Annotated in this window: 203 protein-coding genes, 4 tRNA genes and 4 pseudogenes (2 of these 211 running past the window's edge); 129 read left to right on the top strand and 82 right to left on the bottom strand. The window is 61.7% G+C overall.

Annotated features, from left to right (window positions below; genetic code table 11):
* The 12 genes and pseudogenes from AC3IYG_RS13350 to ccoN (AC3IYG_RS13295) form a co-directional block, all read right to left on the bottom strand.
* Positions 1-34, bottom strand: partial view of a sulfite exporter TauE/SafE family protein gene (locus AC3IYG_RS13350; RefSeq protein ID WP_489309104.1) — the 5' end (the start) only. It extends 689 nt beyond the left edge of the window; 34 of the gene's 723 nt are visible here — the first part of the coding sequence; the start codon lies at positions 32-34; its stop codon lies beyond the left edge, outside the window.
* Entirely contained in the window at positions 27-254 is a 228-nt protein-coding gene (gene ccoS, locus AC3IYG_RS13345) for a cbb3-type cytochrome oxidase assembly protein CcoS (protein WP_489309103.1), read from the bottom strand. The genes AC3IYG_RS13350 and ccoS overlap by 8 nt, the downstream gene beginning before the upstream one ends.
* A gap of 73 nt (positions 255-327) precedes the next feature.
* A pseudogene (locus tag AC3IYG_RS13340) lies at positions 328-2,752 on the bottom strand (heavy metal translocating P-type ATPase); the annotation flags it as partial.
* A 51-nt stretch (positions 2,753-2,803) separates the two neighbouring features.
* The gene (locus AC3IYG_RS13335; RefSeq protein ID WP_489309102.1) at positions 2,804-3,340 is read right to left on the bottom strand and encodes a FixH family protein; all 537 of its coding nucleotides are present in this window, start codon (positions 3,338-3,340) and stop codon (positions 2,804-2,806) included.
* Positions 3,341-3,352: 12 nt separating this feature from the next.
* Positions 3,353-4,768 carry a cytochrome c oxidase accessory protein CcoG gene (gene ccoG / locus AC3IYG_RS13330; RefSeq protein ID WP_489309101.1) on the bottom strand — a complete coding sequence of 472 codons (1,416 nt, stop codon included), beginning with the start codon at positions 4,766-4,768 and terminating at the stop codon, positions 3,353-3,355.
* A 197-nt stretch (positions 4,769-4,965) separates the two neighbouring features.
* Positions 4,966-5,949 carry a cytochrome-c oxidase, cbb3-type subunit III gene (ccoP, locus tag AC3IYG_RS13325; RefSeq protein WP_489309100.1) on the bottom strand — a complete coding sequence of 328 codons (984 nt, stop codon included), beginning with the start codon at positions 5,947-5,949 and terminating at the stop codon, positions 4,966-4,968.
* Entirely contained in the window at positions 5,946-6,137 is a 192-nt protein-coding gene (locus AC3IYG_RS13320) for a cbb3-type cytochrome oxidase subunit 3 (protein ID WP_137817275.1), read from the bottom strand. The genes ccoP (AC3IYG_RS13325) and AC3IYG_RS13320 overlap by 4 nt, the downstream gene beginning before the upstream one ends.
* A 5-nt stretch (positions 6,138-6,142) precedes the next feature.
* Complete coding sequence (gene ccoO / locus AC3IYG_RS13315; protein ID WP_119955411.1) at positions 6,143-6,751, bottom strand: cytochrome-c oxidase, cbb3-type subunit II; 609 nt, start codon at positions 6,749-6,751, stop codon at positions 6,143-6,145.
* Positions 6,751-8,190, bottom strand: coding sequence for a cytochrome-c oxidase, cbb3-type subunit I (ccoN, locus tag AC3IYG_RS13310; RefSeq protein ID WP_489309098.1), 1,440 nt, complete (start codon positions 8,188-8,190; stop codon positions 6,751-6,753). The genes ccoO (AC3IYG_RS13315) and ccoN (AC3IYG_RS13310) overlap by 1 nt, the downstream gene beginning before the upstream one ends.
* A gap of 414 nt (positions 8,191-8,604) precedes the next feature.
* Positions 8,605-9,543: a cytochrome-c oxidase, cbb3-type subunit III gene (gene ccoP / locus AC3IYG_RS13305; protein ID WP_489309097.1), complete on the bottom strand. Its 939-nt coding sequence runs from the start codon at positions 9,541-9,543 to the stop codon at positions 8,605-8,607.
* Between the two features lie 49 nt (positions 9,544-9,592).
* The gene (gene ccoO, locus AC3IYG_RS13300; protein WP_489309095.1) at positions 9,593-10,204 is read right to left on the bottom strand and encodes a cytochrome-c oxidase, cbb3-type subunit II; all 612 of its coding nucleotides are present in this window, start codon (positions 10,202-10,204) and stop codon (positions 9,593-9,595) included.
* An 11-nt stretch (positions 10,205-10,215) separates the two neighbouring features.
* Positions 10,216-11,637 carry a cytochrome-c oxidase, cbb3-type subunit I gene (ccoN, locus tag AC3IYG_RS13295; RefSeq protein ID WP_489309093.1) on the bottom strand — a complete coding sequence of 474 codons (1,422 nt, stop codon included), beginning with the start codon at positions 11,635-11,637 and terminating at the stop codon, positions 10,216-10,218.
* 196 nt (positions 11,638-11,833) lie between these two features.
* On the opposite strand from ccoN (AC3IYG_RS13295), the gene AC3IYG_RS13290 reads away from it, so the two are divergent.
* Positions 11,834-12,514 carry an alpha/beta family hydrolase gene (locus tag AC3IYG_RS13290; RefSeq protein WP_489309091.1) on the top strand — a complete coding sequence of 227 codons (681 nt, stop codon included), beginning with the start codon at positions 11,834-11,836 and terminating at the stop codon, positions 12,512-12,514.
* A 173-nt stretch (positions 12,515-12,687) separates the two neighbouring features.
* Here the strand turns inward: AC3IYG_RS13290 and AC3IYG_RS13285 are convergent, their stop codons facing one another.
* Together AC3IYG_RS13285 and AC3IYG_RS13280 are read right to left on the bottom strand one after the other, a co-directional pair.
* Positions 12,688-14,253 (bottom strand): methyl-accepting chemotaxis protein, encoded by a 1,566-nt coding sequence (locus AC3IYG_RS13285; protein ID WP_489309090.1) that lies wholly within the window; start codon positions 14,251-14,253, stop codon positions 12,688-12,690.
* A 225-nt stretch (positions 14,254-14,478) separates the two neighbouring features.
* On the bottom strand, positions 14,479-15,441 hold the full coding sequence (locus AC3IYG_RS13280) for an IS30-like element ISPsme1 family transposase (protein ID WP_017846754.1): 963 nt from the start codon (positions 15,439-15,441) through the stop codon (positions 14,479-14,481).
* A 595-nt stretch (positions 15,442-16,036) separates the two neighbouring features.
* On the opposite strand from AC3IYG_RS13280, the gene AC3IYG_RS13275 reads away from it, so the two are divergent.
* From AC3IYG_RS13275 to AC3IYG_RS13235, 9 genes are all read left to right on the top strand, one after another.
* The gene (locus tag AC3IYG_RS13275) at positions 16,037-17,347 is read left to right on the top strand and encodes a nucleotide sugar dehydrogenase (protein WP_489309088.1); all 1,311 of its coding nucleotides are present in this window, start codon (positions 16,037-16,039) and stop codon (positions 17,345-17,347) included.
* Positions 17,348-17,442: 95 nt separating this feature from the next.
* Positions 17,443-18,924 carry a glycosyltransferase family 2 protein gene (locus AC3IYG_RS13270; protein ID WP_489309087.1) on the top strand — a complete coding sequence of 494 codons (1,482 nt, stop codon included), beginning with the start codon at positions 17,443-17,445 and terminating at the stop codon, positions 18,922-18,924.
* Between the two features lie 73 nt (positions 18,925-18,997).
* Complete coding sequence (locus tag AC3IYG_RS13265) at positions 18,998-20,176, top strand: PilZ domain-containing protein (protein WP_489309085.1); 1,179 nt, start codon at positions 18,998-19,000, stop codon at positions 20,174-20,176.
* Positions 20,173-21,561 carry an alginate biosynthesis protein AlgK gene (locus AC3IYG_RS13260; RefSeq protein ID WP_489309083.1) on the top strand — a complete coding sequence of 463 codons (1,389 nt, stop codon included), beginning with the start codon at positions 20,173-20,175 and terminating at the stop codon, positions 21,559-21,561. Before AC3IYG_RS13265 ends, AC3IYG_RS13260 begins: the two co-directional genes overlap by 4 nt.
* Positions 21,558-23,069 carry an alginate export family protein gene (locus tag AC3IYG_RS13255; protein ID WP_489309081.1) on the top strand — a complete coding sequence of 504 codons (1,512 nt, stop codon included), beginning with the start codon at positions 21,558-21,560 and terminating at the stop codon, positions 23,067-23,069. Before AC3IYG_RS13260 ends, AC3IYG_RS13255 begins: the two co-directional genes overlap by 4 nt.
* A 24-nt stretch (positions 23,070-23,093) precedes the next feature.
* On the top strand, positions 23,094-24,623 hold the full coding sequence (algG, locus tag AC3IYG_RS13250) for a mannuronan 5-epimerase AlgG (protein WP_489309079.1): 1,530 nt from the start codon (positions 23,094-23,096) through the stop codon (positions 24,621-24,623).
* Positions 24,624-24,627: 4 nt separating this feature from the next.
* Positions 24,628-26,013, top strand: a complete 1,386-nt coding sequence (locus tag AC3IYG_RS13245; RefSeq protein ID WP_489309078.1) for an alginate O-acetyltransferase AlgX-related protein — start codon at positions 24,628-24,630, stop codon at positions 26,011-26,013.
* The gene (locus AC3IYG_RS13240) at positions 26,013-27,113 is read left to right on the top strand and encodes a mannuronate-specific alginate lyase (RefSeq protein WP_489309076.1); all 1,101 of its coding nucleotides are present in this window, start codon (positions 26,013-26,015) and stop codon (positions 27,111-27,113) included. The genes AC3IYG_RS13245 and AC3IYG_RS13240 overlap by 1 nt, the downstream gene beginning before the upstream one ends.
* Before the next feature lie 175 nt (positions 27,114-27,288).
* Entirely contained in the window at positions 27,289-28,722 is a 1,434-nt protein-coding gene (locus AC3IYG_RS13235; RefSeq protein ID WP_489309074.1) for a mannose-1-phosphate guanylyltransferase/mannose-6-phosphate isomerase, read from the top strand.
* 89 nt (positions 28,723-28,811) lie between these two features.
* Here AC3IYG_RS13235 and acnA read toward each other — a convergent pair whose 3' ends face one another.
* Positions 28,812-31,538, bottom strand: a complete 2,727-nt coding sequence (gene acnA / locus AC3IYG_RS13230; RefSeq protein ID WP_489309072.1) for an aconitate hydratase AcnA — start codon at positions 31,536-31,538, stop codon at positions 28,812-28,814.
* A gap of 154 nt (positions 31,539-31,692) precedes the next feature.
* On the opposite strand from acnA, the gene rlmM reads away from it, so the two are divergent.
* Positions 31,693-32,748 (top strand): 23S rRNA (cytidine(2498)-2'-O)-methyltransferase RlmM, encoded by a 1,056-nt coding sequence (gene rlmM / locus AC3IYG_RS13225; RefSeq protein WP_489309071.1) that lies wholly within the window; start codon positions 31,693-31,695, stop codon positions 32,746-32,748.
* 93 nt (positions 32,749-32,841) lie between these two features.
* On the opposite strand, the gene AC3IYG_RS13220 is transcribed toward rlmM, so the two are convergent.
* Positions 32,842-34,398 carry an alpha/beta hydrolase gene (locus AC3IYG_RS13220; RefSeq protein ID WP_489309069.1) on the bottom strand — a complete coding sequence of 519 codons (1,557 nt, stop codon included), beginning with the start codon at positions 34,396-34,398 and terminating at the stop codon, positions 32,842-32,844.
* 164 nt (positions 34,399-34,562) lie between these two features.
* On the opposite strand from AC3IYG_RS13220, the gene tusA reads away from it, so the two are divergent.
* Both tusA and AC3IYG_RS13210 read left to right on the top strand, forming a co-directional pair.
* Positions 34,563-34,814: a sulfurtransferase TusA gene (gene tusA, locus AC3IYG_RS13215; RefSeq protein ID WP_489309067.1), complete on the top strand. Its 252-nt coding sequence runs from the start codon at positions 34,563-34,565 to the stop codon at positions 34,812-34,814.
* Positions 34,814-35,269, top strand: a complete 456-nt coding sequence (locus tag AC3IYG_RS13210) for a gamma-glutamylcyclotransferase family protein (protein WP_489309065.1) — start codon at positions 34,814-34,816, stop codon at positions 35,267-35,269. Before tusA ends, AC3IYG_RS13210 begins: the two co-directional genes overlap by 1 nt.
* Here AC3IYG_RS13210 and AC3IYG_RS13205 read toward each other — a convergent pair.
* The gene (locus AC3IYG_RS13205; RefSeq protein WP_489309063.1) at positions 35,254-36,660 is read right to left on the bottom strand and encodes an MATE family efflux transporter; all 1,407 of its coding nucleotides are present in this window, start codon (positions 36,658-36,660) and stop codon (positions 35,254-35,256) included. The two genes, AC3IYG_RS13210 and AC3IYG_RS13205, sit on opposite strands and share 16 nt — an antisense overlap.
* A 234-nt stretch (positions 36,661-36,894) precedes the next feature.
* Here AC3IYG_RS13205 and pdxB point away from each other — a divergent pair, with 234 nt between their 5' ends.
* A complete protein-coding gene (gene pdxB, locus AC3IYG_RS13200) occupies positions 36,895-38,037 on the top strand; it encodes a 4-phosphoerythronate dehydrogenase PdxB (RefSeq protein ID WP_489309062.1) in 1,143 nt (380 codons plus the stop codon).
* A 168-nt stretch (positions 38,038-38,205) separates the two neighbouring features.
* On the opposite strand, the gene AC3IYG_RS13195 is transcribed toward pdxB, so the two are convergent.
* Positions 38,206-38,382: a PA1571 family protein gene (locus AC3IYG_RS13195; RefSeq protein WP_489309060.1), complete on the bottom strand. Its 177-nt coding sequence runs from the start codon at positions 38,380-38,382 to the stop codon at positions 38,206-38,208.
* 198 nt (positions 38,383-38,580) lie between these two features.
* Here AC3IYG_RS13195 and AC3IYG_RS13190 point away from each other — a divergent pair, with 198 nt between their 5' ends.
* The 4 genes from AC3IYG_RS13190 to AC3IYG_RS13175 are packed head-to-tail and all read left to right on the top strand — an operon-like array spanning position 38,581 to position 42,151.
* Positions 38,581-39,702, top strand: a complete 1,122-nt coding sequence (locus AC3IYG_RS13190) for an ATP-NAD kinase family protein (RefSeq protein WP_489309058.1) — start codon at positions 38,581-38,583, stop codon at positions 39,700-39,702.
* Positions 39,703-39,747: 45 nt separating this feature from the next.
* Positions 39,748-40,182 (top strand): thiol-disulfide oxidoreductase DCC family protein, encoded by a 435-nt coding sequence (locus AC3IYG_RS13185; RefSeq protein WP_489309056.1) that lies wholly within the window; start codon positions 39,748-39,750, stop codon positions 40,180-40,182.
* A gap of 6 nt (positions 40,183-40,188) precedes the next feature.
* On the top strand, positions 40,189-40,347 hold the full coding sequence (locus tag AC3IYG_RS13180) for a hypothetical protein (RefSeq protein ID WP_489309054.1): 159 nt from the start codon (positions 40,189-40,191) through the stop codon (positions 40,345-40,347).
* 31 nt (positions 40,348-40,378) lie between these two features.
* On the top strand, positions 40,379-42,151 hold the full coding sequence (locus tag AC3IYG_RS13175) for an ABC transporter transmembrane domain-containing protein (RefSeq protein ID WP_489309052.1): 1,773 nt from the start codon (positions 40,379-40,381) through the stop codon (positions 42,149-42,151).
* A 6-nt stretch (positions 42,152-42,157) separates the two neighbouring features.
* On the opposite strand, the gene rhtA is transcribed toward AC3IYG_RS13175, so the two are convergent.
* The 3 genes from rhtA to AC3IYG_RS13160 all read right to left on the bottom strand — a co-directional run bounded on the left by rhtA (position 42,158) and on the right by AC3IYG_RS13160 (position 44,166).
* Positions 42,158-43,039: a threonine/homoserine exporter RhtA gene (gene rhtA / locus AC3IYG_RS13170; protein ID WP_489309051.1), complete on the bottom strand. Its 882-nt coding sequence runs from the start codon at positions 43,037-43,039 to the stop codon at positions 42,158-42,160.
* Between the two features lie 174 nt (positions 43,040-43,213).
* Positions 43,214-43,495: a pyrimidine/purine nucleoside phosphorylase gene (ppnP, locus tag AC3IYG_RS13165; RefSeq protein ID WP_489309049.1), complete on the bottom strand. Its 282-nt coding sequence runs from the start codon at positions 43,493-43,495 to the stop codon at positions 43,214-43,216.
* A gap of 128 nt (positions 43,496-43,623) precedes the next feature.
* Positions 43,624-44,166, bottom strand: a complete 543-nt coding sequence (locus AC3IYG_RS13160) for a 3'-5' exonuclease (protein WP_489309047.1) — start codon at positions 44,164-44,166, stop codon at positions 43,624-43,626.
* A gap of 96 nt (positions 44,167-44,262) precedes the next feature.
* Between AC3IYG_RS13160 and AC3IYG_RS13155 the strand changes: the two genes are divergently transcribed.
* Positions 44,263-45,126, top strand: coding sequence for an NAD(P)-dependent oxidoreductase (locus AC3IYG_RS13155; protein ID WP_489309045.1), 864 nt, complete (start codon positions 44,263-44,265; stop codon positions 45,124-45,126).
* A gap of 27 nt (positions 45,127-45,153) precedes the next feature.
* On the opposite strand, the gene AC3IYG_RS13150 is transcribed toward AC3IYG_RS13155, so the two are convergent.
* Positions 45,154-45,495, bottom strand: coding sequence for a DMT family protein (locus AC3IYG_RS13150; protein WP_489309043.1), 342 nt, complete (start codon positions 45,493-45,495; stop codon positions 45,154-45,156).
* A gap of 277 nt (positions 45,496-45,772) precedes the next feature.
* Between AC3IYG_RS13150 and AC3IYG_RS13145 the strand changes: the two genes are divergently transcribed.
* Positions 45,773-46,054 carry a YkgJ family cysteine cluster protein gene (locus AC3IYG_RS13145; protein ID WP_489309041.1) on the top strand — a complete coding sequence of 94 codons (282 nt, stop codon included), beginning with the start codon at positions 45,773-45,775 and terminating at the stop codon, positions 46,052-46,054.
* 26 nt (positions 46,055-46,080) lie between these two features.
* Positions 46,081-46,689, top strand: a complete 609-nt coding sequence (locus tag AC3IYG_RS13140; protein WP_489309039.1) for an START domain-containing protein — start codon at positions 46,081-46,083, stop codon at positions 46,687-46,689.
* Positions 46,690-46,766: 77 nt separating this feature from the next.
* Here AC3IYG_RS13140 and gltA read toward each other — a convergent pair whose 3' ends face one another.
* Complete coding sequence (gene gltA, locus AC3IYG_RS13135) at positions 46,767-48,056, bottom strand: citrate synthase (RefSeq protein WP_489309037.1); 1,290 nt, start codon at positions 48,054-48,056, stop codon at positions 46,767-46,769.
* A gap of 351 nt (positions 48,057-48,407) precedes the next feature.
* Between gltA and sdhC the strand changes: the two genes are divergently transcribed.
* The 12 genes from sdhC (at position 48,408) to AC3IYG_RS13075 (ending at position 62,598) form a co-directional block, all read left to right on the top strand.
* Positions 48,408-48,794 carry a succinate dehydrogenase, cytochrome b556 subunit gene (gene sdhC, locus AC3IYG_RS13130; RefSeq protein WP_489309035.1) on the top strand — a complete coding sequence of 129 codons (387 nt, stop codon included), beginning with the start codon at positions 48,408-48,410 and terminating at the stop codon, positions 48,792-48,794.
* A complete protein-coding gene (gene sdhD, locus AC3IYG_RS13125; protein WP_489309033.1) occupies positions 48,788-49,156 on the top strand; it encodes a succinate dehydrogenase, hydrophobic membrane anchor protein in 369 nt (122 codons plus the stop codon). Before sdhC ends, sdhD begins: the two co-directional genes overlap by 7 nt.
* A gap of 3 nt (positions 49,157-49,159) precedes the next feature.
* Entirely contained in the window at positions 49,160-50,932 is a 1,773-nt protein-coding gene (gene sdhA, locus AC3IYG_RS13120) for a succinate dehydrogenase flavoprotein subunit (RefSeq protein WP_489309031.1), read from the top strand.
* 26 nt (positions 50,933-50,958) lie between these two features.
* On the top strand, positions 50,959-51,663 hold the full coding sequence (locus tag AC3IYG_RS13115; RefSeq protein WP_489313909.1) for a succinate dehydrogenase iron-sulfur subunit: 705 nt from the start codon (positions 50,959-50,961) through the stop codon (positions 51,661-51,663).
* Between the two features lie 249 nt (positions 51,664-51,912).
* Positions 51,913-54,747 carry a 2-oxoglutarate dehydrogenase E1 component gene (locus tag AC3IYG_RS13110; RefSeq protein ID WP_489309029.1) on the top strand — a complete coding sequence of 945 codons (2,835 nt, stop codon included), beginning with the start codon at positions 51,913-51,915 and terminating at the stop codon, positions 54,745-54,747.
* A 79-nt stretch (positions 54,748-54,826) separates the two neighbouring features.
* Positions 54,827-56,059 (top strand): 2-oxoglutarate dehydrogenase complex dihydrolipoyllysine-residue succinyltransferase, encoded by a 1,233-nt coding sequence (odhB, locus tag AC3IYG_RS13105; RefSeq protein WP_489309027.1) that lies wholly within the window; start codon positions 54,827-54,829, stop codon positions 56,057-56,059.
* Between the two features lie 65 nt (positions 56,060-56,124).
* Positions 56,125-57,561 carry a dihydrolipoyl dehydrogenase gene (lpdA, locus tag AC3IYG_RS13100; protein ID WP_489309025.1) on the top strand — a complete coding sequence of 479 codons (1,437 nt, stop codon included), beginning with the start codon at positions 56,125-56,127 and terminating at the stop codon, positions 57,559-57,561.
* Between the two features lie 162 nt (positions 57,562-57,723).
* Entirely contained in the window at positions 57,724-58,890 is a 1,167-nt protein-coding gene (sucC, locus tag AC3IYG_RS13095; protein ID WP_489309023.1) for an ADP-forming succinate--CoA ligase subunit beta, read from the top strand.
* Positions 58,890-59,771, top strand: a complete 882-nt coding sequence (gene sucD / locus AC3IYG_RS13090) for a succinate--CoA ligase subunit alpha (protein WP_489309021.1) — start codon at positions 58,890-58,892, stop codon at positions 59,769-59,771. Before sucC ends, sucD begins: the two co-directional genes overlap by 1 nt.
* Before the next feature lie 294 nt (positions 59,772-60,065).
* Positions 60,066-61,379 carry a branched-chain amino acid transport system II carrier protein gene (gene brnQ / locus AC3IYG_RS13085; protein WP_489309019.1) on the top strand — a complete coding sequence of 438 codons (1,314 nt, stop codon included), beginning with the start codon at positions 60,066-60,068 and terminating at the stop codon, positions 61,377-61,379.
* Positions 61,380-61,477: 98 nt separating this feature from the next.
* Positions 61,478-62,212, top strand: coding sequence for a DUF599 domain-containing protein (locus AC3IYG_RS13080; protein ID WP_489309017.1), 735 nt, complete (start codon positions 61,478-61,480; stop codon positions 62,210-62,212).
* Positions 62,209-62,598, top strand: coding sequence for an MAPEG family protein (locus tag AC3IYG_RS13075; RefSeq protein WP_489309015.1), 390 nt, complete (start codon positions 62,209-62,211; stop codon positions 62,596-62,598). Before AC3IYG_RS13080 ends, AC3IYG_RS13075 begins: the two co-directional genes overlap by 4 nt.
* Positions 62,599-62,651: 53 nt before the next feature.
* Here the strand turns inward: AC3IYG_RS13075 and AC3IYG_RS13070 are convergent, their stop codons facing one another.
* Positions 62,652-62,867, bottom strand: coding sequence for a hypothetical protein (locus tag AC3IYG_RS13070; protein ID WP_489309013.1), 216 nt, complete (start codon positions 62,865-62,867; stop codon positions 62,652-62,654).
* A 180-nt stretch (positions 62,868-63,047) separates the two neighbouring features.
* Here AC3IYG_RS13070 and AC3IYG_RS13065 point away from each other — a divergent pair, with 180 nt between their 5' ends.
* The 6 genes from AC3IYG_RS13065 (at position 63,048) to AC3IYG_RS13040 (ending at position 69,435) form a co-directional block, all read left to right on the top strand.
* Positions 63,048-63,524, top strand: coding sequence for a PaaI family thioesterase (locus tag AC3IYG_RS13065; RefSeq protein WP_489309011.1), 477 nt, complete (start codon positions 63,048-63,050; stop codon positions 63,522-63,524).
* A complete protein-coding gene (locus AC3IYG_RS13060; protein ID WP_489309009.1) occupies positions 63,521-63,967 on the top strand; it encodes a PaaI family thioesterase in 447 nt (148 codons plus the stop codon). The genes AC3IYG_RS13065 and AC3IYG_RS13060 overlap by 4 nt, the downstream gene beginning before the upstream one ends.
* Before the next feature lie 50 nt (positions 63,968-64,017).
* Positions 64,018-65,262 carry an MFS transporter gene (locus AC3IYG_RS13055; RefSeq protein WP_489309007.1) on the top strand — a complete coding sequence of 415 codons (1,245 nt, stop codon included), beginning with the start codon at positions 64,018-64,020 and terminating at the stop codon, positions 65,260-65,262.
* A 110-nt stretch (positions 65,263-65,372) separates the two neighbouring features.
* Positions 65,373-66,341: a class I SAM-dependent methyltransferase gene (locus AC3IYG_RS13050; protein ID WP_489309005.1), complete on the top strand. Its 969-nt coding sequence runs from the start codon at positions 65,373-65,375 to the stop codon at positions 66,339-66,341.
* A gap of 298 nt (positions 66,342-66,639) precedes the next feature.
* Entirely contained in the window at positions 66,640-68,550 is a 1,911-nt protein-coding gene (htpG, locus tag AC3IYG_RS13045; RefSeq protein ID WP_489309003.1) for a molecular chaperone HtpG, read from the top strand.
* A 105-nt stretch (positions 68,551-68,655) separates the two neighbouring features.
* A complete protein-coding gene (locus AC3IYG_RS13040) occupies positions 68,656-69,435 on the top strand; it encodes a dienelactone hydrolase family protein (protein ID WP_489309001.1) in 780 nt (259 codons plus the stop codon).
* A 92-nt stretch (positions 69,436-69,527) separates the two neighbouring features.
* Here AC3IYG_RS13040 and AC3IYG_RS13035 read toward each other — a convergent pair whose 3' ends face one another.
* Positions 69,528-70,391 (bottom strand): pirin family protein, encoded by an 864-nt coding sequence (locus tag AC3IYG_RS13035; protein WP_489308999.1) that lies wholly within the window; start codon positions 70,389-70,391, stop codon positions 69,528-69,530.
* Between the two features lie 75 nt (positions 70,392-70,466).
* A complete protein-coding gene (locus AC3IYG_RS13030) occupies positions 70,467-70,886 on the bottom strand; it encodes an OsmC family protein (RefSeq protein ID WP_489308997.1) in 420 nt (139 codons plus the stop codon).
* 156 nt (positions 70,887-71,042) lie between these two features.
* Here AC3IYG_RS13030 and AC3IYG_RS13025 point away from each other — a divergent pair, with 156 nt between their 5' ends.
* The 8 genes from AC3IYG_RS13025 (at position 71,043) to AC3IYG_RS12990 (ending at position 84,220) form a co-directional block, all read left to right on the top strand.
* Positions 71,043-72,041, top strand: a complete 999-nt coding sequence (locus AC3IYG_RS13025) for an amidohydrolase family protein (RefSeq protein ID WP_489313908.1) — start codon at positions 71,043-71,045, stop codon at positions 72,039-72,041.
* A 70-nt stretch (positions 72,042-72,111) separates the two neighbouring features.
* A complete protein-coding gene (locus AC3IYG_RS13020) occupies positions 72,112-72,576 on the top strand; it encodes a DUF3859 domain-containing protein (RefSeq protein WP_489308995.1) in 465 nt (154 codons plus the stop codon).
* A gap of 791 nt (positions 72,577-73,367) precedes the next feature.
* A complete protein-coding gene (locus tag AC3IYG_RS13015) occupies positions 73,368-75,731 on the top strand; it encodes a DNA polymerase II (protein WP_489313907.1) in 2,364 nt (787 codons plus the stop codon).
* 425 nt (positions 75,732-76,156) lie between these two features.
* Positions 76,157-78,115 carry a DUF1302 domain-containing protein gene (locus tag AC3IYG_RS13010; RefSeq protein ID WP_489308993.1) on the top strand — a complete coding sequence of 653 codons (1,959 nt, stop codon included), beginning with the start codon at positions 76,157-76,159 and terminating at the stop codon, positions 78,113-78,115.
* Between the two features lie 30 nt (positions 78,116-78,145).
* Positions 78,146-79,516, top strand: a complete 1,371-nt coding sequence (locus AC3IYG_RS13005; protein WP_489308991.1) for a DUF1329 domain-containing protein — start codon at positions 78,146-78,148, stop codon at positions 79,514-79,516.
* A 146-nt stretch (positions 79,517-79,662) separates the two neighbouring features.
* Positions 79,663-80,385 (top strand): response regulator, encoded by a 723-nt coding sequence (locus AC3IYG_RS13000; RefSeq protein WP_489308989.1) that lies wholly within the window; start codon positions 79,663-79,665, stop codon positions 80,383-80,385.
* A 126-nt stretch (positions 80,386-80,511) separates the two neighbouring features.
* On the top strand, positions 80,512-83,331 hold the full coding sequence (locus AC3IYG_RS12995; RefSeq protein WP_489308987.1) for a PAS domain S-box protein: 2,820 nt from the start codon (positions 80,512-80,514) through the stop codon (positions 83,329-83,331).
* A 133-nt stretch (positions 83,332-83,464) separates the two neighbouring features.
* Entirely contained in the window at positions 83,465-84,220 is a 756-nt protein-coding gene (locus AC3IYG_RS12990) for a methanethiol S-methyltransferase (RefSeq protein WP_489308985.1), read from the top strand.
* Positions 84,221-84,295: 75 nt separating this feature from the next.
* On the opposite strand, the gene fabB is transcribed toward AC3IYG_RS12990, so the two are convergent.
* The 3 genes from fabB to AC3IYG_RS12975 all read right to left on the bottom strand — a co-directional run bounded on the left by fabB (position 84,296) and on the right by AC3IYG_RS12975 (position 88,265).
* Positions 84,296-85,516, bottom strand: a complete 1,221-nt coding sequence (gene fabB / locus AC3IYG_RS12985; protein WP_489308983.1) for a beta-ketoacyl-ACP synthase I — start codon at positions 85,514-85,516, stop codon at positions 84,296-84,298.
* Between the two features lie 11 nt (positions 85,517-85,527).
* Entirely contained in the window at positions 85,528-86,043 is a 516-nt protein-coding gene (fabA, locus tag AC3IYG_RS12980; RefSeq protein WP_489308981.1) for a 3-hydroxyacyl-[acyl-carrier-protein] dehydratase FabA, read from the bottom strand.
* 287 nt (positions 86,044-86,330) lie between these two features.
* On the bottom strand, positions 86,331-88,265 hold the full coding sequence (locus AC3IYG_RS12975) for an ATP-binding protein (protein ID WP_489308979.1): 1,935 nt from the start codon (positions 88,263-88,265) through the stop codon (positions 86,331-86,333).
* A 219-nt stretch (positions 88,266-88,484) separates the two neighbouring features.
* Here AC3IYG_RS12975 and AC3IYG_RS12970 point away from each other — a divergent pair, with 219 nt between their 5' ends.
* The 3 genes from AC3IYG_RS12970 to sixA all read left to right on the top strand — a co-directional run bounded on the left by AC3IYG_RS12970 (position 88,485) and on the right by sixA (position 90,524).
* On the top strand, positions 88,485-89,507 hold the full coding sequence (locus AC3IYG_RS12970; RefSeq protein ID WP_489308977.1) for an NAD(P)H-dependent glycerol-3-phosphate dehydrogenase: 1,023 nt from the start codon (positions 88,485-88,487) through the stop codon (positions 89,505-89,507).
* 189 nt (positions 89,508-89,696) lie between these two features.
* Positions 89,697-90,044, top strand: a complete 348-nt coding sequence (locus AC3IYG_RS12965) for a DUF4389 domain-containing protein (protein WP_489308975.1) — start codon at positions 89,697-89,699, stop codon at positions 90,042-90,044.
* Positions 90,045-90,059: 15 nt separating this feature from the next.
* Positions 90,060-90,524, top strand: coding sequence for a phosphohistidine phosphatase SixA (sixA, locus tag AC3IYG_RS12960; RefSeq protein WP_489308973.1), 465 nt, complete (start codon positions 90,060-90,062; stop codon positions 90,522-90,524).
* Between the two features lie 15 nt (positions 90,525-90,539).
* On the opposite strand, the gene AC3IYG_RS12955 is transcribed toward sixA, so the two are convergent.
* The gene (locus AC3IYG_RS12955) at positions 90,540-91,421 is read right to left on the bottom strand and encodes a DUF2242 domain-containing protein (RefSeq protein WP_489308971.1); all 882 of its coding nucleotides are present in this window, start codon (positions 91,419-91,421) and stop codon (positions 90,540-90,542) included.
* 327 nt (positions 91,422-91,748) lie between these two features.
* On the opposite strand from AC3IYG_RS12955, the gene AC3IYG_RS12950 reads away from it, so the two are divergent.
* The 9 genes from AC3IYG_RS12950 to AC3IYG_RS12910 all read left to right on the top strand — a co-directional run bounded on the left by AC3IYG_RS12950 (position 91,749) and on the right by AC3IYG_RS12910 (position 100,125).
* Positions 91,749-93,416, top strand: coding sequence for an AMP-binding protein (locus tag AC3IYG_RS12950; protein ID WP_489308970.1), 1,668 nt, complete (start codon positions 91,749-91,751; stop codon positions 93,414-93,416).
* Between the two features lie 24 nt (positions 93,417-93,440).
* Complete coding sequence (locus AC3IYG_RS12945; RefSeq protein WP_489308968.1) at positions 93,441-93,884, top strand: hotdog fold thioesterase; 444 nt, start codon at positions 93,441-93,443, stop codon at positions 93,882-93,884.
* A gap of 156 nt (positions 93,885-94,040) precedes the next feature.
* A complete protein-coding gene (locus tag AC3IYG_RS12940) occupies positions 94,041-94,847 on the top strand; it encodes an AraC family ligand binding domain-containing protein (protein WP_489308966.1) in 807 nt (268 codons plus the stop codon).
* Between the two features lie 49 nt (positions 94,848-94,896).
* Entirely contained in the window at positions 94,897-95,553 is a 657-nt protein-coding gene (locus AC3IYG_RS12935) for a LysE family translocator (protein ID WP_489308964.1), read from the top strand.
* A 99-nt stretch (positions 95,554-95,652) separates the two neighbouring features.
* Positions 95,653-96,462 carry an alpha/beta fold hydrolase gene (locus tag AC3IYG_RS12930; protein WP_489308962.1) on the top strand — a complete coding sequence of 270 codons (810 nt, stop codon included), beginning with the start codon at positions 95,653-95,655 and terminating at the stop codon, positions 96,460-96,462.
* A complete protein-coding gene (locus AC3IYG_RS12925) occupies positions 96,459-97,322 on the top strand; it encodes an alpha/beta hydrolase (protein WP_489308960.1) in 864 nt (287 codons plus the stop codon). The genes AC3IYG_RS12930 and AC3IYG_RS12925 overlap by 4 nt, the downstream gene beginning before the upstream one ends.
* 50 nt (positions 97,323-97,372) lie before the next feature.
* A complete protein-coding gene (locus AC3IYG_RS12920) occupies positions 97,373-98,038 on the top strand; it encodes a glutathione S-transferase family protein (protein WP_489308958.1) in 666 nt (221 codons plus the stop codon).
* A gap of 8 nt (positions 98,039-98,046) precedes the next feature.
* The gene (locus AC3IYG_RS12915) at positions 98,047-98,853 is read left to right on the top strand and encodes a DUF4892 domain-containing protein (RefSeq protein ID WP_489308956.1); all 807 of its coding nucleotides are present in this window, start codon (positions 98,047-98,049) and stop codon (positions 98,851-98,853) included.
* Between the two features lie 198 nt (positions 98,854-99,051).
* Complete coding sequence (locus AC3IYG_RS12910; RefSeq protein WP_489308954.1) at positions 99,052-100,125, top strand: AI-2E family transporter; 1,074 nt, start codon at positions 99,052-99,054, stop codon at positions 100,123-100,125.
* Positions 100,126-100,188: 63 nt separating this feature from the next.
* Here the strand turns inward: AC3IYG_RS12910 and AC3IYG_RS12905 are convergent, their stop codons facing one another.
* From AC3IYG_RS12905 to AC3IYG_RS12895, 3 genes are all read right to left on the bottom strand, one after another.
* The gene (locus tag AC3IYG_RS12905; protein ID WP_489308952.1) at positions 100,189-100,944 is read right to left on the bottom strand and encodes an EF-hand domain-containing protein; all 756 of its coding nucleotides are present in this window, start codon (positions 100,942-100,944) and stop codon (positions 100,189-100,191) included.
* A 117-nt stretch (positions 100,945-101,061) separates the two neighbouring features.
* Positions 101,062-102,090: a sensor histidine kinase gene (locus AC3IYG_RS12900; RefSeq protein ID WP_489308950.1), complete on the bottom strand. Its 1,029-nt coding sequence runs from the start codon at positions 102,088-102,090 to the stop codon at positions 101,062-101,064.
* On the bottom strand, positions 102,090-102,833 hold the full coding sequence (locus tag AC3IYG_RS12895; protein ID WP_489308948.1) for a response regulator: 744 nt from the start codon (positions 102,831-102,833) through the stop codon (positions 102,090-102,092). The genes AC3IYG_RS12900 and AC3IYG_RS12895 overlap by 1 nt, the downstream gene beginning before the upstream one ends.
* A 357-nt stretch (positions 102,834-103,190) precedes the next feature.
* Here AC3IYG_RS12895 and AC3IYG_RS12890 point away from each other — a divergent pair, with 357 nt between their 5' ends.
* The 6 genes from AC3IYG_RS12890 (at position 103,191) to AC3IYG_RS12865 (ending at position 111,161) form a co-directional block, all read left to right on the top strand.
* Positions 103,191-103,280, top strand: coding sequence for a K(+)-transporting ATPase subunit F (locus tag AC3IYG_RS12890; RefSeq protein WP_489308946.1), 90 nt, complete (start codon positions 103,191-103,193; stop codon positions 103,278-103,280).
* An 8-nt stretch (positions 103,281-103,288) separates the two neighbouring features.
* Positions 103,289-104,983, top strand: coding sequence for a potassium-transporting ATPase subunit KdpA (kdpA, locus tag AC3IYG_RS12885; protein WP_489308944.1), 1,695 nt, complete (start codon positions 103,289-103,291; stop codon positions 104,981-104,983).
* 12 nt (positions 104,984-104,995) lie between these two features.
* A complete protein-coding gene (kdpB, locus tag AC3IYG_RS12880) occupies positions 104,996-107,047 on the top strand; it encodes a potassium-transporting ATPase subunit KdpB (protein ID WP_489308942.1) in 2,052 nt (683 codons plus the stop codon).
* 82 nt (positions 107,048-107,129) lie between these two features.
* On the top strand, positions 107,130-107,681 hold the full coding sequence (gene kdpC / locus AC3IYG_RS12875; RefSeq protein WP_489308940.1) for a potassium-transporting ATPase subunit KdpC: 552 nt from the start codon (positions 107,130-107,132) through the stop codon (positions 107,679-107,681).
* The gene (locus AC3IYG_RS12870; RefSeq protein ID WP_489308938.1) at positions 107,678-110,362 is read left to right on the top strand and encodes a DUF4118 domain-containing protein; all 2,685 of its coding nucleotides are present in this window, start codon (positions 107,678-107,680) and stop codon (positions 110,360-110,362) included. The genes kdpC and AC3IYG_RS12870 overlap by 4 nt, the downstream gene beginning before the upstream one ends.
* A gap of 106 nt (positions 110,363-110,468) precedes the next feature.
* Positions 110,469-111,161, top strand: coding sequence for a response regulator (locus AC3IYG_RS12865; RefSeq protein ID WP_489308936.1), 693 nt, complete (start codon positions 110,469-110,471; stop codon positions 111,159-111,161).
* A 6-nt stretch (positions 111,162-111,167) separates the two neighbouring features.
* Here AC3IYG_RS12865 and AC3IYG_RS12860 read toward each other — a convergent pair whose 3' ends face one another.
* The gene (locus AC3IYG_RS12860; protein ID WP_489308934.1) at positions 111,168-112,187 is read right to left on the bottom strand and encodes a patatin-like phospholipase family protein; all 1,020 of its coding nucleotides are present in this window, start codon (positions 112,185-112,187) and stop codon (positions 111,168-111,170) included.
* Positions 112,188-112,399: 212 nt separating this feature from the next.
* On the opposite strand from AC3IYG_RS12860, the gene AC3IYG_RS12855 reads away from it, so the two are divergent.
* The 8 genes from AC3IYG_RS12855 (at position 112,400) to AC3IYG_RS12820 (ending at position 120,244) form a co-directional block, all read left to right on the top strand.
* Positions 112,400-112,678, top strand: coding sequence for a hypothetical protein (locus tag AC3IYG_RS12855; RefSeq protein WP_489308932.1), 279 nt, complete (start codon positions 112,400-112,402; stop codon positions 112,676-112,678).
* Positions 112,679-112,819: 141 nt separating this feature from the next.
* Positions 112,820-113,710 (top strand): esterase/lipase family protein, encoded by an 891-nt coding sequence (locus AC3IYG_RS12850; RefSeq protein ID WP_489308930.1) that lies wholly within the window; start codon positions 112,820-112,822, stop codon positions 113,708-113,710.
* 115 nt (positions 113,711-113,825) lie between these two features.
* Positions 113,826-114,434 (top strand): flavin reductase family protein, encoded by a 609-nt coding sequence (locus tag AC3IYG_RS12845; RefSeq protein WP_489308928.1) that lies wholly within the window; start codon positions 113,826-113,828, stop codon positions 114,432-114,434.
* 124 nt (positions 114,435-114,558) lie between these two features.
* Positions 114,559-115,476 carry an AAA family ATPase gene (locus tag AC3IYG_RS12840; protein ID WP_489308926.1) on the top strand — a complete coding sequence of 306 codons (918 nt, stop codon included), beginning with the start codon at positions 114,559-114,561 and terminating at the stop codon, positions 115,474-115,476.
* Between the two features lie 5 nt (positions 115,477-115,481).
* A complete protein-coding gene (locus AC3IYG_RS12835) occupies positions 115,482-116,498 on the top strand; it encodes a DUF58 domain-containing protein (protein ID WP_489313906.1) in 1,017 nt (338 codons plus the stop codon).
* Positions 116,495-118,489 (top strand): transglutaminase TgpA family protein, encoded by a 1,995-nt coding sequence (locus AC3IYG_RS12830; protein WP_489308924.1) that lies wholly within the window; start codon positions 116,495-116,497, stop codon positions 118,487-118,489. The genes AC3IYG_RS12835 and AC3IYG_RS12830 overlap by 4 nt, the downstream gene beginning before the upstream one ends.
* A 77-nt stretch (positions 118,490-118,566) precedes the next feature.
* A complete protein-coding gene (locus tag AC3IYG_RS12825; RefSeq protein WP_489308922.1) occupies positions 118,567-119,334 on the top strand; it encodes a CHAD domain-containing protein in 768 nt (255 codons plus the stop codon).
* Between the two features lie 112 nt (positions 119,335-119,446).
* A complete protein-coding gene (locus AC3IYG_RS12820) occupies positions 119,447-120,244 on the top strand; it encodes an acyl-CoA thioesterase (protein ID WP_489308920.1) in 798 nt (265 codons plus the stop codon).
* Positions 120,245-120,362: 118 nt separating this feature from the next.
* Here the strand turns inward: AC3IYG_RS12820 and AC3IYG_RS12815 are convergent, their stop codons facing one another.
* Positions 120,363-121,196, bottom strand: a complete 834-nt coding sequence (locus AC3IYG_RS12815) for a TatD family hydrolase (protein WP_489308918.1) — start codon at positions 121,194-121,196, stop codon at positions 120,363-120,365.
* A 229-nt stretch (positions 121,197-121,425) separates the two neighbouring features.
* Here AC3IYG_RS12815 and AC3IYG_RS12810 point away from each other — a divergent pair, with 229 nt between their 5' ends.
* Entirely contained in the window at positions 121,426-122,847 is a 1,422-nt protein-coding gene (locus AC3IYG_RS12810; RefSeq protein WP_489308916.1) for an MltF family protein, read from the top strand.
* Positions 122,848-122,949: 102 nt separating this feature from the next.
* Positions 122,950-123,384 carry a DoxX family protein gene (locus AC3IYG_RS12805; protein WP_489308914.1) on the top strand — a complete coding sequence of 145 codons (435 nt, stop codon included), beginning with the start codon at positions 122,950-122,952 and terminating at the stop codon, positions 123,382-123,384.
* 54 nt (positions 123,385-123,438) lie between these two features.
* Here AC3IYG_RS12805 and AC3IYG_RS12800 read toward each other — a convergent pair whose 3' ends face one another.
* The 3 genes from AC3IYG_RS12800 to thpR all read right to left on the bottom strand — a co-directional run bounded on the left by AC3IYG_RS12800 (position 123,439) and on the right by thpR (position 126,241).
* Positions 123,439-124,473, bottom strand: coding sequence for a lipase secretion chaperone (locus AC3IYG_RS12800; protein ID WP_489308912.1), 1,035 nt, complete (start codon positions 124,471-124,473; stop codon positions 123,439-123,441).
* Between the two features lie 80 nt (positions 124,474-124,553).
* Positions 124,554-125,498, bottom strand: coding sequence for a triacylglycerol lipase (locus AC3IYG_RS12795; protein ID WP_489308910.1), 945 nt, complete (start codon positions 125,496-125,498; stop codon positions 124,554-124,556).
* 170 nt (positions 125,499-125,668) lie between these two features.
* On the bottom strand, positions 125,669-126,241 hold the full coding sequence (gene thpR / locus AC3IYG_RS12790) for an RNA 2',3'-cyclic phosphodiesterase (RefSeq protein WP_489308908.1): 573 nt from the start codon (positions 126,239-126,241) through the stop codon (positions 125,669-125,671).
* Positions 126,242-126,461: 220 nt separating this feature from the next.
* Here thpR and AC3IYG_RS12785 point away from each other — a divergent pair, with 220 nt between their 5' ends.
* On the top strand, positions 126,462-126,785 hold the full coding sequence (locus AC3IYG_RS12785; RefSeq protein ID WP_489308906.1) for a hypothetical protein: 324 nt from the start codon (positions 126,462-126,464) through the stop codon (positions 126,783-126,785).
* Between the two features lie 10 nt (positions 126,786-126,795).
* Here AC3IYG_RS12785 and greB read toward each other — a convergent pair whose 3' ends face one another.
* From greB to AC3IYG_RS12770, 3 genes are read right to left on the bottom strand one after another with little or no spacing between them, the layout of a single operon-like run.
* Complete coding sequence (gene greB, locus AC3IYG_RS12780) at positions 126,796-127,293, bottom strand: transcription elongation factor GreB (protein WP_489308904.1); 498 nt, start codon at positions 127,291-127,293, stop codon at positions 126,796-126,798.
* 40 nt (positions 127,294-127,333) lie between these two features.
* A complete protein-coding gene (locus tag AC3IYG_RS12775) occupies positions 127,334-129,841 on the bottom strand; it encodes an ABC transporter permease (RefSeq protein WP_489308902.1) in 2,508 nt (835 codons plus the stop codon).
* Positions 129,841-130,524 (bottom strand): ABC transporter ATP-binding protein, encoded by a 684-nt coding sequence (locus AC3IYG_RS12770; RefSeq protein ID WP_489308900.1) that lies wholly within the window; start codon positions 130,522-130,524, stop codon positions 129,841-129,843. Before AC3IYG_RS12770 ends, AC3IYG_RS12775 begins: the two co-directional genes overlap by 1 nt.
* 10 nt (positions 130,525-130,534) lie before the next feature.
* Between AC3IYG_RS12770 and AC3IYG_RS12765 the strand changes: the two genes are divergently transcribed.
* From AC3IYG_RS12765 to AC3IYG_RS12755, 3 genes are all read left to right on the top strand, one after another.
* On the top strand, positions 130,535-131,140 hold the full coding sequence (locus AC3IYG_RS12765) for an arylesterase (protein ID WP_489308898.1): 606 nt from the start codon (positions 130,535-130,537) through the stop codon (positions 131,138-131,140).
* A 56-nt stretch (positions 131,141-131,196) separates the two neighbouring features.
* Entirely contained in the window at positions 131,197-131,478 is a 282-nt protein-coding gene (locus AC3IYG_RS12760; RefSeq protein WP_489308896.1) for a hypothetical protein, read from the top strand.
* Positions 131,479-131,553: 75 nt separating this feature from the next.
* Complete coding sequence (locus tag AC3IYG_RS12755) at positions 131,554-132,513, top strand: L,D-transpeptidase family protein (RefSeq protein ID WP_489308894.1); 960 nt, start codon at positions 131,554-131,556, stop codon at positions 132,511-132,513.
* A gap of 137 nt (positions 132,514-132,650) precedes the next feature.
* Here AC3IYG_RS12755 and oprI read toward each other — a convergent pair whose 3' ends face one another.
* Positions 132,651-132,902 (bottom strand): outer membrane lipoprotei OprI, encoded by a 252-nt coding sequence (oprI, locus tag AC3IYG_RS12750; RefSeq protein WP_489308892.1) that lies wholly within the window; start codon positions 132,900-132,902, stop codon positions 132,651-132,653.
* Between the two features lie 444 nt (positions 132,903-133,346).
* Here oprI and AC3IYG_RS12745 point away from each other — a divergent pair, with 444 nt between their 5' ends.
* Positions 133,347-134,612 (top strand): hypothetical protein, encoded by a 1,266-nt coding sequence (locus AC3IYG_RS12745; protein WP_489308890.1) that lies wholly within the window; start codon positions 133,347-133,349, stop codon positions 134,610-134,612.
* 19 nt (positions 134,613-134,631) lie between these two features.
* A complete protein-coding gene (locus AC3IYG_RS12740) occupies positions 134,632-134,913 on the top strand; it encodes a GNAT family N-acetyltransferase (RefSeq protein WP_489308888.1) in 282 nt (93 codons plus the stop codon).
* A gap of 62 nt (positions 134,914-134,975) precedes the next feature.
* On the opposite strand, the gene AC3IYG_RS12735 is transcribed toward AC3IYG_RS12740, so the two are convergent.
* A complete protein-coding gene (locus tag AC3IYG_RS12735; RefSeq protein ID WP_489308886.1) occupies positions 134,976-136,052 on the bottom strand; it encodes a 3-deoxy-7-phosphoheptulonate synthase in 1,077 nt (358 codons plus the stop codon).
* A gap of 165 nt (positions 136,053-136,217) precedes the next feature.
* Complete coding sequence (locus AC3IYG_RS12730; protein WP_489308884.1) at positions 136,218-136,637, bottom strand: PilZ domain-containing protein; 420 nt, start codon at positions 136,635-136,637, stop codon at positions 136,218-136,220.
* On the opposite strand from AC3IYG_RS12730, the gene AC3IYG_RS12725 reads away from it, so the two are divergent.
* The 5 genes from AC3IYG_RS12725 (at position 136,636) to cysB (ending at position 140,652) form a co-directional block, all read left to right on the top strand.
* Positions 136,636-137,022 carry a YbbN family protein gene (locus AC3IYG_RS12725; protein WP_489308882.1) on the top strand — a complete coding sequence of 129 codons (387 nt, stop codon included), beginning with the start codon at positions 136,636-136,638 and terminating at the stop codon, positions 137,020-137,022. The two genes, AC3IYG_RS12730 and AC3IYG_RS12725, sit on opposite strands and share 2 nt — an antisense overlap.
* On the top strand, positions 137,022-137,978 hold the full coding sequence (locus AC3IYG_RS12720; protein ID WP_489308880.1) for a putative 2-dehydropantoate 2-reductase: 957 nt from the start codon (positions 137,022-137,024) through the stop codon (positions 137,976-137,978). The genes AC3IYG_RS12725 and AC3IYG_RS12720 overlap by 1 nt, the downstream gene beginning before the upstream one ends.
* Before the next feature lie 7 nt (positions 137,979-137,985).
* Positions 137,986-138,891, top strand: a complete 906-nt coding sequence (locus AC3IYG_RS12715) for a 5'-nucleotidase (protein ID WP_489308878.1) — start codon at positions 137,986-137,988, stop codon at positions 138,889-138,891.
* A gap of 159 nt (positions 138,892-139,050) precedes the next feature.
* Positions 139,051-139,548 carry a universal stress protein gene (locus tag AC3IYG_RS12710; RefSeq protein WP_489308876.1) on the top strand — a complete coding sequence of 166 codons (498 nt, stop codon included), beginning with the start codon at positions 139,051-139,053 and terminating at the stop codon, positions 139,546-139,548.
* Positions 139,549-139,677: 129 nt separating this feature from the next.
* Positions 139,678-140,652, top strand: coding sequence for an HTH-type transcriptional regulator CysB (gene cysB / locus AC3IYG_RS12705; protein ID WP_489308874.1), 975 nt, complete (start codon positions 139,678-139,680; stop codon positions 140,650-140,652).
* Positions 140,653-140,732: 80 nt separating this feature from the next.
* On the opposite strand, the gene AC3IYG_RS12700 is transcribed toward cysB, so the two are convergent.
* The gene (locus tag AC3IYG_RS12700) at positions 140,733-141,467 is read right to left on the bottom strand and encodes a phosphoadenylyl-sulfate reductase (protein WP_489308872.1); all 735 of its coding nucleotides are present in this window, start codon (positions 141,465-141,467) and stop codon (positions 140,733-140,735) included.
* Positions 141,468-141,652: 185 nt separating this feature from the next.
* On the opposite strand from AC3IYG_RS12700, the gene thrH reads away from it, so the two are divergent.
* Positions 141,653-142,270 carry a bifunctional phosphoserine phosphatase/homoserine phosphotransferase ThrH gene (gene thrH / locus AC3IYG_RS12695; protein ID WP_489308870.1) on the top strand — a complete coding sequence of 206 codons (618 nt, stop codon included), beginning with the start codon at positions 141,653-141,655 and terminating at the stop codon, positions 142,268-142,270.
* 75 nt (positions 142,271-142,345) lie between these two features.
* Here thrH and pabB read toward each other — a convergent pair whose 3' ends face one another.
* Positions 142,346-143,710: an aminodeoxychorismate synthase component I gene (gene pabB, locus AC3IYG_RS12690; protein ID WP_489308868.1), complete on the bottom strand. Its 1,365-nt coding sequence runs from the start codon at positions 143,708-143,710 to the stop codon at positions 142,346-142,348.
* 163 nt (positions 143,711-143,873) lie between these two features.
* Here pabB and AC3IYG_RS12685 point away from each other — a divergent pair, with 163 nt between their 5' ends.
* The 7 genes from AC3IYG_RS12685 to AC3IYG_RS12655 all read left to right on the top strand — a co-directional run bounded on the left by AC3IYG_RS12685 (position 143,874) and on the right by AC3IYG_RS12655 (position 154,829).
* A complete protein-coding gene (locus tag AC3IYG_RS12685; protein WP_489308866.1) occupies positions 143,874-146,588 on the top strand; it encodes a winged helix-turn-helix domain-containing protein in 2,715 nt (904 codons plus the stop codon).
* The gene (locus AC3IYG_RS12680; RefSeq protein ID WP_489308864.1) at positions 146,585-149,305 is read left to right on the top strand and encodes a helix-turn-helix transcriptional regulator; all 2,721 of its coding nucleotides are present in this window, start codon (positions 146,585-146,587) and stop codon (positions 149,303-149,305) included. The genes AC3IYG_RS12685 and AC3IYG_RS12680 overlap by 4 nt, the downstream gene beginning before the upstream one ends.
* 243 nt (positions 149,306-149,548) lie before the next feature.
* Complete coding sequence (locus tag AC3IYG_RS12675) at positions 149,549-150,031, top strand: DUF6160 family protein (protein WP_489308862.1); 483 nt, start codon at positions 149,549-149,551, stop codon at positions 150,029-150,031.
* A 171-nt stretch (positions 150,032-150,202) separates the two neighbouring features.
* Complete coding sequence (locus tag AC3IYG_RS12670; protein ID WP_489308861.1) at positions 150,203-150,964, top strand: C39 family peptidase; 762 nt, start codon at positions 150,203-150,205, stop codon at positions 150,962-150,964.
* A 71-nt stretch (positions 150,965-151,035) separates the two neighbouring features.
* Positions 151,036-152,040 carry a transporter gene (locus AC3IYG_RS12665; RefSeq protein ID WP_489308859.1) on the top strand — a complete coding sequence of 335 codons (1,005 nt, stop codon included), beginning with the start codon at positions 151,036-151,038 and terminating at the stop codon, positions 152,038-152,040.
* A 24-nt stretch (positions 152,041-152,064) separates the two neighbouring features.
* A complete protein-coding gene (locus tag AC3IYG_RS12660) occupies positions 152,065-153,657 on the top strand; it encodes an outer membrane protein transport protein (RefSeq protein ID WP_489313905.1) in 1,593 nt (530 codons plus the stop codon).
* Positions 153,658-153,665: 8 nt separating this feature from the next.
* A complete protein-coding gene (locus AC3IYG_RS12655; protein ID WP_489308857.1) occupies positions 153,666-154,829 on the top strand; it encodes a MalM family protein in 1,164 nt (387 codons plus the stop codon).
* 86 nt (positions 154,830-154,915) lie between these two features.
* Here the strand turns inward: AC3IYG_RS12655 and AC3IYG_RS12650 are convergent, their stop codons facing one another.
* The 3 genes from AC3IYG_RS12650 to rloA are packed head-to-tail and all read right to left on the bottom strand — an operon-like array spanning position 154,916 to position 157,974.
* The gene (locus tag AC3IYG_RS12650) at positions 154,916-155,902 is read right to left on the bottom strand and encodes an alpha-L-glutamate ligase-like protein (protein ID WP_489308855.1); all 987 of its coding nucleotides are present in this window, start codon (positions 155,900-155,902) and stop codon (positions 154,916-154,918) included.
* A 3-nt stretch (positions 155,903-155,905) separates the two neighbouring features.
* A complete protein-coding gene (gene rloB / locus AC3IYG_RS12645; RefSeq protein ID WP_489308853.1) occupies positions 155,906-157,432 on the bottom strand; it encodes an osmotic stress tolerance membrane protein RloB in 1,527 nt (508 codons plus the stop codon).
* Between the two features lie 5 nt (positions 157,433-157,437).
* Positions 157,438-157,974, bottom strand: coding sequence for a retropepsin-like aspartic peptidase RloA (gene rloA / locus AC3IYG_RS12640; protein WP_489308851.1), 537 nt, complete (start codon positions 157,972-157,974; stop codon positions 157,438-157,440).
* Positions 157,975-158,277: 303 nt separating this feature from the next.
* Here rloA and AC3IYG_RS12635 point away from each other — a divergent pair, with 303 nt between their 5' ends.
* From AC3IYG_RS12635 to prpD, 6 genes are all read left to right on the top strand, one after another.
* Positions 158,278-159,000 (top strand): GntR family transcriptional regulator, encoded by a 723-nt coding sequence (locus AC3IYG_RS12635; protein ID WP_489308849.1) that lies wholly within the window; start codon positions 158,278-158,280, stop codon positions 158,998-159,000.
* Positions 158,997-159,881, top strand: coding sequence for a methylisocitrate lyase (gene prpB, locus AC3IYG_RS12630; protein WP_489308847.1), 885 nt, complete (start codon positions 158,997-158,999; stop codon positions 159,879-159,881). Before AC3IYG_RS12635 ends, prpB begins: the two co-directional genes overlap by 4 nt.
* Positions 159,882-159,950: 69 nt before the next feature.
* Positions 159,951-161,114 carry a bifunctional 2-methylcitrate synthase/citrate synthase gene (prpC, locus tag AC3IYG_RS12625; RefSeq protein ID WP_489308846.1) on the top strand — a complete coding sequence of 388 codons (1,164 nt, stop codon included), beginning with the start codon at positions 159,951-159,953 and terminating at the stop codon, positions 161,112-161,114.
* 1 nt (position 161,115) lies between these two features.
* Positions 161,116-163,707: a Fe/S-dependent 2-methylisocitrate dehydratase AcnD gene (gene acnD / locus AC3IYG_RS12620; RefSeq protein ID WP_489308844.1), complete on the top strand. Its 2,592-nt coding sequence runs from the start codon at positions 161,116-161,118 to the stop codon at positions 163,705-163,707.
* A 124-nt stretch (positions 163,708-163,831) separates the two neighbouring features.
* Positions 163,832-165,022: a 2-methylaconitate cis-trans isomerase PrpF gene (gene prpF / locus AC3IYG_RS12615; RefSeq protein ID WP_489308842.1), complete on the top strand. Its 1,191-nt coding sequence runs from the start codon at positions 163,832-163,834 to the stop codon at positions 165,020-165,022.
* 39 nt (positions 165,023-165,061) lie between these two features.
* Entirely contained in the window at positions 165,062-166,546 is a 1,485-nt protein-coding gene (gene prpD, locus AC3IYG_RS12610; RefSeq protein WP_489308841.1) for a 2-methylcitrate dehydratase, read from the top strand.
* A gap of 79 nt (positions 166,547-166,625) precedes the next feature.
* Here the strand turns inward: prpD and ppsR are convergent, their stop codons facing one another.
* Positions 166,626-167,444 (bottom strand): posphoenolpyruvate synthetase regulatory kinase/phosphorylase PpsR, encoded by an 819-nt coding sequence (ppsR, locus tag AC3IYG_RS12605; protein ID WP_489308839.1) that lies wholly within the window; start codon positions 167,442-167,444, stop codon positions 166,626-166,628.
* Positions 167,445-167,767: 323 nt separating this feature from the next.
* On the opposite strand from ppsR, the gene ppsA reads away from it, so the two are divergent.
* Positions 167,768-170,143, top strand: coding sequence for a phosphoenolpyruvate synthase (gene ppsA / locus AC3IYG_RS12600; RefSeq protein WP_489308837.1), 2,376 nt, complete (start codon positions 167,768-167,770; stop codon positions 170,141-170,143).
* Between the two features lie 127 nt (positions 170,144-170,270).
* On the top strand, positions 170,271-171,242 hold the full coding sequence (locus tag AC3IYG_RS12595) for an alpha/beta fold hydrolase (RefSeq protein WP_489308835.1): 972 nt from the start codon (positions 170,271-170,273) through the stop codon (positions 171,240-171,242).
* Between the two features lie 23 nt (positions 171,243-171,265).
* On the opposite strand, the gene AC3IYG_RS12590 is transcribed toward AC3IYG_RS12595, so the two are convergent.
* Entirely contained in the window at positions 171,266-171,391 is a 126-nt protein-coding gene (locus AC3IYG_RS12590) for a hypothetical protein (RefSeq protein WP_489308833.1), read from the bottom strand.
* Positions 171,392-171,655: 264 nt separating this feature from the next.
* Here AC3IYG_RS12590 and AC3IYG_RS12585 point away from each other — a divergent pair, with 264 nt between their 5' ends.
* The 7 genes from AC3IYG_RS12585 to AC3IYG_RS12555 all read left to right on the top strand — a co-directional run bounded on the left by AC3IYG_RS12585 (position 171,656) and on the right by AC3IYG_RS12555 (position 176,490).
* Positions 171,656-171,955 carry a Rieske (2Fe-2S) protein gene (locus AC3IYG_RS12585; protein ID WP_489308831.1) on the top strand — a complete coding sequence of 100 codons (300 nt, stop codon included), beginning with the start codon at positions 171,656-171,658 and terminating at the stop codon, positions 171,953-171,955.
* Between the two features lie 31 nt (positions 171,956-171,986).
* The gene (gene rraA, locus AC3IYG_RS12580; RefSeq protein ID WP_489308829.1) at positions 171,987-172,475 is read left to right on the top strand and encodes a ribonuclease E activity regulator RraA; all 489 of its coding nucleotides are present in this window, start codon (positions 171,987-171,989) and stop codon (positions 172,473-172,475) included.
* Positions 172,476-172,542: 67 nt separating this feature from the next.
* Positions 172,543-173,538 (top strand): zinc transporter ZntB, encoded by a 996-nt coding sequence (locus tag AC3IYG_RS12575; protein WP_489308827.1) that lies wholly within the window; start codon positions 172,543-172,545, stop codon positions 173,536-173,538.
* A gap of 47 nt (positions 173,539-173,585) precedes the next feature.
* Positions 173,586-173,837, top strand: coding sequence for a CrfX protein (locus AC3IYG_RS12570; RefSeq protein WP_489308825.1), 252 nt, complete (start codon positions 173,586-173,588; stop codon positions 173,835-173,837).
* A 1-nt stretch (position 173,838) separates the two neighbouring features.
* Positions 173,839-174,663, top strand: a complete 825-nt coding sequence (locus AC3IYG_RS12565; RefSeq protein WP_489308823.1) for a mechanosensitive ion channel family protein — start codon at positions 173,839-173,841, stop codon at positions 174,661-174,663.
* Positions 174,664-174,756: 93 nt separating this feature from the next.
* Positions 174,757-175,356 carry an RNA polymerase sigma factor SigX gene (sigX, locus tag AC3IYG_RS12560; RefSeq protein ID WP_489308821.1) on the top strand — a complete coding sequence of 200 codons (600 nt, stop codon included), beginning with the start codon at positions 174,757-174,759 and terminating at the stop codon, positions 175,354-175,356.
* Positions 175,357-175,455: 99 nt separating this feature from the next.
* On the top strand, positions 175,456-176,490 hold the full coding sequence (locus AC3IYG_RS12555) for an OmpA family protein (protein ID WP_489308819.1): 1,035 nt from the start codon (positions 175,456-175,458) through the stop codon (positions 176,488-176,490).
* Between the two features lie 88 nt (positions 176,491-176,578).
* On the opposite strand, the gene cobA is transcribed toward AC3IYG_RS12555, so the two are convergent.
* The 14 genes from cobA to acnB form a co-directional block, all read right to left on the bottom strand.
* Positions 176,579-177,316: a uroporphyrinogen-III C-methyltransferase gene (gene cobA / locus AC3IYG_RS12550; protein ID WP_489308817.1), complete on the bottom strand. Its 738-nt coding sequence runs from the start codon at positions 177,314-177,316 to the stop codon at positions 176,579-176,581.
* A 74-nt stretch (positions 177,317-177,390) separates the two neighbouring features.
* Positions 177,391-180,117, bottom strand: a complete 2,727-nt coding sequence (locus tag AC3IYG_RS12545; protein WP_489308816.1) for a nitrate reductase — start codon at positions 180,115-180,117, stop codon at positions 177,391-177,393.
* Between the two features lie 64 nt (positions 180,118-180,181).
* Positions 180,182-180,508, bottom strand: coding sequence for a nitrite reductase small subunit NirD (nirD, locus tag AC3IYG_RS12540; protein ID WP_489308815.1), 327 nt, complete (start codon positions 180,506-180,508; stop codon positions 180,182-180,184).
* 123 nt (positions 180,509-180,631) lie between these two features.
* A complete protein-coding gene (gene nirB, locus AC3IYG_RS12535; RefSeq protein ID WP_489308814.1) occupies positions 180,632-183,082 on the bottom strand; it encodes a nitrite reductase large subunit NirB in 2,451 nt (816 codons plus the stop codon).
* A 320-nt stretch (positions 183,083-183,402) separates the two neighbouring features.
* A complete protein-coding gene (locus AC3IYG_RS12530) occupies positions 183,403-185,073 on the bottom strand; it encodes a bifunctional protein-serine/threonine kinase/phosphatase (RefSeq protein WP_489308812.1) in 1,671 nt (556 codons plus the stop codon).
* 34 nt (positions 185,074-185,107) lie between these two features.
* Positions 185,108-186,319 carry an MFS transporter gene (locus tag AC3IYG_RS12525; protein WP_489308810.1) on the bottom strand — a complete coding sequence of 404 codons (1,212 nt, stop codon included), beginning with the start codon at positions 186,317-186,319 and terminating at the stop codon, positions 185,108-185,110.
* Positions 186,320-186,764: 445 nt separating this feature from the next.
* Positions 186,765-187,244, bottom strand: coding sequence for a cytochrome C (locus AC3IYG_RS12520; protein ID WP_489308809.1), 480 nt, complete (start codon positions 187,242-187,244; stop codon positions 186,765-186,767).
* A 66-nt stretch (positions 187,245-187,310) separates the two neighbouring features.
* Complete coding sequence (locus AC3IYG_RS12515) at positions 187,311-187,754, bottom strand: thioesterase family protein (RefSeq protein WP_489308808.1); 444 nt, start codon at positions 187,752-187,754, stop codon at positions 187,311-187,313.
* Between the two features lie 169 nt (positions 187,755-187,923).
* Entirely contained in the window at positions 187,924-188,613 is a 690-nt protein-coding gene (locus AC3IYG_RS12510) for a polysaccharide lyase family 7 protein (protein WP_489308806.1), read from the bottom strand.
* 181 nt (positions 188,614-188,794) lie between these two features.
* Entirely contained in the window at positions 188,795-190,027 is a 1,233-nt protein-coding gene (gene alaC, locus AC3IYG_RS12505) for an alanine transaminase (RefSeq protein WP_489308804.1), read from the bottom strand.
* Positions 190,028-190,190: 163 nt separating this feature from the next.
* The gene (locus tag AC3IYG_RS12500; RefSeq protein WP_489308803.1) at positions 190,191-190,769 is read right to left on the bottom strand and encodes an ANTAR domain-containing response regulator; all 579 of its coding nucleotides are present in this window, start codon (positions 190,767-190,769) and stop codon (positions 190,191-190,193) included.
* 17 nt (positions 190,770-190,786) lie between these two features.
* Positions 190,787-192,004 carry a CmpA/NrtA family ABC transporter substrate-binding protein gene (locus tag AC3IYG_RS12495; protein WP_489308801.1) on the bottom strand — a complete coding sequence of 406 codons (1,218 nt, stop codon included), beginning with the start codon at positions 192,002-192,004 and terminating at the stop codon, positions 190,787-190,789.
* A gap of 208 nt (positions 192,005-192,212) precedes the next feature.
* Positions 192,213-192,422 (bottom strand): YgdI/YgdR family lipoprotein, encoded by a 210-nt coding sequence (locus AC3IYG_RS12490; RefSeq protein WP_489308800.1) that lies wholly within the window; start codon positions 192,420-192,422, stop codon positions 192,213-192,215.
* 141 nt (positions 192,423-192,563) lie between these two features.
* Entirely contained in the window at positions 192,564-195,164 is a 2,601-nt protein-coding gene (gene acnB / locus AC3IYG_RS12485; protein ID WP_489313904.1) for a bifunctional aconitate hydratase 2/2-methylisocitrate dehydratase, read from the bottom strand.
* Between the two features lie 332 nt (positions 195,165-195,496).
* Between acnB and AC3IYG_RS12480 the strand changes: the two genes are divergently transcribed.
* The gene (locus AC3IYG_RS12480) at positions 195,497-195,973 is read left to right on the top strand and encodes a DUF1289 domain-containing protein (RefSeq protein WP_489308799.1); all 477 of its coding nucleotides are present in this window, start codon (positions 195,497-195,499) and stop codon (positions 195,971-195,973) included.
* Between the two features lie 87 nt (positions 195,974-196,060).
* Here AC3IYG_RS12480 and AC3IYG_RS12475 read toward each other — a convergent pair whose 3' ends face one another.
* The gene (locus AC3IYG_RS12475) at positions 196,061-196,924 is read right to left on the bottom strand and encodes a universal stress protein (RefSeq protein ID WP_489308797.1); all 864 of its coding nucleotides are present in this window, start codon (positions 196,922-196,924) and stop codon (positions 196,061-196,063) included.
* Between the two features lie 299 nt (positions 196,925-197,223).
* Here AC3IYG_RS12475 and AC3IYG_RS12470 point away from each other — a divergent pair, with 299 nt between their 5' ends.
* Positions 197,224-197,838: a MiaE family protein gene (locus AC3IYG_RS12470; protein ID WP_489308795.1), complete on the top strand. Its 615-nt coding sequence runs from the start codon at positions 197,224-197,226 to the stop codon at positions 197,836-197,838.
* A 1-nt stretch (position 197,839) separates the two neighbouring features.
* Here AC3IYG_RS12470 and lpxH read toward each other — a convergent pair whose 3' ends face one another.
* A complete protein-coding gene (lpxH, locus tag AC3IYG_RS12465; RefSeq protein WP_489308793.1) occupies positions 197,840-198,571 on the bottom strand; it encodes a UDP-2,3-diacylglucosamine diphosphatase in 732 nt (243 codons plus the stop codon).
* A 5-nt stretch (positions 198,572-198,576) separates the two neighbouring features.
* The gene (locus tag AC3IYG_RS12460; RefSeq protein WP_489308791.1) at positions 198,577-199,074 is read right to left on the bottom strand and encodes a peptidylprolyl isomerase; all 498 of its coding nucleotides are present in this window, start codon (positions 199,072-199,074) and stop codon (positions 198,577-198,579) included.
* 121 nt (positions 199,075-199,195) lie between these two features.
* Between AC3IYG_RS12460 and AC3IYG_RS12455 the strand changes: the two genes are divergently transcribed.
* Both AC3IYG_RS12455 and cysS read left to right on the top strand, forming a co-directional pair.
* Positions 199,196-200,905 (top strand): glutamine--tRNA ligase/YqeY domain fusion protein, encoded by a 1,710-nt coding sequence (locus AC3IYG_RS12455; protein ID WP_489308790.1) that lies wholly within the window; start codon positions 199,196-199,198, stop codon positions 200,903-200,905.
* Positions 200,906-200,977: 72 nt separating this feature from the next.
* Positions 200,978-202,360, top strand: a complete 1,383-nt coding sequence (gene cysS / locus AC3IYG_RS12450; RefSeq protein WP_489308788.1) for a cysteine--tRNA ligase — start codon at positions 200,978-200,980, stop codon at positions 202,358-202,360.
* 129 nt (positions 202,361-202,489) lie between these two features.
* On the opposite strand, the gene folD is transcribed toward cysS, so the two are convergent.
* A complete protein-coding gene (folD, locus tag AC3IYG_RS12445; protein WP_489308786.1) occupies positions 202,490-203,344 on the bottom strand; it encodes a bifunctional methylenetetrahydrofolate dehydrogenase/methenyltetrahydrofolate cyclohydrolase FolD in 855 nt (284 codons plus the stop codon).
* Positions 203,345-203,531: 187 nt separating this feature from the next.
* Here folD and AC3IYG_RS12440 point away from each other — a divergent pair.
* The 3 genes from AC3IYG_RS12440 (at position 203,532) to AC3IYG_RS12430 (ending at position 203,856) form a co-directional block, all read left to right on the top strand.
* Positions 203,532-203,608, top strand: a tRNA-Arg gene (locus AC3IYG_RS12440).
* Positions 203,609-203,639: 31 nt separating this feature from the next.
* Positions 203,640-203,715, top strand: a tRNA-His gene (locus tag AC3IYG_RS12435).
* Positions 203,716-203,771: 56 nt separating this feature from the next.
* Positions 203,772-203,856 (top strand) — tRNA-Leu (locus AC3IYG_RS12430).
* A 132-nt stretch (positions 203,857-203,988) separates the two neighbouring features.
* On the opposite strand, the gene AC3IYG_RS12425 is transcribed toward AC3IYG_RS12430, so the two are convergent.
* The 4 genes from AC3IYG_RS12425 to AC3IYG_RS12410 are packed head-to-tail and all read right to left on the bottom strand — an operon-like array spanning position 203,989 to position 205,185.
* Positions 203,989-204,387, bottom strand: coding sequence for a site-specific integrase (locus AC3IYG_RS12425; protein WP_489313999.1), 399 nt, complete (start codon positions 204,385-204,387; stop codon positions 203,989-203,991).
* On the bottom strand, positions 204,297-204,500 hold the full coding sequence (locus AC3IYG_RS12420; protein WP_489308784.1) for an ogr/Delta-like zinc finger family protein: 204 nt from the start codon (positions 204,498-204,500) through the stop codon (positions 204,297-204,299). The genes AC3IYG_RS12425 and AC3IYG_RS12420 overlap by 91 nt, the downstream gene beginning before the upstream one ends.
* The gene (locus tag AC3IYG_RS12415; protein ID WP_489308783.1) at positions 204,497-204,955 is read right to left on the bottom strand and encodes a YmfL family putative regulatory protein; all 459 of its coding nucleotides are present in this window, start codon (positions 204,953-204,955) and stop codon (positions 204,497-204,499) included. Before AC3IYG_RS12415 ends, AC3IYG_RS12420 begins: the two co-directional genes overlap by 4 nt.
* A 29-nt stretch (positions 204,956-204,984) precedes the next feature.
* On the bottom strand, positions 204,985-205,185 hold the full coding sequence (locus AC3IYG_RS12410) for a DNA-binding protein (protein ID WP_489308782.1): 201 nt from the start codon (positions 205,183-205,185) through the stop codon (positions 204,985-204,987).
* A gap of 70 nt (positions 205,186-205,255) precedes the next feature.
* Here AC3IYG_RS12410 and AC3IYG_RS12405 point away from each other — a divergent pair, with 70 nt between their 5' ends.
* The 6 genes from AC3IYG_RS12405 (at position 205,256) to AC3IYG_RS12380 (ending at position 208,853) form a co-directional block, all read left to right on the top strand.
* Positions 205,256-205,588, top strand: coding sequence for a helix-turn-helix domain-containing protein (locus AC3IYG_RS12405; protein WP_489308781.1), 333 nt, complete (start codon positions 205,256-205,258; stop codon positions 205,586-205,588).
* A gap of 69 nt (positions 205,589-205,657) precedes the next feature.
* Positions 205,658-206,029, top strand: a complete 372-nt coding sequence (locus tag AC3IYG_RS12400; protein ID WP_489313903.1) for a WYL domain-containing protein — start codon at positions 205,658-205,660, stop codon at positions 206,027-206,029.
* On the top strand, positions 206,026-206,880 hold the full coding sequence (locus tag AC3IYG_RS12395) for a hypothetical protein (RefSeq protein WP_489308780.1): 855 nt from the start codon (positions 206,026-206,028) through the stop codon (positions 206,878-206,880). Before AC3IYG_RS12400 ends, AC3IYG_RS12395 begins: the two co-directional genes overlap by 4 nt.
* Positions 206,881-206,946: 66 nt before the next feature.
* Positions 206,947-207,210: a carbon storage regulator gene (locus tag AC3IYG_RS12390; protein ID WP_489308778.1), complete on the top strand. Its 264-nt coding sequence runs from the start codon at positions 206,947-206,949 to the stop codon at positions 207,208-207,210.
* The gene (locus tag AC3IYG_RS12385; protein ID WP_489308776.1) at positions 207,197-208,168 is read left to right on the top strand and encodes a hypothetical protein; all 972 of its coding nucleotides are present in this window, start codon (positions 207,197-207,199) and stop codon (positions 208,166-208,168) included. The genes AC3IYG_RS12390 and AC3IYG_RS12385 overlap by 14 nt, the downstream gene beginning before the upstream one ends.
* Positions 208,155-208,853 carry an HIRAN domain-containing protein gene (locus AC3IYG_RS12380; RefSeq protein ID WP_489308774.1) on the top strand — a complete coding sequence of 233 codons (699 nt, stop codon included), beginning with the start codon at positions 208,155-208,157 and terminating at the stop codon, positions 208,851-208,853. Before AC3IYG_RS12385 ends, AC3IYG_RS12380 begins: the two co-directional genes overlap by 14 nt.
* 25 nt (positions 208,854-208,878) lie before the next feature.
* On the opposite strand, the pseudogene AC3IYG_RS12375 reads toward AC3IYG_RS12380, so the two are convergent.
* The 6 genes and pseudogenes from AC3IYG_RS12375 to AC3IYG_RS12350 all read right to left on the bottom strand — a co-directional run.
* Positions 208,879-209,094, bottom strand: a pseudogene (locus tag AC3IYG_RS12375) (phage late control D family protein); the annotation flags it as partial.
* A gap of 170 nt (positions 209,095-209,264) precedes the next feature.
* Entirely contained in the window at positions 209,265-209,810 is a 546-nt protein-coding gene (locus AC3IYG_RS12370; protein ID WP_489308773.1) for a tetratricopeptide repeat protein, read from the bottom strand.
* A gap of 114 nt (positions 209,811-209,924) precedes the next feature.
* Positions 209,925-210,494 (bottom strand): annotated as a pseudogene (locus tag AC3IYG_RS12365) (phage late control D family protein); the annotation flags it as partial.
* Positions 210,495-210,745: 251 nt separating this feature from the next.
* Positions 210,746-211,933 carry a hypothetical protein gene (locus tag AC3IYG_RS12360; protein ID WP_489308771.1) on the bottom strand — a complete coding sequence of 396 codons (1,188 nt, stop codon included), beginning with the start codon at positions 211,931-211,933 and terminating at the stop codon, positions 210,746-210,748.
* Positions 211,934-212,027: 94 nt separating this feature from the next.
* Positions 212,028-212,776: pseudogene (locus tag AC3IYG_RS12355) on the bottom strand (phage late control D family protein); the annotation flags it as partial.
* Positions 212,777-212,998: 222 nt separating this feature from the next.
* Positions 212,999-213,184: a DUF4145 domain-containing protein gene (locus tag AC3IYG_RS12350; RefSeq protein ID WP_489313902.1), complete on the bottom strand. Its 186-nt coding sequence runs from the start codon at positions 213,182-213,184 to the stop codon at positions 212,999-213,001.
* A 1,126-nt stretch (positions 213,185-214,310) separates the two neighbouring features.
* Between AC3IYG_RS12350 and tig the strand changes: the two genes are divergently transcribed.
* The 7 genes from tig (at position 214,311) to AC3IYG_RS12315 (ending at position 222,800) form a co-directional block, all read left to right on the top strand.
* Positions 214,311-215,621, top strand: a complete 1,311-nt coding sequence (tig, locus tag AC3IYG_RS12345; protein WP_489308769.1) for a trigger factor — start codon at positions 214,311-214,313, stop codon at positions 215,619-215,621.
* Between the two features lie 91 nt (positions 215,622-215,712).
* Positions 215,713-216,354 carry an ATP-dependent Clp endopeptidase proteolytic subunit ClpP gene (gene clpP / locus AC3IYG_RS12340; protein WP_489308768.1) on the top strand — a complete coding sequence of 214 codons (642 nt, stop codon included), beginning with the start codon at positions 215,713-215,715 and terminating at the stop codon, positions 216,352-216,354.
* Between the two features lie 107 nt (positions 216,355-216,461).
* Entirely contained in the window at positions 216,462-217,742 is a 1,281-nt protein-coding gene (clpX, locus tag AC3IYG_RS12335) for an ATP-dependent Clp protease ATP-binding subunit ClpX (protein ID WP_489308767.1), read from the top strand.
* A 148-nt stretch (positions 217,743-217,890) separates the two neighbouring features.
* Entirely contained in the window at positions 217,891-220,287 is a 2,397-nt protein-coding gene (lon, locus tag AC3IYG_RS12330) for an endopeptidase La (protein ID WP_489308766.1), read from the top strand.
* Positions 220,288-220,423: 136 nt separating this feature from the next.
* Positions 220,424-220,696, top strand: coding sequence for a nucleoid-associated protein HU-beta (gene hupB, locus AC3IYG_RS12325; RefSeq protein ID WP_010490206.1), 273 nt, complete (start codon positions 220,424-220,426; stop codon positions 220,694-220,696).
* 53 nt (positions 220,697-220,749) lie between these two features.
* Positions 220,750-220,826, top strand: a tRNA-Asp gene (locus AC3IYG_RS12320).
* A 99-nt stretch (positions 220,827-220,925) separates the two neighbouring features.
* The gene (locus tag AC3IYG_RS12315; protein WP_489308763.1) at positions 220,926-222,800 is read left to right on the top strand and encodes a SurA N-terminal domain-containing protein; all 1,875 of its coding nucleotides are present in this window, start codon (positions 220,926-220,928) and stop codon (positions 222,798-222,800) included.
* A gap of 63 nt (positions 222,801-222,863) precedes the next feature.
* On the opposite strand, the gene fabI is transcribed toward AC3IYG_RS12315, so the two are convergent.
* The 3 genes in view from fabI to AC3IYG_RS12300 are tightly spaced (at most 29 nt apart) and all read right to left on the bottom strand, a layout consistent with a single transcriptional unit that may run on beyond the window.
* The gene (fabI, locus tag AC3IYG_RS12310) at positions 222,864-223,658 is read right to left on the bottom strand and encodes an enoyl-ACP reductase FabI (protein WP_489308761.1); all 795 of its coding nucleotides are present in this window, start codon (positions 223,656-223,658) and stop codon (positions 222,864-222,866) included.
* Between the two features lie 29 nt (positions 223,659-223,687).
* Complete coding sequence (locus AC3IYG_RS12305; protein WP_489313901.1) at positions 223,688-225,298, bottom strand: ABC transporter ATP-binding protein; 1,611 nt, start codon at positions 225,296-225,298, stop codon at positions 223,688-223,690.
* Between the two features lie 13 nt (positions 225,299-225,311).
* Positions 225,312-225,593 carry the 3' end of an ABC transporter permease gene (locus tag AC3IYG_RS12300; protein WP_489308760.1) on the bottom strand. Its footprint extends 750 nt past the window's final position, so the window shows 282 of its 1,032 coding nt (coding positions 751-1,032); its start codon lies beyond the right edge, outside the window — the gene reads right to left on this strand; its stop codon occupies positions 225,312-225,314.

The raw sequence follows: 225,593 nt of genomic DNA, 5'->3' as shown, positions 1-225,593 counted from the left end.
GGGCGGAAACCAGCAGCGGAGCGAGCTCAAACACGCGGCGGCTCCTGATCTTCGGGCTTGTCGAGCGGGTTCGTGCGGCCGCTGGCTTCGTCGATGCCGGCTTGGTGTTGCGGGTCTTCGTCGTCGAACAGGATGCTATGGGCCGGGCCGTCCATGTCATCGTACTGACCGCTGTCGACCGCCCAGAAGAACACATAGATGGCGATGGCGACGATCAGCAGGGCGACTGGAATCATCACGTAAAGCGCAGGCATACAGCCTCCAGGTAAGCGGCAAACACCACGCCCAACACTCAGGCTGGGACGTGGCGGGCAAGGGGTGCGTGGTCACTGTCGGTCGCGGCCATGGAGCCTGGCAGGCGCGTCAGGCGCAAGGCATTGAGCACCACGGTCAGCGAGCTGAGCGACATGCCGATCGCTGCCCAGACGGGGGTGATCCAGCCGAGGGCCGCGAACGGCAGCATCAGGCCATTGTACAGCCCCGCCCAAAGCAGGTTCTCGATGATTACGTGGCGGGTGCGGCGGGCCAGTGCGAAAGCCTGCACCAGCGCCGCCAGGCGATTGGACAGCAGCACCGCGTCGGCGCTGGTTTTCGCCAGGTCGGTGGCCGAACCCATGGCCACGCTGATGTCGGCGGCGGCCAGCACCGGTACATCGTTGACCCCGTCACCGAGCATCAGCACCTTGCGCCCCTGCTGCTGCAAGCGCTGGAGGAACAGCAGTTTGTCATCGGGGCGCAAGCCGCCGTGGGCCTGATCGATGCCCAGCTCGCCAGCGACGCTGGCGACCATCGGCGAGCTGTCGCCGGACAGCAGCAGCGTCTGCCAGCCGCGGGCCTTGCAGGCGGCGAGCAGCGCAGGCGCGTCGGCCCGCAGGCGGTCATCCAGAACGAACCAGGCCAGTGGGCCCCGGCTGTCGCCGAGCAACAGCCATTGGCCGGGTTCTGCGGGCATGTCAGGCACTGTGCAGCCGCTCAGCGCACAGACGAAATGTGGCTGGCCGATGCGCAGGCGCCGGCCGCCAACCTGGCCTTCGAGGCCCAGGCCCGGTGTACTGGTGACTGCTTCTGCGGCCTGCGGGGCTTGGCCGAACGCGCGGGCGATAGGGTGTTCCGAGCGATTTTCCAGGGCGGCGGCCAGGGCCAGGCAACTGTCGGCGTTGTCGCTGGCCAATGGGCGGATGTCACGCAGCGTCAGGCGTCCCTCGGTCAGGGTGCCGGTTTTGTCGAAAATCACCGTATCGATCTGGTTCAGGCCCTCCAGCACATGCCCGCGGGTCAGCAGCAAACCCAGTTTGTGCAAGGTGCCGGTGGCTGCCGTAAGGGCCGTGGGCGTCGCCAGGGACAGCGCGCAGGGGCAGGTGGCGACCAGCATGGCCAGTACGATCCAGAACGCGCGCGCGGGGTCCAACTGCCACCAGAGCAGGCCGATCACGGCGGCCAGCAGCAGGGTGGCGAGCAGGAACCATTGCGCCGCGCGGTCGGCCAACTCGGCCAGGCGCGGTTTATCGGCTTGCGCGCGTTCCAGCAGGCGGACGATGGCCGAGAGCCGGGTATCGTGCCCCAGTGCCAGAACTTCAACGGTCAGCGGGCCTTCGACGTTGAGCGTGCCGGCGGTTACCGCATCGCCTTCGATTCGCGCCTGCGGCAGGTATTCGCCAGTCAGCAGCGATTCATCGACGCTCGATTGGCCGTGTAGGATGCGTCCATCGGCCGGCACCACCGCGCCAGGTTGCACCAGTACGTGATCACCCGGTTGCAGTTCGCTGAGCAGAATGCGTTGAGTCTGACCCTCGACATCCAGGCGCAGGCATGAGCCCGGCAGCAGGTTGACCAATTGCGCGGTCGCCGCGGCGGTGCGTTCGCGGGCGCGGCGCTCCAGGTAGCGGCCAGCGAGAAGGAACAGGGCGAACATGCCGACCGCGTCGAAATACAGCTCGCCCTGACCGCTGATGGCTGTCCAGATCCCGGCGAGGTAGGCGCTGCCGATCGCCAGCGAGACCGACACGTCCATGGTCAGGTGGCGGCTGCGCAGGTCGCGTAGGGCGCCGCGAAAGAACGGCGCACAGCTGTAGAACACGATCGGGGTGGTCAGGAACATGGCCACCCAGCGCAGAATCTGGTGCAGTTCCGGGCTCAGGTCGATATTGAATTCCGGCCAGGTGGCCATGGTCGCCATCATCGCCTGGAACCACAGCAGCCCGGCGACGCCCAGCTGGCGCAGGGCCAGGCGGTTTTCCGCGGCCAATTGCGTGGCCGCGCGATCCGCCTGGTAAGGGTGGGCGGCATAGCCGATGCTGCGCAGTTCGCCGAGCAGCTGACTCAGCGGCAACTGGCTATCGGTCCAGTGCACGTGCAGGCGGTGGTTGGAGAGGTTCAGTCGGGCTTCGGCAACTCCTGGCAACTGGCGCAGGTGACGCTCGATCAGCCAGCCGCAGGCGGCGCAACTGATGCCTTCCATCAGCAAGGTGGCCTCGGCCAATTCGCCGTCGTGGCGCACAAAGGGCTGTTGCACATCGGGCCGGTCATACAGCGCCAGTTCATCGCGCAGTTGCTGTGGCAGCGCTTGCGGGTTGGCCGCGACTTCGCTGCGGTGGCGGTAATAGCTGTCGAGGCCGCCGGCGACTATCGCTTCGGCCACCGCCTGGCAACCGGGGCAGCAGAGTTCGCGCCGTTCGCCGAGCACGGTGGCGCAAAAGCGGCTGCCGGTGGGAACCGGCAAGCCGCAGTGGTAGCAGGCTTGAGGCGTACTCATGGCGAGGCCATCAGCGCCTGCGCGGGCGTGGCCGGGCGCTCAGCGACTGGCTCATGGGCGCAGGTCTTCCGCTCCCGGGATAGGCTCGTCGCCGAGCAGTATTTCACCGCCGGGGCTGACGACTTCTTCCTCGAACAGGCGCCAGGTCTGCTCGCCCTGCTGGCCGAGCAGTTCGATGAAGCGCCGGCCACTGATGGCTTCTGGCAACTGGCCGATGTAGCGGTTGGGTTCCGTGCTGCTGCGCGTCAGGGCGATGTGCCGGTCCTTGCCCGCCTGGGTCGGCGAGATCAGGTTGAGTTCGAGGCTGTCCGGGTGGCTGTCGCCGGTAAGGTACAGGCTGACTTCGCCGGTCAGTTCGTCGAGGCGGGCCTTGGCCTGCAGGTGCAGGTGCGTGGCCAGCCGTTCGCGGTCAAGCGAGCGGCTGATGCCTTTGCCGGCTTCGTAGTAATTGTCGGTGACCAGGGTGTCTTCGGTGTCCGCGGCAATCATTACCATGTTGATGGTGAGGAACACCGAGGTCGCCAGCATGCCGATGATGATCCAGGGCCAGATGTGTTTGTACCAGGGGCTAGCAGGTGTAGCGGGCATCTTGTCGCTCTCTTAACGAATATGTGGGCCGATGAAGCGGCTCTTGGCTTCAACGCGGGTGGCGGGTTCGTCGGCATCCTGGAGGATGAAGATCACCTCGTTGGCGCTCGACGGCAGCTTCTCGGGCGCGATGGACAATTCTACCGGCAGGCTGATGATCTCGCCGGCGGCCACCTTGAGTTCGCGCTGACCGGCCAGTTGCAAGTCATCCAGGCCTTTGGCGTCGAGCAGGTAGGTGTGCGCGCGCTGGTCCTTGTTCATGATCTTCAGGCTGTAGACGTTCTCGATCCGGCCTTCGGCGTTTTCGCGGAAGAGCACGCGGTCCTTGCTGACGTCGAAGCCCACCAGTGGCCGCATGAAGAAGGCCGCGGCGAGCAGGCCGATCATGGCCAGCAGGGCGATGGCGTAGCCGATCAGCCGTGGCCGCAGCAGGTGGGTCTTCTGCCCGGAGAGGTTGTGCTCGGTGGTGTAGCTGATCAGGCCGCGCGGGTAATCCATCTTGTCCATGATCGAGTCGCAGGCGTCGATGCAGGCAGCGCAGCCGATGCATTCGATCTGCAGGCCGTCGCGGATGTCGATGCCGGTCGGGCAGACCTGCACGCACATGGTGCAGTCGATGCAGTCGCCGAGGCCTTCGGCCTTGTAGTCGGCGCCTTTCTTGCGTGGGCCGCGGTGCTCGCCGCGGCGTGGATCGTAGGAAACGATCAGGGTGTCCTTGTCGAACATCACGCTCTGGAAGCGCGCGTAGGGGCACATGTAGATGCACACCTGTTCGCGCAGCCAGCCGGCGTTGCCGTAGGTGGCGAGGGTGAAGAAGCCGACCCAGAAGTACGACCAGCCATCGGCCTGGCCAGTGAAAAAATCGATGGTCAATTCGCGGATAGGGGAGAAGTAACCGACGAAGGTCAGGCCGGTAATGAGGCCAATGAGCAGCCAGAGGCTGTGTTTGCTGAGTTTGCGCAGCAGTTTGTTGGTGCTCATGGGCGCTTTGTCGAGCTTGATGCGTTGGTTGCGGTCGCCTTCGGTGACCTTTTCGCACCACATGAAAATCCAGGTCCAGACGCTTTGCGGGCAGGTGTAACCGCACCAGACGCGACCGGCGAACACGGTGATGAAGAACAGGCCGAAGGCGCTGACGATCAATATGCCCGAGAGCAGGATGAAGTCCTGGGGCCAGAAGGTGGCGCCGAAGATGTAGAACTTGCGCTCCGGCAGGTTCCACCAGACGGCCTGATGACCGGCCCAGTTCAGCCAGACGGTGCCGAAGTACAGCAGGAACAGGCCGGCACCACCGAGCATCCGCAGGTTGCGGAACAGACCGGTGAAGGCGCGGGTGTAAATCTTTTCGCGTGAGGCGTAGAGATCGACGCTTTGGTCCGCCGGTTTGGCTTGCGGAGTGATGTCTTGAACGGGGATCTGCTTGCTCATCAGTGCGTACCACGGCTGTGGAAGAGAGCCTCGGTCAGTACGTGCCGACAGAGGTCAAAGCGCCTTGCGCGCCCTGAATTATACGCCGGGAGAGCGAGTTTAACGCTGCGACCTGAAGTCGCGTGGGGATGGGGCGTGGCGCGGGAGTTGCCTCAGAAGCCCGCCCGCCAAGGCGGGCGGGCTTCTGAATGCGGGACTTACTCAGCCTTGTCGGCAGCGGCAGCGCTGCCGTGGGACAGGCTGTAGACGTATGCAGCCAGCAGGTGAACCTTGTCGTTGCCCTGGAGTTGTTCCTGGGCCGGCATCTGGCCGTTGCGACCGTAGCGGATGGTCTGCTGCAGTTGAGCGAAGCTCGAACCGTAGATGAACGCAGCCGGGTTGGTCAGGTTCGGTGCGCCCATCGCGGCGATACCTTTACCGTCTGGGCCGTGGCAGGCGAAGCAGGTGGTGGCGAATATCTTCCGACCCGCTTCTGCATCGGCCTTGGCATCTTCCGGCAGCTTGCGGCCATGCAACTGGGTGCTGACGAAGGCCGCGACGTCGCGAACGCCCTGATCGCCGATCACCGGGGCCTGCGGCGGCATCATGCCGTGGCGACCGCTCATGATGCTGGTCTTGATGGTTGCCGCCTCGCCGCCCCAGCGCCATTCGGCGTCGGTCAGGTTGGGGAAGCCATAAGCGCCCTTGGCGTCGGAGCCGTGGCAGACCGAGCAGTTGGAGGCGAACAGGCGGCCACCCATCTTCAAGGCTTGCGGGTCCTTGGCGACTTCTTCGATCGGCATGGCCGCGAATTTGGCGAAGATCGGCCCGAACTTAGCATCGGACCGAGCCATTTCCTTTTCCCATTCATGCACGCCGGTCCAGCCGCTCTGACCATTCGAGAATTCCTGCTTGGTCTCGTTGTTCAGGTAGCCGTAGCCCGGCAGCAGGCCTTTCCAGTTGCCCAGGCCCGGGTAGAGCGCCAGGTAGCCGAGGGCGAAGATGATGGTCAGAACGAACAGCCAGAACCACCATTTCGGCAGCGGGTTGTCGTATTCCTCGATGCCGTCGAAGGCATGGCCGACGGTTTCGTCGGTGGCTTCGGTGCGCTGGCCTTTACGCGTGGATAACAGGATCCACGTCAGGGTAGCGATGGTGCCCAAGGTGAGTACTGTGACGTACAGACTCCAGAAGAGGGTCATTCTTTGTTACTCCTAGAAGCTTGCTCTTGCTCGACGTGCTTAATGGCTTCGGGATCATCTGCGAAAGGCAGCAGAGTGGCCTCGTCAAAGTCCTTTTTACGTCTTCCGCTAAACACCCAGAGCGCCAGACCGATAAAGGCCACCATCACCACGACGGTGCCAAGACCACGAATCATCCCGATGTCCATCACAGTCACCGTTTGCTTTTGATGATGGTGCCAAGACCCTGCAGGTAGGCCACCACAGCGTCCATTTCGGTCTTGCCTTTGACCGCGTCGCGGGCGCCGGCAATGTCTTCATCGGTGTAAGGCACGCCCATGGAACGCAGTACTTCCATTTTCTTGGCGGTGTCTTTGCCGTCGAGCTTGTTTTCGACCAGGAACGGGTAGGCCGGCATGATCGACTCGGGCACTACGTTGCGCGGGTTGTACAGGTGCGCACGCTGCCATTCATCGGAGTAGCGGCCACCAACGCGGGCCAGGTCCGGGCCGGTACGCTTGGAACCCCACAGGAACGGGTGGTCCCAGACGCTTTCACCGGCTACCGAGTAGTGGCCATAGCGTTCGGTTTCGGCGCGGAACGGGCGGATCATCTGCGAGTGGCAGCCGACACAGCCGTTGGCGATGTAAATGTCGCGGCCTTCCAGTTCCAGGGCGGTGCGCGGCTTCATGCCTTCCACCGGCTTGTTGGTGACATCCTGGAAGAACAGCGGAACGATTTGGGTCAAGCCGCCAATGCTGACGGCAATCACCATGAAGAAGGCCAGCAGGCCAATATTCTTCTCGACTACTTCGTGGTTCATCAATGAGCTCCTACAGCGATCTGAGCGGCGGCTTCGGCTTCAGCTGGCTTGGAGGCGCGCACGGTGCGGAAGGTGTTGTAGGCCATCAGCAGCATGCCGGAGGCGAAGAACGCACCACCGATTGCCCGCACGACGAAACCTGGATGGCTGGCTTGCAGCGCTTCAACGAAGGAGTAGGTGAGGGTGCCGTCTTCGTTGATGGCGCGCCACATCAGACCCTGGGTGATGCCGTTGACCCACATGGAGGCGATGTACAGCACGGTACCGATGGTGGCGAGCCAGAAATGCGCATTGATCAAGCCAATGCTGTGCATTTGTGGGCGGCCCCAGAGTTTCGGAATCATGTGGTACAGCGCGCCGATGGAGATCATCGCTACCCAGCCGAGAGCGCCGGCGTGTACGTGGCCGATGGTCCAGTCGGTGTAGTGAGACAGGGCGTTGACGGTCTTGATCGCCATCATCGGGCCTTCGAAGGTCGACATGCCGTAGAACGCCAGGGAGACCACCAGGAAGCGCAGGATCGGGTCGGTGCGCAGCTTATGCCAGGCGCCGGAGAGGGTCATCATGCCGTTGATCATGCCGCCCCAGCTCGGAGCCAGCAGGATGATCGACATCGCCATGCCGAGGGACTGGGCCCAATCCGGCAATGCGGTGTAGTGCAGGTGGTGCGGGCCGGCCCAGATGTAGAGGGTGATCAGCGCCCAGAAGTGCACGATCGACAGGCGATAGGAGTAGATCGGACGCTCGGCCTGCTTGGGTACGAAGTAATACATCATCCCCAGGAAGCCGGTGGTCAGGAAGAAGCCCACGGCGTTGTGGCCGTACCACCACTGGATCATCGCGTCGGTCGCGCCGGAGTACAGCGAGTAGGACTTGAAGAGCGATACGGGGATCGACATGTGGTTGACGATGTGCAGCATCGCCGTCACGACGATGAAGGCACCGTAGAACCAAAGCCCGACGTAGATGTGCTTGGTTTTGCGCTTGACGATGGTGCCGAAGAACACCACGCCGTAGGTCACCCAGACGATGGCCAGGAGGATAGCCAGCGGCCACTCCAGCTCGGCGTATTCCTTGGTGGTGGTGTAGCCCAGTGGCAGGGTGATGCCGGCGCCGAGGATCACCGCTTGCCAGCCCCAGAAGGTGAAGGCGGCGAGGCTGTCAGAGATCAGTCGGGTCTGACAGGTACGTTGCACCACGTAGTAGGACGTGGCGAACAGAGCACAGCCGCCGAAGGCAAAGATCACCAGGTTGGTGTGTAGAGGGCGAAGGCGTCCAAAGCTCGTCCATGGCAGACCGAAATTCAACTCCGGCCATACCAGTTGCGAGGCAATGAAAACGCCCATGCCCATGCCAAGGATCCCCCAGACCACCGTCATGATGGCGAACTGGCGGACCACCTTATAGTTATAAGCAGTCGGACTGATTGCTGTGCTCATTCTAAGGTTCCACGGTTTAGGGTGTTTTTTAGGGGTAAAAATCGGCGGCAAGTATGGAGAATCGAGGTGGCCATTGCAACGTTGCAAGCCGCTGCTATCGGGCTTTCAGGCATCTGAAACAAGTTATTTCAGCCTCTAAATGAGGACGGTTCTCAGGTGCCCGGCGCGATAACGGATGTTGCGCAAATAGGTGCACTGCCTTGCAGTTGTGATTGGCGGCTAATCCGCGAAGATTAGTTCAAGTCGAACCGCTGTGGAGGTTGTCGGTCGGCGGGGTGCGACACTCAGTCGCATCGGGAAAAGCCTTGGGGAAGAGGCGGGGGTGTCGCGGCAGCCCGGGGATTTTTCGCGCAAAGGCCGGGGCGAGGCCTTTCAGTGGTTCGCTGGGCACATCCTTGTGCCGCGCATGCGCACTTACTTGTCGGCTACGGGTGCCGGTTGTTGCTGCGCAAGGCTGAGTACATAGGCGGCCAGCACATGCACCTTGTGAGTGCCCAGGTACTGCTCCTGGGCCGGCATCTGGCCGTTGCGCCCGTAGCGGATGGTCTGCTGCAGCTGCGCCAGGCTCGAACCGTAGATCCAGCCGGCCGGCTGGCTGAGGTCCGGTGCGCCCATGGCCGGCGTGCCTTTGCCTTCCGGGCCATGGCAGGCCTGGCAAGTGCTGCTGTAGGTCTGGGCGCCGGCGGCCAGATCGACATCGCTGTCAGCCGGCAGGCTCAAGCCCGCCAGCGAGTGGCGTACATAGGCGGCGACGTTCTTCACGCCGTTGTCACCGATGACCTGCCCCCAGGCCGGCATGGCGGCGAGGCGGCCGTGCAGGATGCTGGCCTCGATGGTTTGCGCCTCGCCGCCCCAGCGCCAGTGACTGTCAGTGAGGTTGGGGAAGCCGGCCGCGCCTCTGGCATCCGAGCCATGGCACACCGCGCAGTAGGTGGCGAACAACCGGCCACCCATTTTCAATGCCTGCTCGTCGTGGGTCAGTACCTCGATGGGGGTGGCGGCCAGTCGGGCGAAAATGGGGGCGTACTGGGCGTCGGCCGCGTCGACTTCACGCTGCCACTGTTTGACCTGTGTCCAACCATCCTGGTAACCCGGCAGCAGGCCTTTCCAATTGCCCAGCCCCGGATAGAGGAAAAGATAACCGGCGGCAAAGATGATGGTGCCGACGAACAGCCAGAACCACCATTTCGGCAGCGGGTTGTCGTATTCCTCGATGCCATCGAAGGCGTGCCCCATGGTCTTGTCGCCGCCACCGGGGGACTCGCCACTGCGCGTGGCAAAGACCAGCCAAAGCAGCGACAGCAAGCTGCACAGGGTCAATAGCGTGATGTACCAACTCCAGAACGTGGTCATGCAGTGCGACTCCTCGAGTCAAATCTGTCCAGGGCGATAGTCAAAGTGCTTACCTTTTGTTCTTGATGGCGGTGCCGAGTACCTGCAGGTAGGCCACCAGTGCGTCCATCTCGGTCTTGCCCGCGACCGCGTCGTGCGCCCCGGCGATGTCTTCGGCGGTATAAGGAACGCCCATCAACTGCATGACTTTCAGCTTGGTTGCGCTGTCTTTGCCATCCAGCTGGTTCTGTACCAGCCAGGGATAGGCGGGCATTTTCGATTCCGGCACCACGTTGCGCGGGTTATAGAGGTGGGCGCGCTGCCATTCATCCGAGTAGCGACCGCCAACCCGTGCCAGATCCGGGCCGGTACGCTTGGAGCCCCAGAGGAACGGGTGGTCCCAGACGCTTTCGCCGGCGACCGAGTAGTGACCGTAACGCTCGGTTTCGGCGCGGAACGGGCGGATCATCTGCGAGTGGCAGCCAACGCAGCCTTCGCGGATGTAAATGTCGCGGCCTTCGAGTTGCAGTGCGGTGTAGGGGCGCATGCCGTCCACCGGCTTGGTGGTGACGCCCTGGAAGAACAGCGGAACGATCTGGGTCAGGCCGCCGATGCTGACTGCCAGCACCATGCAGAGCAGCAACAGGCCGACGTTCTTTTCGAGTACTTCATGCTTGCTCATCGACTTTCTCCTCAGGCCATTTGTGCGGCGGCGGCTTCTAGCGGATGCGCGGAGCGCACGGTGCGCCAGGTGTTGTAGGCCATCAGCAGCGTGCCGCTGAAGAAGATCGCACCGCCGATCAGGCGTACGACAAACCCTGGATGGCTGGCCTGCAGCGCTTCGACGAAGGAGTAGGTGAGGGTGCCGTCCTCGTTGATGGCGCGCCACATCAGGCCCTGGGTGATGCCACTGACCCACATGGAGGCGATGTAGAGCACGGTGCCAATGGTGGCGAGCCAGAAGTGCGCGTTGATCAGGCCGATGCTGTACATGCTCGGCCGACCCCAAAGCCTGGGGATCATGTGGTACAGCGCGCCGAAGGTGATCATCGCCACCCAGCCCAGTGCTCCGGCATGTACATGGCCGATGGTCCAGTCGGTGTAGTGGGAGAGCGCGTTGACGGTCTTGATCGCCATCATCGGACCTTCGAAGGTCGACATGCCGTAGAACGCCAGGGACACCACCAGAAAGCGCAGAATCGGGTCGTCGCGCAACTTATGCCAGGCCCCGGAGAGGGTCATCATGCCGTTGATCATGCCGCCCCAGCTGGGCGCCAGCAGGATCAGCGACATCACCATGCCCAAGGATTGCGCCCAGTCCGGCAGCGCGGTGTAGTGCAAGTGGTGCGGGCCGGCCCAGATGTACAGGGTGATCAGTGCCCAGAAATGCACGATCGACAGGCGATAGGAATACACCGGGCGCTCGGCCTGCTTGGGCACGAAGTAATACATCATGCCCAGGAAGCCCGCGGTGAGGAAAAAGCCCACGGCGTTGTGGCCGTACCACCACTGGATCATCGCGTCGGTCGCGCCGGAGTACAGCGAGTAGGACTTGCTCAGGCTGACCGGGACCTCCAGGTTGTTGACGATGTGCAGGATCGCCACGGTGATGATGAACGCGCCGTAGAACCAGTTGCCGACATAGATATGCTTGGTCGTGCGCTTCATCAGCGTGCCGAAGAACACCACGGCATAAGCGACCCAGACGAGGGTGATCAGCAGGTCGATCGGCCATTCCAGCTCGGCGTACTCTTTCGAGCTGGTGTAGCCCAACGGCAGGCTGATCGCCGCCAGCAGGATCACCAGTTGCCAGCCCCAGAAGGTCAGGGCCGCCAGGCGTGGCGAGAACAAAGGCGTCTGGCAGGTGCGCTGCACGGTGTAATAGGACGTGGCGAACAGGGCGCAGCCGCCGAAGGCGAAAATAACCGCGTTGGTGTGCAAGGGGCGCAGGCGCCCGAAACTGGTCCAGGGCAGGTCGAAGTTGAGCTCCGGCCAAACCAATTGAGAGGCGATAAAAACGCCCAGCCCCATGCCGACTATTCCCCACACCACCGTCATGATGGCGAATTGGCGAACCACCTTATAGTGGTAGGCGGTACTGGTTCCTTTGGTCATTAATAGGCTTTCCCGTGAGGCCGTGTGAAAACGACAGCGGGCTGCGCGCGTGACAGGGCGCTCACAACAGGCTCGACATTCAGCTTGCTGCTTACGCGCTGCAGCGCGGCCCCGAAGGGCGAACGTAGTGAGTCATGCCCACATACAGCTCTAATCCGCGGTTTCTAGGTTTTATGCATTTGAAGGCGAGGCAAGCATGGCGAAAGTGCCACTGAGCAATATTGATTTGGATCAACTCGCGCCCCCCGGCGCAGTTGCGGGTGAATGGCGATGGACGCGCCCCGCAGGCACATCCCGGGCCTGCCTGATCCTGGCCCATGGCGCCGGCGCGCCGATGGACAGCGACTTCATGGCGGGCATGGCTGCGCGCCTGGCCGCACGGGGCATCACGGTGCTGCGCTTCGAGTTCGCCTATATGGCGCAGCGCCGCCTGGATGGGCGCAAACGGCCGCCCAATCCGCAGGCGCAGCTACTGGCGCAGTGGCGGGCGGTGTATGCGCAGGTGCGCCAACAGGTCACAGGGCCACTGGTCATCGGCGGCAAGTCGATGGGGGGGCGGATGGCGAGCATGCTGGCGGATGAATTGGCCGTGGATGGGCTGGTTTGTCTGGGCTACCCGTTCCACGCCGTTGGCAAGAAGGACAAACCGCGGGTGGCGCACTTGAGCGACCTGCAAACGCCGACGCTGATCGTGCAGGGCGAACGCGATGCTTTGGGCGGCAAGGCGACGGTAGCGGGCTATCCGCTTTCGGCGCAGATCGAGCTGTGCTGGCTGGGGGCGGCCGACCATGACCTGAAGCCGCTCAAGTCTTCAGGTTTCAGCCATGAACAGCACCTGGATAGCGCTGCCGAACGGATAGCGGACTTTCTTAAGTAGGACGCACCCGAGAAGCCGTGCGCCAAAGCCTCAAGGGATCTTGTGGGAGCGGCTTTAGTCGCGATGCTTTCGCGGTTAAAGCCGCTCCTGCAGGTACAGGCCAGCGTTCGCCCGCACAAAAAAACGCCAGCGTTCGGAGCAACGCTGACGCTGGGTGTCGCGGGGGCTGTGCCTTAGCGGTTAAAGCGCTCCACCAGCGACGACTGGCCCTGTGCGGTGGCGGTCAGCTCTTTGCTGAGCAGTGCCGTGCTCTGGGCTTCGTCGGCGGTTTTGTCAGCCAATTGGGCGATGGTGGTGATGTTGCGGTTGATCTCATCGGCCACCGCGCTTTGCTCTTCGGCGGCAGCGGCGATCTGGTCGGCCATGTCGGCGATATTGGCCACCGCATCGCTGATCCCGGCCAAGGCCAGGTCGGCTTGCTGTACCCGCTCGACGCCTTCGTCGGCTTGCCGGCGACCGATTTCCATGGTCAGCACGGCTTCCTCGGCGGTGCGTTGCAGCTTGGCGATCAACTGATGGATCTGCCCGGTGGATTCCGCGGTGCGTTGCGCCAGCGAGCGCACCTCATCGGCCACCACGGCAAAGCCACGGCCCATCTCACCGGCGCGTGCCGCCTCGATCGCCGCGTTCAGGGCCAGCAGGTTGGTCTGGTCGGCGATGCCTTTGATCACATCGACCACGCCGCCGATTTCGTTGCTGTCCTGGGCCAGACGCGTCACGGTTTCGCCGGTTTCACCGACGGAGACGGACAGGCGCTGAATCGCTTCGCGGGTTTCGCTGGCGATGCTGCGCCCTTGGCCGGTCAGGCGATTGGCTTCCTGGGTGGCGATGGCGGTGCGGGCGACATTGCTCGCCACCTCCAGCGTCGTGGCCGCCATCTCATTCACGGCGGTGGCCACCTGCTCGGTTTCCACGCGTTGACGATCCAGGCCGGCGGAACTGTTCTGCGCCAGGGTGTCGGCCCTTTTGGCTTGTTGCGTCAGGTGTTCGGCGCTGTCCTGCAGGCGTGTCAGGCAGGTTTTCAAGCGCGCTTCCTGGCTCAGGATCGCCATTTCCAGACGCCCCTGCGGGCCACGGCTGTCGGTGTACATCTGCGCGATCAAGGGGTCTGACGTGCTTTGCTCGGCCAAACGCAGCAGCCGGCGCAGGCCGCGCTGCTGCCAGTTGAGGCCGGCCAGCCCCAGCGGAATCGAGAGTGCGGCGGCAATCAGGAAGCCCCAGCTGGAATCCAGCCAGGCACCGATCAGGAAGCCGGCCTGGCTGACCAGAATGAACGGCAGCCAGTTCTGCAGAATCGGCAGCCAGTGGTCGCTGCTCGGAATGGCCGATTTGCCCGTGTTGATGCGTTGATACAGGGCCTCGGCGCGGCGTACCTGCTCGGCCGTGGGTTTGACCCGTACCGACTCGAAGCCCACGACCTGATTGTTATCCAGCACCGGGGTGACATAGGCGTTGACCCAATAGTGGTCACCGCTCTTGCAGCGGTTCTTGACGATACCCATCCACGGCCGGCCCTTCTTCAGGGTTGCCCACATGTGCGCAAAGACGGCGGCGGGCACGTCGGGGTGGCGCACCAGGTTATGCGCCGCGCCGAGCAGTTCGTCGTGGTCATAGCCGCTGACAGCGACGAAGGCCTCGTTGCAGTAAGTGATCACGCCCCGGGTATCGGTGGTGGAGATCAGTCGCTGTGTGGCGGGATAGATGTGTTCGCGCTGGGTGATCGGCTGGTTGTTTCGCATGGTGTCATTCCGTAAGGCTTGGGACTGCTATCGGCGCCTATGCACCAAAGTTGAGCCGTTTCTTTGCGCCACAGTGTAACCAGTTTCTTGACGCCACCGGACAGGCAGATAGCCATTATCTGTGTCGAGGGCGAGCCGCTTGATGTGGGATGGGTCTCGAGTCGCATGGCGGTCGATGTCATGCCGGTTTTCGCCATATAGCGTGGAAGTAAATAATTCCTGAATTCAACACATAAGTGCAACGCTCACCCCTGCATAAACTTCGTACGGCGTCTTCCAGCCCAGGCGTTTTCGCGGGCGTAAATTGATCTTCGTTACCACGCGACTGACCGCCTCGACGGTCAGCTTGCTGAAGTCGCCGCCCTTGGGAAAATACTGCCGGAGCAGGCCGTTGGTATTTTCATTAGTGCCTCGCTGCCAGGATGAATAGGGTTCTGCAAAAAAGACTTGGCACTGGCTCCGATGCGCAATGCGTTCATGCCCGGCAAACTCCTTCCCGTTATCCAGCGTCAGCGTGTGAACAGCATGCCCCTTGAGCAACAGATTGATCGCCCGCGTTACCTGCCGGCGCGTCCTGCGCTTGACCGGATAGGCGCTCAGGTAGCCGCTTTTACGATCAACCAGCGTGACCAGATTGCCGCCTACGCCATGCACCGTGTCACCCTCCCAATCACCTAGACGCTCGCGGGCTTCGACCTCAGCAGGGCGCTCGGTTATCGATACGCGATTACGCAACTGTCCGCGCCGGTCGTGGCTTCCGTAGCGTTTTCGGTACAGCTTCCTGCGGTGCCGCAAATACTTGTATAACTCGCCACCTGCGTGTTTGTCGGTGGCGATAAACCGATAAATCCACTCGTGACTGACCGCGCGCTCCGGCTGCTCTTGCTTCAGGCGCTGAGCAATCTGCTCCGGGCTCATACCGTGTTTTAGCCAGAGCGGCAGATAATGGCTGAACCACGTTAATGGCTTGCAGTGCTTGCGCGCCTGCGCTCGACGGGCATCACTTTCATGGGTCGCAGCAACCGCTTTGTAGGTCTTCTGGGAGCTGTTGCGGCGAACCTCACGACTTATCGTCGAGGGATGTACGCCAACCTGTTTCGCGATGCTTGCCTGGCTTTTTCCGGCGCTCAGACCGGCCTCAATCTGGTAACGTTGGCCCTGAGTTAGCTGCCGGTAATGCGTAGTCATCTGCGCTTGAATCCTTCGGTGTGAGAGCCTGGATTCTACCGGTGGCTGACTCTCTGCCTATCGTTTCAAACGTTGCACTTATTCTATGAATTCAGGATTGTTTGAGTAGTTATAACTTTTAATTATTTATTAATTGCTGAAGTTATTGTGTGCCGGTTAGTTGTCGCTTTTTATTTGACGCCGGATGTTCTTGCTTTAATGAGTTTTGTGGTCTTGGATCTTCAGGCTGCGATGTTGCGTATTGAGCTGGGTGTTGCACTTTTTACAGGCGGATCAGGGGGCTTGTGCGTTGTTTTGGTTCTTTTTGGTTTAGGTCCTGGCTCCAGGTTTTCTAAGGGGTGGCCATTAATTTATTGTTTTTGTTGTTTATTAATTCTGACACTTAACAGTGCTTATTCTGTGGCTCGGCTGGCACTCAATTTGCTCTTTTGAATTGGTCACCCGAATAGCGGCTGTCGTGCTTTCTGAATGCAATGAATTTCAGGCCTTAGTTGACCTGAGTGCATGAATTCTGCCGTGCCTTTGAGTCTCGTTGGAGATGGGTGTCCGCTGCTTGCACGGAGCCCGGTCAGGTAAATTGCTAAGGAGTTGAGCGATGCGTATCAGTATTTTCGGGCTTGGGTATGTCGGTGCCGTTTGTGCGGGCTGTTTGTCCGCTCGCGGTCACCAGATCGTCGGGGTGGATGTCACGCCGCTCAAGATAGACATGATAAACAGCGGCAAGTCACCGATCGTCGAGCCGGGGCTCGAAGCCCTGCTGCAGAAGGGGGTTGGCAGTGGCAATTTGCGCGGCACCCTCGATGTGCGTGAAGCGGTGATGAACACGGATGTGTCTTTTATCGCGGCGCCCACGCCGAGCAGGAAGAATGGCGACCTGGACGTTTCCTACATTGCCCAGGTGTGCGAGCAGATCGGCAGCGTACTGCCGGAGAAATCCGGGCGTCATACCGTTGTCGTGCGCAGCACGGTCCTGCCGGGCACAGTCAGCAATGTGGTTATCCCGATGCTGGAAAAATACTCGGGGATGAAAGCCGGCGTGGATTTCGGGGTTGCCGTGAACCCGGAGTTCCTGCGCGAAAGTACTGCCATCCAGGACTACGACTTTCCGGCGATGACCGTGATCGGCGAGCTGGACAAGGCTTCCGGCGACCTGCTGGAGGCCATCTACAGCGAGCTGGATGCGCCGATCATCCGCAAGAGCATCGAAGTCGCGGAGATGATCAAGTACACCTGCAACGTCTGGCACGCCACCAAGGTCACCTTCGCCAACGAGATCGGCAATATCGCCAAGGCGGTGGGCGTCGATGGGCGCGAGGTGATGGAGGTGATCTGCCAGGACCACAAGCTCAACCTCTCCAAGTACTACATGCGCCCCGGTTTCGCCTTCGGTGGCTCGTGCCTGCCCAAGGATGTGCGCGCACTGACCTACCGAGCCAGCCAGCTCGATATCGAGCACCCACTGCTGCACTCGATCATGCGCAGCAACCGGGTGCAGGTGGAAAGGGCCTTCGACATCATCACCAGCCATGACAAACGCCGTATCGGCCTGTTGGGGCTGTCGTTCAAGGCCGGCACCGACGACTTGCGCGAAAGCCCGTTGGTCGAGCTGGCCGAGATGCTGATCGGCAAGGGTTACGACCTGCACATCTACGACAGCAACGTCGAGTACGCCCGGGTTTATGGCGCCAACAAGGAATACATCGAGTCGAAGATTCCGCATGTGTCGTCCTTGCTGCGCGCCGACCTGGACGAGGTGGTGGAGCAGGCGGATGTGATCGTGATCGGCAACAGCGATCAGCAGTTCGCGCGCCTGCTCGGCAATTTGCCGGCGGGCAAGGTGATCGTCGATCTGGTGGGCTTCATGAAGGGATCCAGCAGTGCCTCGATGGAAGGCATCTGCTGGTAGACGCTGCCTCGCTGCACGCGCTTGCTAGCGGACGGACAACAGTCCGTCCGCTGTCGGCGGGGGATGCTCGAGCAAACAGGATGGAATGCAAGCGTATGGACGGATTCGCAAGGATTCTGCGCGATGGCGCAGGCTGGCTGTTCTACTGTGCGGCGCTGATGCTGCTGGCGCTGGCCATGCCGGAAACGGTGTTCGACCCGGAGTCGAAGGATTTCATCCTGTTGCTCGGCGCGGTCGGCATCTGGCGTTATGGTATGGGCGCGATGCATTACCTGCGCGGGCTGGTTTTCCTTTATCTGGTGTTTCCGCATTACCGCAGGCAGGCGCGCAAGCTTGGCGAAACGGCGGATCCCTCCCATGTCTTCCTGTTGGTGACCAGTTTTCGCATCGACGCCCTGACCACCGCCCAGGTCTATCGCTCGGTGATCGAAGAGGCGATCAATTGCGGCTACCCCTGCACGGTGGTCTGCTCGCTGGTGGAGATGTCCGATGAACTCTTGATCAAGAGCCTCTGGGGCAAGCTCAATCCACCGACACGGGTGAAGCTGGATTTCGTCCGCATCGCCGGAACCGGCAAGCGCGATGGCCTGGCCTACGGTTTCCGGGCGATTTCCCGGCACTTGCCGGACGACGATGCGGTGGTGGCGGTGGTCGACGGCGATACGGTGCTGACGGCCGGTGTTGTGCGCCAGACCGTGCCTTATTTCAAGCTGTTCCCCAAGGTTGGCGGCCTGACCACCAATGAGTTCTGCGAGGTGCGCGGCAGCTACATCATGAGCGAGTGGCACAAACTGCGCTTCGCCCAGCGGCACATCAACATGAGCTCCATGGCGCTTTCCAAACGCGTATTGACGCTTACCGGGCGCATGTCGGTATTCCGTGCGCGGGTGGTGACCAACCCCGGGTTCATCGCCGATGTCGAAAGCGATTCGCTGGATCATTGGCGCCTGGGCCGCTTCAAGTTCCTCACCGGCGACGACAAGTCCAGCTGGTACAGCCTGATGCGCCTGGGCTATGACACCTTTTACGTGCCGGATGCGGCGATCAATACGGTCGAGCATCCGCCGGAGAAAAACTTCTTCAAGGCCAGCCGCAAGCTGATGTTCCGCTGGTACGGCAACAACCTGCGGCAGAACTCCCGAGCCTTGGGTTTGGGGCCGCGGCGCCTGGGCTGGTTCACCTGCCTGGTGCTGTTCGACCAGCGCGTGTCGATGTGGACCAGCCTGCTCGGGCCTCTGGTGGCAATCATCGCCAGCCTCAAATACAGCATCGCGTTTCTGCTGATCTATCTGTTGTGGATCGGTTTCACCCGCTTGCTGCTGGCTCTGCTCCTGCTGGCGTCCGGGCACCAGGTGGGGCCGGCCTATCCGCTGATTCTCTATTACAACCAGATCGTTGGCGCGATGGTGAAGGTGAACGTGTTTTTCCACCTCGACCAGCAATCCTGGACACGCCAGCCCACCAAGCTGAACCGCGATCTTGCCAGTTATCAACGCTGGTTCAACGGCTGGTCTTCACCGGCCATGACGTTTTCCGCGGTCAGCGTTTTTCTGGCCGTATTAATGAGTGTCGTTTGAAAGAAGGGGGGCGGGAGCGGCATCGAGGCCAGTCCCGCAGGGGTTTCAATCGGAGTTTGGAAGGAATCACTTCATGAGCGTAGCGATAGGTGCACCCACGAATACCAATGTCGTTCACGAGTCGGAAGCGCAGCGTCAGTATGCGCGCCTGAAAATGCCGGCCAGGATCCGTTTCCTGGGTCCCAACCGGGAGGCGCTGGACAGTGAACTGCTGGATCTGTCCGCTGGCGGCTTCAGCTTTACCCAGACCAGCCAGCCGATGGCGGTCGGCGGGCATCACAAGGGCAAGCTGGTGTTCCAGATCGATGGGCTGAGCATGGCCATCGACACCGAGTTCCAGGTGCGCTCGGTGTCCGCCGATGGTCATCGTGTCGGCTGCGAGTTCCACAACCTGCGCCCGCGTGAAGTGGCGGCCTTGCGTTACCTGATCACCTCCTACACCAGTGGTGAGCTGGTCACCATGGGCGACATGCTCAACACCCTGCAGCGCGACAACTTCGCCAAGGCGCGCAAGGGCAAGGACGGCAGCGGTGCCATGGGCTTCCTGTCACGGCTGCGGGCGCTCAGTTTCAGCCTGGCGATCTTCATTGTCGGGATCGTTGCCTTCACCTACATCCTCAACCAGCTCTACAACCTTTATTTCGTCACCCATGCCGATTCGGCCATGGTCAGCCTGCCGAGCCAGCAGGTCAGCATGCCGCGTGAAGGCGTAGTGCAGGCAAGCCTGGTCAAGGTCGGAGGCGAGGTGGCCAAAGGCGCGCCGCTGGCGACCTTCTCCGCGACCATGCTCGATGTGCTGAAGAACAACCTGCCGCCGGAGCAGATGACCCCGGAAAACATCGAGCGGCTGTTCAGCAAGAGCCTGCAGGGCACCCTGACCAGCCCGTGCGACTGCCGCGTGGTGGCGCAGTTCGTGGGCGACGGTCAACCGGCAAGCAAGGGCGTGCCGGTGTTCGAGCTGATGCCGTTGAGTGGCGCGGCGACCATCGAGGCGCGCTTCCCCTACAAGGCCTTTTCCAAGGTGCAGCCGGGTGCCGATGTGCGTGTGCAGGTTTCCGGCGAAAGCACGGCGCGCAGCGGCAAGATCGGTACGGTATCCCTGCAGCAGGGCGGCCTGGCCTCGGATATCCGCGTTTCGATCCTCACCGATGAACCGCTGACCACGCAGATGGCCGGGCTTCCGGTCGAGGTGACCATCGACGGTTTGCCGGGCAGCTTGTTGATCGAAAAAGTCATGGCGGCCGGCAAATGAAACGCAGTCTGTTGTACGGTGCCCTGCTTGCCCTGCTTGCCCTGCTGCAGGGCTGCTCCGGCTTGCCGGACCAGCAGTTGGCCAAGGAAGCGCTGCTGCGTGGAGACAAGGCTACCGCCCAGCAGCAGTACGAAGAACTGGCGAAGATGGGCTATGCCGAGGCCCAGACAGCGCTCGGCGACATGCAGGTCAGCAGCCGCGATCCGGGTCAGATCGAAGCGGCGGAAAGCCTGTACCGGCAGGCCGCACTCAGCTCGGTCAAGGCCCAGTCCCGGCTCGGGCGCCTGTTGTTGCGTCAGGGGGGCGCCAGCGATGCGCAATTGAAGGAAGCGCAGAACCTGCTGAACCGCTCGATCGAACAGGGTGAATACAGTGCCGTGGTGCCGCTGACGCTGCTCTATGTCAGCTACCCGCAGTTCTCGCCCGAGACCGACCCGCAAGCGTTGGTGGACGGCTGGCGCGCGCAAGGCATCGCCGAGGCCGAACTGGCGCAGATCCTCATCTACCGCAGCAACGGCAGCTATGCCGCGCACCTCGACGAGATCAAGCAGAAGTGCCAGATGCTGCTGCGCCTGCAGGATATCTGCTACGTCGAACTGGCCACCGTCAACCGCCTGCGTGACCAGCCGCAAGCCCAGACCGCGCTGCTCCAGGACATGCGCATGGCCTATGCCAACCTCTGGATCGCGCCAGGCCGGATCGAGTCCGTGGCCTTGGTCCTGGCGGACCCGAGCATTCCCGCGCCAGCGGATTTGAGCAATGCCTACGCGCTGCTGCAGGAAATCGCGCCGGCCTATCCTGGTGCCTGGGCCGCGCTGGCCAAGTTGCTCTTCGATTACCCGGCCCTTGGCGACTCCACGCAGATGCTCGGCTATCTGCAGCGCGGCCGTGAAGCCGGTGACAGCCGTGCCGAGCTGCTGACCGGGCGTCTTTACTACGACGGCAGCGTGTTGCCGCAGAACCCGCAGCTGGCCGAGCAGCACCTGTTGCGTGCGGCCAGCGAGCAGCCGGCGGCGAACTTCTACCTCGGGCAGATCTATCGCCGTGGCTACCTCGGGCAGGTTGCGCCACAGAAGGCGGTCGACCATCTGCTGCTGGCCGCGCGGGCAGGGCACAGCCGCGCCGACTTCGCCCTGGCCCAGCTATTCAGCGAGTCGCGCGGGGTCAAGGTCAACCGCGTTAACGCCTATGTCTTCGCCCAGATGGCGCGCAGCCAGGCGGTGCCTGAAGCAAGCGCTATGCTGTCCAGTCTGGAGCAGGGCATGCCGGCGGACGAGCGTCGCAAAGCCATGCTGATCCTTCAGGAAGAGCAGCAGACGCGACAGGCCAATCCTGCGCGTCTGGTCACCTTTCAACCGCTGGAAAATGAAATGGACGTGCTATGAAAATAAAAAAAATGATCCGTCGGGCAGGTCCAGGAGTGCTTCTGGGCGGCTCGTTGCTCTGGGGGAGTACGGTGTGGGCGGCATTCAGTCCGGACAAGAATTTTGGCCTGGATATCAAAGTTACCGCCCAGTCCGAGGATGACCGCGACCTGGGCACCCGCAGCGGCGGCGACGTCAACGGCATCGGTCTCGACCTGCGTCCCTGGGTCTATGGTCAGCGCGGTGACTGGAGCGCCTATGCCATGGGCCAGGCGGTCACTGCCACCGACATCATCGAAACCGACACCCTGCAACCCACCGACCTCGACAGCGAGTCCAGCAACAACAGCGACGACAGTCGCGAACCGGACAAGAGCTACCTGGCCCTGCGTGAGTTCTGGCTCGGTTATTCCGGCTTCACCGCCTACCCCGGCGAAGTGCTGCGCTTGGGTCGCCAGCGCCTGCGCAACGACGACGGGCAATGGCGCGACACCAATATCGAAGCGCTGAACTGGACCTTCGACACCACCTTGCTGCGCGCCAATCTCGGCGCGGCCGAACGCTTCAGCGAATACCGTACCGATATCGACGAACTGGCGCCGGACGATAAGGATCGTCTGCACCTCTACGGCGACATTTCGACCCAGTGGCAGCCCGGGCAATGGGTCGGCATCCGCGCTCATTACGCCCACGATGACGGCGACCTGCCCAGCCCTGGCGAGACAGTCGACGAGCTCGACAAAACCACCACCGGCGACCTGACCTGGTTGGGCCTGGAAGCCAACAGCGACGCCTACAACTACCGCAACCAGAACAGGTTCAACTACTGGGCCGGCGTTACCTGGTTGAGCGGCGACCGCGACACGCTGGACACCGGCACGCTGAATGGCCAGCAAGTGGCCACCGGCAAACAGGGCGCTGACGTCAACGGCTGGGCCACCGACCTGGGCATCCGTATGCGTCTGGACCCCAGCTGGCAAATCGGCGGCGCCTATGCTCGTGGCAGCGGCGGCGGTGGCAGCGACGGTTCGAGCAACTATCAGCAGACCGGCCTGCAAAGCAATCGCTCCAACTACACCGGCACCCGTTCGCGGGTCCATCGCTTCGGCGAGGCCTTCCGCGCTGAGCTGAGCAACCTGCAGGCAGCGACGCTGTTCGGCTCCTGGCAACTGCGTGATGACTACGATGCCAGCCTGGTCTACCACAAGTTCTGGCGGGTCGATGACCATCAGCCGATCGGCGACAGCGGCATCAATGCCCTGGTCGATGCCGATGGCGACGGCAACGCCGCTACCGGCCAGCAAGTGGCACTGCTCGATGGCGAGAAAGACCTCGGCCAGGAAGTCGACCTGATCCTGACCAAGTACTTCAAGGAAGGCCTGCTGCCGGTTTCGATGAGCCAGGCCATCGACGAGCCGTCGGCCCTGGTGCGTTTTCGCGGCGGTGTATTCAAGCCCGGCGATGCCTACGGCAACGATGTCGACTCCTACATGCACCGCGCCTTTGTCGACGTAATCTGGCGCTTCTGAACCCGGCGCCAGGCAGGAGGTTTTATGTACGCAATGAGCAGGGCCGCGCTGACCCTTGCCGGGCTGCTTGCCTGCATGCCCGCGCCGGCGGAAACGCTCGAGCCGCTGCCTGGCGGCTACCGGATCAGCGCCGAACCGGGGCGCTCGGTGGAAATCCCGCCACCGCTGCTGCCGGATCTGTCCGGCTTCACGGCAGCGGCGGTGCAGGCCAAGATCCAGCGCAAGCCGGCGGGCCGGGCCGTGATCCAGGAAATGCTGCACGAGAACGCGCTGGATGAGTTCATCGGCGGCGAGGAGCGACTGCGCGAATGGGTCGTGCGGCAAAAACGCATGCCCCAGGCGATCTTTATCGAAAAAGGCTATATGAACAGCGCCGACCTGGCGCGCCAGTTGCCGCAATCCGCCTTCGTCGAGACCGCTCCGGGTATCTACCTGGCGCGCCTGCCGATCGTCGTGCGTCCCGGCGCGACCCTGCACATCGACGAGAGCACCAAGGAGCTGCGGCTGTCGCAGGAGGCCGGTGCCTTCCTGGTGAACGACGGGCGGATGTTCATCACCGGCACCAAGGTCACCGCCTGGCGCGAGCGGGAAGGTACTCCGGCGTTCTGGCGTGACGGCAAGGAGTTCCGACCTTACTTCCTGGCCTGGGGCGGCACCGAAACCTACATTGCCGACAGCGTCATCAGCAGCTTCGGCTACGACGCCAGCAAGGCTTACGGCATCAGCATTTCGCAATACAGCCCGAGCATGGCGCCGAAGATGAAGCGCTCGCGCCCCACCGGCTGGCTGCTCAATTCGCGTTTTATCGACATGTGGTACGGCTTTTACTGCTATGAGGCCGACGATGTGGTGATTCGCGGCAATACTTACGAAAACAACATCGTCTACGGCATCGATCCCCACGACCGCTCGCGGCGACTGATCATTGCCGAGAACGAAGCCTATGGCACCCGCAAGAAGCACGGCATCATCATTTCCCGCGAGGTCAATGACAGCTGGATCTTCGATAACAAGTCCCACGACAACGAACTCTCGGGCATCGTTATCGACCGCAGCAGCGTGAACAACCTGATCGCCCGCAACGAGACTTACAAGAACCGTTCCGACGGCATCACGATTTACGAAAGCTCGCGCAACCTGCTCTGGCAGAACCGCAGCATGAGCAATCAGCGGCATGGCATCAGGGTGCGCAACAGCCGGGGTGTCGACCTCTACGACAACATACTGGTGGCCAACCAGCTCGCCGGTATCTATGGCCATATCAAGGACCTGCGCGGCACCGACCGCGACCTGCATGAGGACCCTTACGAGGCGATGCTGTCGTTGCGCATCGTCGGCGGGCAGATGGTCGGCAACGGTTCCAGTCCGATTTCCGTGCAGTCGCCGAGCAAGCTCGAGCTCTACAAGCTCACCATCCTCGCCCCGCAGAAGGCTTCCGGCATCTCCTTCTCGGGGCTGCTGGGCGAGCGGCAGAGTGAAATCATGGACATTCTGCTGCGTCAGCAACAGGCGGTGCTGATCGAGCCCGTCGGCAACCTGGCGAGCAAGGAGTGATGGCATGAAAAGCGTACGCATCCTGCTCGGCGCCGGCCTGCTGGCCAGCGCCGCCAGCCTCCCGGCGGCACCGACCTACCAGGCCGAGGCCTGCTGTCAGCTTTGTCCGGCGGCGGCCGATGCCAGCGCTTACCAGGTGCCGGGGCTGCTCGGCCATGGCCGCTTGATCGAAGCGCAGGATGGCTGGCTGTTCAGCAGCGCCCAGGACTTGCGCACCGAGTTCGGCCTCGAAGAGCAGAACTACCAGCAGCTCAAGCGGCTGCGCAATGCTCTCAAGCACAGTGGCGTCGAGTTGCTGGTGGTGTATCCGCCCAGCCGTGGCCTGCTGCATGGGGACAAGCTGAGCGCCGCCGAACGTACCGGCTTCGATCAGGCCAAGGCGCAGGACAACTACCGTGCCACCCTGGCGCGTTTGCGCCAGCTGGATATCTGGGTGCCGGACCTGGCCAGCCTGCTGCAGACCGAAGCCAGCAACGCGGATTACTTCTTCAAGGGCGACCAGCACTGGACGCCGCAAGGAGCCGAGCGCACCGCGCAACTGGTGGCGCAAACGGCGCGCAGCATCCCGCGGTTCGACCAGCTGCCGCAGGCGCAATTCCAGAGCCGGCCGGCAGGCTTGGTTGCCCGCGGCGGCTCCCTGCAAAAAGCCGCTGAACAGCTCTGCGGCACAGGCTATCCGCGTCAGTTCGTGCAGAGCTATGTCACCGAGCCGGTCGCGGCCGCCAAGGCCGGGCGGGCGGAGGTGGTGCTGGTCGGCAGTGGCAACAGCGCGAGCGCCTTCAACTTCGCCGGCTTCCTCGAACAGTACCTGGGCACCCCGGTACAGAACGTCTCGCAACCCGGTGCTGGCCATGAAGGGGCGTTGCTGCACTACCTGATGAGCGCCCAGTTCCAGAGCCAGCCACCGAAGCTGTTGATCTGGGAGCTGGATGACGCCGGCAGTCTCAACCAGCGCAACTTCTATCGTCAGGCGGTGCCTGCCGTAAACGATGGCTGCACGGGGCGGCCGGCCTTGCTGCAAGGCTCGGTCAAGCTGCATTCCGGCGGCAATCAAGTGCTGTTCAACGGTACCAATGGCGTGCTGCCGATTCGCAGCAGCGATTACCGTATCGATCTGCAGCTCGACGATCCGGCCGTGCAGCAGCTTGGCGCCACCCTGACCTTTATGAACGGCCGCCAGGAAACCCTGATCTTCAACCGTGCCACCAGCGGGCGTTTCCTGCTGGAGTTGCGCGAGGATGCCGATTGGGATGAGCTGACCTTTCTCTCCCTGGATGTGCAGCCGCTCGGCGGTCTGTCCACGGTTGCCGACCTGAGCGCCAGGCTGTGCAATGTGAAGAGTGACGAGGACCGTCCAGGCCTGCGCACCGCGCAGTCAGGAGCGCAGTGATGAACGCCCCGCGTTGCGGTGTGCTGATGCTGATCACCCTGTTGCCGATGACCGGGCTGGCTGCGGATCTGTTGCCGCCGCCCGGTTACTACCTGGCGGCGACGCTGAAGAAAGGCGAGGCCGACACCTGCCCCGTGGTGGCCCGGCCCTATGTCGGCGATTTGAATATCCCGAGCAAATACGAAGGCTCCGGCCCGGCGCGCGACCAGCTCAACCCGGAGGCCAATGCCCGTTACCAGAAGCAGGCCGACGAGATAAAGGTGCTGGAGAAAACCGTCAACAAGCAGGTCGCGGCCTATCTGCGCCTCGGCCGCCAGGGTCATGTCGACTGCACGCTGGAGTGGCTTGGCCAGTGGGCCCAGGCCCAGGCCTTGCTGAGTCAGCAATACACCCATACCGGCAAGTCGCTGCGCAAATGGGCGCTTGGCAGCATTTCCTCGGCCTATCTGCGCCTGAAGTTCTCCCATTCCCAGCCGCTGCGGGGGCGCGAGGCGCAGACCCGGCTCATCGAAGCGTGGATCGCCCGGCTCGGCGAGCAAGTGCTGAGCGACTGGCGCGAGCAGCCCTTGGAGCGCCTGAACAATCACCAGTACTGGGCCGCCTGGGCCGTGATGGCGGCCGCCGTGGTGGTCGACCGCCGCGACCTGTTCGACTGGTCGGTCTCCCAACTGCGCATCGGTATCTCCCAGGTCGATGCCGAGGGCTACCTGCCCAACGAGCTGAGCCGGGAATCCCGCGCGCTGGCCTACCACAACTACAGCATGGGGCCGCTGCTGATGCTGATGGCCTTCGCGCAGGCCAATGGCGTCGACCTGCGCGAAGAGAATCGCCGGGCCATCCCGCGGCTGGCCATGCGCGTGGAGCAGGGCATCGACGATCCGCAGCTGTTCGAGGACAAGACCGGCTTCGAGCAGGAGCTGGAGGATCTGCAGGAAGACGGCAAGTTCGCCTGGCTGGAGCCGTACTGCGCCCTCTATCGCTGCGCGGCGAGCACCGACAAGTGGCGCCGCTCGATCGAACCGTTGAAAACCTACCGGCTCGGGGGCGACCTCACCCAGCTGTTCGCCAGCCCGCAGGATCAGCGCGCTGGGAGTGATTGAAAGACCTGATGCGCGGCCCTGTGGAAGAGGGCTGCACGTGATACCGACCACCGGCCGTGGCAGTCAGGGGGGCTGCGCGGTCCAATGAAGGGTTGTTCAGCGGCAGTCGGAGCCTGAGCTCCAGTGGTGAGCCTTCGTACCTGACAGAGATCAAGGTTTCAGAGGAGATGCGAACATGATTCCAGTCATTTTGTCTGGCGGTAGCGGCTCACGGCTCTGGCCGTTGTCGCGCAAACTCTACCCCAAGCAGTTCCTGGCCCTGGTCGGGGAGCGCACGCTGTTTCAACAGACCGTGCAGCGCCTGGCGTTCGATGGGATCGACCGGCCGATCATCGTCTGTAACCTGGAGCACCGCTTCATCGTCGGCGAACAGCTCGGGGCCATTGGTATCAACCCGCAGGCCATGCTGATGGAGCCATTTGGCCGCAACACCGCACCAGCGGTGGCGATCGCCGCGCTGAAGGTGTTGGCCGAAGGTCGCGACGAACTGTTGCTGGTACTGCCGGCGGACCATGTGATCAGCGATGAGGCCGCTTTGCGCCAGGCGCTGGAAATTGCCCAGGTGGCCGCCGACGAGGGCGAAATGGTGCTGTTCGGCATTCCTGCCGAACGCCCGGAAACCGGCTTCGGTTATATCAAGGCGGCCCGTGGCGATGCCGGTGATTTTTTGGTGCCTGGCGCTTGGCGCGTCGGCCAGTTCGTCGAGAAGCCGGATATCGCCCGCGCCAACGAATTCGTCCGTTCCGGTGGTTACTACTGGAACAGCGGTATGTTCCTGTTTCGTGCCAGCCGCTACCTGGACGAACTGCGCAACCACGAGCCGGATATCTACGACACCTGCGTGCTGGCCCTGGAGCGCAGCAAAGCCGAAGGTGCGGTGGTGCGCATCGATGCCGAGACCTTCGCCTGTTGCCCGGAAAACTCCATCGACTATGCGGTGATGGAGAAAACCTCGCGTGCCTGCGTGGTGCCGCTCAACGCCGGCTGGAGTGATGTCGGCTGCTGGTCGTCGCTCTGGGATGTGCACGCCAAGGACGACAATGGCAATGTACTCAAGGGCGATGTGGTGACGGAGAACAGTCACAACTGCTACGTCCATGGCAATTCCAAGCTGGTGGCCCTGCTCGGGATGGAGGATGTGGTGGTGGTGGAAACCAAGGACGCGGTGATGATCGCCCACAAGGACTGCGTGCAGGATGTGAAAAAGCTGGTCAATACCCTGGACGGCGCCGGCCGTCAGGAAACCCAGAACCATTGCCTGGTGTATCGCCCTTGGGGCAGTTACGACTCGGTGGACGCGGGTACCCGCCATCAGGTCAAGCACATTACCGTGAAGCCGGGCGCGCAGTTGTCCTTGCAGAAGCACCACCACCGCGCCGAGCACTGGATCGTGGTTACCGGCACGGCCAAGGTCACCTGCGATGACAAGTGTTTCCTGCTCACGGAAAATCAGTCCACCTACATTCCCATCGCCTCAGTGCACCGGCTGGAGAATCCGGGGAAAATCCCGCTGGAGATCATCGAGGTGCAGTCGGGCAGCTACCTGGGCGAAGACGATATCGAACGGCTCGAGGACGTCTACGGCAGGACGGGTAAGGTGGTGGGCTAGTCGGGCGATTATCCCCGCGCATGCGGGGAGCCAGTAACCGAGTAGCAAGCAGGTGTCGCCGCCGACGCCACCTGCAACCCGCGATCAGATCAACCGGCCAGCAACTGGCGCAGCACGTAGTGCAGAATGCCGCCGGCCTTGAAGTACTCGATCTCGTTGAGGGTGTCGATGCGGCACAGCACTTCGATGCTTTCGCGCGTGCCATCCTCGCGGCTGACTTCGACCGTGAGGTTCATCAACGGGTGCAGTTCCACGCCGTCCAGGCCATGGATGCCGAGCTTTTCCCTGCCGGTCAGTTGCAGGCTCTTGCGGTCCTGTCCCGGCTTGAATTGCAGCGGCAGCACGCCCATGCCCACCAGGTTGGAGCGGTGGATACGCTCGAAGCTTTCGGCGATCACCGCCTTCACGCCGAGCAGGTTGGTGCCCTTGGCCGCCCAGTCGCGGGATGAGCCGGTGCCGTATTCCTTGCCGGCGACCACCACCAGCGGCGTGCCTTGTTCCTGATAGCGCATGGCGGCATCGTAGATCGCCAGCTTCTCGCCACTCGGCACGTGCAGGGTATTGCCGCCTTCCTCGCCGCCGAGCATTTCATTGCGGATGCGGATATTGGCGAAGGTGCCGCGCATCATCACTTCATGGTTGCCGCGTCGCGAGCCGTAGGAATTGAAGTCCTGCGCTTGCACACCGTGTTCGCGCAAGTAGCGCCCAGCGGGGCTGTCGGCCTTGATATTGCCGGCCGGCGAGATGTGGTCGGTGGTCACCGAGTCGCCGAGCAGGGCGAGAATCCGCGCCTGGTGGATGTCGCCGATGTGCGGTGGCGCGTCGGCGATATCCTCGAAGAACGGCGGGTGCTGGATATAGGTGGAGTCGGTCTGCCAGGCGTAGGTATCGGCTGCCGACACCTCGATCGCCTGCCATTTCTCGTCACCGGCGAAGACCTCGGCGTATTCCTTGTGGAACATGCGGGTGTCGACCTTGAGGATGGCTTCGGCGATTTCTTCCTGGCTGGGCCAGATGTCGCGCAGGTACACCGGTTTGCCGTCGGCGCCTTGGCCAAGCGAGTCTTCGCTGAGGTTGATCCGCACCGTGCCGGCCAGGGCGTAGGCCACCACCAGCGGCGGCGAGGCCAGCCAATTGGTTTTCACCAGCGGATGCACGCGGCCCTCGAAGTTGCGGTTGCCGGAAAGCACCGAGGCGACCGTCAGGTCGGATTGCTGGATGGCTTTCTCGATCGGCTCGCGCAGCGGCCCGGAGTTGCCGATGCAGGTGGTGCAGCCGTAACCGACCAGATCGAAACCCAAGGCATCCAGGTACTGGGTCAGGCCGGCGGCATTGTAGTAATCGGTGACCACCTTGGAGCCCGGTGCCAGCGAACTCTTCACCCAGGGTTTGCGTTGCAGGCCTTTGTCGATGGCTTTTTTCGCCAGCAGGCCGGCGGCCATCATGACGCTGGGGTTCGAGGTGTTGGTGCAGGAGGTGATGGCGGCAATCACCACGGCGCCATTCTTCAGGCGATGGGTCACCCCTTCGTACTCATAATCGACCTCGCCGCTCTGGGCTGTCCCGCCGCCACCTTCGCTGAGCAGACGGCCGATCTCGCTGGCGGCGGGTTTGGCTTGCAGGCCGAGGAAGTCATCGAACGCCTTGGCGACGTCGGGCAGGGCGACGCGGTCCTGCGGGCGTTTCGGCCCGGCCAGGCTGGCCTCGACGCGGCTCATGTCCAGTTCCAGGGCATCGGTGAACGCCGGCTCCTGGCCGGGCAGGCGCCACAACCCCTGGGCCTTGCTATAGGCCTCGACCAGGGCCACGGTCTGCTCCGGGCGGCCGGACAGGCGCAGGTAGCCGAGGGTGATCTCGTCAACCGGGAAGAAACCACAGGTCGCGCCGTATTCCGGCGCCATGTTGGCGATGGTGGCGCGGTCGGCCAGCGGCAGGGTAGCCAGGCCATCGCCATAGAATTCGACGAATTTGCCGACCACGCCCTTCTTGCGCAGCATCTGGGTGACGGTCAGGACCAGGTCGGTGGCGGTAATGCCTTCTTTCAATTTGCCCGTGAGTTTGAAGCCGATCACCTCGGGGATCAGCATCGACACCGGTTGGCCGAGCATCGCCGCTTCCGCTTCGATACCGCCGACGCCCCAGCCGAGAATACCGAGGCCGTTGATCATGGTGGTGTGCGAGTCGGTGCCGACCAGGGTGTCGGGGAAGGCGTAGGTCTTGCCGTCTTCTTCCTTGGTCCAGACCGTGCGGCCGAGGTATTCCAGGTTGACCTGGTGGCAAATGCCGGTGCCCGGCGGCACCACGCTGAAGTTGTCGAAGGCATGCTGGCCCCAGCGCAGGAAGGCGTAGCGCTCGCCGTTGCGCTGCATTTCGATCTCGACGTTCTGCTCGAAGGCCGAGGCGCTGGCAAACTTGTCGACCATCACCGAATGGTCGATGACCAGATCGACGGGGGAGAGCGGGTTGATCTTCTGTGGGTCGCCACCGGCCTTGGCCATGGCCGCGCGCATGGCGGCCAGGTCGACCACGGCCGGTACGCCGGTGAAGTCCTGCATCAGCACGCGGGCCGGGCGGTACTGGATTTCACGCGCCGAGCTGCGGGTTTTCAGCCAGTCGGCCAGGGCCTGGAAGTCGACGGCGCTGACGGTCTTGTCGTCCTCCCAGCGCAGCAGGTTTTCCAGCAGGACTTTCAGCGACATCGGCAGTTTGTCGATGTTGCCGAGCGTCTTCGCGGCTTCCGGCAGGCTGTAGTAGTGATAGGTCTGGCCGCCGACGTCGAGGCTGCGGCGGCTGTTCAAGCTATTCAGGGACGGCATTGCACATCTCCTATACCCACACGGTTGGGCTTTGGTTCACAGCGCAGAGTCTTCAACCTAGCTCTGCTTGGAGGGTCCCGCCATTTAACTGGACTGCCGGACGGCGCCTGGGTTCCCAACTCCGCTATCATGCGCCGCTTGAGGAGAGCCCCCGATGAACACTTTGTTGCTGCATTGCCGCCCCGGTTTTGAAAATGAGGTCTGTGCCGAGATCGCCGAGCACGCCGCGCGCCTGGATGTGGCGGGTTACGCCAAGGCCAAGCCGAACAGTGCCTGCGCCGAATTCATCTGCACCGAGGCCGATGGCGCCGAGCGGTTGATGCGCGGGCAGCGCTTCGCCCAGCTGATTTTCCCAAGGCAATGGGCGCGCGGGGTGTTCATCGACCTGCCGGAAACCGACCGGATCAGCGTGTTGCTCAAACACCTGGTGGATTTCCCCACCTGCGGCAGCCTGTGGCTGGAAGTGCTGGATACCAACGACGGCAAGGAACTGTCGAATTTCTGCAAGAAGTTCGAGGCGCCCCTGCGCAATGCGCTGAAGAAGGCCGGCAAGCTGGTCGAGGACGTGAACAAGCCGCGCCTGCTGTTGACCTTCAAAAGCGGCCGCGAAGTGTTTTTCGGCCTGGCCGAGGCGAACAATTCCGCCCTCTGGCCGATGGGTATCCCGCGTTTGAAGTTCCCCCGTGAGGCGCCGAGCCGTTCGACCCTCAAGCTGGAGGAGGCCTGGCATCAGTTCATCCCGCGCGAGCAATGGGACGAGCGGCTGTCGGGCGACATGACGGGCGTCGACCTCGGCGCCGCGCCTGGCGGCTGGACCTATCAACTGGTCAGACGCGGCATGCTGGTGACCGCTATCGACAACGGGCCCATGGCGGAAAGCCTGATGGACACGGGGTTGGTCCAGCATCTGATGGTCGACGGCTTCACCTACAAGCCGCGCAAACCGGTGGACTGGATGGTCTGCGACATCGTCGAAAAGCCTGCGCGCAGCGCCGCCTTGCTGGAAACCTGGATCGGTGAAGGGCTGTGCCGCGAGGCGGTGGTCAACCTCAAACTGCCGATGAAGCAGCGTTACGCCGAAGTGCGGCGCCTGCTCGAACGCATCCAGGATGGTTTCAACGAGCGCGGCATCAAAGTCGCCATCGGCTGCAAGCAGCTTTACCACGACCGCGAAGAGGTGACCTGTCACCTGCGGCGCTTGAGCAAGTAGCGCGAGCTGCTCGCTTATGTCGGAGCGGGCCATGCCCGCGATGCCGTGTCGTGCCGGGTTTCGCGGGCATGGCCCGCTCCTACGGTCTGCCGATCACGGCGATAAGTGATTAGCCATGCGCGGTTGCATGGGCAGTAGCCTGGGTAGCTCGATTTCCCCGCGCAGGGTCACGGCTGACGGCTGCCAGGAGCCATTGAACAGGTACTGGCCACTGAAACCGCTGACGCTCAGGCCCAGTACGTCTCCCGGCTGAAGCACGCTGCTGACGGCGGCCAAGTCGGTCTCGGCCTGGCCGGTCAGCGGGGTGACTTGTTCGCTCAGTACCTCGCGGCGGCCATCGGCGCGTTGCACCCGCAACGAGGCGAACAGCGTCGGTGCTTGCGCAGCTTCATCCAGATAAATACGCGGCACACCGACCAGGGCGCTGACCTCCCGCACTGTGTGCAGCGGGATAAACTTCGCCGGCTCCAGCCAACCGCTGCTCAACGGGCGAATCCGGGTGGCCGGCAGGGCTAGCCGTTGCTGGGCGCCGGGCAGTTCATGCAGGGCCAGCCCCTGTTCCAGGTTCAGGCTCAGGCACAGCTGCGGCACGCTGGCGGCCACACCGCTGCGGCCGTCCAGCTTGTCCTGGTACCAGGCGACTATCGCTTGATAGAGGTTGATCGCGCGGTCACCGCAGTGCAGCACCGGCTCGTTGTTGAACGGCGGCAGGCCGCTCCAGTGCTGCATGGGTGGCGGCAGGATGTGCCCGCCCTGCATGCCCAGCAGGCGGATGTCGGCATCGCCTTGTTGCAGGCAGTCGCGAATCGCCAACCCCTGGTTGAGCGGGAACAAGGTGTCGCGCATGCCCTGGATCAACAGGGTGTCGGCCCGGGGCCGCTGGCCGCGGGCGCAGTAGCTGGCCAGGCTATGGGCCTTGAGCTCGGCCTGCACCGGCGCGCTCATCGTGCCGCCCGCGCTTTTCAGGTAGGACGCCTGGGTGAACTTGCCGAGGTCATAACCGGTGCCGAGGCCGAGGCCGAGCAATACGCCGGTCCAGCCGACTTTCATGTGTCCGCCCGGCGCCAGCGCTTCGGCCAGGTCGTACCAGGTGGCGATCGGTACCAGGGCGTCGATGCGCGGGTCTTCGGCCGAGGCCAGCAATTGCACGGCACCACCGTAGCTTTCGCCGAGCATGCCGACCCGGGGGTCGTTCGGGCCGTCCATGCGCAGGCGCGGCAGGTGCTGCGCCGCCCAGTCGATGACGGCGAGGGCGTCCTGCACCTCGTAGCGCGGGTCCATCATTTCGATATCGCCGTCGCTGCCGCCCCAGCCCCGCTGGTCGTAGCTGATCACCCAGAAGCCGGCTTGCCAGGCTTTCAGGGCCGCCCGCCCGGACATCATTTGAGTACCGTAGAAACTCGCCGGACCGGTCACCCGCCAGCCACCCCAGCCATGGGTGTGCACGATCACCGGGGCGCGGGCGCCGGCTTTCAGCGCGGGCTGGAACACGGTGGCGGAGAGCCTGGTGCCATCGCGTCCGCGGATGACCGCCTCAAAATGCCTGGCCGGCAAGTCCCGGTCGGCGGTGGCGGCGAAATCCGGCAATTGATCGCGAGCGGCACAGCCACCCAGTAGCAGGGCGGTCAGCAGGAGCAGATAGGGACGCATGGCTTTCTTATTCTTATGGCAGAAAGTGCCGCAGCTTGCCGCAACGGAGGATAGCTGGCAGCCCATCCAAGGTTGTGTCGGTCGGCCGCTGCCAATCGGACGGGTGAGGGTGACCTCGAGCCCAGCTTTGCGCGACAATGGCCACCAGTTTTTGGAGTGCCGCAATGTCTGAATTCGATACCACCCTGGCCGATGCCGTTCTGGATGCCACGGGCCTGTACTGCCCCGAGCCGGTCATGCTGCTGCACAACAAGGTGCGCGACCTGCCCGCCGGTGGCCTGCTCAAGGTGATCGCCACCGATCCCTCGACGCGCCGCGATATTCCCAAGTTCTGCATGTTCCTCGGCCATGAGCTGCTGCAGCAGCAGGAAGAGGCGGGAACCTACCTGTACTGGATTCGCAAGAAGAGCGCGTGATGCCTTTCTACTTCGCCTATGGCTCGAACATGAACCCCGCGCGGATGCAGACCCGCGGGCTCGACTTCACCGAGGTGCTGGCGGGGCGTTTGCCCGGTTATGCCTTGTGCTTCAACAAGCGCGCCCATGACCGCCCGGGCCGTGCCTACGCCAATATCCGTCACCAGCGCGATGGCGTGGTGGAAGGCGTGCTCTATCGCCTGGCGAACGACGATGAGATTCGCAAGATGGACCCGTTCGAGGGCACGCCGATCTTTTACAGCCGCGAGCGGATGCCGATCGTCACCGCCCAGGGTATACAGCCTGCCTGGGTCTATATCGCCAACCCGGCGCTGCGCGAAGAAGGCCTATGGCCGACCCGCGCCTACCTCGAACACCTGCTGGCCGGGCGCGCGTTCCTTTCCCCCGGCTATTGGGATGCGCTGGCCGCGGTGCCGGCTCATGTTGACGAGTAAGCCGCGACACTGATGCGGATGCGCTGGCGCGAGCTGTGGGCCAGGCGGATCGTCAGCATCACCGCGGCGCAGGTCAGACCGACGATCAGGCCTTGCCACAGCCCGCTCGGGCCGCTGGGTTCGCCGAACCACTGTGACAGCCCCAGCGCGTAGCCGACCGGCAGGCCGATGCCCCAGTAGGCGAACAGGGTCATGATCATGGTCGCGCGGGTGTCCTGATAACCGCGCAAGGCGCCGGCGGCGGCCACCTGGATGGCATCGGAGAACTGGAACAGCGCGGAGTAGATCAGCAGCGTCGAGGCCACGGCGATCACCGTGGCATCCGCGGTATAGATCTGCGCGATGCCGGCCCGCAGCCAGAGCATCAGGCTGGCGGAGAAACAGGCATAGGCCAGCGCGGTAGCGATCCCCACCCCGGCGACAAAGCGCGCTTCACGCGGCTCGCCACGGCCCAGCGCCTGGCCGACGCGCACGGTGACCGCCATGCCCAGGGCATAGGGGATCATGAACACCAGTGAGCTGAAGTTCAGCGCGATTTGATGGCCGGCGACCACATGCGCACCCAGGCCGCCGATCAGCAGGGCGATCACCGAAAAGATGCTCGACTCGGCGAATACGGCGATGCCAATGGGCATACCGACGCTGAGCAGGCGTTGGATCACCTGCCAGCGCGGCCACTCGAAACGGCTGAACAGCTGGCTGGATTTGTACACCGGCGCCCAATGCACCCAGCCGAGCATGCCGAAGAACATGAACCACATCACCAGCGCGGTGGCCCAGCCGCAGCCGGGGCCGCCCATCGCCGGCACGCCGAAGTGGCCGTAGATGAACACGTAGTTCAGCGGAATGTTCAGCAGCAAACCGCCGATGCCCAGCACCATGCTCGGCCGGGTACGGCCCAGGCCGTCACTGAAGCAACGCAGCACATGGTAGAGCGCGACGGCCGGAATGCCGCAGCCGATGCCATACAGGTAGGTCATGCTCGGGCCGATCAGCTGTGGGTCGACCTTCATCAGGTGCAAGACCGGCTCCGCGCACCAGAGGATCACGGCCGCGCTCAAGCCCACGGCCAGCGCCAGCCATAGGGCCTGGCGCACCAATGGGCCGATCTCGCTCTGCTGGCCGGCGCCAAAGCGTTGCGCGACCTTGGGCGTGGTCGCCAGGAGAATGCCGGTCATCAGCAGGAACACCGGCACCCAGATCGAGTTGCCCAAGGCCACGGCGGCCAGGTCGCGCGGGCTGACGCGGCCGGCCATCACCGCATCGACGAACCCCATGGCCGAGTGCGACAGCTGGGCAATCATGATTGGCAGGGCGAGGCTGAGCAGGGCGCGCAGTTCGCGGCGGGAGCGGTTCAAGCGTGATTCGCTGGCAGTCACGGGGCATTCCATTCGTGTATCAAGTGCGCACTGTATCGGCAGTGGTGGCCGGGCACTCGTCCTGCCTGAGTGTTGAGGCGAGCGCTGGAGGCGCCATAGAACAGGACTTGCTGGGGACTGCAGAGTCTACGCCCTGACGCATCGGTCAGGAAAGCGCGGAGCACCTCATGCCAGAGCGGTTCATGCCAAGGGCGACGCGGTGTATTGCTCTATCCTAGAATGGCAGCCTGATTTGCGGAGCCTGCCATGCGAATTCTTGCCGACGAAAATATCCCCCTGCTCGACGAGTTCTTTGCCGGATTCGGCGAGGTCCGGCGTTTGCCGGGCCGCGCCTTCGACCGCACGGCAGTGGCGGATGCCGATGTATTGCTGGTGCGTTCGGTGACCGCGGTCGATCGCGCGCTGCTACAGGGCAGCCGGGTGCGTTTCGTCGGTACCTGCACCATCGGCACCGACCATCTCGATCTCGACTACTTCGCCGAGGCCGGCATTGGCTGGGCCAGCGCCCCCGGCTGCAATGCCCGTGGGGTGGTCGATTACGTGCTCGGCAGCCTGCTGAGCCTGGCCGAAGTACGGGGCGTCGAACTGGCGACGCGCACTTACGGCGTGGTCGGCGCCGGGCAGGTTGGCGGGCGCCTGGTCGAGGTGCTGCGCGCCCTGGGCTGGCGAGTACTGGTCTGTGACCCGCCGCGCCAGGCCGCCGAGGGCGGCGATTACGTCAGCCTCGATGAAATCCTCGCCGAATGCGACGTACTGAGCCTGCACACACCGCTCACCCGCACCACCGAGTACCCGACCCATCACCTGCTCGATGCCGGGCGTCTGGCGCGGCTCAAGCCTGGCGCCTGGTTGATCAACGCCAGCCGTGGCGCGGTGGTGGATAACGCGGCGCTGCGGCGGTTGCTGGCCCAGCGCATGGACCTGGAGGCGGTGCTGGACGTCTGGGAGGGTGAACCGCAAGTGGATGTGGAACTCGCGGAGTCGTGCCTGATCGCCACCCCCCACATCGCCGGCTACAGCCTGGACGGCAAGTTGCGTGGCACCGCGCAGATCTACCAGGCTTTTTGCACTCATCTGGGCTTGGCGCCCACGGTGGAGTTGGACGAGTTGCTACCGTCGCCCTGGTTGACCGAACTGGGCCTGGATGCCGCGACCGCCCCGGGTTGGGCGCTGGCCCTGCTGTGCCGCGCTGTTTACGACCCGCGTCGCGACGATGCCGATATGCGCCGCAGCCTGGTGGGTTCGGTTGCCGAGCGCCGGACGGCCTTCGATGCCTTGCGCAAGCACTACCCCGTGCGCCGTGAAATCGATGGCCTGCGGGTTCGTTTGAGCGGCGAGGCGCCTGAGTTGGCGCGGCTGGTGAGGGCGCTCGGGGCGACGCCGGTCTAGCGGTTGATGCCCTGTGGCAAGCGCTGGGCGGGCGCTGAACTTGCGAAGAGGCGGAAACGCTTGATCCCCGCATCAGGCTGGAGAGGACAGTGGAGGTGCACTGTTGGGATCGCTGGTTCCCGCTCAGTCCAACCTACTTCCAGCCAGTGCAGTGCGAGGCTTGCGTGTTCAGGCGCGTTTGGGCGCCGACACCCAGGCTTTGTCCAGTTCGTTGCAGGCGCGTTGGATCATCAGTTCGGTGATCGGGATTTCCCGCCCCTGGGCGTCGATGATCGCGCCACCGACCGCTTGCTGTGGCTGCAATGGGGCTGCGCGACGTTCGGATGGGGTGTTTTGCATGTTCATGGTCTGTCTCCTCAGCAGGTGATGCGCCCAGTTTAAGTGGCATAAATGAACGCTCGGTGACAGCGTTTGCCGCGCTGGTGCGACGCGCAACCGTCAACGTGGTCACGCGCAGCAACCACCAGGCAGTCGGTGTGCCAGCCACCTTTTTCTGTTTTTACCCACTCATTGCCGCTTCGGCAGGCGTTCAACGAGGTAAGTATGTCGCGCTTTCATCTGGGCCTGATCATCAACCCACTCGCCGGTCTCGGTGGCCAGGCGGCGCTCAAGGGTAGCGATGGCGTCGCCACCGAGGCGCTGGCGCGTGGTTCGGTGCCTCTCGCGGCACAGCGTACGCAGGTCGCGCTGGAATGCCTGCGGCCGCTGGCCGAGCGTATCGAGTTCCTGACCTTTTCCGGCCCCATGGGCGGCGACCTGTTGCGCGCGATGGGTTTTGCCCATCGCCTGCTGGGTGAGTCGAGCGCGGGCATGACCAGTGCGGACGATACCCGGCAAGCTGTCGAAGCGCTGCAAGCGGCTGGCGTCGCACTGCTGTTATTTGCCGGCGGCGATGGCACGGCGCGCGATGTCTGCGCCGTAGCCCGGGAAGGGCAGCCGGTGCTGGGCATTCCGGCTGGGGTGAAGATCCATTCCGGGGTCTATGCCATCAGCCCTCGGGCGGCGGGCGAGCTGACCCGGCGGTTGATCGAAGGCGGCCTGGTGCGCCTGGCCAGCGGCGAAGTGCGGGATCTCGATGAGGCCGCCTTGCGCGAAGGGCGGGTGGCGGCCCGCTGGTACGGCGAACTGACCGTGCCGCAGGAGGGAGGGTATGTGCAACAGGTCAAACAAGCCGGGATGGAGTCCGAAGAGCTGGTGCTCAGCGAGCTGGCCGCCTGGCTGGAAGATACCTGGCAACGCAATGTGCGTTACATCCTCGGCCCCGGTTCCACCCTGCATGGCCTGGCGCATAACCTGGGCCTGCAGACCACCTTGCTCGGGGTCGATGTGATCGAGAATGGCCGGGTCATCGCCCATGATGTCACCGAGGCGCAACTGTTCGCGTTGGTCGAGGGCTATCCGGCTGTTCTGCTGGTCACGGCCATTGGCGGTCAGGGGCATATACTCGGTCGCGGTAACCAGCAGATCAGCCCGCGCGTCGTGCGTGCAGTGGGCCTGGAGCAACTGCGCGTGGTGGCCACCAAGCGTAAACTGGAAACCCTCGGCGGGCGCCCGCTACTGGTCGATAGCGGTGATCCCGATCTGGATGCGGCCTTCCCGGATGCGATCCGGGTCTGGGCGGGTTACCGGGAGGAGCTGCTTTACCCGCTGGGCTATGGGGCTTGAAACACCGGTGCGCGGCGCGCAACCGAATACGACGAGGATAGCTTTATGACGATTGACGCCTTGCCACCCTTTATCCAGCCTGGTGAGCGGGTGGTGCTGTTCGATGGGCTGTGCAAGTTGTGCAACGGCTGGGTGAAATTCCTGATTCGCCACGACTCTGAACAGCGCTTCCGGCTGGCGGCGGTGCAGTCGACGGAGGGGCAGGCGATTCTCGCCTGGTTCGAGTTGCCCACCGAGCGTTTCGACACCATGGCCTATGTCGAAGGCACCGAGCTGTTCGTGCGTTCCAGCGCGGTGTTGCGCATCGTTGCCCAATTGCCTTGGCCCTGGCGGCTATTCGCCCTGCTGCGCGGCTGCCCGCGCCCTGTGCGTGACTGGTGCTACGACCGCATCGCCTTGAACCGCTACCAGCTGTTCGGGCGCTATGACAACTGCCTGATCCCCAGCCCCGACCATAAGCGGCGGTTCCTGCATGACTGAGCGGCGGTGGCATTGTTTGCCTTGCGGCTTGATGTGGCGCTGCTGAGCCCCCATCTACTGATACAGGTCTTCAGTCCGGTGTCCACCAATCTGGCGGCGCTGATGTTGTGCCTGCTGGCCTGGTTGGCCGACACGCCGCCGGTGGTAAAGGCGGAACTCCACTAATCGGGGCCTGCGGGCCTGGCAGCGAGTACCCATGCTTTCGATCCTTTCATCCCGCCAGCGCACCGCGCTGCGCATGGCTCGCGATTTTGTCGCGCCTTATCGCTGGCAGGTGATCGGGGCCTTGCTGGCGTTGCTGTTTACCGCGGGCATCACCTTGTCCATGGGCCAGGGCGTCAAGCTGTTGGTGGACAAGGGCTTCGCTACGCAATCGCCGGCCATGCTCAATCAGTCGATTGCCCTGTTCATGGTGCTGGTGGTGGCCTTGGCGGTCGGCACCTTTACCCGTTTTTATCTGGTTTCGTGGATTGGCGAGCGCTTTGTCGCGGATATCCGCAAGCGCGTGTTCAACCACCTGATCAACCTGCACCCGGGCTTTTACGAGAGCAATCGCAGCTCCGAGATCCAGTCGCGGCTGACCGCCGATACCACGCTGCTGCAGTCGGTGATCGGTTCGTCGCTGTCGATGGCGTTGCGCAACGCGCTGATGTTGATCGGCGGGATCATTCTGCTGTTCATCACCAACCCCAAGCTCTCGGCAATCGTGATTGCGGCCCTGCCCTTGATCATCGCGCCGATCCTGATCTTCGGCCGCCGGGTACGCAGCCTGTCGCGCTTGAGCCAGGACCGGGTGGCCGATGTCGGCAGCTATGTCGGCGAAGCGCTGGGGCAGATCAAGACGGTGCAGGCCTACAACCACCAGGAGCAGGACAAGAGCCGTTTCGGCGGCACCGTGGAGCAGGCCTTCGACACCGCGCGGCAACGCATCGCCCAGCGCGCCTGGCTGATCAGCGTGGTGATCCTGCTGGTGCTGGGCGCGGTCGGGGTGATGCTCTGGGTCGGCGGCATGGATGTGATCGCCGGGCGTATTTCCGGTGGCGAACTGGCGGCGTTTGTCTTCTACAGCCTGATCGTCGGCACCGCGTTTGGTACGCTCAGCGAAGTGATCGGCGAATTGCAGCGCGCGGCGGGGGCCGCCGAGCGGATTGCCGAACTGTTGCAGGCGCGCAGCGAGATCAAGCCGCCGAGCGAGCCCGTGCGGTTGCCGCAACCGGTGAGCGGGCGGATCGAGCTGGACTCGGTGCGTTTCGCTTATCCGACGCGCCGCGACAGCTATGCCGTCGATGGCATCAGTCTGCTGGTCAAACCTGGCGAAACCCTGGCCCTGGTGGGGCCGTCCGGGGCGGGTAAATCCACGCTGTTCGATTTGCTGCTGCGCTTTTTCGATCCGCAGGAAGGCCGCATCCTGGTCGAAGGGCAGCCCATCACCGAGCTGGACCCGCAGGAGCTGCGCCGCTGTTTCGCCCTGGTCTCGCAGAACCCGGCGTTGTTCTTCGGCAGCGTCGAAGACAATATCCGCTACGGCAAGGCGGCGGCCTCGCACGCCGAAGTCGAAGCGGCGGCGCGTGCCGCCCATGCCCACGACTTCATCATGAAGATGCCAGACGGCTACCAGACGCACTTGGGTGACGGTGGCCTGGGGCTTTCCGGCGGGCAGCGGCAACGTCTGGCCATTGCCCGCGCGCTGTTGGTCGATGCGCCGATTCTGCTGCTGGATGAAGCCACTAGCGCGCTGGATGCGGAAAGCGAGCATCTGATCCAGCAGGCTCTGCCACGGCTGATGCGCGGGCGCACCACGCTGGTGATTGCCCACCGACTGGCGACAGTGCAGAACGCCGATCGCATCGCGGTGATCGAGCACGGCAAGTTGATTGCCGTCGGCAGTCACCAGGAGCTGGTGGCGAGCAATGCGCTGTACCGGCGGCTGGCCGAGTTGCAGTTCAATACGGCGGAGGCGGTGGCCTGAACCGGCTTAGCTCAGGTTCAGCTTCTGTGCTTTGGGCTTGACTGTGGTGGCGGTGCCGACCGAGGCGATGATGATCGCGCCAATGGCCAGCCATTGCGTCGTGCTCAGTTGTTCATGCAGGAACAGCAGGCCGGAGAGGGCGGCGATCGCCGGTTCGATGCTCATCAGCGTGCTGAACGTGCGTGCCGGCAGGCGGGTCAGCGCGGCCATTTCCAGGCTGTAGGGCAGGGCCGTCGAGAGGATGGCCACCGCAATCGCCATGGGCAGCAGCGACAGGCTGAAGAGGCTGCTGCCGGCCTGTACCAGACCGATTGGAAAGACGATCAGCGCCGCCACGAGCGTCCCCAGCGCGACGGTATGGCCGCCATGTTCGGCCCCGGCTTTCTGGCCGAAGACGATGTACAGCGCCCAGCACACCCCGGCGCCGAGGGCCAGGCCCATGCCGAGCGGATCGAGTTGCGCGCTCGACTGCTCGCTCGGCAGGAGCAGCACCAGGCCCAGCACCGCCAGTGCGATCCAGACGAAGTCGATGATCCGCCGCGACGACAGCAGCGCCAGAACCAGTGGGCCGGTGAACTCCAGGGCCACGGCAATGCCCAGCGGCACGGTTTTCAGCGCCATGTAGAACAGCAGGTTCATGCTTCCCAGGGCCGCGCCATAGGCGATCAGCGAGCGGCTCGAACGCAGGCTAAGTCGGGCGCGCCAGGGGCGCATGACCAGGCACAGGATGAGCGCACCCAAGCCCAGGCGCAGGGCCGAAATGCCCTCGGCGCCGACGATCGGGAACAGTCCTTTGGCCAGGGCTGCACCCCCCTGGATCGAGCACATGGCGATAACCAGCAGGCCGATCGGCAGGAGAATGGACGGTGTGTGTCTTGAGCCAGGCATCTGTGTATCCGTTGCTGAAAGCGGGTAGCCGCTGCAAGGCAGGCTGCCGCGGTGCAGAGGGTCAGTTGGTTGAGCGTGATGGGTGGCGGCGGCAAGCGCCAGATACAGTTGCCGGCTAAAATCGCTCGCGAAAAAAAACCGGCCAGGGCGGCCGGTTCTTCAGGCGCCCCCGACTCAGCGATATTCGCAGAGGTAGGCGGTGTCGACGGCGACTTTCAGCTGGAATTTGCTGTTGGCCGGTACCGTGAATTTGTTGCCGGCGGCGAAGGTTTCCCAGCTGTCGCTGCCCGGCAGCTTGACGGTCAGGGCGCCCGCGATGACGTGCATCACTTCCAGTTGGCTGGTGCCGAATTCGTATTCGCCTACGGCCATTACGCCGATGGTGGCCGGGCCGTCTGCCATGCCGAAGGCGATGGATTTGACGGTGCCGTCGAAGTACTCGTTAACCTTGAACATGTGGAATTCCTCGAGAGGGCTAAAAAAGGTCGATCAGTATGCCCAAGGCATTTCGGTGCGTCACCCGCTTTGCACGGTTGTAGAGCCCTCGCGTGCTCGGTTCAGGCAGGCAGGGCATGGACAGGGACTCAGACGGGAAGCACCAGTGGCAGCAACCGCGCGGTGTTGCGCGCATCTTCCAGGGCTCGGTGCTGTTGGCCGTTGAACTGCAGGCCCGCCAGTTGCAGGGCGGTGTTGAGGCTCACGGGACGTTGCAGTTGGCGCGCTTCGGCGAAGCGTTGCTTGAGGTTCAGGTGCGGCAGCGCAGCCAGGCGGCTGTCGAGCTGTTGTCGGTGCCAGTCCTGTTCCAGTTGGCGGCGGTCATACTCGCCCCAACTGACCCAGCCGACCAGGCGCGGATGATGCGCGGCCAGCCAGCGCTCGAACAGCGGCCAGACTGTCGCCAGCGGTGCGGCCGCATCCACGCTGGCTTGGCTGATATGCGTCAGCTCGCGGCAGAAGGTGGTCAGGTAGGGCCGGCGCAAGGGGCGGACGAAGCGCTGGAAGTGATCCAGTTCGCGGCCGTCGCTGGCAACCAGGCTGGCGCCGATCTCGATGATTTCCATCTCGGCTATTGGCCAGCCACCTTCTTCCGTGGTGGCTTCCAGGTCGATCACTAACCAATATTGCATAGCGCCTCCATTGTGCTGTCGGCAGTATGGAAGGGCTTCTTCGAGTCGGCAAACTGCATGCTAGGCTCTGCTTGAGTCGAATGATGGAGGTGAGTTATGGCTACAGTGGCATTTATCGGCTTGGGCACCATGGGTTTTCACATGGCCGGACACTTGGCATGCGAGGGGCATCAGGTCTGTGTCTATAACCGTTCGCCGGCCAAGGTGGAACTCTGGTGCGACGAGTTTGCCGGCGACAGTGCCGCCACCCCGCGCGAAGCCGCGCAGGACGCGGAGCTGGTATTCACCTGCGTCGGCAATGACGACGACTTGCGCAGCGTACTGCTGGGCGCCGACGGTGCTTTTGCCGGCATGGCCGCTGGCAGCATCGTGGTCGATCACACCACGGCCTCCGCCAGTATCGCCCGTGAACTGGGGTTGCTGGCCGCAGAGCGCGAACTGGGCTTTCTCGACGCGCCGATGTCGGGCGGCCAGGCGGGGGCCGAGAACGGCATGCTGACGGTGATGGTCGGTGGTGATCAGGCCTTTTACGACCGCGCCGCGCCGGTGATCGAGAGTTACGCGAAGATGGTCAAGCGCATGGGCCCGATCGGCAGTGGGCAACTGACCAAAATGGTCAATCAGATCTGTGTCGGTGGGCTGCTGCAAGGTTTGGCCGAAGCGCTGCATTTCGCCCAGCACGCCGGCCTGGATGCGCACAGCGCGATGGAAGTGATCAGTCAGGGCGCGGCGCAGTCCTGGCAGTTGGAAAACCGCCATCAGACCATGCTGGAGGGCAAGTTCGACTTCGGCTTCGCGGTGGACTGGATGCGCAAGGATTTCGCCATCGTCCTCGAAGAGGCCGGTCGTAACGGTGCGCAATTGCCGGTTACCGCGCTGGTCGATCAGTTCTATGCCGAGGTGCAGGCCATGGGCGGTGGCCGCTGGGATACCTCGAGTCTGATTGCGCGGCTGAAATGAGCGGCGCTGCCGGCGGCCGGCGCAGCTTCAGGTGCGAAAGGTGAAGTACACCGCGCCGAGCAGGCACAGGCCGGCCCACAGGTAGTCGAGTTTCAGCGGTTGCTGCATATAGAACAGGCTGAAGGGGACGAAGATCGCCAGGGTGATGACTTCCTGCATGATTTTCAGCTGCCCCACGGACAGTTCGGTGTAGCCGATGCGGTTGGCTGGCACCATGATCAGGTACTCGAACAGCGCGATGCCCCAACTGACCAGCGCGGCGATGATCCACGGCTTGCTGTTCAGCGTCTTCAGGTGGCCATACCAGGCAAAGGTCATGAACACGTTGGAGAGGGCGAGCAGGGAAGCGGTTTGTAGCCAGACCGGCATGACGTGATTCCTCGATGAGTGGCGCGCCAGCCTAAAACGAGGCCCTGTCGGCGACAAGTGGGGGGGCGGGGTGGCTGTTCATCCAGCAATTGGCGGTGGCAGGGCCGTGTTGGGCGCCGAGTTGCAGGTGCGCAGTGCGCCGGGGCAGGGTGCGCGTTTTTGCCTGAGGTTGCCGCTGGCCTGAATGCTTGTCGGGGTTTATCCCAATTCAACGAGCCGCCGAGTAAAATCGACACCTTGTGAGGCCTGGGCCTGTTCTCGAGAGGTAATGTTGGTCATGAACTGTCGTGCAGGCTGTGGTGCCTGCTGTATCGCTCCCTCCATCAGTTCACCGATTCCCGGTATGCCGCAGGGCAAGGCGGCAGGGGAACGTTGTCTGCACCTGTCGGTCGATAACCTGTGTGATTTATTCGGCAAGCCCGCGCGGCCGACGGTCTGCACGACTTTTTCGGCTGATCGAGAGGTCTGCGGCGCTAGCCGCGAGGAGGCGATCCGCCTGTTGGGTTGGCTGGAGCAGGCGACGGCGGTGGGTTTCGAGTACCCGCTTGGCTTGAGCTGAGCGGGATCATCAGCAAGGAGTGAATGATGGGTTTGCGACATCGAATGGCGCTGCTCTGCGGTTTGAGCCTGGTGATGGGCGCGGCCGCGCAGGCTGAAGACTGGAAGTTGGCCAAGGATGAAGATGGCATCAAGGTCTACCTCAGCGAGGTGCCGGGCTCCCAATACAAGGCGTACCGGGGGGTTGCCACCATCAAGGCCGATATGGCGACCCTGCGTGGCTTGCAGGAAGATGTCAGCGGTTCCTGCGCCTGGATTCATGAGTGTCGCGAGCAGAAGTTGCTCAAGTATGACGGCGTGAACAGCTGGACTTACACCCGTTTCAATACCCCTTGGCCGGTGACCCCGCGTGATTCGGTGTTGCATGTGACCACCAAAGAAGATGCGGACGGCAGTGTCATCCGCATTCTTGAGGGGGTGGCGGACTATGTGCCGCCAGAGAAGGGCTATGTGCGCGTGACCAAGATCGAAGGCCTGTGGAAGCTGACCCCCAAAGGCGCCGGGCAGATTGAAGTCGTTTATCAAGTGCAAACCGAGCCCGGTGGCAGCGTGCCGTCGTGGCTGGCGAACAGTTTTGTCGTGGACGCGCCGTACAACACCCTGCACGACCTGCGTGAGCTGGCCGAGAAGCGCTAGACGATTATTGTGTGTGGCGCGAATGAAAAAAGGCTGCCCAAGGGCAGCCTTTTTCGCTAGCTCTGCACGTGCAAGGTTTATTTGCGCTCGTGCAGCGGCGCGATGTCGCGCTGCGGATAGCCGGTGTACAGCTGGCGTGGACGGCCAATCTTGTACGGGCTGGAGAGCATTTCTTTCCAGTGCGAGATCCAGCCGACAGTCCGCGCCAGGGCGAAGATTACGGTGAACATGCTGGTTGGAATGCCGATGGCCTTCAGGATGATGCCCGAATAGAAATCGACGTTCGGGTACAGCGAGCGCTCGATGAAGTACGGATCGGTCAGGGCGATCTCTTCGAGACGCATGGCCAGTTCCAACTGCGGATCGTTCTTGATGCCCAGCTCTTTCAGCACTTCGTCGCAGGTCTGTTTCATCACGGTGGCGCGCGGGTCGCGGTTCTTGTAAACGCGGTGACCGAAGCCCATCAGCTTGAACGGATCGTTCTTGTCCTTGGCCTTGGCGATGAATGCGTCGATGTTCGAGACATCGCCGATTTCATCGAGCATGCTCAGCACGGCTTCGTTGGCACCGCCGTGGGCAGGGCCCCAGAGTGCGGCGATACCGGCAGCGATACAGGCGAACGGGTTGGCGCCCGAGGAGCCCGCCAGGCGTACGGTCGAAGTCGATGCGTTCTGCTCATGGTCGGCATGCAGGATGAAGATCTTGTCCATGGCCTTGGCCAACACCGGGCTGATCGGTTTGATCTCGCACGGAGTGTTGAACATCATGTGCAGGAAGTTCTCTGCATAGGTCAGGTCGTTGCGCGGATACATCATCGGCTGACCCATGGAGTACTTGTACACCATGGCGGCGAGGGTCGGCATCTTGGCGATCAGGCGAATCGCCGAGATTTCGCGATGCTGCGGGTTCTTGATGTCCAGCGAGTCGTGGTAGAAGGCCGAAAGGGCGCCAACTACACCGCACATCACCGCCATCGGGTGGGCATCACGACGGAAACCGTTGAAGAAGCTCTTCAGTTGTTCATGAACCATGGTGTGGTTCTTGACGGTGCTGACGAACTTGGCTTTCTCCTCGACGGTTGGCAATTCGCCATTGAGGAGCAGATAGCAGGTTTCCAGGTAGTCGGATTGCTCGGCAAGTTGCTCGATCGGGTAGCCCCGGTGCAGCAGAATGCCGTTGTCACCATCGATATAGGTGATCTTCGACTCGCAAGAGGCGGTCGACATAAAGCCAGGATCAAAAGTGAAGTGGCCCGTGGCGGTTAAGCCCCGTACGTCTACTACATCGGGACCAACGGTGCCGGATAAAACGGGCAGCTCGACGGGGGCTGCGCCCTCGATGATTAACTGCGCTTTTTTGTCAGCCATGTGTGGCCTCCTATTTATGCTTGAAATCACCAGACTGCCCCCCACGCAGGGCCCGCAACACTATAGAGAGATAAATCCTAAAGTCAATTTGCGTGAACCCAGATGGTAGAAGGGTTGCAGGGCGGTTTTTTTCCGAAATTCGCCGCTATTTACGCCTTTTATATAAGGTGCGCAATGCGCTTTTAGGGTAAGGCCTTTGCGTTGTCATTAGCGACCTAACTGTCTATACTCTGCGTCCGACCGCCAGGGGCTTTAAAGCCCGTATTCTGGAGGTTGTCACTCCCTGGGTGGTGGGTACCTGACCAGTACACTTCCCGACAACTTTGCCCTGATTGTTAGGGGCCCTTCAGTGTGAAAAAAGCCGTGAATAGCCAAAGACCTGTAAACCTAGACTTAAGGACGATCAAACTCCCAGTCACTGCTTACACGTCCATCCTGCACCGGATTTCCGGCGTCATCCTCTTTCTGGGTCTCGGCGTGCTGCTTTTCGCACTCGACAAGTCCCTGGTGTCCGAGGAAGGCTTCGAGCAGGTGAAAGCGTGTCTGGCCAGCCCTCTGGCCAAATTTGTGATCTGGGGCCTGCTGTCCGCATTGCTGTATCACTTGGTGGCCGGTGTGCGCCATCTGATCATGGATGCGGGTATCGGTGAGACGCTGGAAGGCGGCAAGCTGGGCTCGCAAATCGTTCTCGCCATTTCGGTGGTGTTGATCGTGCTGGCGGGAGTGTGGATATGGTAACCAACGTCACGAACTTTTCGCGTTCGGGCCTCTACGACTGGATGGCACAGCGCGTTTCTGCGGTTGTTCTCGCGGCTTATTTCCTTTTCCTCATTGGATACCTCGTTGTTCACCCGGGTCTGGACTACAGCGTCTGGCATGGTTTGTTCTCGCAGAACTGGATGCGCATTGCCAGTCTTCTGGCCCTGGTTGCCCTTGGCGTTCACGCCTGGGTCGGTATGTGGACGATCTCCACCGACTACCTGACCCCGATGGCGTTGGGCAAGTGGGCGACCGTTGTGCGTTTTCTGTTCCAGGCAGCGTGTGGCATCGCCATGTTCGCGTTCTTCGTCTGGGGTGTGCAGATTCTTTGGGGTATCTGATTCATGGCTAACATTAGTACGCTTTCCTTCGACGCCATCATTGTTGGTGGTGGCGGTGCCGGCATGCGCGCCGCGCTGCAGCTGGCCCAGGGCGGTCACAAGACTGCCGTGGTGACCAAGGTTTTCCCGACCCGCTCGCACACCGTATCCGCCCAGGGTGGCATCACTTGCGCCATCGCTTCGGCCGACCCGAACGATGACTGGCGCTGGCACATGTACGATACCGTCAAGGGTTCCGACTACATCGGCGACCAGGACGCTATCGAATACATGTGTTCCGTAGGTCCGGAAGCCGTGTTCGAGCTGGAACACATGGGCCTGCCGTTTTCCCGTACCGAGCAGGGTCGCATCTACCAGCGTCCGTTCGGCGGTCAGTCGAAAGACTTCGGCAAGGGTGGCCAGGCTGCACGTACTTGCGCCGCGGCCGACCGTACCGGTCACGCGCTGCTGCACACCCTGTACCAGGCCAACCTGAAGGCCAATACCGTATTCCTCAACGAGTGGTATGCGGTCGATCTGGTCAAGAACCAGGACGGCGTCATTGTTGGCATCATCGCCATCTGCATCGAAACCGGCGAAACCTCCTTCATCCGCTCCAAGGCCACAGTGCTGGCTACCGGTGGTGCAGGGCGTATCTACTCCTCGACGACCAATGCCCTGATCAACACCGGCGACGGCGTGGGCATGGCCCTGCGTGCTGGCGTGCCGGTGCAGGACATCGAAATGTGGCAGTTCCACCCGACCGGCATCGCCGGCGCCGGGGTACTGGTCACCGAAGGTTGCCGTGGTGAAGGCGGTTACCTGATCAACAAGCACGGCGAGCGTTTCATGGAGCGCTATGCGCCGAACGCCAAAGACCTGGCCGGCCGCGACGTGGTTGCGCGCTCCATGGTCAAAGAGATCATCGCCGGCAACGGTTGTGGTCCGGATGGCGATCACGTGATGCTCAAGCTCGACCACCTTGGCGAGGAAGTGCTGCACAGCCGCCTGCCAGGTATCTGCGAGCTGTCGAAGACCTTCGCTCACGTCGATCCGGTCACCGATCCGGTTCCAGTCGTGCCAACCTGCCACTATATGATGGGTGGCGTCGCCACCAACATTCATGGCCAGGCGATCACGCAGGACGCCAACGGCAACGATGCGATCATTCCGGGCCTGTTCGCCGTCGGTGAAGTGGCTTGCGTCTCGGTTCACGGCGCCAACCGTCTGGGCGGCAACTCGCTGCTCGACCTGGTGGTGTTCGGTCGTGCGGCCGGTATCCACCTGGAAAAAACCCTGAAGGAAGGCGTCGAGTACCGCAACGCCAGCGAAACCGATATCGACGTAGCCTTGTCTCGTCTGAACGGCCTGAACGAGCGCAAGACCGGCGAAGACGTGGCGCCGCTGCGTAAAGAGCTGCAAAGCTGCATGCAGAACTACTTCGGTGTATTCCGTACCGGTGAATACATGCAGAAGGGCATTGCCCAGCTTGCCGACCTGCGCCAGCGCATCGCCACCGTCAAGATCGCTGACAAGAGCCAGGCGTTCAACACCGCGCGTATCGAAGCCCTGGAATTGCAGAACCTGCTCGAAGTGGCCGAAGCCACCGCGATTGCAGCCGAGGTTCGTAAAGAATCCCGTGGTGCCCATGCTCGTGAAGACTTCGAAGACCGCGATGACGAAAACTGGCTCTGCCACTCCCTGTACTTCCCAGGCGAGAAGCGTGTGAGCAAGCGTGCCGTCAACTTCGCGCCGAAGACCGTTCCGGCGTTCGAACCCATGATTCGTACTTACTAAGGGTGGCCGATATGTCCCAAGCCAAACTGTTGCAAGTAAGCGTATATCGCTACAACCCGGATCAAGATGCTGCTCCGTTCATGCAGGACTTCCAGGTCAATACCGATGGTAAAGACATCATGGTCCTGGACGTGCTGGCGCTGATCAAAGAGCAGGACGAAGGTTTCTCTTACCGTCGCTCCTGCCGTGAAGGCGTTTGCGGTTCCGACGGCATGAACATCAATGGCAAGAACGCCCTGGCCTGCGTCACACCGTTGTCGGCGGTGGTGAAAGGCAACAAGCTGATCGTTCGTCCATTGCCAGGTCTTCCGGTAATCCGTGACCTGGTTGTCGATATGAGCATCTTCTACAAGCAGTACGAGAAGGTTAAGCCCTTCCTGCTCAATAACACGCCTGCCCCGGCCATTGAGCGCCTGCAATCGCCGGAAGAACGCGAGAAGCTGGATGGTTTGTACGAGTGCATTCTGTGCGCCTGCTGCTCGACTTCCTGCCCATCCTTCTGGTGGAACCCGGACAAGTTCCTCGGTCCAGCCGCTCTGCTGCAAGCCTATCGCTTCCTGGCAGACAGCCGTGATACCCAGACGGAAGAGCGTCTGGCTGCGTTGGATGATCCGTTCAGCGTATTCCGCTGCCGCGGCATCATGAACTGCGTGAGCGTCTGCCCCAAGGGTCTCAACCCGACGAAGGCGATCGGTCACGTGCGCAGCATGTTGCTGCAAAGCGGTATCTGATTTGTAACCTGCTTTACGGTAATACCTGCGGCGCTGGAATCGATTTCGGCGCCGTAGCTTTAAGTCGAGTCGCAGCTCACAAAGCCGCGGTTCTTATTTGAAAAATTTGACGACCAGCAGGGGCATCCGGGCTGGTGCCCGGACTATCTGCGGGATCCGAAGTGGCTTTACCGAAGTCGCTGCCATAGGACTTTAAAAGCCCATGCGGTTTCCACGCCGGTGGTGTCCCCTTACCGAGGGTGACCAAGCATGCAAGAAAGCGTGATGCAGCGCATGTGGGACAGTGCCCACCTATCCGGTGGTAACGCTGCCTATGTGGAAGAGCTCTACGAGCTCTACCTGCACGATCCCAACGCTGTGCCAGAAGAGTGGCGCACCTACTTCCAGAAGCTGCCCGCTGACGGCAACGTTGCGAACGACGTTTCCCATTCCACGGTCCGCGATCACTTCGTATTGCTGGCGAAAAACCAGCGACGCGCTCAACCGGTGTCCGCCGGCAGCGTGAGCAGCGAGCACGAGAAGAAGCAGGTCGAAGTCTTGCGACTGATTCAGGCTTATCGGATGCGTGGCCATCAGGCTGCTCAGCTCGATCCGCTGGGTCTGTGGCGGCGTCCGGCACCGGCTGATTTGGCGATCAATCATTACGGCCTGACTGATGCCGATCTCGACACGACCTTCCGCACCGGTGAGCTGTACATCGGTAAAGAGGAAGCGACTCTACGCGAGATTTACGTGGCGTTGCAGCAGACATATTGCCGCACCATTGGCGCCGAATTCACCCATATCGTCGATTCCGAACAGCGCAAGTGGTTCCAGCAGCGGCTGGAAAGCGTGCGTGGTCGTCCGACCGTGTCGGCCGACGTTCAGAGCCATCTGCTTGAGCGTCTGACCGCTGCAGAAGGTCTGGAAAAATACTTGGGCACCAAATACCCGGGCACCAAGCGTTTCGGTCTGGAAGGTGGCGAGAGCCTGATCCCGTTGCTGGACGAGCTGATTCAGCGCTCGGGCTCCTACGGCACCAAGGAAATCGTTATCGGCATGGCCCACCGTGGCCGTCTGAACGTACTGGTCAACACCTTCGGCAAGAACCCGCGCGAGCTGTTCGACGAGTTCGAAGGCAAGAAGAAACTGGTTGAGCTGGGCTCCGGTGACGTCAAGTATCACCAGGGTTTCTCTTCCAACGTGATGACCGCCGGCGGCGAAGTTCACCTGGCGATGGCGTTCAACCCGTCCCACCTGGAAATCGTATCGCCAGTGGTCGAAGGGTCGGTGCGCGCTCGTCAGGATCGCCGCAACGACAGCGCCGGAGACAAGGTGCTGCCGGTTTCCCTGCACGGTGACGCGGCTTTCGCCGGTCAGGGTGTGGTCATGGAAACCTTCCAGATGTCGCAGACCCGTGGCTTCAAGACGGGCGGCACGATCCACATCGTGATCAACAACCAGGTCGGCTTCACCATCAGCAACCCGGAAGATTCGCGCTCCACCGAGTACTGCACCGACGTTGCCAAGATGATTCAGGCGCCGATCCTGCACGTGAACGGCGATGACCCGGAAGCGGTGCTGTTCGTCACCCAGTTGGCCATCGACTACCGCATGCAGTTCAAGCGTGACGTGGTGATCGACCTGGTTTGCTACCGTCGTCGCGGCCACAACGAAGCCGACGAACCGAATGGCACCCAGCCGCTGATGTACCAGCAGATCGCCAAGCAGCGCACCACCCGTGAGCTGTATGCCGATGTGCTGATCAAGACCAGCAGCCTCGATACCGAACGCGTACAGGCGAAGATCGACGACTACCGCAATGCGCTGGATAACGGCCTGCATGTGGTCAAGAGTCTGGTCAAGGAGCCGAACAAAGAGCTGTTCGTCGATTGGCGTCCCTACCTGGGCCACACCTGGACCGCTCGTCACGACACGCGTTTCGATCTCAAGACCCTGCAGGAACTGTCCAGCAAGCTGTTGGAAACGCCCGATGGTTTCGTGGTGCAGCGCCAGGTCTCGAAGATTCTCGAAGACCGTCAGAAAATGAGCGCCGGCGGCCAGCCGATCAACTGGGGTTTCGCTGAAACCATGGCCTACGCCACCCTGTTGTTCGAAGGCCACCCGATCCGTCTCACCGGCCAGGACGTCGGCCGTGGCACCTTCTCGCACCGTCATGCGGTGTTGCACAACCAGAAGGATGCCGGCACCTACCTGCCGCTGCAGCACCTGTACGAAGGGCAGCCGCGTTTCGATCTGTACGACTCGCTGTTGTCGGAAGAAGCGGTATTGGCTTTCGAGTACGGCTACTCCACCACCAAGCCCGATGCCTTGGTGATCTGGGAAGCCCAGTTCGGCGACTTCGCCAACGGCGCCCAAGTGGTAATCGACCAATTCATCACCAGTGGCGAGCACAAGTGGGGCCGTCTCTGCGGTCTGACCATGCTCTTGCCGCACGGTTATGAAGGGCAGGGGCCTGAGCACTCCTCGGCGCGTCTGGAGCGTTACCTGCAGTTGTGCGCCGAGCACAACATCCAGGTCTGCGTGCCGACGACTCCGGCGCAGGTGTACCACATGCTCCGTCGCCAGGTGATCCGCCCGCTGCGTAAGCCTTTGGTCGCATTGACGCCGAAGTCCCTGTTGCGGCACAAGTTGGCCATCTCGACCTTGGAAGATCTGGCTGAAGGCTCGTTCCAGACCGTGATCCCGGAGATCGATGCACTCGATCCGAAGAAGGTCACCCGGTTGGTGCTGTGCAGCGGCAAGGTCTACTACGACTTGCTGGAAAAGCGCCGCGCCGAAGGCCGCGAAGATATCGCCATCGTGCGTATCGAGCAGCTGTATCCGTTCCCTGAAGAGGATCTGGCCGAGGTTCTGGCGCCGTACAAGAACCTCAAAGACATCGTCTGGTGTCAGGAAGAGCCGATGAACCAGGGCGCCTGGTATTGCAGCCAGCACCACATGCGACGTGTCACCACGGCGCACAAGAAAGGCCTGTTCCTCGAGTACGCCGGCCGTGATGGCTCCGCTGCCCCGGCCTGCGGTTACGCATCGATGCACGCCGAGCAGCAGGAAAAACTGCTGCAGGACGCCTTTACTGTTTAACGCCTTCATATAAGAGGTGGCCGCACTGCGCAGTCGCAGCCACCTCGTAGAAGAAACCGAATTTAAGGACCCGTACATAATGGCTATCGAGATCAAAGCCCCTACTTTCCCGGAATCGGTTGCCGACGGCACCGTTGCAACCTGGCACAAGAAGCCGGGCGACGCAGTCAAGCGTGACGACCTGATCGTCGACATCGAAACTGACAAAGTCGTCCTGGAAGTTCTGGCTACCGCCGACGGTGTTCTGGGCAGCATCGTCAAGAACGAAGGTGACACCGTTCTTTCCGATGAATTGCTGGGCACTATCGAAGCAGGCGGCGCCGTTGCCGCTCCAGCCGCTGCGGCTGCACCTGCCTCGGCACCTGCGGCACAAGCAGCTGCTCCGGCCGCTGCCGCCGAAGACCTGATCCTGTCGCCGGCCGCGCGCAAACTGGCGGAAGAAAATGGCATCGACGTCAACCGCATCGCCGCCAGTGGCAAGGGCGGCCGGGTGACCAAGGAAGACGTGGTCGCGGCCATCGAAGCGAAGAAATCCGCCCCGGCAGCTCCGGCGCCGGTGGCCAAGCCGGCTGCTCCGGCTGCCGCCGCCCCGGTCTTCGCGGCCGGTGATCGGGTCGAGAAGCGCGTACCGATGACCCGTCTGCGTACCAAGGTCGCCGAGCGTCTGGTGGAAGCGCAATCGTCCATGGCGATGCTGACCACCTTCAACGAAATCAACATGAAGCCGGTCATGGACCTGCGTTCGAAGTACAAGGATCTGTTCGAGAAGACCCATAACGGCGTGCGCCTGGGCTTCATGTCCTTCTTCGTTAAAGCCGCGACCGAAGCGCTCAAGCGCTACCCGGGCGTGAATGCCTCCATCGACGGCGGCGACATCGTGTATCACGGCTATGCCGACATCGGTGTGGCGGTGTCCAGCGATCGTGGCCTGGTGGTGCCGGTTCTGCGTAATGCCGAACTGATGAACCTGGCTGAAATCGAAGGCACTATCGCCGCCTACGGCAAGAAAGCCAAAGACGGCAAGCTGACCATCGAAGACATGACTGGCGGCACCTTCACCATCTCCAACGGGGGTGTGTTCGGTTCGCTGCTGTCGACGCCGATCGTCAACCCGCCGCAAACCGCGATCCTGGGCATGCACAAGATCCAGGAGCGGCCGATGGCGGTGAATGGCCAGGTAGTGATTCTGCCGATGATGTACCTGGCGCTGTCCTATGACCACCGTCTGATCGACGGCAAGGAAGCGGTAACCTTCCTGGTCACCATCAAGGATCTGCTGGAAGATCCGGCGCGCCTGCTGCTGGATATCTGATCCGTTGTCTGATCACGGCGGTCCCCACAAGGGGCCGTCCGGTTTCATCCGAAAAGGAATGAGTTATGACCCAGAAATTCGACGTGGTAGTGATTGGTGCTGGCCCAGGGGGCTATGTGGCCGCTATCAAAGCCGCTCAACTTGGTCTGAAGACCGCCTGTATCGAGAAGTATCAGGACAAAGAGGGCAAGATCGCCCTCGGCGGTACCTGCCTGAACGTCGGTTGCATTCCGTCCAAGGCGCTGCTCGACAGCTCCTACAAGTACCATGAGGCCCATTCTGGTTTCGCGATCCACGGCATCGAAGCCAAGGGCGTGACGATCGACGTGCCGGCCATGGTCGCGCGCAAGAACGGCATCGTGAGGAACCTGACTGGCGGCGTCGCCACCCTGTTCAAAGCGAACGGCGTGACCCTGCTGGAAGGCCACGGCAAGCTGCTGGCGAACAAGCACGTCGAAGTCACGGCCGGCGACGGCACCACCCAAGTGATCGAAGCGACCAGCGTGATTCTCGCCTCCGGCTCCAAGCCGGTCGACATTCCGCCGGCTCCGGTCAACCAGGACACCATCGTCGACTCCACGGGCGCTCTGGATTTCCAGGCAGTACCGAAGAAGTTGGGCGTGATTGGTGCCGGCGTCATCGGCCTGGAACTGGGTTCGGTGTGGGCACGTCTGGGCGCCGAAGTGACCGTGCTCGAGGCGCTGGACAAGTTCCTGCCGGCCGCCGACGACCAGGTCGCCAAGGAAGCGCTGAAGATTCTGACCAAGCAGGGTCTGAACATTCGTCTGGGCGCCCGCGTGACCGGTTCGGAAGTGAAGAAGAAGCAAGTTACCGTCAACTTCACCGATTCCGATGGCGAGCAGACGCTGACCTTCGACAAACTGATCGTTTCGGTCGGCCGTCGCCCGGTGACCACCGATCTGCTGGCCGCCGACAGCGGTGTGAATCTGGACGAGCGTGGCTTCATCTACGTCAACGACCAGTGCGAAACCAGCGTTCCAGGTGTCTACGCCATCGGTGACGTGGTGCGTGGCGCGATGCTGGCACACAAAGCCTCGGAAGAGGGCGTCATGGTTGCCGAGCGCATCGCTGGCCACAAAGCCCAGATGAACTACGACCTGATCCCGTCCGTGATCTACACCCACCCGGAAATCGCATGGGTGGGTAAGACCGAACAGGTACTCAAGGCTGAAGGCGTTGCAGTCAACGTCGGCACCTTCCCGTTTGCCGCCAGTGGTCGTGCCATGGCTGCGAATGACACCGCAGGTTTCGTCAAGGTCATCGCCGATGCCAAGACTGACCGCGTTTTGGGTGTGCACGTAATCGGCCCAGCCGCGGCTGAGCTGGTTCAACAGGGTGCAATCGGTATGGAATTCGGCACCAGTGCCGAAGACTTGGGAATGATGGTGTTCTCCCACCCGACCATGTCCGAAGCACTGCATGAAGCGGCCTTGGCCGTGAATGGCCAGGCCATTCACATCGCCAACCGCAAGAAGCGTTAATAGCGACAACAAGAACCACGCCGAGCCGCCCGTCGTGAGTCTTCCTCGGAAGCCTCACCGCGGAACGCCCGGCGGACTGTTCCATAGAGAACAGTCACAGGTGGCGCGGCACCCAATACGCAGCGCCGAATGCGCAATACCTAACGAAGACGGTAGATAAGCATGAATCTTCACGAGTATCAGGGTAAGCAACTGTTCGCTGAGTACGGCCTGCCCGTATCCAAAGGCTTCGCAGTGAACACCCCAGAAGCGGCTGCAGAAGCCTGCGACAAAATCGGTGGTACCGAGTGGGTCGTTAAAGCCCAGGTCCACGCGGGTGGTCGCGGTAAAGCCGGTGGTGTGAAACTGGTTCGCAGCAAAGAAGAAGCCAAAGCCTTTGCTCAGCAGTGGCTCGGTAAGCGTCTGGTGACCTACCAGACTGACGCCAATGGCCAGCCGGTCAACCAGATCCTGGTTGAGTCCTGCACCGATATTGCCAAAGAGCTGTATCTGGGCGCGGTAGTCGACCGTTCGAGCCGTCGTATCGTGTTCATGGCTTCCACCGAAGGTGGCGTGGACATCGAGAAGATCGCTCACGATACCCCTGAGAAAATTCTCAAAGCCACGATCGACCCGCTGGTCGGCGCTCAGCCGTTCCAGGGCCGCGAACTGGCCTTCCAACTGGGCCTGCAAGGCGACCAGGTCAAGCAGTTCACCCACATCTTCGTGGGCCTGGCCAAACTGTTCCAGGACTACGACCTGGCACTGCTGGAAGTGAACCCGCTGGTAATCAAGGCTGACGGCAACCTGCACTGCCTCGATGCCAAGATCAACATCGACAGCAACGCCATGTATCGCCAGCCGAAACTGCGCGCCATGCACGACCCGTCGCAAGATGACCCGCGCGAAGCCCATGCTGCCAAGTTCGAACTGAACTACGTCGCACTGGAAGGCAACATCGGTTGCATGGTCAACGGCGCTGGCCTGGCCATGGGCACCATGGACATCGTCAATCTGCACGGTGGCAAGCCGGCCAACTTCCTCGATGTCGGTGGCGGCGCGACCAAAGAGCGCGTAACCGAAGCGTTCAAGATCATCCTCTCCGATACCAACGTAGCGGCCGTTCTGGTGAACATCTTCGGCGGCATCGTTCGTTGCGACATGATTGCCGAAGGCATCATCGGTGCAGTGAAAGAAGTCGGCGTGAAAATCCCGGTGGTTGTGCGCCTTGAAGGCAACAACGCTGAGCTGGGCGCCAAAGTACTGGCTGAAAGTGGCTTGAACATCATCGCGGCAACCAGCCTGACCGACGCTGCTCAGCAAGTCGTCAAAGCTGCGGAGGGCAAGTAATGAGCGTCCTGATCAATAAAGACACCAAAGTAATCTGCCAGGGTATTACCGGTTCGCAAGGTAGTTTCCACACCCAGCAAGCCATCGAGTACGGCACCAAGATGGTTGGCGGCGTGACTCCGGGCAAAGGCGGCACCACTCACCTGGACCTGCCTGTTTTCAACACCGTGAAAGACGCGGTAGCAGCCACTGGCGCTACCGCCAGCGTGATCTACGTTCCGGCTCCGTTCTGCAAGGATTCCATCCTTGAAGCGGCACTCGGCGGTATCAAGCTGATCGTCTGCATCACTGAAGGCATCGCGACCATCGATATGCTGGAAGCCAAGGTCAAGTGCGACGAGCTGGGCGTAGTCCTGATCGGCCCGAACTGCCCAGGCGTGATCACTCCGGGCGAATGCAAGATCGGCATCATGCCCGGTCACATTCACTTGCCAGGCAAAGTCGGCATCGTGTCGCGCTCCGGCACCCTGACTTACGAAGCCGTGAAGCAGACCACTGACGCCGGTTTCGGTCAGTCCACCTGCGTCGGCATCGGTGGCGACCCGATCCCGGGCTCCAACTTCATCGACATCCTGAAGCTGTTCCAGGAAGACCCGAAGACCGAGGCGATCGTGATGATCGGCGAGATCGGCGGTTCGGCTGAAGAAGAAGCGGCTGCTTATATCAAGGCTCACGTGACCAAGCCGGTGGTGTCCTACATCGCGGGTGTGACTGCTCCTCCGGGCAAGCGCATGGGCCACGCTGGCGCCATCATCTCTGGTGGTAAAGGCACCGCTGACGAGAAGTTCGCAGCGCTGCAGGACGCCGGTGTGAAAACCGTGCGTTCCCTGGCTGACATCGGTAAGGCTCTGGCCGAACTGACTGGCTGGGCCGTCAAGTAAGCTGCGGCTGACTGGCAAGCGTAAAACAGAGGCCACCTTCGGGTGGCCTCTGTGCTTTGTGGGCGGCTGCGAATCTGTCATGGATGCGACACGCCGTTCCGTGCAGCGGACAGTCCGACCTGCGTTCATGCTTGGCTGAGACGAATTCGTTAGGCTAGCAACTATTTATCCTGTTCGGCCCCCACAAGGGGTACGGCGCGTTGGTGGTCTGTCCTATCCGGACAGGCAGCGTTTCCCTCGAACACTCAGGGAAACCCCCGCATATCCCGATTTAGCAATGTGGTGTTTCCCTCCATGAAAGTGTTGAAAGGCCAGGACATTCTGGCACTTGGTTTTATGACGTTTGCCCTGTTTGTCGGGGCTGGCAACATCATCTTCCCGCCCATCGTTGGTTTGCAGTCCGGCCCGCACCTGTGGATGGCGGCGCTGGGCTTTCTGGTTACCGCCGTCGGTCTGCCGGTGATCACCATCGTCGCCCTGGCCAAGGTCGGCGGTGCGATGGATGAGCTCAGCAGTCCCATCGGCCGAGTGGCCAGCGGCATATTGGCTGCGGTCTGTTACCTCGCGGTCGGGCCGTTGTTCGCGACCCCGCGTACCGCAACGGTGTCCTTTGAGGTCGGTTTGGCGCCGTTGACCGGCAACAGCCCGCTGGCACTTTTCGCCTATAGCTTGGTGTATTTCCTTATCGTGTTCTGGGTCTCGCTGTATCCCGGGCGCTTGCTGGATACGGTAGGGCGGTTTCTTGCGCCGCTGAAAATCATTGCCCTGGCCATGCTCGGTATCGCGGCCTTCGCTTTGCCCGCAGGCAGCATCGGTACGCCGGAGCCGGCCTATGTGGCGGCGCCATTCTCCCAAGGCTTTATCAATGGCTACCTGACCATGGATACCTTGGGGGCGCTGGTGTTCGGCATCGTCATCGTCAATGCGATCCGTTCCCGCGGGGTGGAGTCGCCACGCCTGATCACTCGCTATGCGGTGATCGCCGGCCTGATCGCCGGGTTGGGGCTGGCGCTGGTGTACATCAGTCTGTTCCGCCTGGGCGCCAGCAGCCATGCCATCGCCGCTGGCGCAACCAACGGCGCGGAGGTGCTGCACGCCTATGTGCAGCACACCTTCGGCTCACTCGGCAGTGTGTTCCTTGCTGCGCTGATCTCGCTGGCCTGCCTGGTGACGGCGGTCGGCTTGACCTGTGCGTGTGCCGAATACTTCAGTGGCGTCTTGCCGCTGTCTTATCGCACCTTGGTCGTGCTCTTGGCGGGTTTCTCGCTGCTGGTGTCGAATCTCGGTTTGACGCTGTTGATCCAGGTTTCAGTGCCGGTGCTGACGGCGATCTATCCGCCGTGCATCGCCTTGGTGGCGCTGAGTTTCTGCCGCGATTTCTGGCACGCCGCCAGCCGCGTCATCGCCCCGGTGATGCTGGTTGCGTTGCTGTTCGGCATTATCGATGGGCTCAAGGCCGCCGGCTTGCAGCAGTGGATGCCCGAGTGGCTGGCGCACCTGCCGTTGGCCGAACAAGGTCTGGCCTGGTTGGTGCCGGCACTGTTCACCCTGGTGCTGGCCACGGCGCTCGACCGCGTATTGGGCGAGCGTGGTGAAGTGTTGGCGTAAGCCTGGCGTTGTGGAAAAGGCCATCCCCGGATGGCCTTTTATTGGCCTGGAGGAAGATGGGGCTGGGTATAATCGCGGCGCCTTTACAAGGAGTTTGCATGTTCATCAGCGAGAACTACCTAGCGCATTTGTTTGCCGTCCTCTGGTTCATCATTTGCTGGGGCGGCTACACCCGCTACGCCATTTGGAAGGGGCGCGATACGCCGTGCCTGGCCAGCGTGATGCACCTTTATCGTGAAGACTGGATGCGCCGCCTGTTGCTGCGCGACAACCGCATCGCCGATGCCAGCGTGATCGGCAATCTTGAGCGCAACGCTTCGTTCTTCGCCTCCAGCACCCTGATCATCCTGGCCGGTATTCTCACGGTGCTGGGCTCGTCTGATCGCGCGGTGTCGTTGTTGGCGGACTTGCCCCTGGTCTCGCCGGTCAGCCGTGGGGTTTCGGAGATCAAACTGCTGTGTCTGGCGGTGGTGTTCGTTTATGCGTTCTTCACGTTCAGTTGGTGCATGCGCCAGTACAACTTTGCCGCGGTGCTGGTCGGCTCCGCGCCGATGATAGGTGAACGGCATGTCAGCGAGGCCGAGCGCAAGGCGTTCGCCGAGCGGGCCGCGCGGGTGATCTCGATGGCCGCCAACCAGTTCAACCTGGGACTGCGGGCTTATTATTTCGGCATGGCGACCCTGGCCTGGTTCATCAATCCCTGGTTCTTCATGCTGGTCACCACGGGCGTGGTGCTGGTTTTGTATCGTCGCGAGTTTCATTCCGATGTGTTGGAAGTGATGGTTTACACTCCAACCCCGGACGTTGAACCGATCAAGGAGAAGAACGAATGAGTCTGCCGTTTTGGTGTGTGTTTATCAGTGCCGTCCTGACCTTTGCGTCCAAGATCCCGGTCGCGAAAGAAATGAACAAGGCGGGGGGCTACGACAATCACCATCCGCGCGCTCAGCAGGCCCGCTTGACGGGTTTCGGCGCTCGCGCCCTGGCGGCGCATCAGAACAGCTTCGAGGCGTTCATGCTGTTTGCCGCCGCGGTGCTGATGGCTCACGGCACGCAGACCTTCGGGGTGTTTGTCGATACGCTGGCAGTGATCTTCGTGATTGCCCGGGTGCTTTACCTGGGCCTGTACTGGGCCGATCTGCATTGGCAGCGCAGCCTGGTCTGGGTCGTCGGCTTGGTCTGTACGCTGTTGATCATGCTGAGCCCGGCACTGCGCTGACGTGCAGAAACAACAAGGCCCGCATCTGCGGGCCTTGTTGTTTGAGAGCGGTGTTACTGGCTGTCAGTCGCTTCTTTGACGTCTTCTTTCACTTCTTCGGCTTTCTGCTCAATGGCTTCGCCGGTTTGCTTGGCAGCATCACCCGCCGATTCCATCGCTTCGGAGGCCGACTCCTTGGCGGACTCGAGCTTGTTTTCCGGGGTCTTTTCACAGGCCGCCATTGCTAGGGTGGCAGCAAGTAGCAATGCGTAAGTAATTGGTTTCTGCATAGTCAGCTCTCCTTGTGTGGCTTTCTCACGTGATGAGTTTTCTCATCGTTGCGAGTTTGAGTATGAGGCGTTGTTCTAAGTTCCCTGAAAAAGGGCCAAAAGTGCTGTATTTCAGGCTTTTTTGGCTTACAGGAAGGGTACTATGCGCGCCTTTCGTGTTGGCGAGACGGGATTCGATCAATGAGCGATAAGCTGATTCTAGAGCAGGCACAGCGTTTTCTAATGGCGCTGCGCCATTGTCAGGTGCTGGGCCTGAGCGTACAGGCCGCCGACAGCCGTAGCCTGACACTGCGTTTACCCTACAGCACGCAGATTATTGGTAACCCGGAGACCGGCGTAATTCATGGCGGTGCCATTACCACGCTGATGGACACCACCTGCGGTATTTCCACGCTCTGTGTGTTGCCGGAGTTCGAGGTCTGCCCGACCCTCGATCTGCGCATCGACTACATGCACCCGGCTGAGCCGCACAAGGATGTCTATGGGGTCGCCGAATGCTACCGGGTGACGCCCACTATCATCTTCACCCGCGGTTATGCCTACCAGGACGACCCCGAACAGCCGATCGCCCATGTGGTCGGCACCTTTATGCGCATGGGCAAGGGCGCGGCGGGCGGCAAGGCGTTCAAGCAGGGTATTGAAGGCGGTGCCGCATGAGCAGCCTCGACCTCAACCAATGGGTGCGCGAGGCGCATGAGAAGAACGACTACGATGGGCTGCTGAGCCTGATTCCCTATGCCAGGTTGCTCGGTATCGAGTGTTTGCGGCTGGGCGATGACATGGTCTTTCGGCTACCGGCGAACAAGGACAACATCGGCAATCCGCTGCTGCCCGCGCTGCATGGCGGGGTGATCGCCGGCTTCATGGAGCACAGCGCCATGCTGCATTTGCTGATGTTCATGGGCGTCCCACATTTGCCGAAAATCATCGACTTCTCGATAGATTACCTGCGCGCCGGCAATTATCGTGACACCTATGCCAAATGCCAGGTCTGGCGCCAAGGCCGTCGCGTTGCCAACGTGGCGATTACGGCCTGGCAGACCACCCAGGCCGAGCCGATCGCCACCGCCCGCGCGCATTTCAAAGTCGATGGCGTTTGACGTACGCGGGGAGCCGAGGCTGAGCGCGGTTCAAGAATAAGGAATTCTGCATGGATGGGTTGTTGATTCTCGGCGGCTTGCTGTTGATCCTGGTCGGCCTGGTCTGGCTGGTGATGCTGGCCTTCGGTACCAGCCTGCTCTGGGGCTTGGGCAGCCTGTTGCCGCCGTTGACCCTGGTGTATGCGTTGCGTTACTGGCGTACCGCGCGCAAGGCGGTGGTGCTGAGTGCGCTGGGCTTCATTCCCCTGGTGGTCGGTTTGAGCTTGCTGGCCAGCCACGATGCGCAGCGGCTGGAAGCCATTCTCAGCCTGAACTGGCTCAAGCCCGAGGTGCAGGCGCCCGCCGAATTGGCCATTCACTTGCGCGGCGAGTTGAATGGCCAGCCGTTCGCCCCGCAGCAAGGCGAGTTGATCGACGGCGTTTTGAGCCTGCGCGAGGGGCAAGATTTTTTCGCCCGCCGTGAAATCAGCATCCGCCTGCCGCAACCGGTCAAGGGCGCCATGCGGGTGGATGTGCTGCCGCAGGATCGCGGTTCGTTGCCGGACGTGCAGGTCAGCTGGTTGTTGCCCGAGCAGGAACTCCCCGAGGCGCGCCGCCTGACCCACGGCTACACCCTGCACCTGAATCTGCAGCCGCTGGCTCCGAACAAGCTGGTGGGCGACTTCCACCTGGTCCTGCCGCCGCAGTTCAAAACCACCCTGAGTGGCAAGGTCGAGTTGTTCAGTGATCGCTTGCGCTATGTCGATGGCAGAGTCGATACCCGCTACGACTCGCGCGACACCCTGACCTATGTGGTCGATGACTACCTGCAACGGCGCTTTGCCACGCGCCTGGTGCAACTGGCCAGCTTGCCAGCCGTGACGTTACCCGCCACCAGCCTGGAGCTGGAAGTCGATGCACGGATCAATGGCAAACCCGAGCATCTGCCGTTGCAATTGAAAAAAAGCCAGTCACAGGGCTGGGTCGTGCAAGGGGATCGTTTTCCACCCTTGGCGACCAAGGCCGCGGCTGCGGTTGGCGGCCAGCAGGCCAGCGTACCTGTCGCGGAGCAGACCAGTCGTCCCGTTGACCGGCGTGTGCGCTTTACCCTGCAACGCCTGCAAGGCAACCCCAGCCGCTATCAAAGCTTGAAGATGCGCATCGTGACCGAACGCGGTAGCACGGTCGAAGGTCGTTTCACGGGCATCAACCCGGACGGTCGTCTGGCCATCCGGCGCAGCCTGAGCGGGCAGGGCGAGGCCAGCTTTAGCGTACGACCGGAAGAGATCAGTCGTATCGAACTGCTCGAACCCTGATTCGGGCGGCGGCGTGGGCTTGATCGTGCGCGCAGGGGGCCCCCTGCGGGCATCCGAGCGGGCCACCCTGGCTGTTAAACTGCGGCACAACGAATAACCGATAAAGAGCCATGAACGCAGACGCCATTGCCACCTTGCATCAGCATTTGATCGCCGAATTAAGCACTGCACCTGGCGACACGCGTCGTCTGTTTCACGGCAGGGGCCGACGCTGGCCGGGTCTTGAAGACATCACCGTCGACTGGTTGCAAGGCGTGCTGCTGGTCGCGGTATTCCGGGAGCCGAATGAGTCCGAACGGGTCGCCCTGACGCACATGTTGCTGGCATTGACCCACTCGCCTGAATGGCAGCGAGCCCAGGCGCATACGCTGTTGCTGCAACACCGTTACCTCCACGACAGCACCGTGCAATGGCTGCTGGGGGAGCCGGTTGATGAGTGGCTAATCAGCGAGGACGGCCTGCGGTTCAAATTGGATTTGGGCAAGAAACAGAATACGGGTTTGTTCTTGGATATGCGCTACGGCCGCCGTTGGGTGCAGGCCAGGGCCCAGGGCAAACGCGTGCTCAATCTATTCGCCTACACCTGCGGTTTCTCGGTTGCTGCGATTGCCGGTGGCGCCGAGCATGTGGTGAATCTGGACATGTCCAAGGCGGCCTTAAGCCGTGGGCGGGACAATCACCGGCTGAATCAGCATGACCTGAGCCGAGTAAGTTTCTTAGGCCATGAGTTGTTCAAATCCTGGAGCAAAGTAAAAAAATATGGCCCCTATGACCTGATCATCATCGACCCGCCCTCTTTCCAGAAGGGCAGCTTCGTACTGACTCAGGATTATCAAAAAGTCCTGCGCCGTCTGCCTGATCTGCTCACCGCCCAAGGTGAGGTGCTGGCCTGCACGAATGACCCGGCCATAGGCCCTGGCTTTTTAATTGACGGCGTAGCCAGTGAGGCGCCGAGCCTGCGCTTCGAGCAACGGCTGGAAAACCCGCCGGAGTTCGCCGACATCCATCCTGACGGCGGGTTGAAAGCCTTGGTGTTCACGCAAAAACACAGCCTCGGCGCAAACGCCCAGTCCGGCTGAAAAGGGGCTGATACATCTCTGCACCCGACCGTCCTCTTCGTCAGGTACGGAGCCGTTCGGTCGGTTCGCGCAGGTGCTCTCGCCTGCCCAAAGGTTGGCCGGCGGAGTCCGCGCAGCGGGCCAAAAGCCCTGGTTATCCCTGGTCAATGCACACTCCGAGCCGGGCTCCAGCCGCGCCGGCTCGATGCGCGGTAGATCATGAACAAGCGCTAAGCACTTGAAATCGCTTTCGTTGCCCCCATCTGCATGACATCCGCCGCAATTGCGGTTTATGCCATCTGAGTGGAGTTAGACGACCATGAGTGTGGAAACTCAAAAAGAAACCCTGGGCTTCCAGACCGAGGTGAAGCAACTGCTTCACCTGATGATCCATTCGCTGTATTCCAACAAGGAAATCTTCCTTCGCGAATTGATCTCCAACGCCTCCGATGCGGCTGACAAGCTGCGCTTCGAAGCACTGGCCAAGCCGGATCTGCTGGAAGGCGGCGACCCGCTGAAAATCCGTGTCAGCTTCGATAAAGACGCCAACACCGTCACCCTCGAAGACAACGGCATCGGCATGAGCCGCGAAGATGCGATCACGCACCTGGGCACCATCGCCAAGTCCGGCACCGCCGACTTCATGAAGCAGCTGTCGGGCGACGAGAAGAAAGACTCGCACCTTATCGGTCAATTCGGCGTGGGCTTCTATTCCGCCTTTATCGTTGCCGACCAGGTTGAAGTGTTCAGCCGCCGCGCCGGTCAACCGGCCAGCGAAGGCGTGCATTGGGTCTCCAAAGGCGAGGGCGAGTTTGAAATCGCCACGGTCGAGAAGGTCGAGCGCGGTACCCGCATCGTTCTGCACCTGAAAAGTGCCGAGAGCGAGTTCGCCGATGGCTGGCGTCTGCGCAACATCATCAAGAAATACTCCGACCACATCGCCTTGCCGATCGAATTGCCGAAAGAGCAGCATGGCGAAGAAGCATCGGCGCCCTCCGAAACTGAAGTCGAGTGGGAAACCGTCAACCGCGCCAGCGCGCTGTGGACCCGCCCGCGTACCGAGGTCAAGGACGAGGAATACCAGGAGTTCTATAAACACGTCGCCCACGATTTCGAGAACCCGCTGAGCTGGAGCCACAACAAGGTCGAAGGCAAGCTGGAATACACCTCGCTGTTGTACGTGCCGGGCCGTGCGCCATTCGACATGTACCAGCGTGAAGCGCCGAAGGGTCTGAAGCTCTACGTGCAGCGCGTGTTCGTCATGGACCAGGCCGACGAATTCCTGCCGTTGTACCTGCGCTTCGTCAAAGGCGTGGTCGACTCCAACGACCTGTCGCTGAACGTCTCGCGGGAAATCCTGCAGAAAGATCCGATCATCGACTCGATGAAGTCGGCGCTGACCAAGCGCGTACTCGACATGCTGGAAAAGCTGGCGAAGAACGAGCCTGAGCAATACAAGGGCTTCTGGAAAAACTTCGGCCAGGTGATCAAGGAAGGCCCGGCGGAAGACTTCGCCAACAAGGAGAAGATCGCCGGCCTGCTGCGTTTCGCCTCCACCAGCGACGACAGCGGCGAGCAGAGCGTCGCGCTGGCCGACTACCTCGCACGGGTCAAAGAAGGGCAGGACAAGGTCTACTTCCTCACCGGCGAAAGCTATGCCCAGGTGAAAAACAGCCCGCACCTGGAAGTCTTCCGCAAGAAAGGCATCGAAGTGCTGCTGCTCACCGACCGTATCGACGAGTGGCTGATGAGCTACCTCACCGAGTTCGACGGCAAGCAGTTCGTCGATGTCGCCCGTGGCGATCTGGATCTGGGCAAGCTGGATTCGGAAGAAGACAAGAAAACCCAGGAAGCGGCGGCCAAGGCCAAAGAAGGCTTGGTCGAGCGCCTGAAAACGGCGCTGGGCAGCCAGGTCAGCGAAGTGCGGGTTTCCCATCGCCTGACCGACTCGCCGGCGATTCTGGCCATCGGCGAACAGGACCTCGGCCTGCAGATGCGCCAGATCCTCGAAGCCAGTGGGCAGAAAGTGCCGGAATCGAAGCCGATCTTCGAGTTCAACCCGGCGCACCCGCTGATCGAAAAACTGGATGGCGAGCAGAGTGAAGAGCGTTTCGGCGACCTGTCGCACATCCTCTTCGACCAGGCCGCCCTGGCGGCTGGCGACAGCCTGAAAGACCCGGCAGCCTACGTGCGCCGGTTGAACAAGCTGTTGGTGGAACTCTCCGTCTGACACGCGCCGTAAACAAAGAAAGCCCGCTGAATGCGGGCTTTTTTTTGGCTGTTCGTTGCGTGGGTCTATTGTTGAAAGGCTGTTCACTCAAGAGGAGTCAGGTCGATGAAAAAATCACTCATACCCCTGGCATTGGCGGGCCTGGTCGGGCTGGCCGAGGCTTCCGTGGTGACCAAGGTGGTGCCTTATGAGATCGACGGCGAAGCCTTCGAAGGCATGCTGATCTACGACGATGCGGTAACAAGCCCGCGTCCGGGGCTGCTGATGGTGCCCGACTGGCTCGGTGTGACCGAGGAATCGGCCAAGTTGGCTGCTCGCGCGGCGGGCAGCAAGTACGTGGTGTTCATGGCGGACATGTATGGCAAGGCGGTGCGCCCGTCCAACCCGGATGAGGCGAAAGCCGCAGCCACCCTGGTGCGTGGGGATCGGACGATGATGCGCAAGCGCGCCCAGGCCGCGGTTCAGGTGCTAAAGACCCAGGTGCCGCAGGTCGATGCCGGCAAACTCGCGGCGATCGGCTTTTGCTTCGGTGGCGGCTCGGTGTTGGAACTGGCCCGTTCGGGTGCGCCGCTGAAGGGTTTCGTGTCGTTCCATGGCAACCTGGATACGCCGAACCCGGCGGATGCGCAGAACATCAAGGCGCCTGTGCTGGTGTTGCATGGCGCGGACGACCCGGCGGTGCCACCCGCGCAGGTCGAGGGTTTCGTCGCCGAGATGAAGGCGGCGAAAACCGATTGGCAATTGGTCAGCTATGGCGGGGCGGTGCATTCCTTTACCAACCCGGCCGCCAATGTGCCGGGCCGCAACCAGTACCACCCGTTGGTGGCGACTCGTGCCTTCAAGGCCATGAACGATCTGTTCGATGAGGTGCTCGCCGCGCCGTAGTGGCATGCGAGGCGGGAAGGCCGATCACATCAGCCGATGTGGTCGGCAATCGTTGCCAACGCCATATTGCCGTCGACCGGGAGCGGATCGTCTCAACGCGGTAATTCGATGCGCTCGCTTTCTCCCGGCACTCTGGGCCAATCGCCTTGGGCCCAGCGTTCGCAGGCCTGGTCGATCAGCGCCGGGTCGCTGGCGACGAAATTCCAGTTCATCCGCCGGGTGCCATCGATAGCGGCGCCGCCGATCAGGATCGCCTGGCAGTCGCTGTCGGCGATCAGGGTGAAACTTTCACCTTCCGGCAGCACGAGCATGGTGTGCGCCTGCAGGCTGTGATCGTCCAGCAGGGCTTCGCCGCTCAGCAGATACAGCGCCCGCTGTGGATGCTCGGCGGGGATGAACAGGGTTGCGCCGGTGCTGAGTCGCACGTCGGCCAGCAGCGTCGGCGTGGGCACCGGCACGGGCGATTTCAGGCAAAAGCCTTCACCGGCAACCAGGCGGATCCGTACGCCGAGCGCTTCGCTGACCGGCAGGCTGGCGGCACTGTGGTGGCTATAACTGGGGGCGCAGCTTTCCAGCTCACGCGGCAGTGCCAGCCACAGTTGCAAACCGTGCAGGCGTGAACCACTGGCCAGCAGCTCGGCCGGGGTGCGCTCGACATGGGCCACGCCGCTCCCCGCGGTCATCCAGCTCACGTCACCGGCCTGCACCCGCTGATCCGAGCCGAGGCTGTCCTTGTGCAGCAACTCGCCTTCGAACAGGTAGCTGAGGGTGGACAGGCCGATATGCGGGTGCTGGCGGATATTCATGCCGTTACCCGGGGCAAAGGTGTTGGCCAGGATATGGTCGAAGAACACGAAGGGCCCAACGCTGCGGCACTGGGCCGAGGGCAGGGGCCGCAGAATCGGCTGACCTTCGACGTCTTCCGGGCGGGAGCGGATCAGGATAAGGCTGGACATGGTGGACGCTCGCAACGGGCTATAAGGCCAGCATAACCGCTGTCTGGGCTGAGTGGGTTCAGGCGATGGAGTGATTCAATCCGCCGGCACATCGTGCTTCAAGCTGGTCGCGATCGTCACTTCGACGCGGGTCATCAGTTTGTGCAGCGGGCATTTATCGGCAATCGCCAGCAGCTTGGCGCGTTGCTCATCGCTCAATTCGCCGTGCAGGGTGAGCTGCACGTTCAGGCCGTAGAAGCCTTCCTTTTCCTTGCTGTCGTCACGGCTGACTTCCACGCTGATGCCGCTCAGCGGGATGTTACGGCCGCGTGCGTACTGCGTGACGGTGAGTGCCTTGCAGGCGCCGAGGGCGGCATCGAAAAGGTCATGGGGTTCCGGCGCCGACCCTTCGCCGCCGTGGGCCGCGGGTATGTCGGTGAACAACTCGTGGAGCCCATTGACCTCGATGGCGTGGCGATAACCGGTGCTGGAGAGGGTGTTGACGGTAATGCTCATGGCAAGCCTCGCTGACGGTGGCCAAAGTGTCCTAAGGGTATAGAGCATTTACGCGCCTGAGCCCCTCAATCGCAGTGAACCCGGTCGCGTTGCCGGCGGTCTATCCTGCTCAGACTGTCAGGGAGATAGCCCGTGTCATTGACTCGCTCAAGCTGCATGTTACTGCTGGCGCTGGCCAGCATGGCCGTACAGGCGCGCGATTACCGCTATACCGATGGGCACTTGCACTACGTCGATTTTTTCCAGGAAAGCGAAGGCATGGGCAAGCTGCTCGAAGCCATGGATGCCAACGCCATCGATCATGTGCTGATTTCCGGGATTCCGGTGGCGAAGAAGTGGCACGAAGACGAACCCAAACGCCCGCGTTATTACGCCGGTGACGACGCCGCCGCGTATTGGTACAGCGCCACCGATGTGTTCGTCGCCGCGGCGTTGAACGAACTTCCCGGCGAGCAGCGTCGGCGCTTTCATCCGTTTCTCTCGGGTTTCAACCCGGTGGACAAGAACTCCGATGCGCATATCCGCCGCATGCTCGAACTCAACCCTGGGTTGTGGCAGGGCATCGGCGAGGTCTTCACCCGCCACGATGACCTGACCGCGCTGACCTCCGGCGACACCCCGCGCGCCAACAACGAGGCGATGACGCGCATCTATCACCTGGCGGCCGAATACGACCTGCCGGTGATGATCCACTCCAATATCACCTCCAAACGCGAAAAGAACCCGCTCTACCTGGCGGAAATCGAAGAGCCGCTGCGCAACCATCCCCACGTGCGCTTTGTTTGGGCCCATGCCGGCAGCAGCATGGAGTTGCATCGGCATCAGAGCAAACTCGACTTCCTGCTGCCGACCCTCGAACGCCTGCTCGATGACTACCCGAACCTGTATATCGACCTGTCCTGGAGCGTGCTGCAGCCTTACCTGCTCGATGCCCAGGGCAAGCCGGAGGCTGCCTGGGTGAAGCTGGTCGAGCGTTTCCCCGAGCGCTTCATGCTCGGTTCCGATGTGGTGGGACGCTTCGATAGCCTGGGTGAATTGATCCACGCTTTCGATCCCTTCCTCGATGCCCTGCCTGCGGCTGTAGCGAAGCGGGTGGCCCGCGATAACTTCCTGGCCATCCTGCCGCGCGAGGTGAAGGCTGCCGCTGCGCCCTAGAATGCGCAGTTGTCATCAGCCTGTCATGCCAGCGTCATAGGCTCGCGCTATCCAAAATAAGGAGCGCGATATGCAATACACCCGTTCGAGTGCGCTGGCGGCGCTGATGCTGTTTGCCGGTATGGCCAATGCCGAGGTGCATGTTGAAGGGCCGGTCGAATACGGCATCTTCGAGAGCCAGGCGCAGGACCTGCAGCCTGGCGAGCGTGTGCTGACACGCAGTAACCAACGGATCAAAACCACCGACGCGATCCCCGCCAAACTCGGGACCAAGTTCGGCATGCGCTACAGCCTGGTCGGCAAGCAGGTGGACGACACGCCGCTGACCCTGCTGTATTTCACCCCCGGCATGCAGTCGCCGGACGGCAAGCGCCACGACAAATTCGAAGTGGTGCAGAAACTGGTGGTCGGCGCACCGCAAGACGTGATGGCGTTCGAGTTCACCGAATACCATGAAATCGTGCCGGGCGAGTGGCGCTTCATGGTGTTCCAGGGTGACCGCCTGTTGGCCGAGCAGCGCTTCGACGTGCGTTGATCGCCGCGCTGTTCAACAAAGCCCGAGCCGAAGTGCTCGGGCTTTTTTATGGCGGTCTCGTTGACGAGTGTTGCTAGCGGTTCAGGGCTAGCCGGAAGGCACGCTGGCGGCTGATCTGAAAACGCGGGTGAACCCAGTGGGCCAACGTGCGACGGCCCGCCATCCGCAGAGCCTTTTTTGAGCACGTCCCTGACGTGATAGGGCGAACCAGGGCCAGGTCGGTCAGCAACTGCTCAAGTCGTGAGTTTCGTGCTGGAGTTGTTCTATTACGGGCCCAAAGCTCACGGCCCGTGATTCTGCCACGCTGCTTCAGTAAATCCTGCGAGCCCTGATCCACGGGCGTGCATATGCCCTGGCGGGTCTGTCGATTGCGCGTGTAGCGCGGCTCCGTTTCGGGGCGTCGCGTTTTTTTTGCATGAAGCAGGCGCTGCCTGATGATGAAGACTCCGTCCGGCTTCGAGCTGGGCTAGGGCTATGACGGCCGGTGGTGGACTGGGACCCGTAGACACCGTTCGAAAGCACCGTGGCCAGTCACTGGCGTCGGCTGCAAATGAGGACGCCGAGCTTGGATAAGCGCTGTTCTGGCGCGCCATGCTGGGCGCTCGTTGCGGATCAAGGTGTGCCATGGGGGGATTCTCGCAGCGCTGGTTTCGAGCCTAATCAGGTACTGCGTGAGCAATACCTGCCGCAGCCCTCACAGGCCGCCTGCAGCGCCTTGCCAGCGAATAACCCCGACCCTGGGCGATGACACGTAGAATCGCGCCATGAAACAGGTTCTTGAGGTTGCAGCGGTGGATCTACAGCAGGGTTTCGTCCTGACCCGGCATTGGCGCGATACACCCGCCGGCACGGAAGTCGAGTTCTGGCTGGCGACTGACGACGGTCCTCGGCATATCCGCCTGCCTTACCAGCCCTCGGTGGCTTTCATTCCTGCCGAACAGTGCGGGCAGGCCGAGTCGCTGCTGCATGGTGAGCGCGATGTCGAGCTTCGCCCGTTGGGCCTGTGCGATTTTCACCATCGGCCCGTACTCGGCCTGTATTGCCGGCAGCACCGGCAGTTGATGCGCCTCGAAAAGCTGTTGAGGAAGGCCGGTGTCGATGTCTACGAGGCCGATATCCGTCCGCCGGAACGCTACCTGATGGAGCGCTTCATTACCGCGCCGGTGTGCTTCGCTGGCACGCCGGACGGCAGCGGCATGCTGCTTGATGCGCAGATGAAGCCTGCACCGGACTATCGTCCTCGATTGAAGCTGGTCTCCCTCGATATCGAAACCACCGCGCAGGGCGAGCTTTATTCCATCGCGCTCGAAGGCTGTGGCGAGCGCCAGGTCTACATGCTCGGGCCGGCGAACGGCAAGGACGATGCGCTCGACTTCCGGCTCGACTACTGCGAGACCCGGACGCAACTGCTTGAGAAGCTAAACCAGTGGCTGGCCCGGCATGACCCCGATGCGATCATCGGCTGGAACCTCGTGCAGTTCGACCTGCGTGTGTTGCACGAGCATGCTCAGCGCTTGAAGGTGCCGTTGCAGCTCGGGCGCGGCGGCGACGTGATGGGCTGGCGCGAGCATGGCAGCCGTAACAACCACTACTTCGCGGCCGCAGCCGGGCGCCTGATCATCGACGGCATCGAAGCGCTGCGCTCGGCGACCTGGAGCTTTGCGTCGTTCAGCCTCGAAAACGTCGCGCAGGCGCTGCTCGGCGAAGGCAAGGCCATCGACAATCCGTACCAGCGCATGGACGCAATCGACCGCATGTTCGCCGAGGACAAGCCGGCGCTGGCGCGCTACAACCTCAAGGACTGCGAGCTGGTGACGCGGATCTTCGCCAAGACCGAGCTGCTGACATTCCTGCTGGAACGCGCCACTGTCACAGGCCAGCCTAGCGACCGCAGCGGCGGCTCGGTTGCGGCCTTTTCGCACCTCTACATACCGCAGATGCATCGCCAGGGTTTTGTCGCTCCGAATCTTGGGGAGCGGCCGCCGGAGGCCAGCCCCGGTGGTTTCGTGATGGACTCGCGGCCCGGGCTGTACGAGTCCGTGCTGGTGCTCGACTACAAGAGCCTGTATCCGTCGATCATCCGCACCTTTCTGATCGATCCGCTGGGGCTGGTGGAGGGCATGCGCCAGCCCGGCGACCGCGAGTCGGTGCCGGGTTTTCGCGGGGCGCGCTTCTCGCGGACCCGGCATTGCCTGCCGGCCATCGTGGCCCGGGTCTCGCAAGGCCGTGAAGCCGCCAAGCGCGAGCACAACCAGCCGCTCTCGCAGGCGCTGAAGATCATCATGAACGCCTTCTACGGTGTGCTGGGTTCCAGCGGCTGCCGCTTCTTCGACCCACGCCTGGCATCCTCCATCACGTTGCGCGGCCACCAGATCATGCGCAAGACCCGCGAGCTGATCGAGGCCGAAGGTCATGCCGTGATCTACGGTGACACCGACTCCACCTTCGTCTGGCTCGGGCGCACCCATACGGAGGAGGACGCGGCGCGTATCGGGCGGGCGTTGGTGCAGCACGTCAACCAGTGGTGGTGTGAGCACCTGCTCAGTGAGTTCGGCTTGGAGAGCGCGCTGGAACTGCAGTTCGAGACGCACTTCAGTCGCTTCCTGATGCCGACCATCCGCGGTGCCGAGGAGGGCAGCAAGAAGCGCTACGCCGGGCTGGTCACGCGTGCGGACGGGAGCGCCGAGATGGTGTTCAAGGGGCTGGAAACGGTACGTAGCGACTGGTCGCCACTGGCCCGACAGTTCCAGCAGGAGCTCTACCTACTCATCTTCAACCGGCAACCGCACTCGGACTGTGTGCGCGACTACGTGCGCCGGACGCTGGCGGGCGAACTCGATGAGCTGCTGATCTACCGCAAGCGTCTGCGCCGCCGGTTGGACGACTACCAGCGCAATGTCCCGCCGCATGTACGCGCGGCGCGCATCGCCGACGACTACAACGATCGGCAGGGCCGGCCGCGTCAGTACCAGAGCGGCGGCTGGATCAGTTACGTGATGACGCTCGCAGGTCCCGAACCGCTGGAAACGCAGCGCGCGGCGATCGACTATGACCACTACGTCACGCGCCAACTGCAGCCAGTGGCGGACGCCATCCTGCCATTCGTGCACGACGACTTCACCACGCTGGTGGGTGGTCAGCTCGGCCTGTTCTGAACCTGCCCATTATTGCGCATCCTGCTGGGGGGCTGCCTGAATCGGCCCATGGTTTTGTAGACGGTTGGCATGTCCGCTTGGACTACCCGCGGAGCATAGACATCCCCGGCCTAGGCTTGCGCTGAGGTCGCTGCGTGGGCCTGGTTTCGCTGCAATTTTCCGATCCGGTAATTTTTTAGTGGCCTGTTGGCAGCGGGGCAACACTTTGTTACTTTGCATGCACTAACGTACCAACTTCGCATTTCAAGTTCTTGAGCGCAGCGGCAGCCGATAGAGCGCAACTGGAGATGGGGGAGTTTCTGCGCGATTGCGGGAGGGGGCCGGTAAGCCGGGCAAGCTATCGCGATCAGCAGCCGAGAGACGAATAACAACAGGACGGCCGCAAGCGCCGACCGAATAATCTTGGCCGTATAGGAGCGTTGTCGATGAAGATCCAAGCGTGCGTTTCCAAGCTGAGGTATCGACCCTGGCAAGCGGGGGCGGTGCTGGGCTTGTTGCCCTTGCTGGTTGCCGGTTCGGTGCAGGCGGCGGAGTTCAGCTTCGCCGATAACCAGGTCAGCGGCTCGTTGGACACCACCTTGTCCTATGGCTCGATGTGGCGGGTGCAAGGGCGGGACAAGAACAACATCACCGATATCAACGCCGACGACGGCAACCGCAACTTCGATACCGGCCTGGTTTCCGAGGTCTACAAAGCCACCTCGGACCTTTCGGCGAAGTACCAGAACTATGGCCTGTTCGTGCGCGGCACCGCGTATTACGACACGCAGATCATGGATAAGCGCAACGACTACTACGACACCACCGGTGGCGTGGAGCGGCCGAGCCAATCCTTCCCGCAGGATGACCATTTCACCGAAGACACCCGCCACAATGCCGGGCGCACGGCCGAGCTGCTGGATGCCTACCTGTATGGCAACTGGGATATCTACGAGCAGCCCCTGAGTGCCAAGGTCGGGCGGCAGGTGTTCAACTGGGGCGAGGGCGTGTTCTACCGTGGCGGGGTGAATACCACCAACCCGGTGGACGCCGCCAAGTTCCACTTGCCGGGCTCCGAGCTGAAAGAAGTGCTGGTGCCGGTGGAGGCGTTCAGCTTCAACCTGGGGCTGACCGACAACCTGTCGGTAGAGGCCTTCTATCAGTGGAAGTGGGAAGAGACGCGGCTGGACCCGGTCGGCACCTATTTCGCTGAAACCGATCTGTTCGCCGAGGGTGGCAATACGGCCTATACCACCGAGCCGGCGCTCGCCGAGTTGCTCGCGGCCTATCCGGTCGCTGCGGCCTTTGGCTTGGTCGGTAACGGCCCCTTCGGTCCGAACGCTTACCTGAACCCCACTACCGGCACCTTCAAGGTGGCCAATGTCGGCCCGGATATCGAAGCCCGTGACGACGGTCAGTTCGGTCTGGCCTTGCGCTATATCGCCGAGGAGTTGAACTCCACCGAGTTTGGCGCCTATTTCGTCAACTACCACGCCAAGGAGCCGCAGATCGCGGTCGATCTGCGCAGCTACCAAGGGGTCGATCTGGCCACGCTGGGGGCGGTAGCGGCGCTATTGGGGGCGTCGGGAGCGGAGTTCGGCCTGGCTACCCTGGATATGGCCGGCAACGCCCAGGCCCGCCGCGACTATGTCGAAGACATTCGCATGTACGGTTTCAGCTTCAACACCACGCTCGGCGATGCCTCGGTCTCCGGCGAGATCGCCTACCGGCCGAACGCGCCGATCAGCATTGCCGCCACCGATGATCTGCTGGGCGATCTGCTGATTCAGGGGGTGACCGGACTGAGTCCCAATTTGTATGACGGCAACGTGGCGGCTGACCAGGCCTGCGCACCGCTGGCCGGCAAGCAACTGTGTCGCGGCAGCCTGTTCGAGAACTATGAGCGCGCCGAGACCTACAACATCTCACTGTCGACCATCTACAACTTCGGCCCGCTGCTGAGTTTCGACTCGGTGTTCGGCGTCGCCGAACTGGCCTCCCAGCACATTCGTGGCAGCAGCCTGAAATACACGGCCTTCGATGGTAGCGAGCGCAAGTTCGTCAGCACCACGGACAAGGCTTATGTCGACCCCGAGAACGGCGATTCCGACCAGATCAGCCGTGACAGCTATGGCTACACCTTGCTGCTTTCCGGCAGTTGGAACGATGTCTACGCTGGGGTGAAATTGTCGCCTTATGTGGTTTTCCAGGATGACTTCAAAGGCAACTCGGACCGCACCGGTAACTTTATCGAGGGCCGCAAGGCGCACACCCTGGGTCTCGATGCCAGCTACCTGAATAGCTTCGAAGTAGGCATGCAGTACACCGAGTACTACGGCGCGGGGCAGAACAACTCCCTGCGTGACCGCGACAACCTGTCGTTGACCGCCAAGTACTCGTTCTAAAGCCCGCGATCGATCATGGAGAACCGCAGCATGTCGAAGAAAAACCCATTGCTCGTCGCCACTATCGTCCTCGCCCTGGGGGCGACGGACAGCCTGGCGTCGGTCCCGGCGCAGCAAGCCGCCAGCCTGAAAACCAGCCTGACGCCGTTGGGCGCGGAGAAGGCCGGCAACGCCGCCGGCAGCATTCCCGCCTGGAGCGGTGGCATGACCCAGGCGCCGGCCGGCTACAAGGGCTCGGGGCAGCATCATCCGGACCCGTTCGCCGCCGATCTGCCGTTGTTCACCATCAACAAGGTCAACCTGGAGCAGCACAAGGCCAACCTGACGGCGGGGCAAATTGCGCTGTTCAACTCCTATCCCGACAGCTTCCAGATGCCGATCTACCCGAGCCATCGCACGGGTTCGGCGCCGCAATGGATCTATGACAACACCTTCAACAACGCCACCAGCGCCAAGTTGCTCGATGGCGGCAACGGTTTTGCCGATGCCTATGGCGGCATCCCGTTTCCAATTCCGCAGAGCGGCGTCGAGGCGGTGTGGAACCATATCGTCCGTTATCGCGGCACCTATGTGGTTCGTCGCTCGGCCGAGGCCGGGGTGCAGCGCAATGGCGCCTATTCCCTGGTCACCTCCCAGGACGAAGCCCTGTTCCGTTTCTACAACCCCAAGAGCAGCTACGGGCAGTTGAACAACACGCTGTTCTACTACATGACCTTCACCACCGCCCCGGCACGCCTGGCGGGCAATGGCGCGCTGGTGCAAGAGATGCTCGATCAGGTCAAGGAACCGCGCCAGGCCTGGGGCTACAATCCCGGCCAGCGCCGCGTGCGGCGGGCGCCGACCCTGGCCTATGACACGCCGATCGAGTCCTCGGACGGCCTGCGCACCGCCGACGATACCGACATGTACAACGGCGCGCCGGATCGCTACGACTGGACGCTGCTCGGCAAGAAAGAGCTCTACATCCCCTACAACAACTACCGGATCACCAGCCCCGAGGTGAAGTACGAAGACCTGCTCACGCCCGGGCATGTGAACCCCAAATACACCCGCTATGAGCTGCATCGCGTGTGGGTGGTGGAGGGCAAGTTGAAGGCCGGTGCGCGGCATATCTATTCCAAACGCACCCTGTTCCTCGATGAAGACAGCTGGGGCGCCGCGGTGGTCGATCAGTACGACGGGCGCGGTGATCTGTGGCGGGTGTCGATGGCCTACCTGAAGAGCTTCTACGAACTGCCGACGGTCTGGACCGCGCTGGATACCTTCCACGACCTGCAGGCGCGGCGTTACAGCGTGCAATGGCTGGACAACGAAGAGCCCGGCACCGCCGACTTCAGCAAGGCCTCGCCGGACGAAGCCAACTTCAGCCCTTCGGCCCTGCGGCGCAAAGCTTCGCGCTGATTCAACGGGTGATACGGACGGCGCCCAAGGGCGCCGTTTTCGTTGCTGCACACTGCAGCCGACAGTTGGCTACGACCAGCAGCACGGCGCATGATGCTCGGCCAGCTATGCTGTTGACGTTGTCGATGACGACTCGAGGTTTACGCATGAGCGAGAGCATTCAGGTGCTGGTGGTGGATGACGAGCCCGAGGTGCGGCAACTGCTGGAAGACTACCTCGGCGCCCAGGGCTACGCCGTGCAGAGCGTGGGCAGCAGCGCAGAGCTGCGGCAAAGGCTGGAGAGCCAGCTGCCGGATGTGGTGCTGCTGGATGTCGGCCTGCCGGGTGAGGATGGCCTCAGCCTGGCGCGTTTCCTGCGGGAACGGCACGACCTGCCGGTGATCATGATCTCGGGCGCGGGCAGCCCGCTGGATCGGATCATCGGTCTGGAGGTCGGAGCCGACGACTACCTGACCAAGCCCTTCGATCCACGCGAGCTATTGGCGCGTTTGAAAACCGTGTTGCGGCGCTATCAGCGTGCCCCGCCAACGCCGTCGGAGGTGCCCAAGAGCGAGCGCTGCGTGCAGCTGGGGCGCTATCAGCTGGATCTGGACAGTCATCAATTGCTCGATGAAAAGGGCACGGAAATCGGCCTGACCGCCATGGAGTTCGATCTGTTGCAGGCGTTCGCCCAGCGTCCGAACCGACCGCTGTCCCGCGATCAATTGCTCAACCTGACCCAGAATCGCGACTGGAACCCTTTCGATCGCTCCATCGATATTCGCATCGCCCGGCTGCGGCGCAAACTGGAAGCCGATCCGGACAAACCGCAGATCATCCGCACCGTGCGCGGAGTCGGCTACATGTGCGTGCCGGGGCCGCGCGTCTGACTCGGGCCCGGGTTCGACGGGGGGTGGCTGAATGTTTCAATTGTTTCAGCCTGGTTGTTTGGCGGCTTGAGCCGTGCCTGCCGACTCTATACTCGGCAGGTAAGCCCCTGAAGCGGAGCCGCGCGCATGAGCCAACCATTGCCAAGCCCGATTGTCGCCTTCGCGGGTGCCGGCGCCATCGCGACTGAGCACCAGTTGCGGCAGATCATCGATAACAGCAATGCGGTGATCTATGTGAAGGATCTGCAGGGCCGTTATTGCTTGGTCAACCGCGCTTTTGAAAGTCTCTTCCAACTGCCCGGCACATACGTGTTGGGGCAGACCGACCATCAACTGTTCCCGCAAAATATTGCCGCCAGCCTGCGGGCCAATGACCTGAGTGTGGCGAACCTCGGCCAGTCGCGTGAATTCGAGGAGCAGCTGCAGGTCAACGACCGGGCCTCGATCTACCTGTCGAGCAAGTTCCCGCTGTTCGACGCCGAGGGTCGGGTCACTGCTGTGTGTGGCATTTCGACCGATATCAGCGATCGGAAAAAGGTCGAGGATGCCCTGCGCGATGTCGCGCTGGGGGTGTCGGCCGCCACCGGCACCGAGGTGTTCGAGGCCATTGCCCGTTATCTGGCGCGCGCGCTGCAGGCTGATTTTGCCTTTGTCAGCCGGGTCAGCGATGAAGGACCGCAGCGCTTGACCACATTGGCGGTGTACTACAACGGCAAACTCCACCACAACGACACCTATGAACTGGCGGGCACGCCTTGTCAGCAGGTGTTCAACCACGCCTTCCACTTCGTTGACAGTGGCCTGAGCGAACTCTACCCGGATGATCGGGTCATGAAGTCGTTCGGGATCGACAGTTATGCCGGTTATCCGCTATTCGCCAGCGATGGACGACCCTTGGGCCTGATCGCCGCCGGGCGTTGCAGCCCGTTGCAGGAAGACCGCAATCGGGTCGAGGCGGTGTTGCGGATCTTCTCGGTACGGGCCGCCGCCGAACTGCAGCGTCTGGACGCCGAAGCCAGTTATCGGGCGATTTTCGAGGCTTCGGAAGACGCTATTTTCGTCCTCGATTTGCACAGTGGCGCGCTGGTCGACGTCAATTCGCGGGCCTGCCAGGCCTATGGTTACAGCTATGAGGACATGCTCAGCTTGGGGGTGGACACCTTCAGCGCCGGCTACCCGCCGTACACCGAGGCCGATGCCGCCGGCTGGCTGGCGCGGGCCGGGGCCGGGGAGCCGCAACGCTTCGAGTGGCACCGGCGCAACCGCGATGGCGGTCTGCACTGGGATGAAGTGTTCCTGAAGCGGGCCACCATCGGCGGAATCGATCGAATTCTCGCCTTCACCCGCGAAATCACCCAGCGCAAGGAGGCCGAGCAAGCCCTGCGCGCCAGCGAACAGCTGTACCGCACCATCGTCAGCACGGCGCTGGATTGCATCATTGGCATGGACAGCCACGGGCGCATCACCACCTTCAACCCGGCGGCCGAGCAGTGCTTCGGTTACAGCCGGGAGCAGGCGCTGGGCCAGCCCTGGGCCGAGATGATGATCCCGGAACGTTTGCGCGAGACCTATAAAAAGGGGTTGGCCAGCCACTTGCTGGAGGGTGACGGGCCGCTATTCGGGCGGCGCGTCGAGCTCAGCGCACAGCGCGCCAACGGTGAGGAGTTTCCCGCGGAACTGGCGATTTCCATGGTGCAGGAAGCCGAGGGGGCGTGTTTTATCTGCTACCTGCGCGACATTACCGAGCGCAAGCAGGCCGAAGAACAGCGCGAGCGCCTGGAGCGGCAACTGCGGCAAGCGCAACGGATGGAAGCCATCGGCCACCTGACCGGGGGGATCGCCCACGACTTCAATAACCTGCTGACCAGCATGCTCGGCTATACGGTGATGGCCGAGGAGCATGCCGAGCGCCTCGGTGACGAGCGCCTGGGGCAATATCTGGTGCGGGTGCAGCGCTCGGCTGAAAAGGCCCGCGACCTGATCCAGCAGATGCTGACCTTCAGCCGCGGCAGCCGTGGTCTGCCGCAACCGGTGGAGCTGGATAGCCTGATCGGCGACTTCACCCGCCTGCTCGAATCGACCCTGCCGGCAACGGTGGAGATCGATACCCAGCTGAGCGAGGGGCTGCCACTGGTGCTGGTCGACCCGGTGCAGCTGGAACAGGTGCTGATGAACCTGTGCATCAACGCCCGCGATGCCATGGGCAGCGTCGGCCAGCTGCATATCGGTCTGCAGCGCCAGGCCTATCCGGGCGCCGTCTGCAGCTCCTGTCAGCAGGCTTTTGCTGGCGACTACCTGGTGCTTTCTGTGCGGGACAACGGGCCCGGCATCGACCCGGCGGTGCAGACGCGGATGTTCGAGCCGTTCTTCACCACCAAGGCGTTGGGCCAAGGCAGCGGCATGGGCTTGTCGATGGTGCATGGCATTGTCCATGAATATGGCGGGCACATACTGCTGCGCAGCGCGCCAGGGCAGGGCACTGGCTTCGAGGTGCTGATCCCGCCGGTGACCGGCACCAGCAGTTGCAGTGCCGAGCCTGCCAGGCTGCCGGAGCCGGAGACGGTTTTGCCGGCGCTGGGTGGGCGCGTGGTGGTGGTCGACGATGAGCCGCTGGTGGCCGAGTTCATGGCTGAGCGCTTGGCGCAGTGGGGCGTCGAGGTGCGGGTCTTTTCCGATCCGCAAGAGGCTTCGGCGCTGTTACTGGCCGATCCCTACAGTTGGGATTTCGTCATCCTCGACCAGAGCATGCCGCGTCTCACCGGCCTGCAACTGGCGCGGCGCCTGCTGGCCGCGCGGGCCGATATGCCGATTGCGCTCTACAGCGGTTTCAGCGACCAACTGACGGAGGCCGAGGTGCTTGCACTGGGGCTCAAGGCCTTGCTGCACAAGCCGCTGGACCAGGCGCGCCTGCATGCCCTGTTGCGCATGCATCTACCACCGGCCTGAGTCGACGTATACCAGCAACCAAACCGATACAAACTGTGCCTTGTCGGCCATCGTGCTGATACAGCGCCAGCGCAACCTGACCTCAACTGCAGAAAGCCTTGCAGATACTTATCACTGAGGCAGGACTACCACCATGAAACGCTTAGCGATCTTCCTCTATGGCATAGCCAGCTACGCAATCTTCTTCGTGACGTTCCTCTATGCCATCGGCTTTGTCGGCAACCTACCGCAGGTGCCGAACACTATCGACGGTTCGCCCGCAATGGCGTTCTGGGGCGCGCTGGTTATCGATGTACTGCTGCTGGCCATCTTCTTCTTGCAGCACAGTGGCATGGCGCGGCCGGCGTTCAAGCGCTGGTTGACCCGAGTCATTCCGCAGGCCGCCGAACGCAGCACCTATGTGCTGTTCTCCAGCCTGGCGCTGATCCTGCTGTTCAGCTTCTGGCAGCCATTGGGCGGGTCGATCTGGCAGGTGGACAACCATTCAGGACGCCTGGTGTTGGGCGCCGCCTTCGGTTTTGGCTGGGCGCTGTTGATCTACAGCAGCGTGCTGCTGGGGCACGCCGAGCTGTTCGGGCTGCGTCAGGTCAGCCGGCAACTGCTGGGTAAAGCCTATGAACCGCTGCCGCTGCAAGAGGCTGACGCGGTGCGTCATACGCTCTATGCCGGCTGGCTGCTGTGCTTCTGGGCGACCCCGAGCATGAGCGTGGCGCACATGCTGTTCGCCCTGCTGACCACCGTCTATGTGTTGAGCGTCATCTGGTTGGAGCGGCGCGAACTGCAGGCGACTCACCCCGAATATCGCCATTATCAGCAGCAGGCGCCGAAGCTGCAGCCGCGTTACGGCCGTCAGCCACAGCGGGATGCGAACGCTGGTGAACTGGCTTGAGGGCGAACAGGCGAAAGCCAGAAACGACAAGGGCGCCGAGTAGGCGCCCTTGTCGTATGCGGGAGTAGCTAGAGCTTACTTCCCGGCCCAGCGTTTCAGTACCAGGGTGGCGTTGGTGCCGCCGAAGCCGAAACTGTTGCTCATCACGTTGTTCAGCGTGACGTTTTCCTGGGTCTTGCGCACGATCGGCAGGTCGGCCACTTCCGGGTCCAGCTCTTCGATGTTGGCCGAGCCGGCGATGAAGTTGCCTTCCATCATCAGCATGCAGTAGATCGCTTCATGTACACCGGCGGCGCCCAACGAGTGACCGGACAGGCTCTTGGTCGAGCTGATCGGCGGCGCTTTGTCGCCGAACACGGCGCGTACGCCCTTGATCTCGGCAACGTCGCCGACCGGGGTGGAGGTGCCGTGGGTGTTCAGGTAGTCGATCGGGCCGTCAACGGTGGAGAGCGCCAGCTGCATGCAGCGGATCGCGCCTTCGCCGCTAGGGGCGACCATGTCGTAGCCATCGGACGTAGCGCCGTAGCCGACGATTTCCGCGTAGATCTTGGCGCCGCGCTTGAGCGCATGCTCCAGCTCCTCGACCACCACCATGCCGCCGCCGCCGGCGATGACGAAACCGTCACGCTTGGCATCGTAAGCCCGCGAGGCTTGTTCCGGGGTGTCGTTGTACTGGGTGGAGAGGGCGCCCATGGCGTCGAACAGGCAGCTCTGGCTCCAATGTTCTTCCTCACCGCCGCCGGCGAAAACCACGTCCTGCTTGCCCAGCTGGATCTGCTCCATGGCCTGGCCGATGCAATGTGCACTGGTGGCGCAAGCGGAAGAGATCGAGAAGTTCACGCCCTTGATCTGGAATGGCGTAGCCAGGCACGCCGATACCGTGCTGCCCATGGTGCGGGTCACGCGGTATGGGCCGATGCGCTTGACGCCTTTTTCGCGCAGGGTGTCGATGGCTTCCATCTGGTTGACGGTCGAGGCGCCACCGGAACCGGCGATCAGGCCGGTACGCGGGTTGGAGATATCTTCCGGGGCCAGCCCCGAGTCCTTGATTGCCTGTTCCATCGCCAGGTAGGCGTAGGCCGCGGCATCGCCCATGAAGCGGAACACCTTGCGGTCGATCAGCTCTTCGAGGTTCAGGTCGACCGAGCCGGACACATGGCTGCGCAGGCCCATTTCGGCATAGGACGGGTTGTTGCGGATACCGGCCCGACCAGCGCGCAGGTTGGCGGAGACGGTGTCTTTGTCATTGCCCAGGCAGGAAACGATGCCCAGACCGGTGATCACGACGCGACGCATGCGGATAACCCTTAAAAATTGTCAGTGGAAGTGAACAGGCCGACGCGCAAACCTTCGGCACTGTAGATCTCGCGACCATCGACGCTGACGGTGCCATCGGCAATGGCCAGGACCAGCGAGCGGTTGATGGTGCGTTTGATTTGAATGTTGTAAGTGATTTTCTTGGCCGTCGGAAGTACCTGGCCGAAGAATTTCACTTCGCCCGAACCCAGCGCACGGCCGCGCCCCGGATTGCCTTGCCAGCCGAGGTAGAAACCCACCAGCTGCCACATGGCGTCGAGGCCCAGGCAGCCCGGCATTACCGGGTCGCCTTCGAAGTGGCAGGCGAAGAACCACAGGTCCGGGTTGATATCGAGCTCGGCAACCAGCTCACCCTTGCCGTATTTGCCGCCAACCTCACTGATGTGAGTGATGCGATCGACCATCAGCATGTTAGGGGCGGGCAGTTGCGCATTACCCGGGCCGAATAGCTCGCCGCGACTGCAGCGCAGCAGGTCTTCCCGGGTAAAAGCGTTTTGTTTGGACATGCGAGCTCCTCAATATTCCCCGTGCGGCAGGGCTAAGCGAATCATCAAAGCTGGGCCGGCGCAAAGGGCGTCGTAGGCAGCGTATTCATAGACTGTTGCGTTGTGGTGAAAGTCACAGGGCACTGAGCACGGTTGTACACCAGGCCGCTGACGGTTGTCGCAGCAGTTCAGTGGCGGCGCATTGCAGCGGGCCGTTTAGCAGCACTTTAACACTCCCGGAGCCTATCGGGCTCAGCCGTCCGTAGCGAGAATATCGGTCGCGATCCGGGCCTTTGCCGTGACGATACTCAATCCGCCCGGCTGGCTGCCACCCGCCGAAGGTCGGGGGGGAGCCAGCGTTGCAGTATCCGCTGCAGGTCGGCGCGCTTGAATGGTTTGGCCAGGTAATCATTCATCCCCGCCTGCAGGCAGGCTTCGCGGTCACCTTGCAGGGCATTGGCGGTCAGCGCAATGATCGGCACCTCGGCGCAGCCTGCTAACTGACGAATCTGCCGCGTTGCCTCGTAGCCGTCCATTACCGGTAGTCGGCAATCCATCAGGATGGCGGCGAAGCTATGGTGTTCGACCCGGTGCAGGGCCTGCGCGCCGTCGCTCACCAGGCTGACCTGATAGCCAAGGCTGCGCAACATGGCTTCGATAACGGTTTGATTGACCGGGTTGTCCTCGACCAGCAGCACTTCCTGGCCGTTGCCGCTGACGCTGTCTGGCAGCGTCGGCTGTTGCGCCGGGCGCGTTTGCGGGCTGAAGGGCAGGGGGATTTCCAGGGTGAAGATCGATCCACGTCCCTCCTGGCTTTCGGCCCGCAGGGTGCCGCCCATGCGCTCGGCCAGGGTGCGGGCGATGGGCAGGCCGAGGCCGGTGCCGCCATAACGCCGGGAAATCGAGGTGTCGGCCTGTTGGAACGCATCGAACATGTGCTCCAGGCGTTCCGGCGAAATGCCGATGCCGCTGTCATGCACCGCACAGCTGAGCCACAGCACCTCGTGGTCGAGCTGTTGCCAGCGGGTCTCGATGCGGATGCTGCCGTCTTCGGTGAATTTCAGCGCGTTGCCCAGCAGGTTGACCAGAATCTGTCGAATGCGCGTGGGGTCGCCCTTGACCTCGAGCTGTTCCAGCCCGGCCTGAGTGTCCAGTTGCAGTTCCAGGCCGCGTTGCTGGGCACTGTGCTGGAAGACTTGCGCCGAGCTTTGGATCAGCTCCAGCAGACTGAACGGTATGCGCTCCAACTCCAGCGCGCCGCGCTCGATGCGGGAGAAGTCGAGAATGTCGTTGATCACCTTCAGCAGGTGCTCGGTGGACTCGGTCGCGAGCGCCGCGTATTCGGCCTGCTCGTTGCTCATCTCGGTGGTTTCCAGCAGTTGCAACATACCCAGCACGCCATTCATCGGGGTGCGCAGTTCGTGGCTCATCATCGCCAGGAAGTCGGACTTGGCACGGTTGGCCTGCTCGGACTCTTCGCGCGCCTTGGTCAGTTGGGCGATGGCCTGCTGTTGTTCGAGGCTGGCCTGTTCGAGCCCGCTGGCCAGGTTATTGATGTGGCGTGCCAGGTCGCCCAGCTCGCCGTCGTCGACTTCCGGCAATGCCGTGCGGTAGTTGCCGGCCTGGATGGCTTTCACGGCCTCGCCCATGGCGCTGATCGGCTGCGACAGGCGCCGTGCCAGGCGCCGTGCCACGAGAAAGGTCAGCAGCAGGGCAAACACCGCCAGCACCGTGGCTTTGAACAGGATTTCCTGCTGGCGGCTGCTGAATGCATCGTTGGACATGCCGACCACGACGCGACCGAGGTAGTCGTTGCCGAGTCGAGCGCTGCGCTCGGTGCCGGGTGGTGGGAAGTCGTTGCCCAGGGCGATGCTCTGCTGGCGGATCGGTGCGTGGAACACTTCGACCTGGGGCGTGCTCAGGCCTTGGCTACCGGGTTGTTCGATATAGACGAGGATGTTGTCCTCGCGGTCGCGAACCTCGAGAAAACGCACGTGCGGGGTGCTCAAGGTGGCTTGCAACAGGGTGTCCAGCACCTTCAGGTTGCCGGCGATGACACCGTACTCGGTGGCCGGGGCCAGCTGATTGGCAATCAGCTGGCCGGTGTGGTTCAGCTCTTGCCGCAGGTCCTGCAAACGCACGAAGGTGAAAAAACCGGTCAGCAGCAGGGTCAGCAGCAGGGCCGGGCCAACGCTGATCAACTGCGTACGGGTGTGTATGTCCCAACCTCGGCGCAGGTTCATGGGGTATTCCCTCCTTAGAGCCCAATGTGCATGCAACAGCCTTGTTCACACAGGCAATTGTGGCATGTTAACCGAGTCGGGCGGCCTGCTGCTTTCTGGATAAATCTGCTCGAACGAGGCATCTGTGTGGCAAGGCTCTCGTTGAGGGCTGGCTGCTTGTCAGCCGCACCGTATAATGCCAAAAGATCGCCATTCTCAATGGCTCAATACGGATTCGTTATGACTGGACAGCAACCCATCGCGGTGCTTGGTGGCGGCAGCTTCGGCACCGCGATTGCCAATCTATTGGCCGAGAACGGCCACTCGGTGTGGCAGTGGATGCGTGACCCCGAACAGGCTGAGGCGATCCGCGTCGATCGCGAGAATCCGCGCTACCTCAAGGGCGTTAAAATTCACCCGGGCGTGCTGCCCGTGACCGATCTGGGCGGCTGCCTGGCCGCTTGCGAACTGGTGTTCGTCGCGCTGCCCTCCAGTGCGTTGCGCGCGGTGTTGCAACCCTTTGCCGAGCAACTGACGGGCAAACTCTTGGTCAGCCTGACCAAGGGCATCGAGGCGCACAGCTTCATGCTGATGAGTCAGATTCTTGCCGATGTGGCCCCGCAGGCCCGCATCGGCGTGCTGTCCGGGCCCAACCTGGCGCAGGAAATTGCCGAACACGCGCTGACCGCCACGGTGATCGCCAGCGAAGACGATGAGCTTTGCCAGCGTGTGCAGGCGGCCTTGCACGGCCGCACGTTCCGCGTCTACGCCAGCGGCGATCGTTTTGGCGTCGAGCTGGGCGGGGCATTGAAAAACGTCTACGCGATCATTGCCGGCATGGCCGCTGCGCTGGGCATGGGCGAAAACACCAAGAGCATGCTGATCACCCGCGCGCTGGCGGAGATGACTCGCTTTGCCGTCAAACTCGGCGCCAACCCGATGACCTTTCTCGGCCTGGCTGGGGTCGGCGATTTGATCGTCACCTGTTCGTCCGCGAAAAGCCGCAATTATCAGGTCGGCTTCGCCCTGGGCGAAGGTACGAGCCTGGAAGACGCGGTCGCGCACCTCGGCGGTGTCGCGGAAGGGGTCAATACCCTCAAGGTGCTCAAGGTCAAGGCTGAAGAGCTGCAGATCTACATGCCGCTGGTGGCGGGGCTGCATGCCATTCTGTTCGAGGGCCGCACGCTGGCGCAGGTGATCGAGTTGCTGATGCGCGCCGAGCCGAAGACCGATGTCGACTTTATCCCCACCAGTGGTTTTTAGCGGCTCGCTGGGCAAGCCCGCGTTACCCTGGCGGTGGGCATGTCTGGCGCGGCCATTGCCGGTACCTGCTGGCGCAGATAGTCGCTAGACTTTTCAGGTAAGCCGGCGGGCTTGCCCGGTGTTGCGCACAAAAGGCTTCGGCGTTGTGCCGGGCTGCTTGAATCCATTCAACCGAATAAGGAGATTCTCATGAGCGAACCCACTGACGAGCTGCAGCGCGAGTCGATTCTGTTGCGCATCCTGTGGATGCTGCTGTTCACCCTCGTCTGGCAAGTGGCTGAACTGCTGCTCGGTGGTACGGTGTTGCTGCAACTCGGTTATCGCCTGATCTACGGCGCGCCGAATGCCGGCCTGCTGACCTTTGGCGACAGCCTGAGCCAGTACCTGGCGCAAATCGGCCGGTTTGGCACCTTCAACAGTGACGAGAAACCTTGGCCGTTCGCCGATTGGCCGACCGCCCAGCCGGCGCAGGGAGAAGCGGCCCACGCGGTGCCCCCGGCGCCGCACCCGGTTCGCGATGAAGAACCCAAGCTCTAGAACAGGAGCGCGACGATGAGGCTTTGGTTACTGCGCCATGGCGAAGCGGAGCCGCAGGCGCGCAGCGATGCCGAACGGGCGTTGACTGCACGCGGGCGCGGGGAAGTGCTGCAAATTGCGGTACAGCTCAGTGGTCGGCCGCTCACCGCGATACTGGCAAGCCCTTACGCGCGTGCGCAGCAGAGCGCCAGGCTGGTGCGCGAGGCCGTCGGGTTTGCCGCCGCGATCGGCACCGTGCCCTGGCTGACCCCCGACAGCGACCCGCGTGAGGTGCTGCGCTATCTGGATGAGCGTGAAGAGGCCGAAGTGCTGCTGGTCAGCCATCAGCCTCTGCTCGGTGAGCTGGCAGGGCTGCTGATCCACGGTCACCGGCAAACACCGCTACCGATGCGCACCGCCAGCCTCGCTGAACTTGAGGGCGACTTTCCGGCTGCTGGCTTGATGCAACTGCTGGCGCTGGTGCATCCGCAACACGGCTAACGGAGTGTCCCACCCTTACTGGGAGAGCTCTGTATGAAAGGGCTCCGTCGTGGCTGGTGGTGTTTCTGTTGGCGCGTCTGCAGGTGGTGCTTCGATTGTTGTCGTTGCCTCTGTCGCGGCTGGCACTGCTGCCTCGGTCGGCGTATCAGTCGGGGCTTCTGGCATCACGGTTTCGAGCGGCAAAATCGGCGTAGCCTCAGGCGGTGCGGCGAAAGGCTCGGATGCAGGCAGCGCAATGGCCGCAGGTGCGGGTGTCAGTTCTGGTTCTGGCACAGCGAGTGGCACGATTGCCGGTAGCGTTTGCGCCGAGGGCTCAGGCACGCCGATGTCGGGATTGGGCGTCTCGCTGAGTGGCGCGGTTTCTATCGGTTTGGCTGGCAGGAACAGTTCTACCAGGGCGAAGAAACGCTCGTAGAATTTGGCCGAGGACACGGTTTCGCTGGCGACCTTGACCATCGAGTCGTCGGTTGAACCGATTGGCATTGACACCGAGCCCAGCACGCCAACCCCGAGACTGGCGGAGTTATTCACTTTTTTCAGCGCATAACGGTCTTGCAGGGCGTTGGCGAACATCGTCGAGCGATGATCGGCACTACCGTCTTCGGCGCAGACCACATTGAAGCTGATTTCCAGGTGGCTCTCGCCGGTCTGTTGGAAGCTCTTGTGCCCGCTGATCAGTTTCGGATCGCTGCTGGTGATGATATAGCCCTGGCTGAGCAAGGCCCTGCGGGCGGCTTCACAGGACGCCGCGTCATCCACCGGGTAGTTGCGCGAAAAGGTTCCCGAGTCATCGAAGTGTTCATGTTCGTAAATGGCGGTTTTGGGCGCTGAGCAGCCGGCCGCGCCTGCTAGCGCAAGCACCAGTGCGGCAGTGCGCAGGTGAAATGATCTAAACATGGAACATCCGGAAGAAAACGAGCAGTCGCATATTGTGCAACAGATCGAAGATTCAGCGTGCGTGGTTTAGTGTTTGAAAACGCTACGGGACGACTGCGTGCTGCTGGCCAAAAGAGCTGGACGCGCACCGGCGCGATCACGGCTTGCCTGGTCTTGTTTGCTGCTCGTACTGCTTATTCCCATGGTCCGAGGCACGGCTGAGGGCGTGCTCGCCAGCGACTACACACCGAAACATTTCTCTGCTTGCGCCTCGTCTGTCTGCGTGGAATAGTCCGACCAAGCAAGTGCTTGGTTGTTCCCCTATAAAAAGAATAAGGAGGAAGCCCCGTGGCTAATGCTGTCCGTTTGCCGCTCGAGGTGTTTTACGAGCGTGAAGTTCGTCATCCGCACAAACGCTACATGGTACAGCCACTGCCCGGTGGTCAGTTGCAGGAGCTGAGCTGGTCCGATGTAGGCGATCAGGCGCGGCGCGCGGCCAATTGGCTGCGTACCCTGGAATTGCCGCAGGGCAGCCGGATTGCGCTGGTTTCCAAGAACTGCGCGCACTGGATCATCGCCGATCTGGCGATCTGGATGGCCGGCTACGTATCGGTGCCGCTCTACCCGAACCTGACTGCCGATTCGGCGCGGCTGGTGCTGGAGCATTCCGAGGCGGCCCTGGTTTTCGTCGGCAAACTGGACGATTGGCCGGCGATGGCCGCCGGCGTGCCTGAGGGCATCCGCACGGTGGCCTTGCCGTTGCATCCGCCGGGGCAATTCGACCTGCACTGGAGCGACCTGCAGGTCTGCACGCCGATCCGTGACAATCCGACCCCGGCCGCCGACCAGCTCGCCACCATCATCTACACCTCAGGCACCACGGGTACGCCGAAAGGGGTGATGCATAACTTCAGCAATTTCGCCTTCGCCGCCGCCCATGGCATGCAACTGTTCCAGGCCACGGAAGAGGACCGCCTGCTGTCCTACCTGCCGCTGTGCCATGTCGCCGAACGCATGTTCGTCGAGCTGGCCTCGATCTATGGTGGGCAAACGGTGTTCTTCGCCGAGAGCCTGGAGACCTTCCTGGTCGATCTGAAGCGCGCCCGGCCGACGCTGATCTTCGCCGTGCCACGAATCTGGACCAAGTTCCAGATGGGCGTGTACGCCAAGATGCCGGCCGCGCGCCTGGATTTCCTGCTCAAGCTGCCGATCCTCGGCAAGCTCATTGGCCGCAAGGTGCTTGCCGGGTTGGGGCTCGATGCCGTGCGTTATGCCTTGTCTGGCGCGGCTCCGGTGCCTGCCGCGCTGCTCGATTGGTACCAGCGCCTTGGCCTGGAAGTGCTCGAGGTGTATGGCATGACCGAGAACTGCGGTTACTCGCACATCTGTCGCAACGGCAAGGCCAAAACCGGCTGGATCGGTCAGGCCAGCCCCGGCGTGGAGGTGCGTATCAGTGAACAGGGCGAGGTGCTGGTACGCAGCGCCGCGACCATGCAGGGCTATTACAAGGACCCGGAAAAAACCGCGGAAGCGCTGACCGAGGACGGCTTTTTGCGCACCGGCGACAAGGGCGAACAGGATGCCGAGACTTATCTGCGTCTGACTGGGCGAATCAAGGAAATCTTCAAGACCAGCAAAGGCAAGTACGTCGCCCCGGCACCGATCGAGAACCGTTTGGCGGTGCATTCGCGGATCGAGCAGGTCTGCGTGGTCGGCGATGGCTTGCCGCAGCCGATGGCGCTCTGCGTGCTTTCCGAAGTCGGCCGGCAGGAAGCCGCGAATGGTACCCGTGCGGCACTGGAAGGCAGCCTCAAAGCCTTGCTCGCAGAGGTCAACGCTGAGCTCGACAAGCATGAACGGCTGAGCGGTTTGATCTTGCTCAAGGAAGTCTGGGCGGTCGATAACGGTTTTCTGACCCCGACCCTGAAGATCAAGCGCAATGTGGTGGAGGGCACCTATGCGGGGCGTTTTCAGGAGTGGGCCGAACGCCGCGAAGCGCTGGTCTGGCATGAATGATGGGATTCGCAACGAGGACCCGGTATGAGTTTATGGCGCACGACTCCAAACCTGGAGCAGCTCAATAGTCTGCACAAGAACACCATCGGCGAGCGGTTGGATATTCGCTTCGAGTCATTCGATGACGAGTCGCTCACGGCCAGCATGGTGGTCGATCCGCGTACGCATCAGCCCTATGGCCTGCTGCATGGCGGTGCCTCGGTGGTGCTGGCTGAAACGGTCGGCTCCACCGCCAGCTTCCTGTGCATCGACAGCTCGAAGTTCTACTGCGTGGGCCTGGAGGTGAATGCCAACCACCTGCGCGGGTTGCGCAGCGGCCGGGTGATGGCGGTCGCGCGGCCGGTCCATCTGGGTCGCACCACGCATGTCTGGGATATTCGCCTGAGCGGTGAAGACGGCAAATCGAGCTGCATCTCGCGTTTGACCATGGCGGTTGTGCCCTTGGGCGAGCAGCCGCCAAAAGTCTGAGCACCTGCCCGCGAGCTGCCATGCATGGGTGCTGCGCGGTTACAGGCAGGGGTGCGCAGCTGACGGCTGGCCATTGATCGTGGTCGGCCGTTTTTACTCGGTATCCTGCAATTTTGTACAAGATCAGCTGAGTGCCTGGCAGGTAAAGTGGCGGGCATGGAACAGATCACTCATTTCAGCAGTGCGTTGCCCGGCGTGCGTCTTATCGACGCCGAGTACCGCCACTTTGCCTTTCCTCGGCACTTTCATCTGGAATACCACATCGGCTTGCTGCTGCAAGGCCAGCACCGTTATGTCTATCGCGGTGAGCGGCGCCTGGCGGGGGCGGGCGATACCCTGCTGATGGCGCCGGAAAGCATCCATGACGGCAGCAGCCTGCCGGGTGAAGGTTATCGGATTCGGGTGCTGGCGCTCGATCCACAGTGGCTGGAACAGGCCAGCCGCAGCCTCAGCGATGGTCGCCAGGGCGTGCCACGGCTGACCACCGCAACCCTGCGCGATCCTGGCTTGCAGCAGAACTTGCACAACCTGCACGCGGCCATGCGCAGCGGCTCGCGGTTGTCGCAGGAAAGCCTGTTGTTGCAGGCCATGGCGGGCTTGCTGGGGCTGGCGTCGACCCTGCGGGTGGCCGACATCGAGCAAGGTTTTGCGCCGAAGCTGTGGACGCAGATCCGCGAATGGCTGGAGTCGCGCCTCGATCAGCCGCCGTCATTGGAGGAACTGGCGGCTTTCTGCGAGTTGAGCCCCTGGCAGACCTTGCGCCGTTTCAGCCGTCAGTGCGGTTTGCCACCGCACCAGTGGCTGACCCAGTTGCGCCTGGAACGGGCTTTTCCGCTGGTGCTGGGCGGCACGCCCTTGAGCGAGATCGCCATGCAACTGGGTTTCTACGATCAGGCGCATTTCACCCGATTGTTTCGCCGCACCTATGGCCTACCACCCGCGCGACTGCGGGCCCAGCTCTAGGGTTCTTGCGCTTTTTCCTGCCCTTTATCCCTCACCTGGAGATACCCCCATGCAGGAGACGTCTGTCTTGCTGACGCTCACGGCTGTGTTCGCCGTGGCCCTGGTCAGCCCTGGCCCCGATGTGGCGCTGGTGGTGCGCACCGCGTTGCATCAGGGACGGCGCGCTGGCCTGCTCAGCGCCCTGGGCCTGGCCTGCGGGATTTTGCTGCATGGCACGCTGGTGTTGGCCGGGGTGTCGGTGTTGCTCAGTCGCTCGCCGTTGCTGTTCGGTCTGCTGCAATTGCTCGGCGCCGGCTACCTCGCGTGGCTGGGGTTCGGTGCGCTGCGCGCCGTTCTGCGCGGTGGCGAGGCGGCCTCCGGCCTGGACGCGGCACTTGCGCCTTCGCGCCTGGGCCCCTGGCTGCGCGGGCTGGCGACCAACCTGCTGAACCCCAAGGCGCTGGTGTTCTTTCTCGCGCTGTTGTCCAGCCTGATTCCGGCAGGTATTTCCCTGGCCAGCAAAGTCGCGGTGGCAAGCCTGCTGTTTGGCATGGGGCTGGGCTGGTTCAGCCTGCTCAGCCTGGTGTTGACGCAGCCGGCCATGCAGCGTCGCCTGTTGCGAGCGGTGCCGGCCATCGACGGACTGTGCGGGTTGGTCTTCCTGCTGGTGGCGCTGGCGATCGTCGTCAGCAATCCCTGGCTGCGGGGCGTGTTCGGCGGATCATAGGCTTGGCCGGACTGTCATCATTCCTGGCAGTTACAGTCATTGCCGCGGGGCTGAAGCTTGCGGACAATCAGTCAGGTTTTTCCTGACGGATGTGCGTGTATGTTGCAGCAAGTGTTCTTTGCCCATGCCAATGGCTTTCCTTCGGCCACCTACGGCAAGTTGTTTGCCGCGTTGGCGCCGAACTATCAGGTGCAGCACTTGCCGCAGCACGGCCATGACCCGCGCTTTCCGGTCAACGACAACTGGGGCAACCTGGTCGACGAACTGCTGCATCATCTGCAGGCCCAGCCCGAGCCGGTCTGGGGCGTGGGCCATTCGCTGGGTGGGGTGTTGCACTATCACGCCGCTCTGCTGCGTCCGGAGCTGTACCGTGGCGTGGTGATGCTCGACTCGCCGGTACTGACCCTGGCCGACCGCATCGTGATCCGCGCGGCCAAACGCTTTGGTTTTATCGACCGCATCACTCCGGCTGGACGCACCCTGGGGCGGCGCGAGGAATTCGCCGACCAGGCCGAAGCGCACCGCTATTTTTCCGCCAAGGCGCTGTTTCGTCGCTTCGATCCCGAATGCCTGGACGCCTATGTGCAGCATGGCTTGCACAGCACGGGCGAAAGTTTGCGCCTGCGCTTCGACCCGGCTACCGAGATCAGCATCTACCGCAGCGTGCCGCATACCAGCCCGGGGCGGCCGCAGCAACTCAAGGTGCCGCTGGCGATGATTCGTGGCCGCCATAGCCGCGTGGTGATGCCGCACCACGCGCGGCTGATTCGGCGGGTGCCGCAGGGCGAATACCTGACATTGCCCGGCGGCCATATGTTCCCGCTGGAACGGCCGCAGGACACCGCCGACGTGTTGAAACAACTCTTCAGCCGCTGGGATGGCCGCACGGCCGAGCAGGAGTGCGCATGAACCTACCTTTCGAAGAAGTCCGCCTGAGCCTGCCGCATATCGAACTGGCGGCCCATGTGTTCGGCCCGTTGGATGGCCGGCCAGTGATCGCCCTGCACGGCTGGCTGGACAACGCCATGAGCTTCGCTCGCCTGGCGCCCAAGCTGGACGGGCTGCGTATCGTCGCGCTGGATTTCGCTGGCCATGGCCATTCCGATCACCGTGCGCCGGGGGCCGGTTACGCGCTTTGGGATTACGCCCACGATGTGCTGCAGGTCGCCGAGCAGTTCGGTTGGCAGCGTTTTTCGCTGCTTGGGCATTCCATGGGGGCGATTGTCTCGGTGTTGCTCGCCGGGGCATTGCCGGAGCGGATCGAGCGGTTGGCCTTGATCGACGGCTTGATTCCCTTCACCGGCGAAGCCGAGACCGCACCGGAAAAACTTGGCGAAGCGCTCAAGGCGCGGCTGGCCTTGGCCAGTAAGCGCAAACCGGTGTACGAAAAGTTCGAGCGCGCGGTGGAAGCGCGCATGAAGGGCGTCGGCGCGGTGACCCTCGAAGCCGCCGAACTGCTGGCCCAGCGCGGCTTGATGCCAGTGCCCGGTGGTTACACCTGGCGCACCGACAGCCGCCTGACCTTGCCCTCGCCGGTGCGCCTGACCTACGCCCATACCCAGGCGTTCCTCAAACGGCTGAGCTGCCCGGTCAGCCTGGTATTGGCCGAGCAGGGCATGCTGCTGGCGCAACCGCGTTTCACCGACATGCTCCAGGGCTTGCCGTTCGAATTGCAGCGTCTGGCCGGCGGGCACCATTTGCATCTGAACGACGAGGCGGGTGCCCAGGCCGTAGCAGACTGTTTCAATCGCTTCTTCGCTGCGCCTTGACTTGCCCCGGCCAACTGCGGAGGCTGAGCGGATTGCCACAGGAGAGAAGCATGATCGACCTGTACACCGCCGCTACCCCCAATGGTCACAAGGTTTCCATAGCGCTTGAAGAGCTCGGCCTGCCTTACCGGGTGCAGGTACTGAGCTTCGACAAGCAAGAGCAGAAAACCCCGGCGTTTCTGAAGATCAACCCCAACGGGCGGATTCCGGCCATCGTCGACCGGGCCAACGACGATTTCGCGGTGTTCGAGTCAGGCGCGATTCTGCTCTACCTCGCCGAGAAGGCCGGGCAGCTTCTGCCGCAGGATGTAAAAGGTCGCTCGCGGGTCATCCAGTGGTTGATGTTCCAGATGGGCGGCGTCGGCCCCATGCAGGGCCAGGCCAATGTGTTCTTCCGCTATTTCCCGGAAAAACTGCAGGGCCCGATCGACCGCTATCAGCACGAAACCCGTCGCCTCTATGAAGTGCTCGACCAGCGCCTGAGCGAGGTGGAGTACCTGGCCGGCGATTACAGCATCGCCGACATCGCCACCTTCCCCTGGGTGCGCCTGTATGACTGGGCCGGTGTTTCGGTCGATGGGCTGGAGCATCTGCAGCGCTGGCTGGCGGCTATCGCCGAGCGCCCGGCAGTGCAGCGTGGTTTGCAGGTGCCCAAACGCATGGAAGAGGACGCCGAAAAGCTGGTGAAGTCCGCTCAGACCATGTTGGTTCGATGAGGAACCGCATGCGCCTGTCGAGTCTTTTCAGCCTGTTGATGGTCAGCACTACGCTGCTGGCCGCCGATCTGCCCGGTAGCCATGATCTTGAGGTATTAGCGCGCTTCCCACGGGCGAAGATCGTCGACTTCCGCGAGTTCAGCGCCCAGGAGCGAATCTATCCGCTGGGCTCGATCCGCCGGATCAGCGGCCAATTGCGCTTCGAGCGCGAAGTGCCGACGCAGGGGCAACTGCGTTCGGTGACGTACGAATTACCCCCCGAGCATACGTCCGGCCAGGCCTTCAATGCCGCCAGAGAAGCCTTGCAGGCGCAGGGCGCCGAGCTGTTGTACTGGTGCGAGAGTCGCGATTGCGGCTCCAGCAGCCTGTGGGCCAACGCGGTGTTCGGCAACGCCAAGCTGTATGGCGCCGACGAGGAACAGGCGTATCTGTTGCTGCGCCTGGCCGCGCCTCAGCAGGACAGCCTCGTGGCGCTCTACAGCATCACCCGTGGCAATCGCCGCGCCTATCTGCACGTCGAGCAGTTGGACGCGGCGGGGCCACTCGGCGAGCTGTTGCCCAGCCCGGGCACCTTGCTCAAGCAGTTGAAAAGCACCGGCGAGCTGGCCTTGCCGAGGCTCGCTGCAGAGCCGCCAATGGCCTGGGCCGAGCTGCTGGCGCGCAGCCTGAATCTGGACAGCACCTTGCGTGTCAGCCTCTCCGGCGCCAAGGCGCAAGCCTGGCGCGAAGCCTTGATCGGGCAAAGGGTGCGTGCGGCGCGCCTCGAGCTGGATACCACTACGGCAGAAGGTTTGCTGTTGAAGGTTTTGCGTTAGTCGATCGGTCGAGCGGCGGCGGTAGCGCCCGGCGGGTAGTGTCGTTTTTTGCCGATACGCCGCTGGGTCGAGGCCGGGTCTGGTTTCGTTCGCCCAGCCCGGCGCCTTCTGCGCGAGCCGGCTTGTCCTGATCCCGGCAAGACAGGCATGCTGCCTGCATCTAGAGCCGCTTCCTCATCATTCGCATGGACTATCTACATGCCCAATAACGACCGTCTACTGGTGCAGATTCTGCTGCTGGCGCTGCTCGGCGCCAGCCTCTGGGTGCTGGCGCCATTTTCCTCGGCGCTGTTCTGGGCCGCGGTACTGGCGTTCGCCAGTTGGCCGCTGATGACCCTGCTGACGCGCTGGCTGGGTGGGCGCACGGGGTTGGCCGCAGGCGTACTGACCCTGGGCTGGATGGTGCTGGTGGCGGTGCCGCTGGTGTGGTTGGGCTTCAACCTGGCGGATCATGTGCGCGATGCATTGAATCTGCTCAAGGACCTGCAGGTGCAGGGCCTGCCGCCGCCGCCGGAATGGCTGGCCGGTATTCCGCTGGTGGGCGGGCGTCTGGTCGGTTTCTGGCAGACCATCGACCAACAGGGCTCGGCCTTTTTCGCCAGCTTGAAACCCTATCTCGGTCAGGTGGGCAACTGGCTGTTGGCGCGCAGCGCACAGATTGGCGGCGGCGTTCTGGAGCTGGTGCTGAGCCTGGTTCTGGTGTTTTTCTTCTACCGCGACGGGCCGCGCATGGCCGAGCTGGTGCAAAGTGGCCTGCAGCGGCTGATCGGCGAACGGGCCGAGCACTATCTGGCCCTGGTGGCCGGCACCATTCAACGGGTGGTCAATGGGGTGATAGGCACGGCGGCGGCGCAGGCCCTGCTGGCGCTGATCGGCTTCTGGATCGCCGGGGTTCCGGGGGCGCTGGTGCTGGGGATTCTCACCTTCGTCTTCAGCCTGATCCCCATGGGCCCGCCGTTGGTGTGGATTCCGGCCACGGCCTGGCTGGTGTGGCAGGGCGACTACGGTTACGCCGTGTTCCTTGGGATTTGGGGCATGTTCATCATCAGTGGTGTGGACAACGTGCTCAAGCCTTACCTGATCAGCCGCGGTGGCAACCTACCGTTGGTGGTCGTGCTGCTGGGGGTGTTCGGTGGCCTGCTGGCGTTTGGTTTCATGGGCCTGTTTCTCGGTCCGACGCTATTGGCGCTGGCCTATAGCCTGCTCAACGATTGGGTGGCCGACGGCGGGAACAGGGCGCCTGCGGCGCAACAACGGCCACCCGAGGGGTAAACCCGAGCGCAACAAACAAGCTTGCCGGCAGAAACGGCCATCCACACGGATGGCCATTGTCGTTCAGGCGGCGATGCTGACTTGAGTGCCGAGGCTGGAGGAATAGCCGGCACCGGCTTCGTACTGCTTGAGCAGTGCACTGACCAGATTGGCGTAGAGCGATGCCTTGTCGTCCTTGCTGCTGGTGTTGCTTTCGGTGCTGCTGAGCAGGCTGCTGAGTCCCTCCTTGCTGATACTGCCACTGCTGTCGGCGTCCAACTGGCCGAACAGTTCGTCCGTGTCGCTGCTGCCACTGGTCGTGGGCGGTGGTGGCGGAGGTGGGCCGGCGAGGGCGGCGCTCTCTTCCAGGTTCAGGCTGCCGTCCGCATCGCTGTCCAGGGCGCCGAACAGGGCGGAGATACTCTCGTCGTCGCTGCTGACGCCAAGGGCGCTGCTCAGTTCGTCCTGGCCGATGCTGCCGTCGCCGTTGGCGTCCAGTTCAGCGAACAACTCTTCCGGGTTGGCGCCTTGCGGGGGCGGCGCCAGGGCTGCGGTTTCCTCCTGGTCGATGCTGCCGTCGCTATTGGCGTCGAGCTGGCTGAACAGTTCGTCGATATCGATGCTCAGGCTGGAGTCGTTTTCCTGGGCGGCGGAGACGGCACTGTTCAGCTCATCCTTGGCGATGCTGCCGTCGCCGTTGCTGTCGAGCAGGCTGAAAAGTTTGTCCTGAGGTTTTGCCGGTTCCGTCGAGCTGGCGGCGTTAGAGCCGCTGCTGCGCTGGGCACTGGCGAGAGTCGAGCTGTATGCATAGCTCGAGTAACCACTGACACCACTGATCATGGGAGTCACTCCTGTTTAAGTTGGCAAACCCGGAGATGTTTCTCCGGTTCTGTCATCCTCGCGGGGTGATATGTCCAGGGTGTGTGTATTTTGTATCGACCGCCGTACACGCTCTGCTCACGCGCCTGACTGGCGTGGCAGGCTGAGCACGCAGGTCAGGCCGCCGCCCGGGGTACCCTCCAGGACGATATCGCCGCCTTGGCGCCGTGCGGCTTCGCGGGCGATGGTCAGGCCCAGGCCGACGCCGCCGGAATTGCGGTTGCGCGAGCCTTCGAGGCGGAAGAAGGGTTCAAACACCGTTTGCCGTTGTTCCGGTGCAATGCCCGGCCCCCGGTCGCAGACCCGTACCTCGACATGTTCGGTGCCGTCGTACAGCTCGATGCGTGCATGCCCGGCGTAGCGCAGGGCATTGTCCAGCAGGTTGTTCAGGCATGAGCGCAGGGCCAGCGGCTGTGCCTGCAGCGGTGCGCAGTGGCCCTCGACGCCCACGTCGGCGCCACGGTCCTGGGCATTCTCGGCCAGCGACTCGACCAGCGCCTGCAGGTCGAACCATTGCACGCTCTCGCTGGCGCGCTGCTCATGCAGGTAACTGAGGGTGGCGTCGAGCATGGCGATCATCTCGCTGAGGTCCTGGCCCATGCGCGTGCGCAGATGCGGGTTGGGTATCTGTTCGAGGCGCAGCTTGAGGCGCGAGAGCGGGGTGCGCAGGTCGTGGGAAACCGCGGCGAGCATGCGCCCGCGCTGCTGCACCTGTTCGCGGATGCGCTGCTGCATCAGGTTGAAGGTGCGCGCGGCCTGGCGGGTTTCACGCGGGCCGGTTTCCGGTAGTGGCGGGCAGTCGAGGTCTTCGCTGAGGCGTTCGGCGGCCTCGGACAGGTGCCGTATCGGCTTGCTCAGCAGTTTGGCGCCATACCAGGCGGCACCCACCAGGGTCAGCAGTTGGAATGCCAGGGGCATCAACGGTCCGCCGAAGGGCGGCGGGGCCGGGGGCTGCCCTTGTCCGGCGCTGACGCGCTCGGGAGGTGGCGGTGGCGGCGGTGGGCCGCCGTACTGGCTGAACCAGAGGAAGGCCAGCAGGTGGGCCAGCCCGATGGCCAGCAGGAACATGCCGAACAGCCTGGCGAACAGCGTGTCGGCGGTGCGCATCAGCCGATCTCGCGGGCGTCGAACAGGTAGCCTTCGCCACGCACGGTTTTGATCAACTGCGGTGCCTTGGGGTCGTCGCCGAGCTTCTGGCGCAGGCGCGAGACCAGCAGGTCGATGCTGCGGTCGAAGGCCTCGATCGAGCGGCCACGGGCGGCGTCCAGCAACTGCTCGCGGCTCAGCACCCGCCGGGGACGTTCGAGAAATACCCAGAGCAGGCGAAACTCGGCGTTCGACAAGGGCACTACCAATCCATCCGGCGCCTGCAGTTGGCGCAGCACGCCGTTCAACTGCCAGGCATCGAAGCGGATGCTGGAGCGCTCGTCGGTGCGCGGGCTGTCGCGGTCGTCGCGCACCCGCCGCAGGATGCTCTGGATCCGTGCCACCAGTTCGCGCGGCTCGAAGGGTTTGGCCATGTAATCGTCGGCGCCCAGTTCCAGGCCGATGATGCGGTCGGTCGGTTCGCAACGCGCGGTCAGCATCAGGATCGGGATGTCCGAATTGCTGCGCAGCTCGCGGCACAGCGTCAGGCCATCTTCACCGGGCAGCATCAGGTCGAGAATCACCACGTCGAAGCGGTTCTGTGTCAGCGCCTTGCGCATGCCGTGACCGTCGCCGACCGCTTCGCTGGCGATATTGAAGCGGGTCAGGTAGCCGCCAAGCAGCTCGCGCAGTTCGATGTTGTCGTCGACGATCAGCGCGCGCGTCGTTCTTGAGCGTATTTCCCGCTCATTGGGGGCATCCATCGGGGGGTGGCTCCGTTGCTGTCAGGGGCTGGCTTGGCCGGGTGCGGCTGGACGGGCTGGCGCGTGCGGCAGGCGCGCATCCTAACGTGTGGCTTGGTTGTGAGCGATGCCGCGCCCAGCCATTCGTCGTTTCGTTCGCAGGCCGTGCGGCAGGCCATGCTGACGCGGGCGCGTATCCACAGCATGTCGGCACTGTATCCGGATTGGTACAAAGCGTCGGGCGCCGGTGAATGCCCGGGTTCACGCGTTTTTTTACGGGTTCTTTACGCCGTCCGCGACCTCTCTGTCTCGTTCCTTTACGCCGCCCAGCGGAGAATTTCTCCCAAGCGGAAAAACCGCGCAAAGGAGAGAAATTCCATGACTGTTCTGGATTGGTTGTCCCTGGCTCTGGCCACGGGGCTGTTCATTTATCTGCTGACGGCGCTGCTGCGCGCCGATCGTTCCTAGGAGTAGTCATGAACAGCCAAGATATTCTGCTGATTGTGGCCTTCCTGGCGCTAGTGCTGGTGTCGGCACCCTTTCTCGGCCGCTTCTACTACCGGGTAATGGAGGGGCAGCGCACGTTCCTGTCGCCTGTTCTGGGGCCGGTGGAGCGTTTCTGCTACCGCGTGTCAGGGGTCGACGAAAAGTCCGAGCAGGACTGGAAGACCTACACCCTGGCGCTGCTGGCCTTCAACCTGGCTGGCTTCCTGTTGTTGTTCTCCATCCTGCTCCTGCAGGGCACGTTGCCGCTCAATCCGCAGCAGCTGCCCGGCCTGGAATGGACCCTGGCGTTCAACACCGCGGTGAGTTTCGTCACTAACACCAACTGGCAGGCCTACAGCGGCGAAGCTGCGCTGAGCTACTTCAGCCAGATGATCGGCCTCGGCGTGCAGAACTTCGTCAGCGCCGCCACCGGCCTGGCTGTGCTGGTCGCGTTGTGCCGTGGCCTGACCCGCCGTTCCAGCCTCAGCCTGGGCAACTTTTGGGTCGACCTGACCCGCGGCACGCTCTACGGGTTGCTGCCGCTGTGCCTGCTGCTGGCGCTGTTCCTGGTCTGGCAGGGTGTACCGCAAACCTTCGCCGAGTACGTCAACGCCCTCAATCTGCAGGGTGCCGACCAGGTCGTGCCGCTCGGCCCAGCCGCCAGCCAGATTGCCATCAAGCAACTCGGCACTAACGGCGGCGGTTTCTTCGGCGTCAACTCCGCGCACCCGTTCGAGAACCCCACGGCCTGGAGCAACCTGTTCGAGCTGGCTTCGATCATCCTGATCCCGGCTGCGCTGGTGTTCACCTTTGGCCACTACGTCAAGGACCTGCGCCAGAGCCGCGCCATCCTCGCCTGCATGCTGGTGCTGATGCTGCTCGGTCTGGGTGTGTCGCTGTTCGCCGAGTATCAGCCGAACGCGGCCCTGGCCGGCTTGCCGGTTGAGCAGAGCGGTTCGCTGGAAGGCAAGGAGAGCCGCTTCGGTATCACCGCCTCGATGCTCTGGGCAGTGGTCACCACCTCGGCCTCAAACGGCTCGGTGAATGCCATGCACGACAGCATGAGCGCCATCGGCGGGATGGTGCCGATGATCAACATGATGCTTGGCGAAGTGATCTTCGGCGGTGTCGGCGCGGGCCTGTACGGCATGCTGCTGTTCGTCCTGATTGCGGTGTTCCTCGCCGGGCTGATGGTCGGTCGTACCCCGGAGTACCTGGGCAAGAAGCTGGAAGCCAAGGAAGTCCGCCTGCTGGTCGCGACCTTGCTGGTGATGCCGGTCGGCGTATTGGTGCTCGGCTCCTTCGCCGCGACCCTGCCAGGCCCGCTGGCCTCGGTGAGCAACCCCGGCCCGCATGGCTTCAGCCAGCTGCTCTACAACTACACCTCCGGTGCCGCCAACAACGGCTCGGGCTTCGGTGGCTTTGCCTCCAACACGCCGTTCCACAACCTGATGATCGGCCTGGCCATGATCATCGGGCGCTTCGGCTACATCCTGCCGGTACTGGCCATCGCCGGTAGCCTGGCGGCGAAGAAGACTGCACCGGTCGGCCCCAACAGCTTCCCCACCCATGGCCCGTTGTTCGTCACCTTGCTCACCGTGACCATTCTGTTGGTCGGTGGCTTGACCTTCCTGCCGGCCCTGGCTCTGGGCCCGCTGGCCGAACAACTGAGCATTGGCTTCTAAGGAATGATTGAGATGAACGCTCAGACTCAAGCGCTGAAACAGCGCGCAAAAATCCAGACTGCCCCGCTCAGCTCGCTCTGGCGGGTGGCGCTGGTCCAGGCCTTCGTCAAGCTCGACCCGCGCGTACTGCTGCGCTCGCCGGTGATGTTGGTGGTCGAGTTGACCGCCATACTGACCACGGTTCTGTGCTTCGTGCCGAACCCGGCGGTGGATACCGCGGTGGCGGTGCAACTGGCCCTCTGGCTGTGGTTCACCGTGCTCTTCGCCAACTTCGCCGAGGCGCTCGCCGAGGGACGTGGCAAGGCTCGTGCCGATAGCCTGCGGGCTGGCAGCCAAGGCCTCAGTGCGCAGCGCCGCAACGCCAACGGTGGGTTCGAAAGCGTGGCTGCCAGCAGCCTGCGCAAGGGTGACGTGGTGCGCGTCCAGGCCGGCGAGTTGATCCCCGGCGACGGCGAGGTGATCGAAGGTGTCGCCGCCGTCAACGAGGCGGCCATCACCGGTGAGTCCGCGCCGGTGATCCGCGAGTCCGGTGGCGACCGTTCGGCGGTGACCGGCAACACCCGCCTGGTGTCCGACTGGCTGCTGGTGAAGATCAGCGTGAACCCGGGTGAGTCGACCCTGGATCGCATGATCGCTCTGGTGGAAGGTGCCAAGCGGCAGAAGACCCCTAACGAGGTGGCGCTGGACATCCTGTTGATCGGCCTGACGCTGATCTTCCTGCTGGTGGTGGTGACCCTGCAGCCGTTCGCCATCTTCGCCGGCGGCAAGTTGCCGTTGGTGTTCCTGGTGGCACTGCTGGTGACCCTGATTCCGACCACCATCGGTGGCCTGCTGTCGGCCATCGGCATCGCCGGTATGGATCGCCTGGCGCACCTCAACGTGATCGCCAAGTCCGGCCGTGCGGTGGAAGCCGCCGGCGACGTGCATGTGCTGTTGCTGGACAAGACCGGCACCATCACCTTCGGCAACCGCCGCTGCAGCGCGGTCCACGCGGTTCCCGGGGTCGGCCCCAAGGAGTTGGCCGAGGCTACGCTGCTGGCCTCGCTGGCCGATGACACGCCGGAAGGCAAGTCCATCGTCGAATACCTGCGCGCCCTGTACCCGATGGCGGAGCCGGCGCGGGCCGAGATCAAGGCCATCCCGTTCACTGCCGAAACGCGTCTGTCCGGGGTCGATTGGAATGGCCACGTCTACCGCAAGGGTGCAGTCGATGCGGCCCTGGCCTTTATCGGCCTTGAGCGTGGCGCGGTGCCGGCGACCTTGTCGCGGGAAATCGACAAGATCGCCAAGAGCGGTGGCACGCCGTTGCTGGTAACCGCCGACGGCAAGCTGCTCGGTGCCATCCACCTGAAGGACGTGGTCAAGCCGGGCATCCGCGAACGGTTCGCCGAGCTGCGCCAGTTGGGTATTCGCACCGTGATGGTGACCGGTGACAACCCGCTGACCGCTGCCGCGATTGCCGCTGAAGCCGGGGTCGACGATGTGATCGCCGAAGCCACGCCGGAGAAGAAACTCCAGCGCATCCGCCAGGAGCAGGCCGACGGCAAGATGGTCGCCATGTGCGGCGACGGCGCCAACGACGCCCCGGCGCTGGCCCAGGCCGACGTCGGCATGGCGATGAACGACGGCACCCAGGCCGCCCGCGAGGCCGCCAACCTGGTGGACCTCGACTCCGACCCGACCAAGCTGCTGGACGTGGTGCAGGTGGGCAAGGAGCTGTTGGTCACTCGCGGTGCGCTGACCACCTTCTCCATCGCCAACGACGTGGCCAAGTACTTCGCGGTCCTGCCGGCGTTGTTCGCCAGCCTCTACCCGCAACTCGGCGTGCTCAACGTCATGCAGTTGGCGAGCCCGCAGAGTGCGATCCTCTCGGCCATCGTGTTCAACGCGTTGATCATCGTCGCGCTGATCCCCCTGGCCCTGCGCGGGGTCAAGGTGAAGGCGGCGAGTGCCTCCCATCTTCTGGCGCGCAACCTGCTGATCTATGGCCTGGGCGGGATTGTCGCGCCCTTCGTCGGGATCAAACTGATCGACCTGCTGCTGGTCGCGGTGGGCCTGGTTTAACGCCCCGCGCCCGTTTACACCCTCTCCCCTGATTGGGGGAGGGAACTGATTCGGTGCAAACCCTGAAGATTGGAGAAGTACCATGCTCAAGCAACTTCGTCCCGCCGTGAGCCTCTTGGCCCTGATGACTTTGATTACCGGCGTTATCTACCCCCTGACCGTGACTGGCATCGCCCAACTCGCCTTCCCCGCGCAGGCGGGTGGCAGCCTGGTCGCCGACAGCGAAGGCAAGATCCGTGGCTCCAGCCTGCTCGCCCAGCCCTTCGAGGGCGACGGCTGGTTCCATGTGCGGCCATCGGCGGCCGCTTACGCCACCGTCTCCAGTGGCGCGAGCAACCTGGCGCAAACCAACCCGGCCCTGGTCGAACGCATCGCCAAGGACGCCGCAGCATTGGCCAATGAGAGCGGCTCTCCGGTACCCTTGGCGTTGGTCACCACCTCCGCCAGCGGCCTGGACCCGCATCTGCCGCCGGCGGCGGCCAACTACCAGATTGCGCGCATCGCCGCTGCGCGCAATCTGTCGAGCGAATCGCTCGAACGCCTGATCGAGACTTACACCGAACGCCCGCTGGTGGGGCCTGCGGTGGTCAACGTGCTGGCGCTCAACCTGGCCCTTGAGGGAACTGATCGATGAGTGATGCCGGCCGCGCCGAGGCTTTTCTGGCGGATCTGCCGCCCGAGCTGGATAACCGGGGCGGTCGCGGCCGGCTCAAAGTCTTTCTCGGTGCCGCGCCGGGGGTAGGCAAGACCTACGCCATGTTGTTGGCGGCACAGGCGCAACTGCGCCAGGGCGTCGACCTGCGCGCCGGGGTGGTCGAGACCCACGGCCGTGCCGAAACCGAGGCGCTGCTCGCTGGCCTGCCGCAGCAGCCGCCGCTGCGTAGCCTCTACCGCGGCATCAAACTGGCCGAGATGGACCTCGATGGCCTGCTGGCCAAGCCGCCCAAACTGGTGCTGGTGGACGAACTGGCCCACAGCAACGCTCCCGGTAGCCGCCACGCCAAGCGTTGGCAGGATATCCAGGAGTTGCTCGCCGCCGGTATCGACGTCTACACCACGGTCAATGTGCAGCACATCGAAAGCCTCAACGACCAGGTGCGCGATATCACCAGCGTGCAGGTGCGCGAGACGGTACCGGACTGGGTGCTGCAGGAGGCCTACGAGCTGGTGCTGATCGACCTGCCGCCGCGCGAGCTGCTGGAGCGCCTGCGCGAGGGCAAGGTGTATGTGCCCGAGCAAGCGCGCGCGGCGATCGACGCGTTCTTCAGTCAGACCAATCTCACCGCCCTGCGCGAACTGGCCATGCAGACCGCCGCGGCGCGGGTGGATGCCGACCTCAACCAGCGTTATCGCCAGTTGGGTCGGGAAGCCCCGACCGTGCGCGGCCGTCTGCTGGTAGCAGTGGATGGGGACGAGCAGGCCGAACGCCTGGTGCGCCACGCCTGTCGGGTGGCCGAACGCCGCCACCTACCCTGGAGCCTGGTGCATGTGGATACCGGCGGGGTACGCGATGATGTCGCTCGCGCACACCTGCAGGAGGCCCAGCGGCTGGCTGAACGCCTCGGCGGCGAGGTGGTCAGCCTGCGTGCCGGCGAGGTGGCGAAAACCCTGATCCAGCATGCCTATGAGCGCCAGGCCAGCCTGCTGCTGGTCGGTCGCAGCCGGCAACGCCTGCGCCGCCGCTGGTTCGGCCTGGGAGTTGCCGAACGCCTGTTGCGCCATGCCCAGGGGCTGGAAATCAATGTGCTGGATACCGAGGCCGATCGCGTGCCGCCGACGTCCCGCGCACGCTACCCCGCACGGCTGAGTGACTACGCCCTGGCGCTGTTGGCCACGCTGCTGGCGACGGCGTTGGCCTGGGGCGTGTCGCATATTCTCGAGTTGCCGAATATCTCCTTGGTGCTGCTCGCTGCGGTGTTGCTGGTGGCGGTGCGCACCAGTTTCGGCCCGGCATTGGCCTGTGCCGTCATGTCGTTTCTCACTTACGACTTCCTGTTCATTCCGCCGATTTTCTCGTTCACCATTCACCGTCATGAGGACGTGCTGACCCTGCTGTTCTTCCTGCTGATGGCCGTACTGACCGGTAACCTGGCCGGCCGCCAGCGCCGCCAATTGAAGGCCTTGCGTGAGACCCAGAGTGAAACCGGGGCGCTACTCGACTTGTCCCGCAAACTCACTGCCGCGACAGATCGCCAGGCGGTGCTGACGGCCGCCGGTCAGCAGCTCGCCGTCTGGAATGACATGGATATCTGTCTGCTCGGGCATAGCGGCGATGGCGGCTGGAAGGTCGAGGCGGGTGTCGCGCGGCAGCTCAGCGACGGCGAGCGGGTCGCGGCCGAATGGGCCTGGCAACATGATCAGCCGGCCGGTCTCGGCACGGATACCTTGCCCAGCGGGCGCTGGTGGTGGTGGCCGTTGTCGGGCGAGGATGGCCCGCTGGCACTGCTTGGGGTGAGCCCAAAGAACGAGCAGCCATTACCGGCCGATCGCCGGCGGTTGCTCGCGGCGCTCGGCCAGCCCTTGGCTCAGGCATTGGCCCGCGCGCAGTTGGCGCAAGACCTGGAAGCCGCGCGCTTGCATGGCGAAACCGAGCAACTGCGCAGCGCCTTGCTCGCCTCGGTGTCCCATGACTTGCGCACACCGCTGACGGCCATGCGCGGGGCCATCGACAGTTTGCTGACGCTGGATGGCCAGATTGATCCGGAAGGCCGCCGCGAACTGCTGGAAAGCACCCGTGATGAAGCCGAGCGGCTCGATCGGTATATCCAGAACCTGCTGGACATGACCCGCCTTGGGCATGGTGGTCTCAAGCTTGCGCGCGACTGGGTGGCGCCGGTGGATATAGTCGCCAGCGCGCTGCAGCGCTTGCGCCCGCTGTTGCTGCCATTGGCGGTGGAAACCGAGGTGCCGGCCGAGCTGCCGCTGCTCTATGTGCATGCCGCGTTGATCGAGCAGGCCTTGATCAATGTGTTGGAAAACGCCGCGCGCTTTTCGCCCGTCGGCGGTCGCCTGCGCGTGGCGGTCGAGACCGATGGCGAGACGCTGTACGAGGGGAGGGAGTTGCGCATCGTCGTCAGTGACCAGGGGCCGGGCATTCCCGAGGCGGAGCGGGAGAAGATCTTCGACATGTTCTACACCGCCGCCCGGGGGGATCGCGGCGGGCAGGGTACCGGCCTGGGCTTGGCCATCTGCCAGGGCATGCTCGGCGCCCATGGTGGCCGGGTGACGGTGGGCGAGGGATTGGACGGCCGGGGCGCGAGTCTGACCCTGCACCTACCGTTGCATCCGCAACCGGATTCGGAGGAGGGCCTGTAGGGTGGCATGCCACGCCTGTTCGCCGGGTCGAGTCAGCGCCCGGCAAATTGCTGGGGTGCTATGTCCACCTTACACTCTGCAGTCAGCGCCTATGATCCGAGAGCTTATGACGACCAACCAACCGACCATTCTGGTCATCGACGATGAACCGCAGATTCGCAAGTTCTTGCGCATCAGCCTGGTCGCCCAGGGCTACAAGGTGCTCGAAGCCGGCAATGGCACCGAGGGCTTGGCTCAAGCCGCGCTGGGCAAGCCTGATGTGCTGGTGCTCGACCTCGGTCTGCCGGACATGGACGGCCATAGCGTGCTCAAGGAACTGCGCGAATGGTCGCAGGTGCCGGTGCTGATTCTTTCAGTGCGTGCTGGCGAGGCCGAGAAAGTCCAGGCGCTGGACAGCGGCGCCAACGATTATGTGACCAAACCCTTCGGTATTCAGGAGTTTCTCGCCCGCGTCCGCGCCTTGCTACGCCATGCGCAAGCCGGCGACAGCCCGCAAGTGGTGGTCAACATCGGCCCGTTGAGCGTCGATTTCGCCTATCGCCGGGTCAGCCTGGACGGCGTTGAAATCAGCCTGACGCGCAAGGAGTACGCGGTGCTGGCGCAGTTGGCGCAGCATGCCGGGCGGGTGGTGACCCAGCAGCAGCTTTTGAAGGATATCTGGGGACCCACCCATGTCGAGGACAGCCACTACCTGCGCGTGGTGGTCGGGCATCTGCGACAGAAATTGGCGGATGACCCCGCCAACCCGCGCTTCATCAGCACCGAGGCGGGTGTCGGTTACCGTTTGCGCGAGCGCTGAGCCGTTTCAGTTCTCGGCTTCGTACTTGTCCAGCGTATCGCTGGTGATGATGCGGCCCAGTTGAATCAGTTCCGGAGCCTTGTAGAACTCGAAGAAGCGACAGGCGCGTCTGGGCACGTTGATCAGGATGTCCGGCGGGTAGCCGGCGATCTTGTACTGCGCCAACGAGGTCTGCATCACCTCGAAGCTTTGGTTGACCAGCTCCAGCAGCGACGCCGGGCCGCCGGTGTCGGCCACCCGCGAACCGCTGGCGGACTTCGGTGCTGCCGTCGTCTGTGCGGCGGGCTGTCCGTCGAGCCAGGGGTTGGGGCTGGGCGCGGCGACGGGCAGGGCGACTTCTTCCATCAATAACAGCTCTTCGCCATTGCCTTCGGTTTTGCGCCGGAAGGGCAGGCGCGCACCGAGCGAGTCCATCAGCAGGTCGATACGGCCCTTGATCGCCGGCGGGCGCTCGATGACCGGCAGCTGGTAGTGTTTCTGGTTGGTGGAGTTGAGGTTGACGGCAATGATCAGGTCGCAATGGCTGGAAACCACCGGAACAATCGGCAGCGGATTGAGCAGGCTGCCATCGACCAGCATGCGCTTGCCTTGGATGACTGGCGTGAACAGGCTTGGAATCGCCGCCGAGGCGCGCATGGCCTGATGCAGGCTGCCTTCCTGGAACCAGATTTCCTGCTGGTTGGTCAGGTCGGTGGCGACGGCGGTGTAGGGGATGCGCAGGTCTTCGATATTGATCTCGCCGACTATTTCGCGAATCTTGCCGAAGACCTTCTCGCCGCGAATGGCGCCGAGGCGGAAGCTGACGTCGAGCAGGCGCAACACGTCCAGATAATCCAGGCTCTCGATCCACTCGCGGTATTCTTTCAGCTTGCCGGTGGCGTAAATGCCGCCGATCACCGCGCCCATCGAACAGCCGGCGATACAGGCGATGTCATAGCCGCGTCGCTCCAGCTCTTCGATCGCACCAATGTGTGCATAACCGCGCGCGCCGCCGGATCCCAACACCAAGGCTACTCGTTTGCTCATTGCCGATCCCCCATCAAGCACTGACTTAGACCATACGCGTGCGCTTGGGCTGCGCCAAGGCGCTGCGCTTGAAAACATCGCGCCACCGATTCCCGGGGCGGGGCAGCGGGCAACCCTTGCCTATTGCATCACGCACTGCACTTTTAGCGCTGCGCGGCGTCTCACTGACAGATTAAACTCAGGCTGTTTTCCCTTTTCGAGGAGCGTTATCGATGAAAGCATGGATCTGTTTGCCACTGTTGGTCCTGGCTCTGGCCGGTTGCGCCGGTAAAACGGCATACCGTGATAGCTGCGGCAGCCAGCTGGATAGCGCCTGGCGCGAACTGGATCTGGCCAAGGCCGAGGGTTTCGCCGGTACCGTGAGTTACTCCAAGGCCCTGTCGCTGCTCACCGCCGCCAAGACCCAGCAGCAGTTCGAGGCGTTCGAAGGCTGCGCGGCGAAAGCCAAGAAAGCCCGCTTCTACATCAGCGAGTCGCGCGCCGGGCGCTGATGGTGCTGGCGGGTCCCCTGGTCAGGCTTGCTGCAGGTCGATCAGGGGCGCGGTTTTCTGATAGCGGCTCAGCCGAGCGCTATCGCTGAGCGTATTGCAGTGCTCGCGCTATCGGCTTTTATCGAACAGGGATGCTCTGTCATGTCGAATGCCACTGCGCCGCGTTATCCCTTGGTGCTGGTACCGGGGCTGTTGGGTTTTGTCCGTTTGCTCGGTTATCCCTACTGGTACGGCATCGTCTCGGCGCTGCGGCGGCAGGGTGCCAAGGTCTTTCCGGTGCTGGTGTCATCGGTGCATTCCAGCGAAGTGCGTGGCGAGCAGTTGCTCGAACGTATCGCCAAGGTGATGAAAGACACCGGCGCCGACAAGGTGCACCTGATCGGTCATAGTCAGGGCGCGCTGAGTGCCCGCTATGCCGCTGCGCTGAAGCCGCAGTGGGTGGCCTCGGTGACCTCGGTGGCCGGGCCCAATCACGGCTCGGAGTTGGCCGACTTTCTTCAGCGCCGGGCGCCCCATGACAGCTTGCGCGGGAGACTGTTGGCGATGTTGTTGCGCGGTGTGGCGCGCTGCATGGCCTGGCTGGAAACCGGCTATCAAGGCCCACGCCTGCCTATGGATGTGGACGCCGCGCAGCAGTCACTGAGCACCCAGGGCGTCGCCGTGTTCAATGCGCAGTACCCGCAAGGCTTGCCGGAAACCTGGGGCGGCGAGGGCGCGCACGAGGTGAATGGTGTGCGCTATTATTCCTGGTCCGGCACCTTGCAGGCGGGTATCACCGATCGTGGTGGTAACCGCCTGGATGGGCCGAACGTCGCCTGCCGCCTGTTCGCCCGAACCTTTCGCCGCGAGCCCGGACACTGCGATGGCATGGTCGGGCGCTACAGTTCGCACCTGGGCAAGGTGATTGGCGATGACTTTCCGCTCGATCACTTCGACATCATCAACCAGACCTTCGGCCTGGTCGGCAAGGGTGCCGATCCGGTACGGCTGTTCGTCGAACATGCCCGGCGCCTGCATGACGCAGGGCTGTAGGCGGCGCAATGAACGCTGAGACGCTGCTGGGCGCGCTGCCTGTGTCGCGCTCTGTTGATAAAGCGCTCGGCTGCGGATTCACTCTGCGGTTCTGCAGATTCGATGAGAGGTATCGATGCAACTCGATTTCGCAACCCTGAGCCCGTTGGAGGTTTACCGTTGGCTGGCTTCGACCGTCACGCCACGGCCCATTGCCTGGGTGTCGACCTTGTCGAAGGACGGTGTGAGCAACCTGGCGCCGTTCAGTTTTTTCCAGGTGATCAGCGACGAACCGCCGACCCTGATGGTCAACGTCGGCGCGCGTGACGACGGCAGCCTCAAGGACACCCTGCGTAACGTGCAGGCCACCGGTGAGCTGGTGATCCAGCTGGTTTCGGCCGCCCAGGCCGGGGCGATGAATGCCAGTGCGGCGCACCTGCCCCACGGCGTCAGCGAGTTCGAGCACTGTGGCATCGCCAGCCTTGCGGCCAGCCGGGTCAAGCCGCCGCGGGTAGCCGGCGCGGCGGTGGCGTTCGAGTGTGCGCTGGCCGAGGTGCAGCCCTACCCACGGGATAATCCCAACTGCTACCTGATCTTTGCCCGTGTGCTGTTGGCGCATATCGACGATGGCGTGCTGGATGGGCAGGGCCGGATCGATCCGCACAAGCTCGACCTGATCGGGCGTCTGGGCGGCAGCCGTTACAGCACCACCCGCGATGGTTTCGCCATGCCCCGCCCGAGCTAGGCAAACCCGCAGCACGCGCACTAGCCCACATTTGACGTCGGTGTTTAGTGACTAAAGGTTGCTGGCGCTTTGCCGTTGGCCGGTGCCCCGGTAGCATCGGGCCCTCGAGCAAAAGGGGTGACGAATGTACACGAAACTGAATGCCTGCCTGGATGCGGTGAATCAGGTGCTGCTGGGCAAGGAACCGCAGGTGCGCCTGGCGCTGACCTGCCTGTTGGCGCGCGGGCATCTGCTGATCGAAGACCTGCCGGGTATGGGCAAGACCACCCTCAGCCAAGCGCTGGCCAAGGTGCTGGGCCTGAGCTTCCAGCGTATCCAGTTCACCTCCGACTTGTTGCCCGGCGACATCCTCGGCACCTCGGTGTTCGATAAGGACACCGGGCAGTTCGTCTTCCACCCCGGGCCGATTTTCGCCGAGCTGGTGTTGGCCGATGAGATCAATCGCGCCACACCGAAAAGCCAGAGCGCGCTGCTGGAGGCCATGGAGGAGGGCCAGGTGACCATCGAGGGTGCAACCCGGCCATTGCCGGAGCCCTTCTTCGTGATCGCCACGCAGAATCCGGTCAGCCAGGGCGGCACCTTTGCCTTGCCGGAGTCGCAGCTCGATCGTTTCTTGATGCGCCTGTCCCTCGGCTACCCGGCCAAGGCGGCGGAAAAAGCCCTGTTGCTGGGCGAGGCACGGCGCGAGCTGCTGCCGCGCCTGGCGGCGATTCTCAGCCATGTCGAATTGGCGGCGCTGCAGGCCGAAGTGCCTAAGGTGCGCGCCAGCGATGCCCTGGTGGACTATGTGTTGCGCCTGGTGGAGGCCACCCGCACGCAGCCGCAGTTCGCCTGGGGCCTGTCGCCGCGCGCCAGCTTGGCCCTGCTGGCGGCGGCCCGCGCCTGGGCCTTCCTGGCACAGCGCGAGTATGTGATCCCGGAAGATGTGCAGGCGGTGTTGCCCTCGGTGGTCGGCCACCGCTTGCGTGAGCGCGCCGACCCGGCCGGGCATGGCGGCGGTGCCTTGGTGCAGTGGCTGCTGCGCGAGGTGCCGGCGCTTTGAAAGCGCTGTTCAAGGCCCGCTGGCAGCGCTGGTTGGTACGGCGTATTCCGCCTGCGGCCAGCGTGCAACTGACCCAACGGCGGATTTTCATCATTCCGACCCGTATCGGCGCCGCGTTCGGCCTGGCCTTGGCGCTGATGTTGCTGGCTGCGGTCAACTACCAGAACAGCCTGGCGTACGGCCTGACCTTTATGCTGATCTCGGTCTGTATCGTCGCCATCCTGCATACCTACCGCAACCTGGCGGGGTTGATGCTGCATGCGGCGGGTGGTGCTGCGCTGTTCGTCGGCGAACAGGCGCGTTTTCGCGTGCGGCTGGCCAGCAACGGTCGCGCCCACCAGGCCATCGCCCTCGGTTGGCCGCCGGCCGAACTGCAGGCGCTGGACGTGGCGCAAGCCGGCGTCAGCGAGTGCGAGCTGAGCCTGCCGGCGTTGCGCCGTGGCTGGCTGCGGCCGGGGCGCCTGCGGGTGGAAAGTCGCTTTCCCTTGGGCATCCTGGTGGCTTGGAGCTGGGTCGATCTGGATCAGGCGCTGCTGGTCTATCCACGCCCGCTCGCGGGTGAATTGCCGCTGGCCGCCGGTACCGGCAAGGACGATGAGGAGGACGGCGCGCGCACCCTCGGGCTGGGCGCGGATGACTTTCAGGGCTTGAAAAGCTACCAGCCCGGCGACTCCAAGCGGCGCTTGCACTGGAAGGCCTATTCCCGTGGCCAGGGCTTGCTGGTCAAGGATTTTGCCGCCCTGGCCGGGCGCGAAGTGTGGCTGGACTTCGCCGCTTTGGACGGCGACGTGGAAGCGCGTCTGTCGCTCTTGTGCCATTGGGTCCTGCAACTGTCGGAGCGCCAGCAACCCTTCGCCCTCAGCTTGCCTGGCACGGCGCTGCCGCCCGACAGCGGCGACAACCATCGCGAAGCCTGCCTGCGCGCCTTGGCGCTATTTGGCGAGCCGCCCCTGACACAGCCTTCGGCCGAGCGCAGGGCGGCAGTCGGCAGGGTCTTCGATCGACAGCTGGGGCAGCCATGAGCGCGGCCCAGCCGATCCCACGCATCAGCCTGACCTGGCTGTTGGTGGCTCAGGCGTTGGTGATCATCCCGCACCTGGCGCATTTGCCGTTGTGGATCATCGGCTTGTGGCTGGGCTGTGCGGGTTGGCGCATCCAGATTTTCCGCATGCGTGCGGGTTATCCGGCGACCTGGATCAAGGCCGGGCTGGCGGTCGGCATCGTCGGCGGGGTGCTGCTCTCGCGCGGCAGCCTGATCGGCCTGGACGCCGGGGTGGTGCTGCTGATCGCCGCCTTCATCCTCAAGCTGGTGGAAATGCGCACCCGCCGCGATGCGCTGGTGTTGATCCTGCTGGGTTTTTTCGCGGTAGTGACCGCCTACCTGTTCGATGCCAGCATGCTCGCGGCGCTGTTCAGCCTGTTGCCGGTCACCGCGTTGCTGGCGGCGCTGATCGGCCTGCAACAAAGCGCGTTCGCCATGCGCCCGTGGCCGACCTTGCGCCTGGCGGCTGGCCTGCTCCTGCAAGCGCTGCCGCTGATGCTGTTGCTGTTCGTGTTCTTTCCGCGACTGGGGCCGCTGTGGTCGCTGCCGCTGCCGAGCGACAGAGGTGTCACCGGGCTCTCCGACAGCATGGCGCCAAGCGACATTGCCGAGTTGAGCCGTTCCGATGCGTTGGCTTTTCGCGCCACCTTCGACGGCCCGCTACCGCCGCGTAACCAGCTGTACTGGCGTGCGCTGACCCTGGAGCACTTCGATGGCCGGCGCTGGTCGCTGACCGTCGGCGCTCAGGCCGCCATTGCGCCAGCCTGGGAAAAGCGCGGCGCAGCGTTGAGTTACAGCATCATCATGCAGCCCAGTGCGCGGCCCTGGTTGTTCAGCCTGGATGTGGCGAGCACGGATCTGGAACAGACCCGGCAGATGAACGATTTCCGCCTGGAGCGGAGCCGGCCCGTGCAGCAGGCGCTGTTTTACCGGCTGAGGTCCTGGCCAGAGGCCCTGCGTGAACCGCAAGCCGCCAGCGCTGCATTGCGCCGCGCCTTGCAGTTGCCGGGGCAGGGCGATCCGCGCAGCCGCGCCTGGGCGCTGGAGCTCAAACGCCAATACCCGGAGCCGCAGGCACTGGTTCAGGCATTGCTCAGGCATTTCAACCGCGAACCTTTTGCATACACCTTGCGACCACCGCCGGTGGGCGCCAACAGTATCGATGAGTTCCTGTTTCGCACCCGCAGTGGCTTCTGTGCACACTACGCCGGGGCTATGACGTTCGTCATGCGCGCGGCCGGCATACCGGCACGGGTGGTGACGGGTTACCAGGGCGGCGAGCTGAATGCCGCGGGCAATTACCTGCAGGTGCGGCAGTTCGATGCCCATGCCTGGGTCGAGTACTGGCAACCGGAGCGCGGTTGGATCAGTGTCGACCCGACCTTCCAGGTCGCGCCGGAACGAATCGATCTGGGGCTGGAACAGGCCCTTGCCGAGGAGCAGAGTTTTCTTGAAGGCTCACCGTTGTCGCTGCTGCGTTACCGCAACATTGGTTGGCTGAATCAACTGCGCATGAGCTGGGATAACCTCAATTACGGCTGGCAGCGCTGGGTGCTGAGCTATCAGGGCGAGCAACAGCTGCAGTTGTTGCAGCGCTGGTTCGGCCGTTTGGATGCGCGTGATCTGGTGCTGGCGCTGGTGGGCGGCGGCGGGTTGTTGCTGGGCTTGCTGGCATTGCTGCTGTTCAAGCCCTGGCGGCGTGAGCGGGATGTGCAGCAGCGCCTGTATCAGCGCTTCGAACGGTTGCTCGCGCGGCACGGCTTGTACCGCGCGACCGGCGAGGGCGCGCGGGCCTTTGCCGCGCGTGCGGGGCAGGCGTTGCCGGCGCAGGCCGAGTCGATTCAAGCCTTCGCCGCCGCGTTCGAGGCGCAACGCTATGCCGGTGGCGGCGCGGCGCCGAGCGAGCTGCGAAAACGACTGGCGCAACTGCGCCGTGCCTTGCCCTGGCGCTTGACCCGCGCCGGGCGTTGAACTTGCGACTACTTGGTCACTTGTCGATGGCAAACGACCGATTAAGCTTAAAAACTCTTCACTCAAGGAATTGCGTCATGTCTGGATTTGTCGATGCCTTGATTGCCCAAGTGTTGGCTCAGGAGATCAACCTGCTGGCCTGCCGCGAGCGCCTGGTCGCGCGCACCGATAGCGAGGCCTTGCATGACCTGCGCATTGCCCTGCGGCGCTTGCGCAGCCTGCTGCGGCCGTTGCGCGAGTTGGTCGAGAACGACCCTCTGGAATCGGCTGCCGCCGCACTGGGGCAGCTGAGCAGCCCGTTGCGCGACTCCGAGGTGTTGTTGGTCGAGTTGCAGGCGCATGTCGTACCGAGTGTGTTGGATACGCGCCGCCAGGCACTGGAGGCCGGTTACACGGCTTTGCTGGCCAGCGCCGAGTTGCAGCAATTGTTCCGGGCGCTGGATATCTGGCCGGCGTTTTTCCGTCAGGTTCAGGTGGACGTCGAGTTGCACGGCTTGCCGAAACGCGTGCAGCGTTTTCTCGCCCGGCAGGGGCGCCGTCTTGGCGCCGCATTGCGAGCACCAGGGCACGACCGTCATCGCCTGCGCTTGTTGATCAAGCGCGTGCGCTATGGCGCCGAGGCTTACCCGCAACAGGCGGCGATCTCGGCCCAGATGACCCAGGCGTTGAAGGTGGCGCAATCGGCACTGGGCGATTGGCACGATCACCTGCAATGGCTGGCGCGGGCCGAGCACGAGCCTGATCTGGCGCCGCGGGTGGCGGATTGGCGTCTGGCGCTGGCCGCCGCCGAGCAACGGGCCGATCAGGCACTGTTGCCGTTACTGCATCACTGCCCCGGACGCTGATCGGGTCTGCCCATTTTCCCCGTTCAATTGGCTTAACCGGCACGCTAGAGGTTTACCTCCAGGTGCGGCCTATCGCCTAAAATCGCGGACGCATTTCAGTTCCGAGGCAAGCATGACCTTTTCCGAGTTGCTTAAAGCGGTACGTACCAATCCGCAGTCCGTCGTGGTGCCCGCTGCCTGGGGGCAGGGGCGCGCGGTTTTTGGTGGGGTGGCGGCGATGTTGGTGTACGAAGCCATGCGTGCGCGGGTGCCGGCAGGGCGCCCGGTGCGCTCGTTGGCGATCACCTTTGTCGGGCCATTGGCCGTGGATACGCCGGTGAGTTTCGAGGTCGAGGTGCTGCGCGAAGGCAAGGCGGTCAGCCAGGTGCTCGGGCGTGCCATGCAGAATGGCCAGGTCGTGACCCTGGTGCAGGGCAGCTTCGGCGCCTCGCGTGAGTCGGTGATCAAGGTCATGGCCGAGCCGGCACCGCTGATCAAACCCGCTGAAGAATGCCAGGAGCTGCCCTACATCGCTGGCGTAACCCCGGAATTCACCCGTTACCTGGCCATGCGCTGGGGGCTGGGCGGCATGCCTTTCACCAATAACCCGGCGCGGGAAATGGGCGGCTGGGTACGTTTGCGCGGCGAAAGCGCAGCCGAGGTGGTCGAGGAGTCTCATCTCCTGGCGTTGGTCGATGCCTGGCCGCCGGCGGTGTTGTCGCATCTGAGCGCTCCGGCACCGGGCAGCTCACTGACCTGGACCGTCGAGTTCGTGCAGCCACTATCGAACCTGAGCACTGCCGACTGGTGCCTGTACCGCGCGCAGATCGAGCATGCCCGCGATGGCTACGGCCACATCGCCGCCGGGCTGTGGACGGCGGATGGCGAGTTGCTTGCGATCAGCCGGCAAACCGTGACGGTATTCGGCTAGAGTCCGCTGCCGAGGGCCTGCTTGCCTGGCTCGGAAGCGCACAGGCATCACGCCCCTGAGGGGGGCGAGGTAGGTCAGCAGGAACAAACGGACACACTCTGGATTCGGCCCGCGTTTCTCAGTCGCCGTCGATTTCGGCAGCCGTGACAGGGGCGGGCGGCAGGCGGAAGAACTTCTGCGCGCAGGCGGTGCTGTGGCTGGCCAAGTAGTCTGGGCTTTCATCCCGGTGCAGGGCGAGCTCCTTCAAGACTTCCGTCAGGAAGGCCGGCTCGTTGCGGCCGTTCTTCGGTTTCGGCCGCAGGCTGCGGGGCAGCAGGAAGGGCGCGTCGCTTTCGAGCATCAGTCGGCCGACGGGAATTTCCCGTACCAGGGGATGCAGGTGAGTGCCACGGCGCTCGTCGCAGATCCAGCCCGTGATGCCGATATGCAGGTCCAGATCCAGGTAGTTGAACAGCGCGCGTTTTTCGCCGGTGAAGCAGTGCACCACCGCCGCCGGCAAACGATCACGGAAGTCGCGCAGAATCTCCAGCAGGCGCTGGTCTGCATCGCGCTCATGCAGGAAGACAGGCAGCTGCAGCTCCACGGCCAGCGCCAGTTGCTCTTCCAGGGCTTTTTCCTGTTGCGGGCGGGGTGAGAAATCGCGGTTGAAGTCCAGCCCGCATTCACCGACGGCACGCACCTGTTGCTCATTGAGCAGGGCGCTGAGCTGGCTGGCGCTGGCGCTGTTCCAACTGCTGGCGTCGTGCGGGTGAACGCCGGCGGTGCAGAACAGGCGGTTGCCGGTGTCATCCCATTGGCGGCAGAGCTCAAGGGACTGTTCGCTGCCTTCCAGGCTGGTGCCGGTGAGCACCAGTTGCGCAACGCCCGCGGCATAGGCGCGAGCGAGGACTGCTTCATGCTTCTGCGCAAAGCTGGCGTGGGTCAGATTGACGCCGATGTCGATGAGTTGCATGGTGCTACCTCAAGGCTGAGCGGTGCAGCATAACAGAGCTGTTTGTTTATCTATAAAACCAACAATTACATATAGTTATAGTTTGTTGTTAATGTCGATACATACTAAGGCTGGTATCCGTGGGCGTGCTATGCGAACCTCCGCGCCCCGCGCGCACCTGGAACTTTTTTCGGGCGCAGTGCTCTCAGGCGGTCAGGCTGGCTGCACCTGACCTTCTTCTGGAGACTTGATGACGCGACCGCTGCTGATGCTGTTCTGCCTGCTGGCGCTGTTGCCGTTAACGGCCGCTGCGCGTCTGGCTGGGCCGCCGGAAGGCTGGCAGCACCCGAGCGATGCCCGCGACCTGGGGCAAATTCGCAGCAGCGGGGTATTGCGGGTATTGATCAACCAGAGCCGCAATAGCTCCGGTGAGATCAAGGGCCAGGCGATTGGCGTGGAATATCACCGTCTGCGGGCTTTCGAGCAATACCTCAATCGCAATGCCCGCGATGGCCGCAGCCTGAGCCTGAAAATCATCCCCAAAGCCAAGGACCAGTTGCTCGGCGCGCTGCAGCGTGGCGAGGGCGACCTGGTGGTTCCAGGTGAATTGCTCGATGCGCGCAGCGGTCAGGATGTCAGCCCGAGTGTGGCGATTGGCAATGATGTGCCGCTGGTTCTGGTAGGCCGTCAGGGTAACCGGCGTTACCAGCGTCTGGAGCAATTGGCGGGCCGCAGCCTGGCGCTGCCGGCGGGCAGTGCCGCCGCCGAGGCGCTGCGCGTGGTCAATCAGAAGTTGGCGCTGCGCAAGCTGCCGCCCATCGTGATCGAGTGGGTCGATCCCAGTTTGGCGGTAGAGGACGTGCTGGAGATGGTGCAGGCCGGCATCTTCAGTCTGACGGCGGTGGAGCAGCCAATTGCCGAGCGCTGGCTCAAGGTCATGCCGAAGTTGCGTATCGAACGCCACCTGGTACTGGCCAACGACGGCGATATCAACTGGTTCGTGCGCCGTGATGCACCCATGTTGCGTGCCAGCATCGACCGTTTTCTCAAGACCTATCGCAACCCGACGGATCAGGACGCGGTGTTCCAGCGTGTCTATCGACGCCTCTACAAGGTGCATTACCCGTTGGCGCGCGCGGATCGCCAGCGTCTGGAGAAAGTCCGCCCGGTGTTGCAGCGCTATGCCGTGCAGCACGATTTCGACTGGCTGACCCTGGCCGCGCTGGCCTTCAAGGAGTCGACCATGAACCCGGCGGCACGCGGTGCAGGCGGGGCGACCGGGCTGATGCAGATCACCCCGGCGGCTGCGCGTAGTGTCGGCGTCAGCAATGTACAGGTGCTGGACGGCAACGTGCAGGCCAGCGCCAAGTACTTGGCCATGCTGCGTCGCAGCTTTTTCAGCAGCGCGCAGATCAACGAGCGCGAGCGCATGGCCTTTGTCCTGGCCGCTTACAACCTGGGCCCGCAGCGTGTGCAAGGTTTTCGCGCCGAAGCGCGGCGCCGCGGGCTGAACCCCAATCAGTGGTTCTTCCAGGTCGAGCGGATTGCCATGGAGCAGATCGGCATGGGGGTGGCCAGCTACGTCAACGCAGTCAACAAGTACTACCTGGCCTATGACCGTGAACGCTATACCCTGGAGCCCCGGGGGCGGGTAGCGAGCTCACGTAAATAATCTTATTGTTCGATGATTATTAGCCATAATTTGCGGTTTTAATATCGAAAATATCTTCTAGGCTAGACGTCACCAACACTTCATAAGCAAAGGATCACCGCAATGAATAACCTGATCAAATCCGTGCTCTCTACCCAGGCGGGTTATGGCATTACTCTTCTACGGGTAGTCGCCGGCCTGACCTTCGCCGCCCATGGTGCGCAGAAACTGTTCGGCTGGTTCGGCGGTTACGGCCTGGTGGGCGTCGGCCAATGGATGGAAAGCATCGGTATCACCCCTGGCTACCAGATGGCCCTGCTGGCCGGTAGTGCGGAGTTCTTTGGCGGCCTGGCGTTGGTGGTCGGTTTGTTGGTGCGCCCGGCGGCGATTTCGCTGGTAGTGGCGATGCTGGTGGCGATGTTCACCGTGCATTGGGTCAACGGTTTTTTCATCACCGCCAATGGTTATGAATACGCCATGATCCTGGCGCTGATCAGTGCCGTATTGCTGGTCGAAGGGGCTGGCAAGCTCTCGCTGGATCGCCGCATCGCCAGCTGAAGCTTGAATCATCAGTGACAAACGAAAGCCCGCCTTGTGCGGGCTTTCGACGTTTCAGGGTTTGCCCTGGTTGCGCGTGGCGGCGAGCTGGACGGCGGCATCCAGGCGCAGGCGTTCCTGTTCGTTGAACTGTTCCTCGGCCAGTTGGCGGATGGCTTGATCCTTATCCGCAGGGCTCAGTCCGGGCTCGGCTTCGATCCTGGCCTTGGCGGCACTGTAGCTCGCCACCCGCTGGCCCCAGGCTGCGCGCTGCTGATCCAGCGTTTCCAGGCGCGCGGTGGCCTCAGTGCCCACCAACTGTTGGCGCAGCGCACGGATCTGTTCGGCACTGGCGCCTTGGGCTTGCAGTTGGGCGGTCTGGGTATGCAGTTCATTCTGCAATTGTGGCAGCACGCTGTCCTGCAACTGGGCAGGCAGGCTTGCGCGCAGGCGATCGAGTGCGGCGCCTTTGGCGGCGGCATCCAGGCTGTCGTCACGGCTGATGGCCAGACGCTGCAGGCTGAACTGGTTGTAGGCTTCTTCCTGGGCGAAAAACGCCAGGTGCGCCTCGGGGCTGAACAGCCGCGCACGCAGGGCCTGCACCGAGTCTTCGCGCTGGCGGATCAGGTCGAGGCTGCTCAGTTGCGGCAGGTCGCGCTCCAGCAGCACCAGTTCCCGTTTGTAACTCAGGTACTGCTCGAGCAGGGCCAGGGCTTGGCTCTCGGCGGGCTGTTCGAGCTGGCTGGCGATGTAGCCTTGCAGCCGTTTGACGCTGTCGGGCAAGGACTCCTCACCGACCGAGCTCAAGAAGTAATCGAAGATCCGCCGGATGTCCGTGCTGATCAGCAGGTTGCCGCTGCCATCGACCTGAAAGCTACCGTCGACCTGTGTGCCTTTGAAGGACGGTGGTAGCGGCTGCAGCGTGGCAGGCAACGGTGCCGCGGGAGCCAGGCTTGAGGCAGCCGAGGTTTGGTTGCTGGAGGGATGAACTGCAGCGATGGGGGCTATTGTCGAGGGCGGGGTGGCCGGAATGAGGGTTGGTTGCAGGTAGAGCATCGCCGCAACACAGAGGGCGAACACGACAGGTAGCAGCAACAAGAGTTTCTTCACGGGGTACTACTCATGAATGCGGGGCATGGCCGGCATGCTCAACGAAAAGCCGGGGCCCGGTGGGGCCCCGCTGTCGGTGTTTACAGGCCGACGTTTTTCAGGCGATTGGCCTGCTGGCGGTAAACCGTGACGGGGTCGGTTTCGAACAGGCTGGTCAGGCCAAAGGCCTGATTGACCTCGTCGAGGTGGTTCATCCGGTAGTTATCGCGGATCACCTGGCCCAGGTGCGAGCTGCAACGGCCGACCAGGCCATCGTTGGCGCTGCCGTTGAACGTCAGCGAACTGGCGCCCAATAGCAGGTCACTGGGGTCCAGGATGTTGGTCAGCGGGCTGGTGCCACCCCATGAGTAATAACGTACGCCGTTGACGCTGTAGGCACCTTCGCCGCAGGCCGTGGTCGGGATGCCCTGCGGGAATTTGGCGTTGAATACGGCGGCGCCGGCACTGTTGAGTGATGCCAGCGAACCCAGCGCATTCTGCGGGGTGGTGCTGGAGCTGGCGGACAGGAAGTTGATCAGAGTGCCGAGGCCGTTGACGATCCCGCTCAACAGGACTTCGCCCGCCGAGCCTGGCGGAACCTGGCGAATGAAGTCGGCCGTGGCCGAGCCTTTATGCGGCGCGCCCACACTGGTGGCGGAGGCGATCAGGTCGGGGCGCACGGCAGCGACGTAGCGGATGGTCGGGCCACCATGGCTGTGGCCGATCAGATTGACCTTCGGCTGGCCACTGATGGCGACGATCTCTTCCACCTGGGCCAGCAGTTGTTCGCCGCGCGCTTCGGAGGTATCCAGTTGGCTGACCTCGGTGATGTAGACCTTGGCGCCATCGCTGCGCAGGGCCGAGGGAATGCCGTACCAGTAATCGATGCCGAGGATGCTGTCGAAACCCAGCATGCCATGAGCGAGAACCACGGGGTACTTGGTCTGGGTGTAGCCGGTCGAGCCGAACAAGCCTGCACCGGCTTGGCCTGAAATCAACAGGCCAGACGTGAGGCAGAGGGCGAGCAGGGTCTTATTGTTATTCATGGGTGCTCTCGTAAGGGTGTGAATGAGGCGAAAGACGCAATCCTTGCGAGCCACCACGCCCATCCGCGGGCGCGTACTTCAGCGCAAGGCACAGCGCAGGATTCATGCCATTTCCAGGCATCGGCCCGCAGCCGCTCTGAAACGCACTTAAGCGCAGGAATGTCGGTTTTTCACGGACGTTGCAAGCGCGTTTGCCTGTTACGGGGTGAAACGATGGCGTTGCCGTTCGGTGCTAATGGCCAACGTTCAAGTGGTCGATAGTGGGTGCCGCGGGCACTGTTTTCCGAGGCGAACAAGGCAAATTCGCTGGCCGGCCAATCAAAGGATGGGTTGGCATCCACGGTAAACAGGGGGCAGTGGCGAGCCAGGGTCAGGTGCGGCCGAAACGGCTTGCTATCAAGGCTGAAACTGGCGCGCAGCAACTCCTCGCGTAGCCGCTGGGCCAGTGTCAGCAGTGCGGCCGGGGGTTGCTCGGGGGCAAGGTAGAGCAGGCCATTGCGCCAGCGGCGCAGCACCTGTAACTGCAGTGTGAAGGCCGGTGTCTGCAGGCTGGCGGCAAGCGCTTTGAGTTCGTCCAGACGGCCGCGCGGCTGGCTGCCGAGAAAGGCCAGGGTCAGGTGCAGGTTGCCTGGGGCAACCGGGCGGCCGTCCAGTTGCAGGTCGTCGCGCCAGCTCGCGATGCTGCGGGCCAGCTCAGGTGGGCAGGTGAGGGCAAAGAACAGACGCAGCGGTGGTGTGCTCATGGCGGCTGCTCCGCGAGGGCGTCTTGACAGTATTGCCTGCGTTTCTCTAGGATTCCGCCCCATGCGCCGATTTAAACAGCTACTTGCGGGGCGCCAAGCACCTTTTCACCAAGGTCGCTGATAGAAGTCATTCATCAAGGCTTCGAAATACCGCTAAAGCGCTGGTTCGGTGTCGCCTCTCACCGCTGCCCGGCGAATTGTTGAGGCGGAGACACACCTTATGAACAGCTCTGCAAACTTCAATCCCAAGCCCTTGGTGCGCCTGGCCCCGATTACCTGCGGCTGGGTGCAGCGCAATCCGAAGATTCTGCTCGGCGGCAATCATCAGCCCACCTTGTTGCGTTATCTCGATGGTTGGCCGAAGCGCTGGCAGGGCTCGCGCACCTTCCTGATCCAGTTTGCCCGCGATGACGAGTCGCTGGCGCGTTTTGCCTCCGACCGTTTCGATCTGGCAGTGGTGCAGGCGCCGACTGCCGAGCGTATGCCGGGCGTGGTGCGGGAACTGCTGCGGGTGGCGCGCCAAGGGCTGATTACCCGGCGCTGAGCGGCGGACTTCAGCGGTATTCGATGTCGACGATGTAGCAGGTCTTTTCGCCGGTCGGCGCTTGAACGCGCACCTCGGCATCCAACGCTTTGCCGATCAGGGCGCGGGCCAGCGGCGAGTCGATGCTGATCAGGTCCTGTTTCAGGTCCAGCTCGTCCGGGCCGACGATGCGGTAGCGCGCCTGTTGGCCGTCTTCGTCTTCGACCGTGACCCAGGCGCCGAAATAGACCTTGTTCAGATCGGACGGATGCTCGCCGACCACCTTGAGGTTTTCCAGTCGTTTGCTGAGAAAGCGTACGCGGCTGTCGATCTCGCGCAGCATTTTCTTGCCGTAGATGTATTCGGCGTTCTCCGAACGATCGCCCAGCGCGGCCGCTTCGCTGACGGCCTGGGTGACTTGCGGGCGACGCACATGCCAGAGTTCGTGCAGCTCGGCGCGCATCCGGGCTTCGCCTTCGGGGGTGATCAGCGGGGTGCCAGCGCTGCGCGGTGGGCGGTAACGGCTCATGGTGTTCCAGTGCTGAGAAGGGGGATCGAGTTTAACAAGCTCAGCCCTCGCGCAGTACGGTGAGTGGGCTGGCGTTCAGCGCACGCCGGGTGCCCAGTACGCCGGCGCCGCCTACCAGTAGGGCGCCCAGCAATGGCAGCAGCAACAGCGAGGGGTGCGGCTGCCAGGCCATGTCGAAGGCAAAGCGGTAGAGCAGAAAACTCACCAGCTCGCAGCCCAGTGCCGCCAGCACGCCGCTGGCGGCGCCAAGCATGCCGAATTCGGCCCGTCGCGCCCTGATCAACAGCCCGCGTTCGGCTCCCAGAGCCCGCAATAACGCGCCTTGGCGAATCCGTTCATCCAGCGTCGCCTGCAGGCCGGCGAAGAGCACCGCCAGGCCGGCGGCCAGCACGAAGAGCAGGACATATTCCACCGCCAAGGTGACCTGGGCGAGGATGCTGCGCAGTTGCGCCAACAGGGCTTCGACCTGCAGCAGGGTCACGGCGGGGAACGCGCGGGCCAGTTCCACCAGTTGCCGTTCCTGCTGCGGCGGCAGGTAGAAGCTGGTCAGGTAGGTGACAGGCAGGTCTTGCAGGGTGCCGGGTTCGAAGACCATGTAGAAATTGGGTTGGAAGCTGTCCCAGTCGACCTCGCGCAGGCTGGTGACTCGGGCATCCCGGTCGAGCCCGCCGACGCTGAAACTCAGCAGGTCGCCGAGTTTCAATTGCAGGCTTTCGGCCAGCTTGGTTTCGACCGAGACGCCGGGTAACGCATCGCTGGCGTTCGCGTTGCTCCACCAGGCGCCTGCGCTCAGGCTATTGCCTTCGGGCAATTCGGCAGCCCAGGTCAGGCTGAGGTCGCGGCGGATGGCGCGATCGCCGGTCGAGTCCTTGCTCACCACCTGTTTCACCGGTTCGCCGTTGATGGCTACCAGGCGGCCTGGCACCACCGGATACAGCGGTGCGGGATGTGGCGAGAGTGTTGCCAGGCGGGCGGCGAAGGCGTCCTTTTCGGCGGGCAGCACATTCAGGGCGAAATGGTTGGGTGCATTGTGTGGCAGTTGATTTTGCCAGCTATCGAGCAGTTCGCCGCGCAGCAGCGCGATCAGCCCCATGACCAGCAGGATCATGCCGAAGGCCAGCGCTTGGCCTGCGGCGGCCAGTGGATGGCGCAGCAATTGGCCGAGGCCCAGGCGCCAGGGCAGGGGGGCGCGAGCCAGCAAACGCCGCAGGCCCTGCAGGGCGAACACCAGCAAGCCGGCGAGCAGCAGTGCGGCAAGCAGACCGCCGCCGAGCAGGGCCAGGGTCAGTTTCAGATCGAGGCTCAGACGCCACATGATCAGACTGAGCGCCAGCAGGGCGGCACCGTAGATCAGCCAAGAGCTCGGCGGCACCGGCAGCAGGTCGCGGCGCAGTACCCGCAACGGCGGCACGCGGCCAAGGGCGGCCAATGGCGGCAACGCAAAGCCTGCCAAGGCCACCAGGCCCGTGGCGATCCCGGCCAAGGCCGGGAACAGGTCACCGGCCGGGACTTCGGCGGGCAGCAGGCCCTGCAATAAATAGAACAACCCCTGTTGCGCCAGCCAGCCCAGCAGGGCGCCGACGCCGCTGGCGGCCAAGCCGAGTATGGCCAGTTGCAGGCTATAGAGACCCAAGGCTTCGCGCCGCGACAGGCCCAGGCAGCGCAGCAGGGCACTGGCGTCAAAGCGTCGGGCGGCGAAACGTGCCGCACAGAGCGCCACCGCGACACCGGCGAGCAGCACGGCGGCCAGGCTGGCAAGGTTCAGGTAACGCTCGGCGCGGCCGAGTGCGCCGCCGATCTGCCGATTGCCATCGCGCGCATCCTCGAGTTTCTGGTGGGCGGCGAGGGCGGGCTTGATTGCCTGGCGATAGCTGGCGAGCGCTTCGGCACTGCCGCGCCACAGTTCGCGGTAACGCACGCGGCTGCCGGGTTGGACGATGCCGGTGGCGGCCAAGTCGTCGAGGTTCATCAGCAGCCTGGGTGTCAGGCTATAGAAGTCGCCAGCGCGGTCAGGCTCATAGGTCAGCACCCGGGACAGTCGCAAGGTTTTGCTGCCGACCTCGACGCTGTCGCCGATCTCCAGGTTGAGGGCGGCCAGCAGGCGTGACTCGACCCAGGCTTCGCCCGCGCCAGGGCCGCCACCGGCGGTTTCCGTCTGAAAGGGCGCGGCGGCGCTTTTCAGCTCGCCGCGCAACGGGTAGGCGCTGTCGGCGGCCTTGACGCTGGCCAGTTGGATGGCCGCATCGGTGGCGATCACGCTGGAAAACTCCACCACCTGTGCGTGTTGCAGGCCCAGCTGTTTGCCCGCAGTGATTTGTTCCGGGCTGGCCGGCGAGCTGCCGCTGAGCAGCAGGTCCGCGCCGAGGAATTCGGTGGCGCGCAGCAGCATGGCGCCGTTCAAGCGGGCGCTGAAATAGCCAATGGCGGTGCTGGCGGCGACGGCCACCAGCAGGGCGAAGAACAACACGCGCAGTTCGCCGGAGCGGGCATCGCGCCGCAACTGGCGCACGGCCATGGCTAGCAGGCGAGCAAAAGGCAGGCGTGCCATCAGGGCTCCACGCGGTCGACAAGATGACCGCCTTCGAGGCGAATCAGGCGTTTGCAGCGATGGGCCAGACGCTCGTCGTGGGTGACCAGCACCAGGGTGGCGCCGCGCTCCTGGTTCAGTTCGAACAACAGGTCGCTGATGCGCTCGCCAGTGTGGCTGTCGAGGTTGCCGGTGGGTTCGTCGGCAAACAGCACATCGGGTTCGGCGGCGAAGGCGCGGGCGATCGCCACGCGTTGCTGTTCGCCACCGGAGAGCTGGCGCGGCGAGTGGCTCAGGCGCTGGCCGAGACCTACCCGTTCGAGCAAGTTGCGCGCCCGCTCGCGGGCATCCCGGCGACCTTCCAGCTCCAGTGGCAGCATGACGTTTTCCAGTGCGTTGAGACTGTCGAGCAACTGAAAGGATTGGAAGACAAAGCCCACATGCTCCGCACGCACGCGTGCGCGCTGGTCTTCGTTCAGTGTGCCCAGGCTGCGCCCGGCCAGAATCACCTCGCCGGCGCTGGGCAGGTCGAGGCCGGCAAGCAGACCGAGCAGAGTCGATTTGCCCGAGCCGGAAGTGCCGACAACGGCCAGGCTGTCGCCGCGCATGAGATCGAGCGAGAGATCGTGCAGGATGGTCAAATCGCCTTCCGCGCTGGGAACCACTTTGCTAAGGTTCCGCGCAGAGAGAATGCTTGCGCTCATGGAGAGTCCGATGCGTACGTGGTGGTTGAGTAGTGCCCTGATGCTGTTGCTGTGGGCTCAAGGGGCTGCGGCGGGCACCGTGCTGGTCGTTGGCGATAGTATCAGCGCCGCTTTGGGCCTGGAAACAAGCCAGGGCTGGGTCGCCTTGATGCAAAAGCGTCTGAGCGAGGATGGATTCGAGCAGAAAGTGGTGAATGCTTCGATCAGTGGCGACACCAGTGCAGGTGGCTTGGCGCGCCTGCCGGCGCTGCTTGCAGAGCATCGGCCGAGCGTGGTGATCATCGAGTTGGGTGGCAATGATGGGTTGCGTGGCCAGCCGCCAGCGCAATTGCAACAGAATCTTGCGGCGATGATTAATGATGCCCGTGCCCAAGGGGCTCAGGTGCTGCTGCTGGGCATGCGGCTGCCGCCCAATTACGGCGAACGCTACAACAAGGCGTTTGCTCAGGTCTTCACCACCCTGGCCGAGGAAAAACAGGTGCCGCTGGTGCCGTTTTTCCTTGAAGGGGTAGGGGGCGTGCCGGAGCTGATGCAGGGCGATGGCATTCATCCTGCGGCCGCTGCCCAGCCACGCTTGTTGGATAATCTCTGGCCGGTCCTGAAACCACTGCTCTGAGGCTTTTCCGCGCGCCGCCTTTCAGCTAAGGTGGCGGCCCCGCTCAGGAGCCCTCGATGCCGCGTCCCGCCTGGTCTTTGCATGCCTATCAACTGATCGAGCCAGACGAGCAGCTTGACCTGTTCGCCTGCCGCGAAGTGCGCCTGCATCTGGTTGCCCGTCAGCTTGAATTGAGCGGTTTTGCCGATCGCACCCTGTGTGGCGGTTTGCTGCCAGCGCAGCCGCGCTGGCTGGACGTGGAGAAGCCGATGCTGCGTGATAAGCGCCTGTGTTCGGCCTGTTATGCCACCCTGCAGGCGCAGCGTGGCGGTGATCGGCCAATGTGGCCGGGCGTCTGAGCCCTCCCAGCAACCGATGTGCACGTGTACAATCGCGTTTTTTCCAATCAGCTGAATTTCACCAAGGATTTCCGGATGTTGTCGCGCGCTCCTGCCGTCGCCCGTTCCCTGTCGCTCGCCGCGCTGTTTTCGGTGGGCCCGGTCGCAGCCTTGGAGCTGCCTTTGCCGCCACCCGGCGAAGATATCGTCGGCCAGGTCCAGGTGATCAAGGCCAAGTACGAAGATACCTTTGCCGATATCGGCGTGGCTAACGACCTGGGCTACCTGGAAATGGTCGCGGCCAACCCGGGCGTCGACCCCTGGCTGCCGGGCGAGGGCACTGAGATCGTCTTGCCGACGCGTTTCGTGCTGCCGCCGGGCCCGCGCGAAGGCATCGTCATCAACCTGGCGGAATACCGGTTGTACTACTTCCCGAAGGGGCAGAACGTCGTACACACCTATCCCTTGGGGATTGGCCGTGAAGGTTGGGGTTCGCCCATCGCGGCGACCACTATCACAGCCAAAACAGCGAATCCGGCGTGGTACCCGCCCAAGTCGATTCGCGAAGAGCATGCGGCCGATGGCGACCCGCTGCCGACCGTGGTGCCGCCAGGTCCGGACAACCCGCTGGGGCCGTTCAAGTTCACCCTCGGCGTACCGGGTTACCTGATCCATGGTTCGAACAAGAAGTTCGGTATCGGCATGCGTGTCAGTCACGGCTGCTTCCGTATGCTGAACCAGAATGTGCTGGAGCTTTCCAGCATGGCGCCGGTGGGCACCAAGGTGCGCATCCTCAACGACCCCTACAAGTTTGGTGCCAGCGGCGGCAAGGTCTATCTCGAGGCGCACACGCCGCTGGACGATAACGGCGTGCCGTCGGTGGTCGACAAGCACACTGCGGTGATCAATGCCTTGCTCAAGCGCGATGATCTATCCAGCAACCTGCATTTGAACTGGGAAGTGGTGCGCGAGGTGGTGGCTGCCGAAGATGGCCTGCCAGTGGAAATCGCCGAGCCGAGCCCGGCAGTGGCGAGCAATCCGCTCGACGCTATCTGATAACGGCTGTTCAAAGCCCGCTGCGTGGTGACGCGCAGCGGGCTTTTTATTGCGCCTTACTTGCTTGGCTCTGGCAAAATCCAGGCAAAAAAAAGCCGGCCCATGAATGGACCGGCTTATATAGTCTCGGAAGACTATTACTTGCGGCTGGCTTTTTCCAGCATACGCAGAGCGCGCTCGTTGGCTTCGTCAGCAGTTTGCTGAGCCTTCTGAGCAGCGGCCAGAGCTTCGTCAGCCTTGCGGTAGGCTTCATCAGCGCGAGCCTGAGCACGTGCTGCTGCGTCTTCAGTTGCAGTCAGACGGGCTTCAGTTTCTTTGGATACGCTGCTGCAACCGGTAGCCAGAATTGCGGCCAATGCCAGAGCAGAGAATTTCAGAGCGTTGTTCATTGTGTTCCCCTTAAGGTGGACTTTTCCATAAAGCAATTCCCCGAGCTCGAGGAATTAGCCGGTCTACATACTACTCATTACTTGTAGTAAGTAAACTGACAGAGCGCCAGCACGACACTTTTTTTCAGCCAGTTGAGTGTTTGTTAAGCAACTCGCAATGTCTTTGTATAAAAAATATCCAACTATGCTCAGGGTTTGCTGAAACATGCCTGTCATGCATGTGGCAAGCCGCTGACCCGCGATGAGGTTGCGCTTGGCTGCCCTGGAGGGTAACTACGCACAACTTTATCGGCCCGTCATCCTGCTCCGTCTCATTTACGACATTAATGCCAACTGAGCGGGTTTGCTTAGTGTCGAGCAGTGACTGGCAATATGCTGGCCTGATAAGCTCGGCCGCTTAGGCTTACAGCAGTGAGCGTGTCATCAGACATCAAGGACGTCTACATGTCGAAGATTGTTAAGTGGGGCCTGCTCTCGGCGTTGGCGATTGCCGTGTTGATCAAGCTGTCGCTCTGGTTGTCGGTGCGCTCGATCATGGACGATGCCATCGCGCAGTTGTCGCCGATTATGGACGTCAGCTATGGCGGCATCACGTCTTCCTTCGATGGCCGTGTTGGTCTGGAGAAGGTCATTGTGCGCGCGCCAGCCCTGGGCGATAGCGTGCGTGTAGAGCACGCGGAGCTGAAGTTCAATGGCCTCGGTGAGCTGCTGCGGTTCAAGGAGCGCCTGGCCGAAGGCAAGTTCCCGGAGCAGATGGCCGTCAGCCTCAAAGGTCTGGCGCTGGATGTTCATGGTCCCTTCATGCAACAACTGTATGACGCCCCGGCGGAGCGCAGCCTGTTCACCGCAATGAGTGAGGTGGCGTGCGGCAAGGTGCGCAACATCGGTACTGTCGAGTTGCTGGATATGGGCTATCGCACCTTTGAAACCGATGCGCAGTTTTCCTATCTGTTCCAGCCGGGTGCGCAGAAACTGACCTTTAACCTGACCTCCGACACCCGCGAGATGGGTGAGGTACGTCTGGGCTTGTCGTTGGCCAATATGTCGGAAAAGCCCGGCGACCTGCGGGTCAATCCACCTAAGGTGGCGCTGGTAACGGTCGAACTGAATGACAACCAGTATCAGCGCAAGGTGCAGGAATACTGTGCGGGCAAGCTTGGGCAGAGCACGGAGGTCTATCTGAAAACGGCGGTCGAGCAGTTTGATCGAGTGTTGCGCAGCCAGCGTATCGCTCTCGATCAGCCAGTGCTCGCGGCCTATGAACGCTACCTGAAAGACCCGCAGTCGTTGCGCCTGGAGCTCAATCCGACTGAAGGCATGACCTGGGACGGTTTGCAGTTCTTCGAGGCGAAGGATGTATTGGCTATGCTACGTCCAAGCCTGCTGATCAATCAGCAGTTGGTAGCGCCGCTGGGGTTCGCCTGGGTTGATCCGGGTGCAGTCAAGGAGGCGCAGGGCAACGAGGTGGTAGTCGCAGAAAAAGTTGAGTCCGCGGGTGCTGCGCCGCAATATGAGTTCGTCAACGTAGCCAGCTTGCAGGATTATTCCGGTAAGCGTTTGCAGTTCATCACCCATGAGGGCACCTACTATCAGGGTGTGCTGCGCAAGGTGGAGAACGGCAAGGCGTTCCTCAGTGTCCAGTTTGGCGCGGGGTCGGCGGAGATGTTTCTTCGCTTGGAAAAGATCGATAAGGTAAGGGTCATGTTTTAAGACCCGCTGAGGAGTTGTGATGAGCGAGGCGTTGTCTATCAACCATGACCAGGCCGGTCATCAATTCGAGACCACTGTGGATGGTGATCGTGCTTACCTGGCCTATATGGACCTGGGTAAGCAAACGCTGGATATCTATCGGACTTTTGTGCCCAACTCCTTACGTGGCCGTGGCATCGCTGCGGCCTTGACCGAGCGGGCTCTGGAGTACGCCGAAGGCATGGGTTATACGGTGATTCCCTCCTGCTCCTATGTCGAGCGCTACATGGAGCGTCGCCAGCGGCACGTGGCGAAGAGCTGAAAGGTTCGAAGCAGAGACACAAAAACGCCGGGCATTGCCCGGCGTTTTTGTGTCTGCGGGTATCAGCCGCGCTGGCGCTTGGGCAGTACGTCCTTGAGCTTGGCGTGCATGCCGCGCAAGGTTTTCTCGGTGCTGTCCCAATCGATGCAGGCGTCGGTGATGGAGACGCCGTACTTGAGTTCGCGCAGATCCTTCGGAATCGACTGGCTGCCCCAGCCGAGGTGGCTTTCGACCATCAGGCCGACGATCGACTGGTTGCCTTCGAGGATCTGATTGGCGACGTTCTCCATCACCAATGGCTGTAGGGCCGGATCCTTGTTGGAGTTGGCGTGGCTGCAATCGACCATGATGTTCGGACGGATACCGGCTTTGTTCAGCTCCTGCTCGCAGATGGCGACGCTGACCGAATCGTAGTTCGGCTTGCCGTTGCCGCCGCGCAAAACCACGTGACCGTAGGCGTTGCCCTTGGTGGTGACGATGGACACGCCGCCTTCCTGGTTGATGCCGAGGAAGCGATGCGGGCTGGACACCGATTGCAGGGCGTTGATTGCAACCGTCAGGCCGCCATCGGTGCCGTTTTTGAAGCCGACGGCCGAAGACAGGCCGGAAGCCATCTCGCGATGGGTCTGGGATTCGGTGGTGCGGGCGCCAATCGCCGACCAGCTGATCAAGTCCTGCAGATACTGTGGCGAGATCGGGTCGAGCGCTTCGGTGGCGGTCGGCAGGCCCATTTCGGCGAGGTCGTGCAGCAATTGACGGCCAATGTGCAGGCCATCCTGGATCTTGAACGAGTCATCCAGGTACGGATCGTTGATCAGCCCCTTCCAGCCGACGGTGGTACGCGGTTTTTCGAAATACACGCGCATCACCAGGTACAGGCTGTCGGACACTTCGGCTGCCAGCACCTTCAGGCGCTCGGCATATTCGTGAGCGGCCTTGATGTCATGGATCGAGCAGGGGCCCACCACCACGAACAGGCGATGGTCTTTGCCATCGAGGATATTGCGGATCACCTCGCGGCCCTGCACCACGGTGCGCAGAGCAGCGTCAGTGAGCGGGATTTCGCGCTTGAGCTGATCCGGAGTGATCAGGGTTTCGTTGGAGGCAACGTTAAGGTCGTCGATCGGTAAATCAGCCATCGTGCTACTCGTCAGGTCACAGTTGGTCAAGTCACGGGTGCCAGCCGCCAGCCATCCCCACGCGACGCAACTCAGCAATGAGCGCAACGGGAGCGGGGAACGGAACCTTAGCGCGTAAGAGGCCGCCTAGACAATGGGGCCAGGCTGCTTTAATAGGGGGCGGGCCTAGTTCTGGCTGGCACTGGAGAAGGCGGCGGCATGTTGCGCGACCCACTCACGGGCAACGGCTTCGACGGGTAAAAGCTCGCCCAACTCCTGTTCGCGCTGGTGGCGGTAATGCTCGATTTGGCACACTTGCTCGACCATGCGGGCGCGAAACAGCGTGTCTTCGTCGATGAAGGCGATGCCGACCAGGTAGTCCGTGGCTTGTTTGCGGCACCAGGCGACGACGCCAGGGTAGCGGGCTTGTTCCCCGAGCAGCGGGATGCGCAGTTCCACCGCGGTGCCGCGGCGAAAGCCTTTGCTGGAGTTGCATGCGACCCCGCCCAGGCTGATATTGTGCAGCCGCTGCCGGGGCAGGAAGGCGTGTTTTCGTAGAACCAGCTCCACTGGCATGTCGCTGGGGTGACGCAGAAAATGTCGCATGAATACCGACTCCGAATGCTGGCAAATGGACATCGCTGTGAACAGTATAGTGGCTCAATTGGAATTGACGGATTTCGATGCGGATCGACGGTTGCTCGATCTGTGCGGAACCTCTCTACTGATCTTTACCAGCATCGGCTGTGCCAGTTGCCGCTGGGCTCGCTGCGAGCTGCCGAAATTGGCCTTGCCGATCGATCGGCTGTGCTGGATAGATGCCAGCGAGAATGGGGGCCTGGTCGAGCGCTATGAGGTATTTCACCTGCCGGCTCTGTTCATGGTGCGCGATGGTCAGTTTTTCGGCGCCCTGCAGTCGCGCCTGAGTACCGTTGATTTAGTTAATGTCCTGGGCGTGGCTCTGGCTCGCCCGGCAGAGGAGCTTCCTTGATGTCTGAGATCAAACGCCCACGTATCGGCATTATCGGCACCGGTGCCATTGGTGGGTTTTATGGTTTGATGCTGGCGCGCGCGGGCTTTGATGTGCATTTCCTGCTGCGCAGCGAGTTTGCCGCGGTCGCCGAGCATGGGTTGCAGCTCAACAGTGCCGTGCACGGAGCGCTTAGTTTGCAGTCGGTGCAGGCCTATCGCTCTGCAGCCGATATGCCCGCTTGCGATTGGCTGCTGGTCGGGGCGAAAAGTACCAGCAATGTAGCCTTGGCGCCGCTGATCGAGCAGGCCGCAGCGCCGGGAGCCAAGGTGGTATTGCTGCAGAATGGCCTGGGCGTGGAGGAGGCTTTGCGCCCTTTGTTGCCTGACACGCTGCATTTGCTCGGCGGGCTCTGCTACATCTGTGTTCATCGTGCTGCTCCTGGCGTGATTGAACATCAGGCGTTGGGCGGGGTGAATCTGGGTTATCACTCGGGGCCTGCGATTGATCAGGCGCAGCGGCAAGGGATTGTGGAAGAGGGCGTTGGCTTCTTCAAAGCGGCCGGGCTGGACTCCACGGGCATGCCCAATCTGGAGCAGGCACGCTGGCAAAAACTGGTTTGGAATGTGCCTTACAACGGTTTGTCCGTGCTGTTGAATGCCGGTACCACGGCCTTGATGGCCAACGCCGATAGCCGTGACCTGATCCTCGCGATCATGCAGGAAGTGGTGCAAGGCGCCGCGGCATGTGGCCATCAATTGCCGGAAGGTTTTGCCGGCAAGTTGCTCGCCGCCACTGACCGCATGCAGGATTACCTGCCGAGCATGTACCACGATTACGTGCAGCGTCGGCCGCTGGAGTTGCAGGCTATCTATGCCGCGCCTTTGGCCGCAGCCGAGCAGGCCGGTTGCGAGTTGCCGCGAATCCAGGCTTTGTCTCAGGCACTGGGATTTATCGATGCACGCAACCTGAGTTGAGGTCGATATGAGCAAAGGGCTGGGCGACAAGTTGGTCATGGCGATTTCCTCGCGGGCGTTGTTCGACCTGCGCGAGAGTCATCGCATCTATGAGACCGAGGGGGTCGCGGCTTACCGCCAGTATCAGATCGAGCATGAGGAAGAAATCCTCGCGCCTGGCGATGCCTATCCGCTGGTGGAGAAGCTGCTCGCGCTGAACAGCGCGCTGGGCCAGCAGCGGGTGGAGGTGATTCTGGTCTCGCGCAACAGCGCCGACACCGGCCTGCGTGCGTTCAATTCGATTCAGCATTACGGCCTCGGCATTTCCCGCGCGGCCTTCGTTGGCGGGCGCAGCCCCGATCCCTACCTGGCGGCGTTCGGCTGCCACTTGTTTCTCTCGACCCACGCGGACGATGTGCGCAGCGCCCTCAAGGCCGGCTTCGGCGCCGCCACTATCCTTTCCGGTGGTGCGCGGCGGGCGGCGAGCACGGAGTTGCGCATCGCCTTCGACGGCGATGCGGTGCTGTTTTCCGATGAGTCCGAGCGGGTTTATCAGCAAGCGGGCCTGGCGGCCTTTCAGACCCACGAGCGCGAGTCGGCGCGGGAGTTGCTCGGGGGCGGGCCGTTCAAGCCGTTTCTGGCGGCGTTGCATCGCCTGCAGCAGGAGTTTCCGGAGGAGGCCTGTCCGATTCGTACCGCTTTGGTGACGGCGCGTTCGGCACCGGCCCATGAGCGGGTCATCCGCACCTTGCGCGAGTGGAATATCCGTCTCGATGAGTCCTACTTTCTTGGCGGGTTGGAAAAAGCGGCGATTCTGGAAACCTTCGGTGCCGATGTGTTTTTCGACGATCAGGCCGGCCATTGCGAAAAGGCCCGGGAAGTGGTTGCCACCGGCCATGTACCGCATGGCATCAGCAACGAGCCGCAGTTATAAGCGCGTTGTGATGGGCGATAGGCCGTTATCGATGCCTAACGCCAATGAAAATCTGAATCAATCTGAATTATTCGTCTCGGATGGCTGCATCCCCCTCGACTTGCGGTTAGCGCTGCTAAGCTCAAGCAAGGCCCGTACGCAGGCAGTTGAGGAGGCCGCATGGTTCGCTCGATTCTTTACGCTACCGATCTCGGTCTATATGCCCCCTACGTCTTGCAGCATGCCTTGGCATTGGCACGCGCCTTTCATGCTGAGCTCTATGTGGTACATGCGGTAGAGCCTATGGGCTTGTTCGCCGAGTCTGTGTTGCAGACTTATCTGGATGAAGAGCTGCTCAAGGATATGCGCAACAATGGCCTCAGTACCGTCATGGCTAGCATCGAGCAACGGGTGTTCGAAGGCTTTCGCGAGGAGTTGGGCGAGGCTCAGCAAGACATGGCGCTGATCCGCGCGGTGCGGGTGGTGCAAGGTGACCCACCGCTGGTGATTCTCGACGAGGCGCAGAAGTTTGCCGTGGATATGCTGGTCGTCGGCAGCCATAGCCATGGTGCGGCCCAGGGCACCCCGCTGGGGCGCACGGCCGTGCGCTTGGTGCAGCTATCCGAAGTGCCGGTTTATCTGGTGCCGATGTTGCAGCACCGCGCTCGTGGCGAGTAGCGAGGCGTCTGTTAGACGAGCGGCGTGCAAGAGTGAAAAAATCGTCTAGCTTTATTCTTCTAAGCACTAATATGGTTATATAACGACGCTGGCGTCCGAGGCGCCGTCTATTTGCTTTGAGGGATATTTATGAAGCTCCAGCAACTGCGCTACATCTGGGAAGTGGCGCACCACGATCTGAACGTTTCTGCCACGGCACAAAGCCTGTATACCTCGCAGCCTGGGATCAGCAAGCAGATCCGCCTGCTGGAAGATGAGTTGGGTGTCGAAGTGTTTGCCCGCAGTGGCAAGCACCTGACGCGCGTGACGCCGGCTGGCGAGCGGATCATCACCACGGCTGGGGAAATTCTGCGCAAGGTCGAGAGCATCAAGCAGATCGCTCAAGAGTTTTCCAATGAGAAGAAGGGCACGCTGTCCATCGCTACCACGCACACACAGGCCCGTTATGCCCTGCCGCCGGTGATCAGCAGTTTTATCAAACAATACCCGGATGTCGCCTTGCACATGCACCAGGGCACGCCGATGCAAATCGCCGAAATGGCCGCCGACGGCACCGTCGATTTCGCCATTGCCACCGAAGGGCTGGAGTTGTTCAACGATCTGGTGATGATGCCTTGCTACCGTTGGAACCGCTGCGTCGTGGTGCCCCAGGGGCATCCGCTGAGCAAGTTGCCGAAGCTGACACTGGAAGCCTTGGCCGAATACCCGATCGTGACCTATGTGTTCGGCTTTACCGGGCGCTCCAAGCTCGACGAAGCCTTCAGTCACCGCGGCTTGACCCCCAAGGTGGTATTTACCGCGGCCGATGCCGACGTGATCAAAACCTATGTGCGCCTGGGCTTGGGGGTTGGCATCGTGGCCAAGATGGCCGTGGACGCCAAGCTCGACCCGGATCTGGTGGTGCTGGATGCCAGCGACCTGTTCGAGGCCAGTGTGACCAAGATCGGTTTCCGTCGCGGTACGTTCCTGCGTGGCTTCATGTGCGACTTCATCGAGAAGTTCGCCCCGCACCTGACCCGTGAAGTGATGGCCAAGGCTGTGCAGTGCCACAACAAATCCGAGCTGGAAGAGTTGTTCCATGGCGTGGAGTTACCCATCCACTGAGTCTGGCCACTGAGTTGGCTCGAGTAACAAAAAGCCCGGTCAAGTGCCGGGCTTTGTTGTCTGGCGAAGTGTGCCAGTGCTTATTTCTTCGCGATCAGGTTGCCGGCGTGCAGCCCGCATTCCTTCTGCGTCGCCTCTTCCCACCACCAGCGGCCTTCGCGCTCGTGCTGATTGGGCAGTACCGGGCGCGTGCAGGGCTCGCAGCCGATGCTGATGAAGCCGCGCTCGTGCAGGCTGTTGTACGGCAGCTCGAGCATGCGGATATAGCCCCAGACTTCATCGCTGGTCATGTTCGCCAGCGGATTGAACTTGTACAGCGGTTTGTCCGGGGTGGAGAAGGCGCCGTCGACTTCCAGCACCGCCACCTGGCTGCGGGTGCCGGGGCTCTGGTCGCGGCGTTGACCGGTGGCCCAGGCGCTGACAGTGCTGAGCTTGCGCTTGAGCGGCTCGATCTTACGGATGCCACAGCATTCGCCATGACCGTCCTTGTAGAAGCTGAACAGGCCCTTTTCCTTGACCATGGGCTCCAGCAGGCGTGGATCGGGCGAGACCAGCTCGATGGCAATGCCGTAGTGCTCACGCACCTGTTCGATAAACCGGTAGGTCTCGGGGTGCAGGCGACCGGTGTCGAGGCTGAAGACCTTGACGTTTTTGTTCAACTTCCAGGCCATGTCCACCAGCACCACGTCCTCGGCGCCGCTGAACGAAATCCACAGCTCATCGGCAAAATGCGCGAAGGCGAGTTTGAGAATCTCCTGGGGGGATTTGCTGGCATAAGTCTCGGCCAGTTCGGCGACGTCGAAGGGGGTGCTCATCAGGCAGGCTTCCTAGTTTTAATGGCGCTGAACGCTCTGTGCTGCCGATGGTAACAAAAAGCCGTCGCGCGCCTAAATAAGCAAGTGCCTGCATCCGCTCATGTCTGGGCATAACCGCGCGTTGCGCGGCGCCGGGCGAGCCGCTAGAGTGCCGCCTTCTTTCAAATCCTCTCTAGGAGTGTCCCGTGGAAATCGCCTGTCTCGACCTGGAAGGTGTGTTGGTGCCGGAAATCTGGATCGCATTCGCGGAAAAAACCGGAATCGACGCGCTAAAGGCCACCACCCGGGATATTCCGGACTACGACGTGTTGATGCAGCAGCGTCTGCGCATTCTGGATGAGCACGGCCTGAAGCTTGCCGATATCCAGGAAGTGATCGCCACTCTCAAGCCGCTGGACGGCGCCGTGGAGTTCGTCGACTGGCTGCGTGAGCGCTTCCAGGTGGTGATCCTGTCCGACACTTTTTATGAGTTTTCCCAACCGCTGATGCGTCAGTTGGGGTTTCCGACCTTGCTCTGCCACAAGCTGATCACCGACGAAGCTGACCGTGTGGTGAGCTACCAGTTGCGCCAGAAAGACCCCAAGCGTCAGTCGGTGCTGGCCTTCAAAAGTCTCTATTATCGGGTCATCGCCGCGGGGGACTCATACAACGACACCACCATGCTCAGCGAAGCTCACGCCGGCATCCTGTTTCATGCGCCGGAAAATGTTATCCGCGAGTTCCCGCAGTTCCCGGCCGTGCACACCTATGAAGACCTCAAGCGTGAGTTCATCAAGGCGTCCGTGCGCGAACTCAGCCTCTAAAGGCGGCAAGCAGTCAGCAAAAAGGCCCGCATTGCGGGCCTTTTTTGTGGCTTCTCGCCGCTGCCGAGTTGCTGTTTACGCAGGCCTGGCGGGGGCGTTGAGGTTTTCCAGGGTTTCCAGCAGCACCCGAACCTTGGTGATGGATTCCTGATACTCGGCCTGCCAGTCGGAGTCCGCGACTATCCCGCCGCCGCCCCAGCAGGTGATCTGACCGTCTTTCACCAGCAGGCTGCGGATCGCGATCGAGCTGTCCATTTCGCCACGCACGTCCAGGTACAGTAGCGAGCCGCAATACAGCGCGCGGCGCGTCGGTTCCAGTTCGTCGATGATCTGCATGGCGCGGATCTTTGGCGCGCCAGTGATCGAGCCGCCCGGGAAGCTGCCGGCGATCAGGTCCAGCCCATCCTTGCCCGCCGCCAACTCGCCGGTGACGCTGCTGACCAGGTGGTGGACGTTGGGGTAGCTCTCCAGGGCGAACAGCTCCGGTACCCGCACCGAGCCGGTCTTGCAACTGCGTCCCAGGTCGTTGCGCAGCAGGTCGACGATCATCAGGTTTTCCGCACGGTCCTTGTGGCTGGCCAGTAGTTCGTCGGCCTGCCGGGCATCCTCTTGCGGCGTCAGGCCGCGGGGGCGGGTGCCTTTGATCGGGCGGGTCTCGACCTGGCCTTGGCTGAGCCGCACAAAGCGCTCTGGCGACAGGCTGAGAATCGCGCCGCCATCGGCCAACGCCTGGTAGCCGGCAAAGGGGGTCGGACAGGCCGCCCGCAAGGCGCAATACGCCGTCCAGGGGTCGCCCCGGCAGGGTGCCTGGAAGCGCTGGGAGAAGTTCACCTGATAGCAGTCGCCGGCCTGGATATAACCTTGAATGCGTTCGAGCGCCTGGCGGTAGTCGGTTTCACTCAGGTCGGCGCGGAACGCGGCGTCCAGCTGGAACGGTTGGGCGGGTACGCTCGGTGGCTTTTCGAACAATTGGCACAGGCGTTCGCGCTCGGCATCGGCCAGGGCCGGATGGAATACCAGCTGGCTGGTACCGAGCAGGTGATCGCTGACCAGGGCCCAGGCATAGAGGCCGAAGTGCGCGTCAGGCAAATTCAGGTCATTCAGGGCATGAATGGGCAATGTTTCGAGGCGGCGGCCGAAGTCATAAGCCAGATAGCCCATCAGCCCGCCGACAAATGGCAACTCGCAATCTGCCGGGGCAGCGGCCTCACCCAGCTGCGCCAGGCCTGCGCGCAGGCGCTGGAGAAAGTCGTTGGCCGATTCGTCAGCGCTCGGTGCCAGCGCTGCCAATGGCCAGGCGCTGATAAGGTCATAGCGTCCACGCTGGGCCAGCGGTCGCCCGGCGTCGAGCAGCATTGCACCGGGCGCTTGGCGCACGACGGCGAAATAGTCGGCAGGGTCTGCGCGATAGGGTAGTGGGTAGAGCGAACAGATAGGCATGGAGGCGGTCAGGCGAGCGCGGAAGCTGATTGTAGACCGCCGCCAGTATTCATCCTAGAGCTTCTGCGTGGGTTTACTCGGAGATAGCGAGCTGATTAGTATGGACAGATCCCAAATGTTCGAACGGTCGTATCACAACAATAATTATCAAGGGATCCAGGCCATGGATGACGTGCTAGATCCAGCCGCCGATAGCTTACTGCGCTCAAAGCTGACACCGCCGCAAGTGCCGGCGGACTATGTGGCCAGGCCCCAGGTGAACGCCGTCCTGGCGGCTCATCCACATGCCCGTTTACTGCTTTTCTCTGCACCCGCCGGTTTTGGCAAGACCACCGCACTGGCGGCCATGGCCGAGGCCCAACGCCTTGTCGATGAGGCCGTGGCCTGGTTTTCGCTGAGCCCCGAGGACGATGACCCTTCGCGTTTTTTCCTGCAGTTGATCGAGGCACTGAGCGCCGCTGTGCCGGGGCTCGGCACGGATGCCCTGGGTTACCTGCAGAACACCATGCGAGTTCCGGTCGCGGCCGTGATGGAAAGCCTGCTGGTTGACCTGACCCAGCATGAGCAACCCTTGCTGCTGGTGCTCGATGATCTGCACCTGATCCACGATGCCGAGCTGCTTGGTGCGCTCAATCGGCTGGTGAAACTCGCGCCGGCCGGGTTCGTACTGGCCATCGGCAGCCGTTCGCAGCCGGCACTGAACCTGGCGACCTGGCGGGCTAAGGAGTGGCTGCTGGAAATCGGTTCGCCGGAGCTGCGACTGACCAAGTCGGAAACCCGCGATTACCTCGATCGCAGTGGCCTGCATCTGGACGATGCCGCACTCGCGGCGCTCCATGGGCATACCGAAGGCTGGATGGTCGGCGTGCACCTGGCCAGCTTATGGCTGCGCCATCAGCCGCAGTCCTGCGAACAGATGGCCGAAATGGGCAGTGATCAGGCCGCGGTTGGCGATTACTTGTTGCGCAGCGTATTCGAGCAATTGTCCGCCGAGATGCAGGATGTGCTACTGGCCCTCGGCGTGGCCAGGCAGCTGAGTGGTGACCTGGCCAACGCGTTGACCGGCCGCCAGGATGGCCAGCAGTTGCTGGAGCGCTTGGAGGCGATGCAGTTGTTCCTCTTGCCGCTTGATCGCGAGCGGCAGTGGTACCGCTTCCATAATCTGTTTGCGGATTTTCTCCGGGCGCGACTCAAGGAACTCGACCCCGAGCGTCTCAATCAGCTGCACTTCAACGCCAGCCTGTGGTTCACCAACCACCATATGCAGAACCTGGCCATCGAGCACGCGTGCCTGGCCGAGGATCCGCAGATGCTCGCCGCGCTGGTCGACGGTTGCGGCCTGGAACTGATCAATCGCGGTCAGCTCAACCTGATCTACCGCTGGCGCCAGCATGTGCCCAACGAGATTGCCGAACGTTTTCCAGTGTTGGTGTTGGCCGATGTCTGGACGCGGGCCACGGAGTTGTCGCTGCCGGAAGCCAACGGTGTGCTCGACGAGTTGCTGGCGCGTTGGGGCAAGGACAAATCCGAAGGCCCCTTGAGTGACAAGGTGCTGGCCATTCTGGCGATCAAAGCTGTGCTGGCCCTGCAGAAGGATGACCTGGAAACCTGTGTCAGCCTGGCGCGCAAGGTCGAGGCGCAACTGGGGCAACATACCGCCTTTCTCGAAGTGGCGATGCTGATCCTCGGCGCCCTGGCGCAGGTGATGCTGGCGCAGCCCGAGCAGGCGCGGCGGCTGTTGGCCCTGGCGCAACAGCGCAAACACTTCCTCGAAGGCCGCTACCTGGACATGCAGTTGGCGAATGTCGAGATTCTGCTGTGCCTCGAGCAGGGGCAGGTGAAACAGGCGCAGCTGTTGTTCGAGCAACTGCGGGCCCGCGTCATTCCCTGGTTTGGGGCGAAATCCCGGGCGCTGGTGCTGCCGACCATCACCGAGGCGTTGATTGCCTACCATCAGGCGCGCCTGGAAAGTGTCGAGGGCAATCTCTGCTGGGCGCTGGCAAGCGTCGATGTGATCAACCCGATCGACCTCTATGCCCAGGGCATGCTGAGCCTGGCACGGACCCAACGCATACGCGACAAACCCAAGGACGCGCTGGCCAGCCTGGTGCTGATGCAGAACCTGGCGGCGCGCAACCAGTCCTGGCGGTTCTATGCGCAGGCCGTGGGTGATGAGGTCGCGCTGATTCTGCAGGAACCAGCCACCGATCGGATCAAGCGCGCCGAGCAGCGTTTCCAGAGCGTGGACTGGAACAAGCTGGCCGGCAATTATCGGCACATGGCCTTCAATCCGGTGCTCTGGGTTCAGGGCTTGACGCGCATTCGCCTGCAGCAGGCGCGCGCGCATTACAGCGAAGCCTTGCATGAGATCACTCAGTTGCGCAGTCAGTTGCAGAACGGCTGGCATGGTCTGCAACGGCTGCGGCTGGATTTGCTCGCGGCGCTCAGTTACCAGCGCCTGGGCTATCAGGAGCGGGCGCAATCGTTGCTGGTGCAGTGTTTGAGCAACGCCGAGCGCGAAGGGGTGCGCAGCCTGTTCATCGAGGAGGGTGAGGCGATCCGCCTGTTGCTGCAACAACTGGAGGCAGCCGAGCGGCAGCCGGCGTTGCAGAGCTTCATTCGCGGCCTGTTGGCGGTCTGGCCCGGGCAGGATGCGCGTAAGTCGCTCGAGGTGCTGGAAGAGGGGCTGACCGAGCGCGAACGGGAGGTGGTGCTGCTGGCGGCCAAGGGGCTGTCCAATGACGAAATCGGCCAACAATTGGCGCTGGCCTTGGGCACGGTCAAATGGCATCTGCATAACATCTACGAGAAGCTCAAAGTGCGCAATCGGACGCAAGCCATCCGCCGTGCACGCGAGTTGGGGTTGCTTCAGTCATGACCACACCTTTACCTCATCTACAGGTTTTCCCCTTGCTGCGTACCAAGCTGTTCCCGGCCGCTGCCGGTGGGCGGCCGCAGCTGGCGCGGGCCGCCTTGATCGAGCGGTTGTTCGCCGCGCGTGAACAGCGCCTGGTGATCCTCAGTGCGCCGGCCGGCTTTGGTAAAAGCACCGTGCTCAGCCAGTATCGCCAGCGCCTGTTGAGCGTCGGGGCGCGGGTCGCCTGGTTGTCGTGCGATGAATCGGACAGCGAGCCGCAGCGCCTGCTGCAATACCTGGTGGCGGCGATCAATGCGGTGCAGCCGGGTTTTGGCAGCAACACCGCCGCATTGTTGCAGGGCGAAGTGAGCTGGCCGCAGGAGGCGCTGATCGACGCGTTTCTCGTCGATCTGAAACGCCTGGATGGGCATGTCTACCTGATGCTGGATGACTTCCATCGCATCCGCCATCCGGCGCTGGGGCCGGCCGTGCGCTACCTGGTCGAGCACTTGCCAGCGACCGTGCACCTGATCACCAGTACCCGCTACCAGCCACAGCTGTTGATCGAGGAGCCGGCGTTGCAACCTTGGGCTTTCTGGCTGAAAGCCGAAGACTTGCGGCTGACGCCGGAGGAGACCGAGGCCTATTTCCGTGAAGTCAAACAGCTGTCCCTGAGCAATGCCGAACTGGCCCTGCTGCAAGCACGGACCGAGGGCTGGATCACCGCCCTGCACCTCGCGGCGCTGGCCTTGGCCCGGCACCCGGATCGAGCGGCTTTTCTCGTCGGGTTGTCGGGCACCGAACGCAATATCGCCGATTATCTCGCAGAAGACGTGCTCGCCAGTCTGCCGGAAAGCTTGCAGCTGTTTCTCGACCAGACCTCGGTACTCGATGAGTTCAATGCCGAGTTGTGCAATGCCCTGACCGGGCGGCGCGATGGCCTTGATATGTTAATGCGGCTGCAGACCGAACAGTTGTTCGTGATTCCGTTGGACGAGCAGGGTGAATGGTTCCGTTATCACCATCTGTTTGCCGAGTTTCTCCAGGGACGCCTGGCCAAGCGCAGCGACCCGGCGACGCTGCTGCATTCCGCGGCGCGCTGGTGCGAGAGCCACGACCTACCGGACCGCTCGATCAAATACGCCTTGCGCGCGCGCGACTATGCCTTTGCCGCCGAGTTGCTGGAGCGCCAGGGCGCGCGCCTGATCGCCAGCAACCGCGTGTACGGTATTCTCGCGATCCTCAAGAGCGTGCCTGCCGAGGTGATTCGCGAGCACGCCGTGTTTCAGATTTTCTATGCCTGGCAACTGGCTTTCGAGCAAAAGTTCGCCGATGCCGAAGCGCTGATCGAGGAGGTCAGTACGCGTTTGCTGCAGGGCCGTGGCAAGGGCATGCACTTCGGTTTGCTCGAATTGCTGGCAGCGGCGCAGGTGCTCAAGGCCCTGGTGCTGCTGTATCAGGACAAGCTGGAAGGTTGCTTGAAAGTCGCCCGGCAGTGGCTGGGGATGGCGCCGGATAACCAGCCGGTATTCCGCGCCAGCCTGTCCTGCGTGCAAGCCGCAGCGTATGCGCTGCTCGGTGAGTTCGGCGAAGCCGCCAAGTCGATTACCGTGGCACGTGACAACCTGCGCCTGACCGAAAGCGAATACCTGCACGCGATGACCAGCCTGATCGAGGCACTGATCTGCAAGGAAAATGGCGAACTCGAGCGTGGGCGAGCACTGGCTGAGACCGCGCGCGGCAGGGTGGAGCGTGTGTTCGGGCGGCGTAGCCGGGTCGGCGGGCCGCTGGCCCTGGCCTATGCGGATTTGCTCTACGAGCAGGATCGGCATGCGGCGATTCTCGCCGAATTACCGCTGGCCACTACCTGGCGCGATGTGGCCACGCCAATCGAGTTGATCAGTCGGGGTAAGTTGGTCATGGCGCGGGCGCGTTTCTTCGCCGGCGAGCCCGAGCAAGGCTTGGCCCAGCTCGACGAATGGCTGGCTGAGTTGCACGGTTCGGGTTACGAGCGGGTGTTCGCCCTGGGCATGAGCTGCAAAGTGCAGTTCCTGCTCTGGTTGCGGCGGCCGAATGAAGCCGAGCGAGTGTGCCAGCAAATGCAACGGCACCTGGCGGTTCTACCCGCGGGCCGCTATCTCGATGCCGAAACCGCGCAGGCACTTTCCGAGGCGCGCCTGGCACTTTGCGAGCGGCGCGCGGATAAAGCCCAGGCGGCTCTCGAGGCCTGCCTGGCGAAGCAGACTGCCGATCACCAGCGTGACCGGCGCTTGCGTCTGTCCTTGTTACTTTCTGTGGCGTATTGGCGCAAAGGTAACAGCGAAAAAGCGTTCGCCTTGTTCCAGCCAACCCTTGAAGACGCCTGGAACAGCGGCTATCGGCGGATATTCCAGGATGACGCATTGTGGCTGCTACCGCTCTGGGACGCCTGGCGGGCGGCGGAACCCAAGCGTGCGGCCGCCTGGCAAGGGGTGGCGGAGATGCTGCGCGAGCAGTGCCGTCGGCTGGCGGTTGATCCGGAAAGTTTCAATGAAAATCAAGACGTTAGCCACCGTGAGCGAGAGATTTTGCGTTTCGTGGCGGCGGGGTTGTCGAACCGCGATATTGCCCAGGCAGTGCATTTGTCCGAAGCCACGATCAAATGGCATCTGCATAACCTGTTCGCCAAGCTGGGCGTGCGCAGCCGCACGCAGGCGGTACTCAAAGGCAAGAGCATGGGGTTGTTGAGCGAGGCTTGAACAGGGCGGCGGTATGGCTCGGGGCCATGCTCCATCCCTTGGATGGGCTGGCAGCCGGCGGCTGGCCCAGTAGTTTTGTAGTCAGGGCGGGAAGCACCACGGTGCTTCACGAGTCCAGATCCGATGTGACTAAGGAAGCAACGTCGGACCTGGAGATCGGCGCAAGCCGGTCCAGTTACCAGTGACAGGAGTCGCTGGTAACGCCCGCGGACAACCCACCTGCGATCTTTGGAGAAAACAACAATGAAAAGCCTCAAACAACTGGCCCTTGCCGCCGCCGTACTGGCTGTTCCGTTCATGGCCCAAGCCGACCTGAAAGCCATGGATGACTCCGCGCTGTCGACCGTGACCGGTCAAGACGGTATCAGCATCTCCGGCAACTTCGGCGGCAGCGTTGGTAACATCAAGTACAGCGACAACGACACCGCTGGTGGCAGCCTGAACATCACCAACGTAGCTTTCACCGGTTTCACCATCTCCGATTCCAACCCGCTGAAAATCGACGTGGTGACCACCGACATCACGCCAGCTGGTGGCGGTACGGCCGTAGCGACTCAGCAACTGGCTATCAGCCTGCCGAACATGACCGGGACTGTTTCGGTCGGCGGCATCTATGTCGGTGGCACTTACGCAGGTGGCGCTACCACCGGCGCTGCCAGCATCGGTTCGCTGGCCATTTCCGACATCAACATGGCCGGTACTACGATCAAGGTTTGGGGGCACTGAGTCAGCGCCGCCGGTTAGACCTGAAAAGCCTTATCCGCTGCGGCTGGTAAGGCTTTTCGCCGAATCACTGGTTCGATATCCGCTGCGCTTGACCATGCGGCACTGCGTGCCTGAGCGGTGTGCGCGGGTAGTGAACAACACCTAATAAAAGTCGCTCCATCAGGACTGCAGATGATCGAGATTCTCCTGGGTAGCCTGATTGGCGTACTCGGCTTCACCGAAGCGGTGGACACCAAGCCGCCCCCGCCAGGCACGGTCAATCTCACCCAAGCGCTGACGCCCAATGGTCCGTTGCGCGAGTCGGTGACGTTGGAGCCGATGAGTCAGTTGCAGTTTCGCAACGTGATCCGCCAGGCCTATGACTACAGCTGCGGCTCGGCGGCGCTGACCAGCATGCTCGACTATTTCCTGGGCCGTAACCTGCAAGAGCGTCAGGTGATGGAAGGTCTGCTGCGCTATGGCGAGGCGGACAAGATCGTCGAGCGTCGAGGTTTCTCGTTGTTGGACATGAAACGTTTCGTCGCCGCGCTGGGCTACAAAAGCGGCGGCTTTCGCGCGGCGTTCTCGGATCTGGACGAGTTGGAGCACCCGGCGCTGGTGCCGATCGAATATGCCGGCTTCAAGCATTTCGTGGTGGTGCGCGATGTGTACAACGACCACGTGTTCGTCGCCGACCCGGCGCTCGGCAATATCAGTTTCACCCGTACCCGCTTCGAGCAGATCTGGGATCAGAACGTACTTTTCGTCATCTTCCCAAGCGGGCAGGAGCCGCATAACGCGATGGCTTTGACCGAGCGTGATCTGCGCATCATCGATGACCGCACTATCAGCCTGCTGGCTTTCCGCGAGTTTCCGCAAATCACCAAGTTCAGTGAGAACCAGGCCACCGAGCTGGGTTCCGGGGGCGATATTCAGTACATCCGTCGCAAGTGATCATTCGCCGCAAATAACCATCCACGGCAAAAAATGCCCGGCATAACAAAATAATAACTGGGGATAGCGTCATGGGAGTAAAGGGGTATGCGTGGCTCGCCATGCTGACGCTAGTGGTCGGCGGGCCACTCTGGGCCGACGAGCCTTCGGTTGATCAAGCCCGTGAGGCGTTGAGCAAAAAGGATGACGACGCTGACAGCGCCAAGGCGCTCGAAGAGGTGTTTCAGGCGGCCGAGAAGAGTTACACATTGCTCAAGAAAGGCGAGCGCACGCTCACCTATGGCTTCGATTATTCATTGGTGCGCGACACGCAAATCCAGACTGTGCGCACGGGCAGCAATGTCTACAGCGTGATCGGCCAGAGCGAAGCGCAGCACACCTTCACCAACTCGTTCACCTTCGATTACGGCGTGTGGGACAACCTGACCTTCAGCCTGCGCTTGCCGTTCGTTGCCAAGTACGACACCGAGCGTGAACTGAGCGCCTACAGCCTGGGCGATCTGTCCGCCAGTCTGCGCTGGCAGCCTTGGACTTCGTTACGCGGCAAGCCGGTCACGACCTTGTACGCCACCCTGGGTCTACCCACCGGCACCAGCCCTTACGACATCAACAGCGACTCGGATCTGTCCACCGGCAGCGGTTATTACAGTGTGGGTGGCGGGGCCAACCTGTCGTATGTGATCGACCCGGTCGTGCTCTTCGGTTCGCTCGGCTACACCTACAACGTTCCAGTTACCGACATCAGCCAGGTGCGCGGCGGGCGCCGACTGGAAGAGGTCGATCCGGGCTCGAGCCTGTCGTTCAGCATGGGTTTCGCCTATGCCCTGTCCTATGACGTTTCGCTCTCCACCTCCTACCAGATGGCGCACACCTTCAAGCCGACTTACACCTTTGCCGATACGTCGCTCGAGGGCACCGAGCAGACCAGCGCGGTGATGAATTTCTCGCTGGGCTTGAGGACCGCACCCGACTACATCGTCAACATCAACGCCGGTTTTGGTATGACGGAAGACTCGCCCGACGTGTTGTTGGGCGTGTCGATGCCACTGGATATCAAAGGCCTGAAGGCCCAATAACCCGCGAGCGAACACGTCATGACTATGCGTATGTCGCTGCTGGCGCGGGCGATTTCAGGAGGCTGCGTGCTTTGGGCGAGCACTGCCCAGGCACAATTGGCCAACGACCTGACCATCGGCAACCCCAAGGCGATGGCGATGGGCAATGCCATTACGGCCGACTCCAGCGGGATCGATGCGGTCCACTACAACCCCGCGGCGTTGACCAAGCTCAAGGGCCGCCAGACCACGGTGAAAATGCTCTCGGGGGTGATGGATATCCGTGCGCAGTTCGATGCGCCGGCCGGCTATGGCAGCCATGCGCTGGGGTACAGCGATGACCCGGTGAAAAACTCCAGCAGCAGAACCCTGACCCCGGCGATGTATTTGCCGGGCATGGGCGGCATGACCGACATTCCGGTGCTGCTCGCACCGTTGGCCGGGTTGTCGATCAACCCGCCGGGTTCCAAGTTCACCTTCGCCACCAACGTCTATGCGCCGATGGCCTTGGGTTATTCCCGCGATTCCGACAGCGATCCGGCGCGTTACCAGGGCCGGGAGGTCGCGCTGCAGCGGCTGACCTATTTCTCCCCTTCGCTGGGGTATCAGGCCAACGATCAGCTCTCGGTGGGGCTGTCCATCGGCTTCTCCCATCAGGCCATGGCGTTGAATCAGGACTTTCGCAACCCGGGGATGCTCACCGGGGTCACCCGCGTGTTGAACGAGGCCTTGTGTATTCCCGGCATTGGCGATCTGGTCGGTGGGCTCATCAACGTCTGCAATGGCAAGATCGGCCCTTACGATACCTTGGCCAACATGGATCTGGACTTGCAGCAGAGCCTGTCGCCGACCTATAACCTGGGCATTCTGTGGGAGCCGACCGACTGGTTCGCCTGGGGTGCGACCTACCAGAGCGAGGCGCGCATGCACTTGCAAGGCAAGTACCGGGTCGACTACTCGCAGGACTGGCAGGGTTTCTGGTCGGGGTTGCAAAGCTCGGTATTCGGGCAAGTGCTCAGCCCGCTGTTCCCTTACGGCAACGTCGACGAGGAGACGGGCAACGCCTCGTTGGACATGACCTACCCGGACAACTTCAACACCGGGATCAAGCTGCGGCCGTTCGACAAATGGCAGTTCAACTTCGACCTGAAGTGGAGCGATTACAGCGACTGGAACGAGTTCAAGATCGAGTTCGATCGCGAACTGGATCTGCTGCGCATCGCCAAGGTGTTCGGTGCCGGCAATGCCACCGACCGTTCGATCACCCTCGATCGCGGCTACCAAGACACCTGGAGCTGGGCCCTGGGCGTGCAATACGAGGTCAACGAACGCCTGGCCTTGCGCGCCGGTTATGAGTACCGGCCGTCGGCGATTCCCGATGACAAGGCGGATGTCCTGGCGCCGATTGGCGATGCCAATCTCTACGGTCTTGGTTTTGGTTACCGTTGGGACAAGGACACCACCATCGATCTGGGTTTCAACTATTTCGTCTCCAAACAGAATGTTCCGGCCGGCAGCAGCTGCAATGTGAACTGCACCGGTATCGACAATCTGGTTTACAACCCGTATGCCGATTTGAATATCAACACCACGGTCAAAGCCTACATCCTGGCACTGACCTATACATCGACCTTCTGAGGACGGCCATGCGAAGCTCACCCGCCTTGCTGATTCTGCTGCTTGCCTGCTCGGCACATGCCGGCAATGGCAAGTACCTGACCTGGGTGGATGACCTGGGACGGGTGCATAACACTTTCGTCGATGGCGATTACGCCAAGCAGCAACGTCAGGCTGTACGGCGCATCAGCCTGAGCGATCAGGCGCGGATGAGCGATGATTCGCCGTCGCGCTGGCCCGGTAGCCGCAATACGGGCGAGAGCAAGCGCCGCTATTACACCTGGGTGGATGCCCGCGGCAATCTGCAGAACAGCTTCTATGCCGGCGACCAGCAACAAACGGCAGGACAGCGCGATGTGCTGCTGCCCAGTGGCGAGCGTTCCGCTGAATACATCGATGCCGATGTGTTGGAGGGGCGCAACTTCGCCCGCCCCGAGCAGGGCAGTCCTTACTACACCTGGGTCGATGAGCAGGGGCGGATGCACAACTCGACACTGCCGGCGCAAGCGGGCGGGGTGGCGAAGGCGGCGAGCGCTGGGCAGCCGGTCAAATACACCGAGGGGCGTCAGATTGCGTTCGCCAACAAGGCGGTGGTCCTGCCTTCTCTGGATGGCCAGCCCACGGCGGCGATGCAAGCACTGCTGGCCGGCGCCCGGGGTGGAGAGGGCGACGGGCTCTATCAGAGCCTGCTCGACCAGTGCTGCGGGCAGTTGCCCGACACGGCGTTTACCGAGTTGTCGGCGCAGGAGCCGCGTTACGAAGAACTCAATCGTTTCTCGCCGAGTTTCGATTTCCCCATGGGCCGCAGTTACTACGCGGCGTTGAAATTGCCGCGCTCGCAGCGCACTTACGGTTTGCGCGTGCGCAGCTTCGCCAACAAGCAGGTGGTGTATCCCTCGTTGCTGTTCCTCGATGAAGCCAAGCGCCCGACCCGCCTGGTCAGCGATGCGATCTATCAGTTGCATGGCGAAACCTGGTACCGCTATGCCTTTATCGAAGGTACGGTGCCGGTCAAGGCGGCGGAGGGTGAGCGTTATGTCCTGCTGCTCACCACCGACGAGGATCGGCATCTGCAGACGCTGGACAACAAACCGTTCAAGCGCCCGCTGCAGGATCTGGCAGTGAATGAGGCTGGCATGCAGACCCACGAGCACGCCGATCAGGGCGGTTTCGAGTTGGCGATCGTGCGTTGATCCTGGCCGCGCAGAGCTAGCGCTGGACAGCAATAAGCCCGGCACTGGGCCGGGCTTATTGTGTGGCTGGAGTCCTGTGCGGGAGATCAGATCTCGGCTTTGTGCACGTGCCCGAACAACTGCTGGGCGAAGCGCACACGCTGCTCCGGGGTTTCCTCGATGCCTTGGGCTTTGTGTTCCGCCAGGCGCGCCTCGACGGCGTGGGCCCGATGGGTCAGGCCGCAGTCGTTGGCGATCTGGATGTTCAGGCCCGGGCGGGCGTTGAGTTCGAGAATCAACGGGCCTTTGTCCTGGTCCAGCACCATGTCGACACCGATGTAACCCAGTCCGCACAGCTCATAGCAGCCCGCGGCGAGCTTCATGAAGCCGTCCCAGTTCGGCAGTTGCACACCGTCCACTGCGTTGGTGGTGTCCGGGTGTTTGCTGATCTTGTTGTTCAGCCAGGTGCCGCGCAACGTCAGCCCGGTGGCCAGGTCGACCCCGACGCCGATGGCGCCCTGGTGCAGGTTGGCTTTGCCGCCGGATTGGCGGGTCGGCAGACGCAGCATGGCCATCACCGGGTAGCCCATCAGCACGATGATGCGGATGTCCGGCACGCCTTCATAGCTGATGCTTTTGAAGATCTGGTCCGGGGTCACCCGGTATTCGATCAGCGCGCGGTCGCGATGTCCGCCCAGCGAGTAGAGCCCGGTGAGGATGCTGGAGATCTGGTGCTCGAGCTCTTCATGGCTGACGATTTTGCCGGAGACCGTGCGGTAGCGGTCCTCGAAACGGTCGGCGATCACCGTGATGCCGTCACCGCCGGCGCCCTGCGCCGGCTTGATGACGAAATCGCTGCGCTCGCCGATGATTTCGTGGAGCTTGTCGATCTGCTTCTCGGTTTCGATCACCCCGTACATCTCGGGCACATGGATACCGGCCTCGATGGCGCGCTGTTTGGTGATGATCTTGTCATCGACAATCGGGTACAGGTGCCGTTTGTTGTACTTCAGCACGTAGTCCGCATTGCGCCGGTTGATGCCCATGATGCCTTTGGCTTCGAGGGCCTTCCACGTTTTGATCAGGCCGAACATGGCTCAGTCCTTCAGAAAGGCTTTGAAGCGGAACAGCTCAGTCAGGCGGTAGCCGCGATAACGGCCCATCGCGAGCATGAAGCCCACCAGAATCAGCAGTACGGCCGGGAAGGTGAACACGAAGTAGGTCAACTCCGGCACGCTCATCAGCAGGTGTGCGAGGGCGGCGGCGAACAGTGTACCGACTGCCACCTTCATCGCGTGACCACCGCCACGCTCTTCCCAGGTGATCGACAGGCGTTCGATGGTCATGGTCAGAATCACCATCGGGAACAGCGCGACCGAGAGGCCGCGCTCCAGGCCGAGCTTGTGGCTGAACAGGCTGATGGCCGCGATCAGTACCACGACGAAGGTCAGCACCACCGAGAGCCTTGGCAGCATCTGCAGCTTCAGGTGTTCGAGGTAGGAGCGCAGCGACAGGCCGAGAGCGGTGATGATGGTGAACAGCACGATACCGAAGCCCAGTTGGGTCTCGCGGAAGGCGAGGGCGATCAGCACCGGGGTGAAGGTACCGAGGGTCTGCAGGCCGATCAGGTTGCGCAGGATCAGGATCACCAGCACGCCGATCGGGATCATCACCATGATCATGAAGGTCTGCTGGGTTTGCAGCGGCAGGCCGTACAGCGAGTATTCGAGGAAGTCGGCTTCGGTGTTCTCGTCGGTCAGTTTGGCCAGGCGGATGGCATTCATCTCGCTGTTGTTCAGGCTGAAGCTGACTTGGGCCTTCTTGCCGCCTTCGATGTTGACCAGGTTCTCATCGCCGGTCCACCAGACCAGGCGGTCGGCAGGCAGGCCCTGTTCGCCGGTTTCCGGGCTGAAGTACAGCCAGTTCTCGCCATTGAAACTGCGCAGCCAGAGTTCCGGGCTCTGCGGTTGATCGGCCATCAGGCGAATGGTGTGCACGCGCTCCATCGGCACATGGGCGATGGACAGCAGCAGTTCGATGGTTTTGGCTTTGTTCGGCGTCGATGCATCACCGGCGAGCAACAGTTTGACGTTGTCGTCATTGATGTTGTTGACCCGCTTGATGGTCTCGCTGATGAAGGTTTCGACATCCGCCGAATGCTGCCGGATGGGCGCCAGCAGCGCCTCTGCGGCAATCTTCTCCGGGCCTTCGACAACGATGCTGTCACGGAAGATCGGGCCCTTGGCCTTGGCTTTTTCGCCGCTGTAGCGCTTGGTCAGCACCAGGCGGTAGTAGAGCGTCTGGTTGCCGCTGGCGCGCCGGGCCGACCAGGTGACCTTACGGTTGCCGTCGGCGCGGTTGATGCTCACGCCGTAATTGTTCGAGATGAAGCTCTCGTTGAGGCTGACGTAGTCCTGGCTCAGCGGCGGCACGAACATCTGCACTTTTACCGGATTTTTAGGGCTGGCCTGGAATTCGACTTTGGCGTCGATATTCCACAGGTCATCAGTTTCATCCTCGGTGATCGGGATGCCAACAATAAAAATCTGGTAAGCCGTAATCAGAATGCCCAAGGTCACCAGGATGGTGATCAGGACTTTCAGATGCAGGTTAAGAGAGCGCATGTGTATTACTCGGCAGAGTTTGCGTCAGTGGCACAGCCAGGTTTTCCTGCTGCGTATTTAAGGCTCGGGTCGACCAGCGCATCGAAGCGTTTGAGCGCCTCGGAACCAATCAGAAGCGGGTATTGGAAGGCGCTGCGGTCAGTCAAGTTCACTTCGATGCTGCGTAATGCTTTGCCCATGCAGATTTCCAGTTCGATCACTGGGCGGGCCGTGTAGGTTTTTTCTTCGTCCGCATCGTAGTCGCCAGCGCGACGTTTGATCTTGCTGATGCGTGCCAGCGGCCGCTCGATGGGGTGGGCGTGGGCATCGTCGATGGCCAGATAGAAACGCACCCAGGTTTCGCCGTCGCGCTTGAAGCGTTTGATGTCGCGCGCGCTCAACGACGCGGTTTTAGCACCAGTGTCCAGTTTTGCCGCCACTTGCAGGTCAATGTCGGACAGCTGCGCGTATTCGTTCAGACCATAGATGGTCTTGTCGGCGGCGAGACTCAGGCCGGGCAATAGAATCAGGCAAAACAGCAGGGCTAAGGGCTTGAGTCTCATAAGTCCTAAAGGTGGATCGCGATTGTCGGGCCAGGGTGTCGGCGGTGTAACAGGGTTAATGCGGCGCGTCAGGCATCGCAGTTTAGCAGGCGGAGCCCCGGCGTCTCGCCGGGCGCACAAGAACTGCATTCTAACATGGGGATTTTCTGCTGCGACAGGCGCTTATGGCTGTTTCTGCAAGTGACTTCGGTGGGTTTAAATCTTTTGCTTATTAAAAGATTGTCGACAATAGCTTGTGTCGGTTTGACATATTCGTGCGTTAAGGGTAGTTTTCGCTGAAATATTTAGCGGTGTGTCGACAATATGCTGGACGCCATCGAATCCCCACTGAACGCCCAGGATGATTCCGAGACGCTGTCGGAGAATGTCTTCCGGCGTATTCAGGCGGCCATCGTCAAGGGCGAGATAGCCCCCGGGAGCAAAATCTCCGAGCCGGAGTTGGCGCGTACCTATGGCATCAGCCGTGGGCCGCTGCGTGAAGCCATCCATCGTCTCGAAGGCCAGCGGCTGCTGGTGCGGGTGCCGCATGTCGGTGCGCGGGTGGTCTCGCTCAACCAGGCCGAGCTGATCGAGCTCTACGAAATCCGCGAGTCGTTAGAAGGCATGGCCTGTCGCCTGGCGGCCGAGCGCATGACTCAAGCGGAAATCGACGAACTGCGCCGTCTGCTCGATCTGCATGAGCAGGACGAGGCGTTCAAGGCGGGCGTCGGCTACTACCAGCAGGAAGGCGACTTCGACTTCCACTATCGCATCATCCAGGGCAGCGGTAACCGCACCCTGGCCCAGATGCTCTGCGGCGAGCTGTACCAGTTGGTGCGCATGTATCGCCTGCAGTTCTCTGCCACGCCTAACCGGCCGCGGCAGGCCTTCAACGAGCACCACCGAATTCTCGATGCCATCGCCGACCGTGACGGTGAACTGGCCGAGTTGCTGATGCGTCGGCATATCGGTGCGTCCAAGCGCAATATCGAGCGCCATTACCAGGGCGCGCAACCCAAGACAGCCAAACCTAGAGGTGAGTCATGAGTGTCAAGACACCGGGCCAGCGTTTTCGCGATGCCGTTGCTGAAGAACACCCTTTACAAGTGATCGGCGCGATCAATGCCAACCATGCGTTGCTGGCCAAACGTGCCGGTTTCAAGGCCATTTACCTGTCCGGCGGCGGCGTTGCGGCCGGTTCGTTGGGCTTGCCGGATTTGGGTATCACCGGTTTGGACGACGTGCTCACTGACGTGCGCCGGATTACTGATGTCTGCGACCTGCCGCTGCTGGTGGATGTCGATACGGGCTTTGGGTCTTCGGCATTCAACGTCGCCCGGACCGTTAAATCGATGATCAAGTTCGGCGCCGCCGCCATCCATATCGAGGATCAGGTCGGCGCCAAGCGCTGTGGCCACCGGCCGAATAAGGAGATTGTCTCGCAGCAGGAAATGGTCGACCGCATCAAGGCGGCCGTCGATGCGCGCACCGATGACAGCTTCGTGATCATGGCGCGTACCGATGCGCTGGCGGTCGAGGGGCTGAACGCGGCCCTGGATCGCGCCGCCGCCTGCATCGAGGCCGGCGCCGACATGATCTTCCCCGAGGCCATCACCGAGCTGGCCATGTACAAGACCTTCGCCGACCGGGTGCGGGCGCCGATCCTGGCCAACATCACCGAGTTCGGTGCCACGCCGCTGTACACCACCGAGGAGTTGGCCTCGGTCGACGTGTCGCTGGCGCTCTACCCGCTGTCGGCTTTCCGCGCGATGAACAAGGCCGCCGAGAACGTGTACATGGCGGTGCGCCGCGACGGGACGCAGAAAAATGTGGTCGACACCATGCAGACGCGCATGGAGCTCTACGAGCGCATCAATTACCACGCCTTCGAGCAGAGCCTCGACGCGTTGTTCGCTGCCAAAAAATAACCGGAGCGCAGGTCTTAGCCGCCTGCATATAAGAACTACCCGACCGGATCGGATGAGGAGAGATAAGCGATGAGTGCGACCCCAGAAACCACCACCCCAGGCTTCAAGCCAAAGAAATCCGTCGCCCTGAGTGGCACCACCGCCGGCAACACCGCCCTGTGCACCGTCGGCCGTAGCGGCAACGATCTGCACTATCGCGGCTATGACATTCTCGACGTCGCCACCACCTGTGAGTTCGAGGAAATCGCTCACCTGCTGGTACATGGCAAACTGCCCAATACCGCCGAGCTGGCCGGCTACAAGGCCAAGCTCAAGGCGCTGCGCGGCCTGCCCGCGGCATTGAAAAGCGCCCTGGAACAGTTGCCACCGTCCGCCCATCCGATGGATGTGATGCGCACTGGGGTGTCCGTACTTGGCTGCCTGGCGCCGGAGAAGGACGACCACAACCACCCCGGCGCCCGTGACATCGCCGACAAGCTGATGGCCTCGCTGGGTTCCATGCTGCTGTACTGGTACCACTTCAGCCATAACGGCAAGCGCATCGAGGTGGAAACCGAAGATGACTCCATCGGTGGTCACTTCCTCCACCTGCTGCATGGCGAAAAGCCTCGCGAATCCTGGGTGCGCGCCATGCACACCAGCCTGATCCTGTACGCCGAGCACGAGTTCAACGCCTCCACCTTCACCTCCCGGGTGATCGCCGGTACCGGCTCCGACATGTTCTCCGCCATTGCCGGTGGCATCGGCGCGCTGCGCGGACCCAAGCATGGTGGCGCCAACGAGGTGGCCTTCGAGATCCAGAAGCGCTACGACAACCCGGATGAGGCCGAGGCCGATATCCGTGCCCGCGTGGAGAAGAAGGAGGTGGTGATCGGCTTCGGTCACCCGGTGTACACCGTGGCCGACCCGCGCAACAAGGTGATCAAGGAAGTCGCCCGCGAGCTCTGCGCCGAGCAGGGCAACAACAAGATGTTCGACATTGCCGAGCGCCTGGAATCGACCATGTGGGAGATCAAGAAGATGTTCCCCAACCTCGATTGGTTCAGCGCCGTCAGCTACCACATGATGGGTGTGCCCACCGCCATGTTCACCCCGTTGTTCGTCATCGCGCGCACATCAGGCTGGTCCTCCCACGTCATCGAGCAGCGTATCGATGGCAAGATCATCCGCCCGAGCGCCAACTACGTCGGGCCGGAAGACCTGACCTTCGTGCCGCTCAAGGGTCGTAAATAAGATGAACAGCCAATACCGTAAATCCCTGCCCGGCACGGCGCTGGACTATTTCGATACCCGTGCCGCGGTCGAGGCGATCGCCCCCGGCGCCTACGACACGCTGCCGTACACCTCGCGCGTGCTGGCGGAAAACCTGGTGCGTCGCTGCGATCCGGCGACGCTGAATGCTTCCCTGAGCCAGTTCATCGAGCGCAAACGCGACCTGGACTTCCCGTGGTTCCCGGCCCGCGTGGTGTGCCACGACATTCTCGGCCAGACCGCGCTGGTGGATCTGGCCGGCCTGCGCGACGCCATCGCCCTGCAAGGTGGCGACCCGGCGCAGGTCAACCCGGTGGTGCCGACGCAATTGATCGTCGATCACTCCCTGGCCGTTGAGCGCGGTGGCTTCGATCCGGAGGCGTTCGAAAAGAACCGCGCCATCGAAGACCGGCGCAACGAAGACCGCTTCCATTTCATCAACTGGACCAAAAAGGCCTTCAAGAACGTCGATGTGATTCCACCGGGCAACGGCATCATGCACCAGATCAACCTGGAGAAAATGTCGCCGGTGATCCAGGTGCGCGACGGCGTGGCGTTCCCCGATACCTGCGTCGGCACCGACAGCCATACTCCGCACGTCGATGCGCTGGGCGTGATCGCCATCGGTGTCGGTGGCCTGGAAGCGGAAAGCGTCATGCTCGGCCGCGCGTCCTGGATGCGCCTGCCGGAAAGCGTCGGCGTCGAACTGACGGGCAAGCTGCAACCGGGCATCACCGCCACCGACATGGTGCTGGCGCTGACCGAATACCTGCGCCAGCAAAAAGTGGTCGGCGCCTGGCTGGAGTTCTTCGGTGAAGGCGCATCAAAGCTGACCCTCGGTGACCGCGCGACCATTTCCAACATGGCCCCGGAATACGGCGCCACCGCGGCGATGTTCTATATCGACCAGCAGACCATCGACTACCTGAAACTCACCGGCCGCGAAGACCAACAGGTGCAACTGGTCGAGCAGTACGCCAAGCAGACCGGCCTCTGGGCCGACAGCCTGAAGGGCGCGCAGTACGAGCGTGGGTTGAGCTTCGACCTGTCCTCGGTGGTGCGCAACATGGCCGGCCCGAGCAATCCTCACGCCCGTGTCGCCACCTCGGACCTCGCGGCTCAAGGCATTGCCGGTCAATGGGACGAAGTGCCAGGCCAGATGCCGGACGGCGCGGTGATCATCGCCGCCATCACCAGTTGCACCAACACCAGCAACCCGCGCAACGTGATCGCCGCCGGTCTGTTGGCGCGCAATGCCAACAAGCTTGGGCTGACGCGCAAGCCATGGGTCAAGTCGTCGCTGGCGCCGGGTTCGAAGACCGTCGCGCTGTACCTGGACGAGGCGGGCCTGACTGACGAACTGGAACAATTGGGTTTCGGCGTGGTGGCCTTCGCTTGCACCACGTGCAACGGCATGTCCGGGGCGCTGGATCCGGTGATCCAGCAGGAAATCATCGACCGCGACCTGTACGCCACCGCCGTACTGTCGGGTAACCGCAACTTCGACGGGCGGATTCACCCGTACGCCAAGCAGGCATTCCTCGCTTCGCCGCCGCTGGTGGTGGCCTATGCCATCGCCGGCACCATCCGCTTCGACATCGAAAAGGACGTGCTGGGCCTGGACGCCTCTGGCCGTGAAATCCGCCTGAAAGACATCTGGCCGAGCGACGAAGAGATCGACGCGGTGGTCAAGGCCTCGGTCAAGCCGGAGCAGTTCCGTCAGGTCTACATTCCGATGTTCGCCATCCACGAAGACACCGGCCCCAAGGTCGAGCCGCTGTACGACTGGCGCGAGATGAGCACCTATATCCGTCGCCCGCCGTACTGGGAAGGTGCATTGGCCGGGGCGCGTCCGCTCAAGGGCATGCGCCCGCTGGCGGTGCTGCCGGACAACATCACCACCGATCACCTGTCGCCGTCGAACGCCATCATGCTCGACAGCGCCGCTGGCGAATACCTGGCGAAAATGGGCCTGCCGGAAGAGGACTTCAACTCCTACGCGACTCATAGGGGCGACCATTTGACCGCGCAGCGCGCGACCTTCGCCAACCCGAAACTGTTCAACGAAATGGTTCAGGAAAACGGCAAGGTCAAGCAGGGTTCGCTGGCGCGCGTCGAGCCGGAAGGCCAGGTCATGCGCATGTGGGAAGCCATCGAAACCTACATGGAGCGCAAGCAGCCGCTGATCATCATCGCCGGCGCCGACTACGGTCAGGGTTCGTCCCGCGACTGGGCGGCGAAGGGCGTGCGTCTGGCCGGTGTGGAAGCGATTGCCGCCGAAGGTTTCGAGCGCATTCACCGCACCAACCTGGTGGGCATGGGCGTGTTGCCGCTGGAGTTCACACCGGGCACCGACCGCAAGACGCTGGGCATCGACGGCAGTGAGACCTACGACGTGCTTGGCGAGCGCACCCCGCGCGCCACACTCACGTTGGTCATCACTCGCCAGAACGGTGAGCGGGTCGAGGTGCCAGTCACCTGCCGTCTCGACACCGCCGAAGAGGTCTCGATCTACGAAGCCGGTGGCGTGTTGCAGCGTTTCGCCCAGGACTTCCTCGAATCGGCAATGGCTTAAGCGTAACTCGGGGCTCCAGGCTTTTGTGGGAGCGGTTGAAGCCGCTCCCACAGGGCCAGAGCCAGGCAAAGTCCAGGCGCGCGGCGCAGGCCTGCGCTGCTCGGCCTAATCAGGGCAACATTCCATGACCCATGTACCCCAGATCAAAATTCCCGCCACCTACATGCGCGGCGGCACCAGCAAAGGCGTGTTCTTCAGCCTGCAAGACCTGCCCGAATCCGCACAAGTCCCAGGCGCGGCCCGCGATGCCCTGCTGCTGCGTGTGATCGGCAGCCCCGACCCGTACGACAAGCAGATCGACGGCATGGGCGCGGCGACCTCGAGCACCAGCAAAACCGTGATCCTGGCCAAAAGCACCCAGGCCAACCACGACGTCGATTACCTGTTCGGCCAGGTCTCCATCGACAAGCCCTTCGTCGACTGGAGCGGTAACTGCGGCAACCTCTCCGCCGCAGTCGGCTCGTTCGCCATCAGCAGCGGCCTGGTCGACGCCAGTCGCATCCCGCAAAACGGCGTGGCCGTGGTGCGGATCTGGCAGGCCAACATCGGCAAGACCATCATCGCCCACGTACCGATCACCAACGGTGAAGTACAGGAAACCGGTGATTTCGAACTCGACGGCGTGACCTTCCCAGCCGCCGAAGTGCAGCTCGAATTTATCGACCCGGCCGCCGAGGAAGAGGGCGCGGGCGGCTCGATGTTCCCCACCGGCAACCTGGTCGATGACCTGGAAGTGCCCGGCCTCGGCATGCTCAAGGTGACGATGATCAATGCCGGCATCCCGACCATCTTCATCAACGCGGATGCCATCGGCTACACGGGCGCCGAGTTGCAGGGCGACATCAACGGCGATCCGAAGGCGCTGGCGATGTTCGAGACCATTCGTGCTTACGGCGCGTTGCGTATGGGGCTGATCAAGACTCTGGACGAAGCGGCCAAGCGTCAGCACACGCCGAAAGTCGCCTTCGTTGCGAAACCGGCTGATTACGTCGCGTCCAGCGGTAAAGTGATTGCGGCGGGTGATGTCGACCTGCTGGTGCGTGCGCTGTCCATGGGCAAGCTGCACCACGCCATGATGGGCACCGCGGCCGTGGCCATCGGCACCGCAGCGGCGATTCCGGGCACGCTGGTCAACCTTGCGGCTGGCGGCAGTGCGCGCAGTGCGGTGCGCTTCGGCCACCCCTCGGGCACCCTGCGCGTAGGCGCCGAAGCCAGCCGGATCGACGGCGAATGGACGGTGAACAAGGCCATCATGAGCCGCAGCGCCCGGGTGCTGATGGAAGGTTGGGTGCGCGTGCCTGGCGATGCGTTCTGAGGCGCACACTTAACGATCCGATAGCGGAGGGAGTCGACCATGAGCGCCAACGTTGATCTGAACGACCGCCCTGACTACGACAGCGTCCTGCAGGACATTGCCGACTACGTCCTGAACTTCAAGATCAACTCCAGAGCGGCGCTGGACACGGCCCGCAACTGCCTGATGGACACCCTCGGCTGCGGCCTGCTGGCCCTGCGTTTCCCCGAGTGCACCAAGCACCTGGGGCCGATCGTCGAAGGCACCGTGGTGCCGTTCGGCGCTCGTGTGCCGGGCACCCGTTTCAGTCTCGACCCGGTCAAGGCGGCTTGGGACATCGGCTGTATCGTTCGCTGGCTCGACTACAACGACACCTGGCTGGCGGCCGAGTGGGGCCATCCGTCCGACAACCTCGGCGGCATCCTCGCGGTGGCCGATCACCTGGCGCAGAAGCGCGTGGCCAATGGCGATGCGCCGCTGACCATGCGTGCGGTGCTGGACGCGATGATCATGGCCCACGAGATCCAGGGCGTGATCGCACTGGAAAACGCCTTCAACCGTGTCGGCCTGGACCACGTGATCCTGGTTAAAGTCGCCTCTACCGCAGTGACCGCCAAGCTGATGGGCGCCAACCGCGAGCAATTGCTGTCAGCCTTGTCCCATGCCTTTGCCGATGGTCAGGCGCTGCGCACATACCGTCACGCGCCGAACGCCGGTTCGCGCAAGTCCTGGGCGGCGGGCGATGCGTCCAGCCGAGGCGTGCGTCTGGCGGACATCGCCATGCGTGGCGAAATGGGTATTCCGGGCGTGCTCACCGCACCGCAGTGGGGCTTCTACGACGTACTGTTCAGCCACACCAACAAAGACCTGGCGCTCAAGCCGGAAGAAAAGCGCACATTCAGCTTCTCACAGAAGTTTGGCACCTACGTGATGGAAAACGTGCTGTTCAAGATCAGCTTCCCGGCCGAGTTCCACGCGCAAACCGCGTGTGAAGCCGCCGTGACCCTGCACCCGCAGGTCAAGGATCGTCTGCACGAGATCGACAAGATCGTCATCACCACCCACGAATCGGCGATTCGCATCATCTCCAAGGTCGGCCAGCTGGCCAACGCCGCGGACCGCGACCACTGCATCCAGTACATGACCGCCGTGCCGTTGGCTTTCGGCAGCCTGGTGGCCGAGCAGTACGAAGACGATTTCCATGCGGCCCACCCGATCATCGACGAACTGCGCGAGAAGATGGTGATCGTCGAGGACGCGCGTTATACCCGCGAGTACCTGGAAGCGGACAAGCGCTCCATCGCCAACGCCATCCAGGTGTTCTTCACCGATGGTTCGAGCACCGAGCAGGTCGCAGTCGAGTACCCGATTGGCCATCGCCGCCGTCGCGCCGATGGCATCCCGCTGCTGGAAGACAAGTTCAAGGCCAATCTGGCCATCAGGTTCACCGCTCAGCGCAGTGCGGAAATCTTCGCCCTGTGCAAAGACCAGGCGAAACTGGAGGCCACCCCGGTCAACCGCTTTATGGATATGTTCGTGATCTAAACGCAGTAGCCATGAAAAAGCCCGCTGATTGCGGGCTTTTCCAGTAAGACAGCACCCATCTGTGCCGAGCGCCTGCTGTTTACTTGAGGCGGCGTTCCACGCCTTTTTCAACCAGGATCTTGGCGGAGATTTCTTCCACCGAAAAGTGCGTGGAATTGATGAAGGGGATGTTTTCCCGGCGCAGCAACTGTTCGACCTCGCGGACTTCGAATTCGCACTGGGCGTAGCTGGCGTAGCGGCTGTTGGGTTTGCGTTCGTTGCGGATGGCGGTCAGGCGATCGGGGTCGATGGTCAGGCCGAACAGTTTGTCCTTGTAGGCTTTCAGCGCGGCAGGCAACTGCAGGCGCTCCATGTCTTCTTCGGTCAGCGGGTAGTTGGCCGCACGGATGCCGTACTGCAGCGCCATATACAGGCAGGTCGGGGTTTTGCCGCAACGCGAGACGCCGACCAGGATCAGATCGGCCTTGTCGTAGTAGTGGGTGCGGGCGCCGTCGTCGTTGTCGAGGGCAAAGTTCACCGCCTCGATCCGTTCCATGTAGTTGGAGTTGTGGCTGATGGAGTGTGATTTGCCGACTGAATAGGACGAGTGCGAGGTCAACTCCTGCTCCAGTGGAGCAAGGAAAGTTGAGAAGATATCGATCATAAAGCCGTCGGACGTCGCCAAGACGTCGCGAATGTCCTGATTTACGATGGTGTCGAAGATGATCGGCCGAACGCCATCCGCCTCTGCGGCGGCGTTGATTTGTTGTACCATGGCGCGCGCTTTTTCAACACTGTCGATGTAGGGGCGCGTGAGCTTGTGAAAGGTGATGTTTTCGAACTGCGCCAGCAGGCTCTGACCGAGGGTTTCGGCCGTGATGCCGGTGCCGTCGGAGATGAAGAAAGCGGTTCGTTTCATTTGCACCTAGAGCCTCTAGCCTATTCCAAGACCGCCGCGAGCGCAGGTCAGGCAAGGCGCAAACAGGCGAGGATGCAGAGTTTACAAGCTGTAAATATGCAGTCCGAGCCTGTTTTCAACGCAGCATCACCAAGCGCAGCAGGTACTAAATAGGTTCTTAAGTTGGGGACGATTCTTGGCTATGATAGGCCCCTTTTGATGGAACCCATGCCGGTTGGCATTGTTACTTATTTTCCAGGGCCAGGCCACCGTCACGCGGAGCTGCTCCGTCTGAGCTTTTACAGAGCCTGAGCTTGTCCAACACCGTTAGTGGAGAGATCACCTTGGCAGAATACGTAGTTTCCCTCGATAAGCTCGGCGTCCATGATGTGGAGCATGTGGGGGGCAAGAACGCATCCCTGGGCGAGATGATCAGTAACCTCGCAGGCGCCGGTGTTTCGGTGCCCGGTGGTTTCGCCACTACCGCCCAGGCCTATCGGGACTTCCTCGAACTGAGCGGCCTGAACGATCAGATACACGCCGCCCTCGATGCGCTGGACGTCGACGACGTCAACGCCCTGGTGAAAACCGGCGCGCAGATCCGTCAGTGGATCATGGACGCCGAGTTCCCCGAGCGCTTGAACAGCGAAATCCGCACCGCGTTCGCCGAAATGGCCGCCGGTAACCCGAACATGGCCGTGGCCGTACGCTCCTCGGCGACCGCCGAAGACCTGCCGGATGCCTCGTTCGCCGGCCAGCAGGAAACCTTCCTGAACATTCGTGGCGTGGAAAACGTCATTCGTGCAGCCAAGGAAGTCTTCGCTTCTTTGTTCAACGACCGCGCCATCGCTTATCGCGTGCACCAGGGCTTCGACCACAAGCTGGTCGCCCTGTCTGCTGGCGTGCAGCGCATGGTGCGTTCGGAAACCGGCACTGCCGGCGTGCTCTTCACTCTCGACACCGAGTCCGGCTTTCGCGACGTAGTGTTCATCACCGGTGCCTATGGCCTGGGTGAAACCGTAGTGCAAGGCGCGGTCAATCCGGACGAGTTCTACGTCCACAAGCAAACCCTGGAAGCCGGCCGCCCGGCGATCCTGCGCCGCAACCTGGGCAGCAAAGCGATCAAGATGATTTACGGCGACGAAGCCAAAGCCGGCAAGTCGGTCAAGGTCGTGGATGTCGAACATGCCGATCGTTCGCGTTTCTGCCTGAGCGACGCCGAGGTCACCGAGCTGGCCAAGCAGGCGCTGATCATCGAGAAGCACTACCAGCGGCCGATGGACATCGAGTGGGCCAAAGACGGTGACGACGGCAAGCTGTACATCGTCCAGGCCCGTCCCGAGACCGTGAAAAGCCGGACCAGCGCCAATGTGATGGAGCGTTACCTGCTCAAGGAAACCGGCACCGTGCTGGTCGAAGGCCGCGCCATCGGCCAGAAAATCGGCGCCGGCAAGGTGCGGGTGATCAACGATATCGCCGAGATGGACAAGGTCCAGCCAGGCGATGTGCTGGTTTCCGACATGACCGACCCGGATTGGGAGCCGATCATGAAACGCGCCAGCGCCATCGTCACCAACCGTGGTGGGCGTACCTGTCACGCGGCCATCATCGCCCGTGAGCTGGGCATTCCGGCCGTGGTCGGTTGCGGTAACGCGACCCAGGTGCTGAAGGATGGCCAGGGCGTGACAGTTTCCTGCGCCGAAGGCGATACCGGTTTCATCTTCGAAGGTGAGCTGGGCTTCGACATCCGCAAGAACTCCGTCGATGCCATGCCGGATCTGCCGTTCAAGATCATGATGAACGTCGGCAACCCCGACCGTGCCTTCGATTTCGCCCAGCTGCCGAACGCCGGCATCGGTCTGGCGCGTCTGGAATTCATCATCAATCGCATGATCGGCGTGCACCCCAAGGCGCTGCTGAACTACGCCGGCCTGCCAGCCGACATCAAGGACAGCGTCGACAAGCGTATCGCGGGCTATGACGATCCGGTCGGTTTCTACGTCGAGAAACTGGTCGAGGGCATCAGCACCCTGGCGGCGGCGTTCTGGCCGAAGAAGGTCATCGTGCGCCTGTCGGACTTCAAGTCCAACGAATACGCCAACCTGATCGGCGGCAAGCTCTACGAGCCGGAAGAAGAAAACCCGATGCTGGGCTTCCGTGGCGCTTCGCGTTACATCAGCGAATCCTTCCGCGACTGCTTCGAGCTGGAATGTCGTGCGCTGAAGAAAGTCCGCAACGAAATGGGCCTGACCAACGTCGAGATCATGGTGCCATTCGTGCGCACCCTCGGCGAAGCCAGCCAAGTCGTCGATCTACTCGCGCAGAACGGCCTGGCGCGCGGCCAGAACGGCTTGAAAGTGATCATGATGTGCGAGCTGCCGTCCAACGCGATTCTAGCGGATGAGTTCCTCGAGTTCTTCGATGGCTTCTCCATCGGCTCCAACGACCTGACCCAACTGACCCTCGGTCTGGACCGCGACTCGGGCATCGTCGCGCACCTGTTCGACGAGCGTAATCCGGCGGTCAAGAAGCTGCTCTCCAATGCCATCCAGGCCTGTAACAAGGCCGGGAAGTACATCGGCATCTGTGGTCAGGGCCCGTCGGATCACCCGGATCTCGCCCGCTGGTTGATGGAGCAGGGTATCGAGAGCGTGTCGTTGAATCCGGACTCCGTACTGGAAACCTGGTTCTTCCTGGCGGAAGCTCAGCAACAGGCGTGATGGCTTTGGCCATGTGCGGATCGGCTCGCTTCGGGCTGCTTCGCATCGGCGCTGGCTGAGTCGGCGTTCTTTAACCACCTATAAAAAGGGCGGACAGATTTCCGCCCTTTTTTGTGCAAGTAGTCATATGCAAAGTAGCAGTGAGCTTTTTCCCGTCGCCTTGATGAGCGCTGAGTTGCGTGGCGATCTCAGTGAAGATGTCTATCGCCTCAAGCCGAGCAACAGCACCGATTCCAGCGTCGAACTGGCGCTGACTCGCCTAGGCCTGTTGGGCCAGGAGGCGAGGCGAGGCGTACCGGTGATTCTGCTGCATGGCAGTTTCTCCAATCGACGTTTCTGGTACTCGCCCAAGGGGATCGGCCTGGGGCCGCACCTGGCGCGTGCCGGTTTTGACGTGTGGATCGCTGAAATGCGTGGCCACGGCTTGTCGCCGCGCAACCTGAACTATCGCCATAATCGCGTGGCTGATTATGTGCGTTACGACCTCCCGGCTATCGCGGCTTTCGTGCGCGAACAGACGGCGCAGGCCCCGCACTGGATCGGTCACTCCCTCGGCGGCATCACCTTGGCTGCCGCCCTCGGCGGGCGCTATCTGGGTGAGGATGAGGTCGCTTCGGCGGCGTTGTTCGGCAGCCAGATCAGCCGCGTCTACTGGCCGTTGAAAGTGCCGCCGGTGGAGTGGGGCGGGCGATTGTTGCTCAAACGTTTCGCTGCACTGTCGGGCTCGCGGCTCAAGCGCGGCCCGGAGGACGAACCCATAGGGCTGGCGCTGGAAAGCCTGCGTTGGCATGGTTTGTTCGGCCGCTTTGGCGATCGCGAGCGCGATTGGTGGGCGGGGTTGCCGGAGGTGCGCGTGCCATTGTTGGCGGTCAGCGCCGTTGGCGACCAGCAGGATCCGGCCTGGGCTTGCCGCAAGCTGCTGGAACAGTTCGGCTCGCAAACCCGTGAGTTTTTATGCCTCGGCAAGCAGAACGGCTTTATCGACGATTATGGGCATGTCGAGATGCTGGTCAGTAAGCACGCGCAGCGCGAAGTGTGGCCGCTGGTCGAACATTGGCTGCGGCAGACGCAACTGCCGGAAGGGTTCAGGCAGGGCTGAGTCGCCGCTTGGGCGGCGCGAGCTCAGCTGATCGAGCGCGCCACGCCGCCATCCACGCGCATGGCGACGCCTGCGACGGTCAGGCCTTGGCCAATGCCGGCACTGGGGCCGCTGACGATGGCGTGCTCTGCGGATAGATCAATTTTCATACAATGACGCCTGGGGCAGAGACACTCTCTGCGACAGTGGGTCGCCGCAGTCGGGCCGAGTTCAATCCTGGGTATCGATTGATGATCTACGGTTCGTTCGGACCGGGGTTGGCAATGGCAATGGCTATGAGCGCGATGCGCGCGGCTATTATTTTCCGTGTATGTCGGGCTGTGGGTGGTTGAAACGTTCCGTCACTGCCGGTAGACCGTTAACATGTGACCCTAAGACGGCATCGAGTCATTCCTGCTGCCACTGGAGTTGCCATGTTCGTTGCTCTCGAGCGGCTGTTGAATCTTCAGGAAGGTTACCGGCGCACTTTTCAGGTCGGCGGGCGCAGCCTGTTATTGATGGTGGTAGAGCAGCAGCCGGTGTTGCTGGAGAACCGTTGTCCGCACCAGGGCGCACCCTTGCACAACGCCACGCTGCTCGGTAGGGTGCTGCGCTGCGCGCGCCATGGCGCTGAATTCGATGTGTTCAGCGGGCAGGTGCTCAATGCCCATTGCCCGGGGTTGACCATGCTGGCGCTGGCTTACGATGGCGACCGTATCGGCGTCGATCTCTGACTCTGCTTTTCTCACTCGTAGGAGTTTTCCCATGCAATACGTCACTCCCGATCTGTGCGACGCCTACCCGGAACTGGTGCAGGTGGTTGAGCCGATGTTCAGCAATTTTGGCGGCCGCGACTCCTTTGGCGGCGAAATCGTCACCATCAAGTGCTTCGAGGACAACTCCCTGGTCAAGGATCAGGTCGAGCTCGCCGGTAAAGGCAAGGTGTTGGTCGTCGATGGCGGCGGTTCGCTGCGCCGCGCGCTGCTTGGCGACATGCTGGCCGAAAAAGCCGCGAAGAATGGTTGGGAAGGCCTGGTGGTCTACGGCTGCATCCGTGACGTCGATGTCATCGCCCAGACCGACCTGGGGGTGCAGGCCCTCGCCAGCCATCCGATGAAGACCGACAAGCGCGGTATCGGCGACCTGAACGTGGCGGTGACGTTCGGCGGCGTGACTTTCCGTCCGGGCGAGTATGTGTACGCCGACAACAACGGCATCATCCTCTCGCCCACGGCCTTGCAAATGCCGGCCTGAGGCTTGAAAACCGGCGCAAGTCGAGTGTTTGACCCGCCAACGATCGGCAGCCGATGAAGGGGTAAGGATGCACGAGGAAGACAACGCGCAATGGGGGCTGGTACATGCCTTCGTGCTGGATGGAAAGGGCGGTGCGCGGCCGATTGCTCGCCATCAGTTGGATGAGCTGGTACTCACGCCCGAGCAGAGCCTTTGGCTGCATTGGGATCGCAGCCATCCGCAGACCCATGCCTGGTTGCGCACCGCCAGCGGCCTGAATGCGTTCAGTTGCGACCTGCTGCTGGAGGAGAATACTCGGCCACGGCTGTTGCCGTTACCGAATGATGAGCTGCTGCTATTTCTGCGCGGGGTCAATCTCAATCCGGGTGCCGAGCCGGAGGACATGGTTTCGGTTCGCATCTTTGCGGCGCCTCAGCGTGTCATTTCATTGCGTTTGCGGCCGTTGCGCGCGACCGAAGAGCTGATTGTCGAGCTGGAGGAGGGCGATGGTCCGAAGACCTCGTCCGAGTTGATTCTGTACCTCGCGCAGCACCTGACCGGCAAGGTCGATGGCCTGGTCAGTGAGCTCGCTGAACTGGTCGATGTTCAGGAGGAGCGCGTGGATGCCGATGAGCGTTACGCGCCGGAGCACGGCCAGATGTTGCACATCCGCCGTCGTGCCGCGGGCTTGCGGCGCTTTCTGGCCCCGCAGCGCGACATCTACGGACAGCTGACGCGCAACAGGCTGCCCTGGTTCGCCGATGCGGACAGTGACTACTGGAACGAGTTGAACAACCGGTTGACGCGTTACCTGGAAGAGCTGGAGTTGATCCGCGAGCGGGTCGGCCTGGTGCTCGAGTCCGAGCACCGGCGGATGAGCGAGCGAATGAACCGCACCATGTACCGTTTCGGGATTATCACCGGGGTGTTTTTGCCGATGACGTTCTTGACCGGCTTGCTGGGTATCAATGTTGGCGGTATTCCTGGCTCGGACAGCCCTTATGGCTTCCTGGTCGCCTGCCTGTTGATCGTGGGTGTGGCTGTTTCGCAGTGGTGGATTTTTCGCCGTCTGCGCTGGGTTTGATGTGACTTGTCGTGTTTTCGTCTCGTCTAGCCGACTGATCCCGTGAGGTGCGCATGCACGATCCATTCGAAGAATCCCTGCGTCATCTGCTCAAGTCTTCGTCGTCCAGCCATGATGACGATGCTTGCCTGGGGCGCGTACTCAAGACCGCCAACCGTCAGGTTGGTGCTGGCGATCTGTTCAGCCTGATGGGCCATTGGCTCGAAGCGTTGATGATCGCCCTGAGTAACGGCTCGGCCCATGTCGCGCCGGTATCTCGTCGTACTTCTTCCGCTCGCTCTATCGATAAGGCTGACTGAAATGGAACTCGACCCCTGGACCCAAAGCCTGGTGAGTGCGATGACTGCCCTGTGGACCAAGGTCGCCGGCTTCATCCCCAACCTGTTCGTTGCCTTGATTCTGGTTCTGCTGGGTTTTGTCGTAGCCAAACTGCTCGACACCCTGCTCTCCAAACTGTTGGGCAAGGTCGGTCTGGACCGCCTGATGGCCGGTACCGGTTTGACCAAGCTGTTGAGCCGGGCAGGCATTCAGGTGCCGGTTTCGACCTTGATCGGTAAGATCGTCTATTGGTTCGTGCTGCTGATCTTCCTGGTTTCAGCGGCGGAGTCGCTGGGCCTGGAGCGGGTTTCGGCGACTCTCGATGTGCTCGCCCTGTACCTGCCGAAAGTCTTCGGCGCGGCTCTGGTGCTGCTCGCTGGCGTACTCCTGGCGCAGCTGGTCAGTGGCCTGGTGCGCGGCGCCGCTGAAGGCGTGGGGCTGGACTACGCCAATGGCCTGGGGCGTATCGCCCAGGGCCTGGTGATCATCATCAGTATCTCGGTGGCCATCGGCCAGTTGGAAGTGAAGACCGACCTGCTGAACAACGTGATCGCCATCGTGCTGATCTCCGTTGGTCTGGCTGTGGCCCTGGCCTTGGGGCTGGGCAGTCGCGAGATCGCCGGGCAGATTCTGGCCGGTATTTATGTGCGTGAGTTGTATCAGGTCGGGCAACAGATTCAGGTTGGTGATGTCGAAGGGCAGATCGAGGAAATTGGCACGGTCAAGACTACGCTGCTGACCGATGAGGGCGAGCTGGTGTCGGTGGCCAACCGTATTCTTCTCGAACAACGGGTAAGCAGTCGCTAACGCGCCAATCCCTGCTAATGTATGCCGCCATCTCAATACGCCCGATGCACTGGGCAATGGCGGCTATTCACCTGACTGTCGGCCCGACTCGTTTTGAATAAAGCCCAATCGCTGTCTTCGCGTTACGACCCTCGCGAGCTCTCGGACGAAGAGCTGGTTGCGCGTGCGCATGTCGAGTTGTTCCACATTACCCGTGCTTATGAAGAACTGATGCGCCGCTATCAGCGCACTTTGTTTAACGTTTGTGCCCGTTATTTGGGTAACGAACGCGATGCGGATGATGTGTGTCAAGAAGTCATGCTCAAGGTTCTATATGGTTTGAAGAACTTCGAAGGTAAGTCGAAGTTCAAGACCTGGCTCTATAGCATCACTTATAACGAGTGCATCACGCAGTACCGTAAAGAGCGTAGAAAGCGCCGTTTAATGGATGCCCTTAGTCTGGATCCATTGGAGGAGGCCTCGGAGGAGAAGGCTCCGGCCTTAGCTGAGCCAGGCGGGTTGGATCGCTGGTTGGTGCATGTGAACCCGATCGATCGGGAGATTCTGGTGCTGCGCTTTGTTGCGGAACTGGAGTTTCAGGAAATAGCCGACATCATGCACATGGGCCTGAGCGCGACGAAAATGCGTTATAAGCGCGCACTTGACCGCTTGCGCGAAAAATTTTCAGGCCTTAATGAAACTTTAGTTGGGTGAAATACCTCTAACCGTGCGGGTGGATTCTGTTAGAATCGCCGCCTGAGTTGTCTTGAGTCTGTCCGACAACTTACTGACCACCAAGATAGGGATTTACGGATGAAATTCAAAAACACCTTAGGCGTTGTAATCGGTTCGCTGATCGCTGCTTCCTCTCTTCAGGCGTTGGCTCAAGGCCAAGGTGCGGTAGAGGTTGAGGGCTTCGCGAAGAAAGAAATGTTCGACAGCGCTCGTGACTTCAAAAACAACGGCAATCTGTTCGGCGGCTCGATTGGCTACTTCCTGACCGACGACGTTGAACTGCGTCTGGGCTACGACGAAGTGCACAACGCTCGTGGTGAAGACGGTCGTAACATCAAGGGCTCGAACACTGCCCTGGATGCTCTGTACCACTTCAACGCTCCAGGCGACACGCTGCGTCCGTATGTCTCCGCAGGTTTCTCGGACCAGAGCATCGGTCAAACCGGCCGCAGCGGTCGTAACGGCTCCACTTTCGCCAACGTTGGCGGCGGTGCCAAGCTCTACTTCACCGAGAACTTCTATGCTCGTGCTGGCGTTGAAGCTCAGTACAACATCGACCAGGGCGACACCGAGTGGGCTCCAAGCGTCGGTATCGGCCTGAACTTCGGTGGCGGCTCCAAGCCCGTTGCAGCTCCAGTTGCAGCACCGGCTGAAGTCTGCGCCGACAGCGACAACGATGGCGTGTGCGACAACGTCGACAAGTGCCCGGACACCCCGGCCAACGTCACCGTTGACGCCGATGGCTGCCCGGCTGTTGCCGAAGTGGTGCGCGTTGAGCTGGACGTGAAGTTCGACTTCGACAAGTCGAAAGTCAAAGAAGAAAGCTATGGCGACATCAAGAACCTGGCTGACTTCATGAACCAGTACCCGGCCACTTCCACCTCTGTTGAAGGTCACACTGACTCCGTCGGTCCTGACGCTTACAACCAGAAGCTCTCCGAGCGCCGTGCAAACGCCGTTCGTGAAGTGCTGGTCAACCAGTACGGTGTTGGCGGCGAGCGCGTAAACGCTGTGGGTTACGGCGAGTCCAAACCGGTTGCGGATAACGCTACCGAAGCTGGCCGCGCGGTTAACCGTCGCGTAGAAGCTGAAGTGGAAGCCCAAGCCAAGTAATTGGTTTAGCTCCAAAAAAACCCGGCTCCGGCCGGGTTTTTTTTGCCTGAAAAAAAGCCTCAGGGCTCTGCCGCGTGGGGTTCAGCGGTTAGGCACTGACCACCATTGGCAGGGCTTGGGCACTGGCGGCCACTTCGCCGATTACCAGAATCGCCGGGCTTTTCAATTGGAATGCCTGCGCATCCTGCTGCATTTCGCCGAGGGAACTGCGGCATTCGCGTTGTTGCGGCAGTGAGGCGTTTTCGATCATGGCGACTGGCATGTTGCTCGACATACCGCTGGCCAGCAGGCTGTCGCGGATCTCGCCCAGTTTGGCTACGCCCATGTAGACCACCAGCGTGGTGCCGCTCTGTGCCAGTGCCTGCCAGTTGAGGCTGCTGTCGTCCTGGGTGTGGGCGGTGACCAGGGTCACGCCACGGCTGATGCCACGCAAGGTCAGCGGGATGCCACAGTTGGTCGCGCCGGCCAGGCCCGCGGTGATGCCATTTACCAACTCGACTTCCACGCCGCGGGCACTGAGCCATTCGGCTTCTTCACCGCCACGGCCGAAGATGCACGGGTCGCCGCCTTTGAGGCGCACCACGCATTTGCCCTGACGGGCATAACGCAGCATCAGTCGATGGATGAACGCCTGGGGCGTCGAGCGGCAACCACCGCGTTTACCCACCGGCACTATTCGCGCCGTCGGGCAATGTTCGAGCACGGCAGGGTTGACCAGGTCGTCGATCATCACGACATGCGCTTCCTGCAGTGCCCGCACCGCTTTGAGCGTCAGCAGTTCCGGGTCACCTGGGCCCGCACCGACCAGCCAGACTTTTGCGCTCATGTTCATATCCCCTTCGTAGGGTGCGCCGTGCGCACCGTTGCGTTTGGTTGCGGTGCGCTTGGCGCACCCGACGGTCATGCGTGTACTGCCACCGGCTGTTGCACGAGCAGTCGTTTGATTTCCGGTACGCAGGAGCCGCAGCTGGTGCCGCATTTCAGCTCCTGTTTCAGTCCGTTCAAGTCCAGGCCGCGGGCGATGCCGGCGCAAACGGCGGCTTGACTGACATTCATGCAGTTGCACAGGGTCTTGTTGTCGAGTGGGCTGGCGCCAGCGCTGCCGGGTGGTGTGCTGATCGGTGCCAGCAGCCAGCGGCGCAGGTCCGCGTCGGCTTCGCCGCTGAGCCAGAGGCTCTTGAGCCAGTCACGGGCTGCCGTTTCACCGGCCAAGCGGATGGCCGTGATGCGGCCGTGTTCGATGCGTACGCGCTTGCCAACTGCGCGCCGTGGGTCGTCATAGGCCAGCACCGGGCCTTCATGCAGGCCCAGCAAGCGATCGATCTGCGCCAGCAGTTCAGGCGCCGGGGCCTCGGTGGCCGCAGCACGAATCAGCAGGGCCGGGCGCTCGCGACCGATCAGGCCGAGGCTGGCATAGTCGAAGCTTTCGCACAGCGGGCGCAATGCCTCGAAACGGTTTTGCACGTCACCTTCGACCAGGGCGAACAGTTGCCAGGGCAATTCGACCTTTTGCACTTCGACGCCGGCGTGTTTGAGTTCCGGCTGTTTCGACAGCGGATCGAATGCCGGCAGGGTCAGCACGTTGCAGCCCAGCCCCTTGAGAAAGCGATCGCCCCAGTGCATGGGTAGGAACGCCTGGCCGGAGCGCACACCTTCGTCGCTCTGCACCGGCAGGATCAGGCTGCCACGCCGGCTTTTCAGTTTCACCAGATCGCCGGCTTGCAGGCGCCGACGACGCAGTTCGTCCGGGTGCAGGCTGAGTACGGCGGACTCGACGTGGCCGAACAGTTGCGCGGCGGTGCCGGTACGGCTCATGCCGTGCCACTGGTCGCGCAGGCGGCCGGTATTGAGGGTCAACGGAAAGCGCGCATCGCGTTTTTCTTTCGGTGCGCGATAGGGGTCGGCGATAAAGCTCGCGCGGCCGGATTCGCTTGGGAAAATCCCGTTGCCGTAGAGACGTGGGGTGCCGGCGCTGGCGCCGACGGGGAAGGGCCATTGTTGCGGCCCCTGGTTATCCAGAATCGCGTAGCTGAGACCGGACAGGTCCAGATCGCGCTGGGCGGTCAGTGTCTTGTATTCATCGAACAGCGCTTGTGGGCTGTCGAAGTTGAACAGGCTGGGCAGGCCGGGGCGTAGCAAGTGTTCCAGGCGGTGGGCGAAGTCGACGGTGATCGCCCAGTCGGGCCGTGCCTCGGCGGGCGCGGGCACGGCGCTGCGGACATGGGAAATGCGCCGCTCGGAATTGGTCACCGTGCCTTCCTTTTCTCCCCAACTGGCGGCGGGCAGCAGCAGGTCGGCGAAGCGGCAGGTCTCGGTGGTGAAAAAGGCTTCCTGTACCACCACGAACGGGCAGGTGGCGAGGGCCTGGTGGATTTTGTTCTGGTCCGGCAGCGATTGCGCCGGGTTGGTGCAGGCGATCCACAGGGCTTTGATCGTGCCGGCATGTACCGCATCGAACAGTTCGACGGCCGTCAGCCCGGTATTTTCCGGCAGGCTGTCGACCCCCCAGTGGTGGGCGACTTCGGCGCGATGCACGGCATTCGCCGCTTCGCGGTGGCCCGGCAGCAGGTTGGACAGGCTGCCGGTTTCGCGGCCGCCCATGGCATTCGGCTGGCCGGTCAGCGAGAAGGGGCCGGCACCCACACGGCCGATCTGCCCAGTGGCCAAGTGCAGGTTGATCAGCGCGCTGTTTTTCGCACTGCCGGCGCTCGATTGATTCAGGCCCATGCACCACAGTGAGAGAAAGCGCGGCGCCTGGCCGATGAGCTTGGCGCACGCCAGCAGGTTTTCCTGGCTGATGCCGCACAGCTCGGCAACCATGTGCGGGGTGTAGTCGCGCACCAGGCTCTTCAGTGCCTCGAAGCCTTCGGTGTGCTCGTCGATAAAGCGCCGGTCGAGCCAGCCTTCCCACATCAGGATATGCAGGATGCCGTGAAACAGCGCCACATCGGTGCCGGGCTGGATTGCCAGGTGCAGGTCGGCCAGTTCGCAGGTGTCGGTGCGGCGCGGGTCGACCACTATGACTTTCATGTCCGGGCGCTTGGCCTTGGCTTCTTCCAGGCGGCGGAACAGCACGGGATGGGCGAAGGCCATGTTGCTGCCGACGATCAGCACGCAATCGCTGTGCTCGAGGTCTTCGTAGTTGCACGGCGGCGCATCGGCGCCGAGGCTGCGTTTGTAGCCGACCACGGCCGAGGACATGCACAGCCTTGAGTTGCTATCGATGTTGTTGGTGCCGACCAGGGCACGGGCGAGCTTGTTGAAGGCGTAATAGTCCTCGGTCAGCAGTTGACCGGAAATATAGAACGCCACGCTGTCCGGGCCGTGTTCGCGGATGGTCTCGGCAAATACCTGGGCGGCGTGATCCAGCGCCGAATCCCAGTTCGTCCGCGAACGCGGCAGGGTTTTGCCCAACCGCAGTTCCGGGTAAAGCGCGCGAGCCGCCAGGTCACCGGTCAGGTGCAAGGTCGCGCCTTTACTGCAGAGTTTGCCGAAGTTGGCCGGGTGCATTGGGTCACCGCTTACACCCAGGACACGCTCGCCATCGTGCTCGATCAGCACGCCGCAACCGACGCCGCAATAGCAGCAGGTGGACGCGGTGATTTGAGTGGCAGGGTTCAGGCCCATGACATTGTTCCTGTAGGTTGGTGCGGAGCGAAGCCCGGCAAGCATTGCGTAGCGGTGTGACGACTCAGGCGGGCAGCGCGGCTTGCCTGATGGCCAGCAGTACCCGACCGTTCTCGACCTTGGCCGCATGCTTGTGGACGCAACCGACATCCGGGGCCAGGGCTTCGCCATTTTCCAGGTCGATCTGCCAGTTGTGCAGCGGGCAGGCCACGCGCTTGCCGTAGATCAGGCCTTGGGACAGCGGGCCGCCCTTGTGCGGGCAGCGGTCGTCGAGGGCGAAGACCTCGTCGTCGGCGGCCCGGAAAATCGCGATATCGCCTTTGGGCCCGGTGATGATGCGTGAGCCGAGTACGTTGATTTCATCCAGAGCGCAGATATCCAGCCAGTTCATAGGTGTGTCTCCAAAGTTCGGGTGTCGCTGCATATCCTCTCCCCCGGCCCCTCTCCCATGAATGGGCGGGGGGGGACCCGCTTCCTCTCCCGCTTGCGGGAGAGGTTGGGGAGAGGGGGCTTTTCAGACGGTTGCCAAGTCCTTGACCGGGATGCGGTCGAACTCTTTCTTCAATTGCGGCTGTTCGATCCGCTCTTTCCACGGGTCCTGCTCGAAGGACAGCGAGAACTGCAGCCGCGCATTCAGTGCCTGGCGGTTGGCTGCATCCTCGACCACGGCGCGCTTGATGTAGTCCATGCCGACTCTTTGCAGGTAGTGCACGGTGCGTTCGAGGTAGAAGGCTTCTTCGCGGTACAGTTGCAGGAACGCGCCGTTGTATTCGCGCACCTCGTCGGCGGTCTTGACCTTGACGAAGAACTCCGCGACTTCGGTTTTGATCCCGCCGTTGCCGCCGATGTACATCTCGAAGCCGGAGTCGACGCCGATGATGCCGACGTCCTTGATGCCGGCCTCGGCGCAGTTGCGCGGGCAGCCGGAGACCGCGAGCTTGACCTTGTGCGGCGACCACATGTTGAACAGGTCGTGCTCCAGGTCGATACCCAGTTGGGTCGAGTTCTGCGTGCCGAAGCGGCAGAACTCGCTGCCGACGCAGGTCTTCACGGTACGGATGGATTTGCCGTAGGCATGCCCGGATGGCATGTCCAGTTCTTTCCAGACCGCTGGCAGGTCTTCCTTCTTGATCCCCAGCAGGTCGATGCGCTGGCCGCCGGTGACCTTGACCATCGGTACGTTGTACTTGTCCGCCACGTCGGCGATGCGCCGCAGTTCGGACGGGTTGGTCACGCCGCCCCACATCCGTGGCACCACCGAATAGGTGCCGTCTTTCTGGATATTGGCGTGGGCACGCTCGTTGATCAGGCGCGACTGCGGGTCGTCCTTGGCTTCACCCGGCCAGGTCGAGAGCAGGTAGTAGTTCAGCGCCGGGCGGCAGGTGGCGCAACCGTTCGGGGTATTCCAGTGCAGGGCGCGCTGGGTGTCGGCGATGGCGATCAGGTGCTGGTCGCGGATCGCCTGGCGGATCTGGCCGTGGTTCAGGTCGCTGCAGCCGCAGATGGCTTTCTCGCTTTTCGGTTTCACGTCCGCCGCGCCACCGACGGTGCTGATCAGGATCTGTTCCACCAAGCCGGCACAGGAGCCGCATGAGCTGGCGGCTTTGGTGTGCTTTTTGATGTCGTCGACGCTGAACAGGCCGTTTTCCTGGATGGCCTTGACGATGGTGCCTTTGCACACGCCATTGCAGCCGCAGATTTCCGCGCTGTCGGGCATGTTCGCGGTTTTGTCCTGGCCCTGGTGGCCGACGTCGCCGATAGCGTTTTCGCCGAACATCAGGTGATCGCGGATCTCGCTGACGTTGTGGTTCTCGCGTACTTGGCGGAAGTACCAGCCGCCGTCGGCGGTATCGCCGTACAGGCAGGCGCCGACCAGGATGTCGTCCTTGATCACCAGCTTCTTGTACACGCCGCCGATGGGGTCGGAGAGGGTGATGGTTTCGGTGCCTTCGGCACCCATGAATTCGCCGGCGGAGAACAGGTCGATGCCGGTGACTTTCAGCTTGGTCGAGGTCACTGAGCCTTGGTAGCGGGCAAAGCCCAACTGGGCCAGGTGGTTGGCACAGACCTTGGCTTGTTCGAACAGTGGCGCGACCAGGCCGTAGGCGATGCCGCGGTGGTTGGCGCATTCGCCGACCGAGTAGATGCGCGGGTCGTTGGTCTGCATCGTGTCGTTGACCAGAATCCCGCGGTTGCAGGGAATGCCGGATTTTTCCGCCAGCTCGCTGTTGGGCCGGATGCCGGCGGCCATGACCACCAGGTCGGCGGGAATCACTTCGTCATCGGCAAAGCGCACGGCGCAGACGCGGCCGTCTTCATTGCCGATCAGCTCCGCAGTGTGCTTGGGCAGCTTGAATTTCAGGCCGCGGGCTTCCAGTGCGGTTTGCAGCAGCTTGCCGGCGGTGGGGTCGAGTTGGCGCTCCATCAGCCAGTCGCCGATATGCACCACGGTCACGTCCATGCCGCGTAGTTTCAGGCCGTTGGCGGCTTCCAGACCGAGCAAGCCGCCGCCGATCACCACGGCATGGCTGTGGGTTTTGGCGGTGTCCATCATCGCCTGGGTATCGGCGATGTCGCGGTAGCCGATCACGCCCTTGAGCGTGTTGCCGGGGATCGGCAGCACGAACGGGTTGGAGCCGGTGGCGATCAGCAGGCGGTCGTACTCGGCTTCGCTGCCGTCTTCGGCGATCACCCGGCGCTTGATCCGGTCGATTTCCACGACTTTGCGGTTGAGCATCAGTTTGATGTCGTTTTCGCTGTACCAGTTCAGGTCGTTGAGCACGATCTCTTCGAACGTCTGCTCGCCGGCCAGTACCGGAGAAAGCAGGATACGGTTGTAGTTCGGGTGCGGCTCGGCGCCGAACACGGTGATCTCATAGAGGTCAGGGGCGAGTTTGAGCAACTCTTCCAGCGTACGTACCCCGGCCATACCATTGCCGATCATGACTAATTTGAGCTTTTTCATGCTGTGTCTCCGTGAGCTTGGGCAACCTGCCGTGCAGGGTTTTCCGGGTGGCTCGACAAAATCCGCACAAACAAAAAAGGCGTCCTTGCTGGGTAACCAGCAAGGACGCCTTTGTCCAAGTCCCGATCTAGCGGGAAGTGCCTCCCTCGCCATTGAGGGCTGCGCTTTTATAATTTGTCGAAGTTGTTATTGCAGTAGCTGTGCCAACTTCATTGGCCCCAGCGTTTGCAGGGCTATAGCGGGGTTTTATGGGCTGACTTGGCGGTCGTTACGCACTCCTTTAAAGCGGGTGGCGCTGTTGTGGTGCGTTCGAGCCGGGCTCAGCCCAGCAGCATCAACACCAGCAAGAGTAGATTCAGCGCCAGCGAAAACAGCGCCAGACCGCGCCAGACCTTCAGCGGCTCGCGCTCCAGCAGCGGCCGAGGGCGGACGCTGAGGGCCTGGCGTTCGCCCTGTTCCAGAACCAGCAACCACTCTTCGGCGGTTTCAAAGCGTTGGCTGTGGTCGGCGGCTACGGCGCGATTGAGGCTTTCATCCAGCCAGCTCGGCAGGTCCGGCCGGTAGCGACTGGCTGGCGTCGGGGTGCCGAAGCGCGGGTGCTGGAAGGCCTCGATCTCGCCGTAGGGGTAATGCCCGGTTAGCAGATGATAAAGGGTGACGCCGGCGGCGTAGAGGTCCTGTTGCGTGCTCGGTGCGGCACCGGCAAAGGCTTCCGGGGCGATGTAACTGGGGGTGCCGGGCAAGCTGTGGACTTCGTCCTGGGACAGTCCGGGGCAATAGGCCAGGCCGAAGTCGAGGACGCGCAACTCGCCGTCGTCGCCCCATAACAGGTTTTCCGGTTTCAGGTCGCGATGCAGGATATTTCGCCGGTGCAGCATGCCCAGGGCGCGCAGCAGGCGTGGGGCGATATCCAGCCATTCGGGCAGGCCCAGGGGGCCGGACAGGCGCACGTGTTCGGCCAGCGTCTGCCCCGAATACTCGCGTTGCACGTAGTACAAATGCTGGCGTTGGGGCAGGGCATGTACGTCCGGGAAGTTACGCCCGGCCACGCGGCGTAGAAACCACTCTTCCAGCAGCAGTGCCGGACCGGCATGGGCTTCGTCGTGGCGGCTGGGTGGTAGGGTTTTCAGCAGCCAGCGCCGGGCCTGGGCATCGCGTACCCGGTAGACCAACGATTGGCGCGATTCGGCGATCAACCGTTCGACCTGCCAGCCCTCGAAATCCTGCCCCTCGCGTAGCTTCGGTGGCAACGGCCAGTGGTCAAGCTGCGCAAGGGTGTCGGCCAGGTCGCCTTGCGGCAGCGGGCCGACCTGCACCAGCAAGGCGCTGGCGTTGTCCTGGCTGCCGGCCAGGTGCGCGGCACTGACCAGCGCTTGCGCGGCGGCACTGGGGTCGCCGGCATCCTGCAAGATGTGTTGAATGTGGCTGTCGGCCAATACCGCCCAGACACCATCGCTGACCAGCAGGAACGACTCGCCTTCGCGCAGTTCGCCGTCGAGGTAGTCGACCACCAAGTGCTGATCCAGGCCTAGCGCGCGCTTGAGCACATGCTGCATGCCGGGTTGCTCCCAGACGTGATCCTCGGTCAGGCGTTCCAGCGTGCCATCCAGCCAGCGATAGGCACGGCAGTCGCCGACATGCGCCAAGGTGAAGCGCCGGCCACGCAGCACCAGCGTGGTCAAGGTGGTGAGCAATGGTTGGCCGCCGCCGTTGGCTTGTAACCAGCGGTTCTGGGCCAGCAGCAGGCGTTCCAGCGATTGCGCCACGGCCCAGGTTTCTGGCGTGGCGTAGTAATCGAGGGCCAGCGCCTGCAAGGTCGCCCGTGCCGCCAGGCCGCCGTCGGCGCACTGGCTGACGCCATCGGCAAGGGCGAACAGGTAGCCCTTGCTCGCCGCCAACCCTTGCGCGGGCGTGACCACGCGCAGGGCGTCCTGGTTTTCCTCCCGAGGGCCGGTAGCGCTGGCTTGGCCGAAGCGATGTGGTTGGCTCATGGTTGGAGCTCTCGCTTGGCGGTGGCGTGGGGGTTCAAACCCGCGCGGCTGTCATTGCCGCCGAACCCCAGGTGGTTCTCCAGCGCAGCTTCACGCCATACAGACCGAACCAGGCGAGGATGCCGAGGCTGGCGAACAGCCAGAGCCCCAGTTGGTATTCGCCGGTCGATTGTTTGATCGCACCAAGCCCGGCCGTCAACAGGAAGCCGCCAATGCCGCCGGCCATGCCGATCAGCCCGGTCATCACGCCGATTTCCTTGCGAAAGCGCTGCGGCACCAGTTGGAACACCGCGCCGTTGCCAGCACCGAGGCTGAGCATGGCGAGGACGAAGAGGCTCAGCGCGGCAGTCGAACTGGACAGGTTGAAGCCGACGGCGGCGATGCTGATCGACGCGGCGGTGTAGACCACCAGCAAGGTACGGATACCGCCGAAACGGTCCGCCAGGGCCCCGCCGAGCGGGCGCATCAGGCTGCCGGCGAACACGCAGGCGGCGGTGTAATAGCCGGCTTTGACCGGGTCGAACCCGTATTGGTCGTGGAAGTAGCCGGGCAGGGTGCTGGCCAGGCCAAGGAAACCACCGAAGGTGACGCTGTAGAAGAACATGAACCACCAGCTGTCGCGGTCACCCAGGGCTTTCAAATAGTCGGCCGTGGACTTGGGGGCCGGGCGTTCCGGGGCATTGCGCGCCACTGTGGCGAAAATCGCCAGCGTCAGCACCAGTGGAATCAGCGCCAGGCCGAACACGTTACTCCAGCCGAAGATGCTGGCCAGTACCGGGGCGAACAACGCCGCCAGAACAGTGCCCGAGTTGCCCGCACCGGCGATGCCCATGGCCTTGCCCTGATGCTGCGGTGGATACCATTGCGAAGCCAGCGGCAGTGCCACGGCGAAGGAGGCACCGGCAACGCCGAGGAAGACGCCCAGCAGCAGAGCTTGTTCGTAGCTGTGAATGCCCAGTTGCCAGGCGACGAAGAGTGCGCCGATAACCGTGACCTGGCCGAGCAGGCCAGCGGTTTTGGGCGAGGTGCGGTCGGCCAGCAGGCCCATCAGAAAGCGTAATACGGCGCCGGCGAGGATGGGAGTGGCGACCATCATGGCGCGTTGCTGGGTGGTCAGGCCGAGGTCGGCGGCGATCTGCACGCCCAATGGTCCAAGGACGTACCAGACCATGAAGCTCAGGTCGAAGTAGAGAAAAGCGGCGAACAGGGTCGGTGCGTGGCCGGCCTTCCAGAAGCTTGTATTCATCTAACACCTCATCTGCAAAAAAGGGTCCCGGCGTGTCGCCGAACAGTGATCGTGGGCACCGCCCAACGACCCGCCGGGGAGTGCGCCGCACTTGTGGCGCGGCGCCCTGCGGCCGAAGCCACAGCTAGGTTGAGAGAGTTGCAAGCGGAACGTCCGGATCGCGGTTCGTCCACCCGCTCCAGTCGCTGGAGCAAAACGAAAAAAAACGCCGCGCCACCTGGTTGCTCGAAAGCGGGGTGGGCGCGACGTCTTTGTCGTTAGTGGGGCAACCGCCGTTGGCTACCTATGCCAAGGTTGTAGCAAGAGCCGAGCCAAGGCTGGCGAAGCCTTGATTTGTGGCGAGCTGAGCGGTTTCAGTGAGCTGCACATGAGTCATAACGGAGCGAGATGCTCAGTCATGCACCGCGATGAGGCGCACTTAAGGACTGTGCCGACAAAGGTGGGGTTACTGCGCTGGGGCTGGAAATACCACCGCCGGGCCCTGCGGTTTTTGCTCCGGCGGCAGATAGGCCGGTGCCGGCTGCCCAGCCGGGCCGAGGTGCTGGATAAAGCGGTAGATGCCGCGCAGATCCTCTTCGCGCATGATGCGCAGCACATGGTTGGGCATCGGCGGGCGGTAGTTGGCGTTGCGCGCCAGTAACAGCCACTGCGCCTCGCTGAGAGGGCTTACCACCAGGCGCAGGTTGCTCGCGTAGGTGGTGCCCCATGGCCCGCTCCAGCCGAGTTGGTCGCCCAGCAACCAGGCGCTTTCCGGCACCTTGTCCGGGGCCAGCAGATAGCCGGCGGTGTGGCAGTCGTTGCAGCCGGAAGTTTGCACCAGATAGCGCCCGCGCTCGATGGGGTCATCGGCCAAGACCAGCCACGGAAGGGTGAGCAGGCTGCCGAGCAGGGCGACCCGTCCGTACAGGCCAGGCAAGGTTGGCATGGCCAATCCCCTCTATGCGCTATGGAATCCCTCGAAAGGTATAGCGCAAAGCGGTGTCGTGCGCCCTCAGTCCAGCCAGTTGACCTTGGCGAATTTGCTGGAAAAGTCCTCGGGCATCGGTACCACTCGGGAGCTGCGGTAATCGAAGAAAACAAAGCCCGACTTGGCCATCGCCACCAGGCCGTCGTCCGCCGGACGACTGATGCGGAAGATGATGTCACCGCCATATTTGTTGAAATCCATCACCCCGACCTCGAACAGCAGTTGGTCGCGGGCGTGGGCCTCGGCTTTGTAGGTGGTGGCCAGGTCCGTGACGATGATGCCCAGGCCATCGGCACGGGTTTCGGAGATACCGAAATCGAACAGAAAGCGCGCCCGGGCCTCGGAGATCATCGAAATCATCGAGTCGTTGCCCAGGTGGTTGGCTGCGTTGATGTCCGTGACACGCACTGTCAGGTGGGTGCTGTAGCAGAACGGATCTTCGGGGAATACGAGTTGCAAACGGGCCATGGCGGGTCTCGGCTGGCTATTGGAGCGCCTGAAGGGCGAATGCGCTGATTTTACGTGGGCTGTCCTGGCTTTTGGGCTTATTCGCCAGGTGAATGAATGGCCCGGCCCCCGGTGATTCAATCTGACTTCGCACTGCGTTCCCGCTGTAGCCCTTCAGTCGACAGCAAGCCTATTTATGTGCGCTGTTCAGCCAGTAGAAGGTCACCCGGCCGCCTTCATCGGATGGGCCGTAATTGTCCTGAATATAGGCGCCCGCCTTGAAGTAGAGCTGCTGTTTGCCCCAATAGCCGCTCAACTGTCGATAGTGCGAGCCGTCATCGCCTCCGCTGCTGTGTACGCGGATACCGAGTTTGCCGCTGGGTGTCACGCGCAGGTCATAGCTGAAGCGCTCATTGAGTTGCACGTTTTCCGCCAGCAGGATGTTCTCCACGTCCTTGTCTCCCGGGCGTTTGCGCACCAGCGCTTCGAGCCGGCCGACGCCATGCAGGTAGTGGTACTGCAGTTTGACTAGCGGATCATTCTCGCTGCCGGGTTCATCCTTGCTATGGATTTGGCCGATGATGATTTTGTTCTTGCTCGGCACCTGGTTCACCGTCAATACGGCACTCAGGTAATTGTCGGCAGTCTGGTAGGGCCAGTAGCTGAGGCTGCCGTCGGCCTGGGTTTCGCGCAGTTCGCTGCGCGGGTAGCGGGCGTCTTCGGTGACTGAGCCGTTGACCGGCACCCAGAAGGTGATGCTGCCGTCGGAGTGAGGGCGCAAGTACTGGCTTTGATAGCCATTGTTCAGGCGGGCGGTGTCGATGAGCGTGGCAGAGCCATGGGCAGGAACGCTGAGGTTCCAGGTGCTGAGGTCGATCATTGCTGATCCTTACTGAGGCTGTGGGATGGGAAAGGCTCCTGTTCGGTGGTTTGTTGGGCGACAAGTTCAGGTGATGTGACGAGCGGGGCCGCCGCCCGTCATTCCGTGGCTGTTGGCGGCAGCCGCTCTAGTGCGCTATTTGCCGGGCGGGTACGCCACTCGCGTCGCCCGCCTTGCATGCTTACACAGGCTCTGGTTTGGCCTTTGGCGCGGACGGCAGCAAGCCATCGGCACGGAACATCGCTTTGATGCCGCGCACGGCCTGGCGAATACGGTCCTGGTTTTCGATCAGGGCGAAGCGCACATGGTCGTCGCCGTAGTCACCGAAACCGAGGCCGGGCGAAACGCAGACCTTGGCCTCGGCCAGCAGCTTCTTGGCGAACTCCAGCGAGCCGAGCTTGGCGTAGGGTTCGGGGATTTTCGCCCAGACATACATCGAGGCTTTCGGGTTGTCGACCATCCAGCCGGCCTCGTGCAGGCCACGCACCAGCACGTCGCGGCGTTGCTGGTAGTTGGCGGTGATATCCAGCACGCATTGCTGATCGCCTTCCAAGGCCGCGATCGCCGCGACTTGCAATGGGGTGAAGGTGCCGTAGTCGTGGTAACTCTTGATCCGCGCCAGGGCATTGACCAGTTCGCGGTTGCCGACCATGAAGCCGATCCGCCAGCCGGCCATGTTGTAGCTTTTGGACAGGGTGAAGAACTCCACCGCGATGTCCTTGGCGCCGGGCACCTGCATGATCGACGGCGCTTTCCAGCCGTCGTAGACGATGTCGGCGTAGGCCAGGTCATGCACCACCAGTACGTCGTGCTGTTTAGCCAGGGCCACCACGCGCTCGAAGAAGTCCAGCTCCACGCATTGGGCGGTGGGGTTGGAGGGGAAGCCGAGAATCATCATCTTCGGTTTCGGGATGCTCTCGCGGATCGCCCGTTCCACCTCGGCGAAGAAGTCCACGCCCGGCACCAGCGGCACGGAACGCACCTGGGCGCCGGCGATCACCGCGCCGTAGATATGGATCGGGTAGCTCGGGTTGGGCACCAGCACCGTATCACCGTGATCGAGGGTGGCGAGCATCAGGTGAGCCAGGCCCTCCTTGGAACCGATGGTGACGATGGCCTCGTGTTCGGGGTCGATCTCCACGTCATAGCGATCCTTATACCAGCGCGAGATGGCGCGGCGCAGGCGTGGGATGCCGCGGGAGGTGGAGTAGCCGTGGGTGTCTTCACGCTGGGCGACTTGCACCAGCTTTTCGACGATGTGCGGTGGGGTGGCGCCGTCGGGGTTGCCCATGCTCAGGTCGATGATGTCCTCGCCACGGCGGCGTGCGGCCATCTTCAGTTCGGCAGTGATGTTGAATACGTAAGGGGGGAGACGATCGATGCGCGCAAAGCGGCGCGAAGCTTGGTCAGTCATGCTTTCCTCGGAGACGTAAGCGCCCGGAACCGTCCGAGCGACGTTGGCCACTGTGGTGGCCGAAAGCGAAGATAAGCGGGCGGTGGGGCCCTTGTCGAGAGGGTTATGCGCTTTTCTCGGTCGGCAGCCTGGATGGTCTGGCAGTCATCCAGGCTGCCGGGTTTCAGGGGCCGAGCAGTTCGTTCATGGCGATGATCTGCTCGGCCACCTGAATCAGCTTCTGCTGTCGGCTCATGGCTTGGCGGCGCATCAGGGTGTAGGCCTCTTCCTCGGTACAGCTTTTCATCTTCATCAGCATGCCCTTGGCCAGCTCGACACGCTTGCGCTCGGCCAGTTGGTCGTCGCGGGCCTGCAGTTGCGCGCGCATGGCCTGGTCGCTCTCGAAGCGGGCCATGGCGACGTCGAGAATCGGTTGCAGGCGCTGGGCCTGGATGCCTTCGACTATGTATGCGCTGACGCCGGACTGGATGGCTTGGCGCATCACGTCGGGGTCGTGTTCGTCGGTGAACATGACGATGGGCCGTGGCTGGTCGCGGCTGACCAGTACCACTTGCTCCATCACGTCACGGCCGGGGGACTCGGTGTCGATCAGGATCACGTCGGGGCGCACGGCTTCGACCCGCGCCGGCAGGTCGATGGTCAGGCCGGATTCGTCGATCACCTCGAAGCCGGCTTCTGTCAGTGCCGCTTTGAGGCGACCGAACTTCTTCGCGGTGTCGTTGATCAGGAGGATGCGCAGCATAGGAAGGTCATTCTCCGTCAAAGGGCGTGGGATTGAGGGGTGTCGGCCAAGGCGTGCAGGGCGAAGCTGCGCGCATAGCCGGCAGGGTCGCTGCCGTCCCAGGTTGTGCCGTCGAGCAGGGTGGCGCTGCGCATGGCGGTGGCCGGTACGGCGATGCCCAGGGCGCTGGCGGCCTCGGCGTAGAGGTCGAGTTGCTGCACCTGCCTGGCGATGCCGAGGTAGTCCGGATCATCGCGCAGCAGGCCCCAGCGGCGGAATTGGGTCATGAACCACATGCCGTCGGACAGATAGGGCATGTTCGCCACACCTTCGGCATGGAAGCGCAACGGGTGCCGGTCTTGCCAGGCATTGCCGAGCCCGTCCTGGTACTGGCCGAGAAAGCGCGGCTCGATAGCCGAGAGCGGGGCATTGATGTACTCGCTGCCGCTGATCAATTGCGCCGTGCTGCGTTTGTTTTCTTCGCTGGCGTCGATGAACCGGCTGGCTTCGAGCACGGCCATGGTCAGCGCCCGCGCAGTATTCGGGTAGCGCTCGACGAACTCGCGGGTGACACCGAGCACTTTTTCCGGATGATCGGCCCAGATCATCTGGCTGGTGGCGAGGGTGAAGCCCTGGCCTTCATCGACCGCCAGCGCGCCCCAGGGGCCGCCCGCGCAAAAGCCATCGATCCGGGCCGCCTTGAGGTGCGCGAGCATTTGCGCGGGCGGTACGACCACGGTGTTCACATCGTGCAGGGGATGAATGCCGTGGCTGGCCAGCCAGTAGTTGAGCCACATGGCATGGGTGCCGGTCGGGAAGGTCTGGGCGAAGGTGAGTTTTGCACCGCCGTGGAGCACGTGCCTGGCGAGTGCTTCAGGAGTGCTCAGGCCGGCACGTTTGAGTGGTTCCGACAGGTTGATGGCCTGACCGTTCTGGCACAGCCCCATGAGAATGGCCATTTCGCAGGTTGGCCCGCCGAGCCCGAGATGAATGCCGTAAACCTGGCCGTAGAGCGCTTGGGCGGCATCCAGCTCGCGGCTCAGCAGCCTGTCGCGCAGGCTGGCCCAGGAGGCTTGGCGTTGCAGGTTCAGCGTCAAGCCGTAAGGCTGGGCGAAGCCCTGGGTGGCCGCGACGATCAGCGAGGCGGAGTCGGTCAGGGCCATGAAGCCGAGGTTGAGCACCGTCTTTTCCGGGGCGTCGGAACCTGCGACCCAGGCCAGGTTGTCTGTGCGTGCAGTGCTTGTGTCATCGCTCATGTTTGCAATTCCGTCGTTAAACAAAAAAGCGCCGCCCCAGCCACCTCGCGATCAGGTAACCAGCAGCGACGCCATTGTCTATGAACCGACTCCGCCGTTGGAGAAAGTTCTGTTGCACAAACAGAAGCAAGCGATATGCCAGCAGTTGGTTTAGGTAGAAAAACAAACCCCCGCGGAGGCGGGGGCTGGTTGCGCAGGGTCGATTGCCTCAGCGTTCGATCATCTGCTTGACCGAGGTTTGCGGGATTTGCTGAACGCGGCCCTCGCTATCCTCGAACTCCAGCATGCCGGTCTTTTTATCCAGTTGTGGCTTGCCGTCGCTGGTCAGCATCTGGCCGTCGGTGGTGGTGATGATGTACTCGCTGGAGCAGCCGGCCAGGCTGGTTGCGCAGAGAAGGGCGAGAATCCAGTGCTTCATGGTGTGCTCCACAGTGGTCGAAAGAGGCGTCGCAAGATAACGGCTCACAGTGTTAAAGCTAGACACTGGCTGTGTGGCCCGCAAGCGGCGGAAAAAACAAACCCCGCACAGGGCGGGGTTGGTTTCACAGCGTTGCGTAACTTAGGCTTGAACCACCGGGATGTTGGCGTTCGCTGCCGCTTCACGGAACTCGGCGATCTGGTCGAAGCTCAGGTAGCGGTAGACATCGCTGGCCATGGTGTCGATTTCTTTCGCGTAGGCCATGTACTCCTCGACGGTCGGCAGGCGACCGAGGATCGAAGCCACCGATGCCAGCTCGGCCGAGGCCAGGTAGACGTTGGCACCATCGCCCAGACGGTTGGGGAAGTTACGGGTCGAAGTCGACACCACGGTGGCGTTCGGTTCAACGCGAGCCTGGTTACCCATGCACAGCGAGCAGCCCGGCATTTCCATGCGCGCGCCAGCCTTGCCGTAGATGCCGTAGTAGCCCTCTTCGGTCAGTTGGTGAGCGTCCATCTTGGTCGGCGGCGACAGCCACAGACGGGTTGGCAGCTGACCTTTGACCTGATCCAGCAGTTTACCGGCAGCGCGGAAGTGACCGATGTTGGTCATGCACGAACCGATGAACACTTCGTCGATCTTCTCGCCAGCCACGCTGGACAGCAGGCGGGCGTCGTCCGGGTCGTTCGGCGCGCAGAGCACCGGCTCCTTGATCTCGGCCAGGTCGATCTCGATGATTTCAGCGTATTCGGCGTCGGCATCGGCAACCATCAACTCAGGGTTGGCGATCCAGGCTTCCATCGCTTGGGCACGACGTTCCAGGGTACGAGCATCGCCGTAGCCTTCGCCGATCATCCAGCGCAGCAGGGTGATGTTGGAGCTCAGGTACTCGGTGATCGACTCTTTCGACAGCTTGATGGTGCAACCGGCAGCCGAACGTTCGGCGGAGGCGTCGGACAGCTCGAAAGCCTGTTCGATGCTCAGGTTGTCCAGGCCTTCGATTTCCAGAATGCGGCCGGAGAAGGCATTTTTCTTGCCTTTCTTCTCTACGGTCAGCAGGCCAGCCTGGATCGCGTAGTAAGGAATGGCGTGCACCAGGTCGCGCAGGGTGACGCCCGGTTGCATTTTACCTTTGAAGCGCACCAGGATCGATTCCGGCATGTCCAGTGGCATAACGCCAGTGGCGGCGGCGAAGGCGACCAGACCGGAACCGGCCGGGAACGAGATGCCCATCGGGAAGCGGGTGTGCGAGTCACCACCGGTGCCGACGGTGTCCGGCAGCAGCATGCGGTTCAGCCAGCTGTGGATGATGCCGTCGCCCGGACGCAGGGAAACGCCGCCGCGGGTCATGATGAAGTCGGGCAGGGTGTGGTGGGTGGTCACGTCGATCGGCTTTGGATAGGCCGCGGTGTGGCAGAACGACTGCATCACCAGGTCGGTGGAGAAGCCCAGGCACGCCAGGTCTTTCAGCTCGTCACGGGTCATCGGGCCAGTAGTGTCCTGGGAGCCGACGGTGGTCATTTTCGGTTCGCAGTAGGTGCCTGGACGAACGCCAGCGACGCCGCAGGCCTTGCCGACCATTTTCTGCGCCAGGGTGAAGCCCTTGCTGCTTTCAGCCGGTGCTTCCGGCTTCTTGAACAGATCGGACGGTGGCAGACCCAGTTCGGCGCGCGCCTTCTCGGTCAGGCCGCGGCCGATGATCAGCGGGATACGACCGCCGGCACGGACTTCGTCGAGCAGCACCGGGGTTTTCATTTCGAAGGTGGTCAGGACTTCGTCGCTGTTGTGCTTGGTGACTTTGCCAGCATGCGGGTACAGGTCGATCACGTCGCCCATGTTCATGTTGGTGACGTCGAATTCGATCGGTAGTGCGCCGGCATCTTCCATGGTGTTGTAGAAGATCGGCGCGATTTTGCTGCCGAAGCAGAAGCCGCCGGAGCGCTTGTTCGGCACGTAAGGAACGTCGTCGCCGAAGAACCACAGCACCGAGTTGGTCGCCGATTTACGCGAGGAACCGGTACCGACCACGTCACCGACGTAGGCGATCGGGAAGCCGTCGTTGCGCATGGCTTCGATCTGCTTCATCGGGCCGATGGCGCCTTGCACATCCGGCACGATGCCGTCGCGGGCCATTTTCAGCATGGCCAGGGCGTGCAGCGGGATGTCAGGACGCGACCAGGCATCCGGAGCCGGGGACAGGTCGTCGGTGTTGGTTTCGCCGGTGACCTTGAACACGCGCAGGCTGATCTTGTCGGCCAGGGTCGGGCGGTTCTTGAACCACTCGCCATCGGCCCAGGACTGCATCACAGCCTTGGCGTGGGCGTTGCCGTTCTTGGCTTTTTCCGCGACGTCGTGGAAGGCGTCGAACATCAGCAGGGTGTGCTTGAGCTCTTTAGCGGCAACCGGAGCCAGTTCGGCGTCGTCCAGCAGGTCGACCAGGGTGACGATGTTGTAGCCACCCTGCATGGTGCCGAGCAGTTCGACGGCGCGCTTTTTGTCCAACAACGGCGAGCTGACTTCGCCTTTGGCCAGGGCCGACAGGAAGGCGGCCTTGACGTAGGCAGCTTCATCCACGCCTGGCGGCACGCGGTTGGTGATCAGATCGAGCAGGAATTCTTCTTCGCCAGCCGGCGGGCTTTTCAGCAGCTCGACCAGGCCTGCGGTTTGTTCGGCGTTCAGCGGCTGGGGCACGATACCCTGAGCGGCACGCTCTGCGATGTGTTTGCGATAGGCTTCAAGCACAGTTATTACCCTCATCAGTGGTCCCATAGGGTTGTCCGGGACGCATCCAGAAGCTGTTTTCAAAGTTTTACGCCGGCAGGACGAACTAGATGAGGGCTGACTGGGGGGATCTGAGGGGAGCCTGCCCCAGTCAACGGCGTTCCTGCTGGATTAACTGTGCTCGTGACGCTTTGAAAACAGCTTCTAACGGACATGACGCCTAAGAATGGCCGGCCGATTCTACTGGATAACCGCAGCAAAGTTAAGACAAAGCCCCACATAGACTGGGGTGACCCTCATTAGACAAAGGACTAAGATGCCTACCTGTTTTTCTCTGTCCGTACCTCCCGACCATGTCCAATCAACGCATCAAGACGCCTTGCGTCGGCCTCTGCTCCACGGTTTACGGTGATCTGGTGTGTCGCGGCTGCAAGCGCTTCCACCATGAGGTCGTGAACTGGAACCTCTATAACGACGAGGAAAAGCGTGCGGTCTGGCGACGACTGGAAATCTTGCTGGTGCAGGTGATGACGGCGAAACTGGATGTTTTCGATCCGGCTCGCCTGCGCCAGCAGCTGGAGCAGCGCAAAATCCGCTTCGTTCCCGAACAGTCGGCGTATTGTTGGGCCTACCAGCTCATCGCCCGTGGCGCCCGCGTCATCAGCCAGCTGGATGCCTATGGCATGACCTTGCTGCCGGAGTTTCGCGGTTGGGCGTTGCCGCAATTGCGTGATGCCATCGACCGAGAGTTCTTTTTGCTGTCCGAGGCCCATTACGAGCGCTATATCGCTCCACGTTTTCTTCTGGAGGGTCTGGAGCGCCGCAATTGAGCCTTATTGAGAAATCCACACGCCAAACAAAAGCCGCCATCAGGCGGCTTTTGTTTGGCGTGTGGCCCGTCCTGAATAAAACGGGGTTCAGCGCTGTGCGACCAGCTCTTCCAGGTGGGCGATAATCGCATCGGGCTTGAGCACCAGGACGTCGCTTTCCAGGGTGTCCAGCACCACCTCGGCGGTGTTGCCGATCAGCGCGCCGGAAATGCCGGTGCGCGCTACGGTGCCGATTACCGTGACCGCCGCGTTGAGCTTGTGGGCCATGTAGGGGATCAGCACGTCGGCCGGGCCTTCTTCGATATGCAATTGCTCGTCGCTGAAGTCGTACTCGATCTGGAAGGCCTGGCACTGCTCGCGGTAGCGCATTTCGATGGTTTCCTTGAGTTGGAACACCGGGTCGGCTGCCGAGAGCATGGGCGAGGGGTGAGCGCTGATCACATGCAGACGCGCCTTGGCCAGGCCGGCGATCTCATAGGCGTGATTGATGATGCTGGCGTGCAGCGTGCGGTGTTCGCCGTCGGAGTTGCCGACATCGATGGCGGCGAGAATAGTGCCATCGGCCCAGGGTTTGTCCGTTTTCACCATCAGGACCGGGCCAGGGCAGTAGCGCAGCAGCTTCCAGTCATCCGGGGTGAGCAGGGCTTTTTTCAGCGGGTTGTCCGGGTGGTGTTGCTTGATCACCAGGCCGCAGCCTTCGGCTTGCTGCGTGGTGATGATGGTTTGATGCAGGTTTTCGTGCCAGGCCTGTTGGCTGGACACGCTGTAACCCTCCTGCTGCAGCAGGCTGCCGAGTTCGGCGAGTAGGGCAGAGTGATCGTGCTTTTTGTCGCAGATCAGCAGGTGCAGATGCGACTGAGTCACTCCAGCGATCAGCTTGGCGCGCTTTAGAGCGAGACCTTGCGGTTGTTCGGGCTCAATTATCACCAGAATGCTGCGAATGGCTTGCATGATCGTCTCCCTGCGAGTGATTGCGAGTGGCTGTTATCACTATAGTTGCCGTCAGCGGTCGCTGTTCTTGATGCATATCAACGGCTCGGCTGGTCGTCTGCGCCTGCATTCGTATAATGGCCCGCCCCGGACCTGCCTGCCAGCGTCGAAACGACGCCTTGTGAGATCATGCAATTGCTCCCCGAAATCGACGCTTTTCTGCTTTGCCCGCCCCCGTATGTCTGGCCTGCACCGGCTCTGCTACGCGCTCATGCTGTGTGCATTGAACCGCCGGTCATGCTGCAAAAGGATGAACGGCCATGAACTTCCCGCAAATCCACGAATTCCTGGGTTGCGTCACGCCGGCTGCCTGGGTCGAGGCGGCGTTGGCCGATCAGGAAACCATGCTGATCGACCACAAGAACTGTGAGTTCAAGGCAGCCAGCACGGCCCTCAGCTTGATCGCCAAATACAACACCCATGCGGATTTGATCCACCTCATGTCGCGGTTGGCCCGTGAGGAGCTCGTGCACCATGAGCAGGTGCTGCGGTTGATGAAGCGGCGCAAAATCGAGTTGAGAGCGCTCTCAGCCGGTCGCTACGCCTCTGGCTTGAGGGCTGTGGTCCGTACCCATGAGCCGGTCAAACTGGTCGATACCCTGGTCGTCGGGGCCTTTATCGAGGCGCGCAGCTGCGAGCGTTTCGAGGCCTTGGTGCCGCATCTCGATGCTGAGCTGGGCACGTTCTACTTCGGTTTGCTGAAAAGCGAAGCCCGGCACTTCCAGGGCTACCTGAAGCTGGCTTACCAATATGGCGAAGCGCAGGACGTAAACCGTGTGATCGACAAGGTCAGGGCTGTGGAGCAGGCGTTGATCGAGTCCCCCGACCGCGAGTTTCGTTTCCACAGCGGGGTTCCTGGCGCCAGCCAGGGCTGAATCAGCCTGCGTTCAGGGCGAAAGAGGCCTGCTGGAAACCCTCTGCGTCGACCTGCAGCGCCCAGCCCTGTTGATCCCAGTCGCCAAGCACGATGCGTTGCGCGGGTTGGCCGTCGACCTGCAGCGAGTGGACGGCCGGGCGATGGGTGTGACCGTGGATCAGGGTCCGCACCTTGTGGGCAGCCATGACGCAGGGTACTTCCAGCGGGTTGACGTCGGTGATGTCGCTGGCTTTCATTTGCGTCTGGGCGCGGCTTTCCTTGCGCAGCTTGCGTGCCAGCTTGTGCCGGGTAGCCAGCGGCAGGTGGCGCAATATCCACAGCGTGACTGGGTTGCGCAGTATGCGGCGCAGTCGCATATAGGCCGCATCCTGGGTGCAGAGGCTGTCGCCGTGCATCAGCAGCACGCGTTCACCGTTCAACTCGACCAGGCACGGGTCGGCCAGCAAGGTGCAGCCGGCCAGGCGGCAGAAGCCTTGACCGAGCATGAAGTCGCGGTTGCCGTGCATCAGGTAAATCTGCGTGCCGCGGTCGCCGAGGTCGCGCAAAGCCTGCGCGATCGAGCGCTGGAAGGCGCTCATGGCATCGTCGCCGATCCAGGCTTCGAAAAAGTCGCCCAGGATGTACAGCGTGTCGGCCGTGCGCGCGCGGCCGGCGAGAAAATGCAGAAACGCCCGGGTGATATCCGGGCGTTGTTCTTCGAGATGCAGATCGGAGATCAGTAGGGTGATCAAACTGCTTACTCGGCAACGATCTCTGCGCGCTCGATGATCACGTCATCGACTGGAACGTCCTGGTGGCCGGACTTCATGGTGGTGGCGACGGATTTGATCTTGTTCACCACGTCCATGCCTTCAACCACTTCACCGAACACGGTGTAGCCCCAGCCCTGTACGGTCGGTGCGCTGTGGTCGAGGAAGTTGTTGTCGGAAACGTTGATGAAAAACTGTGCGGAAGCCGAATGCGGTTCCATGGTGCGGGCCATGGCCACGGTGCCGATTTTGTTGGAAACGCCGTTGTTGGCTTCGTTCTTGATGGTGGCGCGAGTGGCTTTTTGCTTCATGCCCGGCTCGAAACCGCCGCCCTGGATCATGAAGTTGCTGATCACGCGGTGAAATACGGTGTTGTCGTAATGACCAGCCTTAACGTACTCCTCGAAGTTGGCCACAGTCTCCGGGGCCTTGTCAGCAAAGAGGTTCAGGGTGATGACGCCGTGATTGGTATGCAGCTTGATCATGGGAAAATCCACTCGGTCGAGAAAATCGAAGGCCTGTCAGGGGGTTGACAGCTTCGGCTATGATAAGCGCTTTGATTTAGTCGGCCTACCCTGGCTGCGCACTAGTACGTTCAAGGATCCCATGAGCAAGCCCACTCTCGACCCTCATCTCGCCGCCACTGTTGATCCCAAAGCGGGTCCAGCCGTTCCTGCCAACTTCCTGCGCCAGATCGTTCAGGCGGACTTGGATGCGGGCAAGCACACGAAAATCGTCACGCGCTTCCCGCCGGAGCCCAATGGCTACCTGCACATTGGCCACGCCAAGTCGATCTGCGTGAACTTCGGTCTGGCCGAAGAGTTCGGTGGTGTCTGCAACCTGCGTTTCGATGACACCAACCCGGCCAAGGAAGACCAGGAATACATCGACGCCATCGAAAGCGACGTGAAGTGGCTGGGCTTCCAGTGGGATGGCGAGGTGCGTTACGCCTCGCAGTATTTCGATCAGTTGCATGCCTGGGCTGTCGAGCTGATCACGGCCGGTAAGGCCTATGTCTGCGACCTGAGCCCGGAGCAGGCGCGCGAGTACCGCGGCAACCTCACCGAGCCGGGCAAGAACAGCCCGTTCCGCGAGCGCAGCGTCGAGGAAAGCCTCGATCTGTTCGCGCGCATGAAGGCTGGCGAGTTCGAGGACGGCGCCCGCGTACTGCGTGCCAAGATCGACATGGCTTCACCGAACATGAACCTGCGCGACCCGATTCTGTATCGCATTCGCCATGCTCATCACCACCAGACCGGCGACACTTGGTGCATCTACCCGAACTACGACTTCACTCACGGCCAGTCCGATGCGATCGAAGGCATTACCCATTCGATCTGCACCCTCGAATTCGAAGGTCATCGCCCGTTGTACGAGTGGTTCCTCGACAACATGTCGGTGCCGAGCAAGCCGCGTCAGTACGAGTTCTCCCGGCTCAACCTGAGCTACACCGTAACCAGCAAGCGCAAGCTCAAGCAGTTGGTCGACGAGAAGCACGTCAATGGTTGGGACGATCCGCGCATGTCGACCCTGTCCGGCTTCCGCCGCCGCGGCTATACCGCCGCATCGATCCGTAATTTTTGCGAGATGATCGGCACCAACCGTTCCGACGGTATCGTCGATGTCGCCATGCTCGAATTCAGCATTCGTGACGACCTCGATCACAGCGCGCCACGGGCCATGTGCGTGCTGCGGCCATTGAAAGTGGTGATTGGCAACTACCCGCAAGGCCAGGTGGAAAACCTCGAGTTGGCGCGCCACCCGAAAACCGACATGGGTGCGCGCGCACTGCCGTTTTCCCGTGAGCTGTATATCGATCACGATGATTTCGTCGAAGGCGAGCCGCCGAAAGGTTTCAAGCGGCTGGTGCTGGGTGGCGAAGTACGTCTGCGCGGCAGCTATGTGATCCGTGCCGATGAAGCGATCAAGGACGCCGACGGCAACATCGTCGAACTGCGTTGCTCCTACGACGCGGACACCCTCGGCAAGAACCCGGAAGGGCGCAAGGTCAAGGGCGTGATCCACTGGGTGCCGGCGGCCGAGAGCGTCGAGTGCGAAGTGCGCTTGTACGACCGCCTGTTCCGCTCGCCCAGCCCCGAGAAGGCGGAAGAGGGTGCCAGCTTTCTGGAGAACATCAACCCGGACTCCCTGCAGGTGCTGAGCGGTTGCCGTGCCGAGCCGTCGCTGGCCCAGGCGCAGCCGGAAGACCGTTTCCAGTTCGAGCGCGAAGGTTACTTCTGCGCGGATATCAAGGACTCGAAACCCGGTCGTCCGGTCTTCAACCGTACCGTCACCCTGCGTGACTCCTGGGCTTAAGGCTGAATCGGCTCGGACGGGCGCGCCTGGCGCGCTCGCCGGCTTCTAGAGCAGTTCCAAGGAACAAGTATCGTGCTTTCCATCTACAACACGCTCAGTAAAACCAAGGAAGTCCTCAAGCCGATCGCTGGCAACAAGGTCAGCATGTATGTCTGCGGCATGACCGTGTACGACTTCTGCCATATCGGCCATGCGCGGGTCATGGTGGCCTTCGACGTGGTGGCGCGCTGGTTGCGCCACAGCGGCTACGAGCTGACCTACGTGCGTAACATCACCGATATCGACGACAAGATCATTCGTCGCGCCCAGGAAAATGGCGAAAGCTTCGACCAGTTGACCGCCCGCATGATCGCCGCCATGCGCGAGGACGAGGCGCGCCTGAGCGTACTGCGTCCGGACCAGGAGCCCTGCGCCACCGAGCATATCGCTGGCATGCACGGCATGATCCAGACCTTGATTGACAAGGGCTTTGCCTACGCGCCGGGCAATGGCGACGTCTACTACCGGGTCGGCAAGTTCGTCGGTTACGGCAAGTTGTCGCGGATGAAGATCGAAGACCTGCGCATCGGTGCGCGGATCGAAGTCGATGAAGCGAAGGACGATCCGCTCGATTTCGTGCTCTGGAAAGGCGTCAAGCCGGGCGAGCCGAGCTGGGAGTCGCCCTGGGGCGCGGGCCGGCCGGGCTGGCATATCGAATGCTCGGTGATGTCGACCTGCTGCCTGGGCGAAACCTTCGATATCCACGGCGGCGGCCCGGACCTGGTGTTCCCGCACCACGAAAATGAGATCGCCCAGAGTGAGGCGGCCACCGGCAAGGCCTACGCCAACACCTGGATGCATGCCGGCGCGGTGCGGGTGGATGGCGAGAAGATGTCCAAATCCCTGGGTAATTTCTTCACCATTCGCGAAGTGTTGGAGAAGTACCATCCGGAAGTGGTGCGCTACCTGCTGGTTTCCAGCCACTACCGCAGCCCGATCAATTACTCCGAAGACAGCCTCAAGGAAGCCAAGGGCGCTCTCGAGCGTTTCTATCATTCGCTCAAAGGCTTGCCGGCTGCGCAGCCGGCTGGTGGTGAGGCGTTCGTCGAGCGTTTCGCCAAGGCGATGAACGATGACTTCAATACGCCGGAAGCCTGTGCCGTGTTGTTCGAGCTGGCGCGCGAAGTCAACCGCCTGCGTGACAGCGATCCGTCCGTCGCCGCCGGTTTGGCTGCGCGCTTGCAGGAGCTGGCCAGCCTGCTCGGCGTGTTGCAGCTTGAGCCTGAGGCCTTTCTGCAGGCGGGTGCCGCTGGCAAGGTCGATGCCGCGCAGGTCGAGGCGCTGATCCAGGCGCGCTTGGCCGCCCGTGCCGCCAAGGACTGGGCGGAGTCGGATCGGATTCGTGATCAGATCACGGCCATGGGGGTGCTGCTGGAAGATGGCAAGGGCGGGACCAGCTGGCGTCTGGCTGACTAGTCGGCGCTTTTACTGGGTTTGCGCGCCTCGATCGCTGCTCGCACCCACGCCGGAGCCTGGGTGCGAGCAAGCTCTTCCGGCAATAAAAAACGGCACCCGAGGGTGCCGTTTTTTATTGCCGGATAGCGCTCAGACGTGCAGATGCTCGGCGGCGTACAGGGTGTTTTCCAGCAGGCAGGCGCGGGTCATCGGGCCAACGCCGCCGGGTACCGGGGTAATCCAGCCAGCGCGGGGCAGGGCGGTTTCGTACACCACGTCGCCGACCAGCTTGCCGTCGGTCTGGCGGTTGATCCCGACGTCAATGACGATGGCGCCTGGCTTGATCCACTCACCCTTGACCAGTCCGGGTTTGCCGGCGGCCACCACCACCAGATCAGCGCGACCCACATGGTCGGCCAGATCCTGGGTGAAGCGATGGGTGACCGTGACGGTGCAACCCGCCAGCAGCAGCTCCATGGCCATCGGTCGGCCAACGATGTTGGAGGCGCCCACGACGACTGCATTCATGCCGTACAGGTCGGCGCCGGTGCTGGTCAGCAGGGTCATGATGCCTTTGGGCGTGCAGGGGCGCAGTACCGGGATGCGCTGTGCCAGGCGGCCGATGTTGTAGGGGTGAAAGCCGTCGACATCTTTGTCCGGGCGAATGCGCTCCAGCAACAGCGAGGCGTCCAGGTGTTCCGGCAAAGGCAGTTGAACCAGGATGCCGTCGATGCTGGGGTCTTCGTTCAGGTTGTCGATCAGGTCGCGCAGCTCAGTCTGGCTGGTGCTGGCCGGCAGATCGTAGGCCCGGGACAGGAAGCCAACTTCTTCACAGTCTTTGCGCTTGTGCGAGACATACACCTGGGAGGCGGGGTCGCTGCCTACCAGGATCACCGCCAGGCCAGGGGTACGCAGACCTTGTTGGCGACGCTCGGCGACACGTTGGGCGATCTGCTGGCGTAGGCTGGCGGCGATCGCTTTGCCGTCGATTAGTTGTGCGGTCATGACGCTTGGTTAACCATCGGAAATGATTGAAAAAGGACGCGCATTCTCGCATGACAAGCCGGTCGGGCAAAGGCGGCTGGTCAGCAATTTCCCGTAACTCCTTTATCTCACTGAATTTTTTACGTTTTAGTGTTGACGGCGGGTAAAGCTGTATATAACATTCGCCCCGCTTGTCGAGCACAGCCAAGTGCCCGTAGCTCAGCTGGATAGAGCATCCGCCTTCTAAGCGGATGGTCGCAGGTTCGAGTCCTGCCGGGCACGCCACTAGGCTGTTTGGCACAAGTAACGCAATATGGTGGGCGTAGCTCAGTTGGTAGAGCACAGGATTGTGACTCCTGTTGTCGTGGGTTCGATCCCCATCGTCCACCCCATATTCGAAAAGACGCCAGACCTAAAAGTCTGGCGTCTTTGCTTCAAGGCCTGTTACGCGGACGTGGTGGAATTGGTAGACACACTGGATTTAGGTTCCAGCGCCGCAAGGCGTGAGAGTTCGAGTCTCTCCGTCCGCACCATCTAAGCGGCTGTTTTCAAAGGGGAAAGTTTTCAAGGCTCGCCGAAAGGGAGCAATTTGGGAACACTTTGGGAATGACGAACAAAAAAGGCAGCTCCGAAAGGGCTGCCTTTTGTCGTTTCTGGGCGGTGGCTCAGAGCTTTAGCGCGTGCTCGAGCAGGCCCACCATGTCGGGGCCGTCCTGGTTGATCCATTTGCCGTAGTGCCGCCAGATTATGGCGGTAGGTGTGTGCCCCATCTGGTCCGCAATCCAATCGAGTGGCACGGCGCCGGTGCTGAGCAGCTGGCTGGCGTAGGTGTGCCGGCAGTTGTTCGGGCTACGGTAGCGCACGCCGACTGCCGCCAGGTGCGGGCGCCAGAAACCCTTGAGCAGCATGTCCGAACTGGTGTGCGCCGCGCTGGTGGTGGAACAGTGGAAGACAAAGCGCACTTTCTGCGGCCTCACCGTCTTGTTGTCCCGGGCGGTGACACCGATTTCGACGGGCTGAGCGCGTAGTCCCAGGTCATCGTGCTGCTGAAGGACTGACTGCATGGCAGGTACAGGCACTGGGCATATACGCTGCGAAAGGTAGGCGTTTGCCCTTCGCTGTTACGGATGCGCATGCGACCACCGCAGGCCGGGTAAACCAGCTTGTAGACGCTCATGGTTTGGTCTTCCGGTGCAGGGTGATAACGGCGCCGACTTCGCTGTGGCGGGCGGCGATGTGCTCACGGTGTGCGGCGATGATTTCGGCCCGCTCGGACTCATCGATGTCCTCACTTGTCAGGGTGCGAGCGATGGTGCCTTCCTTCACGTCTGCATCCAGGGCGAGCCGGTACAGCTCGACGTTGTCCAGAGTCTGTTGCTCTGGCATGGCCACAAATACGCCGCCATACAGGGCGCAGATGTAGTCCGGCAGGTGGGTGGTACCGGCCTGTTCCTCGAGCTGGTGAACTTGGGCGTCGGTCAGCGGCTGGCTGCCGGCGTTCTCGTAGACGTGGTTGTCGAGCTTCTTCACTGGCAGGCCAAGGCGGGCGGCGGCGCATTCACGACCGCCCGGGTAGGCGCTGACCACGGTGCTCATGACCTGGCGGCGTGTTTCTAGAATTGGGCGCTTCATCTTCTCGTTTTCCCCTGTCCCTGGGCGCATTACCGTGCGACCACACCTTCTTTGATGCCGAGTAAGACTGCGGCGCGGTGAGCTTCGCCGCGTTTGCCTTTTATTTTTCCGGAGAGAACCTGGTAGCAAGTTGCCGGATCAAGGGTGTTTTCGCGGGCAAATTCCTGCACGGATTTCCCCTGCATTTCGAGCCAGGCCTTTGCTTGTGCTGGTGTGCGGGTAGCGGGCATCATTCAAATCCATTCAATACGGCAGAGGATGCCATTCATATGAATGGTGTAAATTGGATTATCTATTCAAATGAGTGGAAGTGGTGAGCGGCTACGTGAAGAAAGGGGGCGGCTAGTCCTATCGCAAGCTGCGTTCGGCGAGATCGGCGGCGTGAAAGCCAATGCTCAAGGGAAATACGAAAAAGGCGAGCGAAGCCCGGACGCCGTGTATTTAGCGGCTGTGGCAGAGGCGGGGGTTGACGTGCTGTATGTGGTGACCGGAGTCCGTACTCCGCAGGCGGCTAAAAGCATCAGCGTTGCTGAGGGACAACTGCTGACGCGTTACCAGTTGATGTCTCCAGAGAGCAGAGCCTCGGTTGATCGGGTGGCCGAGGCGCTGGCGAATTACAAAACAAAGGAATGACAGGGAGATTGGTATGGATGCTTTGATCGGCTTTGTTATGGGCGCAGTTGTGGTGGGCTTCGTCTGTTGGTGCGCCGTACCAATGCGCAGGGTCGAGCGCTACAGCAGCCCTTATTGCATAGACCTACGCTGCTCTCGAATGCACAGCGCAAAGCCCTTGGCCTGAAGACAACTAAAGCGCAGCCAGTTGCGGCTACCCGTGCTATCCGAAATGGTTGGAGTCGGGGCGAAATTGCCTTCACCTACGAGGACTCCGATGGGGACATCACCTATCGGACCATCACCGCTCACTCCGTTACGGCCACCTATATCAAAGGTGAGTGCCACGACCGTGAAGCCGAAAGAACATTCCGTGTCGATCGCATCATGGGAGACATCACGGACTGCGAAACCGGCGAGATTTTGAGCACCCAAAAGTGGGCCAGGAAGATGAAGGCATGAAGGATTTAATTGATTCATTTACTTTGAGCTTGCGTGAAAGGTTGGTTAATCCATTGAGTGGGGCTTTCCTGGTTTCTTGGTTGATAGTGAATTATCCAGTTGTTTTAATTCTTTTTGGCGAAATGAAAGCTGTAGAAAAAGTCACATATATAGCAAATGATGTATTTCCTGATGGTTGGGCTGTCATCCTTTGTGGTGTGCTATATCCGTTGCTGGGCGCGCTTGCGTATGTATATGTATACCCTCGGGTGTCGATCAATGTTTTGGATTACACGCTAAAGCAAAATAGGGCACTTAAAGCCCTACGACAGAAGATTGATATGGAAACACCTCTTACGATTGAAGAGTCTTTGGTGTTGAAAAAAGAAATGAATCAACGCCTTCAGGAAGTTGAGGCAGCGTTAGAGGCTAGAGGGCAGCAGGTTCGTGACCTTAAAGCTAAAGAGTTAGATCATGAAGTCGCAGTCGGTGAGCTTGAAGTTGAACTGAGTAATCTGCGATTGAAAGGTAAGGATGACTCGACAAAACTTAGAAGGCTCGCAGAGCTTGAACAGCTTGTGGCAAAGCGAGATTCCTCCTTAAGTGGATTTAAACATAAGGTTGCAGAGTTGCAAGAGGCTATCTTGGTTAAGGATGGACTCGTCATGGAGGCAAATTTAGAGCTCAAGAAGGCTGGCGACGAGCTGAAGAAGATTAAACCTGTGACGAAGGCTTCGGCACTAATGAGTGGGATTGAGGCGCTTACGAACTCTAAGGAGTATAAGCGCTTGCAGGATGACTCGAATAAGGCGGTTATACAGAAGGAGCTTGATGCTATGAGCGCAGATAAAGATACAAACGGTAAAAATTAAACGCGCGTAGCTGATGCTCATCGCAACATCGAATGTACTCTTAACCACAGACGCAAGGATGCGGTCATGGGCTACCTCACGGTTACACGCCACGAAGGCGAACAGATCCGACTTACGATTGACCCAGGCGTAGACACTGAGAAGCTGTTGCAGCACCTGTTGCCCGACGGCATCACGGTGCACATCGGGGCGATTGCTGGCGGGAAAGTTAGGGTGTCGGTGGAAGCACCGAAAGAGGTGTTAATCATGAGGGATGAACTTTTAATAGAAAAAGTTCTTGCTGAGAAGCAATTATTGATGTCAGGGGAAATATTAGATGCTTCAAGTTGACCCTATAGATATTGCGACTTGGCCTGATGATGAAGCGTTTTTGGGTGCGTATCCAGAAGGTGCACGTCCAAAACGAACCGTTTTTTCTCCCCTGGAAGGAGTCATGGAGTTCATAAGGCCGGATTGGCGATATATGTTTAAGCGCTCATCTGGTCGTTATCCTGAGCAGTTTTGGGCCGAAATTGTTGCCTATCAAATATCATTGCTTTTGCATGTTCCGGCGCCGCCGGTTTATGCAGCATATGAGTCTAATACCGGCCTCTGTGGCGCATTGAGCGAATGGTTTTACAAAGAGGGGGAGTCATTGTTTTTTGCGGCAGGCAACCATTATCATAAGGTAATACCTGGATTTGATAGAGAGAAGGGTACTCAACACAATTTGCAGAATGCGATCAGCTATAATAATTCTGTCATAGGTGATAATCATATTTATGATTTCTGGTCGATGATGCTCTTCGATACTATTATTGGGAATACTGATAGGCATCAAGATAATTGGGGGCATTTGCTTCGGGTGGTGGAACTTCCGAAAAGTGTTGCTAAGAGGCGTGGCAGAAATTATGAAGTGAAATGGAGTTTTGCACCTTGGTTTGACAACGGAACTAGCCTAGGTCATGAACTTCTTCCTGCGAAGTTTACTCAATGGAACGATGAGGCCCTAGATAGATACATTCGAAGAGGCAACCACCACTTCAGATACGCGCGAGACAATCTGGAGAGGGTTGGGCATGTCGACTCAATGAGGTTTATAGCCACGCACAACCTTCTTGTTCAGTCTCTGCTGGTCAGGAAGCTCAAGGCATTCGATGTTGATGCGCTAGCTAAAATTTTGGATGATTGCGTAGCCTTTCCGATGCCGGAAGGTGGTACCTTCAGCAGGGTACGTGCAGATTTCGTTCTACGGCTGACCGAGCGTCGTGTGCAAATAGCTTTGGAAACACTCAATGAACGCCATTGAAAACATATTTGAACCAACTCGCTTATACCTTGTTTGGCATCATTCGCGTGAAGATAAGGCACGGCACCGCCGTGTTGTTGGCGAGTTAGTTAAGGAAGGTGACGATACGGTGTTTCGTTACCTGAAAAAAAGCCCTGATTATTCAGCTGCTTTAAATGAGGGTTTTGACGGGTTTCCAGCCTTTGAAAGGACTGGATCAATAGGTTCTCATTCTGGCGCAATGGATGTATTCGTACGTAGGTTGCCGCCAAGAAAGAGAGAGGACTTTAAAGAGTATCTGGCACAATATAGCTTGCCGGTAGATTTTAAAGGGTCGGACTTTTCTTTGCTCGCGTACACAGGGGCAAAGCTTGCTAGTGATACTTTTGAGCTGTGTCCAGATTTGAGTGATGCTAAAGCACCTTTGGATTTGGTGGTTGAGGTTTCTGGCATTCAATATTACGTAGATGATGTTTCACTGTTTAGTGAGGGTGATCTCGTAGATTTTGTGTTGGAGCCGGAAAACGAGTTTGATGAGTGCGCTATTAAGGTGGTTTGCTTAAACAATAAGATTGGTTACCTCAGTAGAGCGTTATCCCCAAGCTTTAGTAAATTCTTGGGGTCTGGGAATGTCGAGGCGAGAGTGTTAAAGGTTGTATCTCATAAAAACAAACCTCGAATTTTAATACTAGTTAGATCTCTATAATGAAAGGCCCCGGTTCGGGGCCTTTTTATTTCCCTTCTTCCTGCATCTTCGCCCACTCCCGACCCGCCGCCCGTTTGGCGCTGGCCTTTTCCGCGTAGAGCCAGCGCAGGCGGCGGGGTTTGGTTTGGTCGCCGGCGGTGATGGTCTGTTCGCTGCCGGTTTGCTTGTCGCGGTAGTAGGCGATGATGCCGCTGTAGTCGCCAGCGCCTTCTTCGTGCAGGTCGTCGATCGTGTCTTCGGGAAAAATGGGTCAGACCCCATTTTTACCATTTTTACTCGCTGAGCAAGAGACAGCGCGGGGACATCCTGTGGATTTCGGAGGCGTACGCGCAGTCAGCCGAGTAAGGCAGCGCTGCCCCTGGCCTAAACTAGGGGCAGTCTTAATGCCTGCGGAAGTAATAACTATTCTTATCATTTAAAGCCATATAGTTCAATATATCGCTTCGCCAATTTCTCGGCTTCCACCAAGTCCTTAGAGTTAAGTTTAGATGCCACTTCGCTCTTGGCATTTTTATAGGATTGATTGTTGGGGTCGTTTTCACAAGCCACGGCCAGCCATGCAAAAGCCTGCTGGTAGTCCTGCTGCACGCCTTCACCTTTCTTGTACATCAGGCCTAGGCAGAATTGAGAGTGCGGATTAGTGTTCTTGGCTGCCCTTGTATACCACTTAATGGCTTGTTGATTATCCTCGGGGACGCCGATGCCAAGATCGTACTTTAGGCCCAACTCCCCCTGTGCAAGGTCATTGCCATTTTCAGCGTTTTTGCGAAGGATTTGAATGAGACGCTGGTCGTCTTGGGAAACCCCATCCCCAGTTTCGCAAATTCTTCCCACTTGGTACCGAATGCTAGGGCCGACTTGTTCGGAATGTTGGCGAGTTTCGCCGAGCATGAGTTCTGACGCTTGAGCTAGAGAGGAAAAGGTTAGTGACGTTGCTATAAGAAGGGGAAGATTCATGATGAAATCCCATGAACGTGGAAGTAACTGCCTGTACACCTCTTTATTGATAGCTTTGAATGCCCATCGCAGCGAATATCAGTCCTGCCGCTCATCCGATATGAGCATCATCCTTTAGCTGCTCCACTCCCGATCCGCTGCCCGCTGAGCGCTGGCTTTCTCGCTGTAGAGATAGCGCAGGCGCTTGGGTGTGGCCTGGTCGCCGGCTGTGATGGTCTTTTCGGTGCCGGTTTTCTTGTCGCGGTAGTAGGCGATGATGCCGGTGTAGTCGCCGGCGCCTTCCTCGTACAGATCATCGATCGTGTCTTCGGGCAGTTTGCTTTCCAGCTCCAGGCTTACGGTGTAGCCCGCATCGGCGGTGAGGCTGTGCTGCACGGTTGCCGCCGTGCCAGATGATGGCGTCTATCTCCGCTTTCACCCCGGCCAGGGTATAGGTGAGTTCGGGGATCAAGTCCGCCCGGCCTTTGGCCAGGGAATAACTGAGGGTGGCACTGCCGCGTTGCAGGCGGTTCCACTCGGCGCGGGCGGCGCGCAGGGCGGATTGTTGGTCGCTGTAGGTGTGGCGCAGGTCTTTGAGGTTGTCGCCACCGCCGGCGATGTGGCGCTGTTGACGTCGTAGAAGTAGGCGCGCACGCCGTCGTAGCTGTCGCGATCAGCCTGCAGGTAGCGGTGGTCATCGCCGTCCGAATAATGGGGTCTGACCCCATTTTATGTGACCCCATTTTATGCCATTTTAACCACCCCATTTTAACCCCGTTTTATGGACCCAATTTTATGCGGCTCTCAGGTAGTTTACCCTTCAGTTCTAGGCTCACGCTCGCGTACCTGCCACCGGCAGTAGGTGATGAAACAGCGAGCTCCGCTCGCCAGGGTATACCTGCTGGTGGTTGGAGCTGCCGAGGGTGCGGTGAACTTAAACTTCACCCTCAGTATGTTTAGCAACTTTCACTCGGTGGCTCAGGCTTGAAGTCAGCATCCCCGACTTTCGCTTTTTTCTTCAACAGGTTCGCGGAGTTTACAAGGTTAAATAGTTCGGATTTTGTTTTGAATATTTCTGACTTCTTTGGGGTGCCAGCGCAAAGCTCTTGAAGCTCTTCCTGTTTTGCAATAACTAATTGTGCTGCGTTGTAGTATTCATTTTTTGCTGTGTTCTTGGCCTCTTCGTTATCCCATTTTGCTTGCTCTATTTCCTGTTTGCTTTTGAAGACTTCAAGCTCGGTGACAGCAGTTGCTGCGGCTGTTTTAAGCTGCTCGTCCGAGGCCTCGAAAACTGACGCCCAAAACTTTGCCATTTCACCAGCCTTCTTGGTTTCTATCACGGTCGCCGCAAATGACATTGGACTATTGAGCTGCTCCTCATCAAAGTCTAATTTTAGGAATTGTGTTTGATTGGCGGATAAAACACTTCCTTCATGCACGAAGCTTACTTTGGCAAGTTCCTTGTTCTTTGCATCTAGGACTCCCAAGTCAAGGGCCCTGCCAGGGAAGTCTCCTTCGGTCGCATCTTTGTCAGGTTTGACATAGCCTATGAATATCGAAATGTCCCTGGGTTCTTGTTCTTCATATTCGCTTGGGGTAAAGCCGTAATACTTTATGCTCAATGGCACAAAAGCTATAGCGTTGCCTTTAACTACTGGCAGGATCTCTGCGTGTAGTTCTGGTGTTCCAGAGATAGTAAGTACCGTTGGGGTATAAGTTCCTCCAGCACCAGCGCCGACCTCGAAAAAGTCTGTTGTGGGGCTGGGGTTTGTGGAGTGCTCGAACTTGGCTCTGACTATATGTAGACACTGCGCGTTGTCAGTCGTTGAGATGTCAGAAATCTTGATTTGATTTGATACGACGGTTGTGGTTTCGACTTTGTCGGTAGCTGCTTTTTTGATTGCTTTACCGAGCATGTCGACTCCAATCTTAGCGGCTTCGGCAGCAAGTATTGCAGCTGCGCCAGCAACGAATTCCGCCGGCTTTGTGTATTTAATGTCGGAGTGACAGGGTGATGAAAACATGTAGGTTCCATATATTTCATCGGTGCCAGTGTTGGACGGCTGTCTAATGTTACTGCCGCAGCCTATGCAAAATATTGAGATTACAGATACAGCTGCGATTTTGATGCTAGAGATATCCATAACGACTCCTTTCTATCGCTGGTCAGTGATGAATCCATTAACAGTATCCTTGGTAGATCACAGCAGCTAAAAAAGCAAAGTGCCATCATGTGTTTTATGTCACTTTCGTCATTACCCGTTCCACTGCCCGCTGCGCACTCGCCTTGCTTGCGTACAGGTGGCGCAGCCTTCGCGGCTTGGCCTGGTCGCCGGCGGTGATGGTTTTCTCGGCAGCGGTTTTGGCGTCGCGGTAGTAGGCAATGATACCGGTGTAGTCGCCGGCGTCTTCCTCGTACAGATCATCAATCGTGTCTTCGGGCAGTTGGCTTTCCAGCTCCAGGCTAGTGGTGTAGCCAGCGTCAGCGGTGAGGCTGTGTTGCACGTTGCCGCCGTGCCAGATGATGGCGTCTATCTCGCCTTTGACCCCGACCAGGGTGTAGGTGGGTTCGGGGATCAGATCCGGGCGACCTTTGGCCAGGTTGTAGGTGAGGGTGGCGCTGCCGTGCTGCAGGCGGTTCCATTCGGCACGGGCGGCGTGCAGGGCGAATTGTTCGTCGCTGTAGGTGTGGCGCAGGTCTTTGAGGTTGTCGCCACCGCCGGCGATGGCTTTCTGCTTTTTGGCGCTGTTGACGTTGTAGTAGTAGGCACGCACGCCGTCGTAGCTTTCGCGGTCGGCCTGCAGGTAGCGGTGGCCACCGCGTCGAACTCTTCGCCGAGGCGGGTGAGGATGTTGGCGTCGGACTCATTGGCCTGGTCGAGTTGGAGAATGGGCTGCTCGGCCAGGGCGGCGGCAATGCGGGCGGTGAGCTGGTTGCGCCCAGCGATGGCCTGCAGCACGGCGCTCGGGGTGGTGTTGCTCCAGCTGCCTTATGCCGCGCCGTCCTTCCGCTCTGCAGCTTGCCTAGGGCCTTCAGGAACCAGTTGGTAGAGGGCCTCTAATTCTTTCGGCTCCGAAATTCCTTTCTCTACGATCAAGTTGAGCATCTGAAACATCTTGGATGCGATGTGGTCGATGTCCTCAGCAGCCATCTCGCCTGGGTGAACAGCGTTGTTACCTGTAATTCTGACAGTGTCCGCTACCTTAAATCAGCAACTGGGGCAACACGTTTTCTTGGCGAGCGCACGAATGTCATCGTCAATTCGCTCACCCTTTTCACCTAAATGCACGCACAATTTCTGAAGCGCAAGCCGCAGTAAGGCTGCTGCCGCTCGCGGCGAGTGGCTAAAAACGGCAGCTGCCTCGATGTAATCAAGTCGCACGTCCTCAGGCATATCTCGGGCAGGCCTCGGAGCAAGCGTTTGATCGGGGTAGATCATCCGTCTCCCGTGAGACAACCAGTCGCTAGGCTTGTCGCACTTGGCGCAGACCGCCATGGTCGAAAGCGAATCTTTTCTGTCCGCATAGACGAGATGATGCCAAGTCATGTGTGCATAAGCCCCGCAACGTGGGCAGTTAAAAGCGCTCTCTCCGTAATTCGGTGACACATGTTCCATCGTAATCCTCCTTCCCAGGCTACGAGGCGCAGGCTGTATTTCTGCTCGCCTAGCATTTGATAGCGCTCTCGAAGCCCTTCTGTCTCTAGAGTCCTGGCGCGCGCCGTCCCCCCGCCAGCCTGCGGGCTAAATAGGTCGCTTTTTCCTCACCCCCTGCATGGGGTTGGCAGCGGCCTGCGTCGGGGCTGGCGGGGTTATCTTTGCGGCGCAAAACCCTGCAGAACTGCGGCAAGCGGTGTTTCTACAGCCTCCCAGGGGGCTTGCTGAGCGCTCCGTTTTCATGAGGCATAGCGGGAAAAGGTAATTTTGGTCGGCGCGTGGGTTGAGTGGTGCTCTGGCCCCCGTGGTTGCTGGGCTGGAGCGATTACCCAAAGTGGTGATTTTTAGTTAGGTGAAAGGTAATTTTTCTGTAAGTGACTGATTTAACTGGGTTTGTTCTTTCGTTCTGAAAACCATGGATAGAGGTAAGTTGATTACTAAGAAATTACTATTTAATTACCTTTATGAATGTCTGTTAAGTCATTGAAAATAGAGGCTTTAAGTCGTTGGCAGAGAAAACCTAACCAAAATTACCTTTTTCCGATGGGGCAACCTGAAAACCGGTTGACCAAGGGCGGCGAGGCTCTTACAGTGCGCACCCCTTCATTCTTGGGAATGACTTGGGAACAAATACAGGCTTTCGCATAACGTGCGGGCCGCAGTAAATCAGGCTTACAGGTGTGTTCGGGGCTCTGGTGTTGAGTTCGAGTCTCTCCGTCCGCACCACCTTCTATATATAGTTTCCCTCCCGTTTTCCTCCCCGCTTCTCAGTGTGGTGACTTCTTCAGTTTGACCCACTAGAATGCATGCCCTTGATTCTGGGGCCGGAAACGGCCGGCTAACGTCTGTGCAGCGAGGAATACCCATGCAAGTTTCTGTTGAAAATACTTCTGCTCTTGAGCGCCGCATGAGCATCACCGTGCCAGCTGAGCGCATCGAGATCCAGGTCAACAAGCGTCTGCAGCAGACCGCCCAAAAGGCCAAGATCCCGGGCTTCCGTCCAGGCAAAGTGCCAATGAGCGTGATTCGTCAGCGCTATGAGGCAGATGCGCGTCAAGAGGCTGTGGGTGACCTGATCCAGTCTTCGTTCTACGAAGCTGTGGTTGAGCAGAAGCTGAACCCGGCTGGCGCGCCATCCGTTGAGCCTAAAGTCCTCGAAAAGGGCAAGGATCTGGAATACGTAGCGACTTTCGAAGTATTCCCTGAGTTTACGGTCGCCGCTTTCGACTCCATCGCCATCGAGCGTTTGAGCGCCGATGTGGCGGATGCGGATCTCGACAACATGCTGGAAATCCTGCGCAAGCAGAACACCCGTTTCGAGACAGCCGAGCGTGCTGCTCAGGATGGCGATCAACTGAACATCGATTTCGTCGGCAAGGTCGACGGTGAAGTGTTCGCTGGCGGTTCGGCCAAAGGCACCCAGCTGGTGCTGGGCTCCAATCGCATGATTCCGGGCTTCGAAACGGGTCTGGTTGGCGCTAAGGCTGGTGAGGAGCGCGTGCTCAAGCTGACCTTCCCGGCCGATTACCAGAACCTGGATCTGGCCGGCAAAGAGGCTGAGTTCAGCGTTACCGTCAACAGCATCTCCGAGCCTAAGCTGCCGGAGCTGAATGACGACTTCTTCGCCCTGTTCGGCATCAAGGAAGGCGGCCTGGAAGGTTTCCGTACTGAAGTGCGCAAGAACATGGAGCGTGAGCTGCGTCAGGCCATTAAATCCAAGGTGAAGAACCAGGTGATGGAAGGCTTGCTGGCCGGCAACCCGATCGAAGTGCCGAAGTCGTTGCTGAGCAATGAAGTCGACCGTCTGCGCGTGCAGGCCGTTCAGCAGTTCGGTGGCAACATCAAGCCGGATCAACTGCCGGCCGAGCTGTTCGAAGAGCAGGCCAAGCGCCGTGTAGTGCTGGGTCTGATCGTTGCCGAAGTGGTCAAGCAGTTCGATCTCAAGCCTGACGAAGCCCGCGTGCGCGAGATGATTCAGGAGATGGCTTCCGCTTACCAAGAGCCTGAGCAAGTTGTGTCCTGGTACTACAAGAACGACCAGCAACTGAACGAGGTGCGTTCGGTTGTACTGGAAGAGCAAGTTGTAGATACTGTTCTGCAGAAGGCCAATGTGACCGATAAGCAGGTCTCTTACGAAGAAGCGGTCAAGCCGGCGGAAGCCCCGCAAGCAGCCTGACCCCGACCTTTAGTTCGAGCAACCATAAGCCAGCCTTCGTGCTGGCTTATGTGTATTTGAGACATGACTAGCTAGGGAGCGATCGGAATACATGTCCCGTAATCCTTTTATGCAGCAAATGCCCGATATCCAGGCCGCAGGCGGCCTGGTTCCCATGGTGATCGAGCAGTCCGCCCGCGGCGAACGCGCCTATGACATCTATTCGCGTCTGTTGAAAGAGCGCGTGATCTTCCTGATTGGCCCGGTCGAAGACTACATGGCCAATCTGGTGGCGGCGCAGCTCCTGTTCCTCGAAGCGGAAAACCCGGACAAAGACATTCACCTCTATATCAACTCGCCGGGTGGTTCGGTGACTGCGGGCATGTCGATCTACGACACCATGCAGTTCATCAAGCCGGACGTTTCCACTATCTGCATCGGTCAAGCCTGCAGCATGGGTGCGTTGTTGCTGGCGGGTGGCGCAGCAGGCAAGCGCTATTGCCTGCCGCATTCGCGGATGATGATTCACCAGCCGCTGGGCGGTTTCCAGGGCCAGGCTTCGGATATCGAGATCCATACCCGTGAGATCCTGACCATTCGTGATCGTCTGAACCAGATTCTGGCCAATCACACCGGTCAACCGATCGAGGTGATCGCCCGTGACACCGATCGTGACAATTTCATGAGCGGTGAGGTTGCGGTCAATTATGGTCTGATCGATCAGGTGCTCACCAAGCGTCAATTGGCTGGCTGATTGGTCAGTCAGGTGGCGGCCAGCGATGCTTGGCCGCTGCGCGGGCTTGAAAATGCCCGCATTTGCCCTCATCTTGTGTTTCAAGCCTACCGGATTGGATTGATCGAATGACTGACACCCGCAACGGCGAGGACAACGGCAAGTTGCTTTATTGCTCCTTCTGCGGCAAAAGCCAGCATGAAGTGCGCAAATTGATTGCCGGCCCCTCGGTCTTTATCTGCGACGAGTGCGTCGACCTGTGCAACGACATCATCCGCGAGGAGGTGCAAGAAGCCCAGGCCGAGAGCAGCGCGCACAAACTTCCTGCGCCCAAAGAAATCAGCACCATCCTCGATCAGTATGTGATCGGTCAGGAGCGGGCGAAAAAGGTTTTGGCGGTAGCGGTCTACAACCACTACAAGCGCCTCAACCAGCGCGACAAGAAAGACGATGTCGAGCTGGGTAAGAGCAATATTCTGCTGATCGGTCCGACTGGCTCGGGTAAAACCTTGCTGGCCGAAACCCTGGCACGCTTGCTGAATGTACCGTTCACGATTGCCGATGCGACCACGCTGACTGAGGCGGGTTATGTCGGTGAGGATGTCGAGAACATCATTCAGAAGCTGTTGCAGAAGTGCGATTACGATGTCGAGAAGGCTCAGATGGGCATCGTCTACATCGATGAAATCGACAAGATTTCGCGTAAATCGGATAACCCCTCGATCACTCGCGACGTGTCGGGCGAGGGCGTGCAGCAGGCCTTGTTGAAATTGATCGAGGGCACTGTAGCCTCGGTGCCGCCGCAAGGTGGGCGCAAGCATCCGCAGCAGGAGTTCCTGCAGGTGGATACGCGCAACATCCTGTTCATCTGCGGTGGTGCGTTCTCCGGTTTGGAAAAAGTCATCCAGGGTCGCTCGACCAAGGGCGGCATTGGCTTCAATGCCGAGGTGCGCAGCATCGACCTGGGTAAGAAGGTGGGCGAATCCTTGCGTCAGGTCGAGCCTGATGACCTGGTGAAGTTCGGCCTGATTCCGGAGTTCGTCGGGCGTTTGCCGGTCATCGCCACTCTTGATGAACTGGATGAGGCGGCCTTGATGCAGATCCTTACCGAGCCGAAGAATGCCCTGACCAAGCAGTACGCCAAGCTGTTCGAGATGGAAGGCGTCGACCTGGAATTCCGTCCAGATGCGCTGAAGTCCGTGGCGCACAAGGCGCTGGAGCGCAAGACCGGTGCTCGTGGTCTGCGTTCTATCCTTGAAGGCGTGTTGCTCGACACCATGTACGAGATCCCCTCGCAGTCCGAGGTGAGCAAGGTGGTGATCGATGAAAGCGTCATCGCTGGCACGTCCAAGCCGCTGCTGATTTACGAAAACAGCGAGCCGCCTGCCAAGGCGGTTCCTGAGGCGTGATCAACGCTGTGACGTGACTACAAAGGGGCCTGCGGGCCCCTTTGTATTTCCTGCGCCAGTGCTTGTTTTTTCTCGGGGCTGCCCCCATCTTAGGGCCAAGGGTACTCCCACCTGTTTACGGCCGAATGGCCGCCGTAGAGCCGAAATCATGAAGACAACCGTCGAATTGCCTCTCTTGCCTTTGCGCGATGTTGTGGTTTACCCACACATGGTTATCCCGCTATTCGTGGGGCGTGAAAAATCTATCGAAGCCCTGGAAGCCGCAATGACTGGCGATAAGCAGATTCTTCTGCTTGCGCAGAAAAATCCGGCCGATGACGACCCTGTCGAAGATGCGCTGTACCGCGTCGGTACCGTTGCCACCGTGCTGCAGCTGCTGAAACTGCCGGATGGCACCGTCAAGGTGCTGGTCGAGGGCGAACAGCGGGGTTCCGTCGAGCGCTTTATCGAGGTGGACGGCCATTGCCGCGCCGAGGTGACGCTGATCGAGGAAGTGGAAGCTGTCGAGCGTGAGTCGGAGGTCTTTACCCGCAGCCTGCTCAGCCAATTCGAACAGTATGTGCAGTTGGGCAAGAAGGTGCCTGCCGAGGTGCTCTCCTCGCTGAACAGCATCGATGAGCCCGGCCGACTGGTCGATACGATGGCCGCGCACATGGCGCTGAAGATCGAGCAGAAGCAGGAAATCCTCGAGATCACCGACCTGTCGCTACGGGTCGAACATGTGCTGGCGCTGCTGGATGCGGAGATCGATCTGCTGCAGGTCGAGAAACGCATTCGCGGCCGCGTGAAGAAGCAGATGGAGCGCAGCCAGCGCGAGTACTACCTGAATGAGCAGATGAAGGCCATTCAGAAAGAGCTGGGTGATAGCGAAGAAGGGCATAACGAACTCGATGAGCTGAAAAAACGCATCGAGAATGCCGGCTTGAGCAAAGAGGCCCACACCAAGGCCCATGCCGAACTGAACAAGCTCAAGCAGATGTCGCCGATGTCCGCCGAGGCGACGGTGGTGCGCTCTTATATCGATTGGCTGGTCAATGTGCCGTGGAAAGCTGAAAGCAAGGTGCGCCTGGACCTCGCCAAGGCTGAAAGCATCCTCGATGCCGATCATTATGGGCTGGAGGAGGTCAAGGAGCGCATTCTTGAGTACCTCGCCGTGCAGAAGCGTGTGAAAAAGGTCAAAGGCCCGGTGCTCTGCCTGGTCGGTCCGCCGGGGGTTGGTAAAACCTCGTTGGCTGAGTCGATCGCCCATGCCACCAATCGAAAATTCGTGCGCATGGCCTTGGGTGGCGTGCGTGACGAAGCGGAAATCCGTGGTCATCGCCGTACCTATATCGGTTCGATGCCGGGTCGTTTGATTCAAAAGATGACCAAGGTCGGGGTGCGCAACCCGCTTTTCTTGCTCGATGAAATCGACAAAATGGGCCAGGACATGCGCGGCGATCCGGCTTCGGCACTTCTGGAAGTGCTCGATCCCGAGCAGAACCACAACTTCAATGACCACTATCTGGAAGTCGATTACGACCTCTCGGATGTGATGTTCCTTTGCACTGCAAACTCCATGAATATTCCGGCGCCATTGCTGGACCGTATGGAGGTAATCCGTCTGCCGGGCTATACCGAGGACGAGAAGATCAATATCGCGGTCAAGTATCTGGCGCCGAAACAGACCGAAGCCAATGGCCTGAAAAAGGGTGAGTTGGAGTTCGAAGATGCCGCGATCCGCGACATGATTCGTTACTACACCCGCGAAGCCGGTGTCCGCAGTCTTGAGCGGCAGATCGCCAAAGTGTGCCGTAAGGCGGTCAAGGAGCACGTCCGCGAGAAGCGTTTCAAGGTCCTGGTTACGGCCGATTCCCTCGAGCATTTCCTCGGTGTGAGCAAATATCGCTACGGGTTGGCCGAGCAACAAGACCAAATTGGCCAAGTTACCGGCTTGGCATGGACGCAAGTCGGGGGTGAGTTGTTGACCATCGAAGCGGCCGTGGTGCCGGGTAAAGGGCAGTTGATCAAGACCGGTTCGCTGGGTGATGTAATGCTCGAATCCATCACGGCTGCGCTCACTGTTGTGCGCAGTCGGGCGAAAAGCCTGGGGGTCGCTCTGGACTTCCATGAGAAGCGCGACATCCATATCCATATGCCAGAAGGTGCGACGCCCAAAGATGGCCCCAGCGCAGGCGTAGGCATGTGTACGGCCCTGGTTTCGGCGCTAACGCAGATACCGGTGCGTGCGGACGTGGCCATGACCGGTGAGATCACCCTTCGTGGTCAAGTTCTGGCTATCGGCGGCTTGAAAGAAAAACTGCTTGCGGCACATCGCGGTGGAATCAAGACCGTGATTATTCCGGAAGAAAACGTGCGTGATCTGAAAGAGATTCCGGAAAATATTAAGCGAGACCTGCAGATTAAACCGGTTAAATGGATTGACGAGGTCCTGCAAATTGCGCTGCAATACGCCCCGGAGCCCTTGCCCGATGCGGCTCCGGAGTTGGTTGCAAAGGATGACAAACGCGAGACTGATTCCAAGGAGCGAATTAGCACGCATTAGCCGGGGGGCTTCCTTGACACATTTTTAGAGCCCTTGTTATAAAGCGGCTCTTATTGTGTCAGCAGGCCATCCAGCACCGCTTTGCTTTCACCCAAAAATTAAGAAATAAACTCAAACAGGAATAAGGGGACTTAGAGTGAACAAGTCGGAACTGATTGATGCTATCGCCGCATCTGCTGATATCCCGAAAGCTGTCGCTGGCCGTGCGCTGGACGCAGTCATCGAATCCGTCACTGGCGCTCTGAAGGCTGGTGATTCTGTGGTACTGGTTGGTTTCGGTACTTTTGCTGTCAAAGAGCGCGCAGCTCGTACTGGCCGCAATCCGCAGACTGGTAACCCGATCAGCATCGCTGCTGCTAAGATCCCAGGCTTCAAAGCAGGTAAAGCTCTGAAAGACGCCGTTAACTAAGCGTCTTTCGGGCCTTTGCCCATCCTGATCAGGGTCATTCCTGATCAGGCAGCGGAGCGGTAGTTCAGTCGGTTAGAATACCGGCCTGTCACGCCGGGGGTCGCGGGTTCGAGTCCCGTCCGCTCCGCCAGTTACGAGAAGGCGCATCCTCGGATGCGCCTTTCTTCTATCCGGATTCTACCCACGCTCCACGGCCGCTTATTTCAGTACGGTCGTTTCTGGGGGACGCATGCTGCAGAATATCAGGGACAATTCACAGGGCTGGATTGCCAAGACCATCATCGGTGTCATCGTCGCCTTAATGGCGTTGACGGGCATCGACGCCATCTTCAGTACCACGGGTAACGGTCAGAATGCCGCCGAGGTCAACGGTGAAGAAGTCAGCCAGAACGAGCTGAGCCAGGCTGTCGAAATACAACGCCGTCAGTTGATGCAAAAGCTCGGTAAGGATTTCGATGCCTCCTTGCTCGACGACAAGCTCTTGCGCGAAGCAGCCCTCAAGGGGTTGATCGAGCGCAAGCTGTTGCTGCAAGGCGCTAAAGATTCGAAGTTTGCTTTCTCCCAGCCGGCCATCGACCAGTTGATTCTGCAGACACCGGAGTTTCAGGTGGATGGCAAGTTCAGTTCGGCGCGCTTCGACGAAGTGATTCGCCAGATGGGTCATACCCGTTTGCAGTTCCGCCAGATGCTCGAGCAGGAAATGCTGATCGGCCAATTGCGTGCCGGACTGGCGGGTAGCGGTTTCGTTACCGATGAAGAGGTGCTGGCTTTTGCCCGCCTCGAGAAGCAGACCCGTGATTTCGCGACCCTTACGCTCAAGGCCGATGTCAAAGCGGTGAAGCTCTCGGACGATGAGATCAAGGCTTACTACGACGAAAACGCCAACCAGTTCATGAGCCCCGAGCAGGTCGTGCTCGAGTATGTCGAACTGAAAAAGGATGCTTTCTTCGACAAGGTTGAAGTCAAGGACGAAGACCTGCAGGCGCTCTACCAGAAGGAAATTTCCAATCTGGCCGAGCAGCGCCAGGCGGCGCATATCCTTGTCGAGGTCAACGATAAGCTGACCGACGACCAGGCTAAGGCGAAGCTCGAAGAGGTCAAGCAGCGTCTGGCCAAGGGTGAGGATTTCGCCGTGCTGGCCAAAGAGTTCTCTCAGGACCCCGGTTCCGCGGCCAATGGCGGTGACCTGGGTTATGCCGGTCCTGGCGTTTACGACCCGGCCTTCGAAGAGGCGCTCTATGCCTTGCAGAAGAATGAAGTCTCCGCTCCGGTGCGTAGCTCTTACGGCTGGCATCTGATCAAGCTGTTGGGTGCACAGGCTCCGGAGGTTCCGAGTTTCGCCAGTTTGAAAGACAAACTCAGCCGTGAGCTGAAGGCGCAGCAAGTCGAGCAGCGCTTTGTCGAAGTGACGAAAGAGTTGGAAAGCTCCGCATTCGAAGCTTCCGATCTGGCGCAGCCGGCTCAGGAGCAGGGGCTGGAAGTCAAAACCAGCGTGCCTTTCGGTCGTGAAGGCGGCGAAGGCCTGGCGGCTAACCGCCAAGTCATTCAAGCGGCGTTCAGCCCTGAAGTGCTGGAAGAGGGTGCAAACAGCGGCGCTATCGAACTGGATCCCGATACGGTGGTGATCTTGCGCGCCAAAGAGCACAAGAAGCCCGCACAGTTGCCGCTCGACAAGGTCAGCGACAGCATTCGCGAGCACCTGGCTCAACTGCGTGCCAGCGAGGCGGTCGAAGCCAAGGGCCAAGCTTTGCTCAGCGCTTTGCGCGACGGTAAAACGCCGGTGGCGCAGGCTCAGGACGGTCAGGCCTGGAGGGTTGTGGAAGCGGCGACACGCAGCCAGGAAGGCGTTGAGCCTGCCGTGCTGCAAGCGCTGTTCCGCATGCCGAAACCCGAGGGCGTCGACAAGCCCAACTTTGCCGGTGTGACGCTGGGCAATGGTGATTACGTGGTATTGCAGCTCAAGGGGGTCAGTGAGCCGGAAGAGGCCTTGAGCGACGAGGAGAAGGGCATGTATCGCCGCTTCCTGGCTTCGCGCAGTGGCCAGCAGGATTTTGCTGCCTTCCGCAGCCAGCTGGAAGCCAAGGCTAAGATCGAGCGCTTCTAAGCGCAGGTTCAAGTCCAAGAAAAAGGCCGCTCAGTGAGCGGCCTTTTTCGTTTACGGCGTTTATCAGTCTTCGATAGCGCCCATGGCGGTGGTGTTGAAGCCGCCGTCCACGTACATGATTTCGCCGCTGATGCCCGACGCCAGGTCAGAGCAGAGGAAAGCGCCGGCATTGCCGACTTCTTCGATGGTCACATTACGGCGCATCGGCGTCTGTGCCTCGTTGGCGGCGAGCATCTTGCGGAAGCTCTTGATGCCGGAGGCGGCCAGGGTGCGGATCGGGCCGGCCGAGACGGCGTTGACGCGGGTGCCTTCCGGGCCAAGGCTGCCGGCCAGGTAGCGCACACCGGCTTCCAGGCTGGCTTTGGCCATGCCCATGACGTTGTAGTTCGGCATGGTGCGTTCGGCGCCCAGGTAGGACAGGGTCAGCAGGCTGCCGTTGCGGCCTTTCATCATCTCGCGGCCGGCCTTGGCCAAGGCAACGAAACTGTAGGCGCTGATGTCGTGCGCAATGCGGAAACCGTCACGGGTGGTGACTTCGGTGAAGTCGCCGTTCAGTTGATCGCCTGGGGCGAAACCGACCGAGTGGACGATGATGTCCAGGCCGTCCCACTTCTTGCTCAGCGCTTCGAAGACCTTGGCGATCTCTTCGTCGCTGGCCACGTCGCAGGGGAAGCACAGTTCGGCGTTCGAACCCCAGCCGGCGGCGAATTCCTCGACGCGGCCCTTGAGCTTTTCGTTCTGGTAGGTGAAGGCGAGTTCCGCGCCCTCGCGATGCATGGCGGCAGCGATGCCGGATGCGATGGACAGTTTACTGGCGACACCGACGATCAGTACGCGCTTACCGGCGAGAAAACCCATGGTGTTATTCCTCTTCCTGCTTTCAAGGATTAATCGGCAGTCGCGGGCGCCAGAAAAGCGGCTTCCAGCAACTGCTGTGTATAAATGTGTTGTGGCGCGGCGAAGATAGCCTCTGCCGGCCCCTGTTCAACCACCTGACCCTGCTTGACCACCATCAAGTGGTGGCTGAGCGCCTTGACCACCGCCAGGTCATGGCTGATGAACAGGTAAGTCAGGTTGTACTTGCTCTGCAAGGATCGCAGTAATTCCACCACCTGCCGCTGGACCGTACGGTCCAGCGCCGAAGTGGGCTCATCCAGCAATATCAGCGCCGGCTTCAGCACCAGTGCCCGGGCGATGGCAATCCGCTGCCGTTGCCCGCCGGAAAACTCATGGGGGTAGCGGTGCCGGGTTTCCGGATCCAGACCTACCTCCAAAAGTGCATCGATAATTGCCTGTTCCTGCTCCGCTTCTGTGCCCATCTTGTGGATGCGCAAGCCTTCTCCGACAATCTGGCCCACCGACATGCGCGGGCTGAGGCTGCCGAAGGGGTCCTGGAACACCACCTGCATCTGCCGCCGCAGCGGGCGAACCTGGTGCTGCGACAGCCCGTCCAACGTCTGCCCCTGGAACCGAATGGCACCCTGACTGCCGATCAGCCGCAAAATGGCCAAGCCCAGGGTGGATTTGCCGGAACCGCTTTCGCCGACAATGCCCAGGGTCTGTCCCTGAGGCAGGCTGAAATTGATGCCGTCCACCGCTTTCACGTGATCGACCGTGTGGCGCAGCAGCCCTTTCTTGATCGGGAACCACACCCGCAGGTCATCGACTTCCAGCAGCGGCTTGCCGGCCGGGTTGCTCGCCGGCTTGCCACTGGGCTCGGCGCACAGCAGTTCCTGGGTATAGGGATGCTGCGGTGCATTGAACAGTTCAGTGCATGACGCCTGTTCGACGATGCAACCGCGCTGCATGACACATACCCGGTGCGCAATTCGTCTCACCAGGTTGAGGTCGTGGGTAATCAGCAGCAGCGCCATGCCCAGGCGGGCCTGCAATTCCTTGAGCAGTTCGAGGATTTTCAATTGCACGGTGACGTCCAGCGCCGTGGTCGGTTCGTCGGCAATCAGCAGTTCCGGCTCGTTGGCCAGGGCCATGGCGATCATCACGCGTTGGCGCTGACCGCCCGAGAGCTCGTGGGGGAAGGCTTTGAGGCGTTTGTGCGGCTCGGGGATGCCGACCAACTCCAGCAGTTCCAGGGTGCGTCTGGTGGCGGCCTTGCCCGTCAGCCCTTTGTGCAGGGCGAGCACTTCGTTGACCTGCTTCTCGATGCTGTGCAGCGGGTTGAGCGAGGTCATCGGCTCCTGGAAAATCATGGCGATGCGGTTGCCGCGAATGCCCCGCAGTTTGTTCTCGCCGAGCGTGAGCAGGTCGTGGCCGGCGTAGCGGATGCTGCCCGACGGGTGGCGGGCCAGCGGGTAGGGCAGCAGGCGCAGGATCGAGTGGGCGGTGACCGACTTGCCCGAGCCGCTCTCGCCGACCAGGGCCAGGGTTTCGCCGCGGCGGATATCGAAGCTGATGCCTTCCACCACGCGCTGTGCGGTTTCGCCGACGACGAACTCGACGGCCAGATCGCGCACTTCGATCAGGTTTTCGCTTTGCAGATTTTCAGCCACGTTATTTCCTCGGGTCGAAGGCATCGCGTGCGGCCTCGCCGATAAACACCAACAAGGTCAGCATCAGCCCCAGCACGGCAAAGGCGCTGATCCCGAGCCAAGGCGCCTGCATATTGGACTTGCCCTGAGCGACCAGCTCGCCGAGCGAGGGTGCGCCGGGCGGCAGGCCAAAGCCGAGGAAGTCCAGGGCGGTGAGGGTGCCGATGGCGCCCGTGAGGATGAACGGCATGAAGGTCATGGTCGAGATCATCGCGTTCGGGAGGATATGGCGGAACATGATCGC

It is taken from the genome of Pseudomonas sp. KH_027 (assembly GCF_057838565.1).
This window is presented reverse-complemented; position numbering and strand designations above follow the sequence as displayed.

Excerpts from the sequence above, each read along its gene's own strand:
- AC3IYG_RS13160 (WP_489309047.1), bottom strand. The coding sequence starts at position 44,166 with ATGCAATATTGGTTAGTGATCGACCTGGAAGCCACCACGGAAGAAGGT.
- acnA (WP_489309072.1), bottom strand. The coding sequence starts at position 31,538 with ATGCCGTCCCTGAATAGCTTGAACAGCCGCCGCAGCCTCGACGTCGGC.
- AC3IYG_RS13210 (WP_489309065.1), top strand. The coding sequence starts at position 34,814 with ATGCCTTTCTACTTCGCCTATGGCTCGAACATGAACCCCGCGCGGATG.
- AC3IYG_RS12945 (WP_489308968.1), top strand. The coding sequence starts at position 93,441 with ATGAGTTTATGGCGCACGACTCCAAACCTGGAGCAGCTCAATAGTCTG.
- AC3IYG_RS13260 (WP_489309083.1), top strand. The coding sequence starts at position 20,173 with ATGAAACGCAGTCTGTTGTACGGTGCCCTGCTTGCCCTGCTTGCCCTG.
- kdpA (WP_489308944.1), top strand. The coding sequence starts at position 103,289 with ATGAACAGCCAAGATATTCTGCTGATTGTGGCCTTCCTGGCGCTAGTG.
- AC3IYG_RS13280 (WP_017846754.1), bottom strand. The coding sequence starts at position 15,441 with ATGACTACGCATTACCGGCAGCTAACTCAGGGCCAACGTTACCAGATT.
- AC3IYG_RS13075 (WP_489309015.1), top strand. The coding sequence starts at position 62,209 with ATGAGTCTGCCGTTTTGGTGTGTGTTTATCAGTGCCGTCCTGACCTTT.
- sucC (WP_489309023.1), top strand. The coding sequence starts at position 57,724 with ATGAATCTTCACGAGTATCAGGGTAAGCAACTGTTCGCTGAGTACGGC.
- AC3IYG_RS12815 (WP_489308918.1), bottom strand. The coding sequence starts at position 121,196 with ATGCAACTCATCGACATCGGCGTCAATCTGACCCACGCCAGCTTTGCG.
- AC3IYG_RS12865 (WP_489308936.1), top strand. The coding sequence starts at position 110,469 with ATGACGACCAACCAACCGACCATTCTGGTCATCGACGATGAACCGCAG.
- AC3IYG_RS13080 (WP_489309017.1), top strand. The coding sequence starts at position 61,478 with ATGTTCATCAGCGAGAACTACCTAGCGCATTTGTTTGCCGTCCTCTGG.
- fabI (WP_489308761.1), bottom strand. The coding sequence starts at position 223,658 with ATGGGTTTTCTCGCCGGTAAGCGCGTACTGATCGTCGGTGTCGCCAGT.
- AC3IYG_RS12820 (WP_489308920.1), top strand. The coding sequence starts at position 119,447 with ATGACCTTTTCCGAGTTGCTTAAAGCGGTACGTACCAATCCGCAGTCC.
- prpB (WP_489308847.1), top strand. The coding sequence starts at position 158,997 with ATGAGTGTCAAGACACCGGGCCAGCGTTTTCGCGATGCCGTTGCTGAA.
- AC3IYG_RS12895 (WP_489308948.1), bottom strand. The coding sequence starts at position 102,833 with ATGGATGCCCCCAATGAGCGGGAAATACGCTCAAGAACGACGCGCGCG.
- AC3IYG_RS12660 (WP_489313905.1), top strand. The coding sequence starts at position 152,065 with ATGCGTATGTCGCTGCTGGCGCGGGCGATTTCAGGAGGCTGCGTGCTT.
- fabB (WP_489308983.1), bottom strand. The coding sequence starts at position 85,516 with ATGCGTCGCGTCGTGATCACCGGTCTGGGCATCGTTTCCTGCCTGGGC.
- AC3IYG_RS13145 (WP_489309041.1), top strand. The coding sequence starts at position 45,773 with ATGAACTGTCGTGCAGGCTGTGGTGCCTGCTGTATCGCTCCCTCCATC.
- ccoP (WP_489309097.1), bottom strand. The coding sequence starts at position 9,543 with ATGACCACGTTCTGGAGTTGGTACATCACGCTATTGACCCTGTGCAGC.
- ppnP (WP_489309049.1), bottom strand. The coding sequence starts at position 43,495 with ATGTTCAAGGTTAACGAGTACTTCGACGGCACCGTCAAATCCATCGCC.
- AC3IYG_RS12975 (WP_489308979.1), bottom strand. The coding sequence starts at position 88,265 with ATGAACCTGCGCCGAGGTTGGGACATACACACCCGTACGCAGTTGATC.
- cysB (WP_489308874.1), top strand. The coding sequence starts at position 139,678 with ATGAAGCTCCAGCAACTGCGCTACATCTGGGAAGTGGCGCACCACGAT.
- AC3IYG_RS12495 (WP_489308801.1), bottom strand. The coding sequence starts at position 192,004 with ATGAGCGATGACACAAGCACTGCACGCACAGACAACCTGGCCTGGGTC.
- AC3IYG_RS12905 (WP_489308952.1), bottom strand. The coding sequence starts at position 100,944 with ATGATCAGTGGTGTCAGTGGTTACTCGAGCTATGCATACAGCTCGACT.
- rlmM (WP_489309071.1), top strand. The coding sequence starts at position 31,693 with ATGAACACTTTGTTGCTGCATTGCCGCCCCGGTTTTGAAAATGAGGTC.
- AC3IYG_RS12810 (WP_489308916.1), top strand. The coding sequence starts at position 121,426 with ATGACGCGACCGCTGCTGATGCTGTTCTGCCTGCTGGCGCTGTTGCCG.
- AC3IYG_RS12515 (WP_489308808.1), bottom strand. The coding sequence starts at position 187,754 with ATGGCCCGTTTGCAACTCGTATTCCCCGAAGATCCGTTCTGCTACAGC.
- AC3IYG_RS12480 (WP_489308799.1), top strand. The coding sequence starts at position 195,497 with ATGTCCAATCAACGCATCAAGACGCCTTGCGTCGGCCTCTGCTCCACG.
- AC3IYG_RS12805 (WP_489308914.1), top strand. The coding sequence starts at position 122,950 with ATGAATAACCTGATCAAATCCGTGCTCTCTACCCAGGCGGGTTATGGC.
- AC3IYG_RS13050 (WP_489309005.1), top strand. The coding sequence starts at position 65,373 with ATGAACGCAGACGCCATTGCCACCTTGCATCAGCATTTGATCGCCGAA.
- AC3IYG_RS13060 (WP_489309009.1), top strand. The coding sequence starts at position 63,521 with ATGAGCAGCCTCGACCTCAACCAATGGGTGCGCGAGGCGCATGAGAAG.
- AC3IYG_RS12890 (WP_489308946.1), top strand. The coding sequence starts at position 103,191 with ATGACTGTTCTGGATTGGTTGTCCCTGGCTCTGGCCACGGGGCTGTTC.
- AC3IYG_RS12900 (WP_489308950.1), bottom strand. The coding sequence starts at position 102,090 with ATGCGCACCGCCGACACGCTGTTCGCCAGGCTGTTCGGCATGTTCCTG.
- AC3IYG_RS13030 (WP_489308997.1), bottom strand. The coding sequence starts at position 70,886 with ATGAGCATTACCGTCAACACCCTCTCCAGCACCGGTTATCGCCACGCC.
- AC3IYG_RS12405 (WP_489308781.1), top strand. The coding sequence starts at position 205,256 with ATGAGTGGAAGTGGTGAGCGGCTACGTGAAGAAAGGGGGCGGCTAGTC.
- AC3IYG_RS13185 (WP_489309056.1), top strand. The coding sequence starts at position 39,748 with ATGACGATTGACGCCTTGCCACCCTTTATCCAGCCTGGTGAGCGGGTG.
- AC3IYG_RS13005 (WP_489308991.1), top strand. The coding sequence starts at position 78,146 with ATGTCGAAGAAAAACCCATTGCTCGTCGCCACTATCGTCCTCGCCCTG.
- AC3IYG_RS12795 (WP_489308910.1), bottom strand. The coding sequence starts at position 125,498 with ATGAATAACAATAAGACCCTGCTCGCCCTCTGCCTCACGTCTGGCCTG.
- ccoS (WP_489309103.1), bottom strand. The coding sequence starts at position 254 with ATGCCTGCGCTTTACGTGATGATTCCAGTCGCCCTGCTGATCGTCGCC.
- AC3IYG_RS12315 (WP_489308763.1), top strand. The coding sequence starts at position 220,926 with ATGCTGCAGAATATCAGGGACAATTCACAGGGCTGGATTGCCAAGACC.
- prpC (WP_489308846.1), top strand. The coding sequence starts at position 159,951 with ATGAGTGCGACCCCAGAAACCACCACCCCAGGCTTCAAGCCAAAGAAA.
- AC3IYG_RS12415 (WP_489308783.1), bottom strand. The coding sequence starts at position 204,955 with ATGAAGCGCCCAATTCTAGAAACACGCCGCCAGGTCATGAGCACCGTG.
- AC3IYG_RS13070 (WP_489309013.1), bottom strand. The coding sequence starts at position 62,867 with ATGCAGAAACCAATTACTTACGCATTGCTACTTGCTGCCACCCTAGCA.
- AC3IYG_RS12700 (WP_489308872.1), bottom strand. The coding sequence starts at position 141,467 with ATGAGCACCCCCTTCGACGTCGCCGAACTGGCCGAGACTTATGCCAGC.
- AC3IYG_RS12665 (WP_489308859.1), top strand. The coding sequence starts at position 151,036 with ATGGGAGTAAAGGGGTATGCGTGGCTCGCCATGCTGACGCTAGTGGTC.
- sucD (WP_489309021.1), top strand. The coding sequence starts at position 58,890 with ATGAGCGTCCTGATCAATAAAGACACCAAAGTAATCTGCCAGGGTATT.
- AC3IYG_RS13150 (WP_489309043.1), bottom strand. The coding sequence starts at position 45,495 with ATGCCGGTCTGGCTACAAACCGCTTCCCTGCTCGCCCTCTCCAACGTG.
- AC3IYG_RS13155 (WP_489309045.1), top strand. The coding sequence starts at position 44,263 with ATGGCTACAGTGGCATTTATCGGCTTGGGCACCATGGGTTTTCACATG.
- AC3IYG_RS12825 (WP_489308922.1), top strand. The coding sequence starts at position 118,567 with ATGTCTGGATTTGTCGATGCCTTGATTGCCCAAGTGTTGGCTCAGGAG.
- AC3IYG_RS12830 (WP_489308924.1), top strand. The coding sequence starts at position 116,495 with ATGAGCGCGGCCCAGCCGATCCCACGCATCAGCCTGACCTGGCTGTTG.
- folD (WP_489308786.1), bottom strand. The coding sequence starts at position 203,344 with ATGACCGCACAACTAATCGACGGCAAAGCGATCGCCGCCAGCCTACGC.
- AC3IYG_RS13035 (WP_489308999.1), bottom strand. The coding sequence starts at position 70,391 with ATGTCCAGCCTTATCCTGATCCGCTCCCGCCCGGAAGACGTCGAAGGT.
- AC3IYG_RS12725 (WP_489308882.1), top strand. The coding sequence starts at position 136,636 with ATGAATACCGACTCCGAATGCTGGCAAATGGACATCGCTGTGAACAGT.
- AC3IYG_RS12555 (WP_489308819.1), top strand. The coding sequence starts at position 175,456 with ATGAAATTCAAAAACACCTTAGGCGTTGTAATCGGTTCGCTGATCGCT.
- AC3IYG_RS12785 (WP_489308906.1), top strand. The coding sequence starts at position 126,462 with ATGAACAGCTCTGCAAACTTCAATCCCAAGCCCTTGGTGCGCCTGGCC.
- AC3IYG_RS12940 (WP_489308966.1), top strand. The coding sequence starts at position 94,041 with ATGGAACAGATCACTCATTTCAGCAGTGCGTTGCCCGGCGTGCGTCTT.
- AC3IYG_RS13235 (WP_489309074.1), top strand. The coding sequence starts at position 27,289 with ATGATTCCAGTCATTTTGTCTGGCGGTAGCGGCTCACGGCTCTGGCCG.
- AC3IYG_RS12390 (WP_489308778.1), top strand. The coding sequence starts at position 206,947 with ATGGGCTACCTCACGGTTACACGCCACGAAGGCGAACAGATCCGACTT.
- AC3IYG_RS13320 (WP_137817275.1), bottom strand. The coding sequence starts at position 6,137 with ATGGACATCGGGATGATTCGTGGTCTTGGCACCGTCGTGGTGATGGTG.
- AC3IYG_RS12935 (WP_489308964.1), top strand. The coding sequence starts at position 94,897 with ATGCAGGAGACGTCTGTCTTGCTGACGCTCACGGCTGTGTTCGCCGTG.
- AC3IYG_RS12385 (WP_489308776.1), top strand. The coding sequence starts at position 207,197 with ATGCTTCAAGTTGACCCTATAGATATTGCGACTTGGCCTGATGATGAA.
- AC3IYG_RS13065 (WP_489309011.1), top strand. The coding sequence starts at position 63,048 with ATGAGCGATAAGCTGATTCTAGAGCAGGCACAGCGTTTTCTAATGGCG.
- algG (WP_489309079.1), top strand. The coding sequence starts at position 23,094 with ATGTACGCAATGAGCAGGGCCGCGCTGACCCTTGCCGGGCTGCTTGCC.
- AC3IYG_RS13265 (WP_489309085.1), top strand. The coding sequence starts at position 18,998 with ATGAGCGTAGCGATAGGTGCACCCACGAATACCAATGTCGTTCACGAG.
- sdhD (WP_489309033.1), top strand. The coding sequence starts at position 48,788 with ATGGTAACCAACGTCACGAACTTTTCGCGTTCGGGCCTCTACGACTGG.
- AC3IYG_RS13000 (WP_489308989.1), top strand. The coding sequence starts at position 79,663 with ATGAGCGAGAGCATTCAGGTGCTGGTGGTGGATGACGAGCCCGAGGTG.
- ccoN (WP_489309093.1), bottom strand. The coding sequence starts at position 11,637 with ATGACCAAAGGAACCAGTACCGCCTACCACTATAAGGTGGTTCGCCAA.
- fabA (WP_489308981.1), bottom strand. The coding sequence starts at position 86,043 with ATGTCCAAACAAAACGCTTTTACCCGGGAAGACCTGCTGCGCTGCAGT.
- ppsR (WP_489308839.1), bottom strand. The coding sequence starts at position 167,444 with ATGAAACGAACCGCTTTCTTCATCTCCGACGGCACCGGCATCACGGCC.
- lon (WP_489308766.1), top strand. The coding sequence starts at position 217,891 with ATGAAGACAACCGTCGAATTGCCTCTCTTGCCTTTGCGCGATGTTGTG.
- AC3IYG_RS12420 (WP_489308784.1), bottom strand. The coding sequence starts at position 204,500 with ATGAGCGTCTACAAGCTGGTTTACCCGGCCTGCGGTGGTCGCATGCGC.
- AC3IYG_RS12730 (WP_489308884.1), bottom strand. The coding sequence starts at position 136,637 with ATGCGACATTTTCTGCGTCACCCCAGCGACATGCCAGTGGAGCTGGTT.
- alaC (WP_489308804.1), bottom strand. The coding sequence starts at position 190,027 with ATGACTGACCAAGCTTCGCGCCGCTTTGCGCGCATCGATCGTCTCCCC.
- AC3IYG_RS12530 (WP_489308812.1), bottom strand. The coding sequence starts at position 185,073 with ATGAGCCAACCACATCGCTTCGGCCAAGCCAGCGCTACCGGCCCTCGG.
- thpR (WP_489308908.1), bottom strand. The coding sequence starts at position 126,241 with ATGAGCACACCACCGCTGCGTCTGTTCTTTGCCCTCACCTGCCCACCT.
- AC3IYG_RS12650 (WP_489308855.1), bottom strand. The coding sequence starts at position 155,902 with ATGTTCGGCCTGATCAAAACGTGGAAGGCCCTCGAAGCCAAAGGCATC.
- prpF (WP_489308842.1), top strand. The coding sequence starts at position 163,832 with ATGACCCATGTACCCCAGATCAAAATTCCCGCCACCTACATGCGCGGC.
- AC3IYG_RS13335 (WP_489309102.1), bottom strand. The coding sequence starts at position 3,340 with ATGCCCGCTACACCTGCTAGCCCCTGGTACAAACACATCTGGCCCTGG.
- AC3IYG_RS12745 (WP_489308890.1), top strand. The coding sequence starts at position 133,347 with ATGTCGAAGATTGTTAAGTGGGGCCTGCTCTCGGCGTTGGCGATTGCC.
- AC3IYG_RS12360 (WP_489308771.1), bottom strand. The coding sequence starts at position 211,933 with ATGGATATCTCTAGCATCAAAATCGCAGCTGTATCTGTAATCTCAATA.
- AC3IYG_RS13055 (WP_489309007.1), top strand. The coding sequence starts at position 64,018 with ATGGATGGGTTGTTGATTCTCGGCGGCTTGCTGTTGATCCTGGTCGGC.
- AC3IYG_RS12455 (WP_489308790.1), top strand. The coding sequence starts at position 199,196 with ATGAGCAAGCCCACTCTCGACCCTCATCTCGCCGCCACTGTTGATCCC.
- AC3IYG_RS13220 (WP_489309069.1), bottom strand. The coding sequence starts at position 34,398 with ATGCGTCCCTATCTGCTCCTGCTGACCGCCCTGCTACTGGGTGGCTGT.
- AC3IYG_RS12410 (WP_489308782.1), bottom strand. The coding sequence starts at position 205,185 with ATGCCCGCTACCCGCACACCAGCACAAGCAAAGGCCTGGCTCGAAATG.
- AC3IYG_RS12675 (WP_489308862.1), top strand. The coding sequence starts at position 149,549 with ATGAAAAGCCTCAAACAACTGGCCCTTGCCGCCGCCGTACTGGCTGTT.
- AC3IYG_RS12770 (WP_489308900.1), bottom strand. The coding sequence starts at position 130,524 with ATGAGCGCAAGCATTCTCTCTGCGCGGAACCTTAGCAAAGTGGTTCCC.
- clpP (WP_489308768.1), top strand. The coding sequence starts at position 215,713 with ATGTCCCGTAATCCTTTTATGCAGCAAATGCCCGATATCCAGGCCGCA.
- kdpC (WP_489308940.1), top strand. The coding sequence starts at position 107,130 with ATGCTCAAGCAACTTCGTCCCGCCGTGAGCCTCTTGGCCCTGATGACT.
- AC3IYG_RS13010 (WP_489308993.1), top strand. The coding sequence starts at position 76,157 with ATGAAGATCCAAGCGTGCGTTTCCAAGCTGAGGTATCGACCCTGGCAA.
- AC3IYG_RS12575 (WP_489308827.1), top strand. The coding sequence starts at position 172,543 with ATGCACGAGGAAGACAACGCGCAATGGGGGCTGGTACATGCCTTCGTG.
- AC3IYG_RS12490 (WP_489308800.1), bottom strand. The coding sequence starts at position 192,422 with ATGAAGCACTGGATTCTCGCCCTTCTCTGCGCAACCAGCCTGGCCGGC.
- AC3IYG_RS13290 (WP_489309091.1), top strand. The coding sequence starts at position 11,834 with ATGGCGAAAGTGCCACTGAGCAATATTGATTTGGATCAACTCGCGCCC.
- AC3IYG_RS13240 (WP_489309076.1), top strand. The coding sequence starts at position 26,013 with ATGAACGCCCCGCGTTGCGGTGTGCTGATGCTGATCACCCTGTTGCCG.
- AC3IYG_RS13275 (WP_489309088.1), top strand. The coding sequence starts at position 16,037 with ATGCGTATCAGTATTTTCGGGCTTGGGTATGTCGGTGCCGTTTGTGCG.
- AC3IYG_RS13190 (WP_489309058.1), top strand. The coding sequence starts at position 38,581 with ATGTCGCGCTTTCATCTGGGCCTGATCATCAACCCACTCGCCGGTCTC.
- clpX (WP_489308767.1), top strand. The coding sequence starts at position 216,462 with ATGACTGACACCCGCAACGGCGAGGACAACGGCAAGTTGCTTTATTGC.
- AC3IYG_RS12995 (WP_489308987.1), top strand. The coding sequence starts at position 80,512 with ATGAGCCAACCATTGCCAAGCCCGATTGTCGCCTTCGCGGGTGCCGGC.
- ccoN (WP_489309098.1), bottom strand. The coding sequence starts at position 8,190 with ATGAGCACAGCAATCAGTCCGACTGCTTATAACTATAAGGTGGTCCGC.
- nirD (WP_489308815.1), bottom strand. The coding sequence starts at position 180,508 with ATGAACTGGCTGGATATCTGCGCTCTGGATGAAATCAACGTACTCGGC.
- AC3IYG_RS12470 (WP_489308795.1), top strand. The coding sequence starts at position 197,224 with ATGAACTTCCCGCAAATCCACGAATTCCTGGGTTGCGTCACGCCGGCT.
- ccoP (WP_489309100.1), bottom strand. The coding sequence starts at position 5,949 with ATGACCCTCTTCTGGAGTCTGTACGTCACAGTACTCACCTTGGGCACC.
- htpG (WP_489309003.1), top strand. The coding sequence starts at position 66,640 with ATGAGTGTGGAAACTCAAAAAGAAACCCTGGGCTTCCAGACCGAGGTG.
- AC3IYG_RS12395 (WP_489308780.1), top strand. The coding sequence starts at position 206,026 with ATGAAGGATTTAATTGATTCATTTACTTTGAGCTTGCGTGAAAGGTTG.
- odhB (WP_489309027.1), top strand. The coding sequence starts at position 54,827 with ATGGCTATCGAGATCAAAGCCCCTACTTTCCCGGAATCGGTTGCCGAC.
- AC3IYG_RS12635 (WP_489308849.1), top strand. The coding sequence starts at position 158,278 with ATGCTGGACGCCATCGAATCCCCACTGAACGCCCAGGATGATTCCGAG.
- rloA (WP_489308851.1), bottom strand. The coding sequence starts at position 157,974 with ATGAGACTCAAGCCCTTAGCCCTGCTGTTTTGCCTGATTCTATTGCCC.
- kdpB (WP_489308942.1), top strand. The coding sequence starts at position 104,996 with ATGAACGCTCAGACTCAAGCGCTGAAACAGCGCGCAAAAATCCAGACT.
- AC3IYG_RS12915 (WP_489308956.1), top strand. The coding sequence starts at position 98,047 with ATGCGCCTGTCGAGTCTTTTCAGCCTGTTGATGGTCAGCACTACGCTG.
- prpD (WP_489308841.1), top strand. The coding sequence starts at position 165,062 with ATGAGCGCCAACGTTGATCTGAACGACCGCCCTGACTACGACAGCGTC.
- lpdA (WP_489309025.1), top strand. The coding sequence starts at position 56,125 with ATGACCCAGAAATTCGACGTGGTAGTGATTGGTGCTGGCCCAGGGGGC.
- AC3IYG_RS12590 (WP_489308833.1), bottom strand. The coding sequence starts at position 171,391 with ATGAAAATTGATCTATCCGCAGAGCACGCCATCGTCAGCGGCCCCAGT.
- AC3IYG_RS12670 (WP_489308861.1), top strand. The coding sequence starts at position 150,203 with ATGATCGAGATTCTCCTGGGTAGCCTGATTGGCGTACTCGGCTTCACC.
- AC3IYG_RS13140 (WP_489309039.1), top strand. The coding sequence starts at position 46,081 with ATGGGTTTGCGACATCGAATGGCGCTGCTCTGCGGTTTGAGCCTGGTG.
- rloB (WP_489308853.1), bottom strand. The coding sequence starts at position 157,432 with ATGCGCTCTCTTAACCTGCATCTGAAAGTCCTGATCACCATCCTGGTG.
- AC3IYG_RS12850 (WP_489308930.1), top strand. The coding sequence starts at position 112,820 with ATGTCGAATGCCACTGCGCCGCGTTATCCCTTGGTGCTGGTACCGGGG.
- AC3IYG_RS12955 (WP_489308971.1), bottom strand. The coding sequence starts at position 91,421 with ATGTTTAGATCATTTCACCTGCGCACTGCCGCACTGGTGCTTGCGCTA.
- AC3IYG_RS13175 (WP_489309052.1), top strand. The coding sequence starts at position 40,379 with ATGCTTTCGATCCTTTCATCCCGCCAGCGCACCGCGCTGCGCATGGCT.
- ccoO (WP_119955411.1), bottom strand. The coding sequence starts at position 6,751 with ATGAACCACGAAGTAGTCGAGAAGAATATTGGCCTGCTGGCCTTCTTC.
- AC3IYG_RS12760 (WP_489308896.1), top strand. The coding sequence starts at position 131,197 with ATGCCGCGTCCCGCCTGGTCTTTGCATGCCTATCAACTGATCGAGCCA.
- AC3IYG_RS12925 (WP_489308960.1), top strand. The coding sequence starts at position 96,459 with ATGAACCTACCTTTCGAAGAAGTCCGCCTGAGCCTGCCGCATATCGAA.
- AC3IYG_RS12740 (WP_489308888.1), top strand. The coding sequence starts at position 134,632 with ATGAGCGAGGCGTTGTCTATCAACCATGACCAGGCCGGTCATCAATTC.
- AC3IYG_RS13255 (WP_489309081.1), top strand. The coding sequence starts at position 21,558 with ATGAAAATAAAAAAAATGATCCGTCGGGCAGGTCCAGGAGTGCTTCTG.
- AC3IYG_RS12870 (WP_489308938.1), top strand. The coding sequence starts at position 107,678 with ATGAGTGATGCCGGCCGCGCCGAGGCTTTTCTGGCGGATCTGCCGCCC.
- AC3IYG_RS12715 (WP_489308878.1), top strand. The coding sequence starts at position 137,986 with ATGAGCAAAGGGCTGGGCGACAAGTTGGTCATGGCGATTTCCTCGCGG.
- oprI (WP_489308892.1), bottom strand. The coding sequence starts at position 132,902 with ATGAACAACGCTCTGAAATTCTCTGCTCTGGCATTGGCCGCAATTCTG.
- AC3IYG_RS13025 (WP_489313908.1), top strand. The coding sequence starts at position 71,043 with ATGTTACTGCTGGCGCTGGCCAGCATGGCCGTACAGGCGCGCGATTAC.
- AC3IYG_RS12990 (WP_489308985.1), top strand. The coding sequence starts at position 83,465 with ATGAAACGCTTAGCGATCTTCCTCTATGGCATAGCCAGCTACGCAATC.
- AC3IYG_RS13040 (WP_489309001.1), top strand. The coding sequence starts at position 68,656 with ATGAAAAAATCACTCATACCCCTGGCATTGGCGGGCCTGGTCGGGCTG.
- AC3IYG_RS13110 (WP_489309029.1), top strand. The coding sequence starts at position 51,913 with ATGCAAGAAAGCGTGATGCAGCGCATGTGGGACAGTGCCCACCTATCC.
- AC3IYG_RS12755 (WP_489308894.1), top strand. The coding sequence starts at position 131,554 with ATGTTGTCGCGCGCTCCTGCCGTCGCCCGTTCCCTGTCGCTCGCCGCG.
- AC3IYG_RS13020 (WP_489308995.1), top strand. The coding sequence starts at position 72,112 with ATGCAATACACCCGTTCGAGTGCGCTGGCGGCGCTGATGCTGTTTGCC.
- AC3IYG_RS12965 (WP_489308975.1), top strand. The coding sequence starts at position 89,697 with ATGAGCGAACCCACTGACGAGCTGCAGCGCGAGTCGATTCTGTTGCGC.
- tusA (WP_489309067.1), top strand. The coding sequence starts at position 34,563 with ATGTCTGAATTCGATACCACCCTGGCCGATGCCGTTCTGGATGCCACG.
- acnD (WP_489308844.1), top strand. The coding sequence starts at position 161,116 with ATGAACAGCCAATACCGTAAATCCCTGCCCGGCACGGCGCTGGACTAT.
- AC3IYG_RS12525 (WP_489308810.1), bottom strand. The coding sequence starts at position 186,319 with ATGAATACAAGCTTCTGGAAGGCCGGCCACGCACCGACCCTGTTCGCC.
- AC3IYG_RS12460 (WP_489308791.1), bottom strand. The coding sequence starts at position 199,074 with ATGATCAAGCTGCATACCAATCACGGCGTCATCACCCTGAACCTCTTT.
- brnQ (WP_489309019.1), top strand. The coding sequence starts at position 60,066 with ATGAAAGTGTTGAAAGGCCAGGACATTCTGGCACTTGGTTTTATGACG.
- AC3IYG_RS12910 (WP_489308954.1), top strand. The coding sequence starts at position 99,052 with ATGCCCAATAACGACCGTCTACTGGTGCAGATTCTGCTGCTGGCGCTG.
- AC3IYG_RS12370 (WP_489308773.1), bottom strand. The coding sequence starts at position 209,810 with ATGAATCTTCCCCTTCTTATAGCAACGTCACTAACCTTTTCCTCTCTA.
- AC3IYG_RS13245 (WP_489309078.1), top strand. The coding sequence starts at position 24,628 with ATGAAAAGCGTACGCATCCTGCTCGGCGCCGGCCTGCTGGCCAGCGCC.
- AC3IYG_RS12680 (WP_489308864.1), top strand. The coding sequence starts at position 146,585 with ATGACCACACCTTTACCTCATCTACAGGTTTTCCCCTTGCTGCGTACC.
- cobA (WP_489308817.1), bottom strand. The coding sequence starts at position 177,316 with ATGAGCGCAAAAGTCTGGCTGGTCGGTGCGGGCCCAGGTGACCCGGAA.
- rhtA (WP_489309051.1), bottom strand. The coding sequence starts at position 43,039 with ATGCCTGGCTCAAGACACACACCGTCCATTCTCCTGCCGATCGGCCTG.
- sixA (WP_489308973.1), top strand. The coding sequence starts at position 90,060 with ATGAGGCTTTGGTTACTGCGCCATGGCGAAGCGGAGCCGCAGGCGCGC.
- AC3IYG_RS12860 (WP_489308934.1), bottom strand. The coding sequence starts at position 112,187 with ATGAGCAAACGAGTAGCCTTGGTGTTGGGATCCGGCGGCGCGCGCGGT.
- AC3IYG_RS12565 (WP_489308823.1), top strand. The coding sequence starts at position 173,839 with ATGGAACTCGACCCCTGGACCCAAAGCCTGGTGAGTGCGATGACTGCC.
- AC3IYG_RS12930 (WP_489308962.1), top strand. The coding sequence starts at position 95,653 with ATGTTGCAGCAAGTGTTCTTTGCCCATGCCAATGGCTTTCCTTCGGCC.
- AC3IYG_RS12735 (WP_489308886.1), bottom strand. The coding sequence starts at position 136,052 with ATGGCTGATTTACCGATCGACGACCTTAACGTTGCCTCCAACGAAACC.
- AC3IYG_RS12380 (WP_489308774.1), top strand. The coding sequence starts at position 208,155 with ATGAACGCCATTGAAAACATATTTGAACCAACTCGCTTATACCTTGTT.
- AC3IYG_RS12970 (WP_489308977.1), top strand. The coding sequence starts at position 88,485 with ATGACTGGACAGCAACCCATCGCGGTGCTTGGTGGCGGCAGCTTCGGC.
- AC3IYG_RS12765 (WP_489308898.1), top strand. The coding sequence starts at position 130,535 with ATGCGTACGTGGTGGTTGAGTAGTGCCCTGATGCTGTTGCTGTGGGCT.
- AC3IYG_RS12775 (WP_489308902.1), bottom strand. The coding sequence starts at position 129,841 with ATGGCACGCCTGCCTTTTGCTCGCCTGCTAGCCATGGCCGTGCGCCAG.
- AC3IYG_RS12595 (WP_489308835.1), top strand. The coding sequence starts at position 170,271 with ATGCAAAGTAGCAGTGAGCTTTTTCCCGTCGCCTTGATGAGCGCTGAG.
- AC3IYG_RS13270 (WP_489309087.1), top strand. The coding sequence starts at position 17,443 with ATGGACGGATTCGCAAGGATTCTGCGCGATGGCGCAGGCTGGCTGTTC.
- ccoG (WP_489309101.1), bottom strand. The coding sequence starts at position 4,768 with ATGAGCAAGCAGATCCCCGTTCAAGACATCACTCCGCAAGCCAAACCG.
- nirB (WP_489308814.1), bottom strand. The coding sequence starts at position 183,082 with ATGAAAAAGCTCAAATTAGTCATGATCGGCAATGGTATGGCCGGGGTA.
- greB (WP_489308904.1), bottom strand. The coding sequence starts at position 127,293 with ATGAGCCGTTACCGCCCACCGCGCAGCGCTGGCACCCCGCTGATCACC.
- gltA (WP_489309037.1), bottom strand. The coding sequence starts at position 48,056 with ATGGCTGACAAAAAAGCGCAGTTAATCATCGAGGGCGCAGCCCCCGTC.
- AC3IYG_RS12350 (WP_489313902.1), bottom strand. The coding sequence starts at position 213,184 with ATGCCTGAGGACGTGCGACTTGATTACATCGAGGCAGCTGCCGTTTTT.
- AC3IYG_RS12710 (WP_489308876.1), top strand. The coding sequence starts at position 139,051 with ATGGTTCGCTCGATTCTTTACGCTACCGATCTCGGTCTATATGCCCCC.
- AC3IYG_RS12545 (WP_489308816.1), bottom strand. The coding sequence starts at position 180,117 with ATGGGCCTGAACCCTGCCACTCAAATCACCGCGTCCACCTGCTGCTAT.
- pdxB (WP_489309062.1), top strand. The coding sequence starts at position 36,895 with ATGCGAATTCTTGCCGACGAAAATATCCCCCTGCTCGACGAGTTCTTT.
- AC3IYG_RS13195 (WP_489309060.1), bottom strand. The coding sequence starts at position 38,382 with ATGAACATGCAAAACACCCCATCCGAACGTCGCGCAGCCCCATTGCAG.
- AC3IYG_RS13285 (WP_489309090.1), bottom strand. The coding sequence starts at position 14,253 with ATGCGAAACAACCAGCCGATCACCCAGCGCGAACACATCTATCCCGCC.
- AC3IYG_RS12585 (WP_489308831.1), top strand. The coding sequence starts at position 171,656 with ATGTTCGTTGCTCTCGAGCGGCTGTTGAATCTTCAGGAAGGTTACCGG.
- AC3IYG_RS12845 (WP_489308928.1), top strand. The coding sequence starts at position 113,826 with ATGCAACTCGATTTCGCAACCCTGAGCCCGTTGGAGGTTTACCGTTGG.
- AC3IYG_RS12720 (WP_489308880.1), top strand. The coding sequence starts at position 137,022 with ATGTCTGAGATCAAACGCCCACGTATCGGCATTATCGGCACCGGTGCC.
- ccoO (WP_489309095.1), bottom strand. The coding sequence starts at position 10,204 with ATGAGCAAGCATGAAGTACTCGAAAAGAACGTCGGCCTGTTGCTGCTC.
- AC3IYG_RS12655 (WP_489308857.1), top strand. The coding sequence starts at position 153,666 with ATGCGAAGCTCACCCGCCTTGCTGATTCTGCTGCTTGCCTGCTCGGCA.
- AC3IYG_RS12840 (WP_489308926.1), top strand. The coding sequence starts at position 114,559 with ATGTACACGAAACTGAATGCCTGCCTGGATGCGGTGAATCAGGTGCTG.
- sdhA (WP_489309031.1), top strand. The coding sequence starts at position 49,160 with ATGGCTAACATTAGTACGCTTTCCTTCGACGCCATCATTGTTGGTGGT.
- AC3IYG_RS12920 (WP_489308958.1), top strand. The coding sequence starts at position 97,373 with ATGATCGACCTGTACACCGCCGCTACCCCCAATGGTCACAAGGTTTCC.
- rraA (WP_489308829.1), top strand. The coding sequence starts at position 171,987 with ATGCAATACGTCACTCCCGATCTGTGCGACGCCTACCCGGAACTGGTG.
- AC3IYG_RS12510 (WP_489308806.1), bottom strand. The coding sequence starts at position 188,613 with ATGATCGACCTCAGCACCTGGAACCTCAGCGTTCCTGCCCATGGCTCT.
- pabB (WP_489308868.1), bottom strand. The coding sequence starts at position 143,710 with ATGCCTATCTGTTCGCTCTACCCACTACCCTATCGCGCAGACCCTGCC.
- AC3IYG_RS12685 (WP_489308866.1), top strand. The coding sequence starts at position 143,874 with ATGGATGACGTGCTAGATCCAGCCGCCGATAGCTTACTGCGCTCAAAG.
- AC3IYG_RS13205 (WP_489309063.1), bottom strand. The coding sequence starts at position 36,660 with ATGGAATGCCCCGTGACTGCCAGCGAATCACGCTTGAACCGCTCCCGC.
- AC3IYG_RS12500 (WP_489308803.1), bottom strand. The coding sequence starts at position 190,769 with ATGCTGCGCATCCTCCTGATCAACGACACCGCGAAGAAGTTCGGTCGC.
- AC3IYG_RS12520 (WP_489308809.1), bottom strand. The coding sequence starts at position 187,244 with ATGCCAACCTTGCCTGGCCTGTACGGACGGGTCGCCCTGCTCGGCAGC.
- AC3IYG_RS12855 (WP_489308932.1), top strand. The coding sequence starts at position 112,400 with ATGAAAGCATGGATCTGTTTGCCACTGTTGGTCCTGGCTCTGGCCGGT.
- AC3IYG_RS12475 (WP_489308797.1), bottom strand. The coding sequence starts at position 196,924 with ATGCAAGCCATTCGCAGCATTCTGGTGATAATTGAGCCCGAACAACCG.
- AC3IYG_RS12425 (WP_489313999.1), bottom strand. The coding sequence starts at position 204,387 with ATGCAGTCAGTCCTTCAGCAGCACGATGACCTGGGACTACGCGCTCAG.
- tig (WP_489308769.1), top strand. The coding sequence starts at position 214,311 with ATGCAAGTTTCTGTTGAAAATACTTCTGCTCTTGAGCGCCGCATGAGC.